We start from the raw sequence: 229567 nt of genomic DNA, 5'->3' as shown, positions 1-229567 counted from the left end.
GGTCGCGTAGCCGCTGGGCTCCACCCAGAAGTAGCCCTGCATGCCGCCGCCGGGGGAAAGTTCGCGCGTGCCCTGCTTTTCCTGGAATTCGGCATGCCGCTCGGGCGGCAGGCGCACCAGCAGGTCGGTGCCTTTCACGCCCAGGCAGAGCTTGCCGTCCACCAGGAAGCTCCAGCCGCCGAACATGCGGCGTTCCTCTGCCTCGCCGCCGCCGGGCAGGGCCTGGGCCGCCAGCGCGTTGCGCACGGCGTCGATGAGGTGCAGGGTTTCGTCGGCGAGGGGGCGGGCAGGCATGGAAGTTGGGATGTTTTGGGCTGCTGGCACTGGTGCGGCAAGGGTGTGCAGCTATTCAAAAAATAGCAATTGCCTAGCGGATGGCCTCCGGCGCGTCGCCGTCGAGCATGCGCCGCGCGATGATGACCCGCATGATCTCGTTCGTGCCTTCCAGGATCTGGTGCACCCGCGCATCGCGCAGCAGCCGCTCCAGCGGGTATTCGCGGATGTAGCCGTAGCCGCCGTGCAGCTGCAGCGCCTCGTTCACCACGTTGAAGCCCGCGTCGGTGGCGAAGCGCTTGGCCATGGCGCAGTAGGTGGAGGCGTCGCGCGCGCCGGCGTCCAGCTTGGCGGCCGCCAGCCGCACCATCTGCCGCGCGGCGACCAGCTCGGTCGCCATGTCGGCCAGCTTGAACTGCAGCACCTGGAAGCTCGCCAGCGCCTTGCCGAACTGCTTGCGGTCCTGCATGTACTGCTGGGCATGCCCCAGCGCTCCCTGGGCCGCGCCCACCGAGCAGGTGGCGATGTTGATGCGCCCGCCGTCCAGGCCCTTCATGGCGATCTTGAAGCCTTCGCCCTCGGCGCCCAGCAGGTGGTCGGCCGGGATGCGCACGTTGTCGAAGCTGATGGTACGCGTGGGCTGGCTGTTCCAGCCCATCTTCTGTTCTTTCTTGCCGTAGTGGATGCCGGGCGTGTCGGCCGGCACGGCGAAGGCGCTGATGCCGCTGGCGCCGGAATCGGGCGCGCCGGTGCGGGCCATGAGCACCAGCAGGTCGGTGGCGCCCGCGCCGCTGATGAAGGCCTTGGCGCCGTTGACGACGTATTCATTGCCCACCCGCTCGGCCCGTGTCTTGAGCGAGGCCGCGTCCGAGCCCGCGCCGGGCTCCGTCAGGCAGTAGCTGGCGAGCTTCTCTCCCGTGGCGAGCAGCGGGCCCCAGTGCTCGCGCACCGCGGGCGTGGCCCAGGTGCCCAGCATCCAGGTCGCCATGTTGTGGATGGTGATGAAGGCGGTAGTCGATGGATCGACCGCCGCCATTTCCTCGAACACCAGCGTGGCGTCGAGACGGGGCAGGGCGAGGCCGCCTGCGTTCTCGGGCGCGTAGAGGCCGCAAAAGCCCAGCGCGCCGGCTTTGGCGATGGCCTCGCGCGGGAAGATGCCTTCCTCGTCCCAGTGCGCGGCATGCGGCGCGAGTTCGGCCCGGGCGAATTCGCGGGCGGTGTCGGCAAAGGCGCGTTGCTCTTCGGTCAGCTCGAAATCCATGGTGCTTGTCTCTCTGGCTCGTCGTTGTTCTGTCTGCTCATCCGGTCCGGGCTCACTGCGGCCGGGCCGCGGGGTGCTCCAGCGTCAGCCAGCGCATCAGTCCCTGGCGCCGCGCCACGGTCTCCGCCGTGAGGCACTCGTGGTAGAGGCGCGGCCCCTCGGGCTGGGCTTCCGAGCCCCGCGTAGCCTGCTTGCACCGCGTGACGCGCTCGCGCTGCCAGGCCGACTGCTCCTGCCGCAGCTGCGGCCGCTCGTGCGCCGCCAGCGCCCGCATCACGTCGCCATACAGGATCGCGATGGCCGTGTCCGCCTGCTGCCAGGCCTGCACCGCGCAGGCGTTGGTCTCGGCCACCGTGCCGCCGGGCTGGCAGGCGGCGCCGGCCTGGGCGTGAGCGCCGGCACTGCACATCCACAGCGCGAGGGCGCCTGCGACTCCGAATATCCCGGCCGGTCGTCGCCATATCTTGAAAATTTCCATCCTTCGCTTGTACCACTGCGCCAGATACCGGCGCGGCCCAGGCCAGCGGCAGCCGCGCAAGGGCCGCCCCGCCGCGCTGGCTGCGTCCCCCTTCCCGCGCGCCAGCGCGAGAGAAGGGGGAAGGCGCGCAGCGCCTCAGGGGGATGTCACTTCATCCAGGATGTCACTCCATCCAGGATGTCACTTCAAGCTGATCGTGGTGTTCACACCCTGGCCGATCGTGCTGTCGTCGAACCACCGCGCCGTCACCGTCTTGGTCTGCGTATAGAACAGCACCACCTGCTTGCCGTAGGGGCCCAGGTCGCCTAGCTTGGAAGCGCGCGAGCCCGAGAACGAAAAGAGCGGCACGGGCACGGGGATCGGCACGTTGATGCCCACCTGGCCCACGTCGATCTCTTCCTGGAACTTGCGCGCCGCCGCGCCCGACTGCGTGAAGATGGCCGTGCCGTTGCCGTTCGGGTTGTCGTTGATGAAGGCGATCGCTTCGTCGATGTCTTTCGCAACCGCCAGGCACAGCACCGGGCCGAAGATCTCCTGGTCGTAGATGCTCATGCCGGGCTTCACGCCGCTGAACACGGTCGGGCCGACGAAGTTGCCCTTCTCGAAGCCCGCCACCTGGGGCTTGCGGCCGTCCAGCTCCAGCGTGGCGCCGTCGGCGATGCCGCGTTCGATCAGGCCCTCCACGCGCTCGCGGGCGGCGCAGGAAACGAGGGGGCCCACGTCCGTGCCTTTCTCGGTGCCGGCGCTGACCTTGAGCGTCTTCGCCTTGGCGACCAGATCGGGAATCCACTGCCGGGCCTCGCCCACCAGCACCACCACCGACAGCGCCATGCAGCGCTGGCCGGCCGCGCCGAAGGCGGCGCCCGCCAGGGCGTTGAGCGTCTGCTCCTTGTTCGCGTCGGGCAGCACGATGGCGTGGTTCTTCGCGCCCATCATGCACTGCACGCGCTTGCCGTTCAGGCTGGCGCGGTTGTACACGTGCGTGCCGACCTTGGTGGAGCCCACGAAGCTGATGGCCTTGATCAGGGGGTGGTCGCAGAGCGCGTTCACGGCATCCTCGCCGCCATGCACCACGTTCAGCACGCCGGGCGGAATGCCGGCTTCGAGCGCCAGCTCGCACAGGCGCATGGTGACCATCGGGTCCTGCTCGCTGGGCTTGAGCACGAAGGTGTTGCCCGTGGCGATGGCCATGGGGAACATCCAGAGCGGGATCATGGCCGGGAAGTTGAACGGCGTGATGCCTGCGCACACGCCCAGCGGCTGCATCAGCGTATAGGTATCGACCCCGCCGGCCACGTTGTTGGCCAGCTCGCCCAGCTGCAGGTTGCCGATGGCGCTGGCGTGCTCCACCACCTCCAGGCCGCGGAACACGTCGCCCTCGGCATCGGGCAGGGTCTTGCCCTGTTCGGCTGTCAGCAGCGCGGCCAGCTCGCCCATGTTCTCGCGGATCAGCTGCTGCAGCTTGAGAAAGATGCGTGCCCGGGCGCCGATGGGCGTCTTCTTCCAGGTCTTGAACGCCTCCTGGGCGGAGGCCACGGCCGCGTCGATCTCATCCGGCGTGGCGAAGGGCACGCGCGCCAGCACCTCCTGCGTGGCGGGGTTGACCACATTGCGCCACTGCGTGGTCCTGGATTCGACGAACTGGCCGCCGATCAGCAGCTTGACGGTGGGCGCCAGCAGGGCGGTGGACTGGGGTGCGTTCATGGGTCGGTGTCTCCTGGTGGTTCTCGTTGCGCCGGCTGCGTGCAGCGCCGGCATGCGGGCCATCCTATCCGTGCGAAATTGCTTGGACAATGGAAAATCGCGCACCATGGCTTTGCAAAATTGCACGGCTTGCAAACGAAACCACCCGGGAGACGACACGGCATGGACTGGGACAACCTGCGCTACTTCCTCGAACTCGCCCGCAGCGGCACCCTGGCCGCCGCGGCGCGCCGCACGGGCGTGGAGCACACCACGGTGTCGCGCCGCATCCAGGCGCTGGAAAAGCAGCTGGGCGCAGCGCTCTTCGCCCGCGAGGCCGGCGGACACCGCCTGACCGAAGCCGGCCGCCAGCTGCTGCCGGCGGCCGAGGCCATGGAAACCGCCGTGCTGGGCGTGGAGCGCGCCGTGCCCGCTGCGGGCGGCGGCCCCACGGGCGTGGTCCGGGTGGGCGCCACGGAGGGCTTCGGCACGCTGATCCTGGCGCCGCAGCTGGCCCGTCTCACGCAGAAGCACCCGGGCCTGACCATCGACCTGCTGGCCCTGCCGCGCATGCTGCACCTGAGCCGGCGCGAGGCCGACATCGTCATCTCGCTGGAACGGCCCACGCGGGGCTCGGTCATCGTCACCCGGCTGGCCGACTACACGCTGCGCCTCTACGGCCAGCGCGAATACCTGGCCCGCCGCCCGCTGATCCGCACGCGCGACGACCTGCGCCACCACGCCTTCGTGAGCTATGTGGACGACCTGCTGTTCACCAAGGAGCTGCAGTTCCTCGACGCCCTGCACCCGCCCGAGCGCTTCGCCCTGCGCAGCACCAGCATCACCGCGCAGTACGAGGCCGTGCGCGCCGGCGCCGGCCTGGCCGTGCTGCCGGCCTTCATGGCGGACCGGGACCCGGTGCTGGCGCGGGTGCTGCCGGAGGAAGCGCGCTTCACGCGCACGTTCTGGATGAGCATGCCGGGGGAGTCCAAGCACCAGGCGCGGATGCAGGCGGTGTGGCAGTTCCTGAAGGAAGCCGGGCATGGCCACATGGAGCTATTGAATCCGGTCTGAAAGACGCCGAAGGCCGCATTGGGCGACCGGATGGCGAAGCGGGTTGGCTCGCTATCGGAGCCTTCACAACTCAGTGCTGAGCGACTGCACGCCCTTAGAATTCCGCGGCGCGAAATTTGCGGCGAGCGGCAAAAGGAAGCCATTTCCTTCTGCTGCAGGCCCTTTCGACGCGACGGCATGACAAATCAATCACCAATAAGTCCTTATGTGGGGGAGCTATGAAGAAACTCATCTTTTCCGTTGTCGCCTTGGCCGCTTTGTCGGGCTGTGCGTACAACGTGTCGCCGTATGGCGCGGCGGTCAGCAACGTGGAGTCGCTCAAGTCGCAGAAGCTCGGTGCGGTGTCGGTCGGCAAGTTCCAGTCGAGCGAGCCTGGCAAGGCATCGATCACCTGCCGCGCTGCAGGCCCTGTCACCGTGTCGCCGAGTTTCGAGACCTATATCGAGAACGCATTCATCGATGAGCTCAAGCTCGCGGGTGCCTACAACCCCAGCTCGCCCCTCGTGCTGACCGGCAAGCTCGAGAAGATCGATTTCAGCTCCGGCATATCGGATGGCAACTGGTCGTTCACGCTGGTGCTGAGCAATTCGCGTGGCGAGAGCTTCACCACCCAGTCGATTTTCGGCTTCTCTGGCAGCTTCGTGGCCGACAAGGCGTGCCAGGAAGTCGCCCAGGCATTCGGCCCGGCCGTGCAGAAGCTGGTGGGCGATGTGGTCCGCAACCCGAAGTTCCGGCAGATCGCCAACCCCTGAGCGTGCTTGCCGATGCGCGAGGGCAGGGCCTGCGGGCCCGGCGATGCGTGTCGTGCGCACTCCGGCGCCATGTGAATGCGCAAGCCGGAAATTGTGAAGGATCGACCGGCCAAGCCCCTATGATCCACGCCTTCGCGCCTTTCGAGGCCGTTGCCTTTTGATCGTTTCTTTTCTGTGCTCGGCGCGCTGCGGGGTAGATGCCCCTCACGCGCTGCAGCGTCTTGTCTCAGCTTCTGCGGAGTTCCCTTCATGAAACACCCAGCCCCGCCAGCCGGCCAGGGCTCGCACGGTCACGACGACCTGCAGCGCAACCTCACCAACCGCCACATCCAGCTCATCGCCATCGGCGGTGCCATCGGCACCGGCCTCTTCATGGGTTCGGGCAAGACGATCAGCCTGGCCGGCCCCTCCATCGTTTTCGTGTACGCCATCATCGGCATGGTGCTGTTCTTCGTGATGCGGGCCATGGGCGAGCTGCTGCTGTCCAATCTGCAATACAAGTCGTTCATCGATTTCTCGGCCGACCTGCTGGGCCCCTGGGCGGGCTTCTTCACGGGCTGGACCTACTGGTTCTGCTGGATCGTGACCGGCATCGCCGACGTGATCGCCATCTCGGCCTATACGCAGTTCTGGTTCCCCCATCTGCCGCAGTGGGCGCCGGCGCTCGGCTGCGTGGGCCTGCTGCTCTCGCTCAACCTGCTGACGGTGAAGCTCTTCGGCGAGATCGAGTTCTGGTTCGCCATGGTCAAGATCATCGCCATCGTGGCGCTGGTGGGCACGGGCATGTACATGGTGGGCACGTCCTTCCAGTCGCCCGGCGGCCACACGGCGACGCTGGCGCATCTGTGGAACGACGGCGGCATGTTCCCGCACGGCGTCATGGGCTTCTTCGCGGGCTTCCAGATCGCCATCTTCGCGTTCGCGGGCATCGAGCTGGTGGGCACGACGGCCGCCGAGGCCAAGGACCCGGAGCGCACGCTGCCGCGCGCCATCAACTCCATTCCGCTGCGCATCATCGTGTTCTACGTGCTGGCGTTGGTCGCCATCATGTCCGTCACGCCCTGGCGCGAGGTGGTGCCGGGCAAGAGCCCGTTCGTGGAGCTGTTCGTGCTGGCCGGCCTGCCGGCGGCGGCGGGCGTCATCAACTTCGTGGTGCTGACCTCGGCGGCCTCGTCGGCCAACAGCGGCGTGTTCTCCACCAGCCGCATGCTCTTCGGCCTGGCGCTCAAGGGCGATGCGCCCCGGTCCTTCGCGCGTCTTTCGAGCAGCAGCGTGCCGTCGCGCGGGCTGCTGTTCTCGTGCGCCTGCCTGCTGCTGGGCGCCTTCCTGATGTGGGTGGTGCCCGATCTGGTGGAGGCGTTCACGCTGGTGACGACCGTGTCGGCCATCCTCTACATGTTCGTGTGGTCGCTGATCCTGCTGTCCTATATCGCCTACCGCCGCAAGCGCGCCGCGCTGCATGCGGCGTCGAAGTACAAGATGCCCGGCGGCGTGGCCCTGTGCTGCGTGTGCCTGGCCTTCTTCGCCGGGGTGATGGTGCTGCTCTCGTTCGAGACCGACACCCGCCAGGCGCTGGTGGCGACGCCCGCCTGGTTCGTGCTGCTGGCCGTGGCCTACCAGTTCGTGCGCCGGCGCGCGGACCGGGGCGGCTGATCCGGATTGCTATGAAGTTCATAGCTGCCAGTGCTTGATGGAAGAGCGCTGGCGGCTTGTTTCGTCAGTGATTTGCTGGCGCACACCAGGCCGCGCCATCTAGCCCTCTCTCGCCACCTCGTGAGCGGTGGCTCCGGCTGGCGTCAGACCAGCAGCTGCAGCAGCAGATGCGGTTGCAGCGGCTTGCCTAGATGCGCGTCGAAGCCCGCGGCCAGCGCGCGTTCGCGGTCCTGCGGACGGGCGAAGGCGGTGAGGGCGACGGCGCGCAGCCGGTCCGGGCGGCCTGCGGCGGCTTCACGTTCGCGGATGGCCGCGATCAGCTGGTAGCCGTCCTTGCCCGGCAGGCCGATGTCGCTCACCAGCAGGTCGGGCCACTGGCGGTCCAGCTCCTGCAGCGCGGCGTCGTAGTTCTCCACCGAGCGCACGCGCGCACCCTGGTCGCTGAGCACGATGCCCAGCATCTCGCTGGTGTCGGCGTTGTCTTCCACCACCAGGATGTCCTTGTCCTGCAGCCGGCGCTGACTGCCGTCGTCGAGAAGCACGCTGTCGCTCGCCGCGCTCGCGTCCGTGGTGTGGCTGTGCTCGTCGGGCGCCACCAGCAGGCGGGCGCGCATGGTGCTGCCCTGGCCCGGGCCGGCGCTTTCGGCCTGGATCTGGCCGCCGTGCAGCTCGACCAGATGCTTGACGATCGACAGGCCCAGCCCCAGCCCGCCGTGCGTGCGGTTGTTGGGCGGCCCGCTCTGCGTGAAGCGGCCGAAGAGGTGGGGCAGGAATTCGGGCGCGATGCCCATGCCTTCGTCCTGCACCACGACCGTGAGCTCGTCGCCCTCGCGCTGCATGGCGATGCGCACGGTGCTGCCGGCTTCCGAGAACTTGATGGAGTTGGTGACCAGGTTCCAGATGATCTGCTGGAAGCGCGTGGCGTCCAGCCAGGCGGGGGTGCCGGCGTTGTGGCGGTCGAGCACGATGGCGATCTTCTTCGCGTCGGCGGTCTCGCGCACGGCGTCGAGCGAGATCAGCGCCAGCTCCACCGGGTCGGCCCATTCGCGGTGCAGCCGCAGCTTGCCCGAGGCGAGGCGCGAGACGTCGAGGATGTCCGAGATGATGCGGCTTTGCGCCTGCACGCCGCGCTCGATGGCGCTGATGCCCCGCGCCAGGGTGTCGGGCGTGACGCCGGGGCGCTTGAGCATGTGGGCCCAGCCGGTGATGAGGGTGAGCGGCGTGCGCAGCTCGTGCGAGAGCACGGCGACGAAGTCGTCCTTGGTGCGGCTGTGGCGCTCGGCCAGCACGCGGGCGGCCTGCTCGCGTTCCAGCACTTCCTCGTGCCGGCGTTCGAGCTCGATGCGCTCGGTCAGGTCCTTGGCGATGCCGATGCGAACGCCCGGCTCCACCGGCTCGGACATGCTCCAGTCCAGCGGCAGCTGGTGGCCGTCGCCGCGCAGCAGGGGCAGCTCGCCGTGCCAGGCGCTGGCGGTGGGGGCGCAGGTGCGCTCCTGCACGAATTCGCGCCACACGGGGGCGGCGAGCGCCGCCACGGGCGTGCCGATCAGGCTCTCGGCGGGGCGCTGCAGCAGGGCGGCCGCGGCGGGGTTCACGTCGGTGAAGACGCCGCGCTCGTCGATCAGCATCATCGCGACGGGGGCCTGGTCGTAGATCGCGCGGAAGCGGTTCTGGCTGCTGCGCAGCTTGTCTTCGGCCAGCCGCGCGCGGATCAGCGCCTGCAGCGTGGCGATCAGCAGCGGCGGCTCCACCGGATGCACCATGTAGGCGTCGGCCCCGGCGTTCAGGCCCGCCACCCGGTGCTCGCTCTGCACATAGGCGGCCGAGAGGTGGACGATGGGCATGAAGGTGGTGCGCGGATCGCCGCGCAGCGCCCGGCAGACGTCGAAGCCGCTCATGTCCGGCAGGTGGACGTCGAGCACCACGGCGGCGATGCCGGTGCCGGCGAGCGCCAGGGCCGCGCCGCCGCTGTCGGCCTCTTCGGTCAGGAAGCCGGCCGCGCGGATCACGCGGGCGGTGGAATAGCGCGTGGCGGGGTTGTCATCCACCACCAGCACCGTGTGGCGGCTGCGGTCGATGGTGGGGGCGATGATTCCGGAGTTCGGCATGGCGTTCAGCATCGACGGGGTGCGGAGACGGCAGGAGCGGGCGCGCAGGCTTCCATGGCACTGGTGGAGTCGCTCGCATCGATGTGGATGGGGCCGGCGTCGTCGGCTGCGCCCGGGGCCTTGCCGGTCGGCGCTGCGGCCTGGGGCAGGCGCACGGGCAGGGTGACGGAGAACTCGGAGCCTTCGCCCAGCGTGCTGCGCACGTCCACCACGCCGCCGAGCAGGGTCGCCAGCTGGCGCGAGAGCGCCAGGCCCAGTCCCGAGCCGCGCAGGTGGCGCTGCACGGGCGAATCCACCTGGGAGAAGTCGTTGAACAGCGAGGCCAGGTGTTCCTGCGCAATGCCGATGCCGGTGTCCGACACGGCGAAGCGCACGCGCTCGCCGCCGTCCAGCAGCCGCACCGAGACGCGCACCTCGCCCTGCGCCGTGAACTTGAGCGCGTTGGAGATGAAGTTGCGCAGGATCTGCGAGAGCTTGCGGTCGTCGGTGTAGAGGCGCGGCAGCCCTTCGGCCTCCTCGAACACCAGGTTCAGCCGGGCATTGCCCAGCACCGGCTTGAACATGCCGCGCAGGGCGGAGAAGAGGTCCACCATCTCGAACCATTCGGCGGAGATGTCGAGCCGGCCGGCCTCGATGCGGGCCAGGTCCAGCAGGTCGTCCACCATGTCGGCGAACTCTTCCGCCGTGGTCTGCACGAAGCGCACCTGCAGCTCCTGCTCGGGCGTGAGCGGGCCGTCCACGCGGTCGAGCAGCAGCCGGGTGATGCTGCGGATGGCGCCGATGGGCGTGCGGAACTCATGGCTCATGTAGGAGAGGAAGCGGCTCTTGAGCTCGGTCGCCTGGCGCAGTTCCTCGGCCTGCTGGTCCAGGTCGGCATAGAGGGCGACCACGCCGCGGTTGGTCTCTTCGAGCTCCGCGCGCAGGGCATCGGCGTCCGCGCGGCTCTGCTCCAGCTGCTCGCGCAGCTCGGCCTCGCTGGCGCCGCCGGGAAGATGCTTGTCGGTGTCGGTCACGCGGGTTCCTCTTGTTTCAGTACCACCACGGTGGTGTCGTCGCGGCCGCGCGTGTGCGTCCAGGCCAGCGCCGCGGCCAGCAGCGTGGGGTCGCGCGGCAGCAGCGCCACCAAGGGGGCTGAGGGCCAGCGTGAGGCCACGCCATCGGTGTGCAGCAGCACCAGGGCATGCCGGGGCAGGGCGTGGGTGCTGGCCTCCGTGCGGCGCATCTGCACGCCGGCCGTGCCGTGCGGGGTGATGAGGCCCTGGTCGAACACGCCCGAGAGCACCCGCCCCAGGATGTTGCCCGCGCCGCTGTAGCGCAGCACGGCATCGGCCGGCACGTGCGCGGCGAACACGGCGCCGCCACGGGTGCCCTGCATGGCCTGGTGGACCTGCCCCATCAGGCCGGGCAGGGGCGTGAAGGGAGCGCTCGCGAAGGCCTCCAGCGCCGCGCGGGAGGCGGCAGCGGCTTCCGGGCCGTGGCCCAGCCCGTCGCTGACCAGGAGGGCGACTTCGCCTTCCTGCTCGGCCAGCGCCCAGCCGTCGCCGCAATGCGTTTCGCCCGGCGCGGGCAGGCACACGGCACCCAGCCGGGCGCCGATGGGCGGGCGGGCCACGCCTGCGGGCCGCATGCGCGCCAGCACCAGCGAGCCGGCCGGGGAGGAATGCACGTCGAAGTCGCTCGCCATGCGGCGCACGGCGCCCAGGCCGGTGCCGGGCGAGCCCGAGCCGGTGGAGACGCCGTCGGTCAGCGAGCGCTGCACGTCGGGCATGCCGGGGCCGCGGTCGAGCGCGATGACTTCCACTTCCTGCCACGCCGGGTTGAACGCGATCCAGAGCTGGCCGCCCACCGCGTGGCGCATGAGGTTGGAGCCCAGCTCGGTCACGATCAGCGAGAGCTGGCCGGCCTCGACGTCGTTCCAGCCCCAGTCCGCGATGGTGTGCGCGCAATGGCGGCGCGCCTCGCCGACGCAGCTCGCGTCGGTGACGGGGAAGCTGCGGTGCGTCCAGCCGGTGATCACTTCCACTTGGTGATGCTCACGCGGGTGCCCTGGCCGGGGGCGGTGTCGATATGGAATTCGTTGACCAGCCGCTTGCTGCCGGGCAGGCCCAGGCCCATGCCCTTCTTGGTGGTGTAGCCGTCGGTCATGGCCATGCCGACATCGACGATGCCCGGGCCCTCGTCCTCGAAATGCAGGCGCAGGCCCTGGCGCGCGCCCGCTTCGACCCATTCCCAGCGCATGTGGCCGCCGCCGCCGTGGATCAGCGTGTTGCGCGACAGCTCGCTGGCGGCGGTGACCATCTTGGTCTGGTCCACCAGCGAGAGCTTGAGCGCCTGGCAGAGGCTGCGCACCATCTGCCGGCTTGCGACGATGTGCTGTTCGGATGCGAGCGGCAGCGTTCCGCTGCGGTCAGCGGGCGCCAAGATCGGCCTCCTCGGCGCGGCGCAGCACGGCCATGCCGCGCTCCACGTTGAGCGCGGTCTTCACGCCGTCGAGCGACAGGCCCAGCTCCACCAGGGTGATGGCCACCGCCGGCTGCATGCCGACCACCACCGTGTGCGCCGAGAGGATGCGGGCGATGCCCGAAATGCTGGCCAGCATGCGGCCTACGAAGGAATCGACGATCTCCAGCGCGGAGATGTCGATCATCACGCCGGTGGCGCCGGTCTTGGCGATGCGCTCTGCGAGGTCGTCCTGCAGTGCCAGGGCGGTCTGGTCCTGCATGTCCACCTGGATGGTGACCAGCAGGGTCTTGCCCATGCGGAGGATTGGAACGCGGTCCATCGGGTGCCTCGCGTCAGTCCGCGCGGCGGGCGACCTGCCAGCCGGTGCGGTGCAGCGCCAGGCGCAGGGCGTCGGCCAGCGTGGCCTTGGTGCCGATGCCGTCCAGGTCGATGCCCAGGTGCACGATGGTCTGCGCGATCTGCGGGCGGATGCCGCTGATGATGCAGTCCGCGCCCATCAGCCGGATGGCGGTGACGGTCTTGAGCAGATGCTGTGCGACCAGCGTGTCCACGGTGGGCACGCCGGTGATGTCGATGATCGCCAGCTCCGCCTCGGTCTCGACGATGCGCTGCAGCAGCGTTTCCATCACGACCTGGGTGCGGTTGCTGTCCAGCGTGCCGATCATGGGCACGGCGAGCACGCCGTCCCAGAGCTTCACGACGGGGGTGGAGAGTTCGAGCAGCTCTTCCTGCTGGCGCACGATGATGTCTTCGCGCGCCTGCTGGAAGGTGGTGACGGTGTGCTGGGCCATCTGGTCCACCAGCAGGGTGGCCGTCCAGAGGGCGTCCACCAGGGCGTCCGGCGTGCTTGCGAGCTGCTTTTGCAGCGCCGAGAAGAACGGACGCTTGAGCGCCTGCACGAAGACGCTGGTCGCCCCGGCGCTCTGGCCCTGCGCGGCGCGCGAGCGGGAGAAGTCGGACAGCGCCTGCTGCACGGCGCTCCAGCCCGGGGCGCTGCCGAAGTGTTCCGGATTTGCCCCGCTCTGCAGCGCGCCGTTGAGCGCGCGCAGGATTTCCGCGGCTTCGGACTGGGCGCTGCGGCCCAGGGTGGAATCGCCTTTGCGGGCTTCGTCCAGCCAGCGCTGAAGGAGGGCGGCAGGGTCCTCGTTGCGCAAGATGTCTTGGATGTGTTGGTTCATATAAGCGTGAAAGATCAACATGCGCTGCGGTGCCTGCGCCGTCCCGTCAGGGGCGGTGCCACGGGGCCCGGGGTCCTGTCGGACAGCCGGTTTCATTGTAGGTTCGTAACCACCCGTTTCTAACGCGCTGCGGCGCCGAACGCGTAGGGCAAAACCGCATTCTTCGGTTCGGACCGATGGGATGGCCCGCATTCGGGGTGGTGGGCATGAAACGTGCGGGTTACGCACCAACGAAAACGGCGCCCCTGGGGGCGCCGTCGGTCCACTGGCCGCCGTGGGATGGCGGCCTGGGGTCAGATCCTGCCCATGAGGAGCAGTACCAGCAGGATCACCACGACCAGGCCGATGCCGCCGCTGGGACCATAGCCCCACGAGCGGCTGTGGCCCCAGGTGGGGAGTACGCCGACCAGGATCAGGATCAGGATGATGAGCAGCAGCAGGGAGATCGACATGGTGGCGTCCTTCGTTGTTGGGGGTGTGCCCCGGCACGCTGGCGGCCGGGGGTGGCGAGATGCCTGCCTGCATTCTTCGCAGCCGCCCCCGCGCCGGTTCGCAGGCGGCGCGCGGGCCTGCGTGTCATCCGATACCGACAGCTGAGGCCGCTCAGCCCTCGGCGCCGTCGTCTTCCGTCTCGCCCAGGAAGCCCCCGCTCTGGTGGCCCCAGAGCCGCGCATAGACGCCGCCGCGCGCCAGCAGCTGCGCGTGCGTGCCTTCCTCGATGATGCGGCCCGCATCCAGCACGATGAGCCGGTCCATCGCGGCGATGGTGGACAGGCGGTGGGCGATGGCGATCACGGTCTTGCCCTGCATCAGTCCGTCCAGGCTCTGCTGTATGGCGGCTTCCACTTCGGAATCGAGCGCGCTGGTGGCCTCGTCGAGCAGCAGGATGGGCGCGTCCTTGAGCATCACGCGGGCGATCGCCACGCGCTGGCGCTGGCCGCCCGAGAGCTTCACGCCGCGCTCGCCCACATGGGCGTCGTAGCCGCTGCGGCCCTGCAGGTCGGTGAGGGTGCGGATGAAGTCCTCCGCCTCGGCGCGGCGCGCGGCGGCATGCATCTGCGCGTCGGTGGCGTCGGGCCGGCCGTAGAGGATGTTGTCGCGCATGGAGCGGTGCAGCAGGGAGGTGTCCTGCGTGACCATGCCGATGTGCTGGCGGAGGCTGTCCTGCGTGACGTGGGCGATGTCCTGCCCGTCGATCAGGATGCGCCCGCCGTTCAGGTCGTGAAAGCGCAGCAGCAGGTTGACCAGCGTGGACTTGCCCGCGCCGGAGCGGCCGATGAGGCCGATCTTCTCGCCCGGGCGGATGGTCAGGTTCAGGTCGTCGATGACCGGGCGGCCGTTCTGGTAGCCGAAGCGCACGTTCTCGAAGCGCACCTCGCCCTGGGCCACGGCCAGCGGGCGGGCATCGGGCGCGTCCAGCACGGTGCGCGGGCGGGTCAGCGTGTTGATGCCGTCCTGGATGGTGCCCACGCTCTCGAAGAGGGTGGTCATCTCCCACATCACCCAGTGGGCGTGGCCCGAGACGCGCAGCGCCATGGCGGTGACGGCGGCCACCGCGCCCGCGCCCACCTGGCCTTGCGACCAGAGCCAGAGCGCCGTGCCGCAGGCGCCCAGGATCATGGCCACCACGAGGATGTGGTTGACGATCTCGAACTGGCTCACCAGGCGCATCTGCGCATAGCCCGTCTGCTTGAAGGCATCCATGGCCGAGCGGGCGAATTCCGCCTCGCGCCGGGTGTGCGAGAACAGCTTGACGGTGGCGATGTTGGTGTAGGCGTCGGTGATGCGCCCGGTCATCACCGAGCGCGCATCCGCCTGCGCCTTGCCGACGCGGCCCAGGCGCGGCACGAAGTACCAGCAGGCCAGGCCATAGCAGACGATCCAGGCCAGGAAGGGCAGCAGCAGCCGCACCTCGAAGCCCGCGGCCAGCGCGAGGATGGTGAAGAGATAGACGCCCATGCCCACGACCACGTCGGTGGTCGTGAAGATCATGTCGCGCACGGCGAGCGCCGTCTGCATGATCTTGGTGGTGATGCGGCCCGCGAACTCGTCGGCATAGAAGGCCATGCTCTGGCCCAGCATCAGCCGGTGGAAGTTCCAGCGCAGCCGCAGCGGGAAGTTGATGGCCAGCGCCTGGTGCTTGACGCTGGTCTGCAGCGCCACCAGCACGATGCTGGCCACGAGCATGCCGACCACCCACAGCAGCAGCGTGCCGCGCTCGTCCCAGAAGCGCGCGGCCGGCACGTCGCTGATCCAGTCCACCAGCCGGCCCAGCACGGCGAAAAGCAGCGCCTCGTACACCGCGATCGCGGCCGACAGGCCCGTCATCGCGATGACGTAGCCCCGCAGCCCGCGCGTTCCGGCCCAGACGAAGGCCATGAAGTCCTTGGGCGGCACGGTGGGCTCGCCGGCGGGGTAGGGAGGAACGCGTTTTTCGAAGAAGCGGAACAGCACGGGTCGATGACTCCAGGGAGAGCGTCCTGGCGATGGACGGGGCCTGCATGTTACGGGCGGGCGGCCGGGCGCGCCCAGGGCGGCCGCCATGTCCCCACTCGCGCCGGGCGTGGATCAGCGATAGACCACGGTGATGCGCGGCACCGCCTTCACGCCCGGCTGGCGCGCGAGGAAGTCGGCCAGAAAGGTGGTGAGGCTCTTCTCGCACAGCGCCAGCACGGCGGGCTCGGCCGCCATGGCCTGGCCTTGCGCCAGGGCGCGGCGAGCGGCCTCCTGCTGCAGCAGCACGATGGCGGCCTGCTCGTCGGTGAAGAGCCCGCCGGAGAGCACGCGATGGCGCAGATGGCTCACGGCCGGCGTCGCCACCAGGGTGGGGCGCGCCAGATGCACCTCCAGCCCCTGGGTCGTGGCCTTGAGCGTGTAGCTGCCCGGCCGCAGGTCGTAGCCGAAGGCGTATTCGGCCGTGTACCAGATGGCGACCACGCCCGTCGAGTGCAGGCCGAGCACCGACTTCTCCACGATCTGCGTGGCGCCTTCCTCGCGCACCACGGTGGCCGTCAGCAGCTTCATCTGCTCGGCCAGCGTGTTCTGGCCAGCGGTGAGGTAGGTGGTGTAGCGCGTGTAGCCCAGCAGCTGCTCCTGCGTGCTGACCACCTCGCGCTGCAGCGCCGCGACTTCGCCTTGCGTGGCGCGCCACTGCGCCTGCGCCCACCAGCCGCCGGCCAGGGCCGCCAGAAAGGCCAGCGCCAGCGCGGTGACGCAGAAGGATGCGGAACGTATTGGCATCGTGTTTGCTATCGAAAAAGAAGCTGCAGGCCCAGGTCTGGCGGGCGCGATCGGTCTTTGCGAGGCCTTTATGAGGCCCTTGCGCGATGGCTACTGGAGCGGCAGCACCGCCACGGCGACGGTGGCCGTGCCCAGTGCCAGGTTCACGCCCACCCAGGTGCGGATGGATGCCAGCGCCCGGCCGCCCGCAGGCCAGTCGGCCGCCTGCGTGGCCGCGCGCAGGCGCGGGTAGAGCGCCCAGCGGATGTGGCCGAAGATGGCGATCATCACCAGCCCCAGCGTGGCCATCAGCGTCCAGGACAGCGGCATGGCGAAGCTGCCGCCGGCCTGCACCACGGTCTTGGCGGTGCGGCCGACCATCCAGAGGCCGGTGGCCAGCATCACCGCCGCCGCCACGGCCACGGCGCGGAAGAAGCGCTGCAGCACCGCCTGCATCAGCGGCAGGCGGACGGGCGGCTCCAGCGCCAGCGCGGCGGGCCGCAGGAAGAAGTGCGCGAAGACCATGCCGCCGATCCAGACGATGGCGGCCAGGAGATGGGAGAGCTTGAGCAGGGCGTAGAGCATCGGCGGGGCGGTCGCTGGTGAGGGAAGGGAGCGGAGCCGCAGCACGATACCAGCAGCCCGTGGCAGCCCTGCGGCGGCCAAAGCCCCGGGCTCGCCGGGTCATTGCTCTCGCAATGCAATAATGCAAATCACTCGTATTCACAAGCTTCATCGACATGGCCACGAACGCCGTTCCACGCCGCCAGATCGTCTCGCGCATCGCCGCCGGCGTGCTGGGCGGCTACGTCTTCACCTGGGGCTTCATCGCGCTGTCGATCGCTCTGCTGTTCGCCGCGCGGCTGGACTTCCACGACGCCGAGGCCCTGGGCGGCATCCTGGGCCTGCTGCTCTTTCTCGTCGTGTTCCTGTGGGCGTTCGCCGCAGCCAGCGTGGCGCGGGTGTGGCTGGTGCTGGCGGGCGGCGGGGCGCTCATGACCGGGGCGGCCTGGCTGGTGCAGCGCGCCATTCTCTGACGCGGCAAAGGAAACCTTGCGATGTTCAACAACTTCCGGCTGTCTATGGCCTGGCTGCACACCTGGTTCGGCCTGGTGCTGGGCTTCGTGCTCATGGCGGTGTTCTTCTTCGGCTCGCTCTCGGTGTTCGACCGCGAGATCGATCGCTGGGCGATCCCCGAAACCCGCTTCGCGCCGCAGCCCATGCCGTCGTTCGACCGCATGCTGCTGCCCGCTTTCAAGGCCATGCGGCCCGATGCCGCACAGATCGAGCAGGCCAGGAGCCGCATCGACGGGCCCATGGCGCGGGAGTTCCCCGTCGTCAAGAGCTGGGGCGCCTACACCACCCACCGCGATCCGGTGCTGAGCCTCTTCGCCAGCTACGAGCTGCCCGGCGCGAAGGACCCGGAGGACGAGATCTGGGGCACGCGCACCATCGACCCGCGCACCGGCCAGGCCCTGCCCGACGACCAGCTCAAGATCGGCAGCCAGTTCTTCTACCCGCTGCACTACAGCCTGAACCTGAACTGGATGAGCCTGGGCACCTGGATCGTCGGCTTCGCCGCGCTGGTGATGCTGGCGGCGCTGGTGAGCGGCGTGGTCATGCATCGCAAGATCTTCCGCGAGCTGTTCACCTTCCGGCCCCGCAAGAACACCCAGCGCAGCGTGCTGGACCTGCACAACCTCACGGGCGTGGTCGCGCTGCCGTTCCACTTCATCTTCGCTTTCTCCGGCCTGGTGATCTTCGCCGGCACCTACTTCCCGGTCACGCACACGCAGCTGGAGCCGCTGCACGAATTGCATGAGCAGCATGAAGCCGCCGAGACCGGCCTGCCGCACGACCGTGCGGGCGTGGCCGGGCCGCTGGCCTCGGTCGATGCGATGGTGGCCGAGGCGCGGCGGCGCTGGGCGGCGGCCGGCAAGGCGGGCGACGTGGGCTTCCTGACAGTGCGGCACGTGGGCGACGCCAACAGCTACGTGAGCGTCTATCGCGCCGGCACCGACCGCATCGCGCTGGTGGGCGACGGCATCCACTTCAAGGCGGCGACCGGCGAGGTGCTGCGCGAAGACCCGCCGCTCACGGCCGTGGCGAGCGTGAACACCTTCCTCACCGGCCTGCACCTGCAGCACTTCCGCCACTGGCTGCTGCGCTGGTTCTACGTGCTGGGCGGCCTCTCGGGCTGCGCCTGCATCGCCACCGGCTTTCTGTTCTTCGTCGAAAAGCGCAAGCGCCAGCACGCCCAGCAGGGCCGTAGCGGCGCGCGCTGGGTCGATGCCTTCGCCGTGACGAGCGTGACGGGCATGGTGGTCGCCGCGCTGGCCATGCTGGTCGCCAACCGGCTGCTGCCGGCCGAGATGCCCGCGGGCTGGCCGGGCAAGGGCGCCTGCGAGCAATACGTCTTCTGGGGTGCATGGGTGGTGGCTTGGCTGCATGGCGCGTGGCGCACGGCCCCGGTCGCCGAGGCGCGGCTGGCGCCCGCCTGGCGCGAGCAGTGCTGGGCCATCGCCGTGCTGGCCGTGGCCGCCGTGCTGCTGAACTGGCTGACCACCGGCGACCACCTGCTGCGAACCCTCGCGCAGGGCTACTGGCCGGTGGCCGGGCTGGACTTGGCCTTGCTGGCCTGCGCCACCATCGCCGCGCTGGTAGCCTTGCGGCTGCGCAGGCGCGAGGCGGCGGGGCAGGGCGCCGTGCCTAGCCCTGCTGCGGGAGCCGTCCATGCGTGACGCGCTGCTGCTGGCCCTCGCGCTGGGTTCGAGCCTTCTCGGCATGGGCTGGCTGGCCCTCTCGCTGGACTCCCACTGGGAACAGGTGCGTGGCCCCGGCGCACCGCCTCCGCGCCGCATGGTGGTGATGCTGCGCTGGCTGGGCGCGGCCGCGCTGGCCGCATCGCTGGGCCTGTGCCTGGCCGTGGACCACGCATCAATGGCCTCGCTGGTGTGGGTCATGACGCTGGCCGGCGCCGCGCTGGCCGTGGCGTTCGCGCTCGCCTGGCGGGCCCGCTGGCTCCGCCCGCTGGTGGCCTGGGCCGGGCAGGGGGACTCGATCGGTCCGTGAGTCGCCCCAGCTGCACCAAAGCGTGCCGGATTGCCGCTATCCTTGATGCCTTGTCGTAGAAGAGGCTGATGCGCTTGGAGCATCAGCCCGCACTGCGCTTGTCGTCGCCCCGGCATTCGCCAGGGCTTGTTCCCCGGCACCCCAGGTGCAGCAGACGCCCTCGCCATGACCCTTCTTGCCCTTCAGCGCGTCCAGCCCCGGCTTTGGTTGCCGGGCGTGGTCGTCGCCGCATTGGGCCTGCTGGGCAGCTTCTTGCTGTGGAACCAGCAGCAAGCTTCGGTCGAGGCCATTTCCGAGGTCCGCATCGAGCAGGAGACGCGTTCGTTCGCCGAGGCGCTGGAACTGCGCCTGGGCGCCAACGTGGAACTGCTCAACGGCATGCGCACCCTGTTCGTGCTGAACCCGCGCATCGGCCACGGCGACTTCGCTCGGGCGGTGCAGGACCTGAACCTGCAGCGCAGCCACGCCGGCGTGACCGACCTGAGCTTCGTGCGCTACGTGCCCCGACATGAACTGGCCGATTTCGAGGCGCGGACGCGCGAGGCCGTGTCCGGCGGGACGTTCACCGTCCATCCGCCCGGTGTGCGCGCCGCCTACTACGTGATCGAATACCTGTGGCCTACGCAGGGCGGCAGCCTGCTGGGCCTGGACATCGCCGCCGGCCGGCCCGCCGATGCCGAAGCCTTCCTGCGCAGCCGCGCCACGGGCGTGGTGGCGGCTTCCGGGCCGCTGGAAGTCGGCACGGCGCCGCATCGCGCCATGGCCATCACACTGCGCGCGCCGGTGTTCGCCAGTGCCTCCGGCGATGCGCAGCCCTCCGACGGTGCCCGCCGTTTCATCGGCGCCTTGGGCGCCACGATCCAGATCCGGGCGCTGGTGGACGCGCTGCGCAGCGAGGGCTATCTGAGCGGCATGCGCCTGGGTATCCAGGACCGGGGCCTGGCCGGCAGCGCACCAGCCGCCCAGCCGAGCACCTTGCTGCCGCTCGAAGGCGGCGAGCCCGCATCCGCCCAGCGCTACGAGCGCATGGCCCAGATCGGCGGGCGCACGTGGCAGATGGCCTTCTATCCGGATCGCGATTTCCTCTCCGATTCGGAGCGCCAGATGCCCTGGCTGGTGGGCCTGGGCGGGCTGCTGGTGACGGCCCTGCTCACCGCGCTGGTCGTGCTGCTGGTGCGGCGGCGGGCGCAGGCGCAGGACCAGGCCCTGGCGGCGCAGAGCGCGCGCACCGACAGCGAGGAGCGCTTTCGCACCGTCTTCAACCAGGCGGCGGTGGGCGTGGCGCAGACCTGCACCACCACCGGCGAGCTGGTGCGCGTGAACCAGAAGTTCTGCGACATCGTGGGCTATTCCGCCGAAGAGCTGCAGTCCATGCGCTTCGAGCATTTCACGCATCCGGACGACCTGGAGGCCGATCTCGAACTCACGCGGCGCATGCATCGCGGCGAGCTGCCCGAGTTCCGCCTGGAAAAGCGCTACGTGCGCAAGAACGGCGAGATCATCACGGTCGATCTCAACGTCTCGCCCATGCGTTCGAGCAACGGCTCGTCGGACTTCCACATCGCGGCCGTGCAGGACATCTCCGCGCGCAAGGGCATGGAGGCGGCGCTGCGCGACAGCGAGCAGCGCCTCCTGGGCATCCTCAACCGCATGCCGGTCGGCGTCTGCCTGGTGCAGTCGGACGGCACCATCGCCTTCCGCAACGAGCGCTTCACGCAGATCTGCGGCTATGCCGAGGACGAGACCCCCGACGTGCATGCCTGGTGGAGAAAGCTCTTCCCCGATTCGCTGCAGCGGGCCGCCGCGCGCGAGCGCTGGCGTTCGCAGCGGCGCCTGGGCCTGCAGGCCGACGGCGACATTCCGGCCCGCGAATACACCATCACCGACAAGGACGGACACAGCCGCACCATCGAGGCCTCCGGCGCGCTGCTGGGCGATGCCCACATGCTGACCATGGTGGACCTGAGCCAGCGCAAGGCCGACGAGGAAGAGATCCGCTACCTCGCCTACTACGACCCGCTCACCCGCCTGCCCAACCGGCGCCTGCTGGTGGACCGGCTGCAGCAGGCCCTGGGCGCGAGCGCCCGCCGCCAGCGCTGCGGCGCGCTGCTGATGCTGGACCTGGACAACTTCAAGACGCTGAACGAGACCCGCGGCCACGACAAGGGCGACATGCTGCTGCGCGAGGTCGGCCAGCGCCTGCGCGGCTGCGTGAGCAGCGAGGACACCGTGGCCCGCCACGGCGGAGACGAATTCGTCGTGGTGCTGGAAGACCTGGGCGACAACCTGCAGGAGGCCGCCGCCCATGCCGAGGACATCGGCCAGCGCATTCTGGGCGCGCTGCGCGAGCCCTTCATGCTGGACGGACAGGCGCACCACAGCACGCTCAGCATCGGCGTGACCGTGTTCCAGGGCCAGCGCGAGTCGGCCGACGAACTCATCAAGCGCGGCGACCTGGCCATGTACCAGGCCAAGGCCGCCGGGCGCGACCGGCTGCAGTTCTACGACCCCCAGATGCAGGCGCTGGTGGCCGCGCGCGCGGCGCTGGAGGTGGACATGCGCACCGGGCTGCGCCAGGGCCAGTTCGAGCTCTTCTACCAGCCGCAGGTGGTGCAGGGCCGCATCACCGGCGCAGAAGCCCTGCTGCGCTGGCGCCATCCGCAGCGCGGCTTCGTCTCGCCGGGCGAATTCATTCCGCTGGCCGAGGATTGCGGCCTGATCCTGCCGCTGGGCGAATGGGTGCTGCAGGACGCCTGCGCGCGCCTGGCGCAGTGGGCGCAGCGCCCGGGCCTGAGCCACCTGAGCCTGTCGGTCAACGTGAGCCCTCGCGAATTCCACCAGAGAGGCTTCGTCGCCCAGGTGCTGCAGGCGCTGGCCAGCACCGGCGCCGACGCGCGGCACCTCAAGCTGGAGCTGACCGAGGGCCTGCTGCTGCAGGACGTGGAGGACACCATCGACAAGATGGGCCAGCTGCGCGCGTATGGCGTGGGCTTCTCGCTGGACGATTTCGGCACCGGCTATTCGTCGCTGGCCTACCTCAAGCGCCTGCCGCTCGACGAGCTCAAGATCGACCAGATCTTCGTGCGCGACGTGCTCACCGACCCCAACGACGCGGCCATCGCCCGCACCATCGTCGCTCTGGGCACCAGCCTGGGCCTGCGGGTGACGGCCGAGGGCGTCGAGACCAAGGAGCAGCGCGCCTTCCTGGAGCGGGCCCACTGCCACGCCTGGCAGGGCTATCTGCTGAGCGCGCCGCTGGTGGCCGTGGCGTTCGAGGACCTGGTCCTCGCCCGCGGCGACGTGCCGATCTGACTCCCGGCCGGCCCCGTCCCCGTGCGCACCTTCGCCCTCTACCTCGTCACGGCCCTGGCCGAGATCATCGGCTGCTACCTGCCCTGGCTGTGGCTGCGCCAGGGCCGCAGCGCCTGGCTGCTGGTGCCCGCGGCGGCCAGCCTGGCGCTCTTCGCCTGGCTGCTCACCCTGCACCCGGCGGCGGCGGGGCGCGTCTATGCGGCCTATGGCGGGGTCTATGTGGCCGTGGCGCTGGCCTGGCTCTGGGCGGTGGATGGCGTGCGCCCCGGGCCCTGGGACTGGCTGGGTGCCGCCGTCACGCTGGCGGGCATGGCGATCATCGCTTTCGCGCCCCGGGCCGGCTGACGGCGCGGCGGCCGGGCCAGGCAACTATTGTTTTCATAGCGGCTCGCGCTTGGCGGGCAAGCGCTGCGGCCCGATCGGGCAGGGCAGGGGGAATGCGGGGCTCGCCACAGCGCCACGGTATCATCGGGAGCTAGCCGGCCCTGGGGCCGCCGCTCGCCCCGTCACTTTCCACCCGCCATTCGCCGCCCACCGCACCGTGCGCCTCAACTCGATCAAACTCGCCGGCTTCAAGTCGTTCGCCGAGCCCACCAACTTCATGCTGCCGGGGCAGCTGGTGGGCGTGGTCGGTCCGAACGGCTGCGGCAAGTCCAACATCATGGACGCGGTGCGCTGGGTGCTGGGCGAGAGCAAGGCCAGCGAACTGCGCGGCGAGTCGATGCAGGACGTGATCTTCAGCGGCACCACCACCCGCAAGCAGGCCAGCCGCGCCAGCGTGGAGCTGGTCTTCGACAACGCCGACCACCGCGCCGGCGGGCAGTGGAACCAGTACGAAGAGATCGCCGTCAAGCGCGTGCTCACGCGCGACGGCAACAGCAGCTACTACATCAACAACCAGGCCGTGCGCCGCCGCGACGTGCAGGACGTGTTCCTGGGCACCGGCCTGGGCCCGCGCGCCTACGCCATCATCGGCCAGGGCACCATCAGCCGCATCATCGAGTCGCGCCCCGAAGAGCTGCGGCTCTTCCTCGAAGAGGCCGCGGGCGTCTCCAAGTACAAGGAACGTCGGCGCGAGACCGAGAACCGCCTGGCCGGCACGGCCGAGAACCTCACGCGGGTCGAAGACATCCTGCGCGAACTCAACGCCAACCTCGATCGCCTGGAAAAGCAGGCCGAGGTGGCCGCCAAATACAACGCGCTGCAGGCCGACGTCACGCTCAAGCAGCACCAGCTCTGGTTCCTGAAACGCGCCGACGCCGAGGCCGAGCAGAACCGCGTGCGCACCGAAGGCCTGCAGGCCGTGAACGATCTCGAATCGCGCATGGCCGACCTGCGCGCCGTCGAGGCCGACCTGGAAACCATCCGCCAGGCGCACTACACGGCGGGCGATCTGGTCAACCAGGCACAGGGGCGCCTCTACGAAGCCACGGCCGAGGTCGGCAAGCTCGAAGCCGAGATCCGCTACGTGGTCGAGGGCCGCCAGCGCGTGGAGACCCGGCTGGCGCAGCTGGCCGAGCAGATCGCCCAGTGGTCCGCCCGCAAGGACGACGCCGAGGCCGAGATGGAAACGCTCGCCGCCGGTGGCGTCGATGCCGAAGAGCGCGCCGAGCTGCTGGCCGCCCAGGTCGAGGAACAGGCCATGCAGCTGCCCGACCTCGAAGACGCGCTGCGCCGCGCCCAGCAGGCCGCGGCCGACCAGCGCGGCGCCGTGGTGCAGGTGCAGCAGCAGATCGGCGTGCTGGCCGCCGAGCAGCGCAGCATCGACGAGCAGAGCCGCCAGCTGGACGTGCGCGAAGAGCGCCTGCGCACCGACCGCAACGCCCTGGCCGCGCCCGACGAAGCGCGCCTGGCCCAGCTGCAGGAAGAATTCGCCGCCGCGCAGGAAGCCGCCGAAACCGCCGAGGCCCGCCATGCCGAGCTGCAGGACGCCGTGCCCCAGCTGGACGACGACCGCCGCGCGCGCCAGCAGGCCGTGAACCAGGAAAGCGCCCGCCAGGCCGAACTCTCGGCCCGGCTGGAGGCGCTCAAGGCGCTGCAGGAAAAGGTCAAGACCGACGGCAAGCTCCAGCCCTGGCTGGCCCGCCACGGGCTCGACGGCCTGCAGGGCCTCTGGAGCCGCATCCATATCGAAACCGGCTGGGAGAACGCGCTCGAAGCCGCACTGCGCGAGCGCCTGGGCGCGCTCGAAGTCGGGCGCCTGGAGATGGTGCGCGGCTTCCTCGGCTCGGGCGCGCAGGACGCGCCGCCCGCCCGGCTGGCCTTCTACAGCCCCGCCGGTGCCGATGCCGCCGCGCCGGCTCCCGCCGCACCCGGCGCCGCGCCGCGCCTGTCGGACCTGCTGCGTGTGCCCGACGCCGCCCTGCGCGCCGTGCTGGTGGACTGGCTGCACGGTTGCGGCACCGCGCCCACGCTCGAAGACGCGCTGGCGCGCCGCACGCAGTCGCCGCTCGCGCCCGGCGAGGTGATCTACGTCCCCAGCGGCCATGCCGTGAGCGCGCACGGCGTGAGCTTCTATGCGCCCGACTCCGAACAGTCCGGCCTGCTGGCCCGGGCGCAGGAGATCGAATACCTCGAAAAGGAAGTGCGCGCCCAGCAGCTGATCGCCGAAGAATCCCGCGCCGCCCTGGTGCGCGCCGAGGCCGCCTATGCCGACGCCGCGCAGCGCCTGGTCGCCGCCCGGCGCGAAGCCGCAGACACCCAGACCCGCGCCCACACGCTGCAGGTCGAGACCCTGCGCCTTTCGCAGCTGGCCGAACAGACCCGGGCGCGCAGCGAGCAGATCGGCGCCGACCTGGCCGAGGTCGAGGCCCAGCTGGCCGACCTGCAGGAGCGCCGCGTGACGGCCGAGGCCCGCTTCGAGGAGCTGGACATGCAGCTCGCCGACAGCCAGGAGCGCCACGCCCAGCTGGACGAGCGCGTGATCGAGGCCGAACGCAAGCTGGCCGAATGCCGCGAGCAACAGCGCACGCTGGAGCGCCAGGCGCAGGAAGCCACCTTCTCGCAGCGCAGCCTGGAGGCGCGCCGCGCCGAGCTGGCCCGCACCATCGACACCGCCCGCCAGCAGGCTGCCGCCCTGGCCGACGAAGACCAGCGCGCCCGCGAGGAGATGGGGCGCCTGTCGGCCGCCGCCGCGCAAGGCGGGCTGCAGCAGGCGCTGGAACTGAAGATGGAGCGCGAAAAGGCCCTGGGCGCGCAGCGCAGCGAATACGACGAACTCACGGCCCGCCTGCGCGCCAGCGACGAGCGCCGGCTGCAGCTCGAACGCGCGCTCGATCCGCTGCGCCAGCGCATCACCGACTTCCAGCTCAAGGAGCAGGCCGCGCGCCTGGGCCTGGAGCAATACACCACGCTGCTGGCCGACGCCCAGGCCGATCTGGCCGCCGTGGCCCAGTCCATCGCCGAAGGCAATGTGCGCGCCACCGGCCTGCAGGGCGAGATCGACCGCCTGCACCGCGAGATCGCGGCGCTGGGCGCGGTGAACCTGGCAGCGCTCGACGAGCTGAATCTGGCCCGCGAGCGCAAGACCTTCCTCGACGCGCAGATGGCCGACCTGACCGAGGCCATGCAGACGCTGGAGGACGCGATCCGCAAGATCGACGGCGAAACGCGCCAGCTGCTCTCGGGCACCTTCGACACCGTGAACGGGCATTTCGGCCGCATGTTCCCCGAACTCTTCGGCGGCGGTCAGGCCCGGCTCATCATCACGGGCGACGAGATCCTCGACTCCGGCGTGCAGGTCATGGCCCAGCCGCCGGGCAAGAAGAACCAGACCATCCACCTGCTCTCGGGCGGCGAGAAGGCGCTGACGGCCATCGCGCTGGTCTTCGCCATCTTCCAGCTCAACCCGGCGCCGTTCTGCCTGCTGGACGAAGTCGATGCACCGCTGGACGACGCCAACACCGAGCGCTATGCCAAGCTGGTGGCCAGCATGGCCACGGGCACGCAGTTCCTCTTCATCAGCCACAACAAGATCGCCATGGAAATGGCCGAGCAACTCATCGGCGTGACCATGCAGGAGCAGGGCGTCTCGCGCATCGTGGCTGTGGACATGGAGTCCGCCCTGTCCATGGCCGACTCCTGATTTTTCAGTATCCAGAAGACCGTCTTTTCACCATGAGCAACTTCCAACTCGGTCTCATCATCGCGGGCGGCGTCGTGCTGGCGGCCATCGTGGCCTACAACGCCTGGATGGCCCAGCGCAACGCGCCCAAGCGCCCGGCCCGCCCGCCCGCCGAAGCCGACGGCGCCGCCGAACCCGCGCTGCGGCAGGAGCCGGCCTTCGACGGCCTGGGCGCAGCCGTGCCGGGCGGCCAGCCGCTGGGCGCCGGCACCGAGCCCTCGATGGACGGCCACACCGTGACGCTGGACGACGCGCTGCGCATGCCCGTGCCCCCGCCAGAGCGCCGCGGCGGCCTGGACCCGCTGATCGACGCCATCGCCCCCATGGTGGCCGAGCAGGTCGTCTCGGGCGATGCGGCCCTGGCCGCTTTGCCGCCCACGCGCCGCGCGGGCAGCAAGGCCTTCGCCATCGAAGGCTTCAACGATGTCTCCCAGCAGTGGGAAACGCCCTTGCCCGGCCAGCGCTACACCCACTTCCAGGCCGGCGTGCAGTTGGCCAACCGGCTGGGCGCGCTCAACGAGATCGAGTTCTCGGAGTTCGTCGTCAAGGCCCAGGGCTTCGCCGACGCGGTGAACGCAGCGCCGGACTTTCCCGACATGCTGCATGAGGTGGCCCGCGCCCGCGAACTGGACCAGTTCGCCAGCGACCACGACGCGCAGCTCACCTTCTCGCTGCGCGCGCGCCTGGCGGCCTGGAGCCCTGGCTACGTGCAGCAGAACGCCACGCGCCAGGGCTTCGTGCCGGGCGCCATTCCCGGCCGCCTGGTGCTGCCCGCCAGCACCGGCCCGGGCCTGCCGCCCGCGCTCACGCTGGCCTACGACACCCAGGCCGCGCTCTCGGACGACCCCGAGCAGTCCGCGATCCGCGAGATCACCCTGAGCCTGGACGTGGCCCAGGTCCACCGCGCCGAGCAGCCCTTCCAGCGCCTGCGCGACGTGGCCGCGGCGCTCTGCCAAGCCATGGACGGCGTGCTCTGCGACCAGAACGGCACGCTGCTGCCGGCCATGACCATGGACCCGATCGCGGCCGACCTCGAACTGCTCTACGACAAGCTCGACAGCCGCGAGCTGTCGGCCGGCTCCGCGCTGGCGCGGCGCCTGTTCAGCTGAGCCCAGGGGCGCGGCCCCGTCCCCGTGCGGGCGGCGGCGGCGTCCCCACTGACCTCCTGCAAGCCGGGCTCGCGCTAGAGTCTGCCCGGCGCCCCCGCCTCGGCGCCGAGCCCATGGCCCACCGGCCGGGGCGGCCCATCCACGACAGATTGCGACGGCCATGGCCGAAACCCAAGACCTTTTTTCCGATCCGGCGCCCGCCCCATCAGGGCAGGCTACCATTGAAATCGAAGCGCTGCGCGCCCGGCTGAACCTCTGGGCGCACCAGTACTACGTGCAGGACGCGCCCAGCGTGCCCGACGCGGAATACGACCGCGCCTTCCAGGCCCTGCAGGCGCTGGAGGCGGCCCACCCAGACCTGGTCACGCCCGATTCGCCCACGCAGCGCGTGATCGGCGCGGTGATGGAGGGCCTCACGCCCGTGCGCCACCAGGTGCCCATGCTCAGCATCCGCACCGAGACCGACACCGAAGCCAGCGGCGCCGAGACCTTCGACGCCCGCGTGCGCCGCGAACTCAAGCTGGCGCCCGATGCGCCGCCCGTCGAATACGTGGCCGAGCCCAAGTTCGACGGCCTGGCCATGAGCCTGCGCTACGAGAACGGCCGGCTGGTGCAGGCCGCCACGCGCGGCGACGGCGAGGTGGGCGAGGACGTGACCCACAACATCCGCACCATCCGCCAGATTCCGCTGACGCTGCCCACGGGCGGCGAGAGCGGCGTGCCTCCGGTGCTGGAGGTGCGCGGCGAGGTCTATATGCGCCGTGCCGATTTCGACCGGCTCAACGAACGCCAGCGCGAGGCGGGCGGCAAGACCTTCGTCAACCCGCGCAACGCGGCGGCGGGCGCGGTGCGCCAGCTCGATTCGGGCATCGCCGCGCAGCGGCCGCTGAGCTTCTTCGCCTACGGCCTGGGCGACATCACCCCGGTGGCCGAAGGCGGGCCGGACTTCGCCACCCACTACGCCATGCTCCAGCAGCTGAAAACCTGGGGTTTTCCGGTCGCGGCCCAGGTGCGGACTGCGCAGGGTGCTACGGAATTGGTAGCATTCCACCAGGAGGTGGGCGCGAGCCGCGACCAGCTGCCCTATGACATCGACGGCGTGGTGTACAAGGTCAACAGCCTGGCGCTGCAGCGGCAGCTGGGCTTCGTCACCCGCGAGCCGCGCTGGGCCGTGGCGCACAAGTACCCGGCGCAGGAGATGGTCACGCGCGTGGAAGGCATCGACGTGCAGGTGGGCCGCACCGGCAAGCTCACGCCCGTGGCGCGGCTGGCGCCGGTCTTCGTGGGCGGCGTCACCGTTACCAACGCCACGCTGCACAACCTCTTCGAGATCCGCAAGAAGGGCGTGCGCGTGGGCGACCAGGTCATCGTGCGCCGCGCGGGCGATGTGATTCCCGAAGTGGTGGGCACGGTGCCCGCCGCCCTAGCGCCGGTGGCCGGCGCGCTGCAGGGCTCGGATGCGCTGGCGGATGCCGCAGCAGCCGATGCGGCCCGCCATGTGCCGCGTAGCCCGTATGTTCCCAACTTCCGCATGCCGCGCCACTGCCCCATCTGCGGCAGCGCCGTGGTGCGCGAAAAGGGCGAGGCCAACCACCGCTGCACCGGGGGGCTCTTCTGCCCCGCGCAGCGCAAGGAAGCCATCCTGCATTTCGCGGCACGCCGCGCCATGGACGTCGAGGGCCTGGGCGAGAAGCTGGTGGACCAGCTGGTGGACGGCAACGTCATCCGCACGCTGCCCGACCTGTACCGCCTGGGCCTCACCGCCCTGGCGGCGCTGGACCGCATGGCCGAGAAGTCGGCGCAGAACGTGATCGCCGCGCTGGAGAAGTCCAAGCAGACCACGCTGCCGCGCTTTCTCTTCGGGCTGGGCATCCGCCATGTGGGCGAGGCCACGGCCAAGGACCTGGCGCGCCACTTCGGCGGCCTGGACGCCATCATGGCCGCCAGCGTGGAGCAGTTGCTGGAGGTGAACGACGTCGGCCCCATCGTGGCCGAAGCCATCCACACCTTCTTCGCCCAGCCGCACAACCGCGAAGTGGTGGAGCAACTGCGCGCCTGCGGCCTGACCTGGCAGGAAGGGCCGCCCGCCGAGCGCGCCACGCTGCCGCTGGCGGGCCTGACGGTGGTCATCACCGGCACGCTGCCCACCCTGAGCCGCGACGAGGCCAAGGACCTGCTGGAGGCGGCCGGCGCCAAGGTGGCCGGCTCGGTCAGCAAGAAGACGCACTACGTGGTGGCGGGCGCCGAGGCCGGCAGCAAGCTCACCAAGGCGCAGGACCTGGGCGTGCCGGTGCTGGACGAGGACGGCCTGCGCACGCTGCTGGACCAAGGCCCGGCGGGCCTGGGCGGCGCGGGCTGACACCGGCCGGAGCCCCTGTCTTTCTCCGCCGGGTGAACCGGCGGCACAGCCTTTGCGTACCAAGGTCTTCGCGCACCCGTCGTTGCGCGCTCACCTTGAAAGACCCGCGCTCTTGGCCTGCCTCCGTCGAACCCCCCCCACCGCGCAGGCGCCGAGCGCGCGCGGCATCTGCGCCCTGGCGGCGCCGGCCGCGCCCATCCGGCAGGTGCCGGCATGAGCACCATCCTTTTCTGGTTCCGGAACGACCTGCGCCTGCACGACCAGCCTGCGCTGCAGGCGGCTCTGCAGCGGGCGCAGGGCGACGGCACCCCACGCCTGCTGCCCGTGTTCTGCCTGCCTGCGGAGGACGAGGTCTCGCCCTGGGGTTTCGCCCGTGCCGGGCGGCACCGGCAGGCTTTCCACTCCGCCACGCTGCAGGATCTGGGCGATCGCCTGGCCGCGCTGGGCAGCCCGCTGCTCGTGTGCCGCGCAGCACCCGGGCAGGCCCTGCCGGCGCTGGCCCGCGCAGTCGGCGCCGAAGCCGTGGTGTGCGAAGAGATCGCGGCCCCCGAGGAAGAAGCGCAGGTGGCTGCGCTGCAGGCTGCCGGCCTGCGCGTGCAGACCGTGTGGCAGAGCAGCCTGCTGGACCCCGCCGCGCTGCCCTGGCCGACCGCCGGGCTGCCCGGGGTGTTCACCACCTTCCGCCAAGCGCTGGAGCGCGCGGGCATCGCCCCGGCCGCGCCGCTGCCCGCGCCCACGCAGCTGCCGGCCCCTCCCGAGGTGCCCGCAGAGGTGCTGCAGGCCGTGGGCGCAGGGCAGGGCGGTGCCTTGGATGCGGACGCAGCGAGCGCCGGCGGGCAGGACCCGCGCTCGTCCTTTCCCTACGGCATGCCCGCCAGCCAGGGCGGCGAGGGAGCCGGCCTGGCCCACTGGGCGCAGTACCTGGCGCGCAAGCTGCCGCACAGCTACAAGGCCACGCGCAACGGCCTGTCCGGGGTGGATTTCTCGTCCAAGCTCTCGCCCTGGCTGGCGACGGGTGCGCTCTCGCCCCGCCGCGTGCTGGCCGACCTGAAGGCCTTCGAGGGCGAGCACGGCGCCAACGAAGGCAGCTACTGGCTCTGGTTCGAGCTGCTGTGGCGCGATTACTTCCGTCTGTTGCACCTGCAGCACGGCGCGCAGCTCCACCGGGGCCGGGGCCTGTCGAAGGCACCGCTGGCCCCGCACGATGCCCAGGGCTTCGAGCTCTGGCGCCATGGCTGCACGGGCGAGCCGCTGGTCGATGCCGCGATGCGCGAGCTGGCCGCCACCGGCTACCTGAGCAACCGGCTGCGCCAGGTGGCGGCCAGCTATCTCATCCACGATCTGCAGGGCGACTGGCGCGCGGGCGCGGCATGGTTCGAATCGCAACTGGTGGACTACGACGTGTACAGCAACCAGGGCAACTGGCTCTACATCGCCGGGCGCGGCACCGACCCGCGCGGAGGCCGGCGCTTCGATCCCGCCAAGCAGGCGCGCGAGCACGACCCTGACGGCCGCTACCGCCGCCTGTGGGGCACGGCATGAGCGGCGCAGCCAAGCCGCGCGCGGCCCACACCCTGCGCCTGCTGCTGGGCGACCAGCTCGACCCCGCGCATTCGTGGTTCGACGCGCAGGATGGCGGCGTGGTCCATGTGCTGATGGAGGTGCGGCAGGAGACCGACTACGTGCTGCACCACGCGCAGAAGATCCTCGCCATCTTCGCCGCCATGCGCGACCTGGCCCGCCAGCTCAAGGCCGCCGGCCACCGCGTGCGCTACATCGCCATCGACGACGCGAGCAACCGCCAGTCGATTACCGCCAACCTGGAGGCGCTCATGGCGCACTACGGCGCGGCCACCCTGCAATACCAGCAGCCCGACGAATGGCGGCTGGACGAACAGCTGCGCACCTGGGGCGCGCAGCAGCCCTTCGCCGTCGAGATGGGGGACAGCGAACACTTCTACACCACCCGCATCGAGGTGGCCGAGGTGTTCCAGGGCCGCAAGCAGTGGCTGATGGAGCATTTCTACCGCCGCATGCGCCAGCGCCATCAGGTGCTGATCGACGCAGCCGGCGAGCCCGAGGGCGGCGCGTGGAACTACGACCACGACAACCGCAAGCCCTGGCCCGGCAAGCCGGAGCTGCCGCCCGATGCCCGGCCCACGCACGACCACAGCGCGCTCTGGGCGACGATCGAGGCGGCGGGCGTCAAGAGCTTCGGCCACCCGCAGGCCGGCCAGCTGCGCTGGCCCCTGAACCGGGCCGAGGCGCTGGCCTGGCTGAACCATTTCATCGCGACCACGCTGCCGCACTTCGGCGCCTATGAAGACGCCATGAGCAGCCGCAGCGAGCGGCTCTTCCACTCGCTGCTCTCGTTCGCGCTCAACACCAAGATGCTGCGCCCGCAGGAGGTGGTGCTGCACGCCCAGGCGGCCTGGCATGCCGGCCGGGCGCCGCTGCCGGCGGTGGAGGGCTTCATCCGCCAGATCCTGGGCTGGCGCGAATACGTGCGCGGCATCTACTGGGCCCACATGCCGGGCTACGAAGGGCACAACGCCCTGGGCCACACCGCGCCGCTGCCCGCCTGGTTCTGGACGGGCGAGACGCGCATGCGCTGCCTGGAGCATGCCGTGGGCCAATCGCTGGAGCAGGCCCATGCCCACCACATCCAGCGGCTGATGGTCATCGGCAACTTCGCGCTGCTGGCCGGGCTGGACCCGGCCGCCGTGCACCGCTGGTACCTGGGCGTCTATATCGATGCCTTCGAGTGGGTGGAACTGCCCAACACCGTGGGCATGAGCCAGTTCGCCGACGGCGGCCTGCTGGCCACCAAGCCCTATGTGAGCAGCGCGGCCTATATCGACCGCATGAGCGACTACTGCGCCGGCTGCCACTACGACAAAAAGCTCAAGGTGGGCGAGCGCGCCTGCCCCTACAACGCGCTCTACTGGGACTTCTTCGCGCGCCACGAAGACACCCTGGGCCGCAACCACCGGCTGGGCATGGTCTATCGCCAGCTGCAGAAGATGCCCGCGCCCCAGCGGGAGGCGCTGCGCGAGCGGGCCGCCGACGTGCGCGCCCGGCTGGACGAACTCTGAACGAACGGAACTGAGCCGCACATGGCCGCATCACCACCCCGCCTGCAGTCCCTCCCCCAGGGCTACCGCGCCCTGGTCATCGGTGCCACGGGCGCCATCGGCGGCGCGCTGCTGGCCCATCTGCAGGCCGACCCGCGCTGCGCCCTGGCCGTGGGCCTGGGCCGCCGCACCGATCCCGCGCTGGACCTGGACGACGAAGCCTCCATCGCCCGGGCCGCGCAGCAGCTGGCGGGGCAGGGGCCCTGGCACTGCATCCTCCATGCGGCCGGCGTGCTGCACGGCCCGCAGGGCATGCCTGAAAAGCGCCTGGGCCAGCTCCGCTACGCGCAGCTGGAGGCCACCTTCCGCGCCAACACCTTCGGCCCGGCCCTTGTGCTGGCGCATTTCACGCCGCTGCTGCCGCGCAAGGAACGCGGCCTCATGGCCGTGCTCTCGGCCAAGGTCGGCAGCATCGGCGACAACCGGCTGGGCGGCTGGTACGGCTACCGGGCGTCCAAGGCGGCGCTGAACATGCTGCTGAAGACGGCGGCCATCGAGGTGGCCCGCACCCACCCGCAGGCCGTGCTGGCCGCGCTGCACCCGGGCACGGTGGATTCGGCCCTGTCGCGCCCCTTCGGCGGCGAGCGCATCGGCCGCCCGGCCCCCGATGCGGCGGCCGACCTGCTGCACGTGCTCGATGGGTTGCCGGCAGAGGACTCGGGCAGCTTCCATTCGTACCGGGGCGAGCGGCTGCCCTGGTGAGCCGCTGCCTGGGGCTCAGATTGGGGCTCTGCGGGCACCTAACGCCGGCTTAAGGGATTGGCGTTATAAATGCGCACTTTGGCTTCGGGCGGTGCTGCATGGCGCCGCCGCCAGGCCGCTGTCGCCCATGTTGCCGGCTCCGTTGCCGCGCCGCGTGTCTTCCGGAATGGCCGTTGCGGGCCAACACCGCAGATTGCTGCTGAATTGATAGCTTCCAGCGCGCGCCCCATGGGCGCTTGCGGCACTTTTTCCTTGTATCTTCATGTCGATTCCTGATGTTCTCCGCGGGCGCTGGGCCGCGCTGCGGCCGGCCCTGGCGCGTCTTCCGCTGTGGCCCCGGCGCCTGTTGTCCTGGCGCAGCCTGGTGTGGCTGGTGGTGGGCCTCTTCCTGGCGCTCTTCCTCTACGCGCTGGCCCTGGTGCCCTTCACGCCCGGCATCAGCGACCTGCGCAAGGCCAAGGCCGACCAGCCTGCACAGCTCATGTCGGCCGACGGCAAGCTGCTGGCCGAATACAAATGGGTCAACCGCGACTGGGTGCCGCTTTCGGACATCGCCCAGCCGGTGGTCGATGCGCTGATCGCCACCGAAGACCACCGCTTCTACAGCCACTTCGGGCTGGACTGGCGGCGCACCGCGTCGGCCCTGGTGCAGACGCTGGGCGGCGACAAGCAGGGCGGCTCCACCATCACGCAGCAGCTGGCGCGCAACCTGTTCCCCGAGGACATCGGCCGCGCCCCCACGCTCACCCGCAAGATCAAGGAAGCCATCACCGCGCTGAAGATCGAGGCCGTGTATTCCAAGGACGAGATCCTGGAAACCTACCTGAACACCGTGCCCTTCCTCTACAACGCCTACGGCATCGAGATGGCGGCGCGCACGTATTTCGACAAATCGGCCGACAAGCTCACGGTGCTGGAGAGCGCCACGCTGATCGGCATGCTCAAGGGCACGACCTACTACAATCCCGTGCTCAACCCCGAGCGCGCCCAGGCCCGCCGCAACACCGTGCTGGGCCAGATGCTCAAGCACGGCAAGCTCACGCAGGCGGAGTTCGACAACCTCTCGCGCCGCCCGCTGCGCATCCGCTTCGAGCGCCAGCCCGAGGTGGGCGGCCTCGCGCCCCATCTGGCGCAGCAGCTGCGCAAGCAGCTCATCGACTGGGCCGACCGCAACGGCTACAGCCTCTATGCCGACGGCCTGGTCATCCGCACCACCATCGACAGCCGCCTGCAGACCCTGGCCAACCAGGCCGTGGCCCGCCAGGGCAAGGCCTTGCAGGGCGTGGCCGACGGCGCCTGGTCGCCCCGCGTGTGGAATGCCAAGAACCCGCTGGTGCAGCAGCTGGTGCGCGAATCGGCGCAATATGCCGCGGCCGTCGCCAAGGGCGCCCAGCCCGCAGACGCCGAAAAAACCCTGCTGGCCGATGCCGACTTCATGCGCGCCCTGCGCCAGCAGAAGACGCGCGTGCAGGCGGGCTTCCTGGCCATGGACCCGCGCAGCGGCGAGGTGCGCGCCTGGGTCGGCAGCCGCGACTTCGCGACCGACCCCTTCGACCACGTGCAGGCGGCCCGCCGCCAGCCCGGCTCCACCTTCAAGCCCTTCGTCTATGGCGCGGCCTTCGCGAGCGGCATGCAGCCCAGCGACACGCTGATGGACCAGGCCGTGCAGATCCCGCTGGGCGGCGGCAAGTTCTGGAGCCCGACCGACGAAGGCCCGCCCAGCGACCAGCCCATGACCCTGGCCGACGGCCTGGCCTATTCCAAGAACACCATCACCGCCCAGGTGATGCAGAAGGTGGGCCCGGCCCGCGTGGCCCAGCTGGCGCGCGACATGGGCGTGCGCGAGTCCAAGCTGGACGTGGTGCCCGCCCTGGCGCTGGGCACCAGCCCGGTCACGCTCAAGGAGATGGTGTCCTCCTACGGCACCATCGCCAGCGCCGGCCTCTACCGCGCGCCCATCGTGGTCACGCGCATCGAGGACAAGAACGGCAAGGTGCTGGAAGACTTCGCGCCCGCCACGCCCGAGAAGGTGGCCGACCTCGGCCCCATGCAGGAGCTGCGCAACGCCATGCGCGGCGTGGTGGACAAGGGCACGGGCGTCGCCATCCGCAGCCGCTACGGCATCACCGCCGACGTGGCGGGCAAGACCGGCACCACGCAGGACAACACCGACGGCTGGTTCATCCTCATGCAGCCGCAGCTGGTGGCCGGCGCCTGGGTGGGCTTCAACGACGGGCGCATCACCCTGCGCAGCGACTACTGGGGCCAGGGCGCCCACAGCGCGCTGCCCATGGTGGGCGAGGTGTTCCAGCAGGCGCTGCGCAGCAAGATCATCGACGGGCGCGAACGCTTCGTGGACGAGCAGGAAACCCACTGGGCGCGCGACGCCATCAGCAGCGTGCGCGACTGGGTCTATGACCTCTTCGGCCGCCAGATCGGCTCCGCACCGGCCGTGCCGGGCGGCAACGCCCCGCCGCCCGCCGTGGCGCCCAGCCCGGCCGCATCGTCGCCGCAGCCCGATGAGGCGCCCGAGATCATCGAGGCCCCGCTCACACCGCTGCAGAACGCCACGCCGTGGACCACCGATGGCGCCGACCCGTCTCAGGCCGCGCCTGCGGTGCAGCCGCAGCCCTCGCAGCCCTCGCAATCGCCGGTGCAGACGCAACAGCCTGCCCAGCAGCAGCAACAGACGCAGCAGCCGGCGCAGCAGGGCGAGGTCGTGCCGTCGTGGGCGACCACGCCGGCGCGTGACCCCGCCACGGGCCAGCCCACGCAGCCTGCGCGCTCGCCGGCACAGCAGCCGCAATCGCAGCAGGCCCCGTCGCAGCCCGCGGCCGGCGCGGTCGTCGCCACGCCCATACAGCGCGGCGTGGTGGTGCCGTCGCAGGGCGGCAGCGGTAGCGGCAATGGAAATGGCGGCAGCAGCAGCGGCGCAGCGCCGTTCTTCGTCGAAACCCAGCCGCCTTCCGGCCAGCCGCAGGGCGCGGCCGGCAGCCGCTGACCGGTTCGCGCCTATATTTCCTCTCTTTCTCACCCACTGCCAAAAAGAGAGGATTTCTCATGCCGCTGCCGACTCGCCGTTCCGTCTGGATGGGCTCGTTCCTCGCCGCCGCCGCGCTCGCCTGCGCCGCGCTGCTGCCCGCCGCCGCCACCGCCGGCCCCCGCCTGGACCGGGTCATGGAGACCAAGGTGCTGCGCGTGGGCACGCCCGGCGATTACCGGCCCTTCGCCATCAAGACCGATGCGGGCTATGCCGGCCACGACATCGACCTGGTCGAGCAGATGGCCCGCGAGCTGGGCGTGAAGGTGCAATACGTGCCCACCAGCTGGCCGCGTCTGATGCAGGACCTGCAGGCCGACCAGTTCGACGTGGCCGTGGGCGGCATCACCCGCAACGTGGCCCGCATCCGCCAGGCCGAGATGCTCCCGGGCTATGCGCCCTTCGGCAAGGTGGCGCTGGTGCGCGCGGCCGACCAGGGCAAGTTCCGCAGCGTGGCCGACCTGAACCAGCCCGGCGTGCGCGTCATCAAGAACCCGGGCGGCACCAACGAGGCTTTCGTGCTGCAGAACCTCAAGGCCGCGCAGGTCGCCACGCACGAGAAGAACGCAGAGATCCCCGCGCTGATCGCCGAAGGCCAGGGCGACGTGATGATCACCGAGACCTACGAGGCACTGCACTACGCCAAGGCCGAACCGCGCCTCGCCGCGATCTTCATCGACGCGCCGCTCACGCCCACCAACACGCTGGGTTTCCTGATGCCCAAGGACGATGCGGACTACACCCGGGTGATGCAGTTCGTCTGGGGCCTGATGGACAGCCGCGGCGCCGTGAAGCAGGCGGCGGACAAGTGGCTCAAGTAGCGGCCGGCTGTGCCTGCCGGCCGAAGTAGGCCGCAGGCGTGCAGCCCAGCTCGCGCTTGAAGAGGGCGATGAAGGCGCTGACGCTGTCGTAGCCCAGCTCCAGCGCCACCTGCGTGACCGGCTGCCCGCCCGCCAGCAGTTCGAGCGAGCGCAGCAGCCGCACGCGCTGCGTCCACGCCGTGAAGCTGAGGCTGGTTTCCGCCACGAAGCGGCGGCTCAGCGTGCGGGCCGAAAGACCGGCCCAGGCGGCCCAGTCCTGCAGGGGCCGGCGCTGGGCGGGCTCGGCCAGCAAGGCGTTGGCGATGCGCAGCAGGCGTGCATCGCCCGGCAGCGGCAGGCCCAGCGGCTGCGGCGCCAGGCCCCGGATTTCATCGACGATGACCTCCGCCAGCCGATCCTGCGCCGCATCGGGCGCGGCGCTGGCGCGCTGGGCGCAGCGCAGTGCGGCCTCCCACAGCAGCGGCGTGACGGCCAGGGTGCAGGGCGCCACCGGCAGGCCGGCGCAGGCGGGACGGGCCACGTAGAGCGACCAGCCGGTGAAGGCGCCATGCATGCGCGCCGAATGCGCGTGCCACGGCGGTATCCATACCGCATGCCGCGCCGGCACGACCCAGTGGCCCGCATCGGACCCCACGCTCAGCACGCCACGCCCGCAGCCGATCAGCTGGCCGCGGGCGTGGCTGTGCGGGGCGGTGTCGTGGTTGACCAGCGTGTCCGCCCGGCCGACCACCGGCGGGCCGCTGTCGTCGTCGTGCAGGTCGAGCCAGGCGGCGGTGGAAGACATGGCGTGATCGCGATACGGAATGGCTCAGGCAGATTAGCAGCCCGCGGCGCGGCTTCCTAGCATGGAGCCATGACGCAACACATCGCTCCTCCCTCCGCTCCAGCCCCCGACCGCACGCGGCACACCCTCGACCTGGAGCAGCTCTACGCCCCGCCGTCCGAATCCATCACCCGGGGCGTGCTGCCGGCGCTCACGCCGTTCCATGTCGAATACCTGCGCGCCGCCAGCTTCTTCTGCCTGGCGACGGCCGGAGACGACGGGCTCGATGCTTCCCCTCGCGGCGGGCCACCGGGCTTCGTGCATGTGCTGGACGAGCACACCGTGGCCTTCGCCGACTGGCCGGGCAACAACCGCATCGCCTCCTTGCGCAATCTGGGCGAGGATGACCGCGTGGCCATGCTCTTCCTGTTCCCGGGCCTGGACATCTTCATGCGCATCAACGGCCGCGCCAGGCTCTCGCAGGCGGCGGAACTGCTGGAACAGCTGGCCGAAGGCGGCAAACGGCCCAAGCTCGCGGTGGTCGTCGCCATCGACGAAACGCTGTTCCACTGCGGCAAGGCCATCCACCGCGCACGGCTCTGGGCACCACAGTCGCAGCTGGACCGCGATGCATTGCCCACCCCCGGACGCATGAAGGCCGCCGTGCTGGGCCTGGATGCCTCGCAGGTGGCCGAGGCGGACGCGCGCTACAGCCAGGCCGTGCGCAGCGATCTGTACTGACCGGGCGTTCAGGCGGAGGTCACCCACTGGGCCGTGCAGGCCGCCAGCGCGGTGGCATCCGGCCGGGCGGCTGGCGCTTCGCTCAGGCATGCCTGGGCCAGCGCGGGCGCATCGCCGCCCGGCAGCAGTGGGCCGTCGGCGTGTTCGCACAGCTCGGCCAGCAGCACGCCGAAGGCGCGCACGTCCATGCGGCGCAGGGCATCGCCCAGCGGGCCGGGCGGTGCGAAGGCGGCGGCGCCGAAGTCGCCCAGCAGGCCGCAGGCCTGGCCGGGGGCGGCATCCGGGCGCCACAGCAGGTTGTGGGCGTAGAGGTCGCCATGCACCAGGCCGCTCGCGTGCAGGTGCGCGAGCGCCGATGCCACGTCCGCCGCGATGGACAGGGCCACCCTTGTCGGCAGGCGCAGCCCGGCGGGATAGACGTCGCGGGTGCAGCTCTCGAAGCTGGGCGGGCCGGCCAGCGTGCGGTAGGCCGGGGCGATGCGTTCCATGACCAGGCCCTGGGCGCCCTCCGGGTGGCCTTCGAGCCGGCCCAGCACGGGAATCAGCCGGGGATGGCGGCCGGCGGCGAGGCTGGCGGCCATCTCGGTGAGCGGCCAGCCGTCGCTGGTCACTTCGCCCTTGAAGAGCTTGACGGCCACGTCCTGCCCGCCAGGGCCCGCGCCCAGCGTGCCCGCCAGGATGCGGCCCGACGCGCCTTCGCCCAGCAGCGCGCCCAGCTGCAGGCCGGCCCAGTCCACAGCGCCGTTGGCCTGGCCGCCGCGTGCGCGCGCCTCGACGGCTTCGTTGAAGGCGTTGCCGCCGATGGCCAGCCACGAGAGGCGCGGCAGCTCGGCCAGCCAGCCGGGCAGGGCGTCCAGCCGGTTGGCGGCGATGCGCAGCAACTCCAGCGCGTGGCACTGGCGCAGCGTTTCAGGCAGGGCCTTGAGCTGGTTGCCGGCCAGCATCAGCTTTTGCAGGCGGGGGCGCTCGCCCAGCGCGTCGGGCAGCTCGGTGACGGCGTTGTCGGTCAGGATCAGCCAGCGCAGCCGCTCGGGCAGCGCCTGGGCCGGCACGTGGGCGATGCGGTTGGCCTTGAAGCCGACCATCTCCAGCTGCGGGCAGGCGCCCAGGGCGGCGGGCAGTTCGGTGAAGCGGTTGGACGAGGCGAAGAACACCTTCAGTCGATGCAGCCGGTGCAGGTCGTCCGGCAGGGCCGAGAGGCGGTTGCCGGAGAGGTCGAGCACCTCCAATGTGTCGGCCAGGTCGAACACCTCGCGGGGGAAGTGCTCCAGGTCGGCGGCGATGCGCAGCGTGCGCGCACCGGCCAGCTCGCCACGGCGCAGGCGTTGCAGGTCGTCGGTCATGGGGGAAGGGAAAGCGGTGGGGAAGGGGGCCGGCGTCGTGGCCGGCGTGGAAAGCGACGGCCCGGGCCAGGCCGGACCGTGGTGGCCGCGTCAGTCGATATCGACGCAGTGCATGCCGAAGGCGCCGGCGCGGCGGTCGGCGAAGTATTTCTCCAGCGTTACCCGCACGGTGCGGAAGGCGATCTCGTCCCAGGGGATCTCGTCTTCGGTGAAGAGCCGCGCCTCGATGGTCTCGAAGCCGGGGTCGAAGACGTCGCTCTGCAGCGTGGCGAGGTAGAAGAAATGCACCTGCCCCACGCGCGGCACGTTCAGCACCGAAAAGAGCGGCCCCATCTGGATCTGCGCGCCGGCTTCCTCGTCGGTCTCACGCGCGGCGCCTTCGGCCGTGGTCTCGTCCAGCTCCATGAAGCCGGCCGGCAGGGTCCACTTGCCCTTGCGCGGCTCGATGTTGCGCAGGCACAGCAGCACGCGGTCGCCCAGCACCGGCACCGTGCCCACCACGTTCAGCGGGTTCTCGTAATGCACCGTGCCGCAGGCCGGGCAGACGGCGCGCAGCTTGGTGTCGCCGTCGTCGGGCACGCGATAGACCACGGCGGTTCCGCACTCGCGGCAATGCTTGATGGGGCGGCGGAGGGTCATGCGTGAGAGGGTTGGAAGTCCAGAAAATGGCTGCAGCCCTTGTCGGTCAAGGGATTGCAGCTATGGTTTTGATAGTCGCTGGGCGCGGCTCAGGCCACGGAGAGGCACAGCGTGCCCAGGCCGTCGATGCCGCCTTCGAGCGTGTCGCCGCGCACCACCGCGCCCACGCCTTCGGGCGTGCCGGTGAAGATCAGGTCGCCGGGCTGCAGCTCCCAGGCGGCCGACAGGTGCTCGATGGTCTCGGCGATGTTCCAGATCAGCTGCGTGACGGTGCTGCGCTGCCGGTCGGTGCCGTTGACCTGCAGCCAGATCGCGGCGTTGGCCACGTCGCCCGCCTGCGCGGCCGGCGTGATGGGGCCGATGGGCGCGCTGGCGTCGAAGCCCTTGCCGATGCTCCAGGGGCGGCCCTGCTTCTTCATCTCGTTCTGCAGGTCGCGGCGGGTCATGTCCAGGCCCACGGCATAGCCCCAGATATGGCCGAGCGCGTCGGCCGCCTTGATGTCCTTGCCGCCCTTGCCGATGGCGACCACCAGCTCGATCTCATGGTGCAGGTTGGCCGTGAGGCTGGGGTAGGGCAGGCTGCCCGTCTGGCCCGCGTCCACGGGCAGCACGGCGTCGGCGGGCTTGAGGAAGAAGAAAGGCGGCTCGCGGCCGGTGAAGCCCATCTCCTTGGCGTGTTCTTCGTAGTTGCGGCCCACGCAATAGATGCGGTGGACGGGGAAACGGCTGGCTGAACCGAGGACGGGAACGCTGGCCTGGGCCGGCGCGGGAATCACGTAGCTGCTCATGGAAATGTCTGCCTTTTCTGTTGTGCGAGCGGCCGCCGGCCGAGCCTGGCCCGAAGCGCCCTCGCAGGGAGGGCTGCCAGCCGCTCTTGTTGCTTTATTTGCGCGTTGCAGTGTGCCATGGCCCGGGGGGCTTCGCAGGCTCGGCGGCCACTGCCGCCCGCTATGCTTGCCGCACCATGAAGCTCTTTACCTACTTCCGCTCCTCGGCGTCGTACCGCGTGCGCATCGCGCTGCAGTGCAAGGGCCTGCCGTTCGACTATGTGCCGGTGCACCTCGTGCGGGCGGAGCACCGGGCGCCGGACTATGCCGCCCGGGTGGGCGACGCCCTGGTGCCGGCGCTGGAGACGGATGCGGGCGACGTGCTCACCCAGTCCCTGGCCATCATCGAATACCTGGACGAGACGCACCCCGAGCCGCCGCTGCTGCCCGCCGATGCCCTGGGCCGCGCCCGGGTGCGCGCGCTGGCGCAGATGATCGCCTGCGAGATCCACCCGCTGAACAACCTGCGCGTGCTGCGCCACCTCACGCAGGAGCTGCAGCACGGCGAAGACGCCAAGAACGCCTGGTACCACCACTGGACGCGCAGCGGCCTGGAGGCCTTCGAGCGCCAGCTGGCCCTGCTGGCGCAGGCCCGTGCCGCAGCCGGCCTGCCGCCTTCGCGCCTGTGCTGGGGCGATCAGCCCACCCTGGCCGATTGCTGCCTGGTGCCGCAGATCTTCAATGCCCAGCGCTTCAAGGTGCCGCTCGAGGGCCTGCCGCTCACCCTCGCGGCCTTCGAGGCCGCCAGCGCGCTGCCCGCCTTCCAGCGCGCCCATCCCTCGGCCTGCCCGGATTTCGAAGCATGAGCGGCGACTTGGCTGTTCCGCCCGGCTGGCTGCGCCCCGACTGGCCCGCACCGGCGAATGTCCGTGCCGTCTGCACCAGCCGCGAGGGCGGCGTGAGCGCGGCGCCCTACGCCTCGCTCAACCTGGGCGACCATGTTGGCGACCGCGCTGCCGACGTGCAGGCCAACCGGGCCGCGCTGCGCTCGGCGATCGGCGCCCGGCCCGTCTTCTTGCAGCAGGTGCATGGCTGCGAGGTGCTGGGCCTCTCGCCCGACACCCGCGACGGCAGCGTGGCCGACGCCTGCGAGACCCAGGCCCCGGGCATCGCCTGCACCATCATGGTGGCGGACTGCCTACCGGTGCTGTTCACCGACCGCAGCGGCTCCTGGGTGGCCGCGGCCCACGCCGGCTGGCGCGGGCTGGCGGGCGAGGGCGGCCAGGGCGTGCTGGAGGCGGTATTGAAATCTTTTCAGGCGCAGGCCCCCCAGGAATGCGGGCAGACTGCCATGAAAAGGCACGCGGGCGAGGTGCTGGCGTGGCTGGGGCCCTGCATCGGCCCGCAGGCTTTCGAGGTGGGCGCGGAAGTGCGCGAGGCCTTCTGCGCCACCGATGCCGGCGCCGCCGCGCACTTCAGGGCCCAGGGCGTGGCGGGCAAATACCTGGCCGATCTGGCGGGCCTGGCGAGGCGGCGGCTCCAGGCCCTGGGCGTGGCGCACATCAGCGGCAACGACGGCTCAGCGGCCTGGTGCACCGTCTCCGACCCGGCCCGGTTCTTCTCGCACCGGCGCGACACCGCCCGCCTGGGCGGCAGCGGGCGCTTCGCCGCCTGCGTCTGGCTGGAGGGGGCCGCTGGCCGCGGCTGAAGCCTCGCCCGCGGTGCGCCGCTGCGCTGCGGCGGCGGCCTCTTCTTGCGCTGCCTGCCGCGCCTTCAGCGCCCGCTTGCGGGCCGGCGTGCCCAGGATGTAGCCCACGATGCCCATGGGCAGCAGGCCGTAGAGCACGAAGGTGATGGCAGCGCCCAGCAGCGTGCCGTTGGCGGCGTTGGCTTCGGCCACCGCCATCATCAGGGTCACGTAAAGCCAACCGATCAGCACGAGATACATGGAATGCGAAGCTCCTGGGCAATGGGCGATCATCGGCGCAGTCGTGCCAGACTGGCGGCACAACGTGAAAAAAGCATGATCCGTTGCGCTGTATGCTGACCACGGACAACAATGGCCCTCACAATACAAGGCATCGTTTCGATAGCTGAAACGCAATCACATAGGAGACAAGCACTATGGATTCCGACGCACAGTGGGCCGAGGGCGCCCGCCAATTCCAGCGTCTTTTCGGAGACGGCTGGGCGCAGGCGCTGAAGTCCATGCAGCCCGTGGACCTGGGCGCACTCTCCACCGCCACCCAGCCGCACGCTCCGGTGAGCTTCGCGCCCGACAAGCTGGCGGCGCTGCAGCAGCAATACCTGGAAGAAGCCCGCGCCCTCTGGAGCGCCGGCCTGCAAAAGCCCGCCCCCGTGGCCGACCGGCGCTTCGCCAGCGAGGCCTGGGCGCAGAACCCGCTGTCGAGCTTTTCCGCCGCCGCCTACCTGCTCAACGCCCGTACCCTGATGGGCCTGGCCGACGCGGTGGAAGGGGATGAGAAAGCCCGTGCGCGCATCCGCTTCGGCGTGGAGCAGTGGATGGCGGCCATGTCGCCCAGCAACTTCCTGGCGTTCAACGCCGAGGCGCAGAAGAAGGCCATCGACACGCAGGGCGAGAGCATCGCCAAGGGCATCGCCAACCTGCTGCACGACCTGCGCCAGGGCCATGTCTCGATGACCGACGAGAGCCTCTTCGAGGTCGGCCGCAACGTGGCCACCACCGAAGGCGCCGTGGTGTTCGAGAACGAATACTTCCAGCTCATCGAATACAAGCCGCTCACGGCCAAGGTGTACGAGCGGCCGTTCCTGATGGTGCCGCCCTGCATCAACAAGTACTACATCCTCGACCTGCAGCCCGAGAATTCGCTGATCCGCCATGCCGTGGCCGAAGGGCACCGCACCTTCGTGGTCAGCTGGCGCAATCCCGATGAGTCCATGGCCCAGTCCACCTGGGACGACTACATCGAGCAGGCCGTCATCACCGCCATCCACAAGGTGCAGGACATCAGCGGCGCCGACCAGATCAACGCCCTGGGCTTCTGCGTGGGCGGCACCATGCTCTCGAACGCGCTGGCGGTGCTGGCCGCGCGCGGCGAGGACGCGGTGGCCAGCGCCACCTTCCTCACCACGCTGATCGACTTCACCGACACCGGCATCCTCGACGTCTTCATCGACGAGGCCTTCGTGCATTTCCGCGAGATGCAGATGGGCCAGGGCGGGCTGATGAAGGGGCAGGACCTCGCATCCACCTTCAGCTTCCTGCGGCCGAACGATCTGGTCTGGAACTACGTGGTGGGCAACTACCTCAAGGGCGAGACGCCGCCGCCGTTCGACCTGCTCTACTGGAACAGCGACGCCACCAACCTGCCCGGGCCCTACTACGCCTGGTACCTGCGCAACTTCTACCTCGAGAACAACCTGGTCAAGCCGGGCAAGCTCACCGTGTGCGGCGAGCAGATCGACATGAACCTGGTCGATCTGCCCGTCTATATCTACGGCTCGCGCGAGGACCATATCGTGCCCATCGGCGCGGCCTATGCATCCACCCAGGTACTGCCCGGCCCCAAGCGCTTCGTGATGGGCGCCTCCGGCCACATCGCCGGCGTGATCAACCCACCCGCCAAGAAAAAGCGCAGCCACTGGACCCGCGAGGACGGCAAGCTGCCCGCCGGCATCGACGACTGGCTGGCCGGCGCCAAGGAACACCCGGGCAGCTGGTGGACCGACTGGTCCGCCTGGCTCAGCGGCCATGCCGGCCGGCAGATCGCCGCGCCCAAGGCCTATGGCCGGGGCGCGCGCTTCAAGGCCATCGAGCCCGCGCCCGGCCGCTACGTGCAGCAGAAGGCTTGATCGGCCGCAACCTCGCGTGCAGCGCCCTCTGGCATACCACCACCGTACCCCTCGCACGGCCGGCCGCGGCCGCCGTGCGGCACCCAGCGCATCGAAGGCGGGCGTCGCGGCTCACAACGCATTCCCCGCCTTGCATTTCCGCCAACCACAGACCCACTCATAGAGGATCGCCATGGAAGACATCGTCATCGTTTCCGCCGTTCGCACGCCTGTCGGCAAGTTCGGCGGCACGCTCGCCAAGACCCCGGCCACCGAACTGGGCGCCATCGTCATCAAGGAAGCGCTCGCCCGCGCCAAGGTGCCGCTGGACCAGGTCAGCGAAGTCATCATGGGCCAGGTGCTGACGGCCGGCGTCGGCCAGAACCCCGCCCGCCAGGCCATGATGAAGGCCGGCGTCGCCAAGGAAACGCCGGCGCTCACCATCAACGCCGTCTGCGGCTCGGGCCTGAAGGCCGTGATGCTGGGCGCCCAGTCCATCGCCACGGGCGATGCCGAGATCGTGGTGGCCGGCGGCCAGGAAAGCATGAGCCTCTCGCCCCACGTGCTCAACGGCTCGCGCGAGGGCCAGCGCATGGGCGACTGGAAGATGGTGGACACCATGATCGTGGACGGCCTGTGGGACGTCTATAACCAGTACCACATGGGCATCACGGCCGAGAACGTGGCCAAGGAACACGGCATCACCCGTGAGCAGCAGGACGCGCTGGCGCTCGGCAGCCAGCAGAAGGCCGCCGCCGCGCAGGACGCCGGCCGCTTCAAGGACGAGATCGTGCCCGTCACGCTGCCGCAGAAGAAGGGCGACCCGATCGTCTTCGCCGCCGACGAGTACCTGAACCGCAAGACCAGCGCCGAAGCCCTGGCCGGCCTGCGCCCGGCCTTCGACAAGGCCGGCTCGGTCACCGCAGGCAATGCCTCGGGCCTCAATGACGGCGCCGCCGCCGTGGTGCTGATGAGCGCCAAGAAGGCCGCCGAGCTGGGCCTCACGCCCCTGGCGCGCATCGCCGGCTTCGGCACCAGCGGCCTGGACCCGGCCACGATGGGCATGGGCCCCGTGCCCGCATCGCGCAAGGCGCTCAAGCGCGCCGGCTGGGACGCCAAGGACGTGGACCTGTTCGAGCTGAACGAAGCCTTCGCGGCCCAGGCCTGCGCCGTGAACAAGGAACTGGGCATCGACCCGGCCAAGGTGAACGTGAATGGCGGCGCCATCGCCATCGGCCACCCCATCGGCGCATCCGGCTGCCGCGTGCTGGTCACGCTGCTGCACGAAATGCAGCGCCGCGGCGCCAAGAAGGGCCTGGCTGCGCTGTGCATCGGCGGCGGCATGGGCGTGTCGCTGGCGGTCGAACGCTGAGAGAACCACCGGCGGGAAGACGCGCCACCGCCTGGCCTTCTTGAATGCCGCCGGCGCTGAACCGGCGGGTCTTTCCGGCGACCCCACGGGGCCGGCCGCAGGCGGCGGGGTCATGCCACGGGAAGCATCAGGACGGTTGCATTAATTGCATCGCTCGGTGTTTTCCTAGGCGGAATGGCGCTTTTTCCCGGGTTAGAGTGAGAACGGATTTCAATAGATCGAAGGGGATATCGAATGAGTCAAAAAATCGCATACGTGACGGGCGGCATGGGTGGCATCGGGACGGCCATCTGCCAGCGTCTGCACAAGGAAGGCTTCAAGGTCATTGCCGGCTGCGGCCCCACGCGTGACCACGCCAAGTGGCTGGCCGAACAGAAGGAACTGGGCTTCACCTTCTACGCCTCGGTGGGCAACGTGGGTGACTGGGATTCCACCGTCGCCGCCTTCTCGGCCGCCAAGGCCGAGCACGGCAGCATCGATGTGCTGGTGAACAACGCCGGCATCACGCGCGACCGCATGTTCGTGAAGATGTCCCGCGAAGACTGGGACGCCGTGATCGAAACCAACCTCAACAGCATGTTCAACGTGACCAAGCAGGTCGTGGGCGACATGGTCGAAAAGGGCTGGGGCCGCATCATCAACATCAGCAGCGTGAACGGTGCCAAGGGCCAGGCCGGCCAGACCAACTACTCGGCCGCCAAGGCCGGCATGCACGGCTTCTCGATGGCGCTGGCGCAGGAGCTGGCCACCAAGGGCGTGACGGTGAACACCGTGAGCCCGGGCTACATCGGCACGGACATGGTCCGCGCCATCCGCCCCGACGTGCTGGAAAAGATCGTGGCCACGGTGCCCGTCAAGCGCCTGGGCGAACCCAGCGAGATCGCCTCGATCATCGCCTGGCTGGCTTCGGAAGAGGGCGGCTACGCCACCGGCGCCGACTTCTCCGTCAACGGCGGCCTGCACATGGGCTGATGGCGTGAGCCACCCCGGCACCGATCCCTCGCACAAGAGGGATCGGTGCCGTTGGAAAGCAAAAAGCCCCGCTTGGCGGGGCTTTTTCATGGGCCGTGGGCTGGAGCGCCTGGGGCGGCCCGGCGTGGGGGCAAGAAAAAACCCCGCCTGGGCAGGCGAGGTTTCGGTGATGGGGTGGAGGGGCTGAAGAGGGGGGTGACGCGCGGGCCGGGGAACTGTTCGGGCTTGACCCATTCAAGCCGGTTCCGGGGCGCTGCGGGCGCCGCCGCTCACAGACGGGCCGGTGCGCGCTTGCGGTCGCGTTCGTCTTCGGGCCAGGCGGACAGGATGGTGGTGTTCATGCTGAAAAACTCCTTGATGGACCTTCAACGCACCGGCTTGGGGTGGCGTTGACAGGTTCATGCAAGAAATTGCAGCGCTGGTCATTCAAGTTGGTGCAGCGCTCTTTCGCTATCGATTTAAGAGCTTCAAGCCCTTATGGATCAAGCGCTGTAGGCAGAAAACACCACTTATTCGGCTCAGGCCTCGCCGGCCGCCGATTGCAGCGCTTCGATCTGGCCTGAAACATCCAGCCACTTTTCTTCGAGCGTTTCGGTTTCGTCCGCGCAGGCCTTCAGGCGCCGGCCGCCTTCGGCGATTTCAGAGGGCGGCAGGGGCTGGCTCAGGCGTTCTTCGAGGGCGGCCTTTTCCTTGCCGAGCTCCGCCAGGCGCTGGTCGATGCGTTCGAGTTCGCGCTTGAGCGGCCGGGTTTTCTCCGCCAGCTGCTGGCGGGCCTGGGCGCCCAGCTTGCGCTGCTCGCGCGAATCGCCTTGCACCATCTTGGGGATCGGCGCAGCGGGGGCCGGCGCGGGGGCGGGAGCTGCCACCGGAGCAGGCGCGGCGGCCGATGCGGCTGCGGCCTGGGCAGCCCCCCGGGCGGCCTCGGCTTCGGCCGACTTGGCCAATTCGCGCAGGCGCTTGGCTTCGTCGAGCAGGTAGCGCTGGTAGTCGTCCAGGTCGCCGTCGAAGGGGCCGACCACGCCGCGGCCGACCAGCCAGAACTCGTCGCAGACCGAGCGCAGCAGCGCCCGGTCGTGGCTGACCAGCATCAGCGTGCCTTCGAATTCGTTGAGCGCCATGGCCAGGGCCTCGCGGGTGGCGAGGTCCAGGTGGTTGGTGGGCTCGTCCAGCAGCAGCAGGTTGGGGCGCTGCCAGACCATCATGGCCAGCACCAGCCGGGCCTTTTCGCCGCCGCTCATGGTGCCCACGGCCTGCTTGACCATGTCGCCGGAGAAGTTGAAGGTGCCCAGGTAGCTGCGCAGGTCCTGCTCGCGCGAGGGCTGCTTGGCGTCGGCGCCCATTTCCTTGGCCAGGCGGATCATGTGCTCCAGCGGCGTGTCCTGCGGGCGCAGCACGTCCAGCTCCTGCTGGGCGAAGTAGCCGATGCGCAGGCCCTTGCCTTCGATGATCTGGCCGGCCAGCGGCTTCATGTCGTGCGCCACGGTCTTCACGAAGGTGGACTTGCCCTGGCCGTTGGCGCCCAGGATGCCGATGCGCTGGCCGGCCATCACCGACTTGCTCACGCCGGTGAGGATGATCTTCGGCGGCGCGCTCTCGTCCTCGGACGTGTAGCCGAACGAGGCGTTGTCGATGGACATCATCGGGTTGGGGATGTGGCCCGGCTCCTTGAATTCGAAGGTGAATTCGGCCTCGGCCAGCAGCGGCGCCACCTTTTCCATGCGCTCCAGCGCCTTGACGCGGCTCTGCGCCTGCTTGGCCTTGCTGGCCTTGGCCTTGAAGCGGTCGATGAACTTCTGCAGGTGGGCGATCTTGTCCTGCTGCTTGGAGAAGGCGGCCTGCTGCTGCTCCATCTGCAGGGCGCGCATTTCCTCGAACTTGCTGTAGTTGGCGCCGTAGCGGTTGAGCTTGGCGTGTTCGATGTGCAGCGTGACATCGGTCACGGCGTCGAGGAATTCGCGGTCGTGGCTGATGACGATCATGGTGCCGGCATAGCCCTTGAGCCACGATTCCAGCCAGACCAGCGCGTCCAGGTCCAAGTGGTTGGTGGGTTCGTCGAGCAGCAGCAGGTCGCTCGGGCACATCAGCGCGCGCGCCAGCTGCAGGCGCATGCGCCAGCCGCCGGAGAAGCTGTCCACCGGGCTGTCGAGCTCGCTGGACTTGAAGCCCAGGCCCAGGATCAGCGCTTGCGCACGCGCCGTGGCGTCGTAGTCGCCCGCGTCGGCCAGGTCTGTGTAGGCGTGGGCGATGGCCATGCCGTCGTCGGCCGCCTCGGCGGCGGCCAGCTGGGCGCGCAGCTCGGTCAGGCGGGTGTCGCCGGCCAGCACGAAGTCGGTGGCGCTCTCCGAGGTCTCGGGCATGTTCTGCGCGACCTGGGCCATGCGCCATTGCGGGGGAATGAAGAAGTCGCCGCCGTCTTCGTGCAGCGTGCGGTTGAAGAGCGCGAACAGCGTGGACTTGCCCGCGCCGTTGCGGCCGACCAGACCGACCTTCTCGCCGGGGTTGATGGTGGCCGAAACGTTGTCGAGCAGGACCTTGGCGCTGCGGCGCAGGGTGACGTTCTTGAGTGTGATCATGGAAAAAGCTTTGCTGGGCATCCATCGATGCCGAAGGCGCCCGGGGCAGGGCCGGGCGGCTGGATTCAAAAAAAGGAGCGGGCGGGCACGCCGGCCCCGGTCGGGGCGCGGGCTTGCAAAAAGTGGGCGGCGCGGTGCTGGGGCCGCGCCCGCTCAGGCGATGGCCAGCAGCCGGCACCACTCGTCGCGGGCCTGGGGCGCGCTGCGGGTGGGGCGAATGGTGGCTGCTGCGGTGGCCATCATGGCGGCGTGCCGTGACCTTGCGACGGCAGCTGCGCCAGCAGTGCATCACGGGTGATGAGCAGCACCTGGTCGTCGCCGGCGCTGGTGTCGAGCCAGAAGACGGGCAGCTGGGGGAAGGCGGCCTCGAAATAGTCGCGTTCGTTGCCGATCTCCAGCACCAGCACGCCGTGCTCGCTCATGCGCGCCGGGGCGTCGGCCAGCAGGCGGCGCACGAAGTCCATGCCGTCGGTGCCGCCGGCCAGGGCCAGCTCGGGCTCGGCGCGGTATTCGGCGGGCAGCGCAGCCATGCTGGCGGCGTTGACGTAGGGCGGGTTGCAGAGGATCAGGTCCCACGGGCCGGGCAGGGCGGCGAGGCCGTCCGACGTCTGCAGCGCGACGCGCTCCTGCAGGCCGTGCCGGTCCACGTTGATGCGGGCCACGGCCAGGGCGTCGGGCGAGATGTCGGCGCCGGTCACCACCACTTCGGGGTAGGCCATGGCGGCGAGCACGGCCAGGCTGCCGTTGCCGGTGCAGAGATCCAGCACCCGGTGGGTGTTCTCGCTCAGGAAGTCGTCGATGCTGCCGTCGGCGAGCAATTCGGCGATGAAGCTGCGCGGCACGATGGCGCGCTCGTCCACGTAGAAGGGCACGCCCTGCAGCCAGGCTTCGCGCGTCAGGTAGGCGGCGGGCTTGCGGGTGGCGATGCGCTCATCGAAGAGCGCTGCGACCCGGGCCTGGTCGTCCGCGGCGACCGGCAGGGCGGCCTGCGAATCGGGGCCGTCGTCCAGCGGGGTATCAAGAGGCAGGCCCAGGCGCCAGAGCACCAGCCAGGCGGCCTCGTCGTGGGCGTTGGTCGTGCCGTGGCCGAAGGCGACGCCGGCGGCTTCCAGCCGCTGGCTGCCCGAGGCGACCAGTTCGCCGAGGGTGGCGCCCTGCACCTGCGCGCTCATGCCGCGGCCTTTGCGTTGAGCTGCTCCAGCGTGCGGCGGTAGATGTTCTTGAGCGGCTCGATGTCGGCCACGACGATGTGCTCGTCGATCTTGTGGATGGTGGCGTTGGGCGGCCCCACCTCGATCACCTGCGGGCAGATCTGGGCGATGAAGCGGCCGTCGCTGGTGCCGCCGGTGGTCGAGAGCTCGGTCGTGAGGCCGGTCTCGTCGGCGATGGCGGCCTGCACGGCGTCCAGCAGCTCGCCGGGCTGGGTCAGGAAGGGCTCGCCGCCCAGCGTCCAGACCAGGTCGTATTCGAGGCCGTGGCGGTCCAGCAGGGCATGCACGCGCTGCTTGAGGCTGGCGGCCGTGGATTCGGTGCTGAAGCGGAAGTTGAAGTCGATGACCACGGTGCCCGGGATGACGTTGGTCGCGCCCGTGCCGCCGTGGATGTTGCTCATCTGCCAGCTGGTGGGCGGGAAGTAGGCATTGCCCTGGTCCCACACCGTGGCGGCCAGTTCCGCCAGGGCCGGCACGGCCTGGTGGATGGGGTTGCGCGCCAGCTGCGGGTAGGCGATGTGGCCCTGGATGCCGCGCACCGTGAGCCGGCCGCTGAGCGTGCCGCGGCGGCCGTTCTTGACCATGTCGCCGGTCTGGCGCACGGACGTGGGCTCGCCCACGATGCACCAGTCCAGCGGCTCGCCGCGGGCCTTGAGCTGCTCGACCACGATCTTGGTGCCATCGACGGAAGGGCCTTCCTCGTCGCTGGTCAGCAGCAAGGCGATGGCGATGCGCGGATCGGGCGTGGCGGCCAGGAACTCTTCCACCGCGACCACGAAGGCGGCGATGGAGGTCTTCATGTCGCTGGCGCCGCGGCCGTAGAGCCGGCCGTTGCGGTGGGTGGGGGTGAAGGGCGCGCTGCTCCACTGCTCCTGCGGGCCGGTGGGCACCACGTCGGTATGGCCGGCGAAGACTATGGTTTTGATAGCTGCCTGCCCTTGTGCAGCCTGCGCTGCAGGCCGTTTGGCCCACAGATTGCTGACGCGGAAACTGTCCGGGCCGCTGTCCATGCGCTCCAGGGCGAAGCCCAGCGGCGCCAGGCGCTCGGCCAGCAGATCGAGGCAGCCGGCATCTTCGGGCGTGACGGAGGGGCGGGCGATGAGCTGTTCGGCCAGGTGCAGGGTTCGGGTCATGGAATCGGAGAAAGGGAAAGCGTCGGCAGGTGCCCGGGCGGGCCGGGCTGGCGTGCAGTGGTGTTGGCGGTGTCGGGGTGGGGGTGGGGGCCGTGCGGAGCTCAGCGCGGTTTGACGTCGAGCACGATCTCGGTGAACGAGGGCTGGTCGTCTTCGGGCGCTGGCGCCTCGGGGTGGGCCCGGGCCTTGGCGCCCAGGCTGAAGTCGTTCTGCAGGCGCCACATCAGATTGGTCGGCGAATCGGCGTTGGCCATGCCTTCCTTGCGGTCGATGCGGTTGGTGAGGATCAGGTGCGCGAGCGACTCCTCGAAGGTCTGGGAGCCCTCGGCCATGGATTTCTCCATCGCGTCGCGCACGCCGGAGAAGTCGCCGCTCTCGATCATCTCGGAGATCAGCTTGGTGTTCATCATCACCTCGGCCGCGGGCAGCCGGTCGCCGTCGGGCGTGCGCACCAGGCGCTGCGAGACGATGGCGTTGAGCGCCGAGGCCAGGTCGCCCAGCATGGTGTCGCGCACCTCGACCGGATAGAACGACAGGATGCGGTTGAGCGCGTGGTAGCTGTTGTTGCCGTGCAGCGTGGCCAGGCACAGGTGGCCCGACTGCGCGTAGGCGATGGCGGCGGACATGGTCTCCCGGTCGCGGATCTCGCCGATCAGGATCACGTCGGGAGCCTGCCGCAGCGCGTTCTTCAGGGCGGTCTGCAGCGACTCGGTGTCGTTGCCGATCTCGCGCTGGTTGACGATGGATTTCTTGTTCTTGAACTGGTATTCGACCGGGTCTTCGACGGTCAGGATGTGGCCGGTGCGCTGGGCATTGCGGCTGTCGATCATGGCGGCCAGCGTGGTGCTCTTGCCCGAGCCGGTCGCGCCCACCACCAGGATGAGGCCGCGCTTTTGCAGGATCAGCTCGCCCAGCACGGGCGGCAGGTTCAGCGTGGAGAGCTCGGGGATGAACTGCGCGATGAAGCGGATCACCACCGCGTAGCTGCCGCGCTGGCGCATGGCGCTCACGCGGAAGCGCCCCACGCCGGTCAGCGGCACGCCCATGTTGAGCTCGCCGGTCTCCTGCAATTCCTCGATGCGCTTGGGCGGCACGATCTCGGACAGCAGCTGCAGCGGAGCGTCAGGCGACAGGATCTGGCTGTTGACCGGCATGCACTCGCCGTTGAGGCGGATCAACGCCGGTGCATTGGCCGACAGATAGACGTCGGACGCCTTCTTCTCGGCCATCAGCCGCAGAATCCGTTCCATCGTGCTCATGGTGCTGCTTCTTTGCGTCGCAAGGGTTGCGGGGCCGGCCGAAAGGGGCGCGCCGTGACCGGGATCGATCAGTCGCGCAGCAGGTCGTTCAGGCTGGTGGTGGAGCGCGTCTTGGCGTCCACCTTCTTCACGATGATGGCGGCGTACATGCTGTAGCGGCCACCGTCCTTGGGCAGGCTGCCGCTCACCACCACGGAGCCTGCGGGCACGCGGCCGAAGGTGGTCTCGCCCGTGGCGCGGTCGTAGATGGGAGTGCTCTGGCCGATGTAGACGCCCATCGAGATGACGGAGTTCTCTTCGACGATCACGCCTTCGACGATCTCGGACCGCGCGCCGATGAAGCAGTTGTCTTCGATGATGGTCGGGTTGGCCTGCAGGGGTTCCAGCACGCCGCCCAGGCCCACGCCGCCCGAGAGGTGGACATGCTTGCCCACTTGCGCGCAGGAGCCGACGGTGGCCCAGGTATCGACCATGGTGCCTTCGTCCACGTAGGCGCCGATGTTCACGTAGCTGGGCATCAGGATCGCGCCGCGCGCGATGTAGCTGCCGCGGCGGGCCACGGCCGGGGGCACCACGCGCACGCCGGTGGCGGCCATCTCGTCGGCCGACAGGTGGGCGAACTTGGTGGGCACCTTGTCGAAGAAGCCGAGGTCGCCGGCCTTCATGAGTTCGTTGTCCTTCAGGCGGAAGGACAGCAGCACGGCCTTCTTGATCCACTGATGCACGGTCCACTGGCCGACGCCTTCGCGGGTGGCCACGCGCAGCTTGCCGTTGTTCAGCTCGGCGATGACGTGCTCCACGGCATCGACCACTTCCTTGGGCGCGGCGGACGGCGAGAGGCTGGCGCGGTTGTCCCAGGCGTTGTCGATCAGGGTCTGCAGTTGTTGTGTCATGGCAGGAAGGAGAGAAGGAAGAGTAAGGAGGAAAGAAAGGGAAAACGGTGAGTGCGAAGGGAATGAAGCAGGCGCCTGGGGCGCCCATCTTCAGGTCCGCGACCGGATGAACTGCACGATGCGCAGCGCGGCCTCGACGCATTCCTCGGCGTTGGCCACCAGGGCCATGCGCAGGCGCTGCGCACCGGGGTTGAAGCCGCCGGCCTCGCGGGCCAGATAGCTGCCCGGCAGCACGGTGACATTGTATTGAGCCAGCAGCTCACGGGCGAAGTCCGCATCGGTCATGCCGAGCGCATCGGGCACTTTGGCCCAGAGGTAGAAGCCGGCGTCGGGCAGCTTGACATCCATCACGCCTGCCAGCAGCGGGGTGACCTGTGCGAACTTCTTGCGGTAGAGCGTGCGGTTTTCCACCACGTGCTCTTCGTCGCTCCACGCGGCCACGCTCGCGCCCTGCACGGCCGGGCCCATGGCGCTGCCGTGATAGGTGCGGTAGAGCAAAAAGGCCTGGATCAGCGCCGCGTCGCCCGCGACGAAGCCGCTGCGCAGGCCCGGCACGTTGCTGCGCTTGGACAGGCTGGTGAACGACACCAGCCGGCGGAAATCGGTCCGGCCCAGCTTGGCTGCGGCTTCGAGGCCGCCGAGGGGTGGTTCGCCCTGGAAGTAGATCTCGCTGTAGCACTCGTCCGAGGCGATGACGAAGCCGTAGCGGTCGCTCAGCTCGAAGAGCTTGCGCCACTCGTCCAGCGGCATCACCGCGCCCGTGGGGTTGCCCGGCGAGCAGACGAAGAGCAGCTGCGTCCTGTTCCAGACCTCTTCGGGCACGGCGTCCCAGTCCACCGCGAAGTTGCGGGCCGGGTCGCTGGGCGCGTAGTAGGGCTGGGCGCCCGACAGCAGGGCCGCGCCTTCGTAGATCTGATAGAAAGGGTTGGGGCAGACCACGGTGGCGCCGGCGCGCGTCGGGTCGATCACGGTCTGGGCGAAGGCGAACAGCGCCTCGCGCGAACCGTTCACCGGCAGCACGTGCGCGGCGGCATCCACCGTCACGCCGTAGCGGCGCTGCAGCCACGCGGCGCAGGCGTTGCGCAGGCGGGGCTCCCCGGCGGTGGCGGGGTAGCTGGCCAGGCCGTCCAGGCTGGCCGTGAGCGCCTCCTTGATGAAGGCCGGGGTCGGGTGGCGCGGCTCGCCCATGCCGAGGCTGATGGGGCTATGGGCGCTGGGCAGGCTGACGCCTGCGAACAGCTGGCGCAGCCGCTCGAACGGATACGGCTGCAATTCGGAAAGCAGGGGATTCATGGGTGGCGATTATGGTCCAGGGCCTGCCGCAGCCATCGGCAGTGACGCAGCAGCCCCTGCGTGCGTTGCGCGTAACGTGGCCAGCCGATGAAATGGCGGAAAGCCTGATTTTCCCGCTGGTCTGCCGCGGCGCCAGCCGTTACATTCTTTAACGCCCGGCCTGTACCCGGATGGGAAACCGAAAAATGCACACCACAACAAACCGCTGCATGGCAGCGCAGGAGCCGCGCGCCATGGAAATCCAGGGGAGGAGCAGATGTCCGAGTCTTTCTTGATCCGTCCGGCCACGGGCCTGCTGCGCCGGTGCAGCCTGTCCGTGAAGGTGGCCTCGCTGGCCTTGCTCGCGGTGCTGGCTCTGCTGGCGCTCGCCGCGCTGCAAGGCAGCGGCGCCGGTGTGGTCGCCTTGGCTGCGGCAGTGGGCATCGTCGCCGTGGCCTACATGGCCTGGGCGCTGCATGCCAGCCTGTCGGCCGACCTGGGCCATCTGCTGCGGCTGGCCGAGCGCACGGCGCAGGGCGACCTGTGCGCGCGTTCGGGCATGCAGGGCCGTGACGAACTGGCCCAGCTGGGCGGGCAGCTGGACCGCATGGTGCTGACCCTCTCGGCCATGGTGGCCGACATCCGCAGCAACGCGGCTCTGGTCTCGCACGCCGGCGAAAGCCTCGCGGCCGATAGCCGCGAGCTGGCCGACCGCACCGAGCAGCAGGCCGCGAACCTGGAGCAGACGGCCGCCAGCGTGGAGCAGCTTTCCTCCGCCGTGAACACCAATGCCCAGACGGCCGGCAGCGCCGATGGCCGTGCCGCCAGCGTGCGGCAGGCCGCCGATGCGGGCGTGGCGGCCATGGAGGAGGCTGTGGCCTCGGTGCAGGCCATCCAGCAGGGCGCGCGGCGCATGAACGAGATCATCGGCGTGATCGATGGCATCGCGTTCCAGACCAACATCCTCGCGCTCAACGCGGCCGTGGAGGCTGCGCGGGCCGGCGAGCAGGGGCGGGGCTTCGCGGTGGTGGCCTCCGAGGTGCGTAGCCTGGCGGGCCGCTCTGCCGAGGCGGCGCGCGAGATCCGCGTGCTGATCGGCGACTCGGTCCGGCAGGTGGAAGCCAGCGCCGGGCTGATCCGCGGCGCGGGCGAGGGCATTGCCGGCGTGGCCGGCGGCATCCGTGCGGTGGCGTCGAGCGTGACCGAGATTTCCCAGTCCGGCGCCCAGCAGAGCACCGGCCTGCGCGAGATCAGCGCGGCGGTGCAGCAGCTCGACCAGATCACCCAGCGCAACGCGCAGATGGTGGGTGTGGCCGTGGAGCAGGCCGAATCGCTGCAGGAGCGGGCGGCCACGCTGAGCCAGGCGGTGCAGGCCTTTCGCCTGCAGCAGGGCACGGCCGACGAGGCCATGGCCCTGGTCGCGCGGGCGGTGGCGGCGCGGCGCGGCACCACGGCCGAAGGGTTCCTGCGCACCGTGACCGACCCGGCACAGCCATTCCACGACCGCGACATGTACGTCTTCGTGCTCGATGCGAGCGGGGCCTATCGCGCCTTCGGCGGCAACCCCGCCAAGGTCGGCACGCGGGTGCAGGACATTCCGGGCATCGACGGCGAGGGCCTGATCCAGGCCATAGCCCAGCAGTGCGCACGCGGGCCGGGCTGGGTGGAATACGGCATCACCAACCCGGCCACCGGCCAGGTGCAGACCAAGATGTCGTTCGTGCAGCTGGTGGACGACGCCTATCTGGGCTGCGGCGTCTACAAGTCGCTGGCGGCGCGCTAGGAACGTATTGGGGCTCGAGGCGGGCCTGGCCGGCCCTCTCACTGCCCTGTCGGTGCCGAGCGCCGTTCGCGGGCCCGGGCCAGCGCTGCGGCTATGGCGGCCTGGCGCGACTGGGCGGCATCGAGCGGTGCGGCTTGCGTCGCTTCGGCAGCCGCCGGCGCAGCGGCCTGGGCCGTAGCCGTCGCAGCGCTGTCGCCGTCCTGGCGCTGCAGCCGCGCCTTGCGCGCCGCATAGCGCTCGCGGGCCTGCGTGGCTTGCTCCGCGGACCAGGCGTTCCAGCCCGTGTGCGAGCCGCTATCGTTCACCAGCTGGATGCAGTCCACCGGGCAGACGGGGATGCACAGCTCGCAGCCCGTGCAGTGCGGCGCCATCACGGTGTGCATGCGCTTGTTGGCGCCGATGATGGCGTCGGTCGGGCAGGCGTCCAGGCACAGCGTGCAGCCGATGCACCAGGCCTCGTCGATCACCGCGAGGGCCCGGGGGCCTTCCGCGCCGTGGGCGGGGTTCAGCGGCAGCACCGGGCGGCCGGTGAGCTGCGCGAGCCGCCTCACGCCTTCGGCGCCGCCGGGCGGGCACTGGTCGATGCCGGCACGTCCTTCGGCCACGGCCAGGGCGTAGGAGGCGCAATCAGGTTCGCCGCAGCGCGTGCATTGGGTCTGCGGCAGGGCGGCGTCGATCAGGGCCGCCAGCCGCGCCACTGCGGTGCTGGCGGCCGAAACCGTGGCCGTCAAGCCTTGCGCGGCGCGGGGCGCCGGGCGCGCTTGGCCGGTGCAGCCGCAGCGGGCTTGATGGCCGGTGCCGCGTCTTCGTCGGCGGCTTCGGGTGCCGGCACATGCGCAGGCTCGTGGGCCAGGATGAAGCTGCGCACCTGCGGATACACCAGCTCGCGCCAGCGGCGGCCGCTGAAGATGCCGTAGTGGCCCGCGCCCTTGACCTCGTAGTGCTGGCGGTCGTCGTCGCCGATGCCGGTGCAGAGGTCGTGGGCCGCGCGAGTCTGGCCCGAGCCGGAGATGTCGTCCAACTCGCCTTCGATGGTGAGCAGGGCGGTGCTGGTGATGTCCTGCGGCTGCACGCGTTCCAGCGTGCCGTCGGGGGCGTGGACGTCCCAGGTGCCCTGCACCAGGCTGTAGTCCTGGAACACGGTCTTGATGGTTTCGAGGTAGTAGTCCGCGTCCATGTCGAGCACGGCGTTGTACTCGTCGTAGAACTTGCGGTGGACCTCGGCGCTGGCGTCGTCGCCCTTGAGCAGGTCCTTGAAGTAGTCCCAGTGGCTCTTGGCGTGCCGGTCGGGGTTCATGGCGACGAAGCCGGTGTGCTGCAGGAAGCCCGGGTACACGCGACGGCCGGCGCCGGGGAAGTTGTCGGGCACGCGGTAGATCACGTTGTTCTCGAACCACTCGAAGCTGCGCTGCGTGGCCAGGTTGTTCACGGCGGTGGGCGATTTGCGCGCATCGATGGGGCCGCCCATCATCACCATGGACAGGGGCGTGGTCTCGCCGCGGCTGGCCATGAGCGAGACGGCCGCCAGCACCGGCACGGTGGGCTGGCAGACGCTCATCACGTGGCAGTTGCCGTGCAGCTCCTGCAGGTGGCGGATGAAGTCCTGCACGTAGTTGATGTAGTCGTCCAGGTGGAAGGAGCCGTCGGCCAGGGGCACGAGGCGGGCGTTCTTCCAGTCGGTCACATAGACCTTGTGGCCTTGCAGCAGGGTGCGGACGGTGTCGCGCAGCAGCGTGGCGTAGTGGCCGGAGAGGGGCGCCACCACCAGCACGACGGGCTGGGCCTTGATCTTGGCGAGCGTGTCCACGTCGTCGGAAAAGCGCTTGAAGCGGCGCAGTTCGCAGAACGGCTTGTCGAGCGCGACGCGTTCGTCGATGGCGACGGACTTGCCGTCCACATCCACCGAGCGGATGTTGAATTCGGGCTTCTCGTAGTCCTTGCCCAGGCGGTAGAGCAGGTCGTAGCCGGCCGAAAGGCGCTGCGCGTACACGGTCTGGCTGAAGGGCGACAGCGGGTTGCTGTAGAACTTGGCGGCCGTCTGCGCCATTTCGGCGAAGGGCTCCATCAGGGAGCGCTGGGTTTCGTACAGGTTGTACAGCATGTGGGGGCACCCTCAGGTCTATGTTGCAGCGCAATATAGCAGCAGAGACCGGCCCGCGCATGGCGTGCAAGTACCGATGGCGAGTCACCTTGGTGACACAGTGTCAACGCGGCGGGCCCGCCCGCCGCGTGCAGGCCCGCCGGTCAGCGGGCGGGCGTGGGCTTGCCGTCTTCGGGGGCGTTGTCCTGCAGCCACGCCTCGAAGGCTTCGCGCGAGCTGTTGCGCAGCGCGCGGCGGAAGGTCTGCTTGTCGCCCAGGTACAGGCAGTGGCGGATGACGGTGTAGGGGTTGAAGCTGCCTTCGGGGTGCAGGTCTTCGTAATGCTGCTTGTAGCGCTTGACGATGCCGATGGTGGCGCGCAGCAGGGCGTTCAGGCGCGAGCGGTTCATCTCGGGCGACCAGGCGTGGATGTCTTCCACGAACATGTCCACCTTCTGCGCCTCGAATTCCGTGTCCTTGAAGAAGTGGTTGGCGATCTTCAGGAACGTGAACGCATTCAGCTCGCTGCCGGCCGATGCCGGGCGCTGGCTGCGCAGCGGCTCCGAATCGGCCGGGCCTTCCAGTTCCTCGGGCTCGTCGTTGGTGCGGCGCAGTTCGGCCTCGGTGGCGTCGCGGATCTGGCGGAATTCCCGGTCGGCCAGCTCGAAGAGGGCCGACAGCACGTTGATGCGCCGCTTGAGGTCGCCGGGGATGGACTTCTTGTACTTGATCTGGTGGTCCAGCACGCTCCAGGAGTCCTGGATGATGGTGCGCACCTGCAGCTCGAAGGTCTGCTGCGCGTAGGCCGCGTGCTCGGGCAGGGCGGCCTGGGCCGCGTTCAGGCGCAGGTCCAAGTGCAGGCCCTTGTAGCCGAAGGAGGCCTCGGTGCTTTCCACCGCGCTCACCTTGTCGGTCACGTCGATGACGTCGAAGTGCGAGCGCACCGCCTCGGCCACTTTTTCCAGCTCGTCCTCGTAGAGGCAGACGACGCGCACGCCGACCAGGTCGGTCAGGTAGTGCTGGATTTCATACGGGCTGTTGGCCTCTTCCAGCGCGGCGCGGTACTTGCGCGAGAACTTGCGGATGCACTCGTCGCGGTCCTTCACGCGCCCCTCGACCTTGGAGATGTCGATGCCCTCCGTCTTGGAGAGGATGGACTGCAGCAGCGCCACGTAGAACGCGCAGGCGTGCTCCAGCACCGGCCTTTCCTTGGCGTAGTACTGGTGGAAAAGGGATTCTTCGCGGGTCAAATGGGGGGGCCGGGACATGGGCGGCGGCGGTCGATTCAGCGGTTGGATGGCAACGGCTGCGAGGCGGCCGGGCCACCTCGCAGCTATCGGCAAATGGTAGTGCAAGCGCTGCCCCGGGCGCCTGCGGGCTTGTAGGACGGTGCCCCGTGTCTGATGCGTGTCAAACGCCGGCGTCGGCGCCTGCCAGTTCTCCCGGCGCTTCCCGGGCCGGGCGCACCGTCGCGGCGGCCAGGGCTGCCACCTCGCGCGCGGGCAGTTCCTTCAGGCGGTGATCGCTCCAGACCTGGCGCCAGCGCCGCGCACCGGGCAGGCCGTGGCGCAGGCCCAGCATGTGGCGGGCGATCGCATACCAGTGCGTGCCGTGCTGGGCGGCCTCGCGCTCCATGTAGTCCACCATGCGCGCTTCCACGTCCTCGCGCGTGAGGGTGGGCGCGTCCGCATCGCCGTAGAAGGCCGCATCCCAGCCGGCCAGCCACCAGGGGTTGTGGTACGCCTCGCGGCCCACCATCACGCCGTCCAGCACGGCCAGCTGCTCATGCACGGCCTCGTCGGCAGTGAAGCCGCCATTGATGGCCAGGGTCAGGTGCGGGAAGTCGGCTTTGAGCTGAGCCACCACGCCGTAGCGCAGCGGCGGGATCTCCCGGTTTTCCTTGGGGCTCAGGCCCTTGAGCCAGGCATTGCGGGCGTGGACGATGAACACCTCGCAACCCGCCTCGGCCACCGTGCCGATGAAGTCGCGCACGAAGCCGTAGTCCTCGCCCTTGTCGATGCCGATGCGGTGCTTGACCGTCACGGGCACGCCGACCACGTCGCGCATGGCCTTGACGCCATCGGCCACCAGCTGCGGCTCGTTCATCAGGCAGGCGCCGAACGCGCCGCGCTGCACGCGCTCGCTCGGGCAGCCACAGTTCAGGTTGATCTCGTCGTAGCCCCACTGCTCGCCCAGCCGGGCGGCCTGCGCCAGGTCGGCCGGCTCGCTGCCGCCCAGCTGCAAGGCCACGGGATGCTCCTCGGCATTGAAGCGCAGGTGGCGCTCCACGTCGCCATGGATCAGGGCGCCCGTGGTCACCATCTCGGTATAGAGCAGGGTGTGGCGCGTGAGCAGCCGGTGCAGGTAGCGGCAATGCCGGTCGGTCCAGTCCATCATGGGCGCGACGGACATGCGCCAGGGGGAATGGGCGAGGGCGGGGGAGGCGGCTGCAGTGGGCACGGGAATTCTTCGAGTGGGCCGGAAAAAGGGCGCCCATTGTCCCAGGTCTGCCGGCAGCGGGGGCGCCGCGGGTGAGCGCCGCCTTGGTGGCGGTGCGGTGTTTGTGGGTGTTTTATGCCTGCAGCGCTTGATCTGCCTGGGCTTTCAGCTATCGAATCAGTAGCGGATGGGGCGCGCTCCGCAGCACCCGCTCAGGTCGCCGCCGCCAGCCCTTGCTCGAAATGCGCCCGCGTGGCCTGCACGGCCGCCTCGGCGTCGCGGGCCTGCAGCGCAGCCAGGATCTGCGCGTGCTCCTGCAGCGATTCGGCGATGCGGCCCTGCTTGAGCAGCGAGTTGTGGCGATTGAGCTTCATCACCTTGCGCAGGTCGGCCACCATCTGGTTGCGCCAGCGGTTGTCGGCCAGCTCCAGCAGGCGCATGTGGAAGCGCTCGTTGAGCGCGAAGAAGCGGTCGCGGTCGCCCACCGCGGCGGCCAGGTCGTGGTGCAGGGCCTGCAGCTCCTGCAATTGCTCTGCGGTAGCGCGGGCGGCGACGACGCCGGCCGCGTCGCTTTCGAGCAAGGAGAGCAGGTGATAGACGTCGCGCAGGTCCTTGTCCGAGACCTCCGTCACATAGGCGCCACGGCGCAGCTTCATCGTGACGAGGCCCTCGGCGGCCAGCACCTTCAGCGCCTCGCGCAGCGGCGTGCGGCTGATGCCGAATTCCTCTGCGATCTTGAGCTCGTCGATCCAGCTGCCGGGCTCCAGCTCGCGCCGGAAGATGCGCTGGCGCAGCTGCTCGGCCACCTCTTCATAGAGGGCGCGGGGCGAGATGGGGAAGGCGGACATGGGCGGAATGTACTTCAAAAAAACTATAAATTAATAATTACGGAGGCGTAGAATGGCCCTCAAGATTGACGTTGGCGTCACTTCGGCACCCGCCCCGCGGGCCCGATCGGTGGCACCATGGAGCAGCACGGCACCGCACAGACCGGCTTTTTGGAAACCTCCTTTTCAGAGCACCGCAGAGACATGAGCCAAAGCACATCCGCACCCCGCCCGCAACCGGCCGACATGGCCGCCTGGACCCAGGCCGCCGCCAAGTCCGCTCCCGGGGGCGATGTCTCCGCGCTGAACTGGGTCACGCCCGACGGCATCGTCGTCAAGCCGCTCTACACCGCCGCCGACACGGCCGATCTGCCCCATACCGACACGCTGCCCGGCTTCGAGCCCTACCTGCGCGGCCCGCAGGCCACCATGTATGCGGTGCGGCCCTGGACCATCCGCCAGTACGCAGGCTTTTCCACGGCCGAGGAGTCCAACGCCTTCTACCGCAAGGCGCTGGCCGCGGGCGGGCAGGGCGTGTCGGTGGCGTTCGACCTGGCCACGCACCGGGGCTACGACAGCGACCATCCGCGCGTGACGGGCGACGTGGGCAAGGCCGGCGTCGCCATCGATTCGGTGGAGGACATGAAGATCCTCTTCGACCAGATTCCGCTGGACAAGGTGAGCGTCTCCATGACCATGAATGGCGCCGTGCTGCCGGTGCTGGCGGGCTACGTGGTGGCGGCCGAAGAGCAGGGCGTGCGGCAGGACCAGCTTTCCGGGACCATCCAGAACGACATCCTCAAGGAGTTCATGGTCCGCAACACCTACATCTACCCGCCCAAGCCCAGCATGCGGATCATCGGCGACATCATCGGCTACACGGCCAGGAACATGCCGAAGTTCAATTCCATCTCCATCAGCGGCTACCACATGCAGGAAGCCGGGGCCAACCAAGCGCTGGAGCTGGCCTTCACGCTGGCCGATGGCAAGGAATACGTCAAGACCGCCATCGCCTCCGGCCTGGACGTGGATGCCTTCGCCGGGCGCCTGTCGTTCTTCTGGGCCGTGGGCATGAACTTCTACCTGGAGATCGCCAAGATGCGCGCGGCGCGCCTGCTCTGGTGCCGCATCATGAAGGAGACCGGCGCCAAGAACCCCAAGAGCCTGATGCTGCGCACCCATAGCCAGACCAGCGGCTGGAGCCTGACCGAGCAGGACCCGTACAACAACGTGGTGCGCACCACCATCGAGGCCATGGCGGCCGTCTTCGGCGGCACGCAGAGCCTGCACACCAACGCGCTCGACGAAGCCATCGCGCTGCCCACGGAATTCAGCGCCCGCATCGCCCGCAACACCCAGCTCATCATCCAGGAAGAGACCCACATCACCAGCGTGGTGGACCCCTGGGCGGGCAGCTACATGATGGAAAAGCTCACGCAGGACATGGCCGATGCCGCGTGGAAGATCATCGAAGAGGTCGAGGCCATGGGCGGCATGACCGCTGCCGTCGATTCCGGCTGGGCCAAGCTCAAGATCGAGGCCGCCGCCGCCGAGAAGCAGGCGCGCATCGACTCGGGCAAGGACGTGATCGTGGGCGTCAATAAATACAAGCTGGCCAAGGAAGACCCGGTCGACATCCTGCAGATCGACAACGTCAAGGTGCGCGACAGCCAGATCGCGCGGCTGAAGGACATCAAGGCGAAACGCGATACAGCCCAGGTGCAGCGCGCGCTGGATGCTCTCACTTCTGCAGCAGAAAGCGGTGAAGGCAACCTGCTGGAGCTGGCCATCGACGCCATGCGCCTGCGCGCCACGGTGGGCGAGGTGAGCGATGCGCTCGAAAAGGTCTTCGGCCGCCACCGCGCCGACACGCAGAAGGTGACCGGCGTCTATGCCGCCGCCTACGACTCGGCCGAAGGCTGGGAAAAGCTCAAGGGCGAGATCGACGCCTTCGCCGAAACCGAAGGCCGCCGCCCCCGCGTGATGATCGCCAAGCTGGGCCAGGACGGCCACGACCGGGGCGCCAAGGTCGTCGCCACCGCCTTCGCCGATCTGGGCTTCGACGTGGACATGGGCCCGCTCTTCCAGACCCCCGAGGAATGCGCCCGCCAGGCCATCGAGAACGACGTGCATGCCGTGGGCGTCTCCACCCTTGCCGCAGGCCACAAGACCCTGGTGCCGGCCATCATCCAGTCGCTGAAGGACCAGGGCGCGGACGACATCATCGTCTTCGTGGGCGGCGTGATTCCCGCGCAGGACTACGACTTCCTGTACGAGGCCGGCGTCAAGGGCATCTACGGGCCCGGCACGCCGATTCCGGCCAGCGCCAAGGATGTGCTGGAGCAGATCCGCAAGGCCCAGAACGACTAACGCCCTCACTGCTATGGCAACCAAGAAGAAGACAGCGCCCGAATTTGTTCGCTGGTTTGCTCCTCTCCTGGAGGCCCTCCGGCAATTGGGGGGCTCAGCGGCAGCAAGCGAAGCTGTCGATGAAGTGGCAAAAATAGAAGGTGTGACTGACGTGCAGCGCAACGTCGTGCTGAAGTCGGGCGTGGAGAAATTCTCCAACCAAGTGCGCTGGGCTCGGCAATACCTTGTCTGGGCCGGAATGATTGATGGCAGCAAGCGGGGGGTCTGGACGCTTACCCCGAAAGGATTTGAAGCCAAGCTCACGATGGAGGAGGCGCGCGAGATGGTGCGTATCCAGTCGAAGGCTCATGGCTCTCCTGTTCAATCAGTGCCGCCAGGAGTCAGCGCTTCGGCGAATGATTCTGTCGATTCGGCTCACGTCGAAGATAGTGAGCAGTCGGATACCGAGGCCGAATTGGCCTCGTTTCTGCAGGTGCTCAGAGAGCTCACACCTGCGGGATTTGAAAGAATTTGCTTGCGTGTGTTGCGCGAAGCAGGCTTTGAGCGTCTGGAAGTCACAGGCAAAAGCAATGATGGAGGTATCGACGGAATCGGTGTCCTGCAGATCAATGATCTAGTGAAGTTCAATGTTGTTTTCCAATGCAAGAAGTGGATAAATGCCGTTCCGCCCAAGGAAGTTCGTGATTTACGCGGCGCGATGGCTGGGCGGGCAGAGAAGGCCATCTTTCTGACGACCAGCACTTTTACGCAAGGTGCGAAGGCGGAGGCGCTTCGCGCTGGGACAGACCCCATCGAGCTGGTCGACGGTGAAAAGTTACTGGAGCTCTTCAAGAAATACGAAATGGGCCTTAAGCCCAGAACTGTTTACGACATCGATCACCAGTTTTTCAAGGCGTTCGACTGACGTGCTGAGCGCTGCTTTCATCCTCGAGGGCTTGGGCCAGCAGGGCAGTGCCGCGCAGCGCCGCGCCATCGCCAAGGCCATCACCCTGCTCGAATCCACCCGCGCCGACCATCGCGCGCAGGGCGATGAGCTGCTGACGGCGCTGCTGCCGCATACCGGGCGGTCGTTCCGCCTGGGCATCAGCGGCGTGCCGGGCGTAGGCAAGTCCACCTTCATCGAGGCGCTGGGGCTCTTTCTGATCCGGCAGGGGCACCGCGTGGCGGTGCTCACCATCGACCCGTCCTCCACCGTCTCGGGCGGCTCCATCCTGGGGGACAAGACGCGCATGGAGCAGCTCTCCGTGAACGAGCGCGCCTACATCCGCCCCAGCCCGTCCAGCGGCACCCTGGGCGGCGTGGCCGAGAAGACGCGCGAGGCCATGCTGGTGTGCGAGGCCGCGGGCTACGACGTGGTGATCGTCGAGACCGTGGGCGTGGGCCAGAGCGAGATCGCCGTGGCCGGCATGACCGACATGTTCGTGCTGCTGCAACTGCCCAATGCGGGCGACGACCTGCAGGCCATCAAGAAAGGCGTGATGGAGATCGCCGATCTGGTGGTCATCAACAAGGCCGACATCGACCCGCATGCCGCCACGCGGGCACAGGCGCAGATCACCTCGTCGCTGCGGCTGCTGGGAATGCACGGCAACCCCGACCACGCCACGCACGGTGCGCTGTGGCAGCCGCGCGTGCTGCAGATCAGCGCGCTGCTGGGGCAGGGCGTGGAAGGTTTCTGGGAAGCAGTCACCCTCTACCGCAGCATGCAGACCGGCAACGGCCGCCTGGCGCTGCGGCGCGAGAAGCAGGCCCTGGCCTGGATGTGGGAGCGCATCGATGCGGGCCTGAAGACCGCCTTCCGCCAGCACCCCGGCGTGCGTGCGCTGCTGCCCACGCTGCAGGCCGAGGTGGCGGCCGGGCGCATCGCGGCTTCGACGGCCGCACGGAATCTGCTCGCAGCCCAGGCGCAGCCTGCGCATGGTGCTATCGAAACACAAGCAAACACGACATCGTCATCTTCACTCTGAAGCGAACACAAAGGAGCGACCGAGCATGCAGGACATCCTGGACCAACTGGAGCAAAAGCGCGCACTCGCCCGGCTGGGCGGCGGGCAAAAGCGCATCGACGCGCAGCATGCCAAGGGCAAGCTCACGGCGCGCGAACGCATCGAGCTGCTGCTGGACGACGGCACCTTCGAAGAATGGGACATGTTCGTCGAGCACCGCTGCACCGACTTCGGCATGGAGGGCAACCGCCCGCCCGGCGACGGCGTGGTGACGGGCTACGGCATGATCAACGGCCGGCTGGTGTTCGTCTTCAGCCAGGACTTCACCGTCTTCGGCGGCGCCCTGAGCGAGACGCATGCCGAGAAGATCTGCAAGGTGATGGACCAGGCCATGAAGGTGGGCGCGCCCGTCATCGGCCTCAACGATTCGGGCGGCGCCCGCATCCAGGAAGGCGTGGCGTCCCTGGGCGGCTATGCCGACGTGTTCCAGAAGAACGTGCTGGCCAGCGGCGTGGTGCCGCAGATCAGCATGATCATGGGCCCCTGCGCCGGCGGCGCCGTGTATTCGCCCGCCATGACCGACTTCATCTTCATGGTGAAGGACTCCAGCTACATGTTCGTCACCGGCCCCGAGGTGGTGAAGACCGTCACGCACGAAGACGTCACGGCCGAGGAACTGGGCGGCGCCATCACCCACAGCACGCGCAGCGGCGTGGCCGACATGGCCTTCGAGAACGACGTGGAGGCGCTGATGATGCTGCGCCGCCTCTACAACTACCTGCCGCTCAACAACCGCGAAAAGCCGCCCGTGCGGCCCAGCAACGACCCGGCCGACCGCATGGACCTGAGCCTGGACACGCTGGTGCCGGACAACCCCAACAAGCCCTACGACATGAAGGAGCTGATCCTCAAGACGGTGGACGACGGCGACTTCTTCGAGCTGCAGCCCGACTACGCCAGGAACATCGTCATCGGCTTCGCCCGCATGGAAGGGCAGACCGTGGGCATCGTCGCCAACCAGCCGCTGGTGCTGGCCGGCTGCCTGGACATCAAGAGCTCCATCAAGGCCGCGCGCTTCGTGCGCTTCTGCGATGCGTTCAACATCCCCGTCGTCACCTTCGTCGATGTGCCCGGCTTCATGCCCGGCACCAGCCAGGAATACGGCGGCATCATCAAGCACGGCGCCAAGCTTCTCTACGCCTACGCCGAGGCCACCGTGCCCAAGATCACCGTCATCACCCGCAAGGCCTACGGCGGCGCCTACGACGTGATGGCCTCCAAGCACCTGCGCGGCGACGTCAACCTCGCCTGGCCCCATGCCGAGATCGCGGTGATGGGCGCCAAGGGCGCGGTGGAAATCATCTTCCGCGAAGAGAAGAAGGACCCGGAAAAGCTCGCCGCCCGCGAGGCCGAATACAAGAAGCGCTTCGCCAACCCCTTCGTGGCCGGCGCGCGCGGCTTCATCGACGACGTGATCCTGCCGCACGAAACCCGCAAGCGCATCTGCCGCTCGTTGGTGATGCTGCAGAACAAGAAACTGGAGAACCCGTGGCGCAAGCACGGGAACATTCCTCTCTGAGGCGAGCAGATGTCCCTTGATGTTTCTACGCGGCAGATCGATGACTTTCTGTGCGACGACAACTTCTTGGCCCTGACAGAGCTTGCTCGTGAGCAGCGCTTGCTCTTCATCACCGAAATGACGGAAACACGTGTTTCTGCATTCTTGGCTTGGCTATTTCGTCCTCATGAGGGCCATGGCCTGGGTGATCAACCCATACGGGAGCTGCTGCATAACGCTTGGCTGCAAGTCCTTAGCTCTGATTGGGAAGGGGGCGATGCAGAGCATCTTTTTGCCGGTTGGGCTCCTTCCGCAATTGTGGGGCGCTCTTTTCGCGATCTGTGCGTAGAAACAGAGTATCGATTTGGACGCAAAGAAAGCGTTGACGGAAAGAATCGGCCGGTCGATGTCATGCTGGTTTCTCGTGCCAATAGGCTGGTTGTTCTTATCGAGAATAAATTCGGCTCGGCCGTGCATGGGAATCAGTTGGCGGCATACAGAAAGCAGGCCGAGGACAGCTTTCCTGGCTTTAAGAAGTTCTATATCTACTTGGACCCCAATACGGAGAACTTGCCTGATGACAACCGCCACTGGATTCCTCTTCGCCACGACTGGCTGATCGATCTGATCACCACAAGACAAAAATCGGGTTTGCTCAGTGAGAGCGCCCTGAATGCGCTCTCTCAGGTAAAGGACTATCTGATTGAGGAGAGCGCAATCCAAGGAGATGAGGCTGTACAAGCTTACTTTTCTGCATTGCTGAATGACCATCGTGCGGTATTGGCCAGCATGCGGGAGCTCAAGGAGCTCGGAAGGCACGCGCGGCTGACAGCTGGTGCGCAGACGGTGCCGGAGAATGTGGAGCCCTTGCTCATCGAGTACCACCAGAGATATCGTCTTTGGGATGCATTGTTCAGCCAGATGGATCATCTCCCTCTAATCAACGCATTGCGCCTGGAGGCCGGGGATGGCCTGGAGATCAAGAGATATACGAAGCGCCTCCATTTGCGTAGCCGTGAATGGAAAGGCATCAGAGATCATGGCGTTGCCGAGGAGGCCGCATGGGGTTTGCGCTTGTCGGCATGGAAGCCAGACCGGGATGTGGATGCTTATAGCGTTCGATCCATCATTGACTTCAATTTGATAGAAGGATTGGATGAATCAATGGTTCCAGCCTATTCCGAAGCCCAGGAGAGTCAACTTCGTGCCATTGCAGATGAGCTGCGAACCCTGTCTAGGCGGTCATCGAAAAGCGATCGCTGGATCCGATTGATGGAGCAAACATCATTGAGCCCCAAGGACGCGGCATCGGTATTGGCGCGGGAGTCGGCTCGAATAAATGAAGCCTTGAAGAAATCTGGCCTCTTGATTTTTAGTAGGGATGCATAATGTTTTCTAAAATCCTCATCGCCAACCGCGGCGAAATCGCCTGCCGCGTCATCGCCACCGCCAAGAAAATGGGCATCGCCACGGTCGCCGTCTATTCCGACGCCGACAAGGAGGCCCGCCACGTCAAGCTCGCCGACGAGGCCGTCCACATCGGCGCGGCGCCCTCGCGGGAGTCGTATCTGCTGGCCGACCGCATCATCGCCGCCGCCAAGCAGACCGGCGCGCAGGCCATCCACCCGGGCTACGGCTTCCTGTCGGAGAACGAGGCTTTCGCCCAGCGCTGCGAGGACTTGGGGCTGGCCTTCATCGGCCCGCGGGCGCATTCGATCGCGGCCATGGGCGACAAGATCGCGTCCAAGAAGCTCGCCAATGAAGCCAAGGTCAACACCATTCCGGGCTGGAACGATGCCATCGCATCGGCCGAGCGGGCGGTGGAGATCGCGCGGGACATCGGCTACCCGGTGATGATCAAGGCCTCGGCCGGCGGCGGCGGCAAGGGCCTGCGCGTGGCCTATGACGACAAGGAGGCGCTGGAGGGCTTCACCGCCTGCCAGAACGAGGCGCGCAACTCCTTCGGCGACGACCGCATCTTCATCGAGAAGTTCGTGCAGCAGCCGCGCCATATCGAGATCCAGGTGCTGGGCGACAGCCACGGCAACGTGATCTACCTGAACGAGCGCGAATGCTCCATCCAGCGCCGCCACCAGAAGGTGATCGAAGAGGCGCCGTCGCCCTTCATCAGCGACGCCACACGCCGCGCCATGGGCGAGCAGGCCGTGGCGCTGGCCAAGGCGGTGAAGTACCAGTCGGCCGGCACGGTGGAATTCGTGGTCGGCAAGGACCAGGATTTCTACTTCCTCGAAATGAACACCCGCCTGCAGGTGGAGCATCCGGTGACGGAGTGCATCACCGGGCTGGACTTGGTGGAGCTGATGATCCGCGTGGCGGCCGGCGAAAAGCTCCCCCTGACGCAGGACCAGGTCAAGCGCGAGGGCTGGGCCATCGAATGCCGGATCAACGCCGAAGACCCGTTCCGCAACTTCCTTCCGTCCACCGGCCGGCTGGTGCGCTTCCAGCCGCCCGAGGAGACCATGTTCCAGTCCGACACGGCCCGCCGTCTGGGCGTGCGGGTGGACACGGGCGTCTATGAGGGCGGCGAGATCCCGATGTTCTACGATTCGATGATCGCCAAGCTGATCGTGCATGGCACGGACCGGCAGGACGCGATCCAGAAGATGCGCGAGGCGCTCAATGGCTTCGTCATCCGGGGCATCAGCAGCAACATCCCGTTCCAGGCCGCGCTGCTGGCGCATCCTCAGTTCGTCTCGGGCCAGTTCAACACCGGTTTCATCGCCGAGCACTACGCCCAGGGCTTCCACGCCGAAGACGTGCCGCACGACGATCCGCTCTTCCTCGTGGCACTGGCCGCCTACATGCACCGCCGCTACCGCGCCCGCGCGTCCGGCATCAGCGGGCAGCTGGCGGGGCACGAGGTGAAGGTGGGCGAGCAGTTCGTGGTCGTGGTGCTGGGCGCGAATGGCCAGCACGAGCACCATGCGGTGTCGGTCACCGACTTCCAGGCCCCATCGGGCTCCAGCGCAGTCGCCGTGGGCGGCCGCAGCTATCAGATCAGTAGCGCGGCGACTTTGGGCCAGATCCGCGTGCAGGGCCAGTGCAACGGCGCGGGCTTCACCGCGCAGGTCGAGCGCGGCACGGCCAGGAACCCGCTGGCGCTGCGCATCGCCCACAACGGCACGCAGATCGACGCCATGGTGCTCTCGCCGCTGGGCGCCGAGCTGCACCAGCTCATGCCTTACAAGGCGCCGCCGGATCTGTCGAAGTTCCTGCTCTCGCCCATGCCCGGCCTGCTGGTCGATGTGGCCGTCCAGCCCGGCCAGAAGGTGCAGGCCGGCGAAAAGCTGGCGGTGATCGAGGCCATGAAGATGGAGAACATCCTCTTCGCCGCGCAGGACGGCGTGGTCGGCAAGGTGCTGGCCGCCAAGGGCGCCTCGCTGGCGGTGGATGACGTGATCATCGAATTCCAGTGAGGCCCGTTGAGTTGCTGCCGGCCGGCGCGTCGGCCGCCCGCGCGCCCGTGCGGCACGGGCTGCTGGGCGCGGCCGGGGCCGTGCTGCTGGCCGACGGCCTCTATCTGCTGGCGCTGCGGCAGTTCAACCTGGGTGTGCTGCTGCCGGCCGTGCTGGGCGCGGCCCTGCTCGCCATCGCGCTGCGCTGGCCCCGGCTGGAACGCTGGCGCAGCCGCCACCCGGGCCGGCAACGCGTCTGGCGCCTGGGCTGGTGGGCGCTGGCGCTGTGGCTGGTCTCCCTGCTGTGGTTCTGGAGCCGTTTGACGGGCTTTGGCGTGCCCCTGGCCCAGGTGCCGCCGGTGCAGGCCATCGTCGTGCTGGGTGCCGGCACGCTGGACGGGCAACCCCGGCCTGCGCTGGCTGCCCGGCTCGATACCGCCGCCGAGCTGGCTGCGCAGCAGCCGGCCGCGCTGGTGGCGGTGTGCGGCGGCATCGACCTGGGCGCGACCGAGAGCGAGGCCGCCATCATGGCCCGCTACCTGCAAGAGCGCCACGGCATCGCGCCCGCCCGCCCGGTGCTGGAAGACAAGAGCACCAGCACCGAGCTGAACCTGACCTGGAGCCGCCCCTTGCTGGAGGCGCGCGGCGTGCCCGCCAGCGCACCCGTGGCCCTGGTGACCAGCGACTTCCACCTGATCCGCGCCTCGCGCATCGCCCACCGCCTGGGCTGGGCCGACGTGGTGCCCGTGAGCGCGCCCACGCCCATCACCAGCCGCTACAACGCCTGGCTGCGCGAATACTTCGCCACGCTCAGCAGCTGGGTGCTGCGCGAGGTGTGATTGCAAGGAAATCGGCCTGCAGCGCTTTATCCATCAGGGCATGCAGCTATCAAAACAGGAGTGACCGAGCCATGAGCACCGCAACAATAATATCCAACAGCCGCCCGTTCAAGGTGCTGGGCATCCAGCAGATCGCCATCGGCGGCACCGACAAGCAGCGCCTGAAAACCCTCTGGGTGGACATGCTGGGCCTGGCGCAGACCGGCAGCTTCCGCAGCGAGCGCGAGAACGTCGATGAAGACATCCTGGCGATGGGGCAGGGCGCCCACGCGGTGGAGGTGGATCTGATGCAGCCGCTCGACATCGACAAGAAGCCCGCCGTCCACACCACGCCGCTCAACCATGTGGGTCTGTGGATCGACGACCTGCCGCGTGCCGTGGAATGGCTCACCGCGCAGGGCGTGCGCTTCGCCCCGGGCGGCATCCGCAAAGGCGCGGCAGGCTATGACATCACCTTTTTGCACCCCAAGAGCAACGACGAGTTCCCGGTCGCGGGCGAAGGCGTGCTGATCGAGCTGGTGCAGGCCCCGCCCGAGGTCATCGCCGCGCTGGGCTGACGGCTGCCTGCGCCAACTGCGCTCAACTCCGGCCTGATCCGAAGGCCAAGGCGAAGCAGTTGGCCGCCGAAGCGGGTAAGTTGAAGGCGGTTGTGATGGACGCCCGATGGCCATCGCCATCATGGTGGCAACTTGATGGCATCTGCGGCAATCGTCTGCCAAAAAAACGCCGAATTGCCTGCTGTTCGAGGCGTTTCGTCCAGCCCGACTTTCTGCAGCCCGGCGCTGGCAGCTCCCATTTTTCTCCCGCAGAATCCGCCACCATCGGCTGGATGCCGCCCCAGCGGGCCCCAGCGCACCCCAAAAGCCAGGAAGGACCACCCCATGACCACCATCGCCCCCCCCCCCGCCGCCGAGGTGCCGGCCCAGGCCGTGCAGCTGCACCGCCGCCCGGCCGCCGCGCCCGCGCACAACGGCCCCTGGAGCATCGAAGCCATCCAGGCCCTGCTGGACAAGCCCTTCATGGATCTGCTGTACGAAGCCCAGACCGTGCACCGCCAGCACTGGCCCGCAGGCGACGTGGAACTGGCCACGCTGCTGTCGGTCAAGACGGGCGGCTGCCCCGAGAACTGCGGCTACTGCCCGCAGTCGGCTGAATTCGACACCGGCGTGAAGGCCGAGAAGCTGATGAGCGTGCAGGAAGTCACTGCCGCCGCCCAGGCCGCCAAGGATGCCGGCGCCACCCGCTTTTGCATGGGCGCCGCCTGGCGCGCCCCGAAGGACCGCGACATCGAGAAGATGAGCGAGCTGATCGGCGCCGTGAAGGGCCTGGGAATGCAGACCTGCGCCACGCTGGGCATGCTCGAATCGCATCAGGCCGTGGCGCTCAAGGACGCGGGCCTGGACTACTACAACCACAACCTGGACACGGCGCCCGAGTACTACACCGACGTGGTCAGCACGCGCCAGTACCAGGACCGGCTGGACACGCTCTCGCACGTGCGCTCCGCCGGCATCAGCGTGTGCTGCGGCGGCATCATCGGCATGGGCGAGGCCCCGGTCCACCGCGCCGGCCTGATCGCGCAGCTGGCCAACCTGCAGCCGTACCCGGAATCGGTGCCCATCAACAGCCTGGTGCGCGTGCCCGGCACGCCGCTGGCCGATAGCGAGCCGGTGGACCCGTTCGACTTCGTGCGCGTCATCGCCGTGGCCCGTATCACCATGCCCCGCGCCCGCGTGCGCCTGTCGGCCGGCCGCCAGCAGATGGGCGAGGCCGTGCAGGCGCTGTGCTTCATGGCCGGCGCCAATTCGATCTTCTACGGCGACAAGCTGCTGGTGACCGGCAACCCCGACGTCGAGGCCGACGTGCAGCTGCTGACCAAGCTGGGCCTGCCCGGGCACCGCACGACCGCATCGGCGCACGATCATCACGACGGGCACGGCCACTGAGTCTTTGGGGAGCCTTTGGCGGCCTGGCCAGCGAGGGCAGGGTAGGGGCGCATCGCCGCAGGGGAGGGCGGGCCCTTGGACTACGCCCCGCGGCACGGACTCCTTCCACACTCAGGGTTTGCCCCCCCGATGCTCCAGGAGCCCCCGCCATGACTTCCGCCTCCCCACCGTCCCCTTATTCAGGCCAGCAGGAAACCGTGTTCGGCGTGTCCGACGGCGCGACCTATACCGGCTTGCTGCGCCTGCAGGACGATGGCCGCTACTACTTCGCCCAAGCCCAGGTGGACGGCCACAACCTGCCCATGCCGGACCAGCACTGGGCCTCGCGCGACGAAGCCGTCAAGGCGCTGGCGGGCATGGCGTCGGGCACCTTGCCAGCGCAATCCACCCAGCCGGCCGCAGAAGACTGAAGGAGGGCGCCTGCTGACCGCAGGTCTCGTTGCCGAGAGGAGGCGGCGGTCTCAGCCCATGCCCTCGGGCTTGATCTGGGCACGGTCGATCACCGGTTTCCAGCGCGCCTGCTCGGCCTTGATGAAGGCGTCGAACTCAGCGCCCGTATTGCCCACGGCCAGCGCCGTTTCCTGCGCAAGCTTGTCCTTGACCGCCGCGCTGCGTGCGGCCTTCACGGCTTCGGCCTCGAACTTCGCGATATGCGGCTTGGCCCACCTGGACGGCACCATCAGGCCGTACCACTGCGTCATCTCGAAACCCTTGAAGCCCTGTTCGGCCACCGTGGGCACATCGGGCATCTGCGGCAAGCGCTGCGCCGTGCCGGTGGCGATGCAGCGCAGCTTGCCCGCCTTGATGAAGGGCAGCAGGGCGGGCGCACCCACGGCCGCGGCCTGCAGCCGCCCGGCCATCAGGTCGGTCAGCATGGGGCCGGTGCCTCGGTAGGGCACATGCACCATGAAGGTGTTGGTCACCATCTTCAGATATTCGAAGGCCAGATGCCCGGCGCTGCCATTGCCGGCCGAGCCGTAGTTGAGCTGGCCCGGCTTGCTGCGGGCGTAGGTGATGAACTCGGCCAGATTGCGGATCGGCAGATCGGGATGCACCACGTAGAGGCTGGGCACCTTCGACAGCAGCGTGATGGGCGTGAAGTCGCGGTTCACGTCGTAGGGCAGCTTCGGGAAGATGAACGGATTGACCGCCAGCGTGCCGATATGGCCCAGGATCAGCGTGTGCTCATCGGTGCTCGCGGCCACTTCCTGCATGGCGATGTTGCCGGCCGCCCCGGGCTTGTTGTCCACGAAAACGTTCTGCCCGAGCGTCTTGGAGATTTCCGCCGCCGCCGCACGGGCGACGATCTCCGAACTGCCCCCGGGCGCAAACGGCACGACGAGCCGCAAGGGTCTGCTCGGCCAGGCGGCCTGGGCGTGTGCCCAAGCCGGCAGCAGCAGGCCCGAGGTGGCGGCGAGCAAGCTGCGGCGCTGATTCTGGTGTAGCCCGAATGGGTTGGACGAGGTGGCTGGCATGGCGTGATGTCTCCTGGTTCTTCTTGGGAAAAGCGGGCGGCACGGCATACCGCCGTCCATCCGCAGGCGCGCCATGTTGCCACCGCCCAAGCGCAAGCTTGCAGGATCGGAAGGGAATATTTCGACGCCCGGCGTGGCGGGGAGACCGCAAGCAGGGACGAAAGGAGTGAAAACCAAGGCCCCGGGTCAGCGCTGACGCAAGCGCGCCCCGGGCATTACCGCGCAGGACGGCGAATCAACGAGCCCACTTCCGGTTCGGCCGGGGTTGCACCGTGATCTCCACGGCCTTTTGCACGAGCGGCCTGCCGGTCGCCGCATCGGAAGCCACCACATCTTCGAGCTGCAGCCTCTGAACTTCCGATCCGGTGGTCTGTTCAAGGTCGTCCAGAACGGCGGCGACCTTCTTTTCGGCCTGAGCCACGGCGGCGGGTTTGGTAGTAGGCATGGCGAGTGGGGTGGAGTACATCAGGGGACGATGAGATCGTCACTGCATCGTCCCGGTCATGGCGCCGGAAACGACGCATCCCGATGTCATCCTTTGGCTTGCCCGTGCCGCTGCTCGTTTGTTATTTGACATAATATACATCGTATCTAGTTCAGGCATAGTCTGCGGAGGGGCCCCAGATGTGGTCAAGGCGCTCATGGCGAGTCACCTCTCTCCAGTGCCCAGCCTGACCGTCCTCTGCACCGGTCTTTGCGATCGCGGCACAATGAGTGCATGAGATTCCTCCACACGATGCTGCGCGTTGGCAACCTTCAACGCTCGATTGATTTCTACACCAAGGTCCTGGGCATGCAGCTGCTGCGCACGTCCGAAAACCCCGAGTACAAGTATTCGCTGGCCTTCCTGGGCTTCGACGGCGGCAACCCCGGCCAGGCCGAGATCGAACTCACCTACAACTGGGGCACCGAGAGCTACGACATGGGCACGGCCTACGGCCACATCGCCCTGGGCGTGCCCGACGCCTATGCGGCCTGCGAGAAGATCAAGGCCTCCGGCGGTAACGTGACGCGCGAGGCCGGTCCGGTCAAGGGCGGCACGACGGTCATCGCCTTCGTGACGGACCCGGACGGCTACAAGATCGAGCTGATAGAGCGCAAGGACGACGTGTCTGCGGGCACCGGCCTGCGCTGACCGAACTCGCGGCATCTGCTATAGCTTGAATAGCGGTATGCGCTGATGTGACAAGGGCTGGATCGCGATCCAGCCCTTTTTTGTTTGGCGTGTTCTCAGACGGTTGCCGGCCGGCTTTGCGGTGCCTGGGCAGCCAGGTCTTCCAGCGCCTGCCCCGTCATCCGATACCGGATCCATTCCGATTGGGGCTTGGCACCCAGGCTGTCATAGAAGGCGATGGACGGTGCGTTCCAGTCCAGCACGCTCCATTCGAACCGGCCGCAGTCCTTGTCCACGGCGATGGCCGCCAGGTGTTGCAGCAGGGCCTTGCCCGCTCCCCTGCCCCGGCATTCGGGCGAGACGTAGAGGTCTTCCAGGTAGAGGCCGTGGCGGCCCTGCCAGGTGGAGTAGTTGAAGAAATAGACCGCAAAGCCCACAGGCGTGTCGCCGTCGAGGCAAATGAGGCCGAAGACGGCCGGGTTCTCGCAGAACATCGTGCGCTCCAGATGGGCGCTCGTGGACTGCATTTCGTGTTCGGCCTTTTCGTAGATGGCCAGTTCGCGCACGAAGTGCAGGATGGTGGGGATGTCTTCGCGGGTCGCGGGGCGGATCGTCAGGGAGGTCATTGGTGAGAGTGATTACAGGGGCATACCGGCATCCAGCGAGGGCGGACGCAGCAGGTCTTCGTTGACGCCCATGGCCTGGCTCGCCCTCTCTACGGCCTGCCAGAGCGGTGCGGGCATCTGCAGGATCTCTTCGGGGGAGCCGGCCTGGGCGATCCAGGCATCGATCTGGCCGTGCTGCTCGGGGGTGAGCAGTTCCAGGTTCAGCATCTCGTCGATGGTTTTCATGGGGTGTGCAGTCAATCAATCGATCGATCGGAGAAATGCCGTGAGCCGTGATGGGGCATCGCCTGCCGGGTTGGCAGGCGATGCCGGGGCCGTCACTATGCCTTGCGCAGGGCTGCGGCGGCGCGGGCCAGTTCGGTGATGCGGGCCCAGTCGCCGGATGCCAGAGCATCCGCCGGCACCAGCCACGAGCCGCCCACGCAGGCCACGTTGCCCAGCGCCAGGAATTCGGCCGCATTGCCGGGCTGGATGCCGCCCGTGGGGCAGAACACCACGTCGCCGAAGGGGCCCTGCCAGGCTTTGAGCATGGCCAGGCCGCCGGCCTGCACGGCGGGGAAGAACTTGAGCGCGCCGAAGCCCTCTTCCTGCGCCATCATGATTTCGCTGCCGGTCGCCACGCCGGGCAGCAGGGGCAGGTTCAGGTCGCGGCAGGCGCTGCCCACGGCGGGGGTGAAGCCGGGGCTCACGGCAAAGCGGGCGCCGGCGCGGGCGGCGGCTTGGGCATCGGCCGCGCTGCGCACGGTACCGGCGCCGACGACGGCCTCGGGCACGTCACGGGCGATGGCTTCCATGCAGGCGAGGGCCTGGGGCGTGCGCAGCGTCACTTCGAGCATGCGGATGCCGCCTGCCACCAGCGCGCGGGCCATGGGCACGGCGTGGGCTACGTCATTGAGCACGATGACCGGGATGACCGGCGCATCGCGCATCACGTCCTGCGCGGTCAATACAGCATTCTGTCCATTCACGTTCACAGCCACGAGCAGGCTCCTTCTTCTGCGCTGAGCGCGTTGCGCCGGAATCCGGCAAACAGTTCACGGCCCATTCCATGGGCATTGTCCACGCCCTGCGCCGCGGGCATCACGGCCGGGGTGCGGGCGTTCCAGGCGTCGGCATCGACCCGCACTTCGAGCGTGCCGGCCACCGCGTCCAGGCGGATGACGTCGCCGTTCTGCACCCGCGCCAGCGGGCCGCCGGCATGGGCTTCGGGCGAGACGTGGATGGCGGCGGGCACCTTGCCCGAGGCGCCGCTCATGCGGCCGTCGGTGACCAGCGCCACGCGGAAGCCCTTGCCCTGCAGCACGGCCAGAGGCGGGGTGAGCTTGTGCAGCTCGGGCATGCCGTTGGCCTGGGGGCCCTGCCAGCGCACGACGCAGATCACGTCGCGGTCCAGCTCGCCGGCCTGGAAGGCGGCCTGCAGCTCGGCCTGCGAGCCGAACACGGCCGCGGGCGCCTCGATGATGTGGCGGTCTTCCGGCACGGCCGAGACCTTGATGACGCTGCGGCCCAGGTTGCCCTGCAGCAGCTTGAGGCCGCCGGTGACGCTGAACGGATCGGTGGCCGGGCGCAGCACGCTGTCGTCGCCGCTGGCGCCGATGTCGGTCCAGGCCAGGCGCCCTGCCCCGCCCTGCCCTTGGGCTTCGCCGGGCAGGCGGGTGTATTCGCGGATGCCGCCGGCGCGCACGGTGAGCACGTCTTCGTGCATCAGGCCGGCGTCGAGCAGCTCGCGCAGCACGTAGCCGGGGCCGCCCGCCGCCTGGAACTGGTTCACGTCGGCGCTGCCGTTGGGATAGACGCGGGCCAGCAGCGGCACGGCGTGGGAGAGCTGGGCGAAGTCGTCCCAGTCGATCACGATGCCGGCTGCGCGCGCCACCGCCACCCAGTGGATCAGGTGGTTGGTGGAGCCGCCCGTGGCCAGCAGCGCCACCATGGCGTTGACGATGGTGCGTTCATCGACCAGCTTGCCGATGGGCGTGCAGCTCTTGGCCAGCACGGTGCGGGCGGCCTCGCGGGTCAGTTCCTGGCGCAGTTCCTGGCCGGGGTTGATGAAGGCGGTGCCGGGCACGTGCAGGCCCATGGCTTCCAGCAGCATCTGGTTGCTGTTGGCCGTGCCGTAGAAGGTGCAGGTGCCTTCGCTGTGATAGGCGGCGGATTCGGCCTCCAGCAGCTCGGCGCGGCCCACCAGGCCCTGGGCGGCCTGCTCGCGCACCTTGGCCTTGGCGTTGTTCGACAGGCCCGAGGTCATCGGGCCGGCCGGCACGAAGACGGTGGGCAGGTAGCCGAACTGCAGCGCGCCGATCAGCAGGCCGGGCACGATCTTGTCGCACACGCCCAGCATCAGGGCGGCGTCGAACACATCATGGCTCAGCGACACAGCCGTGGCCATGGCGATCACGTCTCGGCTGAAGAGGCTCAGTTCCATGCCGGGCGTGCCCTGGGTCACGCCGTCGCACATGGCCGGCACGCCGCCGGCCACCTGGGCGGTGGCGCCGTGCTTGCGTGCCTCGTCCTTGATGAGGTCGGGGTAATGCTGCAGCGGCGCATGGGCCGAGAGCATGTCGTTGTAGGCGTTGACGATGCCGATGTTGGGCGCCTTGGCCGCCACCACGCGCAGCTTGTCGTTCTGGGGCATGCCGGCGAAGGCATGGGCCACGTTGGCGCAACCCATGCGGTCGGCGCCCCGGTCGCGGGAACCCAGCTTGTCGATCTGTTGCAGGTAGGCCGTGCGCGTGCCGCGGCTTTTCTCGCGGATGCGCTCGGTGACGGCGTGAACGGTGGGGTGGAGGGTGGTCATGGCGTGGGGCTTCAAGAAAAGAGCCGCCTCGCAGGAGGCGGCTGTTCCGTATCCTACCAACCGGCAGGACACGCGGACGTGGGACGACTGGCCGTCAGACTCCGGGCTCGGCGATCGGTTCGATGCGCCCCATCAGGAACACGAACGCGACGATGCCGACCAGCAGGATCGCCCCCGCCAGCAGGAAGGCGTTCACGAACGAGCCGGTGGCGCCCACGATCAGGCCGGTGGCGATGGGTGCGGCCGCGCCCATCAGGTTGTTGCCGAAGTTCATCAGGCCGCCCACCGTGCCCACCCCGCCCTTGGGCGCGATCAGCGAGGGCAGCGACCAGCCCACCGGCGCCGCAGCCGCCAGGCCGCCCAGCGCGATGGAGATCCACACGATGGCCCAGACCGGGTCGGTGGTCTGCGTGGCGCCGAAGACGGCCAGGCCCATCACCATGCCGCAGACCAGCACGGTCTTGCGCACCTTGGATTCGGAATGGCCCTTGGCGATCAGGTGGTCGATGAGCCAGCCGCCCACGAACAGGTCGGTGAGCGTCGCCACCATCCAGGGAATGGCCGCGAAGCCGGCCGACTTGATGATGCTCATGTGCATGGTCTGCACCAGGTAGCCCGGCAACCAGGTCAGGAACAGGTAGAACGAATAGCCGTAGGCCGCGAAGCCCAGCATCAGGCCCCAGACCTTGGGCTGGCGCAGCAGGTAGCCCAGCATGCCGCTGGTGCCGCCGGCGGGCGCGCCTTCGGGCGTGGCGCCGCCTTCGACGATATAGCGGTGCTCGGCGTCGGTGAGCTTGTCATCCTTGCTCGGGTCGCGGTAGATCAGCAGGAAGGCGAAGAAGTACGCGAAGCTCAGCGCCGCGCAGATGCCGAAGCCCCAGCGCCAGCCGAAGCCCACGACCACGAAGGCCACCAGCGGCACGCCGATCACGTTCGAGAACTTGGCCGCCGCATCGAAGATGGCGGTGGCCAGCGCGCGCTCGCCGCGCGGGAACCAGTAGCCGGTGGCCTTGGAGCTCACCATGAAGCCCGGCGCCTCGGCGATGCCCAGCAGCATGCGCGCGATGAAGATGCCGCCCCAGCCGCCGGCCAGCGCCGTCAGCGTGGAGGCGACGCCCCAGGCCAGGGCGCCCCAGCGGCCGATGCGCGTGGGGCCGTAGCGGTCCAGCAGCATGCCGGCGGGCACCTGCAGCAGCGCATAGGTCCAGAAGAAGGCCGAGAGGAAGAAGCCGATCTGCTCGGGCGAAAGATGGAATTCCGCCTGGATCTGGGGTGCCGCCACCGACAGGCTGAGCCGGTCGAAGTAGTTGACCAGCACGCCCACGCCCAGCAGGCCGCCGATGCGCCAGCGCCGGCCGGGCACGCGGCCCGGTACGGCCGCCGTGGAAGATGGTGATGAGGAGGATGTTGTCGTCATGGTGTCTCCATCGTTGGAATGAACGGGCCCGACCTGCTGTCGCGACAGCGCGGGGCGGGGCGTGAAAAACGGCGCTCAGGACTGAGCCGGGGCCGCCGGCAATGCGGGTCTCGCTTCGGCCTGCAGCCAGGCACGCACCTGGGCGGCAGACTGCGCCAGCGGCGCGGTGGCGGGCACGGACAGCACGCCCGGCTCGCCCACGGGCGATTCCAGCGTCTGGAACTGGCTGTCCACCAGGCTGGCGGGAAAGATGTGGACCGCCGAGCGGGCCTGCACGCGGGCCAGGGCCTCGGACTTGTCGATCTGCATGAAGACGAAGCGCAGGCCCGGCACGGCGGAGCGCAGGCGGTCGCGGTAGGCGCGCTTCAGGGCCGAGCAGGTCAGCACGGCGCCGGCGGGGCGCGAGGCCAGCTCCTCACCCAGCCGGATCAGCCAGCCGGCGCGATCTTCGTCGTTGAGCGGCGTGCCGCTCTGCATCTTGCGGATGTTGGCTTCGGGGTGGAAGTCGTCGCCTTCGATCAGCGGCAGGCCCAGGTCGGCCGCCAGCGCCTGTCCCAGGCTGGACTTGCCGCAGCCGGATACGCCCATGACCACCAGCCAGGCGGGCTCGGTTCGTGTCTCCATCGATCTTCTCCTTGGGATAGCGCTATCTTCATCGCGTGCAAAAAAGGGCTGCCAGAGCCCCGATGCCAGCGGCTCGTGCGTGGCAAAAGCACACCCGAGCCGCTTGGATAGCGCTATCCTATTTCATACTGCAGGGCTCTCCTGCTAGGGTTTACACCCGGATCACCCCCTCCCGATGAACGATCAGCCTCCCCGCGAACGCCGCCGCGCCACCGGCCGAGTCACCCTGCAGGACGTGGCCCGCGCCGCGGGCGTGAGCCCCATCACCGTGTCGCGCGCCCTGCGCGGAGAACGCGCCGTGGCGCCGGAACTTGCCGAACGCGCCCGCGCCGCCGCCGAGCAGCTGGGCTACGTGCCCGACCCCGCCGCGCGCGCCCTCGCCTCCCAGCGCAGCAGCCAGGTGCTGGTGCTGGTGCCCATGCTGTCGAACGCCCTCTTCGTCGATCTGCTCGAAGCCGTGCACCGCACGCTGTTCCCCGAAGGCTTCCAGCCGCTGATCGGCGTGACCCACTACGACGCGGCCGAAGAGGAACTGCTGCTGCGCACCTACCTGCCGCACCGCCCTGCCGGCCTGCTGGTCACCGGTTTCGACCGCAGCGAGGCGGCCCGCCAGCTCATCGCGCGCAGCGGCGTGCCCTGCGTGCATCTGATGGAAACCAGCGGCGAGCCCGGCGTGGCCTGCGTGGGCTTTTCGCAGACCGATGCAGGCGCGGCGATCACCCGCCACCTGCTGGAGCGCGGCCGGCGCCGCATCGCCTTCTGCGCGGCGCAGCTGGACCCGCGCACGCTGCAGCGCGCCGAGGGCTACCGCCGTGCCCTGCGCGAAGCGGGCCTGCATGACCCGGCGCTGGAGGTGCTGAGCCCGGAGAGCTCGTCCATCGCCCTGGGCGCGCGGCTGTTCGAGGACGTGCTGCGCCGCCTGCCCGACGTGGACGCCATCTTCTTCTGCAACGACGACATCGCCCAGGGCGGCCTGCTGGCCGCGAGCCGCCTGGGCGTGGCGGTGCCGGGGCGCATCGCGGTGGCCGGCTTCAACGACCTGGCGGGCAGCGACCAGATGGTGCCGCCGCTGACCACCGTGCGCACGCCCCGCGCCGAGGTCGGCCGCGAAGGCGCCGCCATGCTGCTGCGCCGCATGCGCGGCGAGCCTGCGGGGCCGGACTGCATCGAGCTGGGCTACGAGCTGGTGGTGCGCGAAAGCACCTGAGCCCGGTCGCCCTGCCCTCTTCTCACCGACGCCTCAGGGCTCCACCGGCGCGCCCACCGCCTGGTAAAGCGCCACGCTGTCGCCCAGCAGCGTGCCGTAGGCCGCCGTGCGGGCCGCGCTGGCCTGCAGCCAGGCCTGCTGCGCCGCGAGCATCGACGGCCGCGAGGCATAGCCCTGGGCGAGCTGCGCGCGCGTCAGCTCGTATGACGAGCGCGTGGCCGCCACGCTGGCATCGGCCGCCTGCAGCGCGCGCTGGTCGATGGAGAGCGCATAGAGCGTGTCCGCCACGTTCTGGAAGGCCGTCAGCACCGCGCCGCGGTAGCTGGCGGCGGCGGCGTCGAACTGCGCCTCGGCCACATGCTGGCGCGCGGCCAGCGTGCCGCCGTCGAAGAGCGGCGCCAGCAGCCCGGCGCCCACCGACCACACCACGTTGCCGGCCGAGAACATGCTGCCGAAGTTCGTGGCGCCGCCGCCGTAGGCCGCCGTGAGCGAGAGCTGCGGCAGCCGCGCCGCCTGGGCCACGCCGATGGCGGCGCTGGCGGCATGCAGCGCGCTTTCTGCGGCGCGCACGTCGGGCCGCTGGGCCACCAGCTGCGAGGGCACGGCCTGCGGCAGCGGTGGCGCAGCCAGATCGGCCAGCCGCAGGGACGACAGCAGCGGCAGCTGCGCATCGGGCGTGCGGCCGGTCAGCACGGCGACCAGGTTGCGGGTCTGCTCCAGCTGCTTTTGCAGGGGCGGCAGCGCCTGCTGGGCCTGGCTCAGCAGGTTCTCCTGCGTGGCCACGTCCAGGCCGCTGGCGTAGCCCGAGCGCTGCAGGTTGCGCATCACGCGCAGCTGCTCCTGCATGGCCTCGACGGCCTGGCCGGTCCGGTCCACCTGCTCCTTGAGCGAGGCGGCCTGCAGCACGGCGCCCACCAGGTTGCTCACCAGGGTCTGGCGGGCGCCTTCGAGCTGCCAGCGCTGCTGCTCGGCCGAGGCCTCCAGCGATTCGACCTGCCGCCGGTTGCCGCCGAAGAGGTCCGGCGTATAGCCCACGCTGAGCTGGGCCGTGCGGTAGTTGAACACCGTGTCGCCCGAATTGAGCGGCGACTGCTGGGTGCGCCCGGTGTTCTGCCGGGTGTTGTTCTGGCTCAGCTGCAGCTGCGGGTAGTAGGCGCCGCGCTGGGCGGCTGCACTTTCCTGCGCCGCGCGCAGGGTGGCGCGGGCGGCGGCCACCGTGGGGTTCTGCGCCAGGGCTTCTTCCACCAGCGTGTCGAGCGGCTGGCTGCCGAACACCTTCCACCACTGCGCGGTGGCAGGCGCCGTCTGCCGGGGCAGCTGCAGCGCGTCGCGCGTGAGATGGGCCGGCAGGGGCGTGGCCGGGGCGGCGTAGTCGGGGCCGACGGCGCAGCCGCCCAGGGCCAGTGCGGCGGCGGCCACCGCGGCGGCGACGGCTGCGCGCCGACGGATCATGTGGACATCAGACACGCTTGCCTCCCAGGCCCTGGCGACGGTTGGACGATTTCATGCGCCGCAGCACCAGCAGGCGCAGCGCGGGCACGACCAGCAGCAGGAACAGCGGGCCGATCAGCATGCCGCCCACCACCACGGTGGCCAGCGGCCGTTGCACCTCGCTGCCGATGCTGTGCGACATGGCGGCCGGAAACAGGCCGATGCAGGCCGAGAGCGCCGTCATCAGCAGGGGCCGCATGCGGCTTTCATAGGCTTCGGTGATGGCCTCCGTCGCATCGCGGCCGGCCTGGCGCAGCTCCTTGAAGCAGGTCAGGATCAGGATGCCGTCCATCACCGACACGCCCAGCAGCGAGATGAAGCCGATCACCGCCGACACGCTCAGCACCTGGCCCGACACCCAGAGCGCCAGGATCCCGCCCAGCACGGTGAAGGGCACGGCCGCCAGCGTGAGCAGGCTGTAGGCGAAGTTGCTGAAGAGCGCGTAGAGCAGCACCACGATCAGCGCCACCGCGAGCGGAATGGCGACCAGCATGCGCGCCTTGGCCTGCTGCAGTTCCTCGAACTCGCCGGCATAGCTGATGCGGTAGCCCTCGGGCAGCTTGACCTGTTCGGCCACCTTGCGCTGCACCTCCGACACCGTGCTGCCCAGGTCGCGCCCGCGGGCGCTGAACTTGATCGGGATGTAGCGCTCGTTGCTCTCGTGGTAGATGTAGGTCGCGCCCGTGTCCAGCGAGATGGTGGCCACGTCGGTCAGCGGGATGAAGGCCGTGCCGCCGCCGCTGGTGGTGTAGCCGATGCGCAGCGCGCGCACCGCATCGATGCTGCCGCGCTGGTTCTGGGGGAAGCGCACCGTCAGGCCGAACTGGCGGTCGCCCTCCATCACCGTGGTGGCGCTGGTGCCGGCCAGCGCCGCCTGGATGGTCGCGTTCACGTCGCCCGTGTTCAGCCCGTAGCGGGCGGCGCGGGCGCGGTCGATGTGGATGTTCATGTTCGGCTGGCCCAGCGTGTGGAAGGTTCCGAGGTCGGCCACGCCGTCGATCTGCCGCATCACGCCCATGACCTGGTCGGCCAGGTGTTCCAGCGTGGGCAGGTCGGGGCCGATGATCTTGACCGAGTTGGCGCCCTTCACGCCCGAGAGGCCCTCCTCCACGTTGTCCTGGATGTACTGCGAGAAGTTGAAGCCCACGCCCGGGAATTCGTTGTCGAACTTGGCCTGCAGCTCGGCCACCAGGCGTTCCTTGGTCATGCCGGCGGGCCATTCGTCGAAGGGCTTGAGCGGCGCGAACAGCTCCACGTTGTTGAAACCCGAGGCATCGCTGCCGTCATCGGGCCGGCCGTGCTGCGACACGACGGTGATGACCTCCGGGTAGGACTTGATCAGCTCGCGCATACGGTTGACCTGGGCCGTGCCCGCCTCCAGCGAGATGGTGGGCGGCATGGAGGCGCGGATCCAGAGGTTGCCCTCTTCCAGCGCGGGCAGGAATTCGCTGCCCAGCCGGCTCGCCAGCAGGCCGCCGGCCACCAGCGCCACGCAGCCGATCACGACCGTGGTGCGCGCATGGGCCAGCACCCAGTGCAGCGCGGGCTTGTAGGCGCGGTGGATGCTGCGCACGATGAAGGTCTCCTTCTCCTCGATCTTGCGCGGCAACAGGTAGCTGGCCAGCACCGGCGTGATGGTGAAGGTGGCCAGCAGCGCGCCGGCCAGGGCGTAGCCGTAGGTGCGCGCCATGGGCCCGAAGATCTGCCCCTCCACGCCCTGCATGGTGAAGAGCGGGGTGAACGCGGCGATGGTGATGCAGGTGGAGAACAGCACGGAGCTGTCCACCTGCCGCGCGCTCAGGTAGATGGTGCGCAGCCGGGCCGTCCAGCCAGTGGCGGGGTTGAGCGCGGCGCCGTCGGGCTCGCGCGCCAGCGCATGCAGCGCCGTGGACTGCTCGGCGCGGCTGCGCTGGAAGTTGCGGAAGATGTTCTCCACCAGGATCACCGCGGAGTCCACGATGATCCCGAAGTCCACCGCCCCGAGCGACAGCAGATTGGCCGATTCGTTGGTCAGCACCAGGATCATGATGCTGAAGAACAGCGCGAACGGGATGTTCACGCTCACGATGATGGCGCTGCGCAGGTCGCCCAGGAAGATCCACTGGATGAGGAACACCAGCAGGCAGCCGAACACGAGGTTGTGCAGCACGGTGTGCGTGGTCACGTTGACGAGCGCCGAGCGGTCGTAGTAAGGCGCCAGATGCACGCCGGGCGGCAGGCTGTGGTCGGTGTTGATCTTCTCCACGGCCTGCTCCACCCGGGCCATCACGTCCTTGGTGTGCAGCGTGCGGTTCATGATGACCACGCCGGTCACCACGTCGTTCTGGTCGTCGCGGCCGGCCTCGCCCAGGCGCGGCACCGTGCCTTCGGAGATGCGCGCCACGTCCTTGACCTGGATGGGCAGCCCGTTCTGCTGGCTGATGACCACGTTGCCGATGTCGGCCAGGTTCTCGACCGCGCCCAGGCCGCGGATGTTGACCGACTGGTCGCCCACGCTGATGGCGCGCCCGCCCACGTTGAGGTTGGCGTTGCCGATGGCCGAGATCAGCTGCTGCAGCGTCACGCCGCGCGATTCCAGCAGCTTCGGGTCGGGCTCCACGTGGTATTCCTTGGTGGTGCCGCCCCAGGTCACCACCTGGGCCACGCCCGGTACGGTGAGCAGCCGGCGCTGGATGACCCAGTCCTGCAGCGTGCGCAGCTGGGTCAGGCTCATGCCCGGCGGGCCCTTGACCTGGTAGCGCAGGATCTCGCCCACCAGGCTGGAGGCCTGGATCTGCGGCTGCACGTTGTTCGGCAGGCTGACGTTGGACTGCAGGTTGTTGGCCACCTGCGAGAGCGCGAAGTAGTAGTCGGTGCCGTACTTGAAGGTCACGCGCACGAACGACAGGCCGTAGAACGAGGTGGAGCGGATGTTGTCCACGCCCGGCGTGGTGGCCAGGCCCACTTCCATCGGACGGGTGTAGTAGCGCTCCATTTCCTCGGCCGAGAGGCCGGGCGCCTGCGCGGTGATCTCCAGGATCACCGGCGCGGGATTGGGGTAGGCCTCCACGTTGAGGTGGAGGAAGGCGATGACGCCGGCGACCATGAAGGCCAGCAGGCCCAGCAGCACGATGGGCCGGCGCGATAGCACGAAGGCCAGAAGGGGTCGAAACACGGGGGAGGCTCCTGCAAGGAATCGGCGGACAGAAGCGCGCCCTTATTCGGCGTCGGTCTCGTAGAGGTTGCTCAGCATCAGCGCGTTGCGGCGCGCGATCCGGTCACCCGGCTGCAGGCCGGCGGTGATCTGCACCTGCCCGTCCTCGCTGTGGCCCAGGGTCACGGCGCGGCGCTGCAGCCGCACGCCCAGCGGGTCCTGGGCGCCCTGCGCCACCCAGACCACGTTGGTGCCCGAGGTCTCGCGCACCACGGCCGTCGCGGGCACGGCCGTGCCCTGCTGCGGCGCGGCCAGGGTGATGCGGAAGTCCGCCAGCATCTGCGGGCGCAGCAGGTGGGCCGGATCGGCCACGTCGGCGCGCACGGCGAAGCGGTGCGTGCCGGCATCGACCGTGTCGCCCACGTAGCTGATGCGGCCGTCGAAGACCTTGTCGGGCCAGGCCTGCACGCGCACGCTGACCGGCAGGCCGACCTTGTAGTGGGCGAAATCCGATTCGGGCACGTTGGCCACCATCCAGAGCGTGCGCAGGTCCGACACCGTGACCGGTGCGGGCGAGGCGGCGGGCTGGGTCAGCAGGCCCGGCTGGGCGGCGCGGGCGACGACGCGGCCCTCGATGGGGCTCTTGACCGGCATCTCGACGTCGATGGCGTGGTCGCGCTCGATGTGCTGGATGTCGGCTTCCGAGAGGCCGAAGAGCTGCAGCGTCTTGCGCGCGGCGCGGTAGGCGGCGTCGGCCGCCTGCTGGTCCGACAGGTTCTGCTGGTATTCCTTCTGGGGGATGCTGTTGTCCGCCACCAGGGCCTGCGCGCGGCGCAGGGTCTCGCTCGCCGAGCGCAGCGTGCCGGCCGTGGAAACCAGCGTGGACGCGGCCTGCGCGATGTCGGGCACGTTCACGGTGTAGAGCGTCTGCCCGGCGCGCACGTTGTCGCCGGCCTTGACCAGCACCCGCGCGATGCGGCCCGCATAGGCGGTGGTGACGGGCACCGTGCGGTCCTGGTCGAAGTCGATGTTGCCGATGGCCTGCTGCACGTCGTCGAAGGCGCGCTGGCCGGCCGGTCCCAGGTCCAGCGTGACGGACTGGCTGTTCGAGACGCGCACCACGCCGGGCGCCACCTTGCCCGCATGCGACAGCTCGGGCGTGCCCTCCTGCGGCGCACCGGCCGCGGCCGATTCGCGGGACGGGAGCAGCAAGACGGCCGCAGACACGGCAATGGCCAGCATGGCGGCGGCGCCGGTCCCCCAGGCCAGCCGGTGGCGGGAGAGCGAAGAATTGGTTTCCATGAGTCGCATCCGGTTGCAAGACCTCACCACGAGGCCTTCGAGCGGCGCGATTCTTCGTGGTAAACCCTTTGTATTGGCTTAATGCCCGCCGGGCTGCGGCGGGCGGGCGGCTGGAGCGCCTCGCCCGCCCCTCGCGGCTCAGGCGCCGCGCACCAGAAGCCGCACACGGGTGCCGCCCTGCGGCGGCACGTCGGGCATGGGCAGGTCGCCGCCCATCTGCCGCAGGGCCTTGCTGGCGATCGGCAGGCCCAGGCCCGAGCCTTCGGAGGCCGAGGCATCGCCCCGCCAGAAGGGCGCGAGCATGTTCTCGCGCTGCTCGGGCGGCAGCGAGGGGCCGTCGTCCTGCACCTGCACGCACCAGCCGCCGCCGGGCAGGGAGGGCTCGGGCAGCAGATCCACCTGCACCCGGGCGCCGCCATAGCGGATGGCGTTGTCCAGCACGTTGGCCAGGGCTTCTTCCAAGAGCAGCGGCAGCGCCAGGGCCTGCGGACCGTCGTCGGCGCCCTCTGCACCCTCTAGGCCCTCCTCTTCCCGCAGGCCGGCGCCGAGATGGATCGCCTTGCCGGCAGCCGCCGCCGCCTGGGCATGGCGCCCGGCCACGCGCCGCACCAGCGGCGCCAGCGCGACGGGTTCGGCGGCCGTGGCACCGGCGCCGCTGCTGTGGGCCAGCGACAGCAGCTGGCGCACCAGGCGGGTGGCACGGTCGGCGGCGGAATGCAGCTCGAAGAGCACCTCCGCATCGGGCGGCTGGTGCGGGTCGGCCTGGTGCACGCGGCGCAGGTCCTCCACCAGCAGGCGGATGCCGGCCACCGGCGTGCGCAGCTGGTGCGCGGCGTCGGAGATGAAGCGCCGCTCGGAATGCACGGCCTCGGCCAGCCGGCGCAGCAGGTCGTTGGTGTGCTGCACCATGCTGCGCAGCTCGTCGGGCACCTCGTCCAGTGGCAGCGGCGAAAGGTCGTCGATGCCGCGCCGCGCCATGGCCTGGCTCACCGCCTGCGCGGGCTCCAGCCCGCGGCGCACGCCCGTCAGCACCAGGGGCACGATCAGAAAGCCCAGAGCGATGGCGGGCAGGAAGATCGCCCAGGCCAGTTCCTTGCTCAGGATCTGCCGCTTGAGCACCGATTCGCCCACGATGACCCAGACCCCCGGGGAGCCCGCGCGCTGCACGTGCATCGCCACCTGCCGCAGGTGGCCCCAGGGCGTGGCGTGGTCGAAGAAGACGGAATCGCCAGCCGCCTCGCCCTGGCCCTGGCTCAGGTGGACGGGCAGCGAGAGTTCGGCATTGCCGGCCAGCACGATGCCTTCGTCGGTGCGCAGCGTGTAGCGCGTGGGCGCGAAGGAGTCATAGACCATCGAGGCCGCGGTGTGCGAATCGACGCCCAGGCGCGGGCCGGCCGCATCCCAGCGGATCTGCGACGCCAGCGCCACCGCATCGTCGTGCAGGGCCCGGTCCATCACCAGCTGGGTGGCGCGGCCCGTGAGCCAGAAGGCCGCCAGCGATGCCAGCACGGCCGAGATGACCCAGGTCCAGAGCAGCGGTGCGACCAGCTTGCGGCGCAGGCTGGTGGCGCGGCGCCAGGTCCAGGGGCCGATCCGCTTCACGGCTGCTCCGCTTCCATGGCGTAGCCCACGCCGCGCACGGTGACGATGGCCACGCCGCTGTCGGCCAGCTTGCGCCGCAGCTTCAGGATGTAGATCTCCACCGCGTTGGCGCTGAAATCGGTCTCCCAGGTGGACATGGCCGAGACGATGCGGTTCTTGGGCACGGCCTTGCCCGGCGAGGCCATCAGCAGCTCGACCAGCGCGGCTTCGCGCGGGCTCAGCGGCAGGCGCTCCTCGCCCCGGCGCAGCTCGCGGCTTTCGGTGTCGAAGCTCAGGGCGCCGATGCGCAGCAGGTTGGTCGCCAGGCCCTTGCTGCGCCGGCGGGTGATCGCCCTGAGGCGCGCCACCAGCTCCACCGATTCGAAAGGCTTGGCCAGGAAGTCGTCGGCGCCGTCGTTCAGGCCCTGCACGCGCTGGCTGAGCTCGTCGCGTGCGGTGAGGATCAGCACCGCCAGGTCGCGCCGCTGCTCGCGCCAGCTGCGCAGCACCTGCAGGCCGTCGCGCCGGGGCAGGCCCAGGTCGAGCACGGCCGCGTCGTAGTCGGCCGTGGCCACGGCGGTGAGCGCCAGTTCGCCGTCGGTCACCACGTCCACCTGCCAGCCTTCGGATTGCAGCATGCGGCGGATGCCCAGGCGCAGCGCCGGATCATCTTCCACGACAAGGATTCGCATGGGGATCGCCCTCCATCAAGCCTCGGGTTGCGGCCGCCCGCAAAAAAGCCCGGCGGACCGGGCTTGGGTTCGTGCCTGCCATGGCGGCGCAGGTGCTGCGGCCGCCGAAGGGGGTCAGACCGGTGCCAGCGTCACTTCGACGCGGCGGGCTTCGGCGTTGTTGCCGTCGGCCTGGGTGACCTGGGGCTTACGCAGCTCGATCTTCTCTTGCGGCACGCCGGCGGCCACCAGGGCTTCGCGCACGGCCAGTGCGCGCTGCTTGGCCAGCTCTTCGTTGGCGGCGGCGTCGCCGGTCGCGTCATGGAAGCCGGACACGATCACCGAGCGGCCGTTGGACACGGCGCGGGCGATGTCGGCGAGGGCCGGCTGGGCTTCGGGCGTCACGGCGGCGCTGCCCGTGGCGAAGTAAAAGCGCACCACGGCGCCATCGACCACCACGCGGGCGACTTCGTCGTTCACGGCCACCACGGGGGTACCGGCGGGCTCTTCCACCACGGCGGCGGGTTCGGCGCGGGCATGGCTGCGCTGCTTGTACACGGTGACGCCCACCACGGAGCTCACCACCAGGGCGATCAGCACGAACACGAGCCCAAGGGCGAAACGTTGCTGGCTGTCGTCGTCGGAACTGCTGAAGGACATGGTGAAAACTCCGTAAATAATGATGGGTTGGACAAAACCCGCAAATTGTAGAGTCTCCACATGCCTTCGATAGCCGCTCCCGTGCGCGACCCCGCTCCGATGCTCGAGGCGACGCTGGCCGAATGGGGGGGCACCACGGACCTCTGGATCTTCGGCTACGGCTCGCTGATCTGGCGCCCCGACTTCGATTACGCCGAACGGCGCCCGGCCAAGGTGCACGGCTGGCACCGGGCGCTGAAGATGTGGAGCCGCGTGAACCGGGGCACGCCGGAATGCCCGGGGCTGGTCTTCGGCATGCTCTCGGGCGGCAGCTGCCATGGCATGGCCTACCGCATCGAACGCAAGCTCGTGCCGCAGATCATGCCGCCGCTCTGGCAGCGCGAGATGGTGCTGGGCGTCTATGACCCGCGCTGGGTCACCTGCCAGACGCCGCAGGGCCCCGTGCGCGCGCTGGCCTTCACCCTCTCGCGCCGCAGCCCCAGCCATGCCGGCGTGCTGCCCGATGCCGAATACCGGCGCATCTTCAGCGAGGCGGCCGGCATCTACGGCACCACGCTCGACTACGCCCAGGCCACCTACGACGAGCTGCAGCGCATGGGCATCGACGACCAGGCGCTGGGCCGGCTGCTGGCGCTGGCGCCGCGCCCGGGGGCAGACGAAGGCCCGCGCTGAGAACCCATCGGCTCCGTCCGACGTGGCCCCGCGCTCGGCATGGTGGATGATCCGCGGCGCACACCACCATCAGGAGCCATTCCATGCGATCGACTTCCCGCCTCTTCCTGCTCGGCCTCGGCGCCGCGGCCCTTGCCGGCTGCGCCAGCATGTCCCCCACCGGCCCCGCCGCCACCGCGCAGCTGCAGCCGACGCGCGGCAACCAGACCACGGGCGATGTGCGCTTCGTGCAGCAGGGCGACCTGGTCCGCGTGACGGGCGAGGTGCGCGGCCTCAAGCCCGGCACGGAGCACGGCTTCCACGTCCATGAAAAGGGCGACTGCTCCAGCGGCGACGGCAACAGCGCAGGCGGCCACTTCAACCCCACCGGCAAGCCACACGGCCACTTCGGCCATGGCGACCACCACACGGGCGACCTGCCCAGCCTGGTGGCCGACGCGAACGGCGTGGCGCGCTTCACGTTCGAGACGCGCAGCTTCACCGTGGGCAGCGGCGTGACCGACATCATCGGCCGCGGCCTGATCGTGCATGCCAATGCCGACGACTACGTGACCCAGCCCACGGGCAATTCCGGCGCGCGCCTCGCCTGCGCCGTGATCCAGGCCGCCAAGTAAGCCTGCCGCGCGCCGTTGGGGCGCGCCCGGGCAGGGGTCATGCGGGCACAATCCCCCGCATGACCGCCAGCCATCCTTCCTCTTCTTCCCCCTCCCCCGCTCCGCTGTCGTCCGCCGTCGCCGACCTGCGCAAGAGCTACGAGCGCGCCGAGCTCAGCGAAGACGCCTCCCACACCGATCCGCTGCGCCAGTTCGACCAGTGGCTGAACGAGGCCGTGGCTTCCCAGATTCCCGAGCCCAACGCCATGACCCTGGCCACGGTGGGCGCGGACCTGCGCCCCAGCACCCGCGTGGTGCTCATCAAGGGCTACGACGAGCGCGGCATCGTCTGGTACACCAATTACGACAGCCGCAAGGGCCGCCAGCTGGCGGGCAACCCCTTCGCCGCGCTGCAGTTCCACTGGGTGGAGCTGGAGCGCGTGGTGCGCATCGAAGGCACGGTGGAAAAGGTGAGCGACGAGGAAAGCGATGCCTATTTCGCCAGCCGGCCGCTGGATTCGCGCATTGGCGCCTGGGCCAGCCCGCAAAGCCAGGTGATTTCCGGGCGCGGCGTACTGGTCGCCAATGCGGCGCGCTACGGCGCGCAGTTTCTGCTCAACCCGCCGCGGCCGCCGCACTGGGGCGGCTACCGCCTCAAGCCCGAGCAATGGGAGTTCTGGCAGGGCCGCAAGAGCCGCCTGCACGACCGGCTGCACTACCGGCTCGAAGCCGGCGCCTGGCTGCGCGAACGCCTGGCGCCCTGATCTTTCCGCTGGGCCTGCGGCCTCAGCAGCTGCCGCTCAGTGCGGCAGCCAGCGCGTGGCCGCCAGCACCAGCGGCAGCGTGAGCAGCGCGAGCCCGGTGGATATGGCGATGCTGGAGGAAACCTCGTCCTGCATCACGCCGTAGCGCTGGGTGAAGAGGAACACGTTGGCGCCCACCGGCAGGGTCGCCACAGCGAACATCACGGCCACCGATGTGCCGCTCAGGCCCAGCGCCCAGGCCAGCGCGAAGACCAGCATCGGGTGCACCAGGTTCTTGACCAGCGCGATGCCCAGCGCCGCGCGCCAGTGCGCCCCGATGCGGCTGTAGGCCAGGGTGATGCCCACCAGCAGCAGCGCGATGGGCCCGAGCGCGGAGCCCAGCACCTGCAGGGGCTTGTCCACCACCTCGGGCAGGTGCCAGCCGGTCTGCGCCAGCACCAGGCCCGCCAGGATGGGCAGCGGCACCGGGTGGATGATGCCGTTCTTCACCGCCAGCAGCACCGTCCAGGCCATGGGGCGCGGCGTGGCGAGGCCCGCGCGCTGCTGCTCGCGCGCTTCGGCCAGCTCGAAGACGATGGTGGCGCCGGTCAGCAGGATCAGCGAATGCAGCGAGATCAGCGTCAGCAGCGTGACCAGCCCGGCCTGGCCGTAGAGCAGCCCGATCAGCGGCACGCCGATCATCAGCGTGTTGCTGAACATGTGGGCCAGGCCCCGCGCCGCCGCCCGCGTGGAAAAGCCGCAGAAGGCCATGGTGCCCGCGAAAAGCAGGCTGCTGGCGAGGAAATACAGGCCCACCGGCTCGAAGTCCAGGTCCTGCACGCGCACGCCGGCCATGGTGCGAAACAGCAGCGCCGGCGTGAGCACTAGGAACACGATGTTCGAAAGGTCCTTGATGGCTGCGGCGCGCACCCAGCCGATGCGGGCTGCGCCGAAGCCGATGCCGATGCCCAGCAGCACCGGGATGAGGGAGGAGAAGACGGGGGAGTTCAAAGGCGGGAGCGGGCGGAAGGCGAAAGCCGCAGCACAGGCGTGACAGGCAGATGCATGGCGGGCAGGTGCGCGATTATCCGCCGCCCCGGGGCCACGGGCGGGCGCAGGAGCCCCGCAATGCGGCCCTGCCCGCTCAGTCCACCACGGGCTCCGAGATCTCGATGAGGTTCAGGTCCGGGTCGCGCACGTACACCGAGCGGATGCGGGACACCGCGCCCGTGCGCAGCACCGGCCCCTCGGCGATGGGCACGCCCAGCTGGCCGAGCCTCTCGATCACCGCGTCGAGCGGCACCGATGCCAGAAAGCACAGGTCCAGCGCGCCGGGCACCGGCGTGTGGGCCTTGGGCTCGAATTCCCGGCCCTTGACGTGCAGGTTGATCTTCTGCGCGCCGAAGGCGAAGGCCCGGCGCTCCACGGGCGGCGAGCCGCCCACGAAGCTTTCCAGGCGCATGCCGAGCACGTCGGTATAGAAGCGGATGCAGGCCGCCTCGTCGGCGGTGGTGAGGACGAGGTGGTCCAGGCTGCGGATCATGGTCGGGCCCCGGTTCAGTCGGCGTAGATGCCTGCCTTGCGGATCACCGGGCCCCACTTGGCGATCTCGGCCGCGAGGTGGGTGCGCAGGCCTTCGGGCGTGATCTTGTCGGGCGCGGGCACGTCGGAGCTCAGATCGGTCAGCCGCTGGCGCACCGCCGGGTCCTGCAGGGCCGCATTCAGCGCCTCGTTGAGCTTCCTGATGACCGCAGGCGGCGTGCCGTGCGGGGCGTAGAGCCCGTGCCAGACCTTGACGTCGAAGCCCTTGAGGCCCTGCTCGTCCAGCGTGGGCACATTCGGCAAGGCGGCCAGGCGCTGGGGCACCGTCACGCCCAGAACCTTGACGCGGCCGTCCTTGATGAAGGGCACGGTCTGCGTGGTCTGGTCGCACAGCAGATCCACCTGCCCGCCCAGCAGGTCGTTGATGGCCGGGCCCGTGCCCTTGTAGGGCACGGTGGTCAGCTCCTCGCCGATCTGCGACATGAACAGCAGGCCGCACAGGTGCGACACGGCGCCGAGGCCGGCATTGGCCAGCGTGACCTGGCCCTGGTGGGCCTTGATGTAGGCCCGCACGCCCTGCAGGTCGTTCGCCGGGAAGTCCTTGCGCGCCAGCAGGGTCATGGGTACGTCCACCACCTGGCCGATGGGGTCGAAGTCCTTGACCGGGTCGAAGCTGAGCTTCTTGTAGAGCGCTGGCGCCGTCGCCATGCCCATGTGGTGCAGGAAGATGGTGTAGCCGTTGGCCGGCGCGCGTGCCACCTTGGCGGCGGCGATGGTGCCGCCCGCGCCCGCGGCGTTCTCGACGATGACCGTCTGGCCCAGGGACTTGCCCATGGGCACGGCCAGCATGCGCGCCACCACGTCGGTCGGCCCGCCTGCGGCGAAGGGGATGACCAGGGTCACGGGCTTGTCCGGAAAGCTCCCGGCCTGGGCCTGGGCCTGCGCGTTCGCGGCGCCCGCATGGGCCAGCGCCCAGGCGGCGGCGGCCGCACAGGCCAGCGCGGCCCAGCGGCGCAGGCCGCGCCGGGTGGGAATGGGGGAAGTGGCGAGCGCTTGCATGGCAGTTGTCTCCTGTGATGGTGATGTGGCTGACAGAGGAAAAACGGTGCGGGCGGGATGCGCGGCGCCGGCCCTTTCAGCCCGGCCGCTGCAGCACCAGCTGGGTGACGCAGCCCTGCCCGCTATGCAGTGCGCCTTCGCGCACCTCGCGCCAGCCGGCCCATTGGTGCAGGACGGTGCAGCCGGTGCCTGCGAAGTCCTCGCGCACCTCGGTCAGTGGCGGCAGCAGCTCCGCCGTCTGCGGACCGCCCGTGGACTGGCCCAGCTGCCCGGGGCCGTAGGCCTCCCAGAGGAATAGCCCGCCCGGGCGCAGCGCCTGCGCCGCGCTCCGGTGCAGGCGCCGCCGCGATGCGGCAGGCAGGTGCAGGAAGATGGAGACGATCGCGTCCCAGCCAGCGCCGCCAGTTGCGGCGGAACCCCAGTCCATGCGCGTGACGTCTTCGGTGAGGGTGGCTATGTGCACGCCGTGCCTGCGGGCCAGCGCTTCGGTCTTGGCGCTGCCAGCGGGCGCGATGTCCACCGAGGTCACGTCGCAGCCCTGCCGGGCCAGCCACACGCCGTTGCGGCCTTCGCCGTCGGCCAGGCAGAGCACGCGGGCGCCGGGGCGCAGCGCGGGCAGGTGCTGCACCAGGAATGTATTGGGCTCCGTGCCATAGACGTAGTCGGGCGCGCCGTAGCGCTGGTTCCAGAAGGTGCGCAGGCGCTGCTCCGGGGCCTGGGCGGGCGCGGGCTGGGTGCTGCGGCCGTCCGTCATGCCACCACCACCGCCTGCGGCGCATCGCGCAGGATGAGTTGCGCAAGCGCGAGTACGGGCGCATCCACCATGGTGCGGTCAACCTTGCAGACCCCGCCCTGGGCCTGGGCGCTGGCCTGCTGTACGCGGCGCGCCCAGTCGAGCTGCGCGGAGGAGGGCGCGAACGCCGCATGCACGCCGGGCAGCTGCGCCGGATGGATGCACAGCTTGCCGCCGAAGCCGAACCGCCGCGCGCGGGCCGTGTCGGCCGCCAGCCGCTCGGCATCGCCCACGGCGGTGGTCACGCCATCGACGGGCGGCGGCAACCCGGCGCGGCTGCTGGCCAGCACCAGCGACCAGCGCAGCGGCGCCAGCTCGGCTTCGTCCGGGCCGCAGGCCATGCCCAGATCGGCCTGCAGGTCGATATGGCCCAGGGCCAGGCGCAGCACGCCAGGCGCGGCGGCGATGGCGTCCAACTGCGCCGCGCCCTCGGCGGTTTCGATGAGCGGCAGCAGCGCCATGCCCAGGCGGACGGCCAGGGCGCCGAGGAGCGAGCCCGATTCGGCCTTGGGGACGACCAGCGCTTCCAGCCCGTCGCCGGCGAGGCGCTGCGCCAGGGCGATGTCTTCGGCGTGCTCCTGGGTCGCCATGCCGTTCACGCGCACCGCCACGCGGCGCCGGTCGGCAGGGCCCACTTGGCTCCAGGCGGCAGCCAGTGCAGCGCGCGCGGCCGGACGGGCGGCCGGCGCCACCGCGTCTTCCAGATCGACGATGACGGCATGGGCGCCGCTCGCCAGCGCCTTGGGCAGGCGTTCGGGCCGGTCGGCGGGCACGAACAGCAGGCTGCGCGCCGCGGCCAGCGGGTGGGAGTGGCGGTCGGGGCTCATGCGCCGCCCTCCTCTACGGCCGGCAGCAGCCGGCCCACCGCAGACCAGCCCGCCACGCCCCACAGGCGCTCCACGGCCGCCTGCATGGTCGCAGGCGGTACGCCGCCCGCGTGCTCGGCCAGCCGCAGGGCCTTGGCGGTGATTTCCGCGCGGCTCAGCGTGTTGCCGGGGTCGCCCTTGGGCTCGTCCACCCGGCCGTGGAGCATGCGTCCGTCGGTGGTGATGACGGTGACCTTGCCGATCCAGCGGCGCGGATAGGCCGCGTCCACCTCGGCGTCCAGCGCCATCTCGACCATGCCGCACAGCGCCTGGGTGGCGCGGCTCCGGTAGTGGGCATCGAATTCGGCGAGCCCCGCGTGCCCGTACTGCGCCACCAGCGCCAGCACCGTGCCCATCGAGAACTTGCTCTGGTGCACGGTGGCCGGGTTCGTCACCGGCCCCAGCACGTCGATGGCGCCCTGGTGGACGTGCGTGACCACCCGCGCCAAGTCCTGCGGGCCGAGGCCGTGCGCCTGCATGACCTGCAGCAGCGCGTCGGCCGCGGGGTGCGTGTGGCGGCAGCTGGCGTGGTATTTGAACGAGGTCTCGGCCGTGGCCCAGCGCGTGCCCAGGCCATCGGCGAGGCGCGCCGGATCGGCGTCGATGGACATGCCGGCGGCCATGCCCTGCGGGCCTTCGAGGATTTGCGCCGCGCCCGTGAAGCCGTCGGCCGCCAGATACGCCGCCATGAGCCCCGCCCCGGCAGCGTGCGCCGTATGCAGCTGCTTGCTGTCGGCGGCGGTGCGCAGAAATTCCCACAGTCCGGCGGACTGGGTGCCGGCCGAGCCGAAGGCGTGCCGCATGCCGGTCGCATCCAGGCCCAGCAGGCGCCCCACGGCAGCGGCGGCCGCCAGCGTGCCGGCCGTGCCGGTGGTGTGGAACACGCGGTAGTGCGAGCGGCCCAGGAACTCGCCCACGCGGATGCCGACCTCGTAGCCCGCAACACAGGCGGTGAGCAGCTCGCGCCCGCTGGCGCCCAGGGCCTGCGCCACCGCCAGCGCGGGCGGAAAGACCACAGTGGCCGGGTGGAAGACCGAGCCGTTGTGGACGTCGTCCTGCTCGGCCACGTGCGATGCGGCGGCATTGGCCTGGGCGGCGGCATACGGGCTGGTGCCTGTGGCCGAGCCGATCACCTCGCAAGGCCCGGTGTCCGGCCCCTGCGAGCGCGCGAACCGCGCGATACTGGCCACGGGCCGTGCCGCATGGCCGGCCACGGCGGAGCCGAACCAGTCCACCAGCAGGTCTTCGGTGCGGCGCACGACGGGTTCGGGAATCTGCGAGAAGCACAGGTCCGCCGCGAAGGCGGCCAGTGTGGCGCCGGGGCTTTCCGGGGCGTCGGGGTGAGTGGAGATCATGGTCAAAATGGCCTCTTGCGCTTTATCCGCCTGGGCATATAGCTATTGATTTGATAGTGAATCGGCGCTGATCCACTACACGGCGCCGGCGGCCCGCCAGCGGGCGATGGCCTCGTCGGCGTAGCCCAGCTCGTGCAGGACGGCGTCGGTGTGCTGGCCGACGGCGGGAATGGCGTCCATGCGGTAGTCGAAGCCCGAATGCCGCCCCGGCGGCAGCAGCGCGGGCAGCTCCCCTGCGGGCGAATCCACCTGCCGCCAGCGGCCGCGGGCCTGCAGCTGCGGGTGGGCCCAGAGCCCGGCCATGTCGTTCATGCGGGCGTTGGCGATCTGGGCGTGGTCCAGCCGCTGCAGCACCTCCTCGGTGGTCAGGCGCGAGAAGGTGTCGAGGATCAGCGCCTGCAGTTCCTCGCGGTGCGCGTTGCGGCGGGCGTTGGCGTCGAAGCGCGGGTCGGTGGCGAGTTCGGGCGCCTGCAGCACCAGCTCGCAGAACGCCTTCCACTCGCGCTCGTTCTGCAGGCCCAGCATCACGGTGCCGCCGTCGCCGGCCGCGAAGGGGCCGTAGGGGTAGATGCTGGCGTGCGCGGCGCCGGCACGCGGCGGCGGCGGTGCGCCGTCGAAGGCGTAGTACATGGGGTAGCCCATCCACTCGCCCAGCGATTCGAGCATCGAGACATCGATGTGCCCGCCCTGCCCCGTGCGCCCGCGCTGCAGCAGCGCGGCCAGGATGCTGCTGTAGGCATACATGCCGGCGGCGATGTCGGCCACCGAATTGCCCGACTTGGCGGGCTCCCCCGCGCTGCCGGTGACCGAGAGGAACCCGGCCTCGCTTTGAATGAGCAGGTCGTAGGCCTTCTTGTCGCGGTAGGGGCCATCCTCGCCGTAGCCGGAGATGTCGCAGACGATGAGGCGCGGGTGCTGCGCGGCCAGGCTGGCGTAGTCCAGGCCCATGCGCGCGGCGGCGCCCGGCGCGAGGTTCTGCACCAGCACGTCGGCGCGGGCGATCAGGGCCTTGAGCGCTTCGAGCGCCTCGGGGTGCTTGAGGTCCAGCGCCACGCTTTCCTTGGAACGGTTGGTCCACACGAAGTGCGACGACAGGCCCTTGACGCGCTGGTCGTAGGCGCGGGCGAAGTCGCCGCTGCCGGGGCGCTCCACCTTGATGACGCGCGCGCCGAGGTCGGCGAGCTGGCGGGTGCAGAAGGGCGCGGCGATGGCGTGTTCGAGCGAGACCACGGTGATGCCGTCGAGCGGACGGACGGATGCGGCGGGTGCTTTCATGGCAGCGGCCTTCAGAAGGAACGGGGCAGCCCGAGCACGTGCTCGGCCACGTACGAGAGGATCAGGTTGGTGGAGATCGGCGCCACCTGGTAGAGCCGCGTCTCGCGGAACTTGCGCTCCACGTTGTATTCGCAGGCGAAGCCGAAGCCGCCGTGGTATTGCAGGCAGACGTTGGCCGCCTCCCAGCTCGCCTTGGCCGCGAGGTACTTGGCCATGTTGGCCTCCTTGCCCATGGGCTGGCCGGCGTCGAACAGCTCGCAGGCGCGCCAGCGCATGAGGTTGGCGGCCTCCACCTCGATGAAGGCTTCGGCGATGGGGAACTGCACGCCCTGGTTCTGGCCGATGGGCCGGCCGAACACCTGCCGGTCGCGTGCGTAGCGGGTGATGCGGTCGCTGAACCAGTAGCCGTCGCCGATGCATTCGGCCGCGATCAGCGTGCGCTCGGCGTTCAGGCCGTCGAGGATGTACCTGAAGCCCTGCCCTTCCTGGCCGATGAGGTTCTCTTCCGGGATCTCCAGGTTCTCGAAGAAGAGCTCGTTGGTCTCGTGGTTGACCATGTTGGCGATGGGCCGCACGGTCATGCCGCTCTTTTCGGCCTGGCGCAGGTCCACCATGAAGATGGACAGGCCCTCGCTCTTCTTGGCCACCTCGGGCAGCGGCGTGGTGCGCGCCAGCAGGATCATCCAGTCGCTGTGCTGCACGCGGCTGATCCAGACCTTCTGGCCGTTGACCACGTAGCGGTCGCCGCGCTTGACGGCCGTGGTCTTGATCTTGGTGGTGTCGGTGCCGGTGGTGGGCTCGGTCACGCCCATGGACTGCAGGCGCCATTCGCCGCTGGCGATCCTGGGCAGGTAGTGGGCCTTCTGCGCCTCGGAGCCATGGCGCAGCAGCGTGCCCATGTTGTACATCTGGCCGTGGCAGGCGCCCGCGTTGCCGCCCGCGCGGTTGATCTCTTCCATGATGACCGAGGCCTCGGCCAGGCCCAGCCCGGAGCCGCCGTATTCCTGCGGGATCAGCGCGGCCAGCCAGCCGGCGCGGGTGAGCGCATCGACGAATGCCTCGGGATAGGCGCGCTGCGCGTCGATCTGGCGGTGGTACTCGTCGGGAAATTCGGAGCACAGGTCGCGCACCGCGTCGCGGATGTCCTGGTAGCGGTCGGAGGCAATGGTGTTCATGGATGCGGGCAGGAGGAGATGAATGGAATGGGTGGCGGGCAGGCTGCCGTGGCTGGGCGTGGGCGGTTCCAGGTCCGTCAGCCGGCCAGGGTGGCCGTGCCTTCCATGGTCAGCCAGCCCTCGTGGTCCTGCGCCCAGAGGCGCACGCTGCGGCCATCGGCGCTGGGCTGGCCGTTCAGGCGAAACGGGTGCAGGTCGAACGTGGGCCGCACGGCCTTGAAGGCGAAGCCGGCCACCGTGGCGCCGGGCAGCTGCCGGCGCAGCAGGTCCAGCAGCAGCGTGGCGATCAGCGGCCCGTGGACGACGAGGCCCGGGTAGCCCTCCACGCCGGTCACGTAGCGCCGGTCGTAGTGGATGCGGTGGCCGTTGAAGGTGAGCGCGGAATAGCGGAACAGCAGCACGTCGTCCGGCACCACCTCGCGCTGCCATGCGGCGCCGCGCTCCGCGGCCACCGGGGGCGGCGCCACGTCGCCGGGCCGGGGCGCGGCGCGATAGACGATGTCGTGCTCCTCCACCAGGGCCAGGCCCCGAGCGTTGGCATAGCGGTGCTCGACCAGCACGAACACCAGATCGCCCGTGCGCCCGGCCTTGTGCGTGACGGAGACGATGCGCGAATCGCGCCGCGCCTCGTCGCCCACGCGCAGCGGGTTGCCGGCCTCCCAGCGCAGCCGCCCGCCGGCCCACATGCGGCGCGGCAGCGGCACGGGCGGCAGGAAGCCGCCGCGCTGCGGATGGCCGTCCGGCCCCAGCGCGCTCTGCCGGGCATGGGGCAGGAAGAAGGCCCAGTGCCAGAGCGGCGGCAGCGGCGTGCCGGCGGCGGGATCGGGATCGTCCCGGTCCAGCGTGGCGGCCAGGCCGCGCACGGGGGCGGCGGCGATCAGGTCGGTGCGGGATTCGGTGCGGCCCTGCCAGCCTTGCAGCCGGGCCAGCTCGGCCGTGTCCAGGGAGAGGGTCTGGGGAGCGTCTTTTGCAGTCGTCATGGGCTGCATCGTCTCCCCGGCCCGGCCGCCGCACAATCACGCAATTCCAAACAAAGCCTTCGGTTTTTCCGAAGGCTGCAGCCAGGCAAGCCCCGACCATGCACTTCGACCTGACCGACCTGCGCCTCTTCGTCCACGCCGCCGACGAAGGCAGCCTGACCCGCGCCGCGAGCCGCCAGCACCTGTCGCTCGCGGCGGCCAGCGCCCGCATCAAGGCCCTGGAAGCGCAGACCGGCCTGCCCCTGCTCTACCGCGAGGCGCGCGGCGTGCGCCTCTCACCGCCGGGCGAAGCCTTCCTGCACCATGCACGGGGCGTGCTGCGGCAGGTGGAGCAGCTGCGCACCGACCTGCAGGAATACGGCGGCGGCCTGCGAGGCCACCTGCGCGTGTTCGCCAACACCACGGCGGTGACCGATTTCCTGCCGGACATCCTGCCCGCCTTCCTGACCGATCACCCGCGCGTGAACGTGGACCTTCAGGAAAAACCGAACGCTGAGATCGCCCGCGGCGTGCTGGACGGCCGGGCGGACGTGGGCATCGTCGCCGGCCCCGTGGACACGCTGGGCCTGCAGGCCATCCACTTCAGCACCGACCGTCTGGTGCTGGCCGTGCCCGCCAGCCACCCCCTGGCCGCCCTGCCCCGCATCGCCTTCGCCGACACGCTGCAGCACGACCACGTCGGCCTGCACGCCGGCAGCACCCTGCAGACCTTTCTGGCCCAGATGACCGCGCAGCTGGGCCGGCCGCTCAAGCTGCGCATCCAGGTATCGAGCTTCGAGGCCATGTGCCGCATGATCGGCTCGGGCGTCGGCGTGGGCATCGTGCCCGAGAGCGCGGCGCGGCGGCACCAGGCCGCATCGCACCTGGCGCTGGTGGAACTGACCGATGCCTGGAGCGTGCGCGAGCGCCACGTGCTGGTGCGCGACCGGGACAGGCTGCCGGGCTATGCCGAGAAGCTGGTCGAGGCGCTGGTGGCGCATTACCGCAGCGGCACCGAAGCCGCCTGAGACGCGCCGCCCCGGCCCCCGGCTGCAGGAAAGGACGTACGCCAGCGCATTCGATAATGGTTCCTATTTAGAATGCTGTGTTTTTCACCTGCACACGCCTCCCCCTTTTTCCAACGATGCCATCCGCCACGTTCCGAGACCAGATGGAAGCGATGTTCCGCGAGCACCACGGCTGGCTGCACGGCCGGCTGCGGCGCAGACTGGCCAATGCCAGCGATGCGGACGACGTGGCGGCCGAAACCTTTCTGCGCGTAGCCGAGGACGGCGGCCGCAGCGACATCCGGGAGCCGCGCGCCTTCCTGACCACCCTGGCCAAGCGCGTGCTGTTCGGCCTCTGGCGTCGCCGCGACCTGGAACAGGCCTATCTGGACACCCTGCGCCACATGCCCCAGGCGCTGGCCCTCTCGCCCGAGGAGCACGCGCTGATGCTGGACGCCATCCAGCACATCGACCGCGCGCTGGGCGCCCTGCCCGCGCCGGTCAAGGCCGCCTTCCTGCTCTCGCGGCTGGACGGCCTGACCTATCCCGACATCGCCCGGCAGTTGGGCGTGTCGCTGGCCACGGTGGAACGCCACATGCAGCGCGCCCTGCTGCACTGCCTGCGCTACGCCCCATGAGCGACGCAGCTTTGCAGGACGCGGCGCTGCGCACCGCCGTCGCCTGGAAGGTGAGCCAGGAATCCGCCCCGCTGGATGCCGCGCAGCAGGCCGCCTTCGAGCGCTGGCTGGCCGAGACGCCGCAGCACCGCCAGGCCTGGAGCCGCGTGGCCGGCGCGCTGCAGGAGCCGATCGCGGCGCTGCAAGGCCTGCGCGCCCAGGGCGGCCAGGCCGGCGCCAGCCATGCCCTGGCCGCGCGGCAGGCGCTGCTGAGCACCGCCCGCCGCCGCTCCCTGCTGCGCGGAACGCTGGCCGTGGCGGGGGTGGGCGGCGCCGTGGCCTGGCTGGCCGACCGGCAGGCGCCGCTGGCGCAGATCGCCGCCGACCTGCGCACGGGCACGGGCGAGCGCCGCAGCCTGGCCCTGACGCAGGGCGCCAGCGTGCTGCTGGATGCCCGGTCGGCGATCGACCGGGACGGCTCCCGCCTGCTGCTGCGGGCCGGCGCGCTGATCGCCACGAACACGGCGGCGGGCGCTGGCCCTCTCACCGTCGTCGCCCCGCAGCTGCAGGCCGTGCTGGACCAGGCCAGCCTGATGTGCCGGGTGCACCCGGGCGCCACGGAGGTCGTCGCGCTCGAAGGCAGCGCCCTGCTCACGGCCGCCGATGGCCTCACCCGGCGGCTCGCGCCCGGTGAAGGCCTGCTCGCCACGGCCGCCGGTCTGTGGCGGCCTCTGCCTGGCCGGCCCGCCGACCGCGCGGCCTGGCGCGACGGCATGCTGGCCGCCGACGACTGGACGCTGGCCGACGTGGTGGACTCCGTCCGCCCCTACTTCGCCGGCCACATCCGCCTGGACCCGGCCGCTGCGGGCCTGCGTGTGTTCGGCATCTTCCGGCTGCAGATCGACGAAGTCCTGGCCGCGCTGGCTCAGGCCCTGCCCGTGGCGGTACGCCGCTTCGGCCCCTGGCTGGTCTCCATCGAGAAAGATTCCTGAGGGGTTTTCCGCTCTCGCGCCACAAGGGTTGCGACAACCCAGCGAAAGAAAGGAAACCCGTCCATGCCTTCACCTCTCTCCCCGGCCCCACTGCTGCATCCGCTGGCACTGGCCGCCCTGCTGTGCAGCGCCGCGCCCCTGGCCCTGGCCCAGGGCTCCGCCATCGCCCCGGGCCAGGCCGTCGCCGCCTTCGACATTCCGGCCGGGCCGCTGGCCGCCACGCTGACCCGCATCGGCCAGGCCGCAGGCCGCACCATCACGGCCGACCCCGCCCTGCTGGCCGGCCGGCAGGCGCTGCCCGTGCGGGGGGCGATGACGGCGGCCCAGGCGCTGCAGCAGGCGCTGGCTGGCTCGGGCCTGGCCTTCGACGACACGCCCGCAGGGCTGCGCGTGCGCGCCGACGCCGTGGCGCGCGAACCGGTCATGCGCTCCCCGGCGGCGGGTGCGGCCCCGGGCGAGGCGGCCACGCTGTCCACCGTGGTGGTGAACGACCAGCGCCTGGGCGGCGGCTCGCTGATGCAGCCCACGCGCCAGGTCACGGTGATCGAGGGGCAGGAACTCGACGTGCTGCGCGCCACCTCGGCCAACCTGGGCGGCATGCTGGCCAAGAGCGTGCCCGGCATGTCGGACTCCAGCCGCTCGCTCACCGATTTCGGCCAGACCCTGCGCGGGCGCAACGTGCTGGTGCTGGTGGACGGCATTCCGCTCAACACCAACCGCGACACTGCCCGTAACCTGGTCAACATCGATCCCGGCCGCATCGAGCGCGTGGAGGTGCTGCGCGGCAGCAATGCCATCTACGGCAGCGGCGCCACGGGCGGCATCGTCTCGGTGACGACGCGGCCGGCCAACGGCGAAAAGATCGTGCAGACCACCGTCGGCGCAGAAACGGCGCTCTCCGGCCTGCACCGCGACGGCCTGGGCGGCCAGGTGCAGCAGTTCGTGTCGGGCAGCAAGGACGCCATCGACTACGAGCTGGACATCTCCGCCCGCCGCACCCCCAGCGGCTACGACGGCCACGGCGACCGCATCGCGCCCGACGTAAGCCAGGGCGATCTGATGGATTCCAACACCTACAGCCTGGGCGGCAAGCTGGGCTTTCGCATCGACGGCAACCAGCGCCTGCAGCTGGCCGCCAGCCATCTGCGGGCGCGCCAGCATTCGGACTACGCGAGCGACCCTTCGGTGAACGCCGCGCCGCCGGGCAGCGTGGCGGCGCGGGCCGTGCGCGGCCTCCAGCTGGCCGAGCAGAACCAGATCGACAACACCATGCTCAGCGCCAGCTACGAGCACAAGGACCTGGCCGGCAGCAATCTGTCCGCCCTGCTCTACGGACGCGACAACTTCACCCGCTTCGCGCCCTTCGATTCGCGCGCCAACACCAACCGGGGCAACCAGGTGGACCAGGTCGCGCAGAACAACAAGGTGTTCGGCGGGCGGCTCACGGTGGAAACGCCCCTGGGCACTGCCAAGGACTCGCGCCTGGTCTGGGGCGCCGACTACATCCAGGAGCGCAGCGACATGCCGCTCACGGTGTTCGACCCAGCGCTCTACGACGCCAGCCGGGGACTGGTCTTCCGCCCCATAGGCGAGCTGACCTACCTGCCCTGGACCACCACGCGCAGCGCCGGCGCCTTCGCGCAACTGCAGCACCGCTTCGACAGCCGCTGGTCGGCCGAAGGCGGCCTGCGCTACGAGCGCGCCCAGGCGAGCTTCGACGACTTCCGGCCGCTGTCGCAGTCGCGCGTGGCCCGGCCCGCCACGGTGCGCGGTGGCCGGGTGAGCTACGACGCCACGCTCTACAACGCAGGCCTGTCGTTCAAGCCGGTGCCGGACCACGAGTTCTACACCTCGTTCAGCCAGGGCTTCGATCTGCCCGACGTGGGCCTGCAGCTGCGCAATGCGGGGGCCTCCTTCGACATCAACGCGTCCGAGCTGGAGCCCGTCAAGACAGACAACTACGAAGCCGGCTGGCGCGGCGCCTTTGGCGACACGCTGGCCACGCTGGCGGTGTTCCATTCGCGCTCCGACCTGGGCGCCATCCAGTCCTTCAACAACGGGCTGCGCCTGCAGCGCACGCGCGAGCGCATCCGCGGCGTGGAAGCCACGGTGGACCACTACGGCCGCCACTGGAGCGGCGGCGGCACGCTGACCTGGATGCAGGGCCGCGAGACCCCGCAGGGCGGCACGGTCGAGCAGCCCATGACGGGCTACCGCATCCCGCCGCTGAAGATCACCGCCTATGTGCAGTACCAGCCCGGGCAGCGCTGGAGCCTGCGCGCGCAGCTCACGTGGTTCGGCGCGCGCGACTACCGGCTGGCCGACGGCCGCACCCAGTTCGCCCGCGCCGACGTGCGCAGCTACTACACGGTGGACCTGCTGGGGCGCTACGCCATCGACGAAAAGAACACCGTCAACGTCGGCGTGCAGAATCTGTTCAACCGCTACTACCTGCCGCTCTACAGCCAGCTGATGCGCAGCGGAAGCAACAACAGCCGCCTGCCGGCAGCGGGCACCGTGCTTACGGCCAGCTACACGCACCGCTGGTAGATCGCAGCCCGAACGGGTTGGACGGACGGGCATTCACGGCAAGCGAAAACGGGGGCCTTGCGGCCCCCGTGGAATGGCGGATGTGGCCGGGCGGGAGCAGCAAGCCCGCCCGTGCTTCACATCAGAAGTCCACCTTCACGCCCACCTTCAGGCTGCGGCCCGGCAGCGGTGCCTTGGGGTAGGCGGTGGTCGTCAGGATAGACGTGGGGCTGTAGGCCAGCTTGTCGGTGATGTTGTCCAGGCGGGCATACCACAGCACATTGCTGCGGGTCGCGCCGAACTGCCACTGCGTGCGGTAGCCCAGCGAGGCGTTCCACAGCGTGTAGGCGCTGGTGGCGCGGGTGCCGTCGTTGGGCACGCGGTTCTGGGCAGCGAGGAAGTCGAAGCCCAGGCCGGCACGCCACGGGCCGCTGGCCCACAGCAGCGTGCTGCCCAGGCGCAGCGGCGAGATGCGCGGCAGCGGCTGGCCCGTGTCGCGGTTGCTGGCGCGCACCAGGTCGCCGCGCATCTGCAGGTCCAGCGTGGAGCCGCCACCCAGCAGGCTGGACGACGGTGCCACCAGGCCGCTGTCACCCACCAGGCGCACGTTGCCGCTGGCTTCCAGGCCGTAGAAGCGTGCGCGCATGCCCTGGTAGAGGTACTCGGGCAGGGAATCGGCGGTGCCGACCGGCACGGCATTGCCGTCGTCGTCGCGCGACACGCCCGTGGGCGTGAGGCCGATGTAGTTGGAGAACTGGCTCACGAAGCCGGTCACGGCGAAGCGGTGCGGGCCGCTCTTCCAGGCGGCGCCCAGGTCCAGGCTGGTGGATTTCTCCAGGCCCAGGTTGGGGTTGCCGGTCTCCCAGGCCACGGTCGCCACGTGGGGGCCGTTGGCGAACAGCTCGTAGTCCTTGGGCGCGCGCTGCGTATAGGAGAGGTTGGAGGTCAGCTGCCAGGCCGGCGTGAGGTTCACCAGGGCGCCCACGGCGGCGCTGTACGGGTTGAAGTCGTGCTTGCCGGTGGCGAAGCGGTCCATGCCGTCGATGCCGAAGGACTCGACCGTGTCGCGCTCGGTGCGGGCGCCGAAGGTCATCTTGCCCCAGTTCGTGCCCAGCTCTTCATGCACGAAGAGCGCGGTGCTGCGGCTGCGGCTGCGCGGCGCGAAGGCTTCCTCGCCCACGGCGGAGAAGCGCGAGGCTTCGGTCTGCAGGCCGATCACGCCTTGCAGCGGGCCGATGGGGGCATGCCGCGCCTCGATGCGCAGGTCGTTGCCCGCGTTGCGGAAGGTGGTGCCGGGTGCGCCGCCTTCGAATTCGGTGTGACGGTAGTTGGTGTGGCTGGCCTGCACGCGCACGCTCTGCAGCGGGCCGCCGTCGAAGCGCCAGAGGCCGTCGAGCGCGTAGCGGTTGGAGCGCATGCCGATGGTCACGTCGTCCTCGGCCACCGTGCCGTAGTCGCTGCGGTAGGTGCTGGCCGACAGGCCCAGGTAGCCGCGGTCGAAGAAGGCCGTGCCGCCCACGGCACCGCCGCGCGTGTGGCTGGCGGAGTTGCAGATGCGGCGCGCCTGGGCGGGCGAGCCGGGCTTGGTGCAGTCCAGGTCCTTGGGCACGCGCACGTCGTCGGTGTTGCGGTCGAACACGTCGGCATGCACGGCGAAGCGGTCGTTGCCGCCTTCCACCATCGCGGCGCCGGAGCGCTCGCCGTTGCCGGTGGCGCCCGAAGCCTCGACCTTGCCGTCGATGCCGTTCAGCGGCTCACGCGGGATGCGGTTGTCGATCACGTTCACCACGCCGCCCACGGCGCTGCCGCCATAGAGCAGCGCAGCCGGGCCGCGCAGCACTTCGATGCGCTCGGTGCTCAGGGCCTCGGTGGGCACGGCATGGTCGAAGCTCAGGGCCGAGGCGTCCAGCGTGGCGCCGCTGTTCTGCAGCACGCGGATGCGGTCGCCGTCCAGGCCGCGGATGATGGGCCGGCTGGCGTTGGGGCCGAAATAGGTGCTGCTCACGCCGGGCAGGCCGTCCAGCGTCTGGCCCAGCGTGGATTCGGTGCGCAGCGTGAGGTCGTCGCCCGACAGCTGGGCCGCGGGCGTCACCACCGTGTCGGAGCCCAGCGGGTTGCCGGTGACGGTCACTTCGGACAGCCGGGCCGACGGGGCGGCGGCAGGCGCCGTCTGTGCACGGGCCTGGCAGGCGACCAGCACCAGCACGGCGCAGGCGAGCGGATGCAGGGCCTGGAAGTGGCGCGAAGAGCCCGAGAAGGTGGATTGGGAGGATTTCATGGAAAAGGCAAAAAGGAAAAAGACGGACGCACGCGCACGTTCATGGATCCCGGAGAGCAGACGCCATGCCGGGGCCCCAGGCGGAAGAACCACCGGGCGCCAGGCCTGCGTACAGCCAGCGGGAGAACGAAAAACGAAAGGAAAAGAGGGAAAAGTTGCCGTCAGCGCAAGGCGCGGCCCGCCAGAAGGGGCCGCTGCGCTTTCAGGCGAGTGCGTGCGCGGGCGGTGCGCGGGCCAGGAAGGCGCGCTGCGTCTTGACGCCGGCGGAATCGAAAGAGCGGCCCTCGGGCCGGGGCGCGAAGCCCTGCGCCGGCACGGGCAGTGGCGCCGGCAGCAGGAAGACGCCGAAGAGCATCGGGTCCAGCAGGTCGCAGGACTTGCCGGAATGGCCGTCGAAGAGGCTCGCCAGCGTGTCGTGGGCGTGATCCCCGTCCTCGCCACGGCTCAGGCTGGCAAGGTTGGCCTCGTCCTGCTCCTGCAGGGCCGTGGCGGCGGCCGCTGCGCGGAACGCCGGCCCATGCAGCACCTGGTGCAGGTGGCCCAGGGCGGGCGCCAGCAGCAGGCACAGCGCCAGCCACCAGAGGGCGGCGTGGGCATGGAGGGGCAGGCGCTTGAACATGCGGGCGGATCGGTCGGTGATGGCAGGCTGAGGCGCGCTCAGTCCACCTGCTTCGCATCGACCATGCGATAGAACAGGCCGTACTGGTCGTCCTGCAGGGTCTGGAAGCGACCCTCGACGACCACGGGCTCGAGCGAATAGCGCACCGGCGTGCGCGCCTTCACCTCGATCATGCTTTCGGGCCCGCCGGGAATGCAGAACGGGCAGGTCAGCGGCACCGAGGTGAGCAGGAAGTGCTTCTGCCCCGGCTTGGTGTCCATGGGCACCATGAAGCCCTGCACGCGGCGCACCGTGCCGTTCATGGCCTTCTGCTCATCGGTGAAGACGGGCTCGATGCGCGTGCGCAGGGTTTTCTTGGTGAGGTCGGTCAGGCTGGACCATGCCACCACGTCGCTGCGTTGTGGCAGCGGCTTGATCGGGCTTTGCGGGCTGTGAAAGCCCGGGCCCTGCCCGGCCGGCAGCGCACCTCCACCCAGCGGCGACGACAGCGCCGGCGTGCCGGCGCCCGCCGGCTGGGCCTGGGCCGCCAACGGCGCGGCCCAAAGGGCGCAGGCCAGCGCGGCAGCGGGCAGGCAGGCCGAGCGGACGGTGTCGAAGATGCGGGTGGAACTCATGGAGGGGCGCGATGGTAATCCGTCTTGATGACACTTCTTGTCACAATTCGGCCGGTTCAGTGCTGGTGCTTCATGCCGCAGAACTTGCCGATGGCCAAGCCCTTGCAGGCGACCTGCAGTTCCTTCATGCATTGCTCATGGCCCTTGCCGGCCTCCAGGCACTTGGCGGCGGCTTCATGGGCAGCGGCCATGGCACGGTGGCGTTCGGCGTCGGCCTTTTCCTCATCGGCGCTGTGGGCGTGCACGCTGGAGATCGCGGCGAGGCTCAGGAAGGGAACGAGGGCCAGGGTGGAGAGAAAACGCTTCATGGAGTGCCTTTCTGGGAGGTTGCTGGAAAACGGGTGGAACAAGGGGTGATCGATCAGGCGGGGCATCAAGGCTGGGCCAGCAGGTCGGCCACGTCGGTGCGGTAGGCGCGCACCACCGGCAGCAGGGCCGCCAGGCAGGCCACGGCGCAGGCCAGCGCGGGCACGGCCCATTCTTCAGGCAGCCAGAGCGCGCCGCTGACCGGCATGGAGCCTTGCGCGCGCAGCATCTGCCCGGCAAGCGCCGCCAGCCCGTGGCCCACGGCCAGCCCGAGGGCGGAGGCCAGCAGCGCCAGCCACAGGGCTTCGGCCAGCAGCAGGCCCGCCACGCGCCGGGGCGGCGCGCCCAGCAGGCGCAGCAGGGCCATGTCGGCACGGCGTTCGCGCACCGCGTTCCAGAGAGCCATGAACACGCTGAGCGCCGCCACGCCGAGCAGCACGCCGCCCAGGGCGCGCAGCACGTCGGCGCCCACGCCCAGCAGGCGCACCAGCCGGGTGATCTCCACGGCGGGCGCGGCGGCCTGCATGGGCGTGCCGGAGTTGATGGCCCGCGGCAGCGTCACGGCGGCCAGCGGGCTGCGGTAGCGCACCAGGGCCAGGGTCACCTCGCGCTCCTTGCGCAGTTCGGCCAGGTCGTCGGGGTCGTCGGCCTGGGCGTGCTCGTGCACCTGCCAGACCGATTCGAGGGAGGTGAGCACCAGCCGGTCCAGCACGCAGCCGCACGGCGCCAGCACGCCCACCACGGTGTAGGGATGGTCGCCATGCTCGTGCCCGCCGCTGCCCAGGCCGTGCGTGCCCACGAAGCGCCGGCCGATGAGCGCCCCGCCCTGCGCATCGCCCGCTTCGGCCATGGCCTGGGCCACGCCCGCGCCCAGCACGGCCTGCAGGGGGGCCTGCCAGAGCGTGCCCTGGGCCAGCGTGGCGCCGTAGTGCGCGGGGTATTCGGGCGTGGTGCCCACGATGCGGTAGCCGCGGAAGCTGTCGCCCAGGCTCAAGGGAATGGCCTGCGCCACCATCGGGTTGCGCTGCAGTTCCTGGAAATCGGCCAACGCGATGTTGCCCGGCGGCACGTCGATATGGAAGACGCCCGCCAGGATGAGCTGCAGCGGGCTGCCCTTGGCGCCCACCACCAGGTCGATGCCCTGCACGTCGCGCTCGAAGCCCCGGTCGATCTGCGTGCCGACCAGCAGCACCAGCGTGACCACCGCCAGGCCCAGGGCCAGCAGCAGCAGGTTGAGCACGGCCTGCAGCGGCCGGGCCCAGAGATAGCGCCATGCGAGCGCAGCCACGCTTGCTGCTGTTTTCATAGCGCACCGCCCCCGTCGAGCAAGGGCTCCTGGGCGATTGGGTTCATCGCACCGGCATGGCCCAGCTGCAGAGACTGCGCGCCCTCCAGCGCCAGCAGCCAGCGGGCGGCACGGGCATCGTGCGTGGCCACCACCAGAGTGGCGCCGCAGCCCTGCGCCGTGGAATGCAGCAGGGCCAGCGCGGCAGCGGCCAAGGCATCGTCCAGGCTCGCCGTGGGCTCGTCGGCCAGCAGCACGCGGGGCGAGAGCAGCACCGCGCGCGCCAGCGCCACGCGCTGCGCCTGCCCGCCCGAAAGCTGGTGCGGGCGGCGGCCGGCCAGGGCCGGCTCCAGGCCCAGCCGCTGCAGCGCGCCGGCGATGGCCGCATCGTCGCGCGCCGATCCCGCCGCCAGATAGGGCAGCGCCAGGTTCTGCGCCACGGTGAGCGCGGCGCTCAGATGCAGGCGCTGGGGCAGAAAGCCCACGCTGCGCGCGCGCCAGGCGTCGAGCGCGGCGCCGCCTGCCAGCGTGTGCAGCGGCGTGCCCGCCACCTCCAGCAGGCCGGCGGAGGGCTTGCGCAGCCCGCCCACCAGGGCCAGCCAGGTGGACTTGCCCGCGCCGGAGGGCCCGCGCAGCAGCAGCCGGCCGCCCTGGGGCACCTGCACATCGGGAAAGCGCAGCGGTGCGGCGGCGCCCGCATGCTGAAAGGCGAGATCCTGGGTGGCGATCACGCGCCCGCTCCTTCGGCGGGATGGGCGCAGCCGGCGCAGCGCCCGCGCACGGCGATGTCCACCGCCAGATCCTCATGGCCGGCGGAGGCCAGCGCCTTGAGCATCTGCCGGGTGGCGTTCTGCAGCCGCTCGGAACCTTCGGAGAGTCGGAACTGCCGGTGGCAGTCGTCGCACTCGAAGCGCGGCAGGCCGTCGCCGGGCAGCTCTTCGTGCGCCAGGGCGTAGCGCGCCACGCGCTGGGCGTCCACCTGCCGGCGCAGCAGGCCGGCGCCGGCCAGCCGGTCGAGCAGGCGGTACACCGTCACGCGGTTGACCGCCACGCCGGCACGCGTCAGCGCGGCCTCCACCTCGGCCTCGGACAGCGCGATGCCGGGCTGCTGGGTCAGCAGCGCCAGCGTGGCGCGGGTGGCGCGGGTGGATCGCAGGCCGGGCGGTAGCGCCGGGCCGGCAGAGGGGGTGGGTGCAGTGGCGCGAGGCATGGCGAAGGGCTGGGCGGCAGGCAGGCCGCCCGGGGGCAGAGGTGCCGATAACGCAAACGGGTTGCATTATGCGGCAAGCCTTGCCTCTGGAAAGCCCCGCTCTGCCCTGTGCAGCGCGCCCGGTGCCGGATCAGGCTGTCCCTGGGCCTGATCCGCCCTGCCCTGCCCTGCGCCGCCGCTGGGCGGATGCGGCGCGTGTGCGGCTCAGGCCGCTTCGGGCTTGAGATGCTGGGTGAAGGTCTTGCGGAACTTGGCCACCTTCGGCCCCACCACGAAGGCGCAGTAGCCCTGGTTGGGGTGCTGGAGGTAGTAGTCCTGGTGGTAGTCCTCGGCCGGCCAGTAGCTTTCGAGCGGCTGCACTTCCGTGACCACGGGCGCGCCGAAGAGCCGGTCGCCATTCATCTGCGCGATCAGTGCCTCCGCCACGGCCCGGTGGGAGGGGTCGGTGACGTAGATGCCGCTGCGGTACTGCGTGCCCACGTCGTTGCCCTGGCGGTTGAGCGTGGTCGGGTCGTGCGTGGCGAAGAAGATCTCCAGGATCTCGCGCACGCCGATCACCTGCGGATCGAACGTGAGCTTCACCACCTCGGCATGGCCGGTCTGGCCCGTGCAGACCTGCTCGTAGGTGGGCGAAGGCACCTGGCCGTTGGCATAGCCGCTCTCCACGTCGGTTACGCCGCGCACGCGGTCGAAAACGGCCTCGGTACACCAAAAACAGCCACCGCCGAGGACGATGGTTTCCAAATGCGAAGCGCTTGCCGGCTGGTCCATGGAACTCCTTGAGAGATGTGCCTCTGATTCTGTCAGATGCCTCTTTTCCTGCATCGGCTGGCCGCAATGCCCTGGTCCGGTGTGGGTTCGAGCCTGGCCGTCTGTGCACGCGTTGACGATGCCGCGGGCGCTTGCTACATTACTAACCAGTCAGTCATTAACGCGATGTCCGCCAAATCCTCCACTCCTTCCCCGGCCGCAGACGAGAGCCCCCGGCGCGAGCGCCGCAAGGAGGCGCGTCCGGGCGAGCTGCTCGATGCCGCGCTGGATCTCTTCGTCGAGAAGGGCTACGCCGCCACCAAGGTGGATGAAGTCGCAGCCCGCGCAGGCGTCTCCAAGGGCACGCTGTTCCTCTACTTCCCCAGCAAGGAAGACCTCTTCAAGGCCGTGGTGCGCGAGTCCATCGCCGGGCGATTCGCCGAGTGGGACATGGAGGTGGAAGCCTTCACCGGCTCCAGCAGCGAACTGGTCCGCTGCTGCCTGCAGGAATGGTGGAACCGCATCGGCTCCACCCGGGCCTCGGGCATCACCAAGCTGATGCTCTACGAGGCGCAGAACTTCCCGGAAATCGCCCGCTTCTACCAGGAGGAAGTGGTGGAGCCGGGCAACCGGCTCATCCGCCGCGCCCTGCAGCGCGGGGTGGACCGGGGCGAATTCGAGGTGGCGGACCTGGACTACGCCATCTATCCCGTGCTCGCGCCGCTCGTCTTCCTGGCCCTGAGCCGACATTCCCAGGGCATGTGCGTGGATGCCTCCCAGCCCATCGCGCCCGACCGCTACCTCGATGCCGTCGCCGACACCTTGCTGCGCGGCCTGTGCGTGCGCTCCGCAGCCGACCCTGCCCCGCCTAGAATCGTGGGTTTGTCATCGTCGTCCTGACCCTCTGATCCACGAGTCCCGGAGTCCCCCCATGAACATGCCCCTGAACACGTCCGCCAACCCCAGCGATCCGATCGCACAGGCGCGCTACAACATGATCGAGCAGCAGATCCGTCCCTGGAACGTGCTCGATCCCGAGGTGCTGGATCTCCTCGCCGTCATGCGCCGGGAAGAGTTCGTGCCCGCGGCCCACTACGGCATGGCGTTCATGGACACCGAGATCCCCCTCAACGCATCGGCCGAAGAAGCCCAGCGCCTGGGCCAATGCATGCTGGCGCCGCGCGTCGAAGCCCGCCTGCTGCAGGATCTGCAGGTGCGCCCCACCGACCGCGTGCTCGAGATCGGCACCGGCTCGGGCTACATGGCCGCGCTGCTGGCCGCCCGCGCCGAACACGTCACCACGCTGGAGATCGCTCCTGCCCTGGTCGAATTCGCCAGTGAGAACCTGCAGAGCGCCGGCATCACCAACGTCGAAGTGCGCCAGGCCGACGGCGCCGATGCGGCCCAGCTGCCCGAAGGCCCGTTCGACGTGATCGTGCTGAGCGGCTCCGTGGCCGAAGTGCCTGCCGAGCTGCTCTCGCGCCTGCGCGACGGCGGCCGCCTGGGCGCCATCGTCGGCTCGGAGCCGATGATGCGCACCACCCTCGTGCGCCGCGCCGGCAACCGCTTCGACACCACCACGCCCTGGGACACCATCGCCCCGCGCCTGCAGCATTTCCACGAGCCGTCCGTCTTCACGTTCTGAGCCTTGAACGGCGCGCCGGGCCGCTGGCTGACCGACTGATGGCCAGCCGCCCGCGCGCCCCGATCCGGCCCGATCGCTTCCCGGCGCCTTCACCACCACCACCTTCTTTCCTCCCGAGCCTTCGCATGATCGACCAAGTCCGCCCCGCCCAGCTGTCCGACTGGTTCGCCGCCGCGCCCGACGCCGGCCGCCCCCTGGTGCTGGACGTGCGCGAGCCCTGGGAGCTGCAGACCGCCAGCGTGTCGGCCGAAGGCTTCGACCTGCTCACCATTCCCATGGGCTCGGTGCCCGACCGCCTGGCCGAAATCGATGCCAGCCGCCCCATCGCCTGCCTGTGCCACCACGGCATGCGCAGCCTGCGGGTCGCGGCTTTCCTGGAACACCACGGCTTCGCGCGTGTCGCCAACATCAGCGGCGGCATCGACGCCTGGTCGCAGGAACGCGACCCGGCCGTGCCGCGCTACTGAAGCCGGGCGACGCGAACGGACGCGCGCCAGGCAGCCGGCCCCGCAGTGCGGCCCCATGGGCAGGTTTTGCAGACAAAGGAAGACGAGACTTATGGTGAAGACCTCCCTCACGCGGGCTGCGCGCGCCGCGCTGGCCCTGTGCGCGGCGCTGGGCCTGGCATCGCTGGCCCAGGCGCAGAGCCTCTCCGAGATGGTGGCGCTGGCGCGCGCCTACGACGCGCCCTGGCAGTCCGCCCGCGCCCAGTTCGATGCCGCCGGCAGCCGTGCCGAGCAGGCCCGCGCAGGCCTGCTGCCCACCGTGGGCCTTTCGGCCGGCGCGAGCTATGCGCAGACCGAGGTCACCCGCCCGCCCATCGATCTGAACGCACCCACCCAGCAGGTGGGCGTGAACGCCACGCAGCCGCTCTACCGCCCGGCCAACCGCATCGCCTTCGAGCAAGGCCAGCGCAGCGTGGCCATCGCCCAGGCCCAGCTCGATGCCGCCAGCCAGGACCTGCTGGTGCGTGTGAGCCAGGCCTATTTCGACGTGCTGGCCGCGCAGGACACGCTCGCCTTCGTGCAGGCCCAGAAAGCCGCCGTGACCGAGCAGCGCGCCGCCGCGCAGCGCAACTTCGAGGTGGGTACCGCCACCATCACCGATTCGCGCGAGGCGCAGGCCCGCTTCGACCTGGTCGCCGCGCAGGAGATCGCCGCCGAGAACGACCTGCGCATCAAGCGCCTGGCGCTGGACCAGGTGGTGGGCCGCCCCGGCACCGCGCCGCTGCCGCTCAAGCAGCCCGTGCAGTTGCCCACCGTGCTGCCCGCCGACGTGAACACCTGGGTGCGCACGGCCGAGGACCAGCAGCCGCAGGTGCGGCAGGCCGCCATCGCGCTGGATGTGGCCGAGCTGGAAACCCGCAAGGCCGAGACCGGCCATCTGCCCACCGTGGACCTGCAGGCCGGCTACGCCGTGGTGCGCAACCCGCGCGGCACGGTCACCACGCCGGGCCTGAATTCACGCACCAACAACGCCACCGTGGGCGTGGCGCTCACGCTGCCGCTCTTTGCCGGCTTCGCGGTGCAGAACCGCGTGAAGGAAACGCTGTCGCTGGAGGAAAAGGCCCGCGCCGACCTGGAGAACGCCCGCCGCAGCGTGGCGCAGGCCACGCGCACGGCCTTCTTCGGCGTGCAGTCCGGCCAGAGCCAGGTCGCCGCGCTGCAGGCTGCCGAAGCCTCCAGCCAGAGCGCGCTGGAGGCCAACCAGCTGGGCTACCAGGTGGGCGTGCGCATCAACATCGACGTGCTGAACGCGCAGAGCCAGCTCTTCCAGACCCGGCGCGACCTGGCCCAGGCACGCTACAACGTGCTGATGAGCGGCCTGCGCCTGAAGCAGGCGGCGGGCACGCTGACCGATCAGGACGTGAACGCGCTGGACGCGCTGCTGGTGCGCTGACCGGAGGCTTTATGGGCCCAAAAGGCCTGCAGCCCAGGCAGGGTAAGCGCATCAAGCTATCAAAGATATAGCAATGCGCGTATGGCGGCGGCGCCCGCCCTGCCCCGCTCCCACTCCGGCGCAGATCGACGCTCGCCAGCCAGCCAGCCAGCCGGATGCCGGATGCCGGATGCCGGATGCCGGCGGCTAGGCTAGAGCTGGTGCACCACCAGCTTGAAGTCCCGGTCTTCCTCGAAGGCCTTGACCTCGAAGCCCAGGCGCCGCATGAGCTTGAGCATGCTGGGGTTGTTCGAGAGCACCAGCCCGTTGATCTCGGCCAGGCCCCGGTCGCGGGCCACGTCCATGATGCTCAGCATCAGGCGCGAGCCCAGGCCGCGGCCGTTGAAGTCGTCGGCCACCACCAGCGAGAACTCGCAGCTCGACTGGTCCGGGTTGGTCACGTAGCGCGACACGCCCACCACGCGCTCGGTCTCGCTCACGTCGCCGGCGGCGTTGACCGAGCGTTCGCGCACCACCGCCACCAGGGCCATCTCGCGGTCGTAGTCGATCAGCGTGAAGCGCGCCAGCATGCTCGCGGGCAGCTCGGCCAGCTGCGAGATGAAGCGGAAATAGCGGCTCTCGGGCGACATGCCCTTGACCAGCGTCTGCAGCATCTGCGCATCGTCGGGGCGGATCGGCCGCACCAGGAACTCCCCGCCGCCGCGCATCGGCCAGATCTGCTCGTAGCGCGCCGGATACGGCAGGATCGCCAGATGGTGATAGGTGCTGGGCCCGCCCGTATCGGCCCGCGCGGCCAGGCCCTGGCCCACGCTGGCGATGACGATGCGCGCATCCACCGCCACGGCACCTTCCTCGTCGGCGATCAGCGGGTTGATGTCCATCTCGCGCAGCTGGGGCAGCGCGCAGACCATTTCGGAGACGCGCAGCAGCACCTGCTCCAGCGCCTCGCGGTGCACGGCGCTGGCGCCGCGCCACTCGCCCAGCGTCTCGGCCACGCGGGAGCGGTCGATCAGCCGGCGTGCGAGGAACTGGTTGAGCGGCGGCAGCTCCATGGCGCGGTCGTCGATCAGCTCCACCATGGTGCCGCCCGCGCCGAAGGTGATGACCGGGCCGAAGGGCTCGTCGGTCACCACGCCGATGCAGATCTCGCGCCCGCGCCGGGCACGCGCCATGTTCTGCACCGTCACGCCGTTGATGCGCGCGCCGGGCTGCAGCCGCGCCACGCGCTGCACCATGTCGGTGTAGGTGTCGCGCGCCGCCTGGCCGCTGTGGATGTTGAGCGCCACGCCGCCCACGTCGGACTTGTGCGTCACGTCGGGCGAATCGATCTTGAGCGCCACCGGGAAGCCCAGCTGCGTGGCGATCATCATCGCCTCGTGGCTGCTGCGCGCCAGGATGGTCTTGGTGACGGGGATGTGGAAGGCCGCGAGCAGGGTCTTGGACTCCATCTCGGTCAGCACGTTGCGGCGCTCGGCCAGCACGCTTTCGATGACCAGGCGCGCGCCCTCGATGTCGGGCTTGGCCAGCGCCGTGAGCGGCGGTGGCGTCTGCTGCAGCAGCTGCTGGTTCTGATAGAACGAGGCGATGTTGCCGAAGGCGCCCACCGCCGCCTCCGGCGTGCGGAAGTTGGGGATCTCGGCGGCGCGCAGCACCTCGCGCCCCGGCACCACCGAGGCATCGCCCATCCAGCAGGCCAGCAGCGGCTTGCCGATGTGCTGCTTGGCCTCGGCCAGCACCTGGGCCACGGCGGCCGAATCGGTGCCCACCTTGGGCGAGAAGATGGCCAGAAGTCCGTCCACCTGCCGGTCGCGTGCGGCCGATGCGATCGCGGCGCGGTAATGCTCGGGGCTCGCCTCTTCGGAGACGTCGATCAGGTCCGCCAGCGAGGCGAGCGGCGGCAGCTGCGCCGCCAGTGCCGTGGCCGAATCGGCCGAAAGCCGGGCGAGTTCCAGATGGATCTCGTTGACCCAGTCGGCCGCCAGCACGCCCGGGCCGCCGCCGTTGGTGATGATGGCCAGGCGCTTGCCCACCGGCCGGTAGCGAGAGGCCAGGCACTTGGCGGCCGAGAACAGTTCCACGAACGAGCGGACCCGCACCGCGCCCGCGCGGCGCAGCGCGGCGTCGAACACGTCGTCGCTGCCCACGATGGTGCCGCTGTGCGTCTGCGCCGCCGCATTGCCGGCGGGCTTGCGGCCGGCCTTGAGCACCACCACCGGCTTGGCGTTGGCGGCCGAGCGCAGCGCGCTCATGAAGCGGCGGGCGCTGGAGATGCCCTCCATATAGACCACGATGCTCTGCGTGCGCGCATCGTTGGCGAGGAAGTCCAGCACCTCGGCGATGTCCACGTCCGTATTGCGGCCCAGCGACACCACGGTGGAAAAGCCCACCGCGTTCTTGCTGGCCCAGTCCAGGATGGACGCCGTGAGCGAGCCCGACTGGCAGACCAGCGCCAGCGAGCCTTCGCGCGCCAGCGGCCCGGCGGCGCTGGCGTTGAGCTTCAGATGCGGGCGCTGCAGGCCCAGCGAATTCGGGCCCAGCAGGTGCATGCCTTCGCGCCGCGCGATCTGCTTGAGCCGCGCCGCCTGGTCGCCGTCCAGCCCGTGCGAGAGCACCAGCGCCGCCCGGCAGCCGATGCGCCCGGCAACCTCCAGCGCCGCCACCGTGTCGGCGGGCGGCAGCGCGATCACGGCCAGATCGGCCCGGGTCTGGGCCAGGTCGGCCAGGGTGCCGCTGGTGTGGATGTCCAGGAACTGCAACGTGCCGGTGAAGCGCTGCGCCCGCAGCGCCTCGTGCAGCGCCCGGCCGCAGGGCGTGAGCGCGTCGGGTTCGTCCGCCCGGCCCGCCAGCACGGCGATGGAGGTGGGGGCGAAGAGCGGGGTGAGGTAGTGTTTTTCGATCATGGACGGACGCTCGGGCACGGAGGGCAGACCCGCATTTTGCGGCACGTGCCTGTGCAAGGCCGCGATACGCGTCAAGCCGGTGCCCGTTGACCGGCAACTGGCGGGCTCAAAGGGTCAGGCGGCGCCCGTTGGCCGAAGCCGCTGCACCACCGCCCGCGCCGTGGCCCCGGCCGCGCCCCGGTGCGCGGCGGTGAAGGCCTGCGCCCGCTGCTGCGCCTCGGCCAGCCGGGCGACGTCCTGCACCAACGCCTGCGCAGTTGCCACGCCTTCGGCCATGTCCGCCACGCGCAGGGCGGCACCCGCCTCGCAGGCGAGCCGCGCCGCCTCGGCGAAGTTGAAGGTGTGCGGGCCAGTCACCACCGGGCAGCCGCAGGCCGCCGCCTCGATCAGGTTCTGCCCGCCCAGCGGGGCGAAGCTGCCGCCCAGCAGCGCGGCGTGGGCCAGGCCGTAATAGAGCGCCATCTCGCCGAGCGAATCGCCCAGCCAGACATCGGCCGTGCCGGGCGCACCGGTCCAGCTGCTGCGGCTGGAGACGCTGAGGCCGGCCGCCTCGATCCGCTCACGCACTTCGGCGAAGCGCTGCGGGTGGCGCGGCACCACCAGCCACTGCACGGCGCTGCTCGCTATGCTTTCAGGAGCATCATGCGCAGATGCAGCCTGGGCTGCAGGCCGCTTCGCCTGCAAGGCCGCGAGCCACAGCGCTTCCTCGCCCTCACGGCTGCTGGCGAGCAGCACCACCGGGCGCGGGCTGGCGTCGCGCCATGCCCTGCCCTGCGCCAGCAGCGCCGCGTCGGGCACCACGTCGAACTTGAGGTTGCCGAACACGCCCTCCACCCGGGCGCCTGCGGCACGCAGCCGCTCGGCATCGCCTTCGGTCTGCGCCCAGACCGCCGCCAGGCCGGCATAGGCGGGGCGCGCCAGCCAGGCCCAGCGGCGTGCGCCGGCCAGTGACTTGTCGTTGAGCCGCGCATTCGCCAGCACCAGCGGAATGCCGCGCCGCTGGCAGCCGGCCACCAGATTGGGCCAGATCTCGGTTTCCATCAGCACGCCGATGGCCGGGCGGAAGCGGCCCAGAAACCGGCCCACGGCGCCGGGCGTGTCCCAGGGCTGCCAGACCTGCACATCGCCCGGGCGCAGCAGCTTGGCCCCTTCGGCCCGCCCGGTGGCCGTGCCGTGGGTGAGCAAAAGGCGCATGCCGGGCAACTGGCTGCGCAGCTCGTTCAACAGGATGGCGGCAGCGCGGGTTTCGCCCAGGGAGACGGCGTGAATCCAGACCAGCGGGCCGCTGTCCGCCTCCTGAGGGTTCGGGCCCGCCCCGCCCTCGGCCGTCTCGTAATGGCCGAAGCGCTCGGGCACGGCGACGCGATAGCCGGGCTCGGTCTCGCCGCGGCGGCGCAGCTTGGCGCGCAGCAGCGGCTGGGCGCCGAGCATCAGCGCGGAATAGAGCCCACGGACCAGGTTCACGGCGCCACCGCGCGGGCCCAGGCAGACCAGTGGCCGTCGCTGGCCCCGCGCTCCGCGATCACCAGCCAGTCGCCGCTGCCGCCGGCCTCGGCCAGGCGCTTTCCGCCGGGGGCCCAGAACGCGCTGCGGCCCACGCAGGCATAGCCGCCCGTGGGCGCTCCGTGGTTGGCCGTCAGCACGGCCATGCCGCAGCGCTGGGCATGGCCCTGCGCGCTGGCCGTGTCCTGGGCCTGCCCGCGGTCGGACATGACGATGCCTGCGGCGTAGAGCTCCGCGCCGGCCTGCCGGGCGAGATCGCCATGCGGCTCGTGGCCGATGTCTGCGCAGATGGCCAGGGCCACCGGCAGGCCGCCGATGGCATGGACGTGCGCATCCTCACGGCCTGGAGCTGCGTGCAGCTCTTCGCCGGGATGCAGATGGCGCTTGCGGTAGATGCGGGTGCCGCCGTCCGGCAGGAAGGTGAATGCGCCGATGCCCGGTCGCCCATCGCCGCCTTGCGGGCGTGCAGCCGACCCCACCACCAGGGTCATGCCATGGCGGCGGGCGGCTTCGCGCAAAGGGGCGAACAGCGCATCGCCGGGCTCGGCAGCCCAGCCGGCGAGGCCTTGGAGGTCATAGCCGGTGAGCGAGAGTTCGGGAAAGACCAGCAACTGCACCGCCTCCGAGGCCGCAGCCTCGGCCAAGCGCAGGTGGTTGCCGATGTTGGCCGCCGGCCCGCCGGGCAGCGAGCAGGTCTGCGCCGCCGCAACGCGCATGGCGGCCGGCCTCAATGCGCGGCGCTGCCCACCTGGGCGCCGGGCTTGACGCGTTCGAGCAGGGCCAGCATCTCGCCTTCGATGCGGTGCATGGCTTCGGGCGTGTGGCCCTCGAAGCGCAGCACCAGCACGGGCGTGGTGTTGCTGGCGCGGATCAGGCCGAAACCGTCCGGCCAGTCCACGCGCAGGCCGTCGATGGTGTTGATCTGCGCGGGCGCGGGGAAGGTGGCGGCGGCCAGGGCCTGCAGCTCGGCGGTGAGCTTGTGGGGTTCGCCCTCTTCGCAGCTCACGTTGAGTTCGGGCGTGGAGTGGCTGGTGGGCAGGCCGTTGAGCACGGCGCTCAGGTCGCTCTCGCGGCTCAGGATCTCCAGCAGGCGGCAGCCGGCGTAGGTGCCGTCGTCGAAGCCGAACCAGCGTTCCTTGAAGAAGATGTGGCCGCTCATCTCGCCGCCCAGGGGCGAGTCGAGTTCCTTCATGCGGGCCTTGATCAGCGAGTGGCCGGTCTTGTACATGACGGGCGTGCCGCCGGCTTCGGTGATGGCCGGCGCCAGGCGCTGCGTGCATTTCACGTCGAACAGGATGTGGCCGCCGGGCACGCGCGAGAGCACGTCGCGGGCGAACAGCATCATCTGGCGGTCGGGGAAGATGTTCTGGCCGTCCTTGGTGACGATGCCCAGGCGGTCGCCGTCGCCGTCGAAGGCCAGGCCCAGTTCAGCGTCGGAGGCCTGCAGCTTGGCGATCAGGTCGCGCAGGTTCTCGGGCTTGCTGGGGTCCGGGTGGTGGTTGGGGAAGTCGCCGTCCACCTCGGAGAAGAGTTCGATCACCTCGCAGCCCAGGGCGCGGAAGATGCCGGGGGCCGAGGCGCCGGCGATGCCGTTGCCGCTGTCCACCACGATCTTCAGCGGGCGGGCCAGCTTCACGTCGGAGGTGATGCGCTCCGAATAGGCGGGCAGCACGTCGGCGTGGCGCACAGAGCCGCCGTCCTTCAACTGCCAGCTTTCCTCTTCCATGGTGCGGCGCAGGGCCTGGATCTCATCGCCGTAGATGGCGCGGCCGGCCAGCACCATCTTGAAGCCGTTGTAGTCCTTGGGGTTGTGGCTGCCGGTCACCTGGATGCCGCTGCTGCAGAGCGTGTGCGCCGCGAAGTACAGCATGGGGGTGGTGACGGCGCCCACGTCGATCACCTCGATGCCCACGTCCACCAGGCCGGCGATGAGCGCGGCCGACAGGGACGGGCCCGAGAGGCGCCCGTCGCGGCCCACGGCCACCACGGTCTGGCCCTGAGCCTGCGCCGCGGTGCCGAACGCACGGCCCAGGCCGCGCGCCACGTCTTCGTTCAGGGTGCTCGGCACGATGCCGCGGATGTCGTAGGCCTTGAAGATGGCGGGCGTGATCTGCACTGGGAGTTTCCTTCTTGGTTGGAGGATGCGGGCCGCGGCAGTGGACCACGGCGTTCGGCGCCTGGCCGCAAAGGCCGGACAGGCAGAGTTGGCCGGCATTGTAGGGGCGGCGCAGGGGCGCCCCGGCGCTCGCCCGCGTAGGCCGGCGCCGCAATGCACAGGTCCGGAAACGGCCAGCGCGCCACGGGCGTGCGCCTATGATTTGCCCCATGCCGCGCCCCAACGCCAGTCTGCCCAGCGACCTGCCCTCCTCCGCACTGGACGATGGGCGCTACCTGGCCCTGGCCGCGCGCGACGCCCGCTTCGACGGCCGCTTCTTCACCGGCGTGACCAGCACCGGCATCTACTGCCGCCCGGTCTGCGGCGTGCGCACGCCCCGGCGCGAGAACTGCCGCTTCTTCACCCTGGCGGCCCAGGCCGAGGCCGCGGGCTTTCGCCCCTGCCTGCGCTGCCGGCCCGAACTGGCGCCGCGCAGCCTGCCCTGGTCCACGCAGGACGCCCCGAACATCCTGGTGCGCGAAGCGCTGCGCCTGCTCGACGCCGACGGCGCCGCTTTCAACAGCCTCGCGGCGCTGGCCGAGCGCCTGGGCGTGAGCGACCGCCACCTGCGCCGCGTCTTCGAGTCCGCCCTGGGCGTCTCGCCCCTGCAATACGTGCAGACGCGCCGGCTGCTGGCCGCCAAGCAGCTCCTGACCGACACCGACCTGCCCGTCACCCAGGTGGCGCTGGCCAGCGGCTTCGGCAGCGTGCGGCGCTTCAACGCTGCCTTCGCAGGGCACTACGGCCTCAACCCCACGCAGCTGCGCCAGCGCGGACCGGCACGGGCCGGCGGTGCGGGAGGCGCAGGCGGTGCCGTCACCGTGCGCCTGCCCTGGCGGCCGCCGCTGGACGTGGCCGCCCTGCTGCGCTTCTTCGCGCTGCGGCAGATCCATGCCGTGGAGCAGATCGTGGAAACGCCCGGCCGGCAGGCGCTGCGCCGCACGGTGCGGCTGGCCGCAAGCGGCGGCGGCGCGCCCCTGGCCGGCTGGATCGACGTGGCCTTCGACGCCGAACGGCCCATCGCCTGGCTGCGCGTCAGCGACGCGCTGCACCCGGTGCTGCCGCAGGTGATCGCCCGCGTGCGCGGCCTGCTGGACCTCGACGCCGACCCGCAGGCCATCCACGCGGTGCTCGGCGGCGACTTCCCCGGCGGGGAAGGCCTGCGCGTGCCGGGTGCCTTCGATGGCTTCGAGCTGGCGGTGCGCGCCGTGCTGGGCCAGCAGATCACGGTGGCGGCGGCGCGCACGCTGGCGCAGCGGCTGGTGGAGCGCTTCGGCGAGCCGCTGGCCACGCCCTGGCCGGAGCTCTCACGCCTCTTTCCTGCGCCGGCCGTGCTGGCGGCGGCCGAGGGCGAGGCGCTGGGCTCGCTCGGCATCGTGCGCCAGCGGCAGGCGGCCATCGTGGCGCTGGCACGGGCCGTCGATTCCGGCCAGCTGGAGCTGCATGCCGGCGCCGACGTGGCCGCGACCACGGCCGCGCTCTGCGCGCTGCCCGGCATCGGCGACTGGACGGCGCAGTACATCGCCATGCGCGCGCTGCGCTGGCCCGATGCGTTTCCGGCCGGCGACGTCGCCATCCACGCCGCGCTGGGCCTGCGCGGCCAGCCGCGCCCGGCGCAGGCCGCCACCGCCCGGGCCGAAGCCTGGCGCCCCTGGCGCAGCTATGCCGTGGTGCGCGCCTGGACGGCCGGCAGCGCAGTCCCCGCCGCAACCGCCACTGCAGCCGATGCGCTACCAAAAACATAGCTGTATGCGCTTATTCCATGAGCGCAGCAGCCCTATTTCATCCAGGAAGTTCACAATGCCCTTTCCCTCCGACATCGTGCAAAGCCGCATCGCCACGCCGCTGGGCGACGTACGGCTGGCCGCATCGCCCCGGGGCCTCGCCGGCCTCTGGTTCGACGGCCAGCGCCACCAGCCCGTGCAGCCGCTGGACGGCCCCGCGGCCTGGCCGCAGGAGCTCGGCCACCCCGTGCTGCGCGAAGCGGCCCGCCAGCTGGGCGATTACCTGGCCGGCCAGCGCACCGGGTTCGATCTGCCGCTGGACCTGGAATCGGGCACGCCCTTCCAGCAGGCCGTGTGGCGGGCGCTGCTGGGCATCCGCCACGGCGCCACGATGAGCTACGGGGCGCTCAGCCGCCAGATCGGCCAGCCGCTGGCGGTGCGCGCCGTGGGCGCGGCCGTGGGCCGCAACCCCATCAGCGTGATCGTGCCCTGCCACCGTGTGCTGGGTTCGGGCGGCGCGCTGACGGGCTATGCCGGCGGGCTGGAGCGCAAGTCGGCCCTGCTGCGGCTGGAGGGCGCGCTGGCCTCGCAGAAGGCGGCTGCGGGCGACGGCGCGCTGCCGCTCTTCGCGGCCGAGGCGCAGGCATGAGCGCCGCCAGCACTGCAGGCACCGCCACGGGCGGGCGCGGCTGGGTGGCCGAATTCGTGGTGCTCGCCGCCATCTGGGGATCGTCCTTTCTCTTCACCCGGCTGGGCGCGGCCGAGTTCGGGCCGCTGCCCACCGCCGGCCTGCGCACGGGCCTGGCCGCCGTCTTCCTCTGGCCGCTGCTGATGCGCCAGGGGCAATGGCCGGCCCTGCGCCAGCACTGGAAGCCGATCCTGCTGAGCGGGGTCATCAATTCGGCGATCCCGTTCGCCCTCTATGCCTGGGTGGTCACGCACCTGCCCACGGGGCTCACCTCCATCCTCAACGCCACCGTGCCGCTCTTCGGCGCGCTGGTGGCCTGGGCCTGGCTGGGCGACCGCATCAGCCGGCTGCGCACGCTGGGCCTGGTGCTGGGCTTCGTGGGCGTGGCGCTGCTGGCCTTGCGGGTGCCTTCGGGCGCGGGCGGGCAGTCTCCCTACGCCATCTGGGCCATGGCCGCCTGCCTGCTGGCCACCACCTGCTATGCGGTGGCCGCGAGCTTCGCGCGGCGCTATCTGGTGGGCGTGCCGGCGCTGGCCAATGCGGCCGGCAGCCAGGTGGGCGCTTCGCTGGCACTGGCCTTGCCCACGATCTGGTTCTGGCCGGCGCAGATGCCCGGGCCCCGCGCCTGGGCGGCGATCGCGTTCATTTCGGTGGTATGCACCGGCATCGCCTACGTGCTGTATTTCCGGCTGATCGCCCGTGCGGGCCCGAGCCGGGCGCTGACGGTGACCTTCCTCGCGCCGGTGTTCGCCGTGGCCTACGGCGCGATCTTCCTGCAGGAGGCGATCACGCCCTGGATGCTGGGCTGCGGCCTGGTGATCGTGTGCGGCACCATGCTCTCCACCGGGCTGGTGCGCGGCCGGCGGCCCGCTGCAGCGGCACCCCTGACCTGAAAACACCGCCGCGCAGGGCGGCAGGCATCCTACACTCGCGGCCATGCGCGCCGTCATCACGCCCTCTTCTCCTTGCACCCGGCGGTCCAGCCGCCTTGGCATGCCGGGGCGGTGACCGTGCTGCTCGGCCCATTCTTTCTCACCTGCCTGGTGTATCTGGCGCTGCCCGCCTTCGTGGCGATGCTGCCGCAATCACGCCAGCGCTCGCACTACCGGAAGGTGGCGATCGGCGCCTTCGCCGGCATGCTTTCGGCGCTGGGCGCCCTGATCGCGCCCCAGCTCGTCGAGCATCTGGGCAATGGCACGCATCTGGTCATCCGCCCGGCCCTGGTGGCGGTCTGCTGTTTCACCTTCGGCCCGCTGTCCGGCGCGGTGGCCGCGGCCCTGCCGCTGGCGATGCATCTGCTGACGGGGGCCGAGGGCTTGCCCGCAGGCACTGCGCTGGCCCAGGCCGCGGCCGTGGTCGCCCTGGGCAGCGCTCTGGCCGTGGCCCGCAGGCGCCATGAGGCGCGCTCCGGCTGGCTGCTGCTGGCCATGGCGGTGCTGCTGCCGGTGGTGCTGGCCCCCTGGGCCGCGGGCGGGCCGGCCACCTGGCCCTGGCCTTACGGCGCGGCCGTGCTGGCGCTGGGCACCTTGCTCGAATTGCACCGCGCCTACCGCCGCACCGTGGTGCAGCTGAGCACGCGCGAACAGGAATTGCTGAGAACGCTGGAGGCCTTCGGCAGCGGCCACTGGGAATGGCAACTGCAGGACGAGCGCTTTCTTTTCATCTACCACGGCGCGTTCTACCAGGCCTTCGGCCTGCCGCGCGACCCGGGGCCCGACGGCCTGGCGCACGACCTGGCCTGGCAGCGCTGGAATGCGCTGCGCCACCCGGAAGACGCCGACCGCATCGGCCCGCACCTGCACAGCGCCATGCAGGGTAACGAGGACGCCTATGAAGCCCAGTACCGCATGCGCGACCTGCAGGGCCGCTGGCGCTGGGTGATCTCGCGCGGCCAGGTGGCCGAACGCGACGAACAGGGCCGCGCCCTGCGCATCGTGGGCATGGACGTGGACGTGACCGAGCAGCGCGCGCTGCTCGACGCGCTGAACGTCTCCGAGGCCAAGTACACCACCGTGTACCAGACCCTGCCGGACCCGGCGGGCATCACCCGCCTGCGCGACGGCTGCTGCCTGGACGTGAACCCCGCGATGGCCCGCCTGCTGGAGCGGCCGATCGCCGAGATCGTGGGCAAGACGGCCATGCAGCTGGGCATCTGGACCTCGGCACGCGAGCGCTCGGCGCTGCTGGCCGCGCTGAAGCTCAAGGGCGGCGTCGTGGGCCTGCCGATCACCGTCACGCCCCAGGGGCGCACGCTGCGCGGGCAGCTGTCGGCCCAGACCATCCAGCTCGATGGCGAGACCTGCATGGTCTTCGTCTTCCACGACCTGACCGAAGCCTCGCGCATGCGCGACGAGCTGGAGGCCGCCCACACCGTGATGCAGCAGGCCGGCCGCATGGCGCGCCTGGGCGTGTGGGTGAACGTCTATCCCATGCCCGGCGGGCCGGCCTACTGGTCCGACGTCTGCTACGCGATCCACGGCATGGAGCCCGGCACCCCGCTGCCTTCGGCCCAGGAATACCTGCGCGATTTCGTCGCCCCCGAGTGGCAGGACTCGGTGCGCGCCCATTTCCGGCGCGCCGTCACCGATCCGGTCGCCTGGCGCATGGAGGTCGAGCTCGTGCGCGCCGACGGCCGCCGCATCTGGGTGCGCATGAGCGCGGAGCCCGAACTGGAGAACGGCCGCCTGGTGCGGCTGCGCGGCGTGCTGCAGGACATCGACGAGGCCAAGCGCGCCGAACAGGGCCTGCGCCAGTCGGAGGCGCGCTTCGCGCAGATGTTCCGCGCCATGCCCTACCCCATGGGCCTCACGCGCCGCACCACCGGCGCCTACATCGACGTCAACCCGGCCTGGGAGCAGATCACCGGCTTCAGCCGCGAGGAGGCCCTGGACAGCACGGTGGTCGGCCTGGGTCTCTACACCGCCGAGCAGCGCAATCATTTGAAACGGGAGGCCGAGCGCCACGGGGAGCTGCTGTCCTTCGAGGCCGAGATGCGCACGCGCAGCGGCGAGCGGCGCATGCTGCTGCAGTCCATGACCCCGGTCGAATCCAACGGCGAGGCGTGCTGGCTGTTCGTGCTGCACGACATCACCGAGCGGCAGCGGGCCGAGCAGCGCGTGCGCGAGCGCGAAGCGCAGCTCTCGCTCACCATCTCGGCCGCCACCCTGAGCCTCTGGGACTGGAACCTGCAGACCGGTCTGATCACGGGCGACGCCCGCTGGCAGGCCCTGCACGGCCTGCAGCACGGCGAAGGCGACGCGGGCGTGCCCTGGCAGACCGCCATCGCGCCGCAGCACCTGGAATCCATCGAGGCCGAATGCCGGCGCCACGCCGCGCAGAGCGCCACCCCCTTCGACGCCACCTGGCAGGTGCGCAGCCAGGGCGGCGGCGCCCGCTGGCTGCGCAACCTGGGCACCATCATCGAGCGCGACCTGCAGGGCCGGCCGCTGCGCATGGTGGGTGTGGGCATCGACGTGACCAGCCAGCATGAAAAGCAGGCCGTGCTGCAGCTGCTGGCCCACCACGACGCGCTGACTGGCCTGCCCAACCGCGTTTTGATGGGCGAGCGCCTGCAGGAGGCGATGGACGCCTCCCGCGAACACGGCAAGCTGCTGGGCCTGGCCTATCTGGACCTGGACGGCTTCAAGCCCGTCAACGACCGCCTGGGCCACGGCGCGGGCGACCAGCTGCTGGTGGTGATCGCCGACCGCCTGAGCCGCTCTCTGCGGCCGATGGACTGCGTGGCGCGCCTGGGCGGCGACGAGTTCGCCGTGCTGCTGCCCGAGCTGGAATCGCGCAAGGAATGCGAACGCCTGCTGCGCACGCTGATGGACAGCGTGGCCGCGCCCTACCAGCTGGAAGGCGAGCGTGTGGTCGTCACCGCCAGCATCGGCTACACGCTCTTTCCCGACGACGAGGCCGACGCCGACACCCTGCTGCGCCATGCCGACCAGGCCATGTACGTGGCCAAGCAGGCCGGGCGCAACCGCTACCACGCCTTCGATGCGGCGCAGGAGCGCGCCCAGCTGGTGCGCCGCGCCCAGGCCACCGAGCTGGCCGAAGCCCTGGCGCAGGGCCAGTTCGCGCTCTATCTGCAGCCCAAGGTGGACATGCGCCGGGGCACCGTGATCGGCGCGGAGGCGCTCGCCCGCTGGAACCACCCGCAGCGCGGGCTGCTCGCGCCCGGGGCCTTCCTGCACCTGATCGAGAGCACCGAGGTGCAGGCCCTGTTCGGCGAATGGGTGACCGACACGGCCCTGGGCCTGATCGCCGGGCTGTACCGCGCCGGGCTGGAGCTGCCCATCAGCATCAACATCTCCGCCGAGCACCTGCAGCACCAGGGCTTCGCCGACTGGATGATCCACCGCATCACCATGCAGCCCGAGGCGCCGCCGCACCTGCTGGACATCGAGATCACCGAAAGCGCCGCGCTCTACGACATCGACCACGTCGCGGTCGAGCTCGAACGCCTGCGCGCCCTGGGGGTGATGGTGTCGCTGGACGACTTCGGCACCGGCTACTCGTCGCTCGCCTACCTGCGGCGGCTGCCGCTGGACCACATCAAGCTCGACCGCAGCTTCGTGCACAACATGACCACCGACGCGGGCGACCGCGCCATCGTGCGGGGCGTGATCGGCCTGGGGGATTCCTTCGGCCACCGCATCATCGCCGAGGGGGTGGAGACCATCGAACAGGGCGAGATGCTGCTGGACATGGGCTGCACCTGGGCCCAGGGCTACTGCATCGCCCGGCCCATGCCGGCCGATGAATTCGCCGACTGGGTGAGCCAGTGGCAGGCGCCGCGCGCCTGGCTGGTGCGGCCGGCGCCCTGGCAGCACGCCTTCGGCGGGCTCTGAGCCCGTCGCACCACCCCGCGGGGCTTGCAGGCATTCCGCCCGCAAGCCCTTGCCCAGCAAGCGCCATCAGCTATGCAAACGATAGCAATCCGGAGCTACTGCTGCGCATGGGGACCATCACCGCGCCATCAGGTCCTTCACCTGCTGCAGCGCGGCGGGGTCGTCCAGCGTGGTCAGGTCGCCCGGGTCGCGCCGCTCGGCCACCGCCTGCAGGGCGCGGCGCAGCAGCTTGCCGCTGCGCGTCTTGGGCAGCAGGCTGACGAAGAGCACGCGCGAAGGCCGGGCCACCGCGCCCAGCTGTCCATCCACGCGCTGCATCACCTCGCCCTCCAGCCGGCGCGCCGCCTCTTCATCGGCGAGGGCCGCCGCATCGCGCGGCACGGCGAAGGCCATGGCCACCTGGCCCTTGATCGCGTCGGCCACGCCCACCACCGCCACCTCGGCGATGCCGGGATGCGCGGCGATGCTTTCCTCGATCTCGCGCGTGCCCAGGCGGTGGCCGGCCACGTTGATGACGTCGTCGGTGCGGCCCAGGATGAAGTAGTAGCCGTCTTCGTCGCGGATGCCCCAGTCGAAGGTGCTGTAGCGCATGGGCCCGGGCAGGCTCTTCCAGTAGGTGTTGACGAAGCGCTCGTCGTCGCGCCACACGGTCTGCATGCAGCCGGGCGGCAGCGGCCCGTCGATGGCCAGCACGCCCTTCTGGCCGGGGGCGGTCAGCTCCTCGCCCGTCGCCTCGTCGATCAGCTTCACGTCGTAGCCATAGACGGCCCGGCCCGGGCTGCCCAGGCGCGGAGCCTGGGGCGCCACGCCCATCGCCAGCGTGAGGATGGGCCAGCCGGTCTCGGTCTGCCAGTAGTTGTCGATGATGGGCACGCCGAGCGCCTTTCCGATCCATTCGGCCGTGGGCGCGTCCAGCGGCTCGCCCGCCAGCCACAGGGCCTTGAGCGATGAGACGTCGTGGCGCGCCAGGCAGGACGCATCCTGCTTCTTGAGCACCCGCACGGCCGTGGGCGCGGAGAACATGTGCGTCACCCGGTGCCGCTCGACGATGCTCCACCACACGCCGGCGTCGGGCCGGGTGGGCAGGCCTTCGTAGAAGATGGTGGTCATGCCCGCCAGCAGGGGGCCATAGACGATGTAGCTGTGGCCCACCACCCAGCCGATGTCGCTGGTGGCGAAGAACACCTGGCCGGCCTGCGCGTCGAAGAGGTGCCGCATGCTGGCCGCCAGCGCCACCGCATAGCCGCCCGTATCGCGCTGCACGCCCTTGGGCCGGCCGGTGGTGCCGCTGGTGTAGAGCGTGTAGCTGGGATGGGTGGCGTCCACCCATTCGCAGGGCACCTGGGCGTCCAGATGCCGCTCGCGCAGCGCCGCCCAGGCATGGTCGCGGCCGGGCTGCATGGGCAGGGGCGCGAGGCCCCGGTCCAGCAGCAGCACGGCGGCCGGCTGGTGGCGCGAGAGGCGCAGGGCCTCGTCCAGCAGCGGCTTGTAGGGCACGACCTTGCCGCCGCGCGAGCCCGCATCGGCGCTGACGATGGCCACCGGCTCGGCATCGTCGATGCGCGAGGCCAGCGCCCCGGCCGCGAAGCCGCCGAAGACCACGCAGTGCAGCGCGCCGATGCGGGTGCAGGCCAGCATGGCGAAGGCGGCCTCGGCCACCATGGGCATGTAGATCAGCACCCGGTCGCCGCGCTGCACGCCCAGCGACCGCAGCATGGCGGCCACGCGCTGCACCTCGGCGTGCAGTTCGGCATACGAATAGCTGCGCTCGGTGCCTGTCTCGGTGGAGATGGCGACCAGCGCCGGCTGCCCGGCACGCTCGGCCAGGTGCCGGTCCACCGCGTTGTGGCAGAGGTTGGTCGTGCCGCCGGCGAACCAGCGCGCGAAAGGCGGGTGGGAGTGGTCGCAGATCTGCGACGGGGGCGTGTGCCAGTCGATCAGGCGGGACTGCTCGGCCCAGAAGGCGTCGCGGTCCTCGATGGAGCGGCGATGGAATGCGGCGGCGGGGTCCACGGTGGGGGCGGTCATGGGCTTGTCTCCTGGTTGTTGGTAGTGCCTGCCCGCACGATTGTGCTCAGGCGCCTGTCACCAACCTTGCGCCAGGGCAAGTACCTAGTCTGCCCCGCCCATCCCACTCGCCTGACCTGCGCAAGGCCAGGGCTGGGCGCCCCGCGGCTACTTCACCAGCGCCAGCACGTCCTTGAAGGCCGGGTGCTCGCAGCCGCGCAGCCATTCGAAGGCCACCATCTCGGTGGTCACCAGCTCGGCGCCGGCGCCGGCCAGCCGGTCGAAGGCCGCATCGCGGTTGCGCTCGGTGCGCGAGCCGCAGGCGTCGGTCACCACCCAGACCTCGAATTCGTCTTCCAGCAGGTCCAGCGCCGTCTGCAGCAGGCAGACATGGGCCTCGCAGCCGGCGATGACGATGCTGCCGCGCTCATCGGCGCCGCCCTGCGGCTGCTGGGGCTTTTGCAGATGGCGCGGCAGGCTGCGGGCGTTGCCGCCCTGCTGGGGCTTGGCGGGCGGGCGCAGCCATTCGCCCAGGCCTTCGTCGGCCGCGCTGAACTGCATCTTGGCCAGCGTGCGGCGGCAGGCGGCGCGCACCACGGCATCGTTGGGGCCCAGGCGCGAGGGGTTCTGCTCGGTGCCCCAGACGGGCACCTCCAGCGCCCGCGCGACCTGCGCGAGCAGCCGGGCATTGGCCAGCACGGCCGCGCCATCGGCAATGGCGGGCATCAGGCGTTCCTGGTAGTCCACCAGGACGAGTTGGGATTCGAGGGCGTCGAGGAGCATGGCGTGCCTTTGTCCGGCTGGTCCGGCTGGAAAGAGATGGAAATGAGCCGCCCGCGCTTGCAGCGCCAGCGCAGGCAGCTATCAATCATATAGCAGCGGGCATGCCGGGGCTCGGCGCCGGGGCCTCAGGGCTTGAGCCGCAGCAGCTGCCCGTCCGGGCTGTCGGTCAGCAGGTAGATCCAGCCGTCCGGGCCCTGCCGCACGTCGCGGATGCGGCTGCCGGCCTTGTCCAGCAGGTATTCGTCGCGCACCACGCGGCCCGATGCGTCGAACTGCAGGCGGTGCAGGCGGGCGAAGCGCAGCGAGCCGACGAAGAGGCTGCCCTTCCAGGCGGCGCCATAGCGGTCGCTGGTCAGAAACGCCATGCCCGAGGGCGCGATGGACGGCACCCAGTAGTGCAGCGGCTGCTCCATGCCGGCCTTGGCCGTGCCCTCGCCGATCTTGCCGCCGCCGTAGTTCTCGCCATAGGTGATGACCGGCCAGCCGTAATTGCGCCCGGCCTGCACCACGTTGATCTCGTCGCCGCCCTGCGGGCCGTGCTCGTTCACCCAGAGGTGCCCGTCCGGCCCCAGCGCCGCGCCCTGCACGTTGCGGTGGCCCCAGCTCCAGATCTCGGGCAAGGCGCCGGCCGGCGCCGGATTGCCCGGCGCGGCGCCGCCTTCGGTACGCACATGCACGATCTTGCCCAGGTGGTTGTCCAGGGTCTGCGCGTCGTCCTTGCGCTGGAAGCGGTCGCCCAGCGTGAGGAACAGGCCGCCCTGCCCGTCCTGCGCGATGCGGCAGCCGAAATGCGCGTTGCTGCGCACCTTGGGCTTCTGGCTGAAGATCACCTGCACGTCCTTGAGCGCCTTTTCGTCGGGCGAGAGCGTGGCCCGCGCCAGGGCCGTGCTGTTGGTGCCGGCACCCTGGGCGTCGGGTTCGGAAAAGCAGAAGTACACGCGGCGGTTGCGCTCGAAGTCGGCATCGGTGGCCACATCCAGCAGGCCGCCCTGGCCGCCGGCGGCGATGGGCGGCAGGCCTGCCAGCGGTGGGCTCAGGCGCCCGTCGGGCTCCACCACGCGCAGGCGGCCGGGGCGCTCGGTCACCAGAAAGCGCCCGCCCGGCAGGAAGGCCAGCCCCCAGGGATGTTCCAGCCCGCTGGCCACGACTTCGGTGGACACGGCCGTGCGCGCCGCCACGGGCGCGACCGGCTTTTGCGGCCCGGTGGCTGCATGCACGGGCATGACGGCCCAGGCCATGGCGGTGGTCAGGATGATGGCCGTTGCTACATTAAGCATAGCGGACTGTGGCCTGTGCATCAGGGCGGCGCCTGCATTTCGTTGCAAATTCATGGAGGACTCCTCAAGGGGCGCCGCGCGCGGGGCCCACACACCCCGCAAACCCGCATGGTTGCGTGCTTTCCGGGCATTTTTCGTCGGCAAAGACCATGACTGTCGCCGGGCCAAAGACCCTCCGAAAGCAGGCGGGCAGGCATTTTTTTGTAGGACTTCAGCGCAAGCCATGCTACTCTCGCGCCCCATGTCACGTTGGATTTGCTTTTTGTTACTTGTTGGCGCCCAGGCTGTCCATGCAGCACCCGCCGCCAGCAAGATCAGCGACGATGAAATCGACCGCATCCTCAAGGAACGCGGTCTGATGACCCAGCTTCAGGAAGTGCGGAACGACGTCACCGACCGCACGACCACCCTGGTCTCCACGGCCATGGGCTTTCTGGGTGTTCCCTACCGCCGCGGCGGCAGTAGCGCGGAAACGGGCTTCGACTGCAGCGGTTTCGTCCGTACCATCTTCGAACAGGCCAAGGGCCTGGTGCTGCCGCGCCGCGCCAAGGAACAGGCCGCCGCCACCGAGGTCATCGACAAGAAGGACCTGAAGCCCGGCGATCTGGTGTTCTTCAACACCATGCGCCACGCCTTCAGCCATGTCGGCATCTACCTGGGCGACGGCAAGTTCATCCACTCGCCCCGCAGCGGCTCCGAAGTGCGCGTGGAAGACATGACGGGCAAGTACTGGCAACGCCGGTTCAACGGCGCCCGCCGCGTCCTGGCGGAAGACGATGCCGCCGCCGACGCGATCGCCAATTCCGCGCGCCGCTAAATAGCCGCTGAATCGCCACCGCAGCGCTGGCGCCCGCCAAGCCGGGCACCTCGCCGCGACAAGCCGCCTCCGGGCGGCTTTTTTTCGTCCCTACGGCACGGAAAGTGCATTTCGCAGGCGCCTGCGCCGTGCCCGCCATCCCTTGGGCGCGGGGTCTGTGGCGGAGCCCAGCCGGGCTGCAGAACGCGCGGCGTCGTCCTGCAAGCAAGGTTTCAGCGGCTGGCCACAATGCGGGCCTGCGGCGGAACCGGGAATTTCCCGGCTCCGTTTTCATCCACCTGTTGTACGGGAAAGCCTTTCATGATGTCTCTACTCGGAACCCTCTTCGTCGGCCTGATCGTCGGTCTGCTGGCGCGCGCCCTCAAGCCCGGTGACGACAAGCTCGGCTGGTTCATGACCATGCTGCTCGGCGTGGCCGGCGCCTTCCTCGCCACCTACGTGGGCGTGGCCATGGGCTGGTATGTCCAGGGCGAAGCCGCTGGCTGGATCGCCTCCATCGTGGGCGCCATCGTGCTGCTGGTGCTCTACGGCATGATCCGCCGCAAGGGCTGATCCGGGGCCCAGGGCTGACGGAGAACACCTCGCATGTTCAAGAAGAAAGCCGCCCGGCCCTCTGCCGAACAGCTGGCGGATGGCGACCCCGCGCTGCAGGCCGCCATCGAAAGCAGCCGCCGGCTCCTGCACCGCCGCGCGCTCTATGCGGCCGTGGCGGGCACGGTGCCGGTGCCCGGGCTCGACTGGGCGGTGGATGCGGCGCTGCTCTCGCGCCTGGTGCCACAGATCAACGCCCGCTTCGGCCTGAGCGCGGCCCAGCTCGATGCGCTCACGCCCCACAAGCGCGAGCAGGTGCAAAAGGCGGTGTCGATGGTCGGCTCCGTGCTGATCGGCAAGCTGGTCACGCGTGAACTGGTGATCCGAGCCAGCCGCGCCATCGGCATGCGGCTCACGGCCAGCCAGGCCGCCAAGTTCGTCCCGCTGGCCGGCCAGGCCGTGTCGGCGGCGCTGGGCTATGCCACGCTGCGCTATCTGGGCGAGCTGCACCTGCAGGACTGCGTGCGGGTGGTCAAGCAGGCCCAGCTGGCCTTGCCTCCGCCCCAGGCCTAAGAACGTGTTTACGATCTCCCAGGGGTCGCGCAGCTACGTCGGCGGGATGGGATGCAAGGCGCGGTGCGCAGTGGATAGCACGGCTATCCACAAGCGCCGCAACGCCGCAGACCGCCCGCCGACGTAGCTGCCCTTCGGGTTGGAGCGAAATCGGGCGATTGAACGCCCCGGCTGCTTGCATGGGCATGAGTCCATGCGGCGCATCCGAGGCATCCACTCATCCCGATTGCGTTCCAACGCGATCCCCTGCGAGATCGTAAACACGTTCTAAGGCCGCTTCCTGCCCCATCCCTCTTCGGCGCCTCCCCGGGCTCCCGCTCAGTCGGCCTTGAACCCCGTTGCGGCGACCGCCTTGCCCCAGGTGGCGGTGTCCGCCGCGATGATGCGGGCGAACTCCTGCGGACTCGTGCCCGTGGCCTTGAAGCCCGCGTCCTCCAGCCGGGCCCGGCCCTCGGGCGACTGGGCGGCGCGAGCCACGTCGGCGCCGAGGCGGGCCACGAGGGCCGCTGGCGTGCGTGCCGGCGCGACGATGCCGAACCACGACGAGAACTCCACCGCCGCGTAGCCCTGTTCCTTGAAGGTGGGCACGCCCGGCAGCGCGGCGCTGCGCGTGGCGCCCGTGCTGCCCAGCGCCACCAGCTTGCCGGCCTTGACGTTGGGTGCCGCCAGGCCCACGCTGGCGAAGAGCCCTTGCACGTCGCCCCCGAAGAGGCCTGCCAGCGCATCGGAGGTGCTCTTGTAATGCACGGGTTCGGGCTTGAGCTGCACGGCCTCGCCGAACAGCGCGGCGCCGAAATGCCCGGGGGTGCCGGCGCCGAAGGTCGCCATGAAGAGGCCCTGCCGAAGTTCCCGAGCCCAGGCGACGAAGTCGCGCACCGCCCGCGCCGGCACCTTCTGCGGGTCCACCAGCAGCACGAAGTCGGAGGTGGCGACCTGGCTCACCGCCACGAAGTCCTTCTGCGGCGCATAGGGCAGGCGGCTGTAGGTGCTGGGGGCGATGCTGAGCTGGCCGGTCTCGCCCAGCATCAGCGTGTAGCCGTCGGGCGCAGCGCGCGCGGCCTCGCTCGCGGCGATCAGGCCGGCCGCGCCGGGCTTGTTGTCCACGATCACGCCGACGCCGCCCCAGCCCTCGGAGAGCCGCTGCGCCAGCAGCCGGGCCACGATGTCCGGCCCGCTGCCCGCGGGAAAGCCGACGATGATGCGCACCGGCCTGCTCGGGTAGCCGCCGGTACCGGCGGGTTGCTCCGGTGCCGCCGGCTGCGCCTGCGCAGGGGCGATGGCGGCTGACACCGCGCCCATCAAGGCGACGACGGCGCAAGCCAGCATGCGGCGGCGCTGCGGTCGGGCGGGGTGGACTGGGGGCTTGTGCATTGGTGTCTCCTCTTTCGTTTTTTGTCGTTCAGGTGCAGCGAGCCCCGGTCCCACGGGGCGGCTGATCGTGAGCTCGGGCCGTCAGGTCAGTTCGAAGAAGCGCATGGCCACGCGGTCCGGATAGCGGGCGCCGGTGCCGACGAAGCAGCGCTCGGAGATCCAGGCGAGCGCTGCGCAAGCCGTCTCGAACCGCGGGTGGCAGCGAAAGTAGATCTGCGCCGGGTCCACCGGCTCGCCGCGGCCCAGCCGGGCGATCAGCTCGGCCGGCCCGCAGCGGATGGCCTGGTTCTGCACGTAGATCCGGTCGCCGGCATCCGTCTCCAGCACGTAGCGCGCGTCCAGCTCCGACAGGCTGCCGTTCACGATGCGCTGGAAGTCCGCCCCGCCGGGCAGCACGCGCGCAGCCCATCCGTCGCCCCTGGCCGTGCCGCCGACGATGGGCACCACCCGCCGCAGGCCCTGCGCGGTCTGGCCGACTTCCTGCGGCGGCCCGACCTGCACGGCCAGGTCGGCGAAGAACTTCAGCACGGGCGTCGGCAGCGCTGCGGGCGCTCCGGCGGAATCACAACCTGGGTAATCATTCATGCGCTCAGCGTAAATCCCGATGCCTGCGCTGTCTGTCCTCCCGGAGGATGACAGGCCCATGCCCCGCCACGCCCTGCTCCCGAAGGCCCCATGAGACATTGGCTGCCTCCTTCCGCCCGCCCCGACGGGCCTGGCCACGCTACCGGCACCGCCGGCCTCGCCGTCGAGCATCTCGTGGACCGGCTGGGCGATGCGGGCTTCGCGGCCGGCATGCTCGAAGCGCTGGAGCCCCTGCTGCCCGCTGCGTCGTGGTCCATGTACCGCACCGGGCGGCGCTGCCAGCCCGCGCTGTTCCTCTCGGCCAGCCGGGGCGTTCCCGACACCACGCGCGACTGCTGGCAGGCCTATCTGTCGGGGCCCTGCCGCAGCGACGGCACCTGGGGCGCGGCGCCGGCCGCTCCCAGGCCCCGGCTCTGCCACGTCACGGCCGGCGAGATCGCGGCCGAGCACCGGGCGCGGGTCTATGAGGCCCACGGTGTGGCCGAGCGCGTCTCGGTGGCGCTGGACGACGCGCAGGACGGCTCCGTGCTGGCGCTGAACTTCTACCGCCACGCGCACCAGCCGCCCTTCCACGACCGCCATCTCAGCGCCTTCGAATCGGTGGCGCCGGTGCTGCTGGCGCTGGCGCGCAAGCACATCGCCCTGATCCGGCCGGCCCCGGGGCCCGGCCTTTGCGCGCTGCGCGAGCGCCTGCTGCGGCTGGAAGGCGGCCTGACCCCGCGCGAGGTCGATATCTGCGCGCGCCTGCTGCAGGGCATGACGCACGACGGCATCGCCAGCGATCTGGGTCTGGGCCTGCCCACCGTGAAGACCTACCGCAACCGCGCGTTCGCTCGCCTGGGCATCCACTTCCGCAACGAGCTCTTCGCCAGGGTGCTGGGCGATGCCTGACGGGCCGCTGCGTCGGCCCGCGCCTGCGCCGCACGGCACAATCGCGGGCCAGTGACTGCACCCGGCCCTTCTGCCCCTCCCCTCGATGCCGACCCGTCGCCCGCCCACCGGCAGGCGGTGATCGCGGCCTGGATCGCCGCCTTGCGGCGCCGCGCCGGCCCGGCCGAGCTGCAGGCCCTGCCCACTCCGACCGATGCCGAGGCCGCCCGCGTGATGGCGCTGATGCGCGGCGCCGAATCCACGGCATCGGTGCCGGCGACGTCTGCGCCACCGGAAGGTGCCATCGCCGGGCACTTCCAGCCCACCCTCACCCTGATGACGCTGGGCCGGGGCGACGGGCTGCTCGGCCTGGAGCGCCAGGGCGCCATCGGCCCGCGCGGCGACAGCGTCACCATGGCGCAGATCGACTGGACCTACCGGCAACCCGGTACCCGCGGCACCACCGGCACGCCGGGCCCGGTGCTCTGGCAGACGCCCGCGCCCACCACCATCCTCAACAGCCGCCCCGCCGCACTGCAGGAAGTGCCCGGCCCGGGTGGATGTGTGCAGCGCCTGCAGCGCGACCTGGCTGCCGAGGCGGACGCGATCGACCTGGTGCGGGAGCTGGGCCTGCTGCCCATCGACCTCCGCACGCTGCAATGGCGCAGCGCCGATGCGGGCGCCGGCCTGGGCCCGCTGTGGACGCTGGCGCAGGAGGCTGCATTCGGCGATTTCTGGGCCGACGCCGTGCCCCGCCTGCGGTCGCAGGGCTGGCGCGTGGTGGTCCGGCCCGGCTTCGCGCATGAAAGCGTGCCGGTGCAGCGCTGGAAGCTGGTGCTCTCCCCCAACACCGGCGAGGCCGACGCCAAGGAGGTGGACGGCCCGCTGGGCACCCGTCCGCGCCCCGTGCAGAAGCTGCGGCTGCCCGAGCGCGAAGGCGCCTGGCTGCTGAGTCTGGGCGTGGAGATCGACGGAGAAACCCTGGACCTGGCGCCCATGCTGGCCGACCTGCTGCGCCGCGAGGCACGCTGGCTGGATGCGCGCCGCATCGCCGCCATCGACGACACCGAGGTCATCACGCTGCGCGCGCCGGGCGGGCGGCGCATCGAGGCGCCGGCCGAGCCGATCAAGGCCATCGTCGGCGCGCTGGTCGATCTGCTGGCCGACCCCGCCCGCCAGCAGCGGCGCGAGGGCGAGCCGCTGCGCCTCGGCGCCTGGGAGGCGCAGCGCCTGCACGCCCTGCACGCCGGGCTGGGACAGGGCGCGCACGACTGGCAGCTGCAAGGCGAGGCCGGCCTGGCCTGGCTCGCCCGGCGGCTGCAGGCCATCGGCACGCCGCAGCCCGTGGCGGCGCCGCAGGGCCTGCAGGTGGCGCTGCGCGCCTATCAATCAGAGGGCCTGGCCTGGCTGCAATACCTGCGCGCCCAGGGCCTGGGCGGCATCCTGGCCGACGAGATGGGCCTGGGCAAGACGGCGCAGGCCCTGGCCCATGTGCTGCTGGAAAAGGAAAGCGGCCGCCTCACCCGCCCGGCGCTGGTGGTGCTGCCCACCTCGCTGCTCTTCAACTGGCAGGCCGAAGCCGCCCGCATGGCACCCGGCCTGCGCGTGCTGGCCCTGCAGGGCCCGGACCGGGCGAGCCGCTTCGCCCACATGGCCGGGCACGACCTGGTGCTGACCACCTATCCCCTGCTTTGGCGCGATGCGCCCGCCCTGGCCGCGCAGCCCTTCCACCTGTTGATCCTCGACGAGGCGCAGATGGTCAAGAACGCCGCCAGCCGCAGCGCCCGCGCCCTGCGCAGCCTGCAGGCCGCGCACCGGCTCTGCCTGACGGGCACGCCGCTGGAAAACCACCTGGGCGAGCTGTGGGCGCAGTTCGACTTCCTCATGCCCGGCTTCCTGGGCGACGCGCGGCAGTTCGCCCAGCGCTGGCGCAAGCCCATCGAGGAGAACGGCGAGACCCTGCGCGCGCAGCTGCTGGCCCAGCGCGTGCGCCCCTTCATCCTGCGCCGCCGCAAGGCCGACGTGGCGGCCGAACTGCCGCCGCGCACCGATATCCTGCAGCGCGTGCAGCTGCAGGGCCGCCAGCGCACCCTGTACGAAGCCGTGCGCACCGCGGCCGACAAGCAGGTGCGCCGCGCACTCGCGCGCCAGGGCTGGGCCGGCGCACAGATCGCGGTGCTGGACGCGCTGCTCAAGCTGCGCCAGGTCTGCTGCGACCCGCGCCTGGTGCGAGGCGCCCAGGTCGCGCCCGGCACCGAAAGCGCCAAGCTCGAATGGCTGGCCGCCACCCTGCCCACGCTGGTGGAACAAGGCCGGCGCGTGCTGGTGTTCTCGCAGTTCACCGCCATGCTGGCCCTGGTGGGCGACAGCCTGCAGGCGCTGGGCCAGCCCTATCTGCGCCTGACCGGCGAGACACCGCCCGCGCAGCGCGCCGAGGTGGTACGGCGCTTTCAGGAGCAGGACAGGGGCGGGGCGCACGGCAGCGCCCCCGTGCTGCTGGTCAGCCTCAAAGCCGGCGGCACCGGCCTGAACCTCACCGCCGCCGACACCGTGATCCACCTGGACCCTTGGTGGAACCCCGCCGCCCAAGAGCAGGCCACCGCCCGCGCGCACCGCATCGGGCAGGACCAGCCCGTCTTCGTCTATCGGCTGGTGGCCGAAGGCAGCATCGAAGAGCGGCTGCTGGAGCTGCAATCGCGCAAGCAAGCCCTGGCGGACGGCGTGCTCGGCCACGATGCCGAGGGTGCGGTCAAGTTCGATGAGGCCGATCTGCGGGCGCTGCTGGCGCCGCTGGCCTCCGCGCGGGACGCCGTGCCGGATGTGGGCGGCATGGGCTGAGCCTGCAGGACTTTGTCGGAAAATCCCGCCATGGCTCCCGCTTCCGCCCCCACTCCCGACACAGCACCGCCCCGCCCAGCCCGCTACTGGCTGATGAAGTCCGAACCCGAGGAATGCTCGATCGACGATGCGCTGGCGGCCCCTGATGCCACCGTTGCCTGGACGGGCGTGCGCAACTACCAGGCGCGCAACTTCATGCGCGACGAGATGCAGGTCGGCGATGGCGTGCTTTTCTACCATTCCAGCTGCCCCGAGCCGGGTATCGCAGGCATCGCCCGGGTGGCCTCGGGCACCCGCGCGGACCCGACGCAATTCGACCCGCAATCTCCCTACTTCGATGCCAGATCGGCCCCCGCCCAGCCGCGCTGGCTGCTGCTGGACGTGCAGGCGCTGCGCAAGATCCGGCTCATCGCGCTGGCCGATCTGAGGGCGCAACCGGCCTTGGCCGACATGCGCGTGCTGCAAAAGGGCAGCCGGCTCTCCATCACCCCGGTCGAGGCGGCCGAATGGGACTTCATCACCCAGCGGATGGCGCAGCCGGCCTGACTGCGCCTGCGCGCCTCCACGCCGGATCAGCGGCAGCCAGAGGCGTCTAGAAACGGAAATCCAGCGTCCTGGGCGACTTGCCCACCTCGACGCTCTGGCGCTGCGTCTTGCCGGCCATCTCGGCTTCCACCGCGTACCGCCCGGCGGGCAGGTTCAAGAGGCAGATCGGCCCGCTGGCCGTGAAGCTGTGCGGCTCACCCGCGCCTTCGGGCTTCACGGTGACGCGCACGTCGGCCTCATAGGCGCCACCGGCTGCGGCGAACAGCAGCGAGAGAGGGTGCTCCTTCATCGCGGCCCGCATGGCGGTCGATTCATCCAGCCCGATGCCGCCGCAGCTGTAGCGCAGGCTCCCCTGCGTGTGGGCCTGCGGCAGGCTGCCTTGGGCGGACACGCCTGCGCTGAACGATGCGGCCATCACGGCCGCCAGTGCCATGGCGAGGGTGGAGGAAGTGAAACGCCGATCGGAGTGCCGGGGGGCGGGGGTCATGGTGGAAGGGCTCCAGGGTGAATGCTAGAACGCCATGCTCTTACCGGGAGGGCTCCTCAGGTGTCAGCAGGCGTAAGCACAGTTTGTCGGCCGGCATGACCGTGTGCGGGCTCTGCAGGCGCGATGATGCGCCTTGTCGGCAGTGGCTGAAGCGGACGGCCGTCTGCACGATGTGGCCTCATCCCTTGGAAGAGCTGCCGGGCTTTTTCAATGAAGCCTCAAAACCATATGACTCTCACGGACTGAACATCAGATGACCTTGAACCTATCCCTCGGCGACACCCTGGGCGACGATGAAGTGATCGCGCTCTACAAGGCGAATGTGTGGTCGTCGGCAGAGAAGCCCCGCCAGCTTCTGGCGGCGCTGCGCAACTCGCACACCCTCGTCACTGCGCGTGTGAATGGGCGGCTGGTCGGGCTCGGCAATGCGATCTCAGACGGGCATCTGGTGGTTTATTTCCCGCACATGCTGGTGCACCCGGAATTCCAGCACCAGGGGATCGGCCGAGCGATGATGGGTGCGCTGCTGGAACGGTATGTCGATTTCCATCAAAAGATGCTGACGGCCGATGGAGATGCCGTCGAGTTCTACAAATCCATGGGTTTCGAGCGGGCCGGCAAAACGGAACCCATGTGGATCTACGCCGGGAACGAGCACTGATTCCATCCACCAGTTCCCGGCATGTCTTTCGTGGATAGGCCCTGGGCCTTGGCTGAAAGGCGCAAGGCCCAAGGCCCAAGGCCAGCGCCATTCAGGCGACGGAGACCGGTAGCGGATCCGCCCGGTACACCACCACCTTCAGCGCCCTGCCCTCATCCACATCCGCGAACACCGCCGGATTCGCCACGCGCTCCACGAAGCGGAGTTCGGGGGCCAGCTCCGCCATCTGATCCTGCAGGAAGCCGAGGCCCAGCTCGGGCGCATTCAGGCACAGCAGCGCATGTCCGCCCGGGGCCAGCAGGTCGGGCAGGCGGCGCATCAGGCGGGCGTAGTCCTTGGTGGCGACGAAGCTGCCCTTTTGGTAGCTGGGCGGGTCGGCGATCACCAGGTCATAGGGGCCGCTGCGGTTGATCTTGCCCCAGGTGCTGAAGATGTCGTGGGCCAGAAAGCTGGCGCCTGCGGTCAGCCCGTTGAGCTGGTGGTTCTGCTGGCCGATGGCCATGGCGCCTCGGGCCATGTCCACATTGACGACCTGCCGGGCGCCGCCTTGCAGCGCGGCGACCGAGAAGGCGCAGGTGTAGGCGAACAGGTTCAGCACCTTGGCGCCGCGCGGCTCCCGGGCCTTGCGGGCGGCGATGTGCTCGCGCACCCAGCGGCGGCCTTCGGCCATGTCCAGGAACAGGCCGTGGTTCTGGCCTTTATCGACATGCACGCGGTAGCGGGCGCCGTGTTCGGTGACGACGTGCGGCTCGGGCACGCTGCCGGCCATGAGGCGCGTCTCGCGCTGCTGCTCGTGCCGGCACTGGAAGACCCAGTTCAACGGTTCGCCGGGCGCGATCCGGGCCCAGCGGGCCTGCAGCGCGGTGCCGATGGCGGCCAGCGCCTCGTCCGCCAGGGGCTCGAAGCTGGTGAGCACGAAGACCGGCTGATAGACGTCGAGCGCCAGATGCTCGCAACCGGGAAAGCGCCCGCCGCGTCCATGGAACAGGCGCTGGGCGTCGTGGCAGAGGGGCATCGCGGCGATGGCGTCGAACAGGGCTTGCATGCCGGCATTGTGACAAAGTTCCATAGCCCTTTGGCCCTACAGCGCTTGGTGCGCCTTCATATGTAGCTATTCAAAAGATAGCAAACCATGCCGGCAGTGAGGATATGGGAGAAATCGGGGGCATTGTCACTTGGTCGTAACGGTCGGGGGCGACCATTGCGCTCAAGGCGCCTTGCCTGCCCTGCAGGCAAGGCGCCTTCGCTTTTTCGCTTTTTCTCCCCCACCCCACGTTTGACTGGATTTGCAAGTTATGGACCGCGTATCTTTCTCCACCGAATCTTCCGCGCAGATGCCCTCGTCGCAGCGCCGCTCCCTGCTGAAGCTGCTGGCCGGCACGCCCATGCTGCCCCTGGGCGGTACCCTGGCCGCCACCGTCCTGGCCGGCTGCGGCGGCGGTGACGACTCCAACGGCGCCGCCCCCGCATCGCCCAGCACTCCGGCTGCCACGATGACCTCGGCGTCGTTCGTCAGCATGGCCGCTCCCGATCTGACCACCCCCAACGCCATGGCTACCTGCACCGTGGGCTCGCAGCTCAAGGTGAGCTTCAGCGACGGTAGCAGCCGCACGTTCAAGCTGGGTTACCAACCGTTCTTCCTGACGGGCGACAAGGTGCCCGACGGCAATGGCGGCACGCTGATCGCCGGCGGCATCTACGACATCAACAACCGCCCCCTGATGGACACCTCGGTGCCCGGCAAGGAGCGCCAGTTCTTCTCGGACTGCCCGGACGGCACCTCGCTGCTCACCGTGCCCAATGCCAAGGTGCCGGGCGTCAAGGGCAACCCGGTCTTCGCCGTGGTGCAGTTCGAATACACCGACACCAACCTGGCCAACACCGACAAGACCGACCAGCTCTGGGCCGAGCTGCCCTCGCCCATCGCCGTGCTGACGCTGGACCAGGACCCGACCACCGGCAAGCTGTCGCTGGTGAAATACCACAACGTGGACACCACGAGCGTTCACGGCCTGTGGGTGACCTGCGGCGCCAGCCTGTCGCCCTGGGGCACGCACCTGTCGAGCGAAGAGTACGAGCCCGATGCCTTCCGCCAGGGCCTGGGCGGCGCGACCACGGTCAAGCTCGACCGCTACAGCGCCAACCTGTACGGCGACGCCTCCAAGGCCAACCCCTACCACTACGGCCACATCCCCGAAGTCACCGTGAACCCGGACGGCACGGGCAGCATCAAGAAGCACTACTGCATGGGCCGCTTCTCGCACGAGCTGATCCAGATGATGCCCGACGAGCGCACCGCCCTGATGGGCGACGACGCCACCAACGGCGGCTGGTTCATGTTCGTGGCCGACAAGGCGCGCGACCTGTCCTCCGGCACGCTCTACGTCGCCCACTGGACCGAAAAGTTCACCGACACCAGCACGGCCGCCATGCAGTGGATCAAGCTCGGCAGCGCGACCAGCGCCGAGATCGAGGCCATGATCAACGGCGGCATCAAGCCGACGGACATCATGGACTCTGTCACCACCGACCCCAATGATTCCTCCTACACCCGCATCGTCCTGAACAAGGACAACACCAAGTGCTGGGTCCGCGTGAAGCCCGGGATGGAAAAGGCCGCGGCCTTCCTGGAAACGCACCGCTATGCAGCGCTCAAAGGCGGCAGCCTGGCGCTGACCAAGAGCGAAGGCGTGACGGTGAACGTGCGCGACAAGGTGGCCTACTCGGTGGCTTCCAGCATCCGCGACTCGATGGTGGTGGGCGCTGCCGGCTATGTGGAGTCGCACAACGTGGCCTTCCCCAAGCGCGTCAACGCCGGCGCCATCCTGGCCCACGACCTGACCGGCGGCCAGAAGGACACCGCCGGCAACGCCATCAACAGCGATTGGGTGCCCAAGCAATCCCGCGTGCTGCTGATGGGCGAGGACATCCCTGCCGACCTGCTGGGCAACACCGCCAACCCCGAAAAGATCGCCAGCCCGGACAACATCAAGTTCTCGGAAGGCATGCGTACCCTGTTCATCGGCGAAGACACGACGGACCACGTCAACAACTTCCTGTGGGCCTACAACGTGGACACCAAGCAGCTCAGCCGCGTGCTGTCCACCCCGTCGGGCGCTGAATCCACCGGCCTGCACGCCGTGGACAGCATCAACGGCTGGACCTACATCATGAGCAACTTCCAGCACGCAGGCGACTGGCAGTCGGTGCACAGCAAGGTCAAGGACACCCTGGACCCCATCGTGCGCAAGAACTACAACGACCGCTTCTCGGCCGCCGTGGGCTACCTGACGGCAACGGACGCCGCCATCTCGTTCCGCGCGTAAGCGAGGCACGGCCTGCCCGCGCGCCCTGCGGCGCGCAGAAGGCGCAAAAGCCCGGACCAGCCATGGTCCGGGCTTTTTTCTTGGGGGACATCAACCCCAGTGGCGCCGGATCGGGTGGGCAGCGCCGCGGGCTACTACTGCCGCCCGGGAGCGCGCACCACGCCCAGCTTGAGCCCCACCACGCCCAGGATGCGGTTGAGCGTCTGCACCGTGCCCGAGCTGCGGCCCTGCTCGATGTCCAGCAGCGTCTTCTGCGACACGCCCGACACACGGGCCAGCTCGGCGCTGGTCAGGCGCAGGCCGCTCTGGAGATGCCGCACGGCCTCGGCCAGCGTCCACTCGGGATGGGCCAGCACCTCGTCGATGGCCTGGCGGCGCAGCGCGAGCTGCTCGGGCGGGGAAAGCGGCTTGTAGCGTTTGTCCATGTTCTTTACCAGGGAGGTGTGGTGCGCCTGGGGTCGTCGTGTGGGCTACTGCAGCCGCGCGAGGCGTTCGGCCATGGCGACCAGGCCGGGCTGCAGAGAGGCATGCACGTCGGATTCCAAACCCAGGTGCGGCCCCTCTTCGGCGATCCGGGCGAGCGGCTCGGCCATGGCCTGCAGGCCGCGCCGCAGCGCGCCGGGGTCGAGCCGCGGGCCGGCCGAGGCGCACACCGTGTCGATCACCCGTCGCCAGTCGGGCTGGCCGCCGTCGTTGCCGTCACAGCGGATGCGACGCGCGATGCCGTCCGGGTGCAGGTACATGGGCGCGAAGTCGAACAGCGGCGTCAGCGCGATACGTCCGTTCCAGTCCCGCTGCAGCGCGGTGTTGCAGGCATGGTTGTCCTTGTTGCCCAAGGCGATGTTCGCCACGTCGCGCCGCAGGTATTCCAGCACCTCGGCCTGCGGATCGGTGCAGTGCGCCACCAGCCGATGGCAGACCTCGTAGCCCGCATAGGTCTTGCAGCGCCAGCCCTGGTCCGCATCGCCCCACAGGGCAACGGTGGCCGCGTCGTGCCAGCGGCCCTGATGGTGGATCTACAAGGTGCAGCGCGGCTGCATTTCAGTGGATTTCTATATTGATCACAGGAGATATCGACCTTACTTTGTATAGAAAACCACTTTATTGCAAATGACCGGAGATGGTGGCGAGCTCTCCCGCAATAAAACGGCTGCATCAGATGCGCCCGAGACGGCAATGAAAAAGGCAGCCGAAGCTGCCTTTGTCGTGGGTAAGAAAGGGCGAGGCACGGCCGAAGCCGCATCGCCCCGCCACTCACTTCTTCTGCGGCGGAACGTCCGTGCAGGAGCCGTGGGCGATCTCCGCGGCCATGCCGATGCTTTCGCCCAGCGTGGGGTGCGGGTGGATGGTCTTGCCGATGTCCACCGCGTCCGCGCCCATCTCGATCGCCAGGGCGATCTCGCCGATCATGTCGCCGGCGTGGGTGCCCACGATGCCGCCGCCCAGGATCTTGCCGTGACCATGGGCCTCGGGAGAATCGTCGAACAGCAGCTTGGTGTAGCCCTCGTCGCGGCCGTTGGCGATGGCGCGGCCGGAGGCCGTCCAGGGGAACAGGCCCTTCTTGACCTTGATGCCCTGGGCCTTGGCCTGGTCTTCGGTCAGGCCCACCCATGCCACTTCGGGGTCGGTATAGGCCACGCTCGGGATCACGCGGGCGTTGAACGCGGCGGAAGCCAGCGCCTTGTCGCCCGTGAGTTCGCCGGCGATGACTTCGGCCGCCACGTGCGCTTCATGCACCGCCTTGTGCGCCAGCATGGGCTGGCCCACGATGTCGCCGATGGCGAAGATGTGCGGCACGTTGGTGCGCATCTGGATGTCCACGTCGATGAAGCCGCGGTCGGTCACGGCCACGCCGGCCTTCTCGGCGCCGATCTTCTTGCCGTTGGGCGTGCGGCCCACGGCCTGCAGCACCAGGTCATAGACTTGTGGTTCGGGGGCGGTGCCGCCCTCTTCCGCTGCGGCGAAGCTGACCTTGATGCCCTCGGGCGTGGCCTCGGCTCCGACCGTCTTGGTCTTGAGCATGATGTTGTCGAAGCGGTGGGCGTTCATCTTCTGCCACACCTTGACCAGGTCGCGGTCGGCGCCCTGCATCAGGCCATCCATCATCTCGACCACATCCAGGCGGGCGCCCAGCGTGGAATAGACGGTGCCCATTTCCAGGCCGATGATGCCGCCGCCCAGGATCAGCATGCGCTTGGGCACTTCCTTGAGCTCCAGCGCGCCGGTCGAATCGACCACGCGCGGGTCCTTGGGCATGAAGGGCAGATGCACGGCCTGCGAGCCGGCGGCGATGATGGCGCGCTTGAAGGCCACGACCTTCTTGCTGCCCGTCTTCTCCTGGCCCTTGGCGCCGGTGGTTTCCTCCACTTCGAGGTGGTTGGCACCCACGAACTGGCCCACGCCGCGCACGGTGGTCACCTTGCGCATCTTGGCCATGGCGGCCAGGCCGCCGGTCAGCTTGCCGATGACCTTTTCCTTGTGGCCGCGCAGCGTGTCCACGTTGACCTGGGGCGTGCCGAAGTCGATGCCGGCCGCCTTGAGGTGGCTGGCTTCGTCGATCACGGCCGCCACGTGCAGCAGCGCCTTGGAGGGAATGCAGCCCACGTTCAGGCAGACGCCGCCCAGGGTCGAGTAGCGCTCGACGATGACGACCTTCAGGCCCAGGTCGGCCGCGCGGAAGGCGGCGCTGTAGCCGCCGGGGCCGCCGCCCAGCACGAGCACGTCGCACTCCACGTCGGCCGTGCCGCCGAAGCTGGCCGCTTCGATTTTAGGAGCAACAGGCGCTTGCGCAGCGGGCGCTGCAGGCGGTTTGGCTTCGGAGGCCGCAGGCGCTGGCGCGGCAGCGGGTGCCACCGCGGCGCCGGCATCGGCCGCTTCCAGCGTCAGCACGACGGAGCCTTCGGCGACCTTGTCGCCCAGCTTGACCTTCACCTCCTTGACGACGCCGGCGTGGCTCGACGGGATTTCCATCGATGCCTTGTCGGATTCGACGGTGATGAGGCTCTGTTCCACCTTGATGGTGTCGCCGGCGTTCACCAGCACTTCGATCACGCCCACTTCGGCGAAGTCGCCGATGTCGGGCACCTTGATGTCGATCACTGCCATGTCAGCTTTCCTTTCACAGCACGATGCGGCGGTAGTCCGCCAGCACCTGGCCCAGATAGGCGTTGAAGCGCGCGGCAGAGGCACCGTCGATCACGCGGTGGTCGTACGACAGCGACAGCGGCAGCATCAGGCGCGGCACGAACTGCTTGCCGTCCCACACCGGCTTCATCTGGCCCTTGGAGAGGCCGAGGATGGCCACTTCGGGCGCGTTGACGATGGGGGTGAAGTGCGTGCCGCCGATGCCGCCCAGGGACGAGATCGACATGCAGCCGCCCTGCATGTCGGCCGCGCCGAGCTTGCCGTCGCGGGCCTTCTTGGCGAGCTCGCCCATTTCCTGGCTGATCTGCATGATGCCCTTCTTGTCGGCATCCTTCAGCACCGGCACCACGAGGCCGTTGGGCGTGTCCGCCGCGAAGCCGATGTGGAAGTACTGCTTGTAGACGAGCGTGTCGCCGTCCAGGCTGGTGTTGAACTCGGGGAACTTCTTCAGGGCCGCGACCAGGGCCTTGATGACGAAGGCCAGCATGGTCACCTTGACGCCGGACTTCTCGTTCTCCTTGTTGGTGGAGACGCGGAAGGCTTCCAGCTCGGTGATGTCGGCCTCGTCGTTGTTGGTGACGTGGGGGATCATCACCCAGTTGCGGTGCAGGTTCGCGCCGCTGATCTTCTTGATGCGCGACAGGTCCTTGCGCTCCACGGCGCCGAACTTGGCGAAGTCCACCTTGGGCCAGGGCAGCAGGTCCAGACCCGCGCCGGAGCCGCCGCTGGCAGCAGGCGCCTTGGCGGCCTGGGCCTTGGTCTGCAGGCCGCCGGACATCACCTGCTTGGTGAAGGCCTGCACGTCCGCTTCGGTGATGCGGCCCTTGGGGCCGGAGCCCTTCACTTCTTCCAGCGGCACGCCGAGTTCGCGGGCGAACTTGCGCACCGAGGGCGATGCGTGCGGCAGGCCGATGGGCGCAGCACCCGGAGCGTGCGGCGCGGGCGCAGCAGCAGCAGCGGATGCGGCAGGCGCAGCAGCGGTAGCCGGTGCCGGCCCAGCGGCCTGGGCCGCAGGCGCTGCCGCAGCGGGCGCAGGTGCCGGTGCAGCGGAGGCAGCGGGCGCGGAGCCTTCCAGCACGGCCACGAAGTCACCCACGTTGACGGTGTCGCCCACTTTGATCTTCAGCTCCTTGACCACGCCGGCGGCGGGCGAAGGGATCTCCATCGAGGCCTTGTCGGATTCGACGGTGAAGAGCGACTGCTCTTCCTTGACCGTGTCGCCCACCTTCACCAGCAGCTCGATGACGGCCACGTCCTTGAAGTCGCCGATGTCGGGCACGCGCACTTCGATCGGGCCCGCTGCGGCAGCGGCAGCGGGAGCGGGAGCCGGTGCAGGCGCCGCCGCGGCCGGCGCAGGAGCCGGTGCTGCGGCGGGGCTCGCAGCAGGCGCTGCGGCCGGGGCGGAAGCGCCGGCATCGGCAGCCTCCAGCACCACGATGACGGAGCCTTGCTTGACCTTGTCGCCCAGCGCGACCTTCAGTTCCTTGATGGTGCCGGCGTGGCTCGACGGGATCTCCATCGAGGCCTTGTCGGACTCCACCGTGATCAGCGATTGCTCGGCCTTGACCGTGTCGCCGGGCTTGACCAGCAGTTCGATCACGCCCACTTCGTCGAAGTCCCCGATGTCCGGGACCTTGATATCTACCAGTGCCATGTGTTGTCTCCGGTGCGGCTTATGCGTACAGGGGGTTGATCTTGTCGGTGTTGATGCCGTACTTCTGGATGGCCTCGGCCACCTTGGATGCGGGCACGACGCCGTCTTCGGCCAGGCCCTTGAGAGCCGCCACGACGATGTAGTGGCGGTTGATCTCGAAGTGCTCGCGCAGCTTGCTGCGGAAGTCGCTGCGGCCGAAGCCGTCGGTGCCCAGCACCTTGTAGGTGCGGCCCTTGGGGACGAAGGGGCGGATCTGCTCGGCGTAGGCCTTCATGTAGTCGGTGGAGGCCACGACCGGGCCGGCCGTCTTGGACAGCTGCTCTTCGACGTACGACACGCGCGCCGTCTCGGTCGGGTGCAGCAGGTTCCAGCGCTCGGCTTCCTGGCCGTCGCGGGTCAGCTCGTTGAAGCTCGGGCAGCTCCACACGGAAGCGGCCACGCCCCAGTCCTTTTCCAGCAGTTCCTGGGCGAAGAACGATTCGCGCAGGATGGTGCCGCTGCCCAGCAGCTGCACGGCGGGCGCGCCCTGCGGCAGCGCGGGAGCCTGCTTGCAGAGGTACATGCCCTTGATGATCTGCGCCTCGGTGCCGGGCTGCAGGCCGGGCATGGCGTAGTTCTCGTTGAGCAGCGTCAGGTAGTAGAAGACGTTTTCCTGGCGCTCGACCATGCGCTTAAGGCCTTCATGCATGATCACCGCGACTTCGTGCGCGAAGGTCGGGTCATAGCTCACGCAGTTCGGGATGGTATTGGCCAGGATGTGGCTGTGGCCATCTTCGTGCTGCAGGCCTTCGCCGTTCAGCGTGGTGCGGCCCGAGGTGCCGCCCAGCAGGAAGCCGCGCGCCTGCATGTCGCCCGCTGCCCAGGCCAGGTCGCCGATGCGCTGGAAGCCGAACATCGAGTAGTACACGTAGAACGGCACCATGATGCGGTTGTTCGTCGAGTACGACGTGGCGGCAGCGATCCAGCTGCTCATGCCGCCGGCTTCGTTGATGCCTTCCTGCAGGATCTGGCCGGCCTTGTCTTCCTTGTAGTACATGACCTGGTCCTTGTCGACCGGGGTGTACTGCTGACCGTGCGGGTTGTAGATGCCGATCTGGCGGAACAGGCCTTCCATGCCGAAGGTGCGGGCCTCGTCCACCAGGATGGGCACCACGCGCGGGCCCAGGGCCTGGTCACGCAGCAGCTGCGTGAGGAAGCGCACGTAGGCCTGCGTGGTCGAGATCTCGCGGCCTTCGGGCGTGGGGTCGAGCACGGCCTTGAAGGTTTCCAGCGCGGGCACTGTGAAGCTCTCGTCGGCCTTGGTGCGGCGGTGCGGCAGGTAGCCGCCCAGGGCCTTGCGGCGCTCGTGCAGGTACTTCATTTCCGGCGTGTCGTCGGCCGGCTTGTAGAACGGCAGATCGGCGATCTGGCTGTCCGGGATTGGGATGTTGAAGCGGTCGCGGAAGGCCTTGATGTCCTCGTCGCCGAGCTTCTTGGTCTGGTGGACGGTGTTCTTGCCTTCACCGATCTTGCCCATGCCGAAGCCCTTGACGGTCTTGACCAGCAGCACGGTGGGCTGGCCCTTGTGCTCGTTGGCCGCGGAGAAGGCCGCATAGACCTTCTGCGCGTCGTGGCCGCCGCGGCGCAGGTTCCAGATCTCGTCGTCGCTCATGTGCTCGACCATCTTCAGCGTGCGCGGATCGCGGCCGAAGAAGTTCTTGCGCACGTAGGCGCCGTCGTTGGCCTTGAACGACTGGTAGTCCCCGTCGTTGCACTCCATCATGATCTTGCGCAGCGCGCCGTCCTTGTCGCGCGCCAGCAGGTCGTCCCAGCCCTTGCCCCACAGCAGCTTGATGACGTTCCAGCCGGAGCCGCGGAATTCGCCTTCCAGCTCCTGGATGATCTTGCCGTTGCCGCGCACCGGGCCGTCCAGGCGCTGCAGGTTGCAGTTGATGACGAAGATCAGGTTGTCGAGGTTCTCGCGCGCGGCCAGGCCGATGGCGCCCAGCGATTCGACTTCGTCCATTTCGCCGTCGCCGCAGAACACCCAGACCTTGCGGTTCTCGGTGTTGGCGATGCCGCGGGCGTGCAGGTACTTCAGGAAGCGCGCCTGGTAGATGGCCATCAGCGGGCCCAGGCCCATCGAGACCGTGGGGAACTGCCAGAACTCGGGCATCAGCTTGGGATGCGGGTAGCTGGAGAGGCCCTTGCCGTCCACTTCCTGGCGGAAGTTCAGCAGTTGCTCTTCGGAGAGGCGGCCTTCCAGGTAGGCGCGGGCATAGATGCCGGGCGAGACGTGGCCCTGGATGTACAGCAGGTCGCCGCCGTGGTTTTCGCTCTCGGCGTGCCAGAAGTGGTTGAAGCCCGCGCCGAACATGTTGGCCAGCGAGGCGAAGGAGCCGATGTGGCCGCCCAGGTCGCCGCCTTCGGGCGGATGGTGGCGGTTGGCCTTGACCACCATGGCCATGGCGTTCCAGCGCATGTAGGCGCGCAGGCGGCCTTCGATTTCCAGGTTGCCGGGGCAGCGCGCTTCCTGGCTGGTTTCGATGGTGTTCACGTAGCCCGTGTTGGCGGAGAACGGCATGTCGATGCTGCTCTGGCGGGCGTGTTCGAGCATCTGCTCGATCAGGAAATGCGCGCGCTCGGCACCTTCTTTGTCAATGACGGCGGACAGGGCATCCAGCCACTCCCGGGTCTCTTGCTGATCGATGTCGGTGGGGGTCGAAGCGACACCAGCGCCCTGCTGCGCGGTCTGATCTGACATGCCTTGTCTCCTTTAGATAACGGCTACGGTAAACGATCGGCGCGGAGTTTCTCATAAATTAATGCGATTTCAAATTGTGCTTTCCATTTTCATAATGCGAGATATTGCTGCATCCGCACATATTTTCTTCAGATGAAAAACAGCCCGGTTGCCGGCCCTTCGGAGACCGGGCGGCAGGCGAGGCGCCCTACACTCGCCACCCATGGATTCCCCGGCTTCTCCTGGCGCGCCCGCCACCCCTGCCACGCCTGCGGCAGCCATTCACATGCCCGTCCGATACTGGAGGCGGTGGTGGCGCAGCCTGTCGCCCACCCGGCAGGACCGCTTCGCCGCCGTAGCCCCGCTGGCGGCCGTGATGATGTTCCTCGCGGCCATCGTGGCGGCCTTCTGGTATTTGCGCATGGAGGAAGTCGAGCGCGAGAAAGAAGCCCTGCGGCGCGACGTGGAATATTCCCAGCAGCGCGTGCGCCTGCGCTTGCTGGAGCGGCAGGAGCAGATCATGCGCATCGCGCGCGACATCTCCAACCACGACCTGGACCGGGCCGACTTCAACAGCCGCGCCGAGGCCCTCATCAGCCAGTACCCCGAGCTGCAGGTGATCACCTGGGTGGACGAGCGCCGCCGCATCCGCGCCAGCCAGTCGGCCCCCACGGTGCCCACGGCCCAGCTGCGCGTGGCGGGCGAGGAGCTGAAGACCGGCGACGCGGCCGACACCTTCAGCCTGGCGCGCGACCTGCAGCAGCCGGTCTATTCGCAGCCCAACACCTCCCCCGGCGAAAGCGCGCCCCTGCTGCAGCTGCAGGTGCCGCTCGCAGCCCAGGGCCGCTTCAGCGGCGTGGTGCTGGCCGAATATTCCATCGACAGCCTGCTGCGCTACGGAATGCCCACCGAGGTGCTGGCGCGCTATGCCGTCACCCTGCTCGACAGCAACGGCCAGGTGCTGGCGGGCACGCCGCTCGCGCCGCGCAATGCCGGCCTGCTGCCGTGGCCCGCGCCGGCCAACGAATACGAAGTGCCGGTCTCGCCCGTGGGCAATGGCCTGCTGCTGCGCGCCCAGGCCTACCGCACGTCGCTGGGCCTGGTGGGCAGCGGCCTCTTCTGGCTGGTGGGCGCCCTGAGCGCCATGACGGCCTGGCTGCTGATCGCCACCTGGCGCCACACCCGCCGGCGCATGCAGGCGCAGCAGGCGCTGGTGGCGGAAACCAACTTCCGCCGCGCGATGGAGAACTCCATCCTCACCGGCATGCGCGCGCTCGACATGCACGGCCGTATCACCTACGTGAACGCGGCCTTCTGCCAGATGACGGGCTGGAGCGAGGCCGAGCTGGTCGGCCAGATGCCGCCCTACTCCTACTGGCCCGAATCCGACCATGAGAACCTGCACGCCAAGCTGCGCGACGAGATGTCGGGCAAGCACTTCGCGGGCGGCTTCCAGGTGCGGGTCAAGCGCCGCAGCGGCACGCTGTTCGACGCGCGCCTCTACGTCTCCCCGCTGATCGATGCGCACGGGGTGCAGACCGGCTGGATGACGTCGATGACCGACATCACCGAGCCCAACCGCGTGCGCGAGCAGCTCTCGGCCTCGCACGAGCGCTTCACCATCGTGCTCGAATCGCTCGACGCCTCGGTGTCGGTCGCGCCGCTGGGCAGCGAAGAACTGCTCTTCGCCAACAAGCTCTACCGCCAGTGGTTCGGCTCGCAGACCGCCGGCCACCTGCAACTGGTGGCGCAGGCCGGCGTGCTGCCCAACCGCGACGCCTACCAGGCCACGGGCCTGGACGACGAGGACGGCCTGATGGGCCTGCCCACCGACCCGCTGACCAGCGCCCGTTCCGAGAACGCCGAAATCTTCCTGCCCGACCTCGGCAAGTGGCTGGAAGTGCGCTCGCGCTACCTGAACTGGGTGGACGGGCGCCTGGCCCAGATGGTGATCGCCACCGACATCACGCCCCGTCGCCTGGCCGAAGAGCAGGCCGCGCGCCAGGCCGAGCGCGCCCAGTCGGTCAGCCGCCTCATCACCATGGGCGAAATGGCCTCCAGCGTGGCGCACGAACTCAACCAGCCGCTCACCGCCATCAACAACTACTGCAGCGGCATGGTCTCGCGCATCCAGAGCGGCCAGATCACCGAGGAATCGCTGCTTTCCGCGCTGCAGAAGACCTCGCACCAGGCGCAGCGGGCCGGGCAGATCATCCAGCGCATCCGCGCCTTCGTGAAGCGCAGCGAACCCAACCGCACGCTGGCCGAAGTGCCCGCCATGGTGAGCGAAGCCGTGGAGCTGGCCGACATCGAGCTGCGGCGCCACAACGTGCGGCTCTCGCACTACGTGGCCGCGCGGCTGCCCAAGGTCATGGCGGACGCCATCCTCATCGAGCAGGTGCTCATCAACCTGATGAAGAACGGCGCCGAATCCATCGCCAACGCGCAGCGCCCGCCCGCCCGCCGCAGCGTGGAGCTGCGCGTGCTGCCGCGCACCGTCGAAGGGCGCGAGGTGATCGAGTTCTCGGTGCAGGACACCGGCCGGGGCCTCGCGCCCGAGGTGCTGGAGCATCTGTTCGAAGCCTTCTACTCCACCAAGCAGGAAGGCATGGGCATCGGCCTCAACCTTTGCCGCAGCATCGTGGAGTCGCATCAGGGGCGGATGCAAGCCGAGAACATCTACAATGGATCAGAGGTAACCGGCTGCCGGTTCTCCTTCTGGCTACCGCTGGCGCAGCCTGCGGATGGCACTACGAATTCAATAGCAAACACGCCCAACCCAAGGACCGTTGCATGAGCTTGATTCCGAAAAAAGGCACCGTCTATGTCGTCGATGACGACGAAGCCGTCCGCGATTCACTGCAATGGCTGCTGGAAGGCAAGGACTACCGAGTACGTTGCTTTGATTCGGCCGAATCCTTCCTCTCGCGCTACGACCCGCGCGAAGTGGCCTGCCTGATCGTGGACATCCGCATGGGCGGCATGACGGGCCTGGAGCTGCAGGACCGCCTGATCGAGCGCAAGTCGCCGCTGCCCATCGTCTTCATCACCGGCCACGGCGACGTGCCCATGGCCGTGAACACCATGAAGAAGGGCGCGCTGGACTTCATCCAGAAGCCCTTCAACGAAGAGGAACTGGTCGGCCTGGTCGAACGCATGCTGGACCACGCCCGCGAAGCCTTCGCCGGCTACCAGCAGGCCGCCAGCCGCGACGCCCTGCTCTCCAAGCTGACCAGCCGCGAGGCGCAGGTGCTCGAGCGCATCGTCGCCGGCCGCCTGAACAAGCAGATCGCCGACGACCTGGGCATCAGCATCAAGACGGTGGAGGCGCACCGCGCCAACATCATGGAAAAGCTGGGCGCCAACACCGTGGCCGACCTGCTCAAGATCGCACTGGGCCAGACGGCCGCCAAGGTCTGATCCGCCCAGCGCGCCAAACCACTCACTTTTTGATAGCTGCCTGCGCACGCTGCATCAGCGCCAGGCGGCTTTTTTTACTTACTGCCAACCCTTTTTCGACCATGACCGCTCAACTGATCGACGGCAACGCCCTCTCCCGCCAACTGCGCACCGAAGTCTCCCAACGCGCCGCCGCCCTGAAAGCGCGCGGCGTCACGCCGGGCCTGGCCGTGGTGCTGGTGGGCGACAACCCGGCCAGCCAGGTCTATGTGCGCAACAAGGTCAAGGCCTGCGAAGACAGCGGCCTGCATTCGGTGCTGGAAAAGTACGAAGCCTCCATGACCGAGGCCGAGCTGCTGGCCCGCGTCGAGGCGCTGAACGACGACCCTGCCATCCACGGCATCCTGGTGCAGCTGCCGCTGCCCGCGCACATCGACGCGCAGAAGGTGATCGAGGCCATCTCGCCCGCCAAGGACGTCGATGGCTTCCACATCGCCAGCGCCGGCGCGCTCATGACCGGCATGCCCGGCTTCTGGCCCTGCACACCCTACGGCTGCATGAAGATGCTGGAATCCATCGGCTACGACCTGCGCGGCAAGCACGCCGTGGTCATCGGCCGCAGCAACATCGTGGGCAAGCCCATGGCGCTGATGCTGCTGGGCCAGAACGCCACCGTCACCATCTGCCACAGCGCCACGCGCGACCTCAAGGCGCAGACGCTGCAGGCCGACGTGATCGTCGCCGCCGTGGGCAAGCGCAACGTGCTCACGGCCGACATGGTCAAGCCCGGCGCCGTGGTGATCGACGTGGGCATGAACCGCAACGACGAAGGCAAGCTCTGCGGCGACGTGGACTTCGAGGGCGTCAAGCAGGTGGCCGGCTGGATCACGCCCGTGCCCGGTGGCGTGGGCCCCATGACCATCACCATGCTGCTGGTCAACACCATGGAAGCCGCCGAGCGCGCCGCCGGCGCCGCCTGAGAGGCCTGCGCCAGCCGGCCGGGCCCTCGCCCGGCCGATCGCCGCGATTGCCAGGTTCTATCGCCCCGTCATTGAAACCCAGCGGCACGGCCGCACAATGCTTCGCATGAGCAATCCTCTCCTCGACTTCTCCGACCTCCCCCTCTTCGACCGCATCGCCCCTGCCGATGTCGCACCGGCCATCGACGTGCTGCTGCAGCGCGCCGAAGCGGCGCTGGAAACGGTCACCGCGCCGGACTTCCCCGCGGGCTGGAACGACATCTCCCGCGTGCTGGACGTCGCCACCGAGGAACTGGGCCGCTCCTGGGGCGCCGTCAGCCACCTCAACAGCGTGGCCGACACGCCCGAGCTGCGTGCCGCCTACAACGAGGCCCTGCCCCGCGTCACCGAGTTCTGGACCCGCCTGGGCGCCGACGAGCGGCTCTACGCCAAGTACAAGGCCATCGACCCGGCCACGCTCAACCCCGAGCAGCGCCGTGCGTGGGACAACGCCATGCGCAACTTCGTGCTCTCGGGCGCGGAGCTGCAAGGCGCTGCCAAGGAACGCTTCGCGCAGATCCAGGAACGCCAGGCCGAGCTGAGCCAGAAGTTCAGCGAGAACGCCCTCGATGCGACCGACGCCTTCGCCTACTACGCAGGCGCCGACGAGCTCGATGGCGTGCCCGCCGACGTGCAGCACGCCGCCCGCGCCGCAGCGCAAGCCGAGGGCAAGGAGGGCTACAAGCTCACGCTCAAGATGCCCTGCTACCTGCCGGTGATGCAGTTCGCCCGCAGCAGCGCCCTGCGCGAAACGCTCTACCGCGCCTACGTCACCCGCGCGTCCGACCAGGCCAGCGCAGACGCCGCCCGCTTCGACAACAGCGCGCTGATCCGCGAGATCCTCGCGCTGCGCAAGGAAGAGGCGCAGCTGCTGGGCTACGCCAGCTTCGGCGAAGTCTCCGTCGTGCCCAAGATGGCCGAATCGCCCACCCAGGTCGTCGGCTTCCTGCGCGACCTGGCGCACCGCGCCCGCCCCTTCGCCGAGCAGGACGTGGCCGATCTGCGCGCCTTCGCCGCCGAGCACCTGGGCCTGACGGCGCCGCAATCCTGGGACTGGCCCTACATCTCCGAAAAGCTCAAGGAAGCGCGCTATGCCTTCAGCGAGCAGGAGGTCAAGGAATACTTCACGGCACCCAAGGTGCTGGCCGGCCTCTTCAAGATCATCGAAACCCTGTTCGACGTGGCCATCCGCCGTGACCAGGCCCCGGTCTGGAACCCCGCCGTCGAGTTCTACCGCATCGAGCGCAGCGGCGAGCTGGTGGGCCAGTTCTATCTGGACCAGCCCGCCCGCGTGGGCAAGCGCGGCGGCGCCTGGATGGACGACGTGCGTGCCCGCTGGCTGCGCCCCGACACCGGCAAGCTGCAGACGCCCGTCGCCCATCTGGTCTGCAACTTCGCCGAAGGCGTGGGTGGCAAGCCGCCGCTGCTCACGCACGACGACGTGATCACGCTGTTCCACGAATTCGGCCACGGCCTGCACCACATGCTGACCCGCGTGAACGAACGCGATGTGTCCGGCATCAGCGGCGTCGAATGGGATGCCGTGGAGCTGCCCAGCCAGTTCATGGAAAACTTCTGCTGGGAATGGGACGTGCTCAAGCACATGACCGCCCACGTCGAGACCGGCGAGCCGCTGCCCCGCGCGCTGTTCGACAAGATGATCGCCGCGAAGAACTTCCAGAGCGGCATGGCCACGCTGCGGCAGATCGAGTTCGCCCTGTTCGACATGCTGCTGCATACCGAGCACGATCCCGCCCAGGATTTCATGCCCCTGCTGGATCAGGTCCGCGCCGAAGTGGCCGTGCTGCAGCCGCCGGCCTTCAGCCGCACGGCGCACACCTTCAGCCACATCTTCGCGGGCGGCTACGCTGCGGGCTACTACAGCTACAAGTGGGCCGAGGTGCTGAGCGCCGACGCCTATGCGGCCTTCGAGGAGGCCACCGGCCCCGACGGCCTGACCGACCCCGCCGTGGGCCGCCGCTACCGCGAAGCCATCCTGGAAGCCGGCGGCAGCCGGCCCGCCATGGAGTCCTTCAAGGCCTTCCGCGGCCGCGAGCCCAGCCTGGATGCGCTGCTGCGCCACCAGGGCATGACGGCCCCGGCGAACGCCGCTGCCGACGCCGTGGCCGCCTGAGCGAGCCTGCTGCGCTCACCGCACTCATCACCGGAGACACCTGCATGAAGATCGCCGCCCACTCCACCACCCTGCTGTCGCTGATGCTGCTGCTGAGTGGCGTGGGCAGCGCCGTGCAGGCCCAGCAGGTGTATCGGTCGGTGGGGCCGGATGGGCGGGTCACCTTCTCCGACCGGCCTCCGGTGGAGGCCAAATCGCAAGCCACGGCGGAGACGACCGGCACGCAGGCCGCGTCCTCCGCCAACGACAACCTGCCCTATGCGCTGCGGCAGGTGGCTTCGCGCTTTCCCGTCACCCTCTACACGGGTGCCGACTGCGCCCCGTGCGCCAGTGCGCGCAGCCTGCTGACCGGCCGGGGCGTGCCGTTTTCGGAACGCACCGTCACGTCGAACGACGACATCGATGCACTGAAACGGCTGAGCGGTGCCACCAGCCTGCCGTTCGGCACCATCGGTGCGCAGCAGCTGTCGGGTTTCGCCGAGTCGGAATGGACCCAATACCTGGATGCGGCAGGCTATCCCAAGCAGTCGCAGCTGCCTGCCAATTACCGCAGGCCGCCGGCGCAGCCACTGGTTCCGGCCGCGGCCAAATCGGCTGCGCCGGCAGAAGCCGCCAGCCGCGACCGCAGCGCGGCGCCACGCACCCGCAACGAAGCGCCGAGGCCAGCGCCTGCGGCCAACCCGTCCAATCCGGCCGGCATCAGCTTCTGATCGTCGCCATGGCGGGTGCGCGCCGCACCCGGCGAGCGGCCTTGCCGTGTTGAATCACACGGGAAGGCCTGGGAAAAGCCTCCCGCCTTCGTCCGATCAGTAGCTCAGCGTTTCGACGCCCTGCGCCGTGCCCAGCAGGCAGACATGGGCGCGCTGATGCGCGAACACGCCCACGGTGACCACGCCCGGCCACTGGTTCACGGCCGATTCGAACGCCAGCGGATCGCGGATCACGAGGCCCCGCACGTCCAGGATGTGCTGGCCGTTGTCCGTCACCAGCGGGCTGCCGTCCTTCAGCCGCACGGTGGCTTCGCCGCCCATCGCGGCGAAGCGGCGCTGGATCTGCGAGGTGGCCATGGGAATGACCTCGACAGGCAGCGGAAAGCCGCCCAGCGCCTCGACGCGCTTGGAGGCATCGGCGATGCAGACGAAGCGCTTGGCCAGCGCTGCGACGATCTTCTCCCGCGTCAGCGCGGCGCCGCCGCCCTTGACCATGTAGCCGCTGCCGTCGATCTCGTCGGCGCCGTCGATATAGACCGAGAGCGACTCGACTTCGTTGGCATCGAACACGGGGATGCCGAGCTGCTGCAGGCGCTGGGTGCTGGCGGTGGAGCTGGAGACCGCACCCTTGATGCTGTCCTTCATCGAGGCGAGCGCATCGATGAACTTGTTGACGGTGGAACCCGTGCCCACGCCGACGATCTCGCCGGGCACCACGTATTGCAGGGCCGCCTGGCCGACCAGCGTCTTGAGTTCGTCTTGGGTGAGGGATGCAGGTGTCGTCATGGGGGAGAATCGGGAGTGAATCCCGAATTATCTCCATGTCGCTCATTCCCTATTCCATCGCCCGCCCCTTTCTTTTCCGCCTGGACGCCGAGGCCGCGCACGACCTGACGATGGACTGGCTGGCCCGCGGCCAGCGCACGCCCCTGCAGCACGCCTGGGCGCAGCCCGTGGTGGAGGACCCCGTGCAACTGGCGGGCCTCACGTTCCCGAACCGCGTGGGCATGGCCGCAGGCCTGGACAAGAACGCACGCTGCATCGACGCCCTCTGCGCCATGGGCTTCGGCTTCGTCGAGGTGGGCACCGTGACGCCGCGCGCCCAGCCCGGCAACCCCAAGCCCCGCATGTTCCGCCTGCCGCAGGCACGCGGCCTCATCAACCGCCTGGGGTTCAACAACCAGGGGCTCGACGCCTTCCTGCACAACGTGCAGCAGGCCCGCTTCCGGGAGCAATCCCGGGCCCATCCCATGCTGCTGGGCCTCAACATCGGCAAGAACGCCAGCACGCCCATCGAACAGGCCACGAGCGACTACTTGGCCTGCCTGGACGGCGTCTATGCGCATGCCGACTACGTGACCGTGAACATCAGCTCGCCCAACACGCAGAACCTGCGCGCCTTGCAGAGCGATGAAGCGCTGGACGCCCTGCTGGGCGCCATCGCCGAGCGCCGCGAGGCGCTGGCGCAGCAACATCGCCGCAGCGACGGCACATCGCGGCGCGTGCCGATCTTCGTCAAGATCGCGCCCGATCTGGACGAGAAGCAGGTAGAGGTGATCGCCGCGACGCTGGGGCGCCACGGCATGGACGGCGTGATCGCCACCAACACCACCATTGCCCGGGACGCGGTCCAGGGCCTGCCCCACGGCACCGAAACCGGCGGCCTGAGCGGCGCCCCGGTGCTCGCCGCCAGCAACCGCGTGATCGCGCAACTGCGGGCGGCCTTGGGCTCGGCCTTCCCCATCATCGGCGTGGGCGGCATCCTGAGCGCGGAAGACGCAGTGAGCAAGATCCGAGCAGGCGCCGACGTGGTGCAGATCTACACCGGGCTGATCTACGAAGGCCCGGCACTGGTCACGCGCTGCGCGCAGGCCATCCGCGCTCTGCGTAGCAGCAGCCGCGCCTGAACCGAAGGCAGCGTCCGCAGGGGCAGCTCAGGGGCCAGTTGGCCCTGCTGCAGATCCAAGAACAAAGGGCCGCTTGAAGCGGCCCTTTGGGTTTCAGCGTGACGACGAGCACTTGCGGTGTCGTCGCTGCCTTTGTCAATGTGGCACCTTAGCGGCGCAGCCGGCTGATCAAAGGCATGGCAATGCCGGCCCAGCGCACCAGGCGCGACGGTCCCGCGACGATCGCCGCTGCAGCAGCCACCGCCACCGCGACCGGGTGCAGCCGGGCGAACGTGATGAGCTTGACGCTCAGCGGCGCTTCTGGGTCGATGGACTGCTGCTCCTGCCGCAAGGCCAGCGCCTGCCGCTGCGCCGCGCTGCGAGCGTGAAGGCGCTCGCGTTGCTGCTCGATGCGTTCCAGCACCTTGCGCTGCTCCAGGCTGGGCTCAGGCACGACGGGGTGGTTGTCAGGGGAAGCCATGTTCACAGCCGCTCCTTGATGAGGCGCCAGTCGGTGGCGATCTCGCGACGCGTCAACGCGAACGCATTGCCGGCCTTGCGAGCCACCGAGATCAAAGATGCCAGCACGGCAGCCCAGATGACGATCCAGCCCGCGGCCAGCAGCCACGCCGCCGTGAGACGGTGGGGCGTGTCCCAGAACTGCACCACCACGGCGATGGACAGCATGGTGAGCGCCACCACGGTGATGCCACCCAGTGCCACGGTGAACACCAGGATCATCGCCAGACGGCGCTTTTCGTCGGCCCATTCGAGGCGGGCCAGGTCCAGCCGGTCTTCGGCCGCGATGGCGGCCTCCATGACGTTGGCGCGCCAGCGCGCGATCCAGCCTTCCATTCCAAGAAGGGAAATCCAGTTCATGCGCGGCGCTCCTGCATCAGCGTTGCCATCGATTCAGATGGTGTGCCCGGCTCGGCCAATCAGCGACGAGCCAGCAGGAAACCCACCAGGGCGCCGACTGCCAGCGCAGCGCTGGCCACGCGCCAGGGTTCGTCGTGGGCGTACCGGTCGGCAGCGCGGGCCGCTTCCTTGGCCTGGTAAGTGGCGTCCTGCGCGACGCGCACGGCGGAGTCACGCACGGAATGGATGCCGTCGTCCAGGCGCTGGCGGAGCTGCTTGATTTCGGGAACGCCATCGAGGTCTTTGCTGGAAAGCAGACCCTTCAGATCCGTGACCAGCTTGTCCAGTTCACGTTGAGCGGTGGAGACGGTTTCGGAAGCAGAAGACATAGACAAACCCTTTCTTGTATTAGGTTGCAAAGGTAATCCGCCGGGCGCCACAGGGGTGTAGGCGGATGACCTATCTTAGCCAAGGCAGAGGCTGGCGAATGCCTCGCAGGCCTCGGCCGGCCAAAGCCTTCGAGAAAAGTTGCCCAGCATCAGCAAGTGGCGAGTCCGGCCTTGCTCGCGGCCCACTCGCCGATGGCCAGTGCGCTGGTCAGGCCCGGCGACTCGATGCCGAAGAGATTCACCAGGCCGGCGACTCCGTGGTCGGCAGGGCCCTGGATCATGAAGTCCGCAGCAGGCTCGCCCGGGCCGTGGATCTTCGGGCGGATGCCGGCATAGCCCGGCAGCAGCGCGCCGTCGGGCAACTGCGGCCAATACCTGCGCACTTCCGCATAGAAGCCCTGCGCGCGGCGCGGGTCCACGAGGAGGTCGTCCGGGCTCTCGACCCATTCGACATCGGGGCCGAACTTGGCCTGCCCGCCCAGATCGAGGGTCAGATGGACGCCCAGCCCTGCGGCCTCGGGCACCGGATAGATCAGGCGAGAGAAAGGTGCAGCGCCCGCCAGGGCAAAGTAGCTGCCTTTGGCGTAGTGCGCCTGGGGCACCAGGGCCTGTGCCAGCCCGTGGCAGCGGCGCGCCAGTGCCGGCGAACTCAACCCGGCGGCATTCACGACCGTGCCGGCCTGGAGCTCGGTGCCATCTTCCATGTGCAACGCCAAGCCGCCCTCTTCCAGCACGCGCATCGACTCGACCGGCGAACGCAGCGCCACCATGCCGCCGGCATTCTCGATATCGGCTTGCAGGGACAGCATGAAGGCATGGCTGTCGATGATGCCTGTCGAGGGCGACAGCAGCGCCGCCACGCATTCGAGCTGGGGCTCCAGCGCCCGGGCTTGATCGCGGCCGAGCCAGGCGAGATCCGTCACGCCATTGGCCCGGGCTCGCTGCTCGATCTGCTGCAGCGCGGGCATCTGGGCCTGGGACGTGGCCACGATCAGCTTGCCGCAGCGGCGGTGCGGCAGATGACGTTCAGCGCAGTAGGCGTAAAGCATTTCGCGGCCCGTGACGCAGAGCCGGGCCTTGAGCGAGCCTGCCGGGTAGTAGATGCCCGCGTGGATGACCTCGCTGTTGCGCGAGCTCGTGCCGGTGCCGATCGCCCCGGCGGCCTCCAGCACCAGCACTTCGCGCCCTCGCAGCGCCAATGCCCTCGCCACGGCCAGGCCCACGACGCCTGCGCCCACCACCACGCTATCCACCCGATCCATGCCTTGCCTCCGCCATATCGTTGGAAAACGCTGATTGTTGACGCAGACACTGGGCTGCGCGCAACCGGAGACGGCGCAGGCTGTGCGATTCCCAGCCCGCAGAACGCAAAAAAGCCCGCACTAGGCGGGCTTTTCTACAGAATCTGGTGGGTCGCAGAGGGGTCGAACCTCTGACCCCCGCCGTGTGAAGGCGGTGCTCTACCACTGAGCTAGCGACCCGAATTCTTGAATTTCGTAAGCCTCAGATTATAGCCTGCTTTTTGCGGCGCATTTCAAAGTTATCGATCATCGCGCGGCACCCGCACCATTCGGGCCCGGGCCAGCCGGCGTTTCACTAGACCCGGTCCTGCCCCAGATTGGCAAAGCGCGCGGGCTGGCTACGGCCCAGGCGGCGCGCGAGCAAGTAGCCCGCCCCCGCTGCCAGCGGCACCAGCGCCACCAGCGCGACGGAGATCAGGCCGCTGGCTCCGGTGAGCACATGGAAGTTGCGCACTGCGAGCGCCAGCACCAGCAAAAGGCCCAGGATGGACAGCACGGGCAGCACCCGGGTGCGCATGCGGCCATAGCCGCGGGTATCGTTTCGGAAGAAGCGCACCACCGCGTACGCCGTGCCGATCATCAGCACCAGCAGGCAGACCGTGGCCAGGTTGCTCAGCCAGGCGAATTGCGTCAGCACCGGGTCGGCGCCGACGACGGCGAAGGCGATCACCACCACGGCGCACAGCGCGCTCTGCAGCATCGAGGCCATGTGCGGGCTCTTGTGGCGCGGATGGGTCCAGCCCAGCCAGGCGGGCAGCAGGCCTTCGCGCCCCATGGCGTAGAAGTAGCGTGCCGTGGAGTTGTGGAAGGCGATCAGCCCGGCATAGATGCTGGCGATGAACATGCCGCGCAGCAGGCTCGTGAAATGCGCGCCTGCGTAGCCGTCGGACATCACGTACAGGAACTGCGTGGGGTCGTGCAGCGCGGTGATGCGGGCCACCACGTCGCCGCTGCCCGCGCCCAGCACCAGGCACCAGAGCGAGAACGAATAGAAGCTGCCCACCAGCAGCAGCGCGCCGTAGGTGGCGATCGGGATGCTGCGTTTCGGGTCCTTGGCCTCTTCGCTGTAGATGGCGGTCGATTCGAAGCCGATGAAGGCCGCGAAGCAGAACAGCAGTCCGATGAACGGGTTGCCGCCCGCGATGACCTGCGGATCGAAGGAGCGCAGGTCGATGCCCTGTGCGCCGCCCTTGTGCAGGATGAGCACATCCAGCAGCAGCACGACCACGTATTCGGCCACCACGAAGGCCGCGAGGATCTTGGCCGAGAAGTCGATCTGCCGGTAGCCGAACACGGCCACCGTCGCCATGGCCGTGAGCGAGCAGCCCCACCAGGGCACGGCGAGCCCGAACTGTGCCTCCAGCGCCTCGGAGGTCACCGCGCCCAGCAGGCCATAGAGGCCGAACTGCAGAGTGACGTAGCCCAGCACCGCCACCATGGCGGCAGCGCCGCCCGCATGCCCGTTCCAGCCGCGCGCGATCATGGCGTAGAAGCCGCCGGCATTGGTGACGCAGGTGGCCATGGCGGTGTAGCCGGCCGCGAAGACCAGCAGGATCAGCAGCGCCACCAGCACCAGGGCGGGCGTACCCGCGCCGTTGCCCAGCATCATGCCGATGGGAAAGCCGCCGGCCACCACGCTGAGCGGGCTGGCCGCGGAGATCACCAGCAGCGTGATGACGCCGGCGCTCAGGCTTGCGCGGCGAAGGTCGGTGGAGCGAGCCGGCAGGCCATCTCCACGAGGCTGCGCCACAGCATTCAGGACTTGCATTTCGAGAATCTCCAAAGGCCTGGTCTTGCCAGGAACGTTGACGGCCCCCCAGCGCCTGCACGGCCATTGGAGCGGGGCGGTTGCCGGGCGTCCGGGGCTCCGGCGCGGCGATGCAGGGCAGTCTAGGAGGGCTCGCCGCGCGGCGATAACCCGTATCGGCACACCGTGGGGCGCCCTGCCCCAGGCGCGCCCGTCATTGCCAGGTGGCCACCACGCGGCGCGTCTGCGACGGCAGTTCCCCGAAGAGTTCCTGGTATTCGGCCGCGAAATGGCTCAGGTGGTAGAAGCCCCAGCGCGCCGCGGCATCGCCGATCGATAGCTCCGACGGGTGCGTGGACATCAGGCTGCGCCGCACGCCGTTGAGCCGCACGGAGCGCAGGTAGTTCACGGGCGTGGTTTCCGCTACCGAACGGAAGCTGTTCTGCACGGTGCGCCGGCTCACCTGCAGCCGCTGGCAGAGATCCATCACGCTGGGCGCGCTCAGGGTTTCGGACATAGCCAGGCGGTGGCATTTCTCGACGATGAAGCTCTGCGTGGAGCTGCCGTTGCGCTGGCGCCGGTCGCAGTCCGGGTCGGTCATCAGCTGCAGCATCTCGTGCAGCATGCCCTGCTCCAGTGCGGCCTCGCGTTCCGGGTCGGCGCCGGCATCGTCGCAATCCACCGCTTCGGAGAAAATCGCCAGCAGGCGCTGCCGGCAGGCCGCCAGGCGCTGCTCGGGCAGCTTGATGACGGGCTGCCTCAGCAGGGTTTCCACCTCCCGCGCGGAGGCGATGCGCGACAGGGCCGCCTCGAACAACTCGCGCTCGAAGGTGATGGCCAGCATGTCCATGCCGGTGGGCATGTGGAACATGAATTCCTCGCCGCCGCGCAGGAAGAAGAGGCTGTTGGTGTCCGCCTCGCGCCCCTGCATCCGGATCGCGCCGGGCACCGACAGCGGCAGCGCGAAGCAGACCTGGCCCTCCGGCGCCTTGCCGTGCTGCACCACGCGCTGGTTGATCTGCTCGCGGAACACGTGGCAGCGGTCGCTGGAGAACTGCACCAGGCAGCTGTTGAGCGTGCCAGCGGAGATCTGGTGGTAGGTCTGGTCCCAGTGCTGGACCGACGCCGCGTGGGAGTAGACGTCGTCGAAATGATGGATGCTCTTCATGAAAGACACCTTCGCAGGGAGGGGGCGTGGGTCGCCATTTAATTTGCACAATTTCCGCATAGGCGAAATTTTGCAATTCCCAATGCAAAGATCGCGCCAGTGGAAACCCGGGGCGCACGCACCTGTTTGGCGCGCAAGGGGGCAGCCCGGACCAGCAGACCGCCCCGTGCGCCCGCCCCTTGTCATTGACGCGCCTTCCAGGCTCAGCCGGGATTCGGCCGTCTTCTCATGAGGCAAGGACCATACCCAGCCCGCCCCTCTGCCGGGCACTAACCGGCCGGATGTGTTGCTTATTTGGGCTAACGCGGCAGTGCCGCCCCCCACCACACTGCTTGCGCGAGGTGGCTCGGCCGCGCCCGGCCCATGGGCGGGCCTCTGCGGCCGGGACCGCCTGTCGCTCGTTCAACCCGCCTGCGGCCCCGGCGCCGGCAGGCCCCTTCCATCAAGGCAGAGCATTCCATGACCCAGCACCTGAAACACTTCATCGCCGGCGCCAGCGCGGAGGCCTCCGACGGCGCCCGCATGCCGCTCGTGAACCCCGTGGACGAACAGCCCTACGCCAGCGCCGCGCGCGGCACCGCCGCCGACGTGGATCGCGCCGTGGCGGCCGCGCATGCACAGCTGGAGGGCGGCGCCTGGTCGCGCCTGCCCGGCAGCCAGCGGGGCCGCCTGCTGTCACGCCTGGCCGACCTGGTGGAGCGCGATCTGGAGCAGCTGGCCGACATGGACGCCCACGCGATCGGCCGCTCGCCCATGGAGCCGCGCATGATGGACGTGCCCAATGCCATCGCCAACCTGCGCGCCGCAGCCGGCTGGGCCAACCAGCTCGAAGGCCGCACCATCCCCACCGCAGGCTACATGGGCCAGCGCACGTTCTCGTACACCCTCCGCGAGCCGATCGGCGTGGTGGGCGCGATTCTTCCGTGGAATTCGCCGCTGATGATCACCGTCTGGAAGCTGGCCGCGCTGCTGGCCGCAGGCTGCACCGTGGTGGTGAAGCCCTCGGAAGAAACGCCCCAGTCCGTGCTGCACCTGGCCCGGCTGGCCCAGGAGGCGGGCTTTCCCGATGGCGTGATCAACGTGGTCACGGGCTATGGCGACGTGGTGGGCCGGGCCCTCTGCGAACACCCCGATGTGGCCAAGATCAGCTTCACCGGCAGCCCGGAGGCGGGCCGCGCCATCCAGCGCATCGCCGCGCCGCTCTTCAAGCGCGTCACGCTGGAGCTGGGCGGCAAGAGCGCGCAGATCGTCTTCGACGACGCGAGCTTCGACGATGCGGTGCGCGGCTGCGCCATGGGCATCTTCGTCAACCAGGGGCAGGTCTGCGCGGCGGGGTCGCGCATCCTGGTGCAGCGCGGCATCGCCGACCGCTTCGCCGCTGCGCTGGCCCAGGCGGCCAAGGGCGTGCAGGTGGGCGACCCGCGCCAGCCCGGCGTGCAGATGGGCCCGGTGGCCAAGAAGGCGCAGTTCGAGCGCGTCAACCGCTATGTGCAGATCGGCATCGACGAAGGCGCGCAGCTGCTGGCCGGCGGTGTTTCGCACCCGGACAAGGGCTGGTTCGTGCAGCCCACCATCTTCGCCAACGCCACCAACACGATGACCATCGCCCGCGAGGAAATCTTCGGCCCGGTGGGCACCGTCATCGCCTTCGACACCGAGGAAGAGGCCATCGCGCTCGCCAACGATTCCGCCTACGGCCTGGCCGCCACGGTCTGGACGGGCAGCCTGGCGCGCGCGCACCGCGTGGCCGCCGCCGCCAAGGTGGGCGCCGTGGGCGTGAACTGCTGGAGCCCGCTGGACGCCAACTTGCCCTGGGGCGGACTCAAGACCAGCGGCATCGGCCGCGAAGGCGGCCTGCCCGGCGCACTGGCCTATACCGAGGAGAAGGTCGTCACCGTGCTGCTGCCGGAGTGATCTGCCGGCATTGACGGCGGCGGTCTGGAACCGCACCACCTTGCATCGCGCTGGGTGCCCCCGCTGGATGGGGCGGCCCGGCGCCGCTGCCTGCACCTCATCCGCAGGCCGCCCCCATCCATCGGCATGGCCCCGTCTTTCTGCAGACGCCCGCCATGCCCCCGCCGCGCCCGGCCGCAGCCACCTGCGGACCCGGGCGCGGCGCTTTTGAGTTCCTGCGTTCCCAGACCCATTCACGCGCGTTTTCCGCACGGAGTTGGTGCGCCCGCGCCCGGCCCTCGCGCCAGTTTGGCGCGGCGTCCGACCGCCCTGCGCGGCAGCTGTTTGGCGACCCGTGCGAGGGCTGGCGAGACGTGCTGATTTGGGCTAACGCCGCGCTGGCACGCACTCGGACACTGACCGCGTGCCGTGATGGCGGGTGCAGCGATGCGCATGCGACTGCCCCCCGAAGCGACGGCCTTTCCCCTTCGACCGAAGTCAGCCAACCCTCTGGAGATCCCATGCCACGTCTGAAGAAGAACCGGGCGCTCGCGCCTCTGTCCCGCGCCACATGGACCGCCGTCCTGGCCGCGCAACTGCTGGGCGCCCCGCTGGCGGCCGGCGCCGCCGACATCGCCCAGCTGGACAAGCTCACGCCCTCGGGCGCGGAAAAAGGCGCCAGCAAGGACGGAAGCATTCCGGCCTGGCAAGGCGCCGAGGCACCGCTGCCCGGCTGGGAATGGGGCAAGCTGCGCCGCGATTTCTGGAAGCACAAGGACGAGAAACCGCTCTTCTCCATCGACGCCTCCAACGCCGACAAATACGCCGACAGGCTGAGCGCGGGCCAGCTCGCCATGCTCAAGCAGCGCAAGGACTACCGCATGGACGTCTACCCCAGCCACCGCACCTGCGGCGTGCCGGACTTCGTCGCGGCCAACACGCGCAAGAACCTGGGCACGGCCAAGCTCGCGGACGACGGCTGGAGCCTCAAGGAAGCCACGGTGCCGGGCTACCCCTTCCCGATTCCCGCCTCGGGCGTGGAAGCCATGTGGAACTCCAAGATGCGCTACCGGGGCGTGGGCATCGACTACAAGGGCACCATCACCGCCGTGTCGCCGCGCCGCGGCAGCACCGAATGGATCCGCGCCGATTCCGAGCAGACGGTGTTCATCCCGACGGGCGCGAAGGGCGCGACCCAGCTCTCCTCGCTGCCGCCGGTCGAGTTCTACGTCTATTTCGGCTACGTGGCGCCGGCGGCGCTCGCGGGCCAGGCCGTGGCCATCACGCAGTACCTGAACCAGGCCGAGAACGAGACCTTCTACTACTTCCCCGGCCAGCGGCGCGTGCGGCGCATGCCCGCCTATTCGCATGACGCGCCGCAGATCGGCATGGAGAACCAGTACACGCTGGACGAGCCGCAGGTCTTCAACGGCGCGCTGGACCGCTTCGACTGGAAGCTGGTGGGCAAGAAGGAAATCTACGTGCCCTACAACGCCTTCGGTGCCTACGACTTCAAGGCCAAGTTCGAGGACGTCGCCCAGCCCGACTTCATCGCCCCCTCGCACCGCCGCTACGAGCTGCACCGCGTCTGGGTGATCGACGCCACGGTCAAGGCCGGCATGCGCCACTCCGCGCCCAAACGCACCATCTATCTGGACGAGGACAGCTGGGCGCCCCTGCTGATGGACGACTTCGACGGCCAGAACAAGCTGGCCAAGATGCGCGAAGGCTTCCTCATCCCCGTCTATGAGACCGGCAGCTGCGACGTGATGGCCATGGTGCAGAACAACCTGGCCGAAGGCCGCTACGTGTTCGACACGCACACCGTCGGCGTCGGCAAGGACATCCGCTGGTTCACCGAGCCCAACGGCCCGCGCTTCAAGGCGAGCTTCTTCACCTCGGACAACCTGCGCGCCATCAGCGAACGCTGAGCCAACGACAACGAGAACACCACCACAGCAAGCCAGACCAAGGACAGGGAGAACGCCATGCACCAGCCTTTCCAACGCCGCCCCCAGCGGCACCCGCGGCACCACCGCCTTCCGCTGCGCTCGACGGCGCTCGCCGGCCTCGCCATGCTGGGCACGCAGGCCGGAGCGGTGACCTTCGAGACCGAGAACCTGCGCGGCAGCTTCGACTCGACCATCACCATCGGCACGGGCATCCGGGCCAAGTCGCCGGACTGCTCGCTCATCATCGCGGGGGCCACGGGCAACGGCGCGCCCGGAGGCTGCCTGGCGCCCACCTCGTCCCTGGGCGACCAGGGCAACCTCAACTACGCCCGGGGCGACGCCTTCACCACCTACATCAAGGGCAGCCACGAACTGCTGCTGAAGATGCCCTCGGACATCACCTTCCTGGGCCGGGTGAACTGGCTCAAGGACTTCACCGCCACCGACACCACGGGCTACCTGAGCGCCGGCACGCCGCCCAACCTCACGGACGGCCTCGCCTCCGACGCGCGCCGGGACCTGAACTTCAAGGCCCGGCTGCTGGACTTCTGGGTCAGCAAGTCCTTCGACATCGGCGACCAGCGCGCCCGCGTGCGCATCGGCAACCAGGTCATCAACTGGGGCGAAAGCCTGTTCCTCTCGGGAGGCATCAACAGCACCAACGCGGTGGACGTGATGCGCGCCTCGCAGCCCGGCACCCAGCTCAAGGAAGTGCTGCTGCCCGCGCCCATGATCAGCGTGGCCAGCGGCCTGGGCCATGGCCTGAACATCGAGGGCTACGTGCAGACGCGCTGGAACGGCAACTACATGCCGCCCACCGGCAGCTACTGGTCCACCGCCAACGGCCTGGGCCGGGGGCATGAGGCCTATGGACTGGCCGAGATCAAGCCCAAGAACAGCGGCCAGTGGGGCCTGGCCCTGCGCTACCAGCCCGAGGGCACCTCGCTGAACCTGGGCGCCTACATCCTCAACTACCAGGACAAAGGCGCCAACTTCAGCACCAACGCGGGCGGCACGGGCCGTGCCGGCTGGGTCTTCGCCGAGGACCGCCGCCTCTACGGCGTGAGCGCGAACATGCCGCTGGGCGACTGGTCGATCGGCACCGAGCTCTCGTACCGCCCGCGCGATGCGGTGTCGCTCAACACCAGCGGCGGCTGCCTTTCGCAGAACGGCAACTGCTGGGTGGACGAGAAGAAGTTCCAGTGGCACCTGACCGGGCTCTACAGCATGACGCCCAGCAACTCCCAGGGCATCCTGAACTTCCTGGGCGCCGATACCGCCACGCTGAGCGCCGAGGCGGTGGTCGTGCGCTACCCCCACCTGAAGCAGATGTACGGCGCTGACCCGATCTCCGCCGGCGCATGGGGCTGGGGCCAGGAATACAACGCCGGCGCGGCGGCCATGCCCATGGGCTCGAAGACCGCCTGGGGCTACAACGTGGACTTCAGCTGGGTCTATGACGGCAGCCTGATTCCCGGCTGGCAGGTGATCCCGGAGATCTACTACTTCCAGGCGGTGAAGGGCCGCACGCCGAACGCCTCGGGCCAGCTGATGGAGGGCGCCAAGTCGGTCAACCTGATGGTGAGCTTCGTGCAGAACCCGGCCAAGTGGCAGGCCACGATCAACTACGCGGCCTTCTTCGGCGGCAAGCGGGTGTTCGACCAGCCGCTGCGCGACCGCAACTACGTGGGCATCACGCTCTCGCGCAACTTCTGACGATCCGGGCGGCGGCGCCTGCGCAGGCCCGCCGCCGCCGTTCACGCCTCCCGCGCCGGGGCCGGCCTCGTGCCGGCGCCGCCGGCGCCTTCCCTTTCCGACCGTCTGTTGAAAGCCGCCCGTGCCAGACTCCTCCCCCTCTCCTTCCCGCATCGTGCGCGCCGTGCAGCGCGTGGAGCGAATCGTCTTCCGCCGCCGCACCGCCCTGCTGGCCGTTCTGGCGCTGTTCACCGTGGTGATGGCCTGGTTCGCCGTGCAGCTGCGCATGGATGCCGGCTTCGACAAGCAGATGCCGGCCGGGCACGAGTACATCGCCACCTTCCAAGAATACCGCAACGACGTGCTGGGCGCCAACCGGCTCAACATCGTCGTCAAGGCCCGCCACGGCAGCATCTGGAACGCCCAGGCGCTCAAGCGCATCTACGAGGTGACCCAGGCCGTCACCTACCTGCCCAACGTGCAGCGGCTGGGCGTGAGCTCCATCTGGACGCCCAACAGCTTCGTCAACGAGATCACCGAGGAAGGCTTTCGCGCCGATCCGCTGATCGACAGCACCATCACCCCCGAGCAGCTGACCCCGGACGCCATCGCCAACATCCGGCGCGCCACGTCGCAGGGCGGCTTCCTGGGCACCCTGGTCTCGCGCGACGAGACCAGCGCCATGATCACGGCCGAGCTGCTGGAGTTCGACGCCGACAACCACAAGCTCGACTACGTGGCCTACAACCACCTGCTGGAAGACCGCATCCGGGCGAAGTTCGAGGACGCCGACTTCGAGATCCAGATCATCGGCTTCGCCAAGCAGATCGGCGACATCGCGGACGGCGCCCGCTCGGTGCTCAAGTTCTGCGCCATCGCGCTGGTGCTCACGGCCTTCGCCGTGTACTGGTACTGCCGTTCGCTGCGCTTCACGCTGCTGCCCATCGTGTGCTCGCTCACCTCGCTGGTGTGGCAGTTCGGCACGCTCAGGCTGCTGGGCTTCGGGCTCGATCCGCTCGGGGTGCTGGTGCCCTTCCTGGTGTTCGCCATCGGCGTGTCGCACGGCGTGCAGCAGATCAACTTCATCGTGCGGCAGATCTCGCAGGGCCGCAGCAACTACGACGCCTGCCGCGACAGCTTCACCGGCCTGCTGATCCCCGGCACGCTGGCGCTGGTGACGGCCTTCGTCTCGTTCGTCACGCTGCTGCTGATCCCGATCCCGATGGTGCGCGAGCTGGCCATCACCGCCTCGCTGGGCGTGGCCTACAAGATCGTCACCAACCTGGTGATGCTGCCCGTCGCGGCCTCGTACTTCGACATCGGCAGGCACTATGCGGATTCGGCCCTGGTGCTGCGCGAGAAGCGCTCGCACTGGCTGCGCACCCTGGCCCGCGTGGCCGAGCCGCGCAACGCCCTGGTGGTGCTGGCCGTGACGGCGGTGGTGTTCGCCGCCGCGGTGTGGCAAAGCCGCGACCGCGTGGTCGGCACGCTGCAGCCCGGAGCGCCCGAGCTGCGCGAGGACTCGCGCTTCAACCGCGACGCGGTGGCCATCTCCAGCCACTACGACACCGGCCTGGACTGGATCACGGTGATCTTCGAGGCCCCACCCAACAGCTGCGAGAACCCCAACGTCGGCCTCTACCAGGACCGCTTCACCTGGGCCATGCAGCCGGTCGAAGGCGTGCTCTCGGTGGCCTCCTACGCCGGCCAGCTGCGCCTCTACAACGAGGGCTACAACGAAGGCAACCCGAAGATGGCCGTGGTGCCGCTGGACCCGGGCAACTACGCCGCGCTCTCCACCGAGATCTCCCGCATCCCCGGCACCATGCGCAAGGACTGCAGCATGACCGCCGTCCACCTCTTCCTCACCGACCACAAGGCCACGACCATCCAGCGGGTGATCGACGCCGTCAAGCAGTTCCGCAGCGCGCACCCCATGCCCGGCATGCAGGTGCGGCTGGCCTCGGGCAATGCCGGGGTGCTGGCCGCCATCGACGACGAGGTCGAAAAGAGCGAGCTGCCGATGATGCTCTACGTCTATGCCGCCATCGTGGTGCTGGTGTTCGCGGTCTATCGCGACCTGCGCGCGGTCATCGCCTGCTGCCTGCCGCTCACCGTGGGCACCTTCATCGGCTACTGGTTCATGAAGGAGCTGCAGATCGGCCTCACGGTGGCCACCCTGCCGGTGATGGTGCTGGCCGTGGGCATCGGCGTGGACTACGCCTTCTATATCTACAACCGCCTGCTGATGCATCTGGCGAACGGCCAGCCCATGGTCAAGGCCGTGGAGAACTCGATCCTGGAGGTAGGCACGGCCACCATCTTCACCGCCATCACGCTGGCCATCGGCGTGGCGACCTGGTCGTTCTCGCAGCTCAAGTTCCAGGCCGACATGGGCAAGCTGCTGGCCTTCATGTTCATGGTGAACATGGTGATGGCCATGACCGCCCTGCCCGCCGTCGCGGTCTGGCTGGAGCGCCTCTTCCCGCGCCGCAAGCCGGTGCAGGCCACGGGCCTGCAGCACCACTGATGCCCACTGATGCCGTTCCTTTCCTGCCGACTGGTTTCCCACCCATGAGATCCACCACACCCCCGCCCAAGACTCTCCCCGCCCTGTGGCTGTGCGCGGCGCTCGCGCTGCCCGCCACCGGCGGGGCCCAGCCCGCGCCGGCCACACCGCCGGCTGCCGCGGCGGCGGCCCTGCCCGCCACCCCGCAGATCGCGCCCGCTCAGCTCGTGCGCCACGCCAGCCAGGCCATGCTGCTGGCCAGCGCCCACGCCGGGCCGCGCCTGGTGGCCGTGGGCGAGCACGGCGTGGTGCTGCTCTCGGACGATGGCGGCAAGACGCACCGCCAGGCGCGATCCGTGCCGGTGGACATCACCCTCACGGCCGTGAGCTTCGCGGACGACCGCCAGGGCTGGGCCGTGGGCCATGCCGGCGCCATCCTGCACACGTCCGACGGCGGCGAGACCTGGACGCTGCAGCGCAAGGACCTGCAGAACGACCGCCCCCTCTTCGCCGTGCATTTCTTCGATGCGCGGCACGGTGTGGCGGTGGGCCTCTGGTCCCTCGTGCTGGCGACGGACGACGGCGGCGCCACCTGGCAGACGGTGGAGATGCCGGTGCCCGAAGGCGCCCGCAAGGCCGACCTGAACCTGCTGGGCCTCTTCGCCGACGCCAAGGGCCGGCTCTTCGCCGCGGCCGAGAAAGGCACGGTGCTGCGCTCCGACGACCAGGGCCGGCACTGGACCTATCTGCACACCGGCTACCAGGGCTCGTTCTGGACCGGCGCCGCCCTGGCCGATGGCACGCTGCTGGCGGCCGGCATGCGCGGCGCGCTCTACCGCAGCACCGACGACGGCCAGAGCTGGCAGCGCGTGGACACGCACAGCCAGTCGTCGATCACCGCGCTGGCCGCATCGGGCAGGCAGGTGGTGGGCGTGGGCCTGGACGGGCTGGTGCTGCGCAGCCAGGACGGGGGCGCGAGCTTCGAGACCGAGAACCGGCCCGACCGACTGGGCCTGACCTCGGTGGCGCTGGGGCCCCAGGGCCGCGCCGTGCTCTATTCGCGCCAGGGTCCGGTAGCCACCGGCGGCGGCACCAGCGCGCAGCCCTGAAACAGCCCTGGAAAGCAAAAAGGGCGCAGGCCTTTCGCCTGCGCCCTCGGGCGTCACGTCACATCACGCAGCCGTTCACGCCACGCCGGAGCCGAAGCGCCCTTCGGCCGCCAGTGCGCTCAGGGGCTTGCGGCCGCTGGGCTGCTCCATGGCCTGCAGATACTCGGGCAGCGCAGCCTTGTCGCCGGGCCGGCCGATGGCCACCACAGCGTGGATCGCATAGCCCTCGGGCAGGCCTATCGCGCTCTGGAGCGCATCGGCGTCGAAGCCAGCCATGGCATGGGCGGCCCAGCCCGAGAGCGTGGCCTGGAACGCGAGGCTGGCCCAGGCGGCGCCGGCATCGAAGGCATGCGAGGCATTGGGCGCTGCCGCCTCGGCCCCGGGGAAGACGGCCTGCTCCGCAGAGATCACGACCACCAGAGCCGCCGCATGCTGCGCCCAGCCCTGGTTGAACTCCACCAGCGAACCGAAGATGGGCGCCCAGGCGGCCGTGTCGCGGCGCGCATAGACGAAGCGCCAGGGCTGCGCGTTGTAGGCCGAAGGCGCCCAGCGCGCGGCTTCGAGCAGGCTCAGCAAGGCGGGTTCGGGGATCGCGGTGCCGGCGAAGGCGCGGGGCGACCAGCGGTTGGTGAAGAGCGGATCGATGGGGTGGTCGGGCGTGCGGGGTGCGGACATGGGTTCTCCGTGAAACGGGCGAGAGTATGAAGGAATGGACAGGTGGAGCGGATGACAGGCGGGTGACGCCTCAGAACGTGTTCACGATCTCAGATGCCCGCCATGTTGATGTATTTGATGGTCAGATAGTCCTCGATGCCGTGGCGCGAGCCCTCGCGCCCCAGGCCGGACTGCTTGATGCCGCCGAAGGGCGCGACCTCGTTGGAGATGAGGCCGGTGTTCACGCCCACCATGCCGTATTCCAGGCGCTCGGCCACGCGCCAGACGCGGCCCAGGTCGCGGGCGTAGAAATAGCTGGCGAGGCCGAATTCGGTGTCGTTCGCCATGGCGACCACCTCGTCCTCGGTGCGGAAGCGGAAGATCGGCGCCATGGGGCCGAAGGTCTCCTCGCGGGCCACGCGCATCGCCTGCGTCACGCCCACCACCAGGGTGGGCTCGAAGAAGCTGCGCCCCAGCGCGTGGCGCTGCCCGCCCGTGAGCACGCGCGCGCCCTTGGCGGTGGCATCCGCCAGGTGCTCCTCCACCTTGCGCACGGCGGCCTCGTCGATCAGCGGGCCGATGCGCACGCCCTCCTCGTCGCCCGGGCCCACCTTCAGCGCAGCAAGCGCGGCGGCGAGCTTGTCCGCGAAGGCGTCATGGACGCTGTCGTGCACATAGAGCCGGTTGGCGCAGACGCAAGTCTGGCCGGCATTGCGGAACTTGGAGACGATCGCGCCTTCCACGGCGGCGTCCAGGTCGGCATCGTCGAACACGATGAAGGGCGCGTTGCCGCCCAGCTCCATCGACACCTTCTTGACCGTGGCGGCGGTCTGCTGCATCAGGTGCCGTCCGACCTCGGTGGAGCCGGTGAAGCTGAGCTTGCGCACCAGCGGGTTGGTGGCCAGCTCGGTGCCGACCTCGCCGGCCGCGCCCGTGACCACCGACAGCACGCCCGCCGGAATGCCGGCGCGCTCGGCCAGCGCCACCAGGGCCAGCGCCGTGAGCGGCGTCTGGCTGGCCGGCTTGACGACCATCACGCAGCCGGCGGCGAGGGCCGGCCCGGCCTTGCGCGTGATCATGGCGGCGGGGAAGTTCCAGGGCGTGATGGCGGCGCAGACGCCCACCGGCTCCTTGACGACCACGATGCGCTGCGAGGCGATGGGCGCGGGAATGGTCTCGCCATAGACCCGCTTGGCCTCTTCGGCGAACCACTGGATGAACGAGGCGGCGTAGCCGATCTCGCCACGCGCCTCGGCCAGCGGCTTGCCCTGCTCGGCCGTCATGATGCGCGCCAGATCGTCCTGGTGCTCCAGGATCAGCGCATGCCAGCGCACCAGCAGCGCCGAGCGCTCGTGCGCCGTGCGGGCGCGCCAGGCGGGCCAGGCGCGGTTCGCGGCGGCGATGGCCTCGCGCGTCTCGCCCTGGCCCAGGCGGGGCACCTGGCCGATGACGGCGCCGGTCGCGGGGTTGGTGACGGCGATGGTGCGCTCGCCGGATATCCAGCGGCCGTCCACCAGGCATTGGTCGCGCAGCAGCGAGGGGTCTTTCAGGTTCAGCATGGGCAATGGGTCCTGGGAGAGTCGGGAAGTGAAAAGGGAAAGGCTCAGACCTGCGTGACCATCTTGGTCACCAGGAAGGCGTCGAACGATTCGGTGCCGCCTTCGCTGCCGAAGCCGCTGTCCTTGACGCCGCCGAAGGGCAGCTCCGGATGGGCCATGCCGGAGTGGTTGATGTTGACCATGCCGGCCTCCAGCCCCTGGGCCACGCGGTGCGAGGTGCGCAGCGAGGTCGTGAAGACATACGAGGCCAGCCCGAAAGGCAAGGCGTTGGCGCGCCGCAGGGCTTCGTCCACCGTGTCGAAACGGGCCAGCGCGGCGACGGGGCCGAAGGGTTCCTCGCGCATCACGCGCGCCGTCTCGGGCACGCCTGCCAGCAGGGTCAGGGCATGGAAATGGCCGGCGCCCGGCAGGCGCTGGCCGCCCAGCACCACGTCGGCACCGGCCTGTTCGGCATCGCGCACCAGCTCGCTCACGGCCTGCAGGCGCCGTTCGTGGATCAGCGGGCCCATCTGCACGCCCTCTTCCAGGCCATGGCCCACGCGCACGGAGGCCAGGGCTTCGGCGAAGGCGGCGAGGAAGCGGTCATGCACGCCGCTCTGGACGAAGAAGCGCGTGGGCGACACGCAGACCTGGCCCGCGTTGCGCGACTTCATGCGCGCCAGCATGCTGGCGGCCTGGGGCACGTCTGCATCGTCGAACACCAGCACCGGGGCATGGCCACCCAGCTCCATGGTCATGCGCTTGAGGTGGGAGGCGGCCAGCGCCGCCAGCTGCCGCCCCACCGGCACCGAGCCGGTGAAGGAGACGACGCGCACCTGCGGCGCCTCGATCAGCCGGCGGGATATCTCGGCCGGCGGACCCCAGAGGATGTTGAAGACGCCCGCGGGCAGGCCTGCGTCGTGGAAGAGCCGGGCCATCGCCACGATGGCGCTGGGCGATTCCTCCGGCCCCTTGAGCACCATGGTGCAGCCGGCCGCGATGGCTGCCGCGGCCTTCTTCATGGCTTGGCCGAAGGGGAAGTTCCAGGGGCTGAAGGCCGCGCAGACCCCGGCCGGCTCCCGCGCCACCCACTGCCGCACGGCCGGGTCGCGCGAGGGCACCACCCGGCCGTAGATGCGCCGGCCTTCCTCGGCATGCCACTCGATGTGCTCGGCGGCGTTGAGGACTTCGGCCACCGCATCGGCCAGCGGCTTGCCGTTGTCCTGCGTGATGGCGCGGCCGATGGCGGCCGAGCGCTCGCGGGTCAGCGCGGCGACGCGGCGCAGCACGTCCGAGCGCTCCAGCGGCGAGACCTGGCGCCAGGTCTGGAAGGCGGCGTGGGCCGCGTTCAGCGCGTGGTCGATGTCCGCGCTGGTGGCCCAGGGCAGCCGGCCCAGCGGCTCCAGGGTGGCGGGGTCGCGCACTTCCTGGAACTGGCGTCCGGCCAGGCCGTGGAAGCGGCCGTCGATGTAGAGCAGGAGTTCGGGGTACATGGTCGTAGTGAATCTGGGGCGAAGGCGCCCCGGTGATGGACCGAAGGGATGGGATGCCAAGGGAGCGGGCGGCCGGTGATGGCAGCCCGCCTCAGCCTCAAGCGCCGGCTCAGGCAGCCAGGGCGTCGGCCGGCGCGGCGTGCTGGGCCTCGGACGCGGGCACGGGGCCATCGGCCAGCACGTCGCCGCAGAAGGCCGTCAGCTCGGGCACGGCGTCGGACGCCGCGCCCACGGCGGCGATGAAGCGGTCGGGCCGGATCAGCACCCAATCGACGCCCGTGCGCTGGAACCAGAGGCCCAGGCTGTTCTCCACGTCCTGGATCACCGCGCCGGTGATGGCTTCGACCGCGGGCGAACCCCAGTCGCGGGCACCGCAGCGCGAGCGCAGGGCCACGTAATGGTCGCAGCCCAGGCGGGCCAGGCTCTCGCGCAGGCTGGCGGGCGCATCGGCCAGCGGGTCGCTGCGCCAGCTGACGAGCGCGAAGCGCGGGCCCACCAGGTCGTCCAGCCGCTGGGTGAAGCCGCAGCGGAACTCGACGTTGGGCTGGATGAACATGCGCCCCACCAGTTCGTCGCGCTGCGCCACGCCGCTGTTGCGCACGATACCGCGGGTGAAGCGCGGCATGGGCTTGAACTTCATCTGCAGCACGTAGTCGCGCACCTTCGGAATGTTGCGGATCGAGAGGAAGAAGCGGTCGCGCAGCCAGGCCACGAAGCGGTTGCGCTGCGAGAGCACGGCGCCGAACAGGTCGGCCAGATCGATCATGGCCTTGGCATGGGCGTGGCGCTCTTCCTGGTAGCTGGAGAGCAGCTCGGGCTTGAGCCGGCCCTGGAGGATCCAGGCCAGCTTCCAGGCCAAGTTGAAGGCGTCGCGCACGCCGGCATTGAGGCCCTGGCCGATCCAGGGCGGCGTGATGTGGGCGGCATCGCCCGCCAAGCACACGCGGCCCACGACGAAGGAGCCGGCGACGCGCGAATTGTGGGTATAGACGCGCGCCCGGATCACGTTGAGCTTTTCCGGCTCGGCCACATGGCTGCGCAGCAGCTCGCAGACCTTGTCGGGCGCCAGCATCTGCTCGCCGTCCTCGCCCGGGAACAGCATGAACTCCCAGCGCCGCAGGCCATAGGGCAGGCGCAGGCAGACATGGGGCCGCTGCGGCTCGCAGTGCAGCGCGGTGTAGGGCGCATCCAGCGGGTCCGCATCGCATTCGATCACCACCCACTTGGCGGCATGGGTGCGGCCTTCGTAGGGGAGCTTGAGGATGCGCTCGCGCACCAGGCTGCGGCCGCCGTCGCAGGCCACCACGTAGCTGGCGCGCACCTGGGTTTCCACGCCGGCCAGGTTGCGCAGCGTGGCGGTCACGCCGTCTTGGTCCTGCACCAGGTCGAGCAGTTCCACGCCCACGCGCAGCTCCACCTCGGGAAAGCGCGCCAGGCCCTGGCGCAGCGTGGCCTCGCCCAGCGGCTGCGAGAACAGGTTGCGGCGGAACCAGCCGAATTCGCGGGTCGAGGGCAGGATCTCGGCGAAGCACTGGCGCGAGCCGGTGTACATGCGCATGGGCACGTTCTGGATCATGTCGCGCAGCATGTCGTCGGCCAGGCCCGCGGACTGGAAGGTGCGCAGGGCCTCGTCGTCCAGCCCCACGGCGCGGGGGTAGTCCAGCACCGCCGGGCTGCGGTCGATCACGAGGGCGCGCACGCCGTAGGTGCCCAGCAGGTTGGCGATGGTCACGCCCACGGGCCCGGCGCCGACGATCAGCACGGGCACGGTCGTCGGTGTTGTCATGGAAGCCTCCATTCTTGTCGTCTCATGCAGGGGGCGCAGGCGCCCCGTCAGGCCGGGCTCAGCAGGCGGCTGTCCTGCTGCACCAGCAGGTGGCGCACCTGCTTGCGGAATTCGGTGAAGCGGGCATCGGACAGCAGCTCGCCGCGGCGGCGGGAACGCTCCTCGAGGCTGTCGAAGCGCCAGTGGAAGACCAGCTGGTTGAGATCGCCGGTCTCCGGCGTCATGAGCGCGACGAGCTGGCCCAGCACCTGGGTCTGCACCTCGCGGCCCAGCTCGTTGTAGATGCGCAGGTATTCGCGCACGCCGCCGGGCACCAGGGAATAGGTTCTGATTTCGTGGATCACGGGGTCGTCTCCGGGAAAGTCGTTGTCGTTGTGTCCGCCGCCTGGGCCGCTGCTGGCGACGGGGGCCGCTGCAGGAAGCCCTTGACCGCCTGCGCGAACAGTTCGGCCTGGTCGTCGTGCACGTAGTGCCCGGCATCGGGGATTTCCGCCGCTTCGATGAGCGGGTTGGCGGCCCGCATGCGCTCCACCATCTCGGGTTGCAGGTAGTCGGACCGGCCGCCGCGCACCACCAGGGTCTCGCAGGCGATGGCGCTCACGTAAGGGACCAGATCGACGACGCGCGCCGGGTCGGGGCACAGCCGCGTGCGGGCGATGCCCACATGGTCGTAGCGCCAGGTGAGGCCGCCGTCGGCCAGCGGCTTGAGCATGCTGCGCAGGCGCTGCTGGCGCGCCTCTTCCGTGACCGTGGGGCGCAGCGTGCGCATGAACTCGCTGGCCTGCTCCCAGCTGTCGAAGCGGCTGGGGGTGGTGGCGAATTCCTGGCGTATGCGCCGCGCGCCTGCGCTCGCCTCGAAGGCGCCGGGGCCGGCGTCTTCGATGACCAGGCGCCGCACTTGGCGCGGGTTCTGCGCCGCATAGACGATGGCGTTGATGCCGCCCATCGAATGCCCGAGCAGGTCGAAGCGCTGCAGCTCAAGCGCCTGCACCACGGCCTTCAGGTCGGCCACATAGGCATCGGTGTAGTAGTCGTGCAGCGGGTCCCAGTCGGTCTCGCCGCGGCCGCGCTGGTCGAACGCGATCACGCGCATGCCCGGCTGCAGCGCCTGCGCGAGGCCGGCGAAGGTCTCGGCATAGCCGCGGATGCCGTGCAGCATCACGACCGGCCAGCCCGTGGCGTCGCCCCATTCGGTGACGTGGAAATGAAGCCCGCGCAGGGCGAGCGTGCGGTCGCGGCGTTGCATGGTGGGCGGCTCTGCGGGGTCGGGCGGGCGCCGGTTCAGTACAGGCCGTCCTGGCCCTTGACCTCGGAGGCGGCGAGCCCGCCCAGGCGGGCGTTCAGCCGGCCGCGCGTGGCGAAGGCCCAGATGACGAGCAGCTCGTCGCGGTTGGGGCCGTCGCTGAAGTGCGCGGTGACGGTGTCGTAGTGCGAGCGCACGTAGAGCGCGTCCTTGTGGGCCAGCGGAATGTCGATCACGGTGCCGGGGCCGCCGCGCTTGCCGGTCGATGGCACCCAGGACTTGCCGCCGCCGATGCCCTCGCGCACCGGGTTGGCGGCGGGGTTGGTGAGCAGCGCGTTGCCGTGCTCGTATTCGCCGTCGATGCCCACCAGGCAGGCCTTGCCGTAGCTCTCGATGGGCTGGCCGGCAGCGGCCTCGCGGATGCGGCGGGCGAATTCGCGGCCCAGCGCGGGCGAGGGATCGATCAGCGCCGACAGGTCCTGCTCGAAGCGGCCGGCGAACGGGTTCTTCAGGCAGGCGGCGATGACGATCTTGCGCAGCGGCGCGCCGTCGGCCGGGGCGCCGGTCTCGCCGGCGTGCGTGTCTTCGATCTGGAGATACCACTTGCGGATGTGGAAGGCGCTGAGGTCGGAGGTGGTCATGGGAAAGGTTCCGAAGGTTGGATGCAGGGAATGGGGATGAGCGTTGCGGACGCGGCTGCGCAACTCAGAGCGGCTTCAGGTCGAAGTGGCCGCTGGGCGCGTTGTATTGGCCCAGCAGCTGCTTGCCCTCTTCGTCGTCGTGCACGGTTTCCAGGAAGAACTCGAAGCGGTGCCCGTCGGGGTCTTCGAAATAGAGGCCGTAGCCGACCTTGTGGTCGGTGGTCTTCACGACCGGAATGCCCTTGCGCAGCAACATGCCGTGCAGGCGGCGCAGGTCGTCCATGTCGCCCTCGATCTCCAGCCCGTAGTGCTGCAGATTGATCGTGCCGCGCGTGGCGGCGGCGGGGTCGTCCACCTGGATCAGCGCGATGTCATGGTGCTTCTGTCCGAAGGTCAGGAACACCCAGCGCTCGCCGCGCGCGGTCACCGTCATGCCCAGCACGTCCTCGTACCAGGGGGCGGAGGCGAAAGGGTCCTTGACGAAGAGCGCCAGGTGGGTGCGGCGGATGCGGGCCTTGACCTCGACGCCGCCGGGCGGGAGAGCGGGAATGTGGTCCGACATGGTGGGCCTCCTCGCCGCTCAGTGGATGGACTGCGGATGGGCGTGGACCGGCGCCGTGAAGGGCGTCCAGGCCACTGCCGTGATCTCGCTGAAGTCGCGCCATTCCTTGTACCAGCTCAAGCCGCCGTCGGTGGAGCGCAGCAGGTGGCCGTACTTGGTGCCGGCAAAGAGCAGCGCCGGGTCGCTGGCGTGCGCGCCGAAGGCCCAGACGGTGGAATTGGGCGTGGTGTGCAGCACCGTCTGCGCCCAGGTCTGGCCGCGGTCTTCGGAGCGGTAGATGCGGGTCTGGCGGCCGGGCGTGCCGTCGCCGATCGCCAGCAGCAGCTGTTTGCCGGCACGGTCCAGCACCTGCACCGTGCGGGTGTAGTACAGGCCGTCGAAGCGGTCCTTGGAGGGCGAGAACGCGAAGGTCTTCGCATCGTCGGTGCTCTCGCACACCGAGTTGACCGTGACCACCACATGCTTGGCGGGCGCCTCGGCCGTGGCCGGCAGCACGGCGATGGCGTGGATGTCGGAGTTGTTGATGCCGCGCCCGGGCGTGTCCACCCGCTCCCAGGTGTCGCCCGCATCGTTGCTGCGCCAGGCGCCGCCCTCTTCCACGCCGAACCAGACCTCCTCGGCCCGCTCGGGGTGGAAGGCCACGGTGAGGATGCGCGGGCGGTGCACGCCCGAGCAGAACTCGGGCAGCTCCACGTCCAGCTGCGTCCAGGTCAGGCCGCCGTCGCGCGAGCGGAACATGCGCGCCCGCGACGGCGCGCCCGTGCCGGCCAGCACCAGCTGGGGGTTGGCCGGGCTGAAGGCCATCGCCCACACCGTGAGCCCGTCGGCGGGCGACGGCACGCGCTGGAAATGCGCGCCGCCGTCGGTGCTGAGGCAGATGCCCACGTCGGCGCCCGCCAGCACGCGGCTGGGGTCGGACGGGTCCACCGCCAGCGAGCGCACCGTGCCGTCGAACTCGATGGCCTCCTTGAGGCCCAGGCGGTGCCAGGTACTGCCGTTGTCCGCACTGCGCAGGATGCCCTGCCCGGCCGTTGCGACCAGAATCGTTCCGTTCATGTCTGCTGCTCCTTCGATGTGCAATGGGTTCAGAGGAAGACGCCGCGCGTGATGCCGCCGTCCACGGCGATGGATTCACCCGTGATGGCCGCGGCCCGGTCGGAGGCGAGGAAGAGCACCACGTCGGCGATCTCCTCCACCTGCAGCACGCGGCGGATCGGCGTGGCCTTGGCGTAGTTGGCCTCGACCTGCTCGGGCGTCAGGCCCTGCAGCTTGGCTTCCTTGGCGTAGAGCTCGTGGATGTGCGGGGTCTCGACCACGCCGGGGTGGATCACGTTCACCGTGATGCCGGCCGGGCCCAGCTGGTCCGACAGGGTCTTGGTCAGGTGGCAGATGGCCACGTTGCGCATGCCCGAGAGCTGCTTGCTGCCCCGGCCCGTGAGGCCGCCGATGTTGACGATGCGCCCCCAGCCGCCGCGGCGCATGTGGGCCGCCGCCGCCTTGGCGAAGCGCATGTAGCCCACCACCTTGATGTTGATGTCTTCCAGCAGGCCTTCGGGGCTCGCGTTCTCGATCTCGCTGCGCACCAGGCCGCCCGGGTGCGCGGCGCCGTTGACCAGGATGTCGATGCGCCCGAAGCGCGCGCCGACCAGTTCGACCGCGGCTTCGACCTGCGCCGTGTCCGCCACGTCGGCGGGGGCGGCCATCACCTCGGTGCCGGTGGCCTCGGTGATCTCGCGCGCCACCTGTTCCAGCGTGGCCTGGTTGCGGGCCACGATGCCCACGCGCACGCCTTCGGCGGCCAGCGCCTGCGCCACTGCCCGGCCGATGCCCAGGCTGCCGCCGGTCACGATGGCCACCTTGCCGTTGAGTTTCAAATCCATGTCTGTTGCTCCTTCGATGAGCGCGGGCCGCCTCGGGCTGCGCTGTTGGGGGGTGATGTGCTGCGTCGCGGACGGGCCGTCACAGCGCCATTTCGATCAGGGCCGGGCCGCTGCGGGCGAACGCCTCGCGCAGCTGGCCGGCCAGTTCCTCCGCCGTGGCGGCGCGCGTGGCCGGCACGCCGTAGGACTCGGCCAGGCCCACCCAGTCGATGCGGGGAGAGTCCAGCGCGGTCATGGCCTCGGCGCGTGCACCCAGGGCCGCGCCGCCGCGCCGCAGTTCATTGCGCAAGATGGCGTACTGGTGGTTGGCCGCGACCAGCACCACGATGTCGAGCCCCTCGTGGGCCATCGTCCACAGCGTCTGGATGGTGTATTGCGTGCTGCCGTCGGAAACCAGCGCCACCACCTGACGGTCCGGGCAGGCGATGGCCGCGCCCAGCGCCACGGGCAGCCCCTGGCCGATGGCGCCGCCGGTATTGGTGAGCGTGGTGTGCGCGGGCGCTGCGGCCGAGGCCGCATAGAACGGATAGCCGCAGGTGCCGCCCTCGACGGAGACGATGGCCTGCGCGGGCAGCGCGCGCGCCAGCACGGCGGCGATGGCGGCGGGCGTGAGCGGCCCTTCGGGCTGCGGCGGCAGCGCATGCACGGGCGCGGCATAGGCAGGCGCCTCCAGCGCGTCGGCCAGCCGCTCCAGCCGCTCGGCCACCGGCAGGCCCGGCTCGGCGATGGTCAGCAGGCGTTCGGGCTCCACCAGCGCGCTGGGGTGGCCGGCATAGCCGAAGTACGTCACCGGCGGCATGGCGCCGGCCAGCACCACCAGGTCGCACGGGTCCAGCACGGCGCGGGCCGGCTCGGGGAAGTACGGCAGCCGGTCGAAGGCGGGCAGGCCCTGGCCGCGCTCGGAGCGGGAGGGAAAGGTCTCGGCATAGGCTGCGGCACCCAGCACCGACGCCAGGCGCGAGACGGCGCGCTGCGCGCGAACGCCCAGGCCGCTGAGCTCTCCGCCCCCGCCCAGCAGGAAGACGATGCGGCGCCCGGCCCGCAGGCGGCCCAGGGCCTGGGCATGGTCGTAGCCATCGGCCTGCGATGCCTTCTGAGGCTCCTGGGCAGGCGCGGCGCCGGGCGGCGCGGACACGGGATCGGCCTGGTAGTCGGCCGGGAAGATGAGCGTGGCGCCCTGCCCGCCCGCGGCGAGGCTCTGGCGCACCGCATCCTCCGCCGCCGGCACCACGTCGTCCGTGCCGGCGATGCGATGCACCCAGCCCGAGACCGGTCGCGCCAGCGATTCGATGTCCGAGGTGAGCGGCGCGTCGTAAGGCAGGTGCCAGCTCATGTGGTCGCCGATCACGTTGACGATGGGCGTGCGCGCGCGGCGGGCGTTGTGCAGGTTGGCGATGCCGTTGGCGAAGCCCGGGCCCAGGTGCAGCAGCGTGGCGGCGGGCCGGCCCCGCATGCGGCCGTAGCCGTCGGCGGCGCCGGTGCAGACGTTTTCCTGCAGGCCCACCACGCAGCGCATCTCGGGCAGCGCTTCCAGGCCGCGCACCAGGTCGAGCTCGGTCGTGCCCGGGTTGGCGAAGCAGGTATCCACCCCTTGCGCCGAAAGCGCGGCCCACAAGGCCTGCGCACCACTCGTTTGCTTCATTGCCGATCCTCTGTTGATTTCGGTTGGTTCATGTCAGGCAGCCCCCGGCGTCACTGGGCCTTGATCCCGCGCTCGCGCACCAGCCGGCCGATGCGGACCTTGTCGTCCTGGATGCGCGCATCGACGTCCGCGGCGGTCGAGGGCCGGGCCTGCAGGCCGCGCGCGGCCGTCCAGGCCTGCAGGGCCGGCTGGAGCAGCACCTTGGTCAGCGCGGCGTTCATGCGCTCCAGCACCTCGGGCGGCGTGCCGGCCCGGGCGTGGAAGGTATAGGAGGTGGACATCAGCATGTCGGCCGAGCCGCCCGCCTCTGCGATGGTGGGCACCGAAGGCGTCACCGGCAGGCGGGCGGGCGCGCCCACGGCCAGCAGCTTCAGCGAGCCCTTCTGCACGTGGGGCAGCATGGCCTCCACGCCACCCGAGGTGGCCTGCACCTGCCCGCCCAGCATGGCGGGCAGCACCTCGGCCAGCGCCTTGTAGGGCACGTGCAGGAACTGCACGCCGGTGCCTGCCTGCAGCAGTTCCATGTTCAGGTGCATGACGCTGCCCACGCCGCCGGTGCCGAAAGTGACCTGGCCGGGATGGGCCTTGGCGTAGGCGATGAACGAGCGGAAGTCGTTGGCCGGCACGTCCCGCGCCACCACCAGGTAGAGCGCCACGTCGGCCACGTTGCCGACCGACACCAGATCGCGCGCCGGATCGAAGGGCAGCGGGTAGAGCAAGGGGTTCACGGCGAGCGTGAGCCGGTCCACCAGCAGGAAGGTGTAGCCGTCCGCCGGCGCCTTCACGACCTCGCCCGTGCCGATGACGGCATTGGCGCCCGGCTTGTTCTCCACGATCACGCTGGTGCCCAACTCTTTGGACACGCCCTCGGCCACCAGCCGCGCCATCACGTCGGGCCCGGTGCCCGGCGGATAGGGCACGACGATGCGGATCGGCCGCGCAGGCCAGCCGGAGCCGGCCGCAGCGGACGCCTGGCCGGCCGCCATCAGCAGCGCCATCAAGACCCACACACCTCGCAGCAGCATCTTTCGCATCACTCGGCTCCTTGTCCAACGGACCTACGGCGCGCCTGCATGGCCGCATTTCGCGGCATCCGCAGCACCTTTATTTTTTGCAACTTTATCGTTTAAACGAAATTTAGCAATGAATTTTCTGAAAATCTTTGAAGCTCAGTGCCTGATTGGCAAACCAAGGCCGTGGCCGGCTCCTCGCGTTTTCGACGGGAAGCCGCAGGCGCCCGGCGCCTCAAGGCCGGGTCTGCGAACTTCGGGAAAGGAGCCCGCCGGGAGCGGGCTCCCAAGGGACATGGCGTGCGCCTGCCGGTCGCCCGGCGGGCAGCGGCAAGCTCTGCGGGGACCCGGCGGATCGGATCGCCTGCAGCCCCGCCTGTGGGGACGGCCCGGGAGCAGCGCGGCAGGCTCCAAGGCACCGCGCAGGCTCCCGGTTCCGGCGCGCCGCGCTCAGAGCGTCTTCAGGCCTTCGCCGAACACTTCGAGCGCCTTGAAGAGCAGCGAGCGGGGAATCGTGAGCGAGGGCATCACCCGCATCACGTTGCCGTAGCGCCCGCAGGGAACCATCATCACGCCGTGGGTCAGCACGTAGCCCATGAGCTGGCCCATCTTCTCGCGGCCCAGCGGCTCCTTGGTGGCGGCGTCTTCGACCAGCTCGATGCCGATCATCAGACCACGGCCGCGCACTTCGCCGATGTACGGGCTGTTCAGCTTGCGGAGGTAGTCCTGGGCTTCCAGGCCCAGCGCGTGGGCGCGGTCGATCAGGCCCAGGGCCGGGTCCTGCAGCAGTGCGATGTTGGTCAGCGCCACGGCGGCGGAGACGGAGTTGGCGGCGAAGGTGTTGGGCGCAGAGCCGTCCGGGATCTTCGCGGCCAGATCGGAGCGCATCACCAGGCCGGCCATGGGCACGTCGCCGCCCACGCCCTTGCCGAAGGTCAGCATGTCGGGCTTGACGCCCGAATGCTCCACCGCCCACATCTTGCCGGTGCGCCCGGCGCCGGCCTGCACCTCGTCCACGATCAGCAGCGCGCCGCTCTTGTCGCAGGCCTTGCGCAGCAGCTGCAGGAATTCGGGGGACGGCGGCACGTAGCCGCCCTCGCCCTGCACCGGCTCCACGATCACGGCGGCCACGTCGTCGGCGGCCGTGTAGGGCGTGTTCAGCAGGTAGTCCACGTATTCGCCCGCGATCTGCTCGGCGCTCTTGTGCGTGGTGTCGAACGGAAAGCGGTAGGCATAGGGATAGGGGGCGTGGATCACGCCGCCCATGAACGGGCCGTAGCCCTTGCGGTAGGCCGTGCCGGTGGTGAGCGCCACCGATGCGTTCCACACGCCGTGATAGCCGCCGTGGAAGGCCACGATCTGGTGCCGGCCGGTGACGCGCTTGGCGAACTTCACGGCCGCCTCCAGCGCATCGCTGCCGCTCTGGGTGAAGAAGGTCACGCAGTCGCCGCGCAGGCCCTCGGGCATGATTTCAGACAGCTTGGCGGCCAGTTCGGTGCGGCGGGTGCTGTTGACTTCCATCGAATGGGCCAGCACGCCGGCCTGGGCGCGGATCGCCTCCACCACCTTGGGATGGCAGCGGCCCACGCTGCTCACGCCCACGCCGGCCGACAGGTCGATGTAGGTGTTGCCGTCCGGGTCCTTGAAGGTCACGCCCAGGGCCTGGTCGATGACCACCGGGGCGCGGCCGGCGCCGCGCGCCATCGATTCGGTACGGGCCGACAGCTCCAGCGCGGCGGCCGATTTCGGGCCGGGGAAGTCGGCGGACACCATGCGCGGTGCATCGGGGAAATTCAGGGCTTCCAGTTCGGTTTCAGTCACGGCCATACCTTTTCGTTCAGTCGATTGCATGAGGGCGGAAGCGAAGGCGCTGCAGGCAATCCCTGGCAGCCCGGAGCCGGGCCGCCGCCGGGAATGTTGTCCAGCGCCCTCGGGTGCAGTCGATGGTCGTGGAGATTGCCGCGGCTCGGTAGCCCGAATCGGCAAGGGGTCGGCAGGGCCGCAAGCCACCCCTGCGGAAGGCTCTTCAGAGCCTGAAAACGAGCACCGCCTGCTCCATCTGCCCGGCCTGCGACTTGAGCGCTTCGGTGGCCGCGGCCGCCTCTTCCACCAGGGCCGCGTTCTGCTGGGTGACCTGGTCCATCGTGCCGATGGCCTGGCTCAGCTCGCCGATGCCCGCGCTCTGCTGCGCGGTCGCCGTGCTGATCTCGTGCGCGATGCGCGATACCTCCTGGATGCGCTGGACCATGGTCTGCATGGCCTGGCCGGCCTGCGCGGCGCGCTGGCTGCCGGCCTCCGCCTGGCGCACCGATTCGGCGATGAGGCCCTTGATGTCCCGCGCCGCCACGGCCGAGCGCTGCGCGAGCGCGCGCACCTCCTGGGCGACCACGGAAAAGCCCCGTCCCTGCTCACCCGCACGGGCCGCCTCCACCGCCGCGTTCAGCGCCAGCAGATTGGTCTGGAACGCCAGCCCGTCGATGACGCCGGTGATGTCGGCGATCCGGCGCGAGGCGCCGTCGATGTCGCCCATGGTCGTGACGACCTCGCCCACCAGCCGCCCGCCATCGACGGCGAATTCCGCCGTCTCGGCCGCCAGTTCGCTGGCATGGCGCGCGCTGTCGGCGTTCTGCCGCACGGCCGTGCTCCACTGCTCGACCGAGGCCGCCGTCTGCTGCAGGGCGCTGGCCTGCTCCTCCGTGCGCGAGGAAAGATCCTGGTTGCCGTCGGCGATCTGGCTGGAGGTGAGCGACACGGTCTGCGCCTGTTCGCGCACCCCCGCCACCAGCTCGGTCAGGCGCCGCTGCATGGCGGCCAGCGCGGCCATCAGGCTCGCCTCGTCGCCGGCGCGCACCGGCACCACGGTGGTCAGGTCGCCGGCCGCCACGCTCTGCGCCAGCGCCACGGCGCGGGCGGGCTCGCCGCCCAGCGGCCGCAGCACCAGCCGCTCCAGCAGCCAGGCGAGGCCGGCCATCACCACCACCAGGCTCGCCAGGGCCAGCACCAGCGCCACGTGCCGCAGCCGGACGACGGGCGCGAGCAGTTCGTCGTCGGGCACCGTCACCGCCAGCGACCAGGGGGTGCGGGTGTCGCCCACGCGCAGCGGGGCGTAGATGCGGGTCATGGCCTGGCCGGTGGCGGGATCGGTCCAGCGCACGGTGAGCGGCTGGCCGGCCTGGATGGCGGCCTTGGCGCCGGCCTGCATGCCGCCCGCCTCCACGTCCTGCCCCAGGAGTTCGCGGTGCGGGTCGCCGATGATCTCGCCGGCATGCGAGACCAGGGTGGCGTAGCCGCTGCCGTAGAGGCGGATGGCCGCCACGGCGGCCTGCACGTCGGCCACGGCGATGTCCAGGCCGGCCACGCCGACGACCTGCCCCGCCACGCGGATCGGCACAGACACGCTGGTGACCCGCACCTTCGTGCCGCCGATCTCGTAGTCGTAGGGGTCGAAGAACATCTCCTCGCCCGTGCGCACGGCTTCCAGGTAGAAGTCGCCCGCACCGGGCTCGTCGTAGCCCTTGGTGGGCTCCAGGTGGAAAGTGCCCCCGCTGCGGTACCAGTAGGGCACGAAGCGCCCGCTGCGGTCGTGGCCTGGGGTGTTGGCGAACTCGGCATCGCGGCCGTCGAAGGCATTGGGCTCCCAGGTGGTGGAAAGGCCCAGCAGCGTGGGGTTGCCTTCCAGCACGGCGCGCAGTTGGGCGTTGGCGATGTCCCGGTCGGGCTTGCGCGCGGCCCGCAGGCCGCCCAGCGACTGGGCCGTCGCCCGCAGCGTCTGCAGCGCCTGGTTGAAGGGCCGGCCCAGCCGGTCGGCCTCGGCGCGGGCCAGCTGCTCGGCGTACATCAGCGCGGTGTCGCGCTGGGCCTGGCTGGCCTGCTGGGTCAGCAGCGCCACCGTGGCGAGAAAGCCCGCGCCGACCAGCGCGAAAGTGGCAAGCAGCACCTGCAGGCGCAGGCTGAGTCTTCTGGGGTGCACGATGGAGTCCTCGAAAAGCCCGGTGGATGCGCAAGGCGCACCGGGCTCTTCCGGGGCCGCCATGGCGAAGCGGCCCGCGGGGGGCATCCCGACTGTCCTGGCCTCTCCCGGATCAGCCTATCCCCGTGTTGGCCAGGGCAGTAGCCGATTTCGGCATCTCCCGCACAGCGCCCGCCGGGGCGCCCTCCATCGCAGCGCGCCGCCCTACTGCTGGGCGATGCGCGCCGTCAGCTCGTTCGCCGCATCGACGACCAGCTTGCAGAGGAAGGACTCCTGGAAGGCCTTGAAGCGCTCGCTGCGCCCCACCAGCGTGATGCTGCCCAGCACGCGCTGCTTCTCGTCGAAGATGGGCGCGGCCAGGCCCGAGCGGCCGGGGTGCAGCTCGCTTTCGCTGATGCAGTAGCCCAGCTTGCGGATGGCCAGCAGGCTCTTGGAGAACTGCTTCCACTCCAGCCCCAGGTGCTGCAGCTCGGGGCGGAAGGCGTGGGCGTCGTAGATGCGGCGGATCTGGCGCGGCAGCAGATAGGCCAGCACCACCTTCGCCGTGGCGCTGTGGAAGAGGTCGATGGGCCGCCCCCGGCCGCCGCCGGCCGGCCCGCCGTCGGGGCCGCGCTGCACCAGCACGGTCACGACCGAGTCGCCATACCACTCGCTGATCAGCGCATCGAGCCCGGTTTCGGCCACCAGCTTGTCCACCAGGTCGCGCCCGCGCACCAGCACCGGGTCGTAGGCGCTCATCTGGTGCTCCAGCGCGATGATGCGCGGCCCAAGCGCATAGCCCCGCGAGAGGCGCACCAGCAGGCCCACGTCGCCCAGCTCGCGCAGGTAGCGGTAGGCGCTGGCCGAGGTGTAGCCCAGTTCCTTGCAGATGGTTTCCACGTCGATCACGGGCTGATCGGGGCGAAAAAGATCCAGGACATCGAGCATTCGGCGCAGGCTGTTCATTGGCGGGAGCGTGAGGAGACCGTGAAAGACATGCTGCCTGAAGGCGCAGCAAGAGCCAGAAGCCGGCACTGCAATGCTGCCGGCGATGGCTGCCATTCTCCACGACTCCGGCATGCGGACAACCGCTCGCAGCCGGCTTCACGTCACTCCCGCGCCGCCTCGCCGTCTTCGAGCCGCATCAAGGGCCTTGACAGGAAACCCGCCAGGATGACCACCGTGCCCAGCGTGCCCGTGACCACGAACAGCCAGCGCACGCCCAGCCATTCGCCCAGCGGCGAGGCCAGCGCCAGCCCCAGGGGCGACGCCAGTCCCTCGACCATGTGCAGCAGCGAGAGCACACGCCCCTGCAGCTGATGCGGCACGATGGTCTGCAGCAGCGCGGTGAGCGGCGCATGGCCCAGCGCGAAGGCGATGCCGCTCACCGTCCACCACAGCACGGCCACCGCGAACAGCCGGCTCGGCGCCAGCGCGGTGAGCGCCATGGCCAGGCACGACAGCGCCAGCCCCCAGAGCACCCAGGGCATCTGCCGGCGCGGCGCCACCGCCGCCACCAGCAGGCCGCCCAGCACCATGCCCCCGCCGGCCAGGCCCTCCATCCAGGCCACGTCCATCGCGCCCCCACCGAAGTGCGTCTTGACCAGCAAGGGCACCAGGGTGAAGGTGGGCATCACCACCAGCATGGCCGCGCCCAGCAGCGCATAGAGCCGCCGCAGTCCGGGCGACCGCCACACGGTCTGCACGCCTTCGCGCAGCTCATGCCCGATGCCGGTGGGCGCACCCGGCGCCCGGCGGGGCTGCGGTATGCGCAGGAACAGCAGCGGCGTGATGCCCAGCACCACGGTGACCACGTCGATGCCCAGGGCCCAGCCCATGGGCAGCAGCGAGACCGCCAGCGCGCCCAGCGGCGCAGCCGCCACCAGCGTGAGACTCTGCATCATCTGATTGAGCCCTGCCGCACGCGGCAGGAAGTGCCGGGGCACCAGCATGGCGACGCTGGCCGAGGCGGCCGGCAGCTGGAAGGCCTGCATGGCGCTGCGCACCGCCATCATCGAATAGGCATGCCAGAGCTCGATGCGGCCGCTGAGGAACAGCGCGATCAGCACGCACATGCAGAGCGCGCTCACCGCATCCGCCGCGATCATCAGCAGGCGCCGGCTCCAGCGGTCGGCCAGCGTGCCGCCCAGCGGGCTCAGCAACGCCTGGGGCAGCAGCGCCGCCAGGCCCGCGAAGGCCAGCGAGGCAACGCTGCCCGTGGTGTCCGTGATCCACCACAGCAGCACGAACTGGCTGAGCGCCGAGCCGATCAGCGAGAACGCCTGGCCGCCGAAGACCAGGCCGAAGCGCCATGCCCAGCCCGGCCCCGGATCGGGCGCCTCGGGCGGCGCGGCGCCCTGCGCCGGCAGCGGCACCGTCATGGCGTGCGCCCCGCAAGCGGGCCGCGCTGGAGATCGGCGGCCTGGTCGGACAGGCCGCCACCCAGCGCCTTGTAGAGCGCGACGGCATTGCCGATCTCGGCGCGCCGCAGCTCCAGCAGCGTCTGCCGGGCGGCATAGCCCTGGCGCTGGGCGTCCAGCAGTTCGAGCCGGCCGTCCAGGCCGGCGCGGTAGCGCAGGTCCGACAGCGCCAGCCGGCGCTCGGCGCTGCGCAGCACCTGCGACTGCGCCTCGATCTGCTGCCGGTAGGTCGCGCTGCCCGCCAGCCCGTCCGCCACCTCGCGGAAGGCGGCCTGGATGGCCTTTTCATAGGCGACGACGGCTTCGGACTTGCGCACCTCGGCCAGCCGCAGCTCGCCGCGCAGCCGCCCTGCCTGGAACAGCGGCTGGCTGATCTGCGGAGCGAAGCGCCAGCTGCGCGAGCCGGCATCGAACAGCCCGCCCAGCGTGGGGCTCGCGAAGCCCAGCGACGCGGTGAGCGATAGCTGCGGGAAGAACGCGGCGCGCGCCGCGCCGATGTCGGCATTGGCGGCCCGCAGCAGCTGCTCGGCCTGGGCGATGTCGGGCCGTACCTGCAGCAGATCCGAAGGCAGGCCCGCCGGCAACCGCGTGAGCACCGCCGGCGCGGCCAGCGTCAGGCCCTCGGGCAGATCGGCAGGCAGCGAGGGCATGCCGACCAGCAGTTGCAGGGCATTGCCGGCCTGGGCCTGGGCCCGCTGGCGCGCCTGCCAGTCCGCCTGGGCCGTGGCGACCTGGCCCTCGGCCTGGGCCAGATCCAGCCCGCCGCGCTGGCCGGCCTGGGCCCGCAGCTGCACGAGCCGCAGCGATTGCGCCCAGTCCGCCAGGGTCTGCTCGGCCAGGCGGGACTGCTCCAGCGCGAGCCGTTCGGCGTAATAGGCATCGGCCACCGCGCCCACCAGCGCCAGCTGCGCCGCCAGCCGGCCCTGTTCACTGGCCAGGTAGCGCGCCAGCGCCGCGTCGGAAGAGGCGCGCAGGCGGCCGAAGAGGTCGATCTCGAAGGCGCTGATACCCAGGCCCACCGCGTGTCGCGTGCCGACGCCGGCCCCGGTGCCCGCAGTGCCGCCGCCCTGACCGGCCGCCCCGCCCCGCTCGCGCGTGCTGGAGGCCTCGGCCGCCACGCGCGGCCACTGGTTCGATTGCTGGATGCGGTATTGCGCGCCCACGGCCTCCACGTTCAGCGCGGCCAGGTGCAGATCCTTGTTGTGCTCCAGCGCCAGTTCGATCAGGCGCTGCAGCCGCGGGTCGCCGAACATGGTCTTCCAGCCGATATCGGCGGCGGGCAGCCGGCCCGGCGCCTCGCCGGCCTGGGCGTAGGCCGCAGGCACTGGCGGTGGCGGGGTCTGCAGGGCGGGCGTGAGCGAGCAGCCCGCCAGCGAGGCCAGCAGCGCGGAAAGGGAAAGGCAAGCAATCCGGCGCATGGTCATGCCTCCTTCTCGGGACCCGGCAGCGCCAGGGGTGCGGCCGCCCTGCGCGCCCAGCGTTCCTGCAAGCCCACCACCAGCACGAAGAAGACGGGCACGAAGAACACGGCCAGCACCGTGGCGGTGACGATGCCGCCGAACACGCCCGTGCCGATGGCCTGCTGCGTCTCGCGGCTGGCGCCCGTGGCCAGCATCAGCGGCACCACGCCCAGCGCGAAGGCCAGCGAGGTCATCAGGATGGGCCGCAGCCGCAGGCGCGCCGCCGTCACGGCCGCATCGACCAGGCCGTGGCCCTGCTCGCGCAGCTGCTTGGCGAATTCGACGATGAGAATCGCGTTCTTGGCCGATAGGCCGATCACGGTGATGAGCCCCACCTTGAAGAACACGTCGTTGGGCATGCCGCGCAGCAGCACGGCGGCCACCGCGCCGACCAGGCCCAGCGGCACGACGAGCATCACGGCCGCGGGGATCGACCAGCTCTCGTAGAGCGCGGCCAGCACCAGGAACACCACCAGCATCGACAGCGCCAGCAGCAGCGGCGCCTGCGCGGCCGACTGCCTCTCCTGCAGCGACTGGCCCGTCCAGCCGATGGCGAAGCCCTTGGGCAGCTGCTGCGCGAGCCGCTCCATCTCGGCCATGGCCGCGCCGCTGGCGACGCCCGGCGCCGCCGAGCCGGTGATGCGCGCCGCCGGATAGCCCTGGTAGCGCGCCAGCTGCAGCGGCGTTTCGGTCCAGACGGGCGTGACCATCTCGCCCAGCCGGGCCATGGCGCTGCCTGCGCCGGGCACGGGCAGCTGCAGCACATCCTGCAGCTGCATGCGCGCCGGGGCGTCGGCCTGCACGATGACCTGCTGCATGCGCCCGCGGTTGGGAAAGTCGTTCACGTAGAGCGAGCCCAGCGCCGCGGAGAGCGTGTCGCTGATGGCGCTGAACGGCACGCCCAGCGCTGCGGCCTTGCCCCGGTCGATGTCCAGCCGCACGCTGGCGCCCGAGGGCAGCCCGTCGGCATAGACCTGGGTCAGCAGCTTGCTCTGCGCCGCCAGCTCGATCAGCCGGGCCTGCGCGGCCAGCAGCGCCGCCTGACCCTGGCCGGCACGGTCCAGCAGCCGCAGGGTGAAGCCCGACGAGGTGCCCAGCTCGTCGATGGCCGGCGGCATCAGCACCATGATCTCGCCTTCGCGCACGCGCTGCATGGCGTGCTGGGCGCGGGCGACCTCGTCCTGCGCCGTGGCGCCATCCCGCTGGTTCCAGTCCTTGAGCATGGTGAAGGCCTGCGCCGAATTGGGCCCCGAGCCGGAGAAGCCGAAGCCGATCACCGTCTGGTTGGTGGCGATGCCGGGGCGCGCGGCCACGTAGGCCTCGTAGTCCTTCACCACGGACAAGGTGCGCTCCATGGTGGCATCGGCCGGCAGCTGGAACGAGGTCATGAAGTAGCCCTGGTCTTCCTCGGGCAGAAAGGCCGATGGCAGCCGCAGGAAGGCCCAGCCCAGCACGGCCAAGATGGCGGCGAAGCCCAGCATCACCCGACCCGGCCGGCGCAGCAGCGCGCCCACGCCCGCGCCGTAGCGATCGGTCAGGCGGGCGAAGCCCCGGTTGAAGCGGCCGAAGACGCCGCGCTTTTCATGGTGGCCGGGCTGCACGGGCTTGAGCAGCGTGGCGCACAGCGCGGGCGTGAGCGTGAGCGCCAGGAAGGCCGAGAACAGGATGGACGTGGCCATGGAGAGCGCGAACTGCTGGTAGATGACCCCCACCGATCCGCTGGCGAACGCCATGGGGATGAACACCGCCGTGAGCACCAGGGTGATGCCCACCACCGCGCCCGTGATCTCGCGCATGGCCTTGATCGTGGCCTCCTGCGGGCCCAGGCCCTCGGCCGCCATCAGCCGCTCGACGTTCTCGACCACCACGATGGCGTCGTCCACGATGATGCCGATGGCCAGCACCATGCCGAACATGGTCAGCACGTTGATCGAAAAGCCCGCCACCTGCATGACCGCGAAGGTGCCCAGCAGCGCGATGGGCGCGACGATGGCGGGAATGAGCGTGTAGCGCACGTCCTGCAGGAAGACGTACATCACGATGAACACCAGCGCCATGGCCTCCAGCAGCGTCTGGATCACCTTCTCGATGGAGATCTTCACGAACGGAGCCGTGTCGAACGGCGTGGTGTAGCGCATGCCGGCGGGCAGCGTGGCGCCCAGCTCGGCCAGCCGGGCCTGCACCGCCTCGGCCGTGCGCACCGCATTGGCGCCGGGCGAGAGCTGCACGGCGGCGCCGGCCGAGGCCCGGCCGTCGTCCCGCGTGGCGAAGCCGTAGGACTGCGCACCCAGCTCCACGCGCGCCATGTCGCCCAGCAGCACCCGGGAGCCGTCGCGGCCCGAGCGCAGCACCACCGCCGCGAACTGCTCGGGCGTGGACAGCTGGCCCTGCACCGTGAGCGGAATGCTCACCCGCTGGCCGGGCAAGGTGGGCGAATCGCCCACGCGGCCGGGCGCGATCTGCGCGTTCTGCTGCGCGAGCGCCGTGGAAAGGTCGCTCATCGACAGCCCGTAGCCCTGCAGCCTGGCCGGGTCCACCCAGATGCGCATGGCCTGCTCGGCGCCGAAGAGCTGCACGCGGCCCACGCCCTCGATGCGGCGCAGCTCCTCCACGCCGTGGCGGGCCAGGTAGTCGCTCAGCTCCAGCTCGCTGTGGCGGCCGTCGTCGGACACCAGGCTCACGATCATCAGGAAGCTGGAGGTCGAAGATTCCACGCTCAGCCCGTTCTGGCGCACGGCCTGGGGCAGCCGCGCCTCGATGGCCTTGAGGCGGTTCTGCACGTCCACCTGGGCCAGCTCGGGCTGGGTGCCGGGCTTGAAGGTGGCGGAGATCTGCGCGGAGCCGGAGGTGTCCACCGACGACTCGAAATACAGCAGATGCTTTACGCTGGAGAGCTCGCGCTCGATCAGGCTCACGACCGAATCGTTCATGGCCTGCGGCGTGGCGCCGGGATAGGTCGCATACACGGTGACGGCCGGCGGCGCGACCGAGGGGTAGCGGGCGATGGGCAGCTGCGGCAAGGCGATCAGGCCCAGCAGCACGATGAACGCGGCCACCACCCAGGCGAAGACGGGCCGGCGTATGAAGAATTGAGGCATCGGGGTTTCCTGCTTCGGGGGGCCTCAGCGGGCCGCGGTCGCTGCGTTTTCCGAGGCGGCCACGGTGGGGGCATGCCAGGGCTGCGGCGCCACGGCCGTGCCGGCGGCAAGGCGCTCGGCGCCCTCCACCACCACGCGCTGGCCGGCCTGCAGGCCGCCCACCACGCGCCAGTTCTGGCCGACGGCCTCGCCCAGCTGCACGGGCAGCAGCCGGGCCACGTCGCCCTGGGCGCCCTTCTCCACCGTCCACACCTGCGCCTGGCCGGCGGAGCGCTTCACGGCCTGCTGCGGCACCAGCAGCGCCTGCTCGTAGCGGCCCTTGACCAGCTGCGCGCGCACGAACATGCCCGGCAGCAGCAATCGCCCGGGGTTGTCCACCAGGATGCGCAGCAGCACGTCGCCCGTGGCCGGGTCCACGTTGATGGCGGAAAACAGCACCTGCCCGCGCATGGGGTACGGGCGGCCGTCTGCGCGCAGCAGCGTGACGGGCGGGCTGGCGCCCAGCGTCCGCAGCGCCTCCAGCGCTGCGGCGGGCTGGCGCACGTCCACATACACCTTGTCGATCTGCTGGATGCGGGCCATGGGCGTGGCATCGGCCGCGCCCACCAGCGCGCCCTCGCTGACCAGGGCCTGGTCGATGCGGCCGGCGATGGGCGCATCGACGCGGGCGAAGCGCAGGTCCAGCCGGCGGCGCGCCAGGCTGGCCTCGGCCTGCGCCACTTCCGCTGCGGCCTGCTCGCGCTGCGCGACGGCGTCTTCGTATTCCTGGTGGCTCACGGCCTCGGCCTGCATCAGCGGCTTGAGCCGCTCGGCCTGCGCCACGGCCCGGCGCCACGCGGCCTGGCTGCGCTGCAGCGCGGCTGCGGCCATGTCCGCATCGGCCTTGAAAGGCGCGGCGTTGATCTGAAAGAGCGGCTGGCCCGCAGCCACGTCCGCGCCCTGCTCGAACAGGCGGCGCTGCACGATGCCGCCCACCTGGGCGCGGATCTCCGCCGAGCGCAGGGCGGCCACGCGGCCGGGCAGCTCCTCGTGCACCGTCACCGCCTGCGGCTGCAGGACCAGCGCGGAAACGCGCACCGGCTCCGGCGGTGCCGCCGGCTCCTGGGCCGGGCTGCAGGCAGCCATCGCCAGCGCCGCTGCGCAGGCCAGTCCATATCCCATTCGTCGTCGCGTCGTCATGGCGTCCACCCTCTCGTGCATGCGTGCACCGGAACTCTCGAAGGGCACGATTCTGGGCGGGCCTCCTCGCGCTTCGTTGGACGAACCATGGAAGCAGGATGGAGCGGCGCAGGCTCCACCGCAGCGGCACAATCGCCGCCATGAATGATTCCCTGCCGCCCCCGACCGACGCAGCCATCGCCGGGGCGCTCGTGCTGCTGGTGGAAGACGAAACCGAGATCGCCGAAATCCTCGGCGCCTATCTGCGCCGCAGCGGCCTGCGCGCCACGCATGCCGCCACGGGCACGGCCGCGCTGGACATGCACCTGTCGCTCAAGCCCGATCTGGTGCTGCTCGACGTGCAGCTGCCCCTGGCCAGCGGCTGGCAGGTACTGTCGGAGCTGCGCCACCGCGGCGACACGCCGGTCATCATGCTCACGGCGCTGGACCAGGACATCGACAAGCTCATGGGCCTGCGCCTGGGCGCCGACGATTACGTGGTCAAGCCCTTCAACCCCGCCGAGGTGGTGGCGCGCGTGCAGGCCGTGCTGCGGCGCACGGCCACGCACGGCGCGCGCGGCGCGCAGCGGGTGCTGCGCGTGGGCACCTTCCAGATCGACCCCGAAACCCTGGAAGCCAGCGCGGAGGTGGACGGCGAACGCCGCACGCTGCCGCTCACCCTGACCGAATTCAACCTGCTGGCCCACATGGCGCGCGCGCCCAAGCGCGTCTTCAGCCGCGCCGAGCTGCTAGCCGCCTGCCTGCCCGAGAGCGATGCGCTCGAACGCACGGTGGACAGCCACATCAGCAAGCTGCGCAAGAAGCTGGAACTGCTGAAGCTGGAGGGCGTGCCGGCCAGCGTGCGCGGCGTGGGCTACCGGCTGGGCATCGCACCATGACGGCGCGCTACGGCGGGCTGCGCCGGCAGCTGGTGATCTCGCTGGCGGTGATGGCCTTCGGCATCGCGCTGCTGTTCCTGCTGGGCTCCTACGCGCTCTACGCCCTGCTCACGGCCTATTCGCCCTCCAGCATCTCCTACGACTTCGTGCCCTCCCCCATCGAGGCGATGTGGATGCTGGGCAGCGTGATCGCCGCGCTGGTGCTGGCCGTGGTCACGGCCAGCAAGCTCTCGCGCCGCATCGTCACGCCGCTGAATTCGGTGGCCGAGAGCCTGCACCGCATCGCCGAGGGCGACCTCTCCGCGCGCGCCCACACCGACGCGCATTCGCTGGGCGAGGCCGCGCAGCTGGTGGAAGACTTCAACGGCATGGCGCAGCGGCTGCAGCACATGGCTCAGGGACGCGCCTTCTGGAACGCCGCCATCGCCCACGAGCTGCGCACGCCGGTGACCATCCTGCGCGGCCGCCTGCAGGGCCTGACCGAAGGCGTCTTCGAGCCGAGCCCCGCGCAGTTCCAGGCCCTGCTCAAGAACGTCGAGGGCCTGGCGCGGCTGATCGAAGACCTGCGGCTGCTGGGCCTGCGCGACAGCGGCCACCTCGAACTGCGCCTGGAACTGGCCGATCTCCCGGCAGAAGTCCGCGCAGCCGCCCTGGCGCTGGAGCCGCAGCTGACCGGCGCAGGCTTTGCGCTGGCGCTGGACCTGCAGGCCGATGAAGTGGTGTGCGACCCGGTCCGCATCCGCCAGGCGCTGCTGGCCCTGCTGGAAAACGCGCTGCGCCATGCCACGCCGGGACCGATCGCCATCCGCAGCTGGCAGGAAGACGGGCGGGTCCACCTGCGCGTGGAAGACAGCGGCCCCGGCCTGCAGGCCGCGGAAGCCGCCCGCCTCTTCGAAGCCTTCCAGCGCGGCGCCGCCTCGCACGAGCGGCCCGGCAGCGGCCTGGGCCTGGCCGTGGTGCAAGCCATCGCCCAGGCCCACGGCGGGAAGGCCCTGTGGGCGCCATCACGCCTGGGAGGGTCGGCCTTCGAGCTGCAGTGGGCGGGATGAGGACTGAATCCGGTTGCCCAAGCGCGAGCGCGTGCGCCGGCGTCTTCGACTGCATCGAGGTGGTCTATAACTCTGGTCGGCACCGCGAATCACAGGTGTCCAGGAAATCCAGTGGGATTCCATCGTCTCTCGATAGCCGCCACCAGCAAAGGATTGCGCATGTCCACCTCGGTTTCCGCCTATTTGAATCGCTCGACGCCAGGCGTCTACATCAATGAGATAGCCTCTTCAGGGATTTCCATCGTCGGCGTGGAAACGGCCGTGCCGATCTTCATCGGCTATACCGAAGTGGCGGGCGACCCGGCAACCGGCAGGCCGCTCTACGACACGGCGGTGCCGATCTCGTCGATGGCGGAGTTCATCCAGCACTTCGGTGGCCCTATCCCGATGCGGTACCAAGTCGTGGCACTGGGCGATTCTTCCCCTTTCCCGAGCAGTTCGGGCTATTCGGGCAGCACTTCCGGGGGCGCGCATGACCGGCCGGCCGTGCAGCAGCCTCCGTCCTTCCACGCCGCTTTCTCCGATGCGAACGGCGCCATCTCGACACAACCTTTCCTGCTGCAGTCCGCCGCGCTCGCCGGCGAGCCCCGTCGGTTCAACCTGTACTGGAGCATGCAGGCCTTCTTCGCCAACGGCGGCGGAAAATGCTTCGTGGTGTCGGTGGGAAGCTACTGGGCCAACGAGTTTCCGACCCCGGGCAGCCTGCCCGCGCCCATTCCCGTCAGCTGGACCGCCGGCACCATCGAACTGGGCGATCCCAGCGGTGCCCTCGACAGCGGCAAGCCCGGCCTGAACGTGGGGCTGAGCGTCGCCGGCAACACCATCGGCCCCACCATGATCGTGGTGCCGGAAGCCTGCCAGCTCTCCCGTCCGGACTACGCGTCCATGGCCTGCAACATGCTCCAGCAGGCGTCCCGGCGACAGGACCGGATGGCCATCCTGGAGCTGCCCGGCGCCCTCACCGCCGACACCTGCGAGGCCATGCAGGCCGCGCAGACGGAACTCTCCGAAGCCATCGCGCCCCAGGTCTCCAGCGTCAGCTACGGCGCCTGCTACGGGCCCGCGCTCAGGACTTCCATCGTCGGCACAGCCGACATCCTCTACACCTGCCTGCAAGCCCCCGACGGCGACAACCGCACGCTCAACAACCTTCTCACCACGCAGGCCACCGCGCTCTACGTCGGCCATCCTGATGCACTGGCCGACCTGCAGTCAGCCATCGCTGCGGCCTTTCCGGTTTCCGCCTCGGCCACCGGAAAGGCCTATTCGATCGGCGGCGGCTACGCCCCCGCGCCCACCGACGGCACCGCGCTGGCGCAGTGGATGGCGAGCCTGAACCAACGGCTGCTCAACGCCTTGCCGCTGTTCCAGCAGATCGCGCAGCTGATCGCCGCCGACATGAACGTGCTGCCGCCCAGCGCCTTGCTCGCCGGCGTCTGGACCACGAGCGACAACCTCAACGGCGTGTGGAGCGCTCCGGCCAATCTGGCGCTGGCTTCGGTGGCGGCGCCGCTCTACGCCATGACCGATGCAGAGCAGAGCGGATTCAACGTGCCGACCAATGGCGAGGCCATCAACATCGTGCGCGCCCTGCCCTCGCGGGGCAACGTCGTGTGGGGCGCCCGCACGCTGGACGGCAACAGCGACGACTATCGCTACATCCAGGTCCGGCGCACCCTGATCTACCTGGAGCAGTCGATCAAGCTCGCGCTGCAGAGCTATGTCTTCGCCGCCAACGACGCCGCCACATGGGCGACCGTGACGGCCGCCATCGGCAGTTTCCTGACGGGTGTCTGGCAACAGGGGGGCCTGACGGGCAGCCAACCCAGCGAGGCGTTCTCGGTAAGCTGCGGACTGGGATCGACCATGACCGCCCAGAACGTGCTGGACGGCAACATGCTCGTCGCCGTGTCCCTGCAGATGATCCGCCCTGGCGAATTCATCGAGATCATGTTCACACAGGCCATGAGCGGCTGAGTGGCCTGGCCGCGCATTAAGCCGGCACGATGGAACCTTCGTGAGCACAGTCCTCCGGCAATGCCGCGCTCGCCGAGCGGAGCTTCGCGTTGCGCATGGCCGGCGTCGACGCCGATTTGACCCGCAAGCGCACACGCGCCAGCCGACCGGGAACTTCGGGGATGCACGGCAGGCAGCAGGTCCAAGAAAAAACCCCGCAGACCATGGATCTACGGGGTTTCGATGTTGGTGGGTGATGCAGGGTTTGAACCTGCGACCCCTGCCGTGTGAAGGCAGTGCTCTACCGCTGAGCTAATCACCCTAGTCGTCGTTGCGACAAGACCATGATTATGGCACAGTTTTTCAGGCCTGGGCCGAGGTTTTCCAAATTGTTTTGCCGCCGCTGGCCTTGTCGATCTGCGCGAGCGTCGCATCGTGCTCGGCCAGCTCCGCTTCGCTCGCGCGCAGCACCTGCAGGGTGATGCTGCTCAGGTCGATGGGCGCGATCTTCACGCCGCCCTCGTCCTCTTCCGACTCGTCGGAGATGAGCAACGCGTCCTGCCCGCGCGTGAGGTTGATATAGACATCGGCCAGCAGCTCCGCATCGAGCAAGGCGCCGTGCAGGGTACGGCTGGAGTTGTCCACGCCCAGCCGGTCGCACAGGGCGTCGAGCGAATTGCGCTTGCCGGGGTACATCTCCTTGGCCATGGCCAGGGTGTCGGTGATGCCGGCCACGAAGCTGCCGAAGGCCGGGCGGCCGGTCAGTTCGAGCTCCTTGTTGAGAAAGCCCACGTCGAACGCCGCGTTGTGGATGATGATCTCGGCACCCTGCAGGTAGCGCAGGATGTCCTCGGCCATGTCGGCGAACTTGGGCTTGTCCTTCAGGAACTCGTTGCTGATGCCGTGGACCTTCAGCGCGTCTTCATGGCTGTCGCGCCCCGGGTTGAAATAGAGGTGCAGGTTGTTGCCGGTGAGCTTGCGGTTGAACAGCTCCACGCATCCCAGTTCGATGATGCGGTCGCCGCCCTCGGCCGAAAGGCCGGTGGTTTCCGTATCGAGAACGATCTGGCGGGACATCAGTGGTTTTCCTTGGCGTGGTTGATCGTGTACTTGGGGATCTCCACCGTCACATCCGCCTGCGCCAGGATGGCCTGGCACGACAGGCGCGATTGCGGCTCCAGGCCCCAGGCGCGGTCCAGCAGGTCTTCCTCTTCCTCTTCGGCCTCGTTGAGCGATTCCAGCCCCTGGCGCACGATGACGTGGCAGGTGGTGCAGGCGCAGCTCATGTCGCAGGCGTGCTCGATCTTGATGCCGTTGTCCAGCAGTGCCTCGCAGATCGAGGTGCCGGCGGGCGCGGAGATTTCGGTGCCGGCGGGGCAGTATTCGGCGTGAGGAAGAATCTTGATGACGGGCATGGGGCTCGGGGTTTCTTGCTGTGGGGGGTGGGAGCGCGGGTCAGAGCTTATCGACGTTCTTGCCGGCCAGCGCCTCACGGATGCCGCGGTTCATGCGCTGGGCCGCGAAGGCCTCGGTGCCCTTGGCCAGCGCCTGCGTGGCGGCCTCGATCTCGGCGGCGTCTTCGGACGTGTCGCGCAGCGACTTCAGCGCCTGCGCCAGGCCATCGATGGCCTCGCGCTCGGTGGCGCTCAGCACGTCGCCATCGGCCTGCAGGGCGCTGTCGATGGCGATCAGCATGCGGTCGGCATCCACGCGGGCCTCGACCAGGGCGCGGGTGCGCACATCCTGCTGGGCGGTGGCGAAGCCTTCCTGCAGCATGCGGGCGATCTGGTCATCCGAGAGGCCGTACGACGGCTTCACGTCGATGCGCGCCTCGACGCCGCTGGTCTGCTCGCGTGCGCTGACGCTCAGCAGGCCGTCGGCATCGACCGTAAAGGTCACGCGGATGCGCGCCGCGCCGGCGGCCATGGGCGGAATGCCGCGCAGCTCGAAGCGGGCCAGGCTGCGGCAGTCCGCCACCAGGTCGCGCTCGCCCTGCACCACATGGACCGCCAGGGCGGTCTGGCCGTCCTTGTAGGTCGTGAAGTCCTGCGCCTTGGCGGTGGGAATGGTTTCGTTGCGGCTGACGATGCGCTCGACCAGCCCGCCCATGGTCTCGATGCCCAGCGACAGCGGGATCACGTCGAGCAGCAGCAGATCGCCGGCCGAGTCGTTGCCGGCCAGCTGATTGGCCTGGATGGCCGCGCCCAGGGCGACGACTTCGTCGGGGTTGAGGTTGGTCAGCGGTTCCTTGCCGAAGAAATCCGCCACCGCCTGGCGGATCTGCGGCATGCGGGTGGAACCACCCACCAGGACCACGCCCTGGACTTCGTCCTTTTGCAGACGCGCATCGCGCAGGGCGCGGCGCACCGCGGCCAGCGAGCGGGCCGTGAGCTCGGCCGTGGCGGCCTCGAAATCCTGACGCGTCACGTCGAATCGGGCTTCCGCGCCCGCGATGATGGCGCTGAATGCTACCTTTTCCGTAGCAGTCAGGGCCTCCTTGCAGGCGCGCGCCGCCACGCGGGCGGCCGACTTGTCCTGCGGGGACACGGCCTGCAGGCCCAGCTGCCCCAGCACCCATTCGGCCAGGGCTGCGTCGTAGTCGTCGCCGCCCAGGGCCGAATCGCCGCCGGTGGAGATGACCTCGAACACGCCTTGCGTGAGCCGCAGCACCGAGATGTCGAAGGTGCCGCCGCCCAGGTCGTACACCGCATAGACGCCCTCGGAACCGTTGTCCAGCCCGTAGGCGATGGCCGCGGCCGTCGGCTCGTTGATGAGGCGCAGCAGATTCAGGCCCGCCAGGCGGGCAGCGTCCTTGGTGGCCTGGCGCTGTGCATCGTCGAAATAGGCCGGCACGGTGATGACGGCGCCATACAGGTCGTCGTTGAAGGTGTCTTCCGCCCGGTAGCGCAGGGTGGCCAGGATTTCGGCGCTGACCTCCACCGGCGACTTCACGCCGCCAGCGGTGGAGATGGCCACCATGCCGTGGGCGGAGCCCTCGGCGGCACCCTCCCCGGCCGGTGCCGCTTCAGTGAAGCTGTACGGCAGTTTCTCGCGTCCGGCGATGTCGGCCAGGCCGCGTCCCATGAAGCGCTTGACCGAGACGATGGTGTTGACCGGGTCCGTTGCCTGGGCACCCAGCGCCTCGGCGCCGATCTGCCGGCCGCCCCCTTCCAGGTAGCGCACGGCCGAAGGCAGCAGCACGCGGCCGGCATCGTCGGGCAGGCATTCGGCCACGCCATTGCGCACGGCGGCCACCAGCGAATGGGTGGTGCCCAGGTCGATGCCCACGGCGATGCGCCGTTGGTGCGGGTCGGGGGATTGGCCGGGTTCGGAGATCTGCAGAAGCGCCATGAAGAATGTTCGTGTTGTGGTGAGCCTGCTTCGCCGGCCCCCGGGGCCTGGTTTGCTCGCTCTTGTCTTGATGCGGGTGGGTACGGGCGCGCCGAAACGGCTGCGGCGCGATGAAAAGGCGCCGGGCCCTTGCTCAACCGGCTATTGTCCCAGTTGGTCCCGGCGGGCCTCGATGTCCAGGCCAAAACGCGCAATGAACATGAGGGCTCTGACCTCCTGCGCCGCCCCGGCATAGTCGGCCTTCTCGTCGATCAGCTGCCGGCAGCGCGCGATCGCGGCGGCCTGCGACTGCGCCACGTCGTCGTCCAGCGCATCGAGTTCGGCGGTGCTGCCGGCTTCTTCCAGCGCCTCGCGCCACTCCATCTGCTGCATCAGGAACGCGGCGGGCATGGCGGTGTTGTCTTCGGCGCGGATGGGCGCGCCGTGCAGCTCGCACAGATAGGCGGCGCGGCGCAGCGGGTCTTTCAGGCGCTGGTAGGCCTCGTTGATGCGCACCGACCACTGCATGGCCACGCGCTGCGCGGCCCCGCCCTGCGCGGCGAAGCGATCCGGGTGGGCCTCGCGCTGGAGCGCCTTCCAGCGCGCATCCAGCGCGGAACGGTCCTGCTCGAAGCGTCGCGGCACGTCGAACAGTTCAAAGTCGTCGGATTGGAGGTTCATAAGGGCCAGGCCTGCTGCCTGCCAGTGATGAAAAAACCGCCAGCGCTGGGGGCGCTGGCGGTCGCAGCGGTCAGCGCGTCGAGGGAAAGCTCAAACGCGGAAGCTCTCCCCGCAACCGCAGCGGTCGCGCTCGTTGGGGTTATTGAACTTGAAGCCTTCGTTCAGGCCTTCACGCACGAAGTCGAGCTCGGTGCCGTCGATGTAGGCCAGGCTCTTGGGATCGATCAGCACCTTCACGCCGTGGTTCTCGAACACCACGTCTTCCGGCTCCTGCGAATCCACATACTCCAGCTTGTACGCCAACCCGGAACACCCCGTGGTCTTCACACCCAGGCGAACGCCCACGCCCTTGCCCCGTCGGGACAGATAGCGGTTGACGTGCCGGGCCGCGGCTTCGGTCAGGGTGATGGCCATGGCGTCAGGCGGCCTGAGCGTCGGCGGGAGCGGCTGCCGCGTGCTTGGTCTTGTAGTCCAGCACGGCGGCCTTGATGGCGTCTTCCGCGAGGATGGAGCAGTGCACCTTCACGGGCGGCAGCGCCAGCTCTTCGGCGATCTGGCTGTTCTTCAGCGCAGCCGCTTCGTCCAGCGTCTTGCCCTTGACCCATTCGGTCACCAGCGACGAAGAGGCGATGGCCGAGCCGCAGCCGTAGGTCTTGAAGCGTGCGTCTTCGATCACGCCGGTCTCGGGGTTCACCTTGATCTGCAGCTTCATCACGTCGCCGCATGCCGGCGCGCCGACCATGCCGGTGCCTACGGACTCATCACCCTTGTCGAACGAACCCACGTTGCGGGGGTTCTCGTAATGGTCGATCACTTTGTCTGAATAAGCCATGATGTTTACCTCGTCAATTCTTCAATGTGCGGCCCACTGGATGGCGCTGATGTCGATGCCGTCCTTGTACATGTCCCACAGCGGGCTGAGCTCGCGCAGCTTGGCCACGTTGTGGCGGATGGTGGAGACGGCGTAGTCGATCTCTTCCTCGGTCGTAAAACGGCCGATGGTCATGCGCAGGCTGCTGTGCGCCAGTTCGTCGCTGCGGCCCAGGGCGCGCAGCACGTAGCTGGGCTCCAGGCTCGCGGACGTGCAGGCCGAGCCCGACGACACGGCCAGACCCTTGATGCCCATGATCAGCGACTCGCCTTCGACGTAGTTGAAGCTGATGTTCAGGTTGTGCGGCACGCGGCGCTCCAGGTCGCCGTTGACGAAGACCTGTTCAATGTCGGTCAGGCCGTCCAGCAGGCGCTTTTGCAGCGCGCGGGCCTTGGCCAGGTCCTGCGCCATCTCTTCGCGGGCGATGCGGAAGGCTTCGCCCATGCCGACGATCTGGTGCGTGGGCAAGGTGCCCGAACGCATGCCGCGTTCGTGGCCGCCACCGTGCATCTGCGCTTCCAGGCGCACGCGGGGCTTGCGGCGCACGTACAGCGCGCCGATGCCCTTGGGGCCGTAGGTCTTGTGCGATGCCAGGCTCATCAGATCGACGGGCAGCGTGGCCATGTCGATCTCGACCTTGCCGGTGGCTTGCGCGGCATCGACGTGGAAGATCACGCCTTTTTCACGGCACAGCGCGCCGATGGCCGGGATGTCCTGGATCACGCCGATCTCGTTGTTCACGAACATCACGCTCAGCAGGATGGTGTCGGGGCGGATGGCCGCCTTGAGCACGTCGAAGTCGAGCAAGCCGTTTTCCTGGACGTCGAGGTAGGTCACCTCGAAGCCCTGGCGCTCCAGCTCGCGGGTCGTGTCGAGCACCGCCTTGTGCTCGGTCTTCACCGTGATGATGTGCTTGCCCTTGCCCTTGTAGAAGTGCGCGGCACCCTTGATGGCGAGGTTGTTGGACTCGGTGGCGCCACTGGTCCACACGATTTCACGCGGATCGGCGCCGATGAGCGCGGCCACGTTGGCGCGGGCCTTCTCCACGGCCTCTTCGGCTTCCCAGCCCCAGGCGTGGCTGCGGGAGGCCGGGTTGCCGAAATGCTCGCGCAGCCACGGAATCATGGCGTCAACGACGCGCGGGTCCACGGGCGTGGTGGCACCGTAGTCGAGATAGATAGGGAAATGCGGGGTCATATCCATGGCTGGCTCAAACAAAGACTCTGGCTGGCAAGGTCGGGCGGATGCCCGGCACTCAGGACTTGGCGAACACGTTGCCCAGTGCGAACACCGAGTTGGGCGCGTTCACGCGGATGGGTTTGACGACGGGCGTGGTCGAGATGGCGCGGCGCACGACCGGCTTGTCTTCGACCTGCACGCCCTTGGCGAGCTGGTCGTCCACCAGCTTCTGCAGGGTGACGGAGTCCAGGAACTCGACCATTCGCTGGTTCAGCGAGGCCCACAGCTCGTGGGTCATGCAGCGGCCGGCGTCGCCCAGACAGTTTTCCTTGCCGCCGCACTGGGTGGCGTCGATGGGTTCATCGACCGAGACGATGATGTCGGCCACGGTGATGTCGCCGGCCTTGCGGGCCAGCGTGTAGCCGCCGCCGGGGCCGCGCGTGGATTCGACCAGTTCGTGCCGGCGCAGCTTGCCGAAGAGCTGTTCGAGATACGACAGCGAGATCTGCTGGCGCTGGCTGATGGCAGCGAGGGTGACCGGGCCGTTGTTCTGGCGCAGTGCCAGATCGATCATCGCGGTGACCGCAAAACGGCCTTTGGTAGTGAGACGCATCGCAAGCTCCTTGTCTTCAGGCTTGTTCGTTATAGAAATCCGAAAGCTGGGAACCAGCCTCCGGCACCGTCTCCGCCCCTACTCCGACAGGCACCTGAACCTCGCGGAGCCCTATTCATCCTGGGCTTTTCTTTTCTTGACTATTTCAGACAAGTATAGCACAAACCCTATTGTTTTTGTCGGGTACCCGGACACCCCGGTCGCGGGAGCTACCTCCCGGTAAGGCACCGGCACCCCTGTGACCTTGGTTCGCCGGCTCAGAACGTGTTCACGATCTCAGACCGCCACCTGGTCTCCGCCGTGCGCACCGAATGCGCGGTCTTTCAGCCGGGTCAGCTGGTCGCGCACCCGGGCGGCCTGCTCGAACTCCAGATTGCGCGCGTGCTCCAGCATGAGCTTTTCCAGGCGCTTGATCTCCCGGGCGACGTCCTTTTCGGACATGTCTTCCACCTGGGCCCGCTGCATCGATTCCTGCTCGAGCCGCTCGGCTTCCTTGCCCGACTTCTCGCTATAGACCCCGTCGATGAGATCGCGCACCTGTTTGACGATGCTGCGCGGCGTGATGCCCTGGGCTTCGTTGTGTGCGATCTGTTTGGCGCGGCGGCGTTCCGTTTCGTCGATGGCCTTGCGCATCGAGTCGGTGATGCGGTCGGCGTAGAGGATGGCCTTGCCGTTCAGGTTGCGGGCCGCCCGGCCGATGGTCTGGATCAGGCTGCGCTCGGCGCGCAGGAAGCCTTCCTTGTCCGCATCCAGGATGGCGACCAGCGACACCTCGGGAATGTCCAGCCCCTCGCGCAGCAGGTTGATGCCCACCAGCACGTCGAAGGCGCCCAGGCGCAGGTCGCGGATGATCTCCACGCGCTCCACCGTGTCGATGTCCGAGTGCAGGTAGCGCACCTTGACGCCGTTGTCGGTGAGGTAGTCGGTCAGCTGCTCGGCCATGCGCTTGGTCAGCGTGGTAATGAGTACGCGCTGATTCTTTTCGGAGCGAATGCGTATTTCCTGCAGCACATCGTCCACCTGATGGGTGGCGGGGCGCACTTCGATCTCCGGGTCAACCAGGCCCGTGGGGCGTACCACCTGCTCCACCACGCGGCCGGCGTGGGTCTTTTCGTAGTCGGCGGGCGTGGCGGAAACGAACACGACCTGGCGCATGCGCTGCTCGAACTCGTCGAACTTGAGCGGCCGGTTGTCCAGCGCCGAAGGCAGGCGGAAGCCGTATTCGACCAGCGTGGTCTTGCGCGCCCGGTCGCCGTTGTACATGGCGCTCAGCTGGCCGATCATCTGGTGGCTCTCGTCCAGGAACATGATGGAGTCGGGCGGCAGGTAGTTGGTCAGCGTGGGCGGTGGGTCGCCCGGCTGCGCGCCAGATAGGTGGCGCGTGTAGTTCTCGATGCCCTTGCAGTGGCCGACTTCGCTCAGCATCTCCAGATCGAACCGGGTACGCTGCTCCAGCCGCTGGGCCTCGACCAGCTTGCCTTCGGAGACGAACTGCTTGAGCCGGTCGGCCAGCTCCAGCTTGATGCTTTCGACGGCGGCCAGCACCTTGTCGCGCGGCGTCACGTAATGGCTGCTGGGGTAGATGGTGAAGCGCGGGATCTTCTGCCGCACCCGGCCGGTGAGCGGATCGAAGAGCGAGAGCGACTCCACCTCGTCGTCGAACAGCTCGATGCGGATGGCCAGTTCGGAGTGCTCCGAGGGGAACACGTCGATGGTGTCGCCGCGCACGCGGAAGCTGCCGCGCGCGAAGTCCTGTTCGTTGCGCGTGTACTGCATGCGGATCAGCCGGCCGATCACGTCGCGCTGGTTCAGCTCGTCGCCCACGCGCAGGATGAAGCGCATCTGGGTGTAGTCCTCCGGGGCGCCGATGCCGTAGATGGCGCTCACCGTGGCGACGATGACGACGTCGCGGCGCTCCAGCACGCTCTTGGTGGCCGACAGGCGCATCTGCTCGATGTGCTCGTTGATGGCCGAGTCCTTTTCGATGAAAAGGTCGCGCTGCGGCACGTAGGCCTCGGGCTGGTAGTAGTCGTAGTAGCTGACGAAGTATTCCACCGCGTTCTTGGGGAAGAACTCGCGGAATTCGCTGTAGAGCTGCGCAGCCAGGGTCTTGTTGGGCGCGAAGACGATGGCCGGCCGGCCCAGGCGGGCGATGACGTTGGCCATGGTGAAGGTCTTGCCCGAGCCGGTCACGCCCAGCAGGGTCTGGAAGACCTCGCCGTCGCGCACGCCTTCGACCAGTTCCTCGATGGCCGTGGGCTGGTCGCCGGCGGGCGGATAGGGCTGGAACAGCTCGAAGGGCGAATCGGGAAAGCGCACCAGCTGGCCCTCTTGCGCGGGCGGCATGGCTTCAATGGGTTTTGGCATGGGGTGGCGGGAAGTGGAGCCCTTAAAATCGGGCCGTCCCGGCAGACTACAACAGGCCCGGACCTCCGCTCTGACATCCTTTGTCGATATTTCCCCAAGGAAAGAACTCCATGTCTCTCTTCACCGCCGTCGAAATGGCACCACGCGACCCCATCCTGGGTCTGAACGAGCAGTTCGCTGCTGACACCAACCCCAACAAGGTCAACCTGGGCGTGGGCGTGTATTTCGACGACAACGGCAAGCTCCCCCTGCTGCAGTGCGTGCAGGCTGCGGAGAAGGCCCTGATGGACAAGCCCACCGCGCGCGGCTACCTGCCCATCGACGGCATCGTCGCCTACGACAACGCCGTCAAGGCGCTGGTGTTCGGCGAAGGCAGCGAGCCCGTCACCTCCGGCCGCGTGGCCACCGTGCAGGCCATCGGCGGCACCGGCGGCCTGAAGATCGGCGCCGACTTCCTGAAGAAGGTCAGCCCCGACGCCAAGGTGCTGATCTCCGACCCGAGCTGGGAGAACCACCGCGCCCTCTTCACCAACGCCGGCTTCACCGTCGATACCTACGCCTATTACGACGCCGCCAAGCGCGGCGTGAACGTCGAAGGCATGCTGGCCAGCCTGAAGGCTGCCGCGCCCGGCACCATCGTCGTGCTGCACGCCTGCTGCCACAACCCCACCGGCTACGACATCACCGCCGAGCAGTGGGACCAGGTCATCGCCGTGGTCAAGGCCCAGGGCCTGACGCCTTTCCTCGACATGGCCTACCAGGGCTTCGGCCACGGAATCCAGGAGGACGGCGCCGTCATCCAGAAGTTCGTGGCCGCCGGCCTGAACTTCTTCGTCTCCACCTCGTTCTCCAAGAGCTTCAGCCTGTACGGCGAGCGCGTGGGCGGCCTGTCGGTGCTGTGCGCCGACAAGGAAGAGGCATCGCGCGTGCTGAGCCAGCTCAAGATCGTGATCCGCACCAACTACTCCAACCCGCCCACGCACGGCGGCGCGGTGGTGGCGGCCGTGCTGGGCAACCCCGAGCTGCGCGCCCTGTGGGAAAAGGAACTGGGCGAGATGCGCGTGCGCATCAAGGCCATGCGCCAGAAGCTGGTCGATGGCCTGAAGGCCGCCGGCGTGCAGCAGGACATGTCCTTCATCACCCAGCAGATCGGCATGTTCAGCTACTCGGGCCTGACCAAGGACCAGATGGTGCGCCTGCGCACCGAGTTCGGCGTGTACGGCACCGACACGGGCCGCATGTGCGTGGCCGCGCTCAACAGCAAGAACATCGACCACGTCTGCCAGTCCATCGCCAAGGTGGTCTGACGGCAGCTGCCGACCAGACCGGCAGCGGGCTCGATGCAACACAAAAAAAACCGCCCTCGGGCGGTTTTTTCATGCCTTTTCGGCCTGCAGCGCTTGATCTGCCTGCATGTTCAGCTATCAAAAGCAGAGCATCAAGACTTCCAGGATCTCATTGCGGACTGCGGTTGGTGTAGCTCGCATTGCCCAGGCCCGTGCCCACCGTCAGCACCGCCCAGCGCTTGACGTCCTGGGTGAAGGGCAGCTCCGAGAGGCCCTGCACCACCGCGTCGTTGTGCAGACAGACCTGGGTGCGACCGCCACTGATGAGCGGCAGGCGTTCGTACAGGTCGTGCGACAGGCGAAAGCGCGTGCTCTCCCAGTTGCCGGGCAGGTTCTGGGCGCCGCCGGCGATGGAGCCGTCCTCGCAGATCAGGCCCGGGCAGGCGACGCCGATGAAGGGCGCCACGCGGATGCCCTTCTTCTCGGCGTGCTCCAGCAGCTTTTCCAGCATGCCGGCGATGCCTTCGATCAGCGCATCGCGCGTGGGCGTGTCGCCCGCATGGCCCCACTTGTCGCGCTTGACCACTTCGGCGCGCGACATGTCGGGCGTCTTGTGCAGATGGGTGAGCACGATGCCGCAGCGCACGTTGGTGCCGCCGATATCGACGGCCAGGATCGCGTCGTAGCTCTGCAGCAGCGCGGTGGGCGCCAGATGCACCCAGCCGACCAGCCCGCCTTCGTCGGCGTGATGGCGCAGCGTGCGCAGCTCCACGGGCACCTTCGCCGCCTTCAAGAGCGCGGCAGCACGCCGGATGGCGCCCTGCCCCACTTCGCTCTGCTGGAAGCCCCCGCCCACGATCACGCGCTCGACGCCCTTCCAGCTCTTTTCCTTGAGAAAGCGCGGCACCACGTCGGCCAGCTGCAGCGCGTAGTCTTCCTGCGCCGCGCGGATGGCCTGCGCGGCCGGGCCGCCCTCTTCCAGCAATTCGTCGAGCCGCGACTTGCCGATGTCCACCGTGGGCTTGGAGCCGAACGGGTCCTTGCCCGCCATGTCGGTGAACAGCACGCGCCAGGCATCCAGCATCTTGCGGAAAGCCGTGCGGCTCGCGGCATCGCCGATGAAGCCATCGCCGTCGCCATCGCGCAGCTCCAGGCTGTAGCCGTCGATGGTCACCGACGGCAGTTCCATTTCTCCGTGGGGGCCGAGCGTGGCGAGCCGGCGCTGGGCCCTGAGCTCCCGCTCGCTCGCCGGGCGTGCGTCCGGCTCTGCTTCGTTCGACGAATCCTTGTGCTTGTGCTTCTCGGCCATGCCATCCCTCGTTGGAGCAGCCCTCCAGGGGCACTGTAGACATGCTGCCGGCAAGCCGAGGTGCAGCACGTCAGCCGAGAGCGCATTCCCTGGCGGGCGCAGGCCATGCCGGCCAGCGAAGCCGCCAGCCCAGGAGACAACGAAGAAGAAACCGCAGCCACCGCCACCATGCCTCACCCCCGCGAAGACAAAAAAAAGCCCGCACGCAGCGGGCTTGAAAGGAGACCCCCCTACTGACAAACCTGCAGTGGCGGGAACATGGCCCCGGCGACAGCGCCGCGAAGATCCGCAGCGACCCTGGTGCCGGCTCGGTCAGGCCATGCCCGCCCCTGCGTTATTTCGTGGCCCAGACCGTACCGGCCAGCGCCGTGTTGCTGGCCCAGGCATCGGCAGTACCGGGCACCAGACTGGCGGGAATCAGCGTCCTGCCGATGCCATGGACCCATGAGCGGATGACCGTGTGGTGCAGTGCAGCTGCCATGTCGAAATGCTCCCTGGTGATGAGTGAACGCAAGCGATGAAGCGGGCCGGAGGCGGATCGCCGCCCTGGGAGCCGGCGCCCAGCGCCCGGGCTGGTGAAGCCAATGTAGCCAGCGCCCCCCGGCCGGCCAACCAAGCAAAACGCGCTTGCTTATGCGTAAAGCTCAGGTCTTCGCGCCGCGCGCCGGACTTCGGCCTCCGGGCAGCCCCTGCCCGGGTGCGGACCAGCCGGGCTCGGCAGGTAACATCGCATGTCAATTCGTAGCCGGGGATTCGCGCCCCCATCACAGCCATGCCTCAGCAAGCCGTTTTCCTGCCCGACTTCCACCCCCTGCGCGCCTGGCGCCTGGGCGCCGTGGCCGCTGCCGCCGCCTTGCTCGCGGCCTGCGGCAGCACGCCGCTGCCGCCCTGGCCGGCCACGCCGCCCAAGGCCGCCCAGACGGCGCCGGCCCCCACGGCCACCCGGGCGGTGCCGCCGCCGCTGGGCACGCAGCGCAGCGGCGTGGTGACGACGCCCATCGCGCCCAGCCCGCTGATGACGGTGGAGCCCGAGGCCCCCGCGCCCACGGCTGACGCCCTGCCCTACAGCGAGGCCGTGGCGGCGCGCTTTCCGGCCCCGTCCGTGCGATACGAGACGCCGGGCCTGGCCGACGGCCGCCGCGCCTTCACCACCCATGCCGAAATGGCGCAGTGGCTGCGCGGGCTGGCCACGTCCGTCAAGGGCAGCACCAAGGCCGAGCTGCTCGACATCGGCCGGTCCCAGCGCGGCGTGCCCCTGCAGGCCCTGGTGCTGACCCGCGCTGGCGGCACCGACGTGGCCGCGCTGGACGCGAGCGGCCGGCCCACGGTGCTGCTGATCGGCCAGCAGCACGGCGACGAACCCGCCCCCGCCGAGGCGCTGCTGGTGATGGCCCGCGAACTGTCGCAAGGCCTGCTGGAGCCGCTGCTGGACCGCATCAACGTGATCGTCGTGCCGCGCGCCAACCCGGACGGCGCCGAAGCCGGCACCCGCGTGACGGCCAACGGCATCGACATGAACCGCGACCACCTGCTGCTCAACACCCCCGAGGCGCAGGCCCTGGCCAAGCTGGTGCGCAACTACCGCCCTGCGGCCGTGGTGGACGCGCACGAATACACCGTGGTCGGGCGCTTCCTGCAGAAGTTCGGCGGCATCCAGCGCTACGACGCGCTGCTGCAGCACGCCACCACGGCCAACATGCCGGAATTCATCAACAAGGCCGCGCTGGAATGGTTCCGCCAGCCCATGGTGAGCGCGCTCACCGCGCAAGGGCTGACCAACGAGTGGTACTACACCACCTCGACCAACATGGACGACCGCACCATCTCCATGGGCGGCACGCAGCCCGACACGGGCCGCAACGTCAACGGCCTGAAGAACACGGTCAGCCTGCTGGTGGAAACGCGCGGCGTGGGCATCGGCCGCACCGACATCCAGCGCCGCGTCCACACCCAGGTCACGGCGCTCACCAGCGCGCTGCGCAGCGCGGCCGAACGCGCGGTCAACCTGGAGCAGGTGCGCTCCTTCGTAGCCCGCGACACGGCTGCCCAGGCCTGCCGCGGCCAGGTCGTCGTCGAAGCCGCCCCGACGCCCACGCAGCGCGACCTGCTGATGCTCGACCCGCAGACCGGCGCCGACCGCGCGCTGCGGGTGGAATGGAACTCATCGCTGGAGCTGCGCACGGTCAAGAGCCGCGCCCGGCCCTGCGGCTACTGGCTGGCAGGCACCGCCGCGCCTGCGGTGGACCGGCTGCGGCTGCTGGGCCTGCAGGTGATGCGCGTGGCCGAACAGGGCTCGGTGCTGGCCGACACCTACCAGGAAACCGGCCGCGACACCGCCGCGCGCCAGGACGTGCGCGGCACGGTGGCGGGCTCCGGCGACGTCGTGAATGTGCAGACCACGCTGACCCGCAGCGCCATCGACGCACCGGCCGGCAGCTTCTACGTGCCGCTGAACCAGCCGCTCGCCAACCTGGCCGTCGCGGCGCTGGAGCCGGACACGCAGAACAGCTATTTCGCCAACCACCTCATCGGCAGCCTGAACGAAACCGCCCGCGTGATGGCGCCGCCGTCGCTGGTGTTCGAGGGCGACTGACGGCGGATCTGCGGATGGGCCCTATCGGCCGGCGCGGCCCTTGGGCGGCTGCGGCCGGTGCGCTCGCCGCCGGGGCTGCAGCCGGCCTGGCGGCATCGGCGAGCATGCCCAGGGCCTCTCATGTCTGCAGAGGCACATCGGCTCCCGGCCGCCCCAAGCCATTTGCTACTGATTCGATAGCTAGCAGCGCTTGATCAGCCTGGGCTTGCGGCCCAAAAGCCTTGAAGAAGCCTCAGGCGCGATGCTCGTGCAGGCCGCCCGGCGCCGTGGCCGCCGACGCATGGCCGCCCCCCGCATGCCGCTGGTGCGCGCTGGCAACGACATGCTCCGTCATGGCCACGGCCAGCGCCTCTTCGCCCAGGAACACCTTGCCGACGCCTTCCTGCTCCAGCAGCCGGGCCTCTTCGTCGTTATGGCTGCGCACCACCGTCTCGATCTCCGGGTTGAGGATGCGCGCGGTTTCGACGATCTGGCGCACGTTCAGCGTGTCCGGCGTGGCGATCACCAGCATGTGGGCCCGGGCGATGTGCGCCTGGATCAGCACCGCCGGGTCCACCGCATCGCCATAGACCGCGGCCATGCCCTGGTTGCGCAGGGATTCGACCAGTTCGCGGTTCTGCTCGGCCACCACGAAAGGCACGTCCTGCGCCACCAGCGCGGCGGCGATACGCTGGCCCACCCGCCCGTAGCCCACCAGCACGACCTGGCGGGCAAGGAACTTCTCGTCGGTCGTCATGGGCAGCTCGGCCAGCGGATCGTCGCGCTGGTCCAGCCGCCGCGCCAGCGCGGAACGCGCCCGCAGCCATTGCTGCAGCGGCGCGATGGCGCGGAACAGCACCGGGTTCACCGCGATGGAAATCAGCGCGCCGGCCAGCACCAGGCTGGCCCCTTCGGGCGGCAGCAGGCCGAGCGAGGAGCCCAGGCCCACCAGGATGAACGAGAACTCGCCGATCTGCGCCAGGCTGGCCGACACCGTGAGCGCCGTGTTCAGCGGGTAGCGGAAGGCCAGCACCAGCGCCGCCGCCGCCAGCGTCTTGCCCAGGATGATGATGGCCACCACGCCCAGCACCTGCAGCGGCCGCTCCACCAGCACCCAGGGGTTGAACAGCATGCCCACCGACACGAAGAACAGCACGGCGAAGGCATCGCGCAGCGGCAGCGACTCCTGCGCAGCGCGGTGGCTGAATTCGGACTCGCGCATCACCATGCCCGCGAAGAACGCCCCCAGCGCGAACGACACCCCGAAAAGCGCCGCCGAGCCATAGGCGATGCTGACGGCCGCGGCCACCACGCACAGCGTGAACAACTCGCGCGAACCGGTGCGGGCAACCTGCCACAGCACCCACGGGAACACCCGCCGCCCCACCACCAGCATGAGCACGACGAAAGCGCCCACCTGGGCCAGGGTGATGCCGACCGCACGCCATACGTCAGCGGCCGGCGTTTCGGCGCCGCTGCCGCCCAGCCAGCCGGCCAGCGGCGGCAGCAAGACCAGCACCAGCACCATCGCCAGGTCTTCCACCACCAGCCAGCCCACCGCGATGCGGCCGGTGTACGAATCGAGAATGCCCTGCGTCTCCAGCGCACGCAGCAGCACCACGGTACTGGCGACCGACAGCGACAGGCCGAACACCAGCGCGCCCCCCAGGCCCCATCCCCACCAGGTCGCCAGGCCCATGCCCAGCAGCGTGGCCACCACCATCTGCACCACCGCCCCGGGCAGCGCGATGCGCCGCACCGCCAGCAGATCGCCCAGCGAGAAATGCAGGCCCACGCCGAACATCAGCAGCATCACGCCGATCTCGGCGAGCTGGCTGGCCATTTCGCGGTCGGCCACGAAACCCGGCGTGAACGGACCGATCATCACCCCCGCCAGCAGATAGCCCACCAGCGCCGGCAGCTTCACCCGCGTGGCGATGAAGCCCAGCAGCAGGGCCAGGCCCAGGCCGGCGGCAATGGTGTTGATGAGCGACAGGCTATGGTGCATGGGGTGTGGCGGATGGCGGGCAAACGAAGGCGATGGGGCCGCACGGAAAAGGCGGGAGGCTGGGCGCAGGTCCTTAGAACGTGTTCACGATCTCGCAGGGGATCGCGTTGGAGCGCAATCGGGATGAGTGGATGCTTCGGATGCGCCGCATGGACTTATGTCCATGCAAGCAGCCGGGGCCTCCAGTCGCCCGATTTCGCTCCAACCCGAAGGGCAGCGGTGTGGGTGGGCCGTCTGCGGCGTTGCCGCGCTTGTGGATAGCCGTGCTATCCACTGCGCACCGCGCCTTGCATCCCGTCCCGCCCACACCGCTGCGCGCCCCCTGGGAAATCGTGAACACGTTCTTATAACCCCAACCCTCGCACCCCTGCAAAAACGAGGCCCGGGCGCGGAAAGGTCGCAGCCGGCGCAGTTATCATCCACACCCTCGCGTTCACCGCGAATGCGGCTTGGCCACGGGATGCCAGCATCCCGCTCCTTTCGGCGCGCCGCTTTCTGCCTGCACCTGCCCGTAGCTCAACTGGATAGAGCAATTGCCTTCTAAGCAATAGGTCGGGGGTTCGAGTCCCTCCGGGCAGGCCAATCACGCAGGCCGGCCATCAGCCAGCGTCTCCACGCACGCCCCTGCAGGCTCCTGACAAACCCGCAAACGGACGGGCCATCAACCCGTAATTCGGGTTGATCCTCATGCTTTGGCCCATATATCAGCGGTACACCTGATATCAGCGGTACACCTGAGGCATAGCACATAAAGGAGACAAGGCCATGACCCCCACCCTGATGATCCTTGGCATCGGCGCCTATTTCTTGCTGGGCACGACCTTCCTCGCCATGGCTTCTGCAGCCGGCCGCGCAGACCGGGCAGAAGACCAGCAGCACGCGCGCGAGGCAGCGCGGCGGCGCCATGAGCGTCTGGCCCTGCTGTCGAGGGCCGGCCGCTCGTACCACAGCCCGCTCGTGCACGGCTGATCCCGCCGGACGTGACCCTGCAGCCTGACCGGCTGCAGGTGGCGCGTTCAAGGCGCGCGAGTATCGAGCACCTCACGCGCCCTGCGCAGGCCCGAATCGAGGCTTATCAGCCCGCGTCCGCCTGCGACATCTCCAGATCGGTTCGCACGCGCACCGCTTCGGCGTGCAGCGCTTCGCTGAGCTGGTCGACCGTCAGCGCCCAGGGCGCATCGGCCTTCCATTGCTCAGCCAAAAACTGGCGCTGCGAGTCGTTCCAGAACGGCGCCTCGACCAATCCCACGTCCGTCGGCAGCTGATGCGACTGGATGAAGGCGTCGATGGCTTCCGCCTTCTCGTCCAGGCCCAGTTGCAGGAACAGGTTCGTCATCGTGGGGTCCGAGGTCATCATGGTGGCTCCTTGCGTGCAAATTGGAAGAATGCGCCAACTTAGCGGCAAACAAAACCGGCCTGCGTAAGACAAGGCAGCAAACGCCGGCGGCTCGCCCACCCGCGTCGTCACGCCCCTCCCCTCGGAATGCGCTCCACGCGTTGTTGCCGCCACGCATCACGATGAGCACCTGCAGGCTGCGCGTGCTAGGCTGCACGATCGTTTCAGCATCGAGAGGGCCCCATGCCAACCGCAACCCATAGCGCAGATCGCCAGAGCGAATTGCGAGCCGCCCTGCCTCATATCCAGAATCTGCTGAAGACCAATCAGGCCGGCCAGATCGGCGACGACGTGATCGACGAGCTGGTGAAATGCTTCTGGATGGAATGGGACGGCGGAGCGCTCAAGCTGACCGCCACGGGCTTGAACATCTGCCGGCAGTTCACGATGGAAGCGCAGCAACGGGCTGTGTGAGCACGCGGTACACGGCGCCTGAAGGGTGGCATCCAGCCCGCCCTGCCGCACTGAACCCCGAAGGAAAAAAGGCCTGCCGCTCCCCAAGGAACGGCAGGCCTTTTCGCATCAGGCGCCGCTATGCAGGCGCCTGACCTTCACCACTCCGGCGGCAGCAATGCGCGCCGGAACTGCGGTAGATCGATCACTTGGGCAGCAGCACCTTGTCCACCACGTGGATCACGCCGTTCGATTGATAGACGTCCGCGGTGGTGACCGTGGCCGTGCCGCCCTTTTCGTCCGTCAGCATGACCTTGCCGCCGCTGGACTTGGCCGTGAGGGTGCCACCTTCCACGGTCTTGATCTTGGCGGAGCCGTTGCCGTCGGCGATCATCTTGGAGATGGCTGCGGCATCCCACTTGCCGGGCACCACGTGATAGGTCAGCACCTTGGTCAGCGTGGCCTTGTTCTCAGGCTTCAGCAACGTGTCCACCGTGCCGGCCGGCAGTGCGGCGAAGGCTTCGTTGGTAGGAGCAAAGACGGTGAACGGGCCCGGGCCCTTCAGCGTATCGACCAGGCCCGCAGCCTTCACGGCAGCCACCAGCGTGGTGTGGTCCTTCGAATTCACGGCGTTGTCGATGATGTCCTTGGTGGGATACATCGGCGCGCCACCCACGGTCACCTGAGCGA

The 229567-nt window shown here is 69.5% G+C and carries 192 protein-coding genes, 3 tRNA genes and 1 pseudogene (2 of these 196 only partly in view); 77 read left to right on the top strand and 119 right to left on the bottom strand.

Going from position 1 to position 229567, the window contains the following annotated elements; genetic code table 11:
* The 4 genes from BM070_RS10175 to BM070_RS10160 all read right to left on the bottom strand — a co-directional run.
* Nucleotides 1-294: the 5' portion of a TfoX/Sxy family protein gene (locus tag BM070_RS10175; protein WP_092939472.1), read on the bottom strand. The gene continues 165 nt to the left of window position 1, outside the view; 294 of the gene's 459 nt are visible here — the first part of the coding sequence; it begins with the start codon at nt 292-294; the stop codon falls past the left edge of the window.
* A gap of 73 nt (nt 295-367) precedes the next feature.
* Nucleotides 368-1534, bottom strand: a complete 1167-nt coding sequence (locus BM070_RS10170; protein ID WP_092939471.1) for an acyl-CoA dehydrogenase family protein — start codon at nt 1532-1534, stop codon at nt 368-370.
* 52 nt (nt 1535-1586) lie between these two features.
* Nucleotides 1587-2012 (bottom strand): lysozyme inhibitor LprI family protein, encoded by a 426-nt coding sequence (locus BM070_RS10165; RefSeq protein WP_092939470.1) that lies wholly within the window; start codon nt 2010-2012, stop codon nt 1587-1589.
* A gap of 180 nt (nt 2013-2192) precedes the next feature.
* Nucleotides 2193-3716: a CoA-acylating methylmalonate-semialdehyde dehydrogenase gene (locus BM070_RS10160; RefSeq protein WP_092939469.1), complete on the bottom strand. Its 1524-nt coding sequence runs from the start codon at nt 3714-3716 to the stop codon at nt 2193-2195.
* A gap of 162 nt (nt 3717-3878) precedes the next feature.
* On the opposite strand from BM070_RS10160, the gene BM070_RS10155 reads away from it, so the two are divergent.
* The 3 genes from BM070_RS10155 to cycA all read left to right on the top strand — a co-directional run bounded on the left by BM070_RS10155 (nt 3879) and on the right by cycA (nt 7174).
* The gene (locus BM070_RS10155) at nt 3879-4769 is read left to right on the top strand and encodes a LysR family transcriptional regulator (RefSeq protein ID WP_092939468.1); all 891 of its coding nucleotides are present in this window, start codon (nt 3879-3881) and stop codon (nt 4767-4769) included.
* A 218-nt stretch (nt 4770-4987) separates the two neighbouring features.
* Nucleotides 4988-5521: a hypothetical protein gene (locus BM070_RS10150; protein WP_092939467.1), complete on the top strand. Its 534-nt coding sequence runs from the start codon at nt 4988-4990 to the stop codon at nt 5519-5521.
* A gap of 249 nt (nt 5522-5770) precedes the next feature.
* Complete coding sequence (gene cycA, locus BM070_RS10145) at nt 5771-7174, top strand: D-serine/D-alanine/glycine transporter (RefSeq protein WP_092939466.1); 1404 nt, start codon at nt 5771-5773, stop codon at nt 7172-7174.
* A gap of 143 nt (nt 7175-7317) precedes the next feature.
* On the opposite strand, the gene BM070_RS10140 is transcribed toward cycA, so the two are convergent.
* The 10 genes from BM070_RS10140 to BM070_RS10095 form a co-directional block, all read right to left on the bottom strand.
* Entirely contained in the window at nt 7318-9282 is a 1965-nt protein-coding gene (locus BM070_RS10140) for a hybrid sensor histidine kinase/response regulator (RefSeq protein WP_092939558.1), read from the bottom strand.
* Between the two features lie 5 nt (nt 9283-9287).
* Nucleotides 9288-10295 carry a sensor histidine kinase gene (locus tag BM070_RS10135; RefSeq protein ID WP_434803182.1) on the bottom strand — a complete coding sequence of 336 codons (1008 nt, stop codon included), beginning with the start codon at nt 10293-10295 and terminating at the stop codon, nt 9288-9290.
* Nucleotides 10292-11305: an ATP-binding protein gene (locus BM070_RS10130; protein WP_092939465.1), complete on the bottom strand. Its 1014-nt coding sequence runs from the start codon at nt 11303-11305 to the stop codon at nt 10292-10294. The genes BM070_RS10135 and BM070_RS10130 overlap by 4 nt, the downstream gene beginning before the upstream one ends.
* Nucleotides 11296-11703: an anti-sigma regulatory factor gene (locus tag BM070_RS10125; RefSeq protein ID WP_245785172.1), complete on the bottom strand. Its 408-nt coding sequence runs from the start codon at nt 11701-11703 to the stop codon at nt 11296-11298. The genes BM070_RS10130 and BM070_RS10125 overlap by 10 nt, the downstream gene beginning before the upstream one ends.
* Nucleotides 11690-12064 (bottom strand): STAS domain-containing protein, encoded by a 375-nt coding sequence (locus tag BM070_RS10120; protein WP_092939464.1) that lies wholly within the window; start codon nt 12062-12064, stop codon nt 11690-11692. The genes BM070_RS10125 and BM070_RS10120 overlap by 14 nt, the downstream gene beginning before the upstream one ends.
* Nucleotides 12065-12077: 13 nt before the next feature.
* A complete protein-coding gene (locus tag BM070_RS10115; protein WP_092939463.1) occupies nt 12078-12923 on the bottom strand; it encodes an STAS domain-containing protein in 846 nt (281 codons plus the stop codon).
* Nucleotides 12924-13216: 293 nt separating this feature from the next.
* Nucleotides 13217-13375, bottom strand: a complete 159-nt coding sequence (locus BM070_RS10110) for a DUF3309 family protein (RefSeq protein WP_092939462.1) — start codon at nt 13373-13375, stop codon at nt 13217-13219.
* Between the two features lie 151 nt (nt 13376-13526).
* The gene (locus tag BM070_RS10105) at nt 13527-15374 is read right to left on the bottom strand and encodes an ABC transporter ATP-binding protein (RefSeq protein WP_175518472.1); all 1848 of its coding nucleotides are present in this window, start codon (nt 15372-15374) and stop codon (nt 13527-13529) included.
* A gap of 117 nt (nt 15375-15491) precedes the next feature.
* Nucleotides 15492-16163, bottom strand: coding sequence for a hypothetical protein (locus BM070_RS10100; protein WP_092939460.1), 672 nt, complete (start codon nt 16161-16163; stop codon nt 15492-15494).
* A gap of 90 nt (nt 16164-16253) precedes the next feature.
* Complete coding sequence (locus BM070_RS10095) at nt 16254-16727, bottom strand: CopD family protein (RefSeq protein WP_092939459.1); 474 nt, start codon at nt 16725-16727, stop codon at nt 16254-16256.
* 155 nt (nt 16728-16882) lie between these two features.
* Between BM070_RS10095 and BM070_RS10090 the strand changes: the two genes are divergently transcribed.
* From BM070_RS10090 to BM070_RS10030, 13 genes are all read left to right on the top strand, one after another.
* Complete coding sequence (locus BM070_RS10090; RefSeq protein ID WP_092939458.1) at nt 16883-17179, top strand: iron uptake protein; 297 nt, start codon at nt 16883-16885, stop codon at nt 17177-17179.
* 21 nt (nt 17180-17200) lie between these two features.
* The gene (locus BM070_RS10085) at nt 17201-18883 is read left to right on the top strand and encodes a PepSY-associated TM helix domain-containing protein (RefSeq protein WP_092939457.1); all 1683 of its coding nucleotides are present in this window, start codon (nt 17201-17203) and stop codon (nt 18881-18883) included.
* The gene (locus BM070_RS10080) at nt 18876-19214 is read left to right on the top strand and encodes a DUF3325 family protein (RefSeq protein ID WP_092939456.1); all 339 of its coding nucleotides are present in this window, start codon (nt 18876-18878) and stop codon (nt 19212-19214) included. Before BM070_RS10085 ends, BM070_RS10080 begins: the two co-directional genes overlap by 8 nt.
* Nucleotides 19215-19379: 165 nt before the next feature.
* Nucleotides 19380-22526 (top strand): bifunctional diguanylate cyclase/phosphodiesterase, encoded by a 3147-nt coding sequence (locus BM070_RS10075; RefSeq protein WP_092939455.1) that lies wholly within the window; start codon nt 19380-19382, stop codon nt 22524-22526.
* Between the two features lie 21 nt (nt 22527-22547).
* Complete coding sequence (locus tag BM070_RS10070; protein WP_092939454.1) at nt 22548-22871, top strand: YnfA family protein; 324 nt, start codon at nt 22548-22550, stop codon at nt 22869-22871.
* A 196-nt stretch (nt 22872-23067) separates the two neighbouring features.
* Nucleotides 23068-26610, top strand: a complete 3543-nt coding sequence (gene smc, locus BM070_RS10065; protein ID WP_092939453.1) for a chromosome segregation protein SMC — start codon at nt 23068-23070, stop codon at nt 26608-26610.
* 32 nt (nt 26611-26642) lie between these two features.
* On the top strand, nt 26643-27758 hold the full coding sequence (locus BM070_RS10060; protein WP_092939452.1) for a cell division protein FtsZ: 1116 nt from the start codon (nt 26643-26645) through the stop codon (nt 27756-27758).
* A gap of 160 nt (nt 27759-27918) precedes the next feature.
* Nucleotides 27919-30117 carry an NAD-dependent DNA ligase LigA gene (gene ligA, locus BM070_RS10055; RefSeq protein ID WP_092939451.1) on the top strand — a complete coding sequence of 733 codons (2199 nt, stop codon included), beginning with the start codon at nt 27919-27921 and terminating at the stop codon, nt 30115-30117.
* A 213-nt stretch (nt 30118-30330) separates the two neighbouring features.
* Nucleotides 30331-31659 (top strand): DASH family cryptochrome, encoded by a 1329-nt coding sequence (locus BM070_RS10050; protein ID WP_092939450.1) that lies wholly within the window; start codon nt 30331-30333, stop codon nt 31657-31659.
* A complete protein-coding gene (locus BM070_RS10045) occupies nt 31656-33212 on the top strand; it encodes a cryptochrome/photolyase family protein (protein ID WP_092939449.1) in 1557 nt (518 codons plus the stop codon). Before BM070_RS10050 ends, BM070_RS10045 begins: the two co-directional genes overlap by 4 nt.
* A 21-nt stretch (nt 33213-33233) precedes the next feature.
* Complete coding sequence (locus tag BM070_RS10040) at nt 33234-33953, top strand: SDR family NAD(P)-dependent oxidoreductase (RefSeq protein WP_092939448.1); 720 nt, start codon at nt 33234-33236, stop codon at nt 33951-33953.
* A 262-nt stretch (nt 33954-34215) separates the two neighbouring features.
* Nucleotides 34216-36954, top strand: a complete 2739-nt coding sequence (locus BM070_RS10035) for a penicillin-binding protein 1A (protein ID WP_092939447.1) — start codon at nt 34216-34218, stop codon at nt 36952-36954.
* Between the two features lie 59 nt (nt 36955-37013).
* Nucleotides 37014-37814, top strand: coding sequence for a transporter substrate-binding domain-containing protein (locus BM070_RS10030; protein WP_434803181.1), 801 nt, complete (start codon nt 37014-37016; stop codon nt 37812-37814).
* Here BM070_RS10030 and BM070_RS10025 read toward each other — a convergent pair.
* Nucleotides 37807-38598: an AraC family transcriptional regulator gene (locus BM070_RS10025; protein ID WP_092939445.1), complete on the bottom strand. Its 792-nt coding sequence runs from the start codon at nt 38596-38598 to the stop codon at nt 37807-37809. The two genes, BM070_RS10030 and BM070_RS10025, sit on opposite strands and share 8 nt — an antisense overlap.
* A gap of 69 nt (nt 38599-38667) precedes the next feature.
* Here BM070_RS10025 and BM070_RS10020 point away from each other — a divergent pair, with 69 nt between their 5' ends.
* On the top strand, nt 38668-39318 hold the full coding sequence (locus tag BM070_RS10020) for an MSMEG_1061 family FMN-dependent PPOX-type flavoprotein (RefSeq protein ID WP_092939444.1): 651 nt from the start codon (nt 38668-38670) through the stop codon (nt 39316-39318).
* A gap of 8 nt (nt 39319-39326) precedes the next feature.
* Here BM070_RS10020 and BM070_RS10015 read toward each other — a convergent pair whose 3' ends face one another.
* From BM070_RS10015 to BM070_RS10005, 3 genes are all read right to left on the bottom strand, one after another.
* The gene (locus BM070_RS10015) at nt 39327-40661 is read right to left on the bottom strand and encodes a leucine-rich repeat-containing protein kinase family protein (protein ID WP_092939443.1); all 1335 of its coding nucleotides are present in this window, start codon (nt 40659-40661) and stop codon (nt 39327-39329) included.
* 90 nt (nt 40662-40751) lie between these two features.
* Complete coding sequence (locus tag BM070_RS10010) at nt 40752-41300, bottom strand: NUDIX hydrolase (protein ID WP_092939442.1); 549 nt, start codon at nt 41298-41300, stop codon at nt 40752-40754.
* An 89-nt stretch (nt 41301-41389) separates the two neighbouring features.
* Nucleotides 41390-42088 (bottom strand): fumarylacetoacetate hydrolase family protein, encoded by a 699-nt coding sequence (locus BM070_RS10005; protein ID WP_092939441.1) that lies wholly within the window; start codon nt 42086-42088, stop codon nt 41390-41392.
* 176 nt (nt 42089-42264) lie between these two features.
* Between BM070_RS10005 and maiA the strand changes: the two genes are divergently transcribed.
* Nucleotides 42265-42933 (top strand): maleylacetoacetate isomerase, encoded by a 669-nt coding sequence (maiA, locus tag BM070_RS10000; protein ID WP_092939440.1) that lies wholly within the window; start codon nt 42265-42267, stop codon nt 42931-42933.
* Nucleotides 42930-43754, top strand: a pseudogene (gene pgeF, locus BM070_RS09995) (peptidoglycan editing factor PgeF); the annotation flags it as partial. The gene maiA and the pseudogene pgeF, both read left to right, overlap by 4 nt.
* Here the strand turns inward: pgeF and BM070_RS09990 are convergent.
* Complete coding sequence (locus tag BM070_RS09990; protein ID WP_353615606.1) at nt 43647-44015, bottom strand: hypothetical protein; 369 nt, start codon at nt 44013-44015, stop codon at nt 43647-43649. The pseudogene pgeF and the gene BM070_RS09990 sit on opposite strands and share 108 nt — an antisense overlap.
* A gap of 176 nt (nt 44016-44191) precedes the next feature.
* Between BM070_RS09990 and phaC the strand changes: the two genes are divergently transcribed.
* From phaC to phbB, 3 genes are all read left to right on the top strand, one after another.
* The gene (gene phaC / locus BM070_RS09985; RefSeq protein WP_092939438.1) at nt 44192-45901 is read left to right on the top strand and encodes a class I poly(R)-hydroxyalkanoic acid synthase; all 1710 of its coding nucleotides are present in this window, start codon (nt 44192-44194) and stop codon (nt 45899-45901) included.
* Between the two features lie 172 nt (nt 45902-46073).
* Nucleotides 46074-47252, top strand: coding sequence for an acetyl-CoA C-acetyltransferase (locus BM070_RS09980; protein WP_092939437.1), 1179 nt, complete (start codon nt 46074-46076; stop codon nt 47250-47252).
* A 234-nt stretch (nt 47253-47486) separates the two neighbouring features.
* The gene (gene phbB, locus BM070_RS09975; protein WP_092939436.1) at nt 47487-48224 is read left to right on the top strand and encodes an acetoacetyl-CoA reductase; all 738 of its coding nucleotides are present in this window, start codon (nt 47487-47489) and stop codon (nt 48222-48224) included.
* A 518-nt stretch (nt 48225-48742) separates the two neighbouring features.
* Here phbB and BM070_RS09970 read toward each other — a convergent pair.
* The 6 genes from BM070_RS09970 to dapC all read right to left on the bottom strand — a co-directional run bounded on the left by BM070_RS09970 (nt 48743) and on the right by dapC (nt 56586).
* The gene (locus BM070_RS09970) at nt 48743-50797 is read right to left on the bottom strand and encodes an ABC-F family ATP-binding cassette domain-containing protein (RefSeq protein ID WP_092939435.1); all 2055 of its coding nucleotides are present in this window, start codon (nt 50795-50797) and stop codon (nt 48743-48745) included.
* 239 nt (nt 50798-51036) lie between these two features.
* Entirely contained in the window at nt 51037-51969 is a 933-nt protein-coding gene (prmB, locus tag BM070_RS09965; protein ID WP_092939434.1) for a 50S ribosomal protein L3 N(5)-glutamine methyltransferase, read from the bottom strand.
* Nucleotides 51966-53141, bottom strand: coding sequence for a succinyl-diaminopimelate desuccinylase (gene dapE, locus BM070_RS09960; protein ID WP_092939433.1), 1176 nt, complete (start codon nt 53139-53141; stop codon nt 51966-51968). The genes prmB and dapE overlap by 4 nt, the downstream gene beginning before the upstream one ends.
* Before the next feature lie 101 nt (nt 53142-53242).
* The gene (locus BM070_RS09955) at nt 53243-54400 is read right to left on the bottom strand and encodes a PilT/PilU family type 4a pilus ATPase (protein WP_092939432.1); all 1158 of its coding nucleotides are present in this window, start codon (nt 54398-54400) and stop codon (nt 53243-53245) included.
* Nucleotides 54401-54468: 68 nt separating this feature from the next.
* Nucleotides 54469-55293 carry a 2,3,4,5-tetrahydropyridine-2,6-dicarboxylate N-succinyltransferase gene (dapD, locus tag BM070_RS09950; protein WP_092939431.1) on the bottom strand — a complete coding sequence of 275 codons (825 nt, stop codon included), beginning with the start codon at nt 55291-55293 and terminating at the stop codon, nt 54469-54471.
* A gap of 90 nt (nt 55294-55383) precedes the next feature.
* Nucleotides 55384-56586: a succinyldiaminopimelate transaminase gene (gene dapC / locus BM070_RS09945; protein ID WP_092939430.1), complete on the bottom strand. Its 1203-nt coding sequence runs from the start codon at nt 56584-56586 to the stop codon at nt 55384-55386.
* 256 nt (nt 56587-56842) lie between these two features.
* Between dapC and BM070_RS09940 the strand changes: the two genes are divergently transcribed.
* Nucleotides 56843-58348 carry a methyl-accepting chemotaxis protein gene (locus tag BM070_RS09940; protein WP_092939429.1) on the top strand — a complete coding sequence of 502 codons (1506 nt, stop codon included), beginning with the start codon at nt 56843-56845 and terminating at the stop codon, nt 58346-58348.
* Nucleotides 58349-58386: 38 nt separating this feature from the next.
* On the opposite strand, the gene rsxB is transcribed toward BM070_RS09940, so the two are convergent.
* The 5 genes from rsxB to BM070_RS09920 all read right to left on the bottom strand — a co-directional run bounded on the left by rsxB (nt 58387) and on the right by BM070_RS09920 (nt 63715).
* Nucleotides 58387-59079 carry an electron transport complex subunit RsxB gene (rsxB, locus tag BM070_RS25115; RefSeq protein ID WP_245785171.1) on the bottom strand — a complete coding sequence of 231 codons (693 nt, stop codon included), beginning with the start codon at nt 59077-59079 and terminating at the stop codon, nt 58387-58389.
* A complete protein-coding gene (locus BM070_RS25110) occupies nt 59076-60449 on the bottom strand; it encodes a polyhydroxyalkanoate depolymerase (RefSeq protein ID WP_245785170.1) in 1374 nt (457 codons plus the stop codon). The genes rsxB and BM070_RS25110 overlap by 4 nt, the downstream gene beginning before the upstream one ends.
* A 143-nt stretch (nt 60450-60592) precedes the next feature.
* Nucleotides 60593-61696 (bottom strand): GTP pyrophosphokinase, encoded by a 1104-nt coding sequence (locus BM070_RS09930; RefSeq protein ID WP_092939428.1) that lies wholly within the window; start codon nt 61694-61696, stop codon nt 60593-60595.
* 142 nt (nt 61697-61838) lie between these two features.
* Complete coding sequence (gene dusA / locus BM070_RS09925) at nt 61839-62888, bottom strand: tRNA dihydrouridine(20/20a) synthase DusA (protein WP_281245397.1); 1050 nt, start codon at nt 62886-62888, stop codon at nt 61839-61841.
* A 191-nt stretch (nt 62889-63079) separates the two neighbouring features.
* On the bottom strand, nt 63080-63715 hold the full coding sequence (locus BM070_RS09920; protein WP_092939426.1) for a GntR family transcriptional regulator: 636 nt from the start codon (nt 63713-63715) through the stop codon (nt 63080-63082).
* Nucleotides 63716-63898: 183 nt separating this feature from the next.
* On the opposite strand from BM070_RS09920, the gene scpA reads away from it, so the two are divergent.
* From scpA to BM070_RS09870, 10 genes are all read left to right on the top strand, one after another.
* The gene (scpA, locus tag BM070_RS09915; protein ID WP_092939425.1) at nt 63899-66064 is read left to right on the top strand and encodes a methylmalonyl-CoA mutase; all 2166 of its coding nucleotides are present in this window, start codon (nt 63899-63901) and stop codon (nt 66062-66064) included.
* Between the two features lie 13 nt (nt 66065-66077).
* Nucleotides 66078-66968 (top strand): restriction endonuclease, encoded by an 891-nt coding sequence (locus tag BM070_RS09910; protein ID WP_092939424.1) that lies wholly within the window; start codon nt 66078-66080, stop codon nt 66966-66968.
* 4 nt (nt 66969-66972) lie between these two features.
* Nucleotides 66973-68031, top strand: a complete 1059-nt coding sequence (gene meaB / locus BM070_RS09905) for a methylmalonyl Co-A mutase-associated GTPase MeaB (RefSeq protein WP_092939554.1) — start codon at nt 66973-66975, stop codon at nt 68029-68031.
* 25 nt (nt 68032-68056) lie between these two features.
* Nucleotides 68057-69589, top strand: a complete 1533-nt coding sequence (locus BM070_RS09900; RefSeq protein WP_092939423.1) for an acyl-CoA carboxylase subunit beta — start codon at nt 68057-68059, stop codon at nt 69587-69589.
* A gap of 9 nt (nt 69590-69598) precedes the next feature.
* Nucleotides 69599-70957, top strand: a complete 1359-nt coding sequence (locus BM070_RS09895) for a PD-(D/E)XK nuclease family protein (RefSeq protein ID WP_092939422.1) — start codon at nt 69599-69601, stop codon at nt 70955-70957.
* Nucleotides 70957-73005, top strand: a complete 2049-nt coding sequence (accC, locus tag BM070_RS09890) for an acetyl-CoA carboxylase biotin carboxylase subunit (protein WP_092939421.1) — start codon at nt 70957-70959, stop codon at nt 73003-73005. The genes BM070_RS09895 and accC overlap by 1 nt, the downstream gene beginning before the upstream one ends.
* Nucleotides 73002-73823: a YdcF family protein gene (locus BM070_RS09885; protein WP_353615605.1), complete on the top strand. Its 822-nt coding sequence runs from the start codon at nt 73002-73004 to the stop codon at nt 73821-73823. Before accC ends, BM070_RS09885 begins: the two co-directional genes overlap by 4 nt.
* Before the next feature lie 71 nt (nt 73824-73894).
* Nucleotides 73895-74380 carry a VOC family protein gene (locus tag BM070_RS09880; RefSeq protein WP_092939420.1) on the top strand — a complete coding sequence of 162 codons (486 nt, stop codon included), beginning with the start codon at nt 73895-73897 and terminating at the stop codon, nt 74378-74380.
* A gap of 324 nt (nt 74381-74704) precedes the next feature.
* Entirely contained in the window at nt 74705-75769 is a 1065-nt protein-coding gene (gene bioB / locus BM070_RS09875) for a biotin synthase BioB (protein WP_092939419.1), read from the top strand.
* Nucleotides 75770-75918: 149 nt separating this feature from the next.
* The gene (locus tag BM070_RS09870) at nt 75919-76179 is read left to right on the top strand and encodes a hypothetical protein (RefSeq protein ID WP_092939418.1); all 261 of its coding nucleotides are present in this window, start codon (nt 75919-75921) and stop codon (nt 76177-76179) included.
* A 51-nt stretch (nt 76180-76230) separates the two neighbouring features.
* Here BM070_RS09870 and BM070_RS09865 read toward each other — a convergent pair whose 3' ends face one another.
* Together BM070_RS09865 and BM070_RS09860 are read right to left on the bottom strand one after the other, a co-directional pair.
* A complete protein-coding gene (locus BM070_RS09865; protein WP_092939417.1) occupies nt 76231-77244 on the bottom strand; it encodes a Bug family tripartite tricarboxylate transporter substrate binding protein in 1014 nt (337 codons plus the stop codon).
* Between the two features lie 235 nt (nt 77245-77479).
* Nucleotides 77480-77689 carry a hypothetical protein gene (locus tag BM070_RS09860; protein WP_092939552.1) on the bottom strand — a complete coding sequence of 70 codons (210 nt, stop codon included), beginning with the start codon at nt 77687-77689 and terminating at the stop codon, nt 77480-77482.
* A 273-nt stretch (nt 77690-77962) separates the two neighbouring features.
* On the opposite strand from BM070_RS09860, the gene gloA reads away from it, so the two are divergent.
* Nucleotides 77963-78379 carry a lactoylglutathione lyase gene (gene gloA, locus BM070_RS09855; RefSeq protein WP_092939416.1) on the top strand — a complete coding sequence of 139 codons (417 nt, stop codon included), beginning with the start codon at nt 77963-77965 and terminating at the stop codon, nt 78377-78379.
* A gap of 95 nt (nt 78380-78474) precedes the next feature.
* On the opposite strand, the gene BM070_RS09850 is transcribed toward gloA, so the two are convergent.
* The 6 genes from BM070_RS09850 to BM070_RS09825 form a co-directional block, all read right to left on the bottom strand.
* Nucleotides 78475-78984 (bottom strand): GNAT family N-acetyltransferase, encoded by a 510-nt coding sequence (locus tag BM070_RS09850; RefSeq protein WP_092939415.1) that lies wholly within the window; start codon nt 78982-78984, stop codon nt 78475-78477.
* Nucleotides 78985-78996: 12 nt separating this feature from the next.
* Nucleotides 78997-79209, bottom strand: a complete 213-nt coding sequence (locus BM070_RS09845; RefSeq protein ID WP_092939414.1) for a hypothetical protein — start codon at nt 79207-79209, stop codon at nt 78997-78999.
* A 95-nt stretch (nt 79210-79304) separates the two neighbouring features.
* Nucleotides 79305-79958, bottom strand: a complete 654-nt coding sequence (gene eda, locus BM070_RS09840; RefSeq protein ID WP_092939413.1) for a bifunctional 4-hydroxy-2-oxoglutarate aldolase/2-dehydro-3-deoxy-phosphogluconate aldolase — start codon at nt 79956-79958, stop codon at nt 79305-79307.
* On the bottom strand, nt 79955-81778 hold the full coding sequence (gene edd, locus BM070_RS09835) for a phosphogluconate dehydratase (RefSeq protein WP_092939412.1): 1824 nt from the start codon (nt 81776-81778) through the stop codon (nt 79955-79957). Before edd ends, eda begins: the two co-directional genes overlap by 4 nt.
* Nucleotides 81779-81872: 94 nt before the next feature.
* A complete protein-coding gene (locus tag BM070_RS09830) occupies nt 81873-83195 on the bottom strand; it encodes an MFS transporter (protein WP_092939411.1) in 1323 nt (440 codons plus the stop codon).
* A gap of 75 nt (nt 83196-83270) precedes the next feature.
* Nucleotides 83271-83819, bottom strand: a complete 549-nt coding sequence (locus tag BM070_RS09825; protein ID WP_245785169.1) for a gluconokinase — start codon at nt 83817-83819, stop codon at nt 83271-83273.
* 175 nt (nt 83820-83994) lie between these two features.
* Here BM070_RS09825 and gntR point away from each other — a divergent pair, with 175 nt between their 5' ends.
* Nucleotides 83995-85026 (top strand): HTH-type transcriptional regulator GntR, encoded by a 1032-nt coding sequence (gene gntR, locus BM070_RS09820; RefSeq protein WP_092939410.1) that lies wholly within the window; start codon nt 83995-83997, stop codon nt 85024-85026.
* A 33-nt stretch (nt 85027-85059) separates the two neighbouring features.
* Here the strand turns inward: gntR and BM070_RS09815 are convergent, their stop codons facing one another.
* The 6 genes from BM070_RS09815 to BM070_RS09790 all read right to left on the bottom strand — a co-directional run bounded on the left by BM070_RS09815 (nt 85060) and on the right by BM070_RS09790 (nt 93864).
* Entirely contained in the window at nt 85060-86493 is a 1434-nt protein-coding gene (locus BM070_RS09815) for an efflux transporter outer membrane subunit (RefSeq protein ID WP_245785168.1), read from the bottom strand.
* A complete protein-coding gene (locus tag BM070_RS09810) occupies nt 86486-89671 on the bottom strand; it encodes an efflux RND transporter permease subunit (protein ID WP_092939408.1) in 3186 nt (1061 codons plus the stop codon). Before BM070_RS09810 ends, BM070_RS09815 begins: the two co-directional genes overlap by 8 nt.
* Before the next feature lie 42 nt (nt 89672-89713).
* Nucleotides 89714-90952, bottom strand: a complete 1239-nt coding sequence (locus BM070_RS09805) for an efflux RND transporter periplasmic adaptor subunit (protein ID WP_092939407.1) — start codon at nt 90950-90952, stop codon at nt 89714-89716.
* A gap of 138 nt (nt 90953-91090) precedes the next feature.
* Nucleotides 91091-92554 (bottom strand): sensor histidine kinase, encoded by a 1464-nt coding sequence (locus tag BM070_RS09800; RefSeq protein WP_092939406.1) that lies wholly within the window; start codon nt 92552-92554, stop codon nt 91091-91093.
* Complete coding sequence (locus tag BM070_RS09795; protein ID WP_092939405.1) at nt 92551-93225, bottom strand: response regulator transcription factor; 675 nt, start codon at nt 93223-93225, stop codon at nt 92551-92553. Before BM070_RS09795 ends, BM070_RS09800 begins: the two co-directional genes overlap by 4 nt.
* Nucleotides 93226-93339: 114 nt before the next feature.
* Nucleotides 93340-93864, bottom strand: coding sequence for an OmpA family protein (locus BM070_RS09790; RefSeq protein ID WP_092939404.1), 525 nt, complete (start codon nt 93862-93864; stop codon nt 93340-93342).
* A gap of 60 nt (nt 93865-93924) precedes the next feature.
* Between BM070_RS09790 and BM070_RS09785 the strand changes: the two genes are divergently transcribed.
* From BM070_RS09785 to pdxH, 3 genes are all read left to right on the top strand, one after another.
* Entirely contained in the window at nt 93925-94536 is a 612-nt protein-coding gene (locus BM070_RS09785) for a gamma-glutamylcyclotransferase (RefSeq protein ID WP_092939403.1), read from the top strand.
* Nucleotides 94537-94619: 83 nt separating this feature from the next.
* The gene (locus BM070_RS09780; RefSeq protein WP_092939402.1) at nt 94620-95150 is read left to right on the top strand and encodes a superoxide dismutase family protein; all 531 of its coding nucleotides are present in this window, start codon (nt 94620-94622) and stop codon (nt 95148-95150) included.
* 59 nt (nt 95151-95209) lie between these two features.
* The gene (pdxH, locus tag BM070_RS09775) at nt 95210-95893 is read left to right on the top strand and encodes a pyridoxamine 5'-phosphate oxidase (RefSeq protein ID WP_092939401.1); all 684 of its coding nucleotides are present in this window, start codon (nt 95210-95212) and stop codon (nt 95891-95893) included.
* 36 nt (nt 95894-95929) lie between these two features.
* Here pdxH and BM070_RS09770 read toward each other — a convergent pair whose 3' ends face one another.
* From BM070_RS09770 to BM070_RS09730, 9 genes are all read right to left on the bottom strand, one after another.
* Nucleotides 95930-96883: an AEC family transporter gene (locus tag BM070_RS09770; RefSeq protein WP_092939400.1), complete on the bottom strand. Its 954-nt coding sequence runs from the start codon at nt 96881-96883 to the stop codon at nt 95930-95932.
* Between the two features lie 133 nt (nt 96884-97016).
* Nucleotides 97017-97415 carry a VOC family protein gene (locus BM070_RS09765; protein WP_092939399.1) on the bottom strand — a complete coding sequence of 133 codons (399 nt, stop codon included), beginning with the start codon at nt 97413-97415 and terminating at the stop codon, nt 97017-97019.
* A 14-nt stretch (nt 97416-97429) separates the two neighbouring features.
* Nucleotides 97430-98473: a tripartite tricarboxylate transporter substrate-binding protein gene (locus tag BM070_RS09760; protein ID WP_092939398.1), complete on the bottom strand. Its 1044-nt coding sequence runs from the start codon at nt 98471-98473 to the stop codon at nt 97430-97432.
* A 76-nt stretch (nt 98474-98549) separates the two neighbouring features.
* Complete coding sequence (locus BM070_RS09755; protein WP_092939397.1) at nt 98550-99227, bottom strand: SAM-dependent methyltransferase; 678 nt, start codon at nt 99225-99227, stop codon at nt 98550-98552.
* The gene (locus BM070_RS09750; RefSeq protein ID WP_092939396.1) at nt 99224-100093 is read right to left on the bottom strand and encodes an HpcH/HpaI aldolase/citrate lyase family protein; all 870 of its coding nucleotides are present in this window, start codon (nt 100091-100093) and stop codon (nt 99224-99226) included. Before BM070_RS09750 ends, BM070_RS09755 begins: the two co-directional genes overlap by 4 nt.
* Complete coding sequence (locus BM070_RS09745; protein ID WP_092939395.1) at nt 100090-101487, bottom strand: MmgE/PrpD family protein; 1398 nt, start codon at nt 101485-101487, stop codon at nt 100090-100092. Before BM070_RS09745 ends, BM070_RS09750 begins: the two co-directional genes overlap by 4 nt.
* A gap of 75 nt (nt 101488-101562) precedes the next feature.
* On the bottom strand, nt 101563-102762 hold the full coding sequence (locus tag BM070_RS09740; RefSeq protein ID WP_092939394.1) for a CaiB/BaiF CoA transferase family protein: 1200 nt from the start codon (nt 102760-102762) through the stop codon (nt 101563-101565).
* An 11-nt stretch (nt 102763-102773) separates the two neighbouring features.
* On the bottom strand, nt 102774-103937 hold the full coding sequence (locus BM070_RS09735; protein WP_092939393.1) for an acyl-CoA dehydrogenase family protein: 1164 nt from the start codon (nt 103935-103937) through the stop codon (nt 102774-102776).
* Between the two features lie 77 nt (nt 103938-104014).
* Nucleotides 104015-104917 (bottom strand): HTD2 family dehydratase, encoded by a 903-nt coding sequence (locus tag BM070_RS09730; protein WP_092939550.1) that lies wholly within the window; start codon nt 104915-104917, stop codon nt 104015-104017.
* 98 nt (nt 104918-105015) lie between these two features.
* Here BM070_RS09730 and BM070_RS09725 point away from each other — a divergent pair, with 98 nt between their 5' ends.
* The 4 genes from BM070_RS09725 to BM070_RS09710 all read left to right on the top strand — a co-directional run bounded on the left by BM070_RS09725 (nt 105016) and on the right by BM070_RS09710 (nt 110062).
* A complete protein-coding gene (locus BM070_RS09725; RefSeq protein WP_092939392.1) occupies nt 105016-105924 on the top strand; it encodes a LysR family transcriptional regulator in 909 nt (302 codons plus the stop codon).
* Nucleotides 105925-106040: 116 nt separating this feature from the next.
* Nucleotides 106041-106541 carry a sigma-70 family RNA polymerase sigma factor gene (locus BM070_RS09720; protein WP_092939391.1) on the top strand — a complete coding sequence of 167 codons (501 nt, stop codon included), beginning with the start codon at nt 106041-106043 and terminating at the stop codon, nt 106539-106541.
* Complete coding sequence (locus BM070_RS09715; protein WP_092939390.1) at nt 106538-107512, top strand: FecR family protein; 975 nt, start codon at nt 106538-106540, stop codon at nt 107510-107512. Before BM070_RS09720 ends, BM070_RS09715 begins: the two co-directional genes overlap by 4 nt.
* Nucleotides 107513-107575: 63 nt before the next feature.
* Nucleotides 107576-110062: a TonB-dependent receptor gene (locus BM070_RS09710; protein WP_092939389.1), complete on the top strand. Its 2487-nt coding sequence runs from the start codon at nt 107576-107578 to the stop codon at nt 110060-110062.
* Nucleotides 110063-110183: 121 nt separating this feature from the next.
* Here BM070_RS09710 and BM070_RS09705 read toward each other — a convergent pair whose 3' ends face one another.
* The 8 genes from BM070_RS09705 to msrA all read right to left on the bottom strand — a co-directional run bounded on the left by BM070_RS09705 (nt 110184) and on the right by msrA (nt 117124).
* Nucleotides 110184-112319 carry a TonB-dependent receptor gene (locus BM070_RS09705; RefSeq protein ID WP_092939388.1) on the bottom strand — a complete coding sequence of 712 codons (2136 nt, stop codon included), beginning with the start codon at nt 112317-112319 and terminating at the stop codon, nt 110184-110186.
* A 202-nt stretch (nt 112320-112521) separates the two neighbouring features.
* A complete protein-coding gene (locus BM070_RS09700; protein ID WP_092939387.1) occupies nt 112522-112938 on the bottom strand; it encodes a hypothetical protein in 417 nt (138 codons plus the stop codon).
* Nucleotides 112939-112976: 38 nt separating this feature from the next.
* A complete protein-coding gene (locus BM070_RS09695) occupies nt 112977-113552 on the bottom strand; it encodes a DUF3299 domain-containing protein (RefSeq protein WP_092939386.1) in 576 nt (191 codons plus the stop codon).
* A 56-nt stretch (nt 113553-113608) separates the two neighbouring features.
* Nucleotides 113609-113860: a hypothetical protein gene (locus BM070_RS09690; protein WP_092939385.1), complete on the bottom strand. Its 252-nt coding sequence runs from the start codon at nt 113858-113860 to the stop codon at nt 113609-113611.
* A 65-nt stretch (nt 113861-113925) separates the two neighbouring features.
* Complete coding sequence (locus BM070_RS09685) at nt 113926-115164, bottom strand: ABC transporter permease (protein ID WP_092939384.1); 1239 nt, start codon at nt 115162-115164, stop codon at nt 113926-113928.
* On the bottom strand, nt 115161-115874 hold the full coding sequence (locus BM070_RS09680) for an ABC transporter ATP-binding protein (protein ID WP_092939383.1): 714 nt from the start codon (nt 115872-115874) through the stop codon (nt 115161-115163). Before BM070_RS09680 ends, BM070_RS09685 begins: the two co-directional genes overlap by 4 nt.
* Nucleotides 115871-116353 carry a Fur family transcriptional regulator gene (locus tag BM070_RS09675; RefSeq protein ID WP_175518464.1) on the bottom strand — a complete coding sequence of 161 codons (483 nt, stop codon included), beginning with the start codon at nt 116351-116353 and terminating at the stop codon, nt 115871-115873. The genes BM070_RS09680 and BM070_RS09675 overlap by 4 nt, the downstream gene beginning before the upstream one ends.
* A 204-nt stretch (nt 116354-116557) precedes the next feature.
* Complete coding sequence (msrA, locus tag BM070_RS09670) at nt 116558-117124, bottom strand: peptide-methionine (S)-S-oxide reductase MsrA (protein ID WP_092939382.1); 567 nt, start codon at nt 117122-117124, stop codon at nt 116558-116560.
* A 165-nt stretch (nt 117125-117289) separates the two neighbouring features.
* Here msrA and BM070_RS09665 point away from each other — a divergent pair, with 165 nt between their 5' ends.
* The 4 genes from BM070_RS09665 (at nt 117290) to BM070_RS09650 (ending at nt 120647) form a co-directional block, all read left to right on the top strand.
* Nucleotides 117290-118003: a TetR/AcrR family transcriptional regulator gene (locus BM070_RS09665; protein ID WP_092939381.1), complete on the top strand. Its 714-nt coding sequence runs from the start codon at nt 117290-117292 to the stop codon at nt 118001-118003.
* 31 nt (nt 118004-118034) lie between these two features.
* Complete coding sequence (locus BM070_RS09660) at nt 118035-118748, top strand: protein-L-isoaspartate O-methyltransferase family protein (RefSeq protein ID WP_092939380.1); 714 nt, start codon at nt 118035-118037, stop codon at nt 118746-118748.
* Between the two features lie 125 nt (nt 118749-118873).
* The gene (locus BM070_RS09655) at nt 118874-119215 is read left to right on the top strand and encodes a rhodanese-like domain-containing protein (RefSeq protein ID WP_092939379.1); all 342 of its coding nucleotides are present in this window, start codon (nt 118874-118876) and stop codon (nt 119213-119215) included.
* A gap of 91 nt (nt 119216-119306) precedes the next feature.
* Nucleotides 119307-120647 (top strand): TolC family outer membrane protein, encoded by a 1341-nt coding sequence (locus BM070_RS09650; RefSeq protein ID WP_092939378.1) that lies wholly within the window; start codon nt 119307-119309, stop codon nt 120645-120647.
* A 191-nt stretch (nt 120648-120838) separates the two neighbouring features.
* Here BM070_RS09650 and BM070_RS09645 read toward each other — a convergent pair whose 3' ends face one another.
* The 4 genes from BM070_RS09645 to BM070_RS09630 all read right to left on the bottom strand — a co-directional run bounded on the left by BM070_RS09645 (nt 120839) and on the right by BM070_RS09630 (nt 127166).
* Nucleotides 120839-123547, bottom strand: a complete 2709-nt coding sequence (locus BM070_RS09645; protein WP_092939377.1) for a bifunctional acetate--CoA ligase family protein/GNAT family N-acetyltransferase — start codon at nt 123545-123547, stop codon at nt 120839-120841.
* Between the two features lie 114 nt (nt 123548-123661).
* A complete protein-coding gene (locus tag BM070_RS09640; protein ID WP_092939548.1) occupies nt 123662-124978 on the bottom strand; it encodes a 3-deoxy-D-manno-octulosonic acid transferase in 1317 nt (438 codons plus the stop codon).
* 29 nt (nt 124979-125007) lie between these two features.
* Nucleotides 125008-125766 carry a carbon-nitrogen hydrolase family protein gene (locus tag BM070_RS09635; RefSeq protein WP_092939376.1) on the bottom strand — a complete coding sequence of 253 codons (759 nt, stop codon included), beginning with the start codon at nt 125764-125766 and terminating at the stop codon, nt 125008-125010.
* Between the two features lie 11 nt (nt 125767-125777).
* Nucleotides 125778-127166: a phosphomannomutase/phosphoglucomutase gene (locus BM070_RS09630; protein WP_092939375.1), complete on the bottom strand. Its 1389-nt coding sequence runs from the start codon at nt 127164-127166 to the stop codon at nt 125778-125780.
* A 209-nt stretch (nt 127167-127375) separates the two neighbouring features.
* On the opposite strand from BM070_RS09630, the gene BM070_RS09625 reads away from it, so the two are divergent.
* The 4 genes from BM070_RS09625 to BM070_RS09610 all read left to right on the top strand — a co-directional run bounded on the left by BM070_RS09625 (nt 127376) and on the right by BM070_RS09610 (nt 134473).
* Entirely contained in the window at nt 127376-128950 is a 1575-nt protein-coding gene (locus BM070_RS09625) for a DNA-3-methyladenine glycosylase 2 family protein (RefSeq protein ID WP_245785167.1), read from the top strand.
* A 55-nt stretch (nt 128951-129005) separates the two neighbouring features.
* Complete coding sequence (locus BM070_RS09620; protein WP_092939373.1) at nt 129006-129578, top strand: methylated-DNA--[protein]-cysteine S-methyltransferase; 573 nt, start codon at nt 129006-129008, stop codon at nt 129576-129578.
* Nucleotides 129575-130510, top strand: coding sequence for a DMT family transporter (locus tag BM070_RS09615; protein WP_092939372.1), 936 nt, complete (start codon nt 129575-129577; stop codon nt 130508-130510). The genes BM070_RS09620 and BM070_RS09615 overlap by 4 nt, the downstream gene beginning before the upstream one ends.
* Before the next feature lie 72 nt (nt 130511-130582).
* Entirely contained in the window at nt 130583-134473 is a 3891-nt protein-coding gene (locus BM070_RS09610) for a sensor domain-containing protein (protein WP_245785166.1), read from the top strand.
* Nucleotides 134474-134590: 117 nt separating this feature from the next.
* Here BM070_RS09610 and BM070_RS09605 read toward each other — a convergent pair whose 3' ends face one another.
* From BM070_RS09605 to BM070_RS09595, 3 genes are all read right to left on the bottom strand, one after another.
* Nucleotides 134591-136501 (bottom strand): propionate--CoA ligase, encoded by a 1911-nt coding sequence (locus tag BM070_RS09605; protein WP_092939371.1) that lies wholly within the window; start codon nt 136499-136501, stop codon nt 134591-134593.
* A 147-nt stretch (nt 136502-136648) separates the two neighbouring features.
* The gene (locus BM070_RS09600; protein WP_092939370.1) at nt 136649-137263 is read right to left on the bottom strand and encodes an isochorismatase family protein; all 615 of its coding nucleotides are present in this window, start codon (nt 137261-137263) and stop codon (nt 136649-136651) included.
* Between the two features lie 125 nt (nt 137264-137388).
* On the bottom strand, nt 137389-138540 hold the full coding sequence (locus BM070_RS09595) for a PQQ-dependent sugar dehydrogenase (RefSeq protein WP_434803180.1): 1152 nt from the start codon (nt 138538-138540) through the stop codon (nt 137389-137391).
* Between the two features lie 241 nt (nt 138541-138781).
* Between BM070_RS09595 and BM070_RS09590 the strand changes: the two genes are divergently transcribed.
* The 3 genes from BM070_RS09590 to BM070_RS09580 all read left to right on the top strand — a co-directional run bounded on the left by BM070_RS09590 (nt 138782) and on the right by BM070_RS09580 (nt 140461).
* The gene (locus tag BM070_RS09590; protein ID WP_092939369.1) at nt 138782-139357 is read left to right on the top strand and encodes a C40 family peptidase; all 576 of its coding nucleotides are present in this window, start codon (nt 138782-138784) and stop codon (nt 139355-139357) included.
* Nucleotides 139358-139657: 300 nt separating this feature from the next.
* A complete protein-coding gene (locus BM070_RS09585) occupies nt 139658-139909 on the top strand; it encodes a GlsB/YeaQ/YmgE family stress response membrane protein (RefSeq protein WP_092939368.1) in 252 nt (83 codons plus the stop codon).
* A 33-nt stretch (nt 139910-139942) separates the two neighbouring features.
* Nucleotides 139943-140461, top strand: coding sequence for a hypothetical protein (locus tag BM070_RS09580; protein ID WP_092939367.1), 519 nt, complete (start codon nt 139943-139945; stop codon nt 140459-140461).
* 318 nt (nt 140462-140779) lie between these two features.
* On the opposite strand, the gene BM070_RS09575 is transcribed toward BM070_RS09580, so the two are convergent.
* Both BM070_RS09575 and BM070_RS09570 read right to left on the bottom strand, forming a co-directional pair.
* Nucleotides 140780-141832 carry a Bug family tripartite tricarboxylate transporter substrate binding protein gene (locus BM070_RS09575; protein WP_092939366.1) on the bottom strand — a complete coding sequence of 351 codons (1053 nt, stop codon included), beginning with the start codon at nt 141830-141832 and terminating at the stop codon, nt 140780-140782.
* Nucleotides 141833-141913: 81 nt separating this feature from the next.
* Nucleotides 141914-142417 (bottom strand): DUF3237 domain-containing protein, encoded by a 504-nt coding sequence (locus BM070_RS09570; RefSeq protein WP_092939365.1) that lies wholly within the window; start codon nt 142415-142417, stop codon nt 141914-141916.
* A 90-nt stretch (nt 142418-142507) separates the two neighbouring features.
* On the opposite strand from BM070_RS09570, the gene BM070_RS09565 reads away from it, so the two are divergent.
* The 3 genes from BM070_RS09565 (at nt 142508) to BM070_RS09555 (ending at nt 146671) form a co-directional block, all read left to right on the top strand.
* The gene (locus BM070_RS09565) at nt 142508-143308 is read left to right on the top strand and encodes a helix-turn-helix transcriptional regulator (protein WP_092939364.1); all 801 of its coding nucleotides are present in this window, start codon (nt 142508-142510) and stop codon (nt 143306-143308) included.
* 315 nt (nt 143309-143623) lie between these two features.
* Nucleotides 143624-146125: a DEAD/DEAH box helicase gene (locus BM070_RS09560; protein WP_434803185.1), complete on the top strand. Its 2502-nt coding sequence runs from the start codon at nt 143624-143626 to the stop codon at nt 146123-146125.
* Nucleotides 146126-146155: 30 nt separating this feature from the next.
* Entirely contained in the window at nt 146156-146671 is a 516-nt protein-coding gene (locus tag BM070_RS09555) for an EVE domain-containing protein (protein ID WP_092939362.1), read from the top strand.
* A 46-nt stretch (nt 146672-146717) separates the two neighbouring features.
* On the opposite strand, the gene BM070_RS09550 is transcribed toward BM070_RS09555, so the two are convergent.
* On the bottom strand, nt 146718-147158 hold the full coding sequence (locus BM070_RS09550) for a carboxypeptidase-like regulatory domain-containing protein (RefSeq protein WP_245785165.1): 441 nt from the start codon (nt 147156-147158) through the stop codon (nt 146718-146720).
* A gap of 259 nt (nt 147159-147417) precedes the next feature.
* Between BM070_RS09550 and BM070_RS09545 the strand changes: the two genes are divergently transcribed.
* Entirely contained in the window at nt 147418-147819 is a 402-nt protein-coding gene (locus tag BM070_RS09545) for a GNAT family N-acetyltransferase (protein ID WP_217648942.1), read from the top strand.
* Nucleotides 147820-147910: 91 nt separating this feature from the next.
* Here the strand turns inward: BM070_RS09545 and BM070_RS09540 are convergent, their stop codons facing one another.
* Nucleotides 147911-148864, bottom strand: coding sequence for a class I SAM-dependent methyltransferase (locus BM070_RS09540; protein ID WP_092939359.1), 954 nt, complete (start codon nt 148862-148864; stop codon nt 147911-147913).
* 250 nt (nt 148865-149114) lie between these two features.
* Between BM070_RS09540 and BM070_RS09535 the strand changes: the two genes are divergently transcribed.
* A complete protein-coding gene (locus tag BM070_RS09535; RefSeq protein ID WP_092939358.1) occupies nt 149115-151145 on the top strand; it encodes a PhoX family protein in 2031 nt (676 codons plus the stop codon).
* Nucleotides 151146-151279: 134 nt separating this feature from the next.
* On the opposite strand, the gene BM070_RS09530 is transcribed toward BM070_RS09535, so the two are convergent.
* The 5 genes from BM070_RS09530 to aceE form a co-directional block, all read right to left on the bottom strand.
* Entirely contained in the window at nt 151280-151570 is a 291-nt protein-coding gene (locus BM070_RS09530; protein WP_092939357.1) for a helix-turn-helix domain-containing protein, read from the bottom strand.
* A gap of 45 nt (nt 151571-151615) precedes the next feature.
* Nucleotides 151616-152119, bottom strand: a complete 504-nt coding sequence (locus BM070_RS09525; RefSeq protein WP_281245400.1) for a HipA domain-containing protein — start codon at nt 152117-152119, stop codon at nt 151616-151618.
* Between the two features lie 280 nt (nt 152120-152399).
* The gene (gene lpdA / locus BM070_RS09520) at nt 152400-154250 is read right to left on the bottom strand and encodes a dihydrolipoyl dehydrogenase (protein WP_092939355.1); all 1851 of its coding nucleotides are present in this window, start codon (nt 154248-154250) and stop codon (nt 152400-152402) included.
* A 13-nt stretch (nt 154251-154263) separates the two neighbouring features.
* On the bottom strand, nt 154264-155943 hold the full coding sequence (gene aceF, locus BM070_RS09515; protein ID WP_092939354.1) for a dihydrolipoyllysine-residue acetyltransferase: 1680 nt from the start codon (nt 155941-155943) through the stop codon (nt 154264-154266).
* A 19-nt stretch (nt 155944-155962) separates the two neighbouring features.
* Nucleotides 155963-158686, bottom strand: a complete 2724-nt coding sequence (aceE, locus tag BM070_RS09510) for a pyruvate dehydrogenase (acetyl-transferring), homodimeric type (protein ID WP_092939353.1) — start codon at nt 158684-158686, stop codon at nt 155963-155965.
* Nucleotides 158687-158888: 202 nt separating this feature from the next.
* Here aceE and BM070_RS09505 point away from each other — a divergent pair, with 202 nt between their 5' ends.
* The 5 genes from BM070_RS09505 (at nt 158889) to BM070_RS09485 (ending at nt 165927) form a co-directional block, all read left to right on the top strand.
* On the top strand, nt 158889-161462 hold the full coding sequence (locus BM070_RS09505) for a PAS domain S-box protein (RefSeq protein WP_092939352.1): 2574 nt from the start codon (nt 158889-158891) through the stop codon (nt 161460-161462).
* Complete coding sequence (locus tag BM070_RS09500; RefSeq protein ID WP_092939351.1) at nt 161459-162085, top strand: response regulator transcription factor; 627 nt, start codon at nt 161459-161461, stop codon at nt 162083-162085. The genes BM070_RS09505 and BM070_RS09500 overlap by 4 nt, the downstream gene beginning before the upstream one ends.
* Before the next feature lie 101 nt (nt 162086-162186).
* Nucleotides 162187-163044 (top strand): bifunctional methylenetetrahydrofolate dehydrogenase/methenyltetrahydrofolate cyclohydrolase FolD, encoded by an 858-nt coding sequence (gene folD / locus BM070_RS09495; RefSeq protein ID WP_092939350.1) that lies wholly within the window; start codon nt 162187-162189, stop codon nt 163042-163044.
* 106 nt (nt 163045-163150) lie between these two features.
* The gene (locus BM070_RS09490) at nt 163151-165217 is read left to right on the top strand and encodes a M3 family metallopeptidase (protein ID WP_092939349.1); all 2067 of its coding nucleotides are present in this window, start codon (nt 163151-163153) and stop codon (nt 165215-165217) included.
* A 44-nt stretch (nt 165218-165261) separates the two neighbouring features.
* Entirely contained in the window at nt 165262-165927 is a 666-nt protein-coding gene (locus BM070_RS09485) for a glutaredoxin family protein (RefSeq protein WP_092939348.1), read from the top strand.
* A gap of 96 nt (nt 165928-166023) precedes the next feature.
* Here the strand turns inward: BM070_RS09485 and rpiA are convergent, their stop codons facing one another.
* Nucleotides 166024-166713, bottom strand: a complete 690-nt coding sequence (gene rpiA, locus BM070_RS09480) for a ribose-5-phosphate isomerase RpiA (RefSeq protein WP_092939347.1) — start codon at nt 166711-166713, stop codon at nt 166024-166026.
* 35 nt (nt 166714-166748) lie between these two features.
* On the opposite strand from rpiA, the gene BM070_RS09475 reads away from it, so the two are divergent.
* Complete coding sequence (locus tag BM070_RS09475; RefSeq protein WP_092939346.1) at nt 166749-167834, top strand: quinone-dependent dihydroorotate dehydrogenase; 1086 nt, start codon at nt 166749-166751, stop codon at nt 167832-167834.
* Nucleotides 167835-167982: 148 nt separating this feature from the next.
* Here the strand turns inward: BM070_RS09475 and BM070_RS09470 are convergent, their stop codons facing one another.
* From BM070_RS09470 to BM070_RS09440, 7 genes are all read right to left on the bottom strand, one after another.
* Entirely contained in the window at nt 167983-168294 is a 312-nt protein-coding gene (locus BM070_RS09470) for a hypothetical protein (protein WP_092939345.1), read from the bottom strand.
* A gap of 2 nt (nt 168295-168296) precedes the next feature.
* The gene (locus tag BM070_RS09465) at nt 168297-168692 is read right to left on the bottom strand and encodes a phage holin family protein (RefSeq protein ID WP_092939344.1); all 396 of its coding nucleotides are present in this window, start codon (nt 168690-168692) and stop codon (nt 168297-168299) included.
* 59 nt (nt 168693-168751) lie between these two features.
* Nucleotides 168752-169060: an ElaB/YgaM/YqjD family protein gene (locus BM070_RS09460; protein ID WP_092939343.1), complete on the bottom strand. Its 309-nt coding sequence runs from the start codon at nt 169058-169060 to the stop codon at nt 168752-168754.
* Nucleotides 169061-169209: 149 nt separating this feature from the next.
* Nucleotides 169210-170322: an NAD(P)/FAD-dependent oxidoreductase gene (locus BM070_RS09455; protein ID WP_092939342.1), complete on the bottom strand. Its 1113-nt coding sequence runs from the start codon at nt 170320-170322 to the stop codon at nt 169210-169212.
* A gap of 144 nt (nt 170323-170466) precedes the next feature.
* A tRNA-Val gene (locus tag BM070_RS09450) sits at nt 170467-170541 on the bottom strand.
* Between the two features lie 115 nt (nt 170542-170656).
* Nucleotides 170657-172129 (bottom strand): APC family permease, encoded by a 1473-nt coding sequence (locus BM070_RS09445; protein WP_092939341.1) that lies wholly within the window; start codon nt 172127-172129, stop codon nt 170657-170659.
* A 193-nt stretch (nt 172130-172322) separates the two neighbouring features.
* On the bottom strand, nt 172323-173276 hold the full coding sequence (locus BM070_RS09440; RefSeq protein WP_092939340.1) for a helix-turn-helix domain-containing protein: 954 nt from the start codon (nt 173274-173276) through the stop codon (nt 172323-172325).
* A 459-nt stretch (nt 173277-173735) separates the two neighbouring features.
* Between BM070_RS09440 and BM070_RS09435 the strand changes: the two genes are divergently transcribed.
* The 5 genes from BM070_RS09435 to BM070_RS09415 all read left to right on the top strand — a co-directional run bounded on the left by BM070_RS09435 (nt 173736) and on the right by BM070_RS09415 (nt 182434).
* Nucleotides 173736-175190, top strand: coding sequence for an aldehyde dehydrogenase family protein (locus tag BM070_RS09435; RefSeq protein WP_092939339.1), 1455 nt, complete (start codon nt 173736-173738; stop codon nt 175188-175190).
* Between the two features lie 500 nt (nt 175191-175690).
* The gene (locus tag BM070_RS09430; RefSeq protein ID WP_092939338.1) at nt 175691-177100 is read left to right on the top strand and encodes a DUF1329 domain-containing protein; all 1410 of its coding nucleotides are present in this window, start codon (nt 175691-175693) and stop codon (nt 177098-177100) included.
* A 57-nt stretch (nt 177101-177157) separates the two neighbouring features.
* The gene (locus BM070_RS09425; protein ID WP_092939337.1) at nt 177158-178837 is read left to right on the top strand and encodes a DUF1302 domain-containing protein; all 1680 of its coding nucleotides are present in this window, start codon (nt 177158-177160) and stop codon (nt 178835-178837) included.
* 121 nt (nt 178838-178958) lie between these two features.
* A complete protein-coding gene (locus tag BM070_RS09420) occupies nt 178959-181346 on the top strand; it encodes an efflux RND transporter permease subunit (RefSeq protein ID WP_092939336.1) in 2388 nt (795 codons plus the stop codon).
* A 44-nt stretch (nt 181347-181390) separates the two neighbouring features.
* Nucleotides 181391-182434 carry a WD40/YVTN/BNR-like repeat-containing protein gene (locus BM070_RS09415; protein WP_092939335.1) on the top strand — a complete coding sequence of 348 codons (1044 nt, stop codon included), beginning with the start codon at nt 181391-181393 and terminating at the stop codon, nt 182432-182434.
* A 75-nt stretch (nt 182435-182509) separates the two neighbouring features.
* Here BM070_RS09415 and BM070_RS09410 read toward each other — a convergent pair whose 3' ends face one another.
* From BM070_RS09410 to BM070_RS09320, 19 genes are all read right to left on the bottom strand, one after another.
* Nucleotides 182510-183109, bottom strand: a complete 600-nt coding sequence (locus BM070_RS09410) for a nitroreductase family protein (protein ID WP_092939334.1) — start codon at nt 183107-183109, stop codon at nt 182510-182512.
* 89 nt (nt 183110-183198) lie between these two features.
* Nucleotides 183199-184647 (bottom strand): NAD-dependent succinate-semialdehyde dehydrogenase, encoded by a 1449-nt coding sequence (locus BM070_RS09405; RefSeq protein WP_092939333.1) that lies wholly within the window; start codon nt 184645-184647, stop codon nt 183199-183201.
* Between the two features lie 44 nt (nt 184648-184691).
* A complete protein-coding gene (locus tag BM070_RS09400) occupies nt 184692-186119 on the bottom strand; it encodes an NAD-dependent succinate-semialdehyde dehydrogenase (RefSeq protein WP_092939332.1) in 1428 nt (475 codons plus the stop codon).
* 109 nt (nt 186120-186228) lie between these two features.
* A complete protein-coding gene (locus BM070_RS09395; protein WP_092939331.1) occupies nt 186229-187905 on the bottom strand; it encodes a bifunctional 3-(3-hydroxy-phenyl)propionate/3-hydroxycinnamic acid hydroxylase in 1677 nt (558 codons plus the stop codon).
* Nucleotides 187906-187952: 47 nt separating this feature from the next.
* On the bottom strand, nt 187953-188249 hold the full coding sequence (locus BM070_RS09390; RefSeq protein ID WP_092939330.1) for an NIPSNAP family protein: 297 nt from the start codon (nt 188247-188249) through the stop codon (nt 187953-187955).
* Nucleotides 188246-189151 (bottom strand): alpha/beta fold hydrolase, encoded by a 906-nt coding sequence (locus BM070_RS09385; RefSeq protein WP_092939329.1) that lies wholly within the window; start codon nt 189149-189151, stop codon nt 188246-188248. The genes BM070_RS09390 and BM070_RS09385 overlap by 4 nt, the downstream gene beginning before the upstream one ends.
* A 35-nt stretch (nt 189152-189186) precedes the next feature.
* Nucleotides 189187-189789 carry an amino acid synthesis family protein gene (locus tag BM070_RS09380; RefSeq protein WP_092939328.1) on the bottom strand — a complete coding sequence of 201 codons (603 nt, stop codon included), beginning with the start codon at nt 189787-189789 and terminating at the stop codon, nt 189187-189189.
* A gap of 64 nt (nt 189790-189853) precedes the next feature.
* Nucleotides 189854-190351 carry a VOC family protein gene (locus BM070_RS09375; protein ID WP_092939327.1) on the bottom strand — a complete coding sequence of 166 codons (498 nt, stop codon included), beginning with the start codon at nt 190349-190351 and terminating at the stop codon, nt 189854-189856.
* An 18-nt stretch (nt 190352-190369) separates the two neighbouring features.
* The gene (locus BM070_RS09370; protein ID WP_092939326.1) at nt 190370-191407 is read right to left on the bottom strand and encodes a WD40/YVTN/BNR-like repeat-containing protein; all 1038 of its coding nucleotides are present in this window, start codon (nt 191405-191407) and stop codon (nt 190370-190372) included.
* Between the two features lie 29 nt (nt 191408-191436).
* Nucleotides 191437-192231, bottom strand: a complete 795-nt coding sequence (locus BM070_RS09365; RefSeq protein WP_092939325.1) for an SDR family NAD(P)-dependent oxidoreductase — start codon at nt 192229-192231, stop codon at nt 191437-191439.
* 79 nt (nt 192232-192310) lie between these two features.
* Complete coding sequence (locus BM070_RS09360; RefSeq protein ID WP_092939324.1) at nt 192311-193873, bottom strand: acetolactate synthase large subunit; 1563 nt, start codon at nt 193871-193873, stop codon at nt 192311-192313.
* Between the two features lie 50 nt (nt 193874-193923).
* Nucleotides 193924-194907, bottom strand: a complete 984-nt coding sequence (locus BM070_RS09355; protein WP_092939323.1) for a Bug family tripartite tricarboxylate transporter substrate binding protein — start codon at nt 194905-194907, stop codon at nt 193924-193926.
* Nucleotides 194908-195333: 426 nt separating this feature from the next.
* Nucleotides 195334-196710, bottom strand: a complete 1377-nt coding sequence (locus BM070_RS09350) for an aspartate aminotransferase family protein (protein ID WP_245785163.1) — start codon at nt 196708-196710, stop codon at nt 195334-195336.
* A 199-nt stretch (nt 196711-196909) separates the two neighbouring features.
* Nucleotides 196910-198853 carry a methyl-accepting chemotaxis protein gene (locus BM070_RS09345; protein ID WP_175518463.1) on the bottom strand — a complete coding sequence of 648 codons (1944 nt, stop codon included), beginning with the start codon at nt 198851-198853 and terminating at the stop codon, nt 196910-196912.
* A gap of 204 nt (nt 198854-199057) precedes the next feature.
* Entirely contained in the window at nt 199058-199780 is a 723-nt protein-coding gene (locus BM070_RS09340; RefSeq protein ID WP_217648941.1) for an IclR family transcriptional regulator, read from the bottom strand.
* A gap of 161 nt (nt 199781-199941) precedes the next feature.
* Nucleotides 199942-201213 (bottom strand): MFS transporter, encoded by a 1272-nt coding sequence (locus BM070_RS09335; protein WP_092939320.1) that lies wholly within the window; start codon nt 201211-201213, stop codon nt 199942-199944.
* Entirely contained in the window at nt 201210-202670 is a 1461-nt protein-coding gene (locus BM070_RS09330; protein WP_092939544.1) for an efflux transporter outer membrane subunit, read from the bottom strand. Before BM070_RS09330 ends, BM070_RS09335 begins: the two co-directional genes overlap by 4 nt.
* Before the next feature lie 2 nt (nt 202671-202672).
* Nucleotides 202673-205810, bottom strand: coding sequence for a multidrug efflux RND transporter permease subunit (locus tag BM070_RS09325; RefSeq protein ID WP_092939319.1), 3138 nt, complete (start codon nt 205808-205810; stop codon nt 202673-202675).
* A gap of 24 nt (nt 205811-205834) precedes the next feature.
* On the bottom strand, nt 205835-206989 hold the full coding sequence (locus BM070_RS09320) for an efflux RND transporter periplasmic adaptor subunit (RefSeq protein WP_092939543.1): 1155 nt from the start codon (nt 206987-206989) through the stop codon (nt 205835-205837).
* 140 nt (nt 206990-207129) lie between these two features.
* Here BM070_RS09320 and BM070_RS09315 point away from each other — a divergent pair, with 140 nt between their 5' ends.
* From BM070_RS09315 to BM070_RS09305, 3 genes are all read left to right on the top strand, one after another.
* On the top strand, nt 207130-207867 hold the full coding sequence (locus tag BM070_RS09315; protein ID WP_092939542.1) for a response regulator: 738 nt from the start codon (nt 207130-207132) through the stop codon (nt 207865-207867).
* Complete coding sequence (locus BM070_RS09310) at nt 207864-208916, top strand: ATP-binding protein (protein WP_092939318.1); 1053 nt, start codon at nt 207864-207866, stop codon at nt 208914-208916. The genes BM070_RS09315 and BM070_RS09310 overlap by 4 nt, the downstream gene beginning before the upstream one ends.
* Before the next feature lie 159 nt (nt 208917-209075).
* Nucleotides 209076-210893: a phage tail sheath C-terminal domain-containing protein gene (locus BM070_RS09305; RefSeq protein WP_139222790.1), complete on the top strand. Its 1818-nt coding sequence runs from the start codon at nt 209076-209078 to the stop codon at nt 210891-210893.
* Nucleotides 210894-211119: 226 nt separating this feature from the next.
* On the opposite strand, the gene BM070_RS09300 is transcribed toward BM070_RS09305, so the two are convergent.
* The 10 genes from BM070_RS09300 to uvrB form a co-directional block, all read right to left on the bottom strand.
* Nucleotides 211120-211194 (bottom strand) — tRNA-Val (locus BM070_RS09300).
* A 41-nt stretch (nt 211195-211235) separates the two neighbouring features.
* Nucleotides 211236-211949, bottom strand: a complete 714-nt coding sequence (dnaQ, locus tag BM070_RS09295; protein ID WP_092939316.1) for a DNA polymerase III subunit epsilon — start codon at nt 211947-211949, stop codon at nt 211236-211238.
* Nucleotides 211949-212287 carry an ISC system 2Fe-2S type ferredoxin gene (gene fdx / locus BM070_RS09290; protein ID WP_092939315.1) on the bottom strand — a complete coding sequence of 113 codons (339 nt, stop codon included), beginning with the start codon at nt 212285-212287 and terminating at the stop codon, nt 211949-211951. Before fdx ends, dnaQ begins: the two co-directional genes overlap by 1 nt.
* A 40-nt stretch (nt 212288-212327) precedes the next feature.
* Nucleotides 212328-214223 (bottom strand): Fe-S protein assembly chaperone HscA, encoded by a 1896-nt coding sequence (gene hscA / locus BM070_RS09285; protein WP_092939314.1) that lies wholly within the window; start codon nt 214221-214223, stop codon nt 212328-212330.
* Nucleotides 214224-214364: 141 nt separating this feature from the next.
* Nucleotides 214365-214883 carry a Fe-S protein assembly co-chaperone HscB gene (gene hscB / locus BM070_RS09280; RefSeq protein ID WP_092939313.1) on the bottom strand — a complete coding sequence of 173 codons (519 nt, stop codon included), beginning with the start codon at nt 214881-214883 and terminating at the stop codon, nt 214365-214367.
* 90 nt (nt 214884-214973) lie between these two features.
* Nucleotides 214974-215297 (bottom strand): iron-sulfur cluster assembly protein IscA, encoded by a 324-nt coding sequence (gene iscA, locus BM070_RS09275; protein WP_092939312.1) that lies wholly within the window; start codon nt 215295-215297, stop codon nt 214974-214976.
* Nucleotides 215298-215301: 4 nt separating this feature from the next.
* On the bottom strand, nt 215302-215715 hold the full coding sequence (gene iscU, locus BM070_RS09270; RefSeq protein ID WP_092939311.1) for a Fe-S cluster assembly scaffold IscU: 414 nt from the start codon (nt 215713-215715) through the stop codon (nt 215302-215304).
* Between the two features lie 21 nt (nt 215716-215736).
* Entirely contained in the window at nt 215737-216957 is a 1221-nt protein-coding gene (locus tag BM070_RS09265; RefSeq protein WP_092939310.1) for an IscS subfamily cysteine desulfurase, read from the bottom strand.
* Between the two features lie 52 nt (nt 216958-217009).
* A complete protein-coding gene (gene iscR / locus BM070_RS09260; protein ID WP_092939309.1) occupies nt 217010-217546 on the bottom strand; it encodes a Fe-S cluster assembly transcriptional regulator IscR in 537 nt (178 codons plus the stop codon).
* Between the two features lie 276 nt (nt 217547-217822).
* On the bottom strand, nt 217823-219913 hold the full coding sequence (gene uvrB / locus BM070_RS09255; protein ID WP_092939308.1) for an excinuclease ABC subunit UvrB: 2091 nt from the start codon (nt 219911-219913) through the stop codon (nt 217823-217825).
* A 110-nt stretch (nt 219914-220023) separates the two neighbouring features.
* Here uvrB and BM070_RS09250 point away from each other — a divergent pair, with 110 nt between their 5' ends.
* Entirely contained in the window at nt 220024-221220 is a 1197-nt protein-coding gene (locus tag BM070_RS09250) for an amino acid aminotransferase (protein WP_092939307.1), read from the top strand.
* Between the two features lie 148 nt (nt 221221-221368).
* Here the strand turns inward: BM070_RS09250 and BM070_RS09245 are convergent, their stop codons facing one another.
* Nucleotides 221369-222508 (bottom strand): ROK family protein, encoded by a 1140-nt coding sequence (locus tag BM070_RS09245; protein ID WP_092939306.1) that lies wholly within the window; start codon nt 222506-222508, stop codon nt 221369-221371.
* 334 nt (nt 222509-222842) lie between these two features.
* Nucleotides 222843-222989 (bottom strand): hypothetical protein, encoded by a 147-nt coding sequence (locus BM070_RS24775; RefSeq protein WP_175518462.1) that lies wholly within the window; start codon nt 222987-222989, stop codon nt 222843-222845.
* Between the two features lie 291 nt (nt 222990-223280).
* On the opposite strand from BM070_RS24775, the gene BM070_RS09240 reads away from it, so the two are divergent.
* The gene (locus tag BM070_RS09240) at nt 223281-225101 is read left to right on the top strand and encodes a M14 family metallopeptidase (RefSeq protein WP_092939305.1); all 1821 of its coding nucleotides are present in this window, start codon (nt 223281-223283) and stop codon (nt 225099-225101) included.
* A 232-nt stretch (nt 225102-225333) separates the two neighbouring features.
* Here the strand turns inward: BM070_RS09240 and BM070_RS09235 are convergent, their stop codons facing one another.
* On the bottom strand, nt 225334-227088 hold the full coding sequence (locus BM070_RS09235) for a cation:proton antiporter domain-containing protein (RefSeq protein WP_092939304.1): 1755 nt from the start codon (nt 227086-227088) through the stop codon (nt 225334-225336).
* A 505-nt stretch (nt 227089-227593) separates the two neighbouring features.
* Between BM070_RS09235 and BM070_RS09225 the strand changes: the two genes are divergently transcribed.
* Nucleotides 227594-227670, top strand: a tRNA-Arg gene (locus tag BM070_RS09225).
* 183 nt (nt 227671-227853) lie between these two features.
* On the top strand, nt 227854-228057 hold the full coding sequence (locus BM070_RS09220; protein WP_139222789.1) for a hypothetical protein: 204 nt from the start codon (nt 227854-227856) through the stop codon (nt 228055-228057).
* A gap of 106 nt (nt 228058-228163) precedes the next feature.
* Here BM070_RS09220 and BM070_RS09215 read toward each other — a convergent pair whose 3' ends face one another.
* Nucleotides 228164-228445, bottom strand: a complete 282-nt coding sequence (locus BM070_RS09215) for a DUF2789 domain-containing protein (protein WP_092939301.1) — start codon at nt 228443-228445, stop codon at nt 228164-228166.
* 222 nt (nt 228446-228667) lie between these two features.
* On the opposite strand from BM070_RS09215, the gene BM070_RS09210 reads away from it, so the two are divergent.
* Nucleotides 228668-228898 carry a hypothetical protein gene (locus tag BM070_RS09210; protein WP_092939300.1) on the top strand — a complete coding sequence of 77 codons (231 nt, stop codon included), beginning with the start codon at nt 228668-228670 and terminating at the stop codon, nt 228896-228898.
* 184 nt (nt 228899-229082) lie between these two features.
* Here the strand turns inward: BM070_RS09210 and BM070_RS09205 are convergent, their stop codons facing one another.
* Nucleotides 229083-229567, bottom strand: the 3' portion of a protein-coding gene (locus BM070_RS09205; RefSeq protein WP_092939299.1) for a fasciclin domain-containing protein. The gene runs 76 nt beyond the window's last position; 485 of the gene's 561 nt are visible here — the last part of the coding sequence; its start codon lies beyond the right edge, outside the window; the stop codon is at nt 229083-229085.

This window comes from Paracidovorax wautersii (assembly GCF_900113035.1).
Lineage (GTDB): Bacteria > Pseudomonadota > Gammaproteobacteria > Burkholderiales > Burkholderiaceae_C > Paracidovorax > Paracidovorax wautersii.
The sequence above is the reverse complement of the archived record's forward strand: the minus strand, read 5'-3'. Positions and strand labels throughout refer to the sequence as shown.

Bases quoted from the DNA above. Each gene is read 5' to 3' on its own strand.
- BM070_RS10170 (WP_092939471.1), bottom strand. From the start codon at position 1,534: ATGGATTTCGAGCTGACCGAAGAGCAACGCGCCTTTGCCGACACCGCC.
- BM070_RS10165 (WP_092939470.1), bottom strand. From the start codon at position 2,012: ATGGAAATTTTCAAGATATGGCGACGACCGGCCGGGATATTCGGAGTC.
- BM070_RS10160 (WP_092939469.1), bottom strand. From the start codon at position 3,716: ATGAACGCACCCCAGTCCACCGCCCTGCTGGCGCCCACCGTCAAGCTG.
- BM070_RS10155 (WP_092939468.1), top strand. From the start codon at position 3,879: ATGGACTGGGACAACCTGCGCTACTTCCTCGAACTCGCCCGCAGCGGC.
- BM070_RS10150 (WP_092939467.1), top strand. From the start codon at position 4,988: ATGAAGAAACTCATCTTTTCCGTTGTCGCCTTGGCCGCTTTGTCGGGC.
- cycA (WP_092939466.1), top strand. From the start codon at position 5,771: ATGAAACACCCAGCCCCGCCAGCCGGCCAGGGCTCGCACGGTCACGAC.
- BM070_RS10140 (WP_092939558.1), bottom strand. From the start codon at position 9,282: ATGCCGAACTCCGGAATCATCGCCCCCACCATCGACCGCAGCCGCCAC.
- BM070_RS10120 (WP_092939464.1), bottom strand. From the start codon at position 12,064: ATGGACCGCGTTCCAATCCTCCGCATGGGCAAGACCCTGCTGGTCACC.
- BM070_RS10115 (WP_092939463.1), bottom strand. From the start codon at position 12,923: ATGAACCAACACATCCAAGACATCTTGCGCAACGAGGACCCTGCCGCC.
- BM070_RS10110 (WP_092939462.1), bottom strand. From the start codon at position 13,375: ATGTCGATCTCCCTGCTGCTGCTCATCATCCTGATCCTGATCCTGGTC.
- BM070_RS10100 (WP_092939460.1), bottom strand. From the start codon at position 16,163: ATGCCAATACGTTCCGCATCCTTCTGCGTCACCGCGCTGGCGCTGGCC.
- BM070_RS10095 (WP_092939459.1), bottom strand. From the start codon at position 16,727: ATGCTCTACGCCCTGCTCAAGCTCTCCCATCTCCTGGCCGCCATCGTC.
- BM070_RS10090 (WP_092939458.1), top strand. From the start codon at position 16,883: ATGGCCACGAACGCCGTTCCACGCCGCCAGATCGTCTCGCGCATCGCC.
- BM070_RS10085 (WP_092939457.1), top strand. From the start codon at position 17,201: ATGTTCAACAACTTCCGGCTGTCTATGGCCTGGCTGCACACCTGGTTC.
- BM070_RS10080 (WP_092939456.1), top strand. From the start codon at position 18,876: ATGCGTGACGCGCTGCTGCTGGCCCTCGCGCTGGGTTCGAGCCTTCTC.
- BM070_RS10075 (WP_092939455.1), top strand. From the start codon at position 19,380: ATGACCCTTCTTGCCCTTCAGCGCGTCCAGCCCCGGCTTTGGTTGCCG.
- BM070_RS10060 (WP_092939452.1), top strand. From the start codon at position 26,643: ATGAGCAACTTCCAACTCGGTCTCATCATCGCGGGCGGCGTCGTGCTG.
- ligA (WP_092939451.1), top strand. From the start codon at position 27,919: ATGGCCGAAACCCAAGACCTTTTTTCCGATCCGGCGCCCGCCCCATCA.
- BM070_RS10050 (WP_092939450.1), top strand. From the start codon at position 30,331: ATGAGCACCATCCTTTTCTGGTTCCGGAACGACCTGCGCCTGCACGAC.
- BM070_RS10045 (WP_092939449.1), top strand. From the start codon at position 31,656: ATGAGCGGCGCAGCCAAGCCGCGCGCGGCCCACACCCTGCGCCTGCTG.
- BM070_RS10040 (WP_092939448.1), top strand. From the start codon at position 33,234: ATGGCCGCATCACCACCCCGCCTGCAGTCCCTCCCCCAGGGCTACCGC.
- BM070_RS10035 (WP_092939447.1), top strand. From the start codon at position 34,216: ATGTCGATTCCTGATGTTCTCCGCGGGCGCTGGGCCGCGCTGCGGCCG.
- BM070_RS10030 (WP_434803181.1), top strand. From the start codon at position 37,014: ATGCCGCTGCCGACTCGCCGTTCCGTCTGGATGGGCTCGTTCCTCGCC.
- BM070_RS10025 (WP_092939445.1), bottom strand. From the start codon at position 38,598: ATGTCTTCCACCGCCGCCTGGCTCGACCTGCACGACGACGACAGCGGC.
- BM070_RS10020 (WP_092939444.1), top strand. From the start codon at position 38,668: ATGACGCAACACATCGCTCCTCCCTCCGCTCCAGCCCCCGACCGCACG.
- BM070_RS10015 (WP_092939443.1), bottom strand. From the start codon at position 40,661: ATGACCGACGACCTGCAACGCCTGCGCCGTGGCGAGCTGGCCGGTGCG.
- BM070_RS10010 (WP_092939442.1), bottom strand. From the start codon at position 41,300: ATGACCCTCCGCCGCCCCATCAAGCATTGCCGCGAGTGCGGAACCGCC.
- BM070_RS10005 (WP_092939441.1), bottom strand. From the start codon at position 42,088: ATGAGCAGCTACGTGATTCCCGCGCCGGCCCAGGCCAGCGTTCCCGTC.
- maiA (WP_092939440.1), top strand. From the start codon at position 42,265: ATGAAGCTCTTTACCTACTTCCGCTCCTCGGCGTCGTACCGCGTGCGC.
- BM070_RS09990 (WP_353615606.1), bottom strand. From the start codon at position 44,015: ATGTATCTCGTGCTGATCGGTTGGCTTTACGTGACCCTGATGATGGCG.
- phaC (WP_092939438.1), top strand. From the start codon at position 44,192: ATGGATTCCGACGCACAGTGGGCCGAGGGCGCCCGCCAATTCCAGCGT.
- BM070_RS09980 (WP_092939437.1), top strand. From the start codon at position 46,074: ATGGAAGACATCGTCATCGTTTCCGCCGTTCGCACGCCTGTCGGCAAG.
- phbB (WP_092939436.1), top strand. From the start codon at position 47,487: ATGAGTCAAAAAATCGCATACGTGACGGGCGGCATGGGTGGCATCGGG.
- BM070_RS09970 (WP_092939435.1), bottom strand. From the start codon at position 50,797: ATGATCACACTCAAGAACGTCACCCTGCGCCGCAGCGCCAAGGTCCTG.
- prmB (WP_092939434.1), bottom strand. From the start codon at position 51,969: ATGAGCGCGCAGGTGCAGGGCGCCACCCTCGGCGAACTGGTCGCCTCG.
- dapE (WP_092939433.1), bottom strand. From the start codon at position 53,141: ATGACCCGAACCCTGCACCTGGCCGAACAGCTCATCGCCCGCCCCTCC.
- BM070_RS09955 (WP_092939432.1), bottom strand. From the start codon at position 54,400: ATGAGCACGATGGAACGGATTCTGCGGCTGATGGCCGAGAAGAAGGCG.
- dapD (WP_092939431.1), bottom strand. From the start codon at position 55,293: ATGACACAACAACTGCAGACCCTGATCGACAACGCCTGGGACAACCGC.
- dapC (WP_092939430.1), bottom strand. From the start codon at position 56,586: ATGAATCCCCTGCTTTCCGAATTGCAGCCGTATCCGTTCGAGCGGCTG.
- BM070_RS09940 (WP_092939429.1), top strand. From the start codon at position 56,843: ATGTCCGAGTCTTTCTTGATCCGTCCGGCCACGGGCCTGCTGCGCCGG.
- BM070_RS25110 (WP_245785170.1), bottom strand. From the start codon at position 60,449: ATGCTGTACAACCTGTACGAAACCCAGCGCTCCCTGATGGAGCCCTTC.
- BM070_RS09930 (WP_092939428.1), bottom strand. From the start codon at position 61,696: ATGTCCCGGCCCCCCCATTTGACCCGCGAAGAATCCCTTTTCCACCAG.
- BM070_RS09920 (WP_092939426.1), bottom strand. From the start codon at position 63,715: ATGTCCGCCTTCCCCATCTCGCCCCGCGCCCTCTATGAAGAGGTGGCC.
- scpA (WP_092939425.1), top strand. From the start codon at position 63,899: ATGAGCCAAAGCACATCCGCACCCCGCCCGCAACCGGCCGACATGGCC.
- BM070_RS09910 (WP_092939424.1), top strand. From the start codon at position 66,078: ATGGCAACCAAGAAGAAGACAGCGCCCGAATTTGTTCGCTGGTTTGCT.
- BM070_RS09900 (WP_092939423.1), top strand. From the start codon at position 68,057: ATGCAGGACATCCTGGACCAACTGGAGCAAAAGCGCGCACTCGCCCGG.
- BM070_RS09895 (WP_092939422.1), top strand. From the start codon at position 69,599: ATGTCCCTTGATGTTTCTACGCGGCAGATCGATGACTTTCTGTGCGAC.
- accC (WP_092939421.1), top strand. From the start codon at position 70,957: ATGTTTTCTAAAATCCTCATCGCCAACCGCGGCGAAATCGCCTGCCGC.
- BM070_RS09880 (WP_092939420.1), top strand. From the start codon at position 73,895: ATGAGCACCGCAACAATAATATCCAACAGCCGCCCGTTCAAGGTGCTG.
- bioB (WP_092939419.1), top strand. From the start codon at position 74,705: ATGACCACCATCGCCCCCCCCCCCGCCGCCGAGGTGCCGGCCCAGGCC.
- BM070_RS09870 (WP_092939418.1), top strand. From the start codon at position 75,919: ATGACTTCCGCCTCCCCACCGTCCCCTTATTCAGGCCAGCAGGAAACC.
- BM070_RS09865 (WP_092939417.1), bottom strand. From the start codon at position 77,244: ATGCCAGCCACCTCGTCCAACCCATTCGGGCTACACCAGAATCAGCGC.
- BM070_RS09860 (WP_092939552.1), bottom strand. From the start codon at position 77,689: ATGCCTACTACCAAACCCGCCGCCGTGGCTCAGGCCGAAAAGAAGGTC.
- gloA (WP_092939416.1), top strand. From the start codon at position 77,963: ATGAGATTCCTCCACACGATGCTGCGCGTTGGCAACCTTCAACGCTCG.
- BM070_RS09850 (WP_092939415.1), bottom strand. From the start codon at position 78,984: ATGACCTCCCTGACGATCCGCCCCGCGACCCGCGAAGACATCCCCACC.
- BM070_RS09845 (WP_092939414.1), bottom strand. From the start codon at position 79,209: ATGAAAACCATCGACGAGATGCTGAACCTGGAACTGCTCACCCCCGAG.
- edd (WP_092939412.1), bottom strand. From the start codon at position 81,778: ATGACCACCCTCCACCCCACCGTTCACGCCGTCACCGAGCGCATCCGC.
- BM070_RS09830 (WP_092939411.1), bottom strand. From the start codon at position 83,195: ATGACGACAACATCCTCCTCATCACCATCTTCCACGGCGGCCGTACCG.
- BM070_RS09825 (WP_245785169.1), bottom strand. From the start codon at position 83,819: ATGGAGACACGAACCGAGCCCGCCTGGCTGGTGGTCATGGGCGTATCC.
- gntR (WP_092939410.1), top strand. From the start codon at position 83,995: ATGAACGATCAGCCTCCCCGCGAACGCCGCCGCGCCACCGGCCGAGTC.
- BM070_RS09805 (WP_092939407.1), bottom strand. From the start codon at position 90,952: ATGGAAACCAATTCTTCGCTCTCCCGCCACCGGCTGGCCTGGGGGACC.
- BM070_RS09795 (WP_092939405.1), bottom strand. From the start codon at position 93,225: ATGCGAATCCTTGTCGTGGAAGATGATCCGGCGCTGCGCCTGGGCATC.
- BM070_RS09790 (WP_092939404.1), bottom strand. From the start codon at position 93,864: ATGTCCTTCAGCAGTTCCGACGACGACAGCCAGCAACGTTTCGCCCTT.
- BM070_RS09785 (WP_092939403.1), top strand. From the start codon at position 93,925: ATGCCTTCGATAGCCGCTCCCGTGCGCGACCCCGCTCCGATGCTCGAG.
- BM070_RS09780 (WP_092939402.1), top strand. From the start codon at position 94,620: ATGCGATCGACTTCCCGCCTCTTCCTGCTCGGCCTCGGCGCCGCGGCC.
- pdxH (WP_092939401.1), top strand. From the start codon at position 95,210: ATGACCGCCAGCCATCCTTCCTCTTCTTCCCCCTCCCCCGCTCCGCTG.
- BM070_RS09765 (WP_092939399.1), bottom strand. From the start codon at position 97,415: ATGATCCGCAGCCTGGACCACCTCGTCCTCACCACCGCCGACGAGGCG.
- BM070_RS09760 (WP_092939398.1), bottom strand. From the start codon at position 98,473: ATGCAAGCGCTCGCCACTTCCCCCATTCCCACCCGGCGCGGCCTGCGC.
- BM070_RS09755 (WP_092939397.1), bottom strand. From the start codon at position 99,227: ATGACGGACGGCCGCAGCACCCAGCCCGCGCCCGCCCAGGCCCCGGAG.
- BM070_RS09750 (WP_092939396.1), bottom strand. From the start codon at position 100,093: ATGAGCCCCGACCGCCACTCCCACCCGCTGGCCGCGGCGCGCAGCCTG.
- BM070_RS09745 (WP_092939395.1), bottom strand. From the start codon at position 101,487: ATGATCTCCACTCACCCCGACGCCCCGGAAAGCCCCGGCGCCACACTG.
- BM070_RS09740 (WP_092939394.1), bottom strand. From the start codon at position 102,762: ATGAAAGCACCCGCCGCATCCGTCCGTCCGCTCGACGGCATCACCGTG.
- BM070_RS09735 (WP_092939393.1), bottom strand. From the start codon at position 103,937: ATGAACACCATTGCCTCCGACCGCTACCAGGACATCCGCGACGCGGTG.
- BM070_RS09730 (WP_092939550.1), bottom strand. From the start codon at position 104,917: ATGACGACTGCAAAAGACGCTCCCCAGACCCTCTCCCTGGACACGGCC.
- BM070_RS09725 (WP_092939392.1), top strand. From the start codon at position 105,016: ATGCACTTCGACCTGACCGACCTGCGCCTCTTCGTCCACGCCGCCGAC.
- BM070_RS09720 (WP_092939391.1), top strand. From the start codon at position 106,041: ATGCCATCCGCCACGTTCCGAGACCAGATGGAAGCGATGTTCCGCGAG.
- BM070_RS09715 (WP_092939390.1), top strand. From the start codon at position 106,538: ATGAGCGACGCAGCTTTGCAGGACGCGGCGCTGCGCACCGCCGTCGCC.
- BM070_RS09710 (WP_092939389.1), top strand. From the start codon at position 107,576: ATGCCTTCACCTCTCTCCCCGGCCCCACTGCTGCATCCGCTGGCACTG.
- BM070_RS09705 (WP_092939388.1), bottom strand. From the start codon at position 112,319: ATGAAATCCTCCCAATCCACCTTCTCGGGCTCTTCGCGCCACTTCCAG.
- BM070_RS09700 (WP_092939387.1), bottom strand. From the start codon at position 112,938: ATGTTCAAGCGCCTGCCCCTCCATGCCCACGCCGCCCTCTGGTGGCTG.
- BM070_RS09695 (WP_092939386.1), bottom strand. From the start codon at position 113,552: ATGAGTTCCACCCGCATCTTCGACACCGTCCGCTCGGCCTGCCTGCCC.
- BM070_RS09690 (WP_092939385.1), bottom strand. From the start codon at position 113,860: ATGAAGCGTTTTCTCTCCACCCTGGCCCTCGTTCCCTTCCTGAGCCTC.
- BM070_RS09685 (WP_092939384.1), bottom strand. From the start codon at position 115,164: ATGAAAACAGCAGCAAGCGTGGCTGCGCTCGCATGGCGCTATCTCTGG.
- BM070_RS09675 (WP_175518464.1), bottom strand. From the start codon at position 116,353: ATGCCTCGCGCCACTGCACCCACCCCCTCTGCCGGCCCGGCGCTACCG.
- msrA (WP_092939382.1), bottom strand. From the start codon at position 117,124: ATGGACCAGCCGGCAAGCGCTTCGCATTTGGAAACCATCGTCCTCGGC.
- BM070_RS09665 (WP_092939381.1), top strand. From the start codon at position 117,290: ATGTCCGCCAAATCCTCCACTCCTTCCCCGGCCGCAGACGAGAGCCCC.
- BM070_RS09660 (WP_092939380.1), top strand. From the start codon at position 118,035: ATGAACATGCCCCTGAACACGTCCGCCAACCCCAGCGATCCGATCGCA.
- BM070_RS09655 (WP_092939379.1), top strand. From the start codon at position 118,874: ATGATCGACCAAGTCCGCCCCGCCCAGCTGTCCGACTGGTTCGCCGCC.
- BM070_RS09650 (WP_092939378.1), top strand. From the start codon at position 119,307: ATGGTGAAGACCTCCCTCACGCGGGCTGCGCGCGCCGCGCTGGCCCTG.
- BM070_RS09645 (WP_092939377.1), bottom strand. From the start codon at position 123,547: ATGATCGAAAAACACTACCTCACCCCGCTCTTCGCCCCCACCTCCATC.
- BM070_RS09640 (WP_092939548.1), bottom strand. From the start codon at position 124,978: ATGCTCGGCGCCCAGCCGCTGCTGCGCGCCAAGCTGCGCCGCCGCGGC.
- BM070_RS09635 (WP_092939376.1), bottom strand. From the start codon at position 125,766: ATGCGCGTTGCGGCGGCGCAGACCTGCTCGCTGCCCGGCGGGCCGGCG.
- BM070_RS09625 (WP_245785167.1), top strand. From the start codon at position 127,376: ATGCCGCGCCCCAACGCCAGTCTGCCCAGCGACCTGCCCTCCTCCGCA.
- BM070_RS09620 (WP_092939373.1), top strand. From the start codon at position 129,006: ATGCCCTTTCCCTCCGACATCGTGCAAAGCCGCATCGCCACGCCGCTG.
- BM070_RS09615 (WP_092939372.1), top strand. From the start codon at position 129,575: ATGAGCGCCGCCAGCACTGCAGGCACCGCCACGGGCGGGCGCGGCTGG.
- BM070_RS09605 (WP_092939371.1), bottom strand. From the start codon at position 136,501: ATGACCGCCCCCACCGTGGACCCCGCCGCCGCATTCCATCGCCGCTCC.
- BM070_RS09600 (WP_092939370.1), bottom strand. From the start codon at position 137,263: ATGCTCCTCGACGCCCTCGAATCCCAACTCGTCCTGGTGGACTACCAG.
- BM070_RS09595 (WP_434803180.1), bottom strand. From the start codon at position 138,540: ATGCTTAATGTAGCAACGGCCATCATCCTGACCACCGCCATGGCCTGG.
- BM070_RS09590 (WP_092939369.1), top strand. From the start codon at position 138,782: ATGTCACGTTGGATTTGCTTTTTGTTACTTGTTGGCGCCCAGGCTGTC.
- BM070_RS09585 (WP_092939368.1), top strand. From the start codon at position 139,658: ATGATGTCTCTACTCGGAACCCTCTTCGTCGGCCTGATCGTCGGTCTG.
- BM070_RS09580 (WP_092939367.1), top strand. From the start codon at position 139,943: ATGTTCAAGAAGAAAGCCGCCCGGCCCTCTGCCGAACAGCTGGCGGAT.
- BM070_RS09575 (WP_092939366.1), bottom strand. From the start codon at position 141,832: ATGCACAAGCCCCCAGTCCACCCCGCCCGACCGCAGCGCCGCCGCATG.
- BM070_RS09570 (WP_092939365.1), bottom strand. From the start codon at position 142,417: ATGAATGATTACCCAGGTTGTGATTCCGCCGGAGCGCCCGCAGCGCTG.
- BM070_RS09565 (WP_092939364.1), top strand. From the start codon at position 142,508: ATGAGACATTGGCTGCCTCCTTCCGCCCGCCCCGACGGGCCTGGCCAC.
- BM070_RS09560 (WP_434803185.1), top strand. From the start codon at position 143,624: ATGACGCTGGGCCGGGGCGACGGGCTGCTCGGCCTGGAGCGCCAGGGC.
- BM070_RS09555 (WP_092939362.1), top strand. From the start codon at position 146,156: ATGGCTCCCGCTTCCGCCCCCACTCCCGACACAGCACCGCCCCGCCCA.
- BM070_RS09550 (WP_245785165.1), bottom strand. From the start codon at position 147,158: ATGACCCCCGCCCCCCGGCACTCCGATCGGCGTTTCACTTCCTCCACC.
- BM070_RS09540 (WP_092939359.1), bottom strand. From the start codon at position 148,864: ATGCAAGCCCTGTTCGACGCCATCGCCGCGATGCCCCTCTGCCACGAC.
- BM070_RS09535 (WP_092939358.1), top strand. From the start codon at position 149,115: ATGGACCGCGTATCTTTCTCCACCGAATCTTCCGCGCAGATGCCCTCG.
- BM070_RS09530 (WP_092939357.1), bottom strand. From the start codon at position 151,570: ATGGACAAACGCTACAAGCCGCTTTCCCCGCCCGAGCAGCTCGCGCTG.
- lpdA (WP_092939355.1), bottom strand. From the start codon at position 154,250: ATGGCAGTGATCGACATCAAGGTGCCCGACATCGGCGACTTCGCCGAA.
- aceF (WP_092939354.1), bottom strand. From the start codon at position 155,943: ATGGCACTGGTAGATATCAAGGTCCCGGACATCGGGGACTTCGACGAA.
- aceE (WP_092939353.1), bottom strand. From the start codon at position 158,686: ATGTCAGATCAGACCGCGCAGCAGGGCGCTGGTGTCGCTTCGACCCCC.
- BM070_RS09505 (WP_092939352.1), top strand. From the start codon at position 158,889: ATGGATTCCCCGGCTTCTCCTGGCGCGCCCGCCACCCCTGCCACGCCT.
- BM070_RS09500 (WP_092939351.1), top strand. From the start codon at position 161,459: ATGAGCTTGATTCCGAAAAAAGGCACCGTCTATGTCGTCGATGACGAC.
- folD (WP_092939350.1), top strand. From the start codon at position 162,187: ATGACCGCTCAACTGATCGACGGCAACGCCCTCTCCCGCCAACTGCGC.
- BM070_RS09490 (WP_092939349.1), top strand. From the start codon at position 163,151: ATGAGCAATCCTCTCCTCGACTTCTCCGACCTCCCCCTCTTCGACCGC.
- BM070_RS09485 (WP_092939348.1), top strand. From the start codon at position 165,262: ATGAAGATCGCCGCCCACTCCACCACCCTGCTGTCGCTGATGCTGCTG.
- rpiA (WP_092939347.1), bottom strand. From the start codon at position 166,713: ATGACGACACCTGCATCCCTCACCCAAGACGAACTCAAGACGCTGGTC.
- BM070_RS09475 (WP_092939346.1), top strand. From the start codon at position 166,749: ATGTCGCTCATTCCCTATTCCATCGCCCGCCCCTTTCTTTTCCGCCTG.
- BM070_RS09470 (WP_092939345.1), bottom strand. From the start codon at position 168,294: ATGGCTTCCCCTGACAACCACCCCGTCGTGCCTGAGCCCAGCCTGGAG.
- BM070_RS09465 (WP_092939344.1), bottom strand. From the start codon at position 168,692: ATGAACTGGATTTCCCTTCTTGGAATGGAAGGCTGGATCGCGCGCTGG.
- BM070_RS09460 (WP_092939343.1), bottom strand. From the start codon at position 169,060: ATGTCTTCTGCTTCCGAAACCGTCTCCACCGCTCAACGTGAACTGGAC.
- BM070_RS09455 (WP_092939342.1), bottom strand. From the start codon at position 170,322: ATGGATCGGGTGGATAGCGTGGTGGTGGGCGCAGGCGTCGTGGGCCTG.
- BM070_RS09445 (WP_092939341.1), bottom strand. From the start codon at position 172,129: ATGCAAGTCCTGAATGCTGTGGCGCAGCCTCGTGGAGATGGCCTGCCG.
- BM070_RS09440 (WP_092939340.1), bottom strand. From the start codon at position 173,276: ATGAAGAGCATCCATCATTTCGACGACGTCTACTCCCACGCGGCGTCG.
- BM070_RS09435 (WP_092939339.1), top strand. From the start codon at position 173,736: ATGACCCAGCACCTGAAACACTTCATCGCCGGCGCCAGCGCGGAGGCC.
- BM070_RS09430 (WP_092939338.1), top strand. From the start codon at position 175,691: ATGCCACGTCTGAAGAAGAACCGGGCGCTCGCGCCTCTGTCCCGCGCC.
- BM070_RS09425 (WP_092939337.1), top strand. From the start codon at position 177,158: ATGCACCAGCCTTTCCAACGCCGCCCCCAGCGGCACCCGCGGCACCAC.
- BM070_RS09415 (WP_092939335.1), top strand. From the start codon at position 181,391: ATGAGATCCACCACACCCCCGCCCAAGACTCTCCCCGCCCTGTGGCTG.
- BM070_RS09410 (WP_092939334.1), bottom strand. From the start codon at position 183,109: ATGTCCGCACCCCGCACGCCCGACCACCCCATCGATCCGCTCTTCACC.
- BM070_RS09405 (WP_092939333.1), bottom strand. From the start codon at position 184,647: ATGCTGAACCTGAAAGACCCCTCGCTGCTGCGCGACCAATGCCTGGTG.
- BM070_RS09400 (WP_092939332.1), bottom strand. From the start codon at position 186,119: ATGTACCCCGAACTCCTGCTCTACATCGACGGCCGCTTCCACGGCCTG.
- BM070_RS09395 (WP_092939331.1), bottom strand. From the start codon at position 187,905: ATGACAACACCGACGACCGTGCCCGTGCTGATCGTCGGCGCCGGGCCC.
- BM070_RS09385 (WP_092939329.1), bottom strand. From the start codon at position 189,151: ATGCAACGCCGCGACCGCACGCTCGCCCTGCGCGGGCTTCATTTCCAC.
- BM070_RS09380 (WP_092939328.1), bottom strand. From the start codon at position 189,789: ATGACCACCTCCGACCTCAGCGCCTTCCACATCCGCAAGTGGTATCTC.
- BM070_RS09375 (WP_092939327.1), bottom strand. From the start codon at position 190,351: ATGTCGGACCACATTCCCGCTCTCCCGCCCGGCGGCGTCGAGGTCAAG.
- BM070_RS09370 (WP_092939326.1), bottom strand. From the start codon at position 191,407: ATGAACGGAACGATTCTGGTCGCAACGGCCGGGCAGGGCATCCTGCGC.
- BM070_RS09365 (WP_092939325.1), bottom strand. From the start codon at position 192,231: ATGGATTTGAAACTCAACGGCAAGGTGGCCATCGTGACCGGCGGCAGC.
- BM070_RS09360 (WP_092939324.1), bottom strand. From the start codon at position 193,873: ATGAAGCAAACGAGTGGTGCGCAGGCCTTGTGGGCCGCGCTTTCGGCG.
- BM070_RS09355 (WP_092939323.1), bottom strand. From the start codon at position 194,907: ATGCGAAAGATGCTGCTGCGAGGTGTGTGGGTCTTGATGGCGCTGCTG.
- BM070_RS09350 (WP_245785163.1), bottom strand. From the start codon at position 196,710: ATGGCCGTGACTGAAACCGAACTGGAAGCCCTGAATTTCCCCGATGCA.
- BM070_RS09340 (WP_217648941.1), bottom strand. From the start codon at position 199,780: ATGCTCGATGTCCTGGATCTTTTTCGCCCCGATCAGCCCGTGATCGAC.
- BM070_RS09335 (WP_092939320.1), bottom strand. From the start codon at position 201,213: ATGACGGTGCCGCTGCCGGCGCAGGGCGCCGCGCCGCCCGAGGCGCCC.
- BM070_RS09330 (WP_092939544.1), bottom strand. From the start codon at position 202,670: ATGCGCCGGATTGCTTGCCTTTCCCTTTCCGCGCTGCTGGCCTCGCTG.
- BM070_RS09325 (WP_092939319.1), bottom strand. From the start codon at position 205,810: ATGCCTCAATTCTTCATACGCCGGCCCGTCTTCGCCTGGGTGGTGGCC.
- BM070_RS09320 (WP_092939543.1), bottom strand. From the start codon at position 206,989: ATGACGACGCGACGACGAATGGGATATGGACTGGCCTGCGCAGCGGCG.
- BM070_RS09315 (WP_092939542.1), top strand. From the start codon at position 207,130: ATGAATGATTCCCTGCCGCCCCCGACCGACGCAGCCATCGCCGGGGCG.
- BM070_RS09310 (WP_092939318.1), top strand. From the start codon at position 207,864: ATGACGGCGCGCTACGGCGGGCTGCGCCGGCAGCTGGTGATCTCGCTG.
- BM070_RS09305 (WP_139222790.1), top strand. From the start codon at position 209,076: ATGTCCACCTCGGTTTCCGCCTATTTGAATCGCTCGACGCCAGGCGTC.
- dnaQ (WP_092939316.1), bottom strand. From the start codon at position 211,949: ATGTCCCGCCAGATCGTTCTCGATACGGAAACCACCGGCCTTTCGGCC.
- fdx (WP_092939315.1), bottom strand. From the start codon at position 212,287: ATGCCCGTCATCAAGATTCTTCCTCACGCCGAATACTGCCCCGCCGGC.
- hscA (WP_092939314.1), bottom strand. From the start codon at position 214,223: ATGGCGCTTCTGCAGATCTCCGAACCCGGCCAATCCCCCGACCCGCAC.
- hscB (WP_092939313.1), bottom strand. From the start codon at position 214,883: ATGAACCTCCAATCCGACGACTTTGAACTGTTCGACGTGCCGCGACGC.
- iscA (WP_092939312.1), bottom strand. From the start codon at position 215,297: ATGGCCATCACCCTGACCGAAGCCGCGGCCCGGCACGTCAACCGCTAT.
- iscU (WP_092939311.1), bottom strand. From the start codon at position 215,715: ATGGCTTATTCAGACAAAGTGATCGACCATTACGAGAACCCCCGCAAC.
- BM070_RS09265 (WP_092939310.1), bottom strand. From the start codon at position 216,957: ATGGATATGACCCCGCATTTCCCTATCTATCTCGACTACGGTGCCACC.
- iscR (WP_092939309.1), bottom strand. From the start codon at position 217,546: ATGCGTCTCACTACCAAAGGCCGTTTTGCGGTCACCGCGATGATCGAT.
- uvrB (WP_092939308.1), bottom strand. From the start codon at position 219,913: ATGCCAAAACCCATTGAAGCCATGCCGCCCGCGCAAGAGGGCCAGCTG.
- BM070_RS09250 (WP_092939307.1), top strand. From the start codon at position 220,024: ATGTCTCTCTTCACCGCCGTCGAAATGGCACCACGCGACCCCATCCTG.
- BM070_RS09245 (WP_092939306.1), bottom strand. From the start codon at position 222,508: ATGGCCGAGAAGCACAAGCACAAGGATTCGTCGAACGAAGCAGAGCCG.
- BM070_RS24775 (WP_175518462.1), bottom strand. From the start codon at position 222,989: ATGGCAGCTGCACTGCACCACACGGTCATCCGCTCATGGGTCCATGGC.
- BM070_RS09240 (WP_092939305.1), top strand. From the start codon at position 223,281: ATGCCTCAGCAAGCCGTTTTCCTGCCCGACTTCCACCCCCTGCGCGCC.
- BM070_RS09235 (WP_092939304.1), bottom strand. From the start codon at position 227,088: ATGCACCATAGCCTGTCGCTCATCAACACCATTGCCGCCGGCCTGGGC.
- BM070_RS09220 (WP_139222789.1), top strand. From the start codon at position 227,854: ATGACCCCCACCCTGATGATCCTTGGCATCGGCGCCTATTTCTTGCTG.
- BM070_RS09215 (WP_092939301.1), bottom strand. From the start codon at position 228,445: ATGATGACCTCGGACCCCACGATGACGAACCTGTTCCTGCAACTGGGC.
- BM070_RS09210 (WP_092939300.1), top strand. From the start codon at position 228,668: ATGCCAACCGCAACCCATAGCGCAGATCGCCAGAGCGAATTGCGAGCC.